A 224,415-nucleotide genomic window follows, 5' to 3' on the forward strand; every position below is an offset into this window, starting at 1 on the left:
CGCAGGACTTCGTCGACATGCAGGCGAGTCCGGAGTTCCAGGACTTGCGCCGCCGGCTCCGGCGGTTCGTCTTCCCGATGACGGGACTCTTCCTCACCTGGTACTTCGTGTACGTCCTGCTGGCCACCTACGCCGCCGACTTCATGGCGACCAAGGTGCTCGGCAACATCAACCTCGGCCTGATCCTCGGACTCGCGCAGTTCGTATCGACCTTCGTCATCACCGCGCTCTACGTGCGGTTCGCCAACCGTGACCTGGATCCGCGGTCCGCCGCGATCCGTGAAGAGCTGGAAGGACCGGCCCAGTGACAGTTCTGGCCCAGGGTGCCACCGACGTCGGCAACCCCCTGTTCAACATCGCGATTTTCGTCGCATTCGTCGTCGTGACGATGAGCCTGGTCATCCGGGCCAGCCGCTCCACCAAGAAGGCCTCGGACTTCTACACCGGCGGCGGGCAGTTCTCCGGCCCGCAGAACGGCTTCGCGATCGCCGGCGACTACCTGTCGGCCGCGTCGTTCCTCGGCATCGCCGGCGCCATCGCCGTCTACGGCTACGACGGATTCCTGTACTCCATCGGCTTCCTCGTCGCCTGGCTCGTCGCCCTGCTGCTCGTCGCCGAACTGCTGCGCAACACCGGCCGGTTCACCATGGCCGATGTCCTGAGCTTCCGGCTCAAGCAGCGTCCGGTGCGCATGGCCGCCGCGCTGTCCACCCTCGCGGTGTCGCTGTTCTACCTGCTCGCCCAGATGGCCGGTGCGGGCGGCCTCGTCGCGCTGCTGCTCAACATCGACGGCAAGCTCGGCCAGGGCATCGTCGTCGCCGTGGTCGGCGTCCTGATGATCGTGTACGTGCTCATCGGCGGCATGAAGGGCACCACCTACGTGCAGATGGTCAAGGCCGTGCTGCTCGTCGCCGGTGCCGGCATCATGTTCGTGCTCGTGCTGCTCGCGGTCCGCGGCAACTTCTCGCAGCTGCTGGCCGACGCGCAGGCCATGGTGAACAGCTCCACCAACGAGGCCGTCGCCGGCCGCGACGTGCTCGCCCCCGGCGCCAAGTACGGCATCAGCGACATGACCCGGCTCGACTTCGTCTCGCTCGGCATCGCCCTGGTGCTCGGCACCGCCGGCCTGCCGCACGTGCTGATGCGCTTCTACACCGTGCCCACCGCCAAGGAGGCCCGGCGCTCGGTGACCTGGGCCATCGCCCTGATCGGCGGGTTCTACCTGTTCACCCTGGTGCTCGGCTACGGTGCCGCCAAGATGGTCGGACCGGACGTCATCCTCGGCGCCCCCGGCAAGGAGAACTCGGCCGCGCCGCTGCTCGCCTTCGAACTCGGCGGCACGATCTTCCTCGGCATCATCTCCGCCGTCGCGTTCGCCACGATCCTCGCGGTCGTCGCCGGCCTCGCGATCACCGCGTCCGCGTCCTTCGCCCACGACATCTACGCCAGCGTGATCAAGCGCGGCAACGCCTCCGAGGAGGATCAGGTGCGGGTCTCCCGCATCACCGTCGTAGTGATCGGCGTGGTCTCGATCGTGCTGGGCATCCTCGCGATGGGCCAGAACATCGCCTTCCTGGTGGCCCTGGCCTTCGCAGTCGCCGCGTCCGCCAACCTGCCGACGCTGCTGTACTCGCTGTTCTGGAAGAAGTTCAACACCACCGGCGCCCTGTTCAGCATCTACGGCGGCCTGGTCAGCTGCCTGCTGCTCATCGCCTTCTCCCCGGCGGTGTCCGGCAAGCCGTCCTCGATGTTCCCGAACGCGGACTTCGCCCTCTTCCCGCTCGCCAACCCCGGCATCGTGTCGATCCCGCTGGCCTTCGTCCTCGGCATCGTCGGTACCTACATCGGCCGGCGCAAGCTGGAGGACCCGGCCAAGCAGGCCGAGATGGAGGTCCGCTCCCTCACCGGTGTCGGTGTCGAAAAGGCTGTCGCCCACTAGGCAACACCCACGAAGCGCGGACGCAGGGTCGATCACCCTGCGTCCGCGCTTCGGCGTCTACGCTGCGGGGCATGGCCAAACTCGAGGTATCGACCGACCTTCCGCTCGAACCGCACGTGACCTGGGTGCGGGCGTCGGACCTGCACGGATTCGACGAATGGCTGACCATCCACGACGGGTGGCGCAGCGACCTGCCGAGCGAACTCGTCGTCGGCACCACCGCCGAGTCCGTCGTCTCGGTCAAGGGCATGCGTAACCGGGTCGCGTGGACCGTCCGGGAGATCGACTCGCCGCACCACCTCGTGCTCCACGGTTCCGGCAAGGGCGGCACCCGGTTCAAGCTGCGGATGACCGTCCGGGCCGCCGGGATCGGCTCCGTGCTCAGCCTGAACATCGACCTCGGCGGGGCACCGCTGTTCGGGCCGATCGGCTCCGGCGTCGCGCGGGCCCTGCACGGCGACATCGAGGCCTCGCTGCGCCGGTTCGCCGAACTCTACAGCTGAGCCGCAGCGCCGAAGGCGCTCAGGGGTCCCAGCACCGAAGGTGCCCATGAGCGCAGCACCGAAGGTGCCCATGAGCGCAGCACCGAAGGTGCCCTCCGCGCGGGCGACACGCCGGGGACCGGCGCGAGAAGTGCGCGCCCGCGGGCCGCGCTCGGCAGAATGAGGCGATGACGACCCGCACGTTCGAAGGCCGTCGTCTGAACCTGACGAACCTCGACAAGGTGCTGTACCCGAGCACGGGCACGACGAAGGCCGACGTGGTCGACTACTACGTCGCCGTCGCCCCGGTGCTGCTACCTCACGTCGCGGGCCGGCCCGGCACCCGCAAACGCTGGCCCGAGGGTGTCGGCGGCGAGTCGTTCTTCGAGAAGAACCTCGCCTCCCACGCGCCGAAGTGGCTCACCCGCAAGACTGTTCACCACAAGCAGCGGTCGGTGACGTATCCGGTCTTCGACTCCGTGGCGTCGCTGGCCTGGCTGGGGCAGCAGGCGGCACTCGAGCTGCACGTGCCGCAGTGGCGGTTCTCGGGTTCCGTTCCGGGTCCCGCGACGCGGATCGTGTTCGACCTCGACCCGGGGGAGGGGGTCACGCTGGCGCAGTGCGCCGAGGTTGCCCGCCTGGTGCGCGACATGGTCGGCGGGCTGGGCTGGCCGGCCTACCCGGTCACCAGCGGCAGCAAGGGGATACACCTGTATGTGCCGCTCGACCGCGAGCTTGCACCGGGCGGGGCGTCGACCGTGGCGAAGCAGGTGGCGATCAACCTCGAGACGCTGCATCCCGACCTGGTCACCGCCACCATGGCGAAGGCCGTGCGCGGTGGCCGGGTGTTCCTCGACTGGAGCCAGAACAACCAGGCCAAGACGACCATCGCGCCGTATTCCCTGCGCGGTCGGGAGCAGCCGTGGGTCGCCGCGCCCCGCACCTGGGACGAACTCGACGACCCCGGGTTGCACCAATTGCGGTTCGACGAGGTGCTCGCGCGCCTCGAGGCCGGACCCGACCCGCTCGCCGCGCTCGACCCGCCGCTGCCCGAGTCCGACGCCCTGACCGAGTACCGGCACAAGCGCGACCCGTCCCGCACCCCCGAACCCGTCCCCGCCACCGTGGGATCCGGACCGGGCAATTCCTTCGTCATCCAGGAGCACCACGCCCGCCGCCTGCACTACGACCTGAGGCTCGAGCGCGACGGGGTGCTCGCGTCGTGGGCGGTGCCGAAGAATCTGCCGGACGATCCCGGCCGCAACAACCTCGCGGTGCGCACCGAGGACCATCCGCTCGAGTACCTCACCTTCCACGGCGTGATTCCCAAGGGGGAGTACGGCGCCGGCGGCATGACGATCTGGGACACCGGCACCTACGACACCGAGAAATGGCGCGACGACGAGGTGATCGTGCGCCTGCACGGCGCGCGGGTGCAGGGCCGGTACGCGCTGATCCGCACGGCCGGCAACCAGTGGCTCGCGCACCGCATGAAGGACCAGAGCGCGCCGCCGGGCCCGCCGACGAGCTTCCCGCGCGACCTCGAGCCCATGCTCGCGACACCGGGTGAGGTGACCGGTCTCGACGCCGGCGAATGGGCGTTCGAGGGCAAGTGGGACGGCTACCGCGCCGTCGCCGAGATCGAGAACGGGCAGCTGCGGCTGCATTCGCGTTCCGGCCGCGACATCACCGGCGACTACCCCGCTCTCGCCGATCTCACCCGCATCCTCGACGGGCACGAGGTGGTCCTCGACGGCGAGGTGGTCGCGTGCGACACCCTCGGCGTCACAAGCTTCCGGCGGCTGCGGACCGGGGGCACCCCGCAGTACTTCGTGTTCGACGTCCTCTTCCTCGACGGGGTGACCCTGTACCGGAAGCCGTATTCCGACCGGCGGCGCGTGCTCGACGCGCTCGCCGCCGCGGCCGACGGGCTGGTCGTTCCGGACCTGTTGCACGGCAACGGATCCGAAGCGCTGGAGGAGAGCACCCGGCGGGGCTGGGAGGGGGTGGTGGCCAAGCGGCGGAACTCGGTGTACGTGCCGGGTCGGCGCAGCCCCGACTGGGTGAAGTCGAAGAACTGGCTCACCCAGGACGTCGTCATCGGGGGCTGGCGCCTCGGCAAGGGGGCCCGCGCCGGCACCTTCGGCTCGCTGCTGGTCGGCGTGCAGGGCGAGGCCGGGCTGGAGTACGTCGGCCGCGTCGGCACCGGCTTCGACGAACCCCAGCTCGCCGAACTGTCGGCCGCCATGGCGGGTCTGCGGCGCCGCACCACCCCCTTCGCCGGCGACGTCCCGCGCGAGGACGCGCGGGACGCGGTGTGGGTGAGCCCGAAGCTGGTGGGGGAGGTGCGGTTCCGGGAGTGGACCGACGCCGGCAAGCTCTGGCATCCGAGCTGGCGCGGGTTGCGCGACGACATCGACCCGCAGGACGTGGCCCGCGGCAGCGGATGACCGCCCGCCCCGGGTGCCGAAAACCTCACCCCGGGGTGCCTGTCGTCCTCCGGCGCGTCGGCGCACCGTGGTCACACGGCACATCCGCCGACTGTGGCACGGGCCGGCGCGCCCGGAGGAGGGAAGGTTCGACGATGTTGCAGACGACCGACAGGGGCCGCCTCGGCCGCACCCTGATGACCGCGTACGGCGCGGCCGCCTACGCCGTGTTCTTCGCGGTGTTCCTGTACTCGATCGGGTGGGTCGAAGGTCTCGTGGTGCCCCGCACCATCGACGAGGGGCCGCAGACGCCGATCGTCGTCGCCGTGATGGTGAACCTGGCCCTGTTGTCCGTGTTCGCCGTTCAGCATTCGGTCATGGCCCGGCCCTGGTTCAAGGACCGATGGACCCGCATCGTCCCACAGCCGATCGAACGCTCCACGTTCGTCCTGTTCGCCACCGCCGCCCTGGCGCTGGTGATGTGGCAGTGGCATCCACTGCCACAGGAGATCTGGGACGTGGACGCGACACCGGTGCGTGTGGTGCTCTATGCGGTGTCCTTCGCAGGATGGGGCCTCGTGCTCGCATCGACGTTCGCGATCGACCACTTCGACCTGTTCGGCCTGCGGCAGGTGCTGCGGAACTTCGCCGGAAAACCCCCGGCCGAAGTCGTATTCCGCACCCCGATGCTGTACCGCGTGGTGCGTCACCCGTTGTATCTCGGCTTCCTGATCGCGTTCTGGGTGGCGCCGACGATGAGCGTGGGCCACCTGCTGTTCGCCGCGGTCACCACCGGATACATCCTCGTCGCGCTGCGGTTCGAGGAACACGATCTGACCGACACGTTCGGCGACCGGTACCGCGACTACAGTGCCCGCGTGCCCCGGCTGGTGCCCCGCCCGCGCGCGGCGAGCCGAACCTGACCATGTTCCGGCCGGCTCCGGTGCGGGCACCCGCACCGGAGCCGTGCAGCGCCGTAGGGTACTTCGCGTGAGCATCGCGAAGTCCCTCGTCCTGTTCGTCGTCGCGGCCCTGTTCGAGATCGGCGGTGCCTGGCTCGTGTGGCAGGGAATCCGGGAACAGCGCGGCTGGATCTGGGTGGGCGCCGGTGTGATTGCGCTCGGCGGGTACGGAATGGTGGCAACGCTGCAGCCGGATGCGAATTTCGGTCGCATCCTCGCCGCCTACGGCGGAGTGTTCGTCGCCGGATCGCTCGTGTGGGCGATGATCGTCGACGGCTTCCGCCCCGACCGGTGGGATGTGGCCGGCGCCCTGGTGTGCCTGCTCGGCGTGGCGCTGATCATGTACAGCCCGCGCTGAACTCCGGCACCGTCAGCCGACGGTCACCGTCCCCGCGGCCGGTGTCGAATTGCAGATCGGGCCGCTGCTCAGGTTCACCGAACCGAATACGGTGGTGAGCACGGTGCCCGGGCCGGTGTTCACCACCTTCGCCAGGTTCGGGTACGTCCCCTCGAGGTCGACGATCCCCGCCTGGCCGGTGCTCTGATTGAGCCATGCGACCGACACCTGCCCCGCAGCGGGCATGGGGCCCATTCCCGGTGCGGTGGAGAACAGTACGTGACCGGGGGCGATCGCGGGGTTCGCCTCCGGGCCGGCCTGCGCGGTGACCGCCGTGATCGAGGCCAGGCTGCCCTGGTTGAGGCACCCGAAGGTCAGTGCCGTGCCGAGGGATTGGGGCGGTGCGGCGCCGGCGCTGCCGGCGAACAGGACGGCGGCCGCGATCGGTGCGGCGGTGGCGAGGATTGCTCGGGTGGTTCGGGCGGCGCTCATGCTGATGCTCCTGTGATCGGAATGTCACGTCCGGGTGCCGACCGCCGCGCCCCGCCGGCGGCGCGCCCCGCGCACCGAATGACGCCCCCGAGTCTAGATCGCGAACGGCGGAGCATACGACGTTTCGGAGATCTTGCTTGCCGGGGATGTCAACGCACGCGGTAGAACTGCGCGGCATTGTCGTGCAGCGCCCGCGCGGCGAGGTCCGGGCCCAGTGCATCGGTGACCACTGCGACGTCCGTGTCGGTGAACGGCCGCGGCGCCCGGGTGGACGGCAGGTCGGTGCCGAACATCAGGGCGTGCGGGTTCCGGTCGGCGACGGCGCGCAGAACGGCGGCGACGTCGAAGTCGGCGCGGCCGAACCCGGTCGCCTTGACCCGGACCCCGCGGTCGACCAGGTCCAGCAGGTGCGGCAGTCCGGCCGCGGACAGGCCCAGGTGGTCGATGCTCACCGCGGGCAGGGCGGCGACGGTCCCGGTGAGCGCGGGCAGTTCGCGGGCGTCGACGTACAACTCGGTGTGCCAGCCGGCGACGTCGTGGACCCGCCGCGCGAGCGAGTCGAGGTGGGCGGCGGATTCCGAACCGCCGCGGCGCAGGTTGAACCGGATCCCGCGCACGCCGGCCTCGTCGAGCCGGGCGATCTCGGTGTCGGTCACGGTCGCCGGCAGTTGGGTGACGCCCACGAAGCGGGGGCCGAGGAGGGCCAGCGCGTCCAGCAGGTAGCCCTGATCGAAGCCGTGGAAGGAGCCGGACACGACGGCGCCACCCGTGACGCCGAGCCCGCGGACCCGCTCGAGATAGTCGGCGACCGTGAAGGCCGGCGGCACGTATCCCTCGTTCGGGGTCACGGGGAAGCGGGGGTCGACGATATGGAAGTGGGCGTCGAAGATCGGCATCACGCGTCGCCCGTCGGTCACGTGCGCGTGAGCGCGTCCGCGGTGATCTCCTTCACCGACGTCAGCCCGCTGAGCCCGAGCGTCAGATCGAACTCGGCGATGATGTTCGCGACGGCGTCGCGGGCCCCCTCGCGGCCGCCCACCGCCAGCCCGTACAGGTGCGGGCGCCCGACGGTGACCGCGTCGGCGCCGAGGGCGAGCGCCTTGAACACGTCCGATCCGGTGCGGATTCCGCTGTCGAGCAGCACCGGTACCCGGCCGTCGACGGCGGGTGCGATGCCGACCAGGGCGTCGAGCGAGGCGATCGCGCCGTCCACCTGGCGGCCACCGTGGTTGGAGACGATGATGCCGTCGGCCCCGGCGTCGAGGGCGCGCCGGGCGTCGTCCGGATGGAGGATGCCCTTGAGCAGCACGGGAAGATCGGTGCGTTCGCGCAGCGACTCGATCTCCGTCCACGTCAGGGAGGGCCGGGAGTAGATGTCGAGGAAGGTCTCGACGGCGGCCCGGGGCTCGGGGGAGCGGAGGTTGTCGAGGAGGCGGCCGGGGTAGCGCCGGCTCATCGAGAGCAGTGTCCTGATCGCGCCGAGGGTCACCTCCACCTCGGGTCGTGCGCCGGCGGCGGCCGCGATGCGCTCGCGGACGATGCGCACGAACGTCGGGTCCGAGGTGTACTGGGCGATGCCCTCGCCGCGGGCGAACGGCAAGGATCCGAGGTTGAGGTCCTGGGGCCGCCAGCCCAGCAGGGTGGTGTCCAGGGTGACGACCACGGCGTCCGCGCCGATCGTCTTCGCGCGGGCGAGCAGGCTGTCGACGAGGTCGTCGTCGCTGCTCCAGTACAACTGGAACCAGCGCGGGGAGTCTCCCATCGCCGCGGCGCTCTCCTCCATCGGGGCGCAGCCCTGGTTGGAGAAGATGTAGGGCACGCCGAGTTCGGCCGCCGCGCCGGCGATCGCGACGTCGGCGTCGGGGTGCGCGAGCTCGGCGGCGCCGACCGGCGCCAGCAGGACCGGGGCGGGCAGGGTGCGGCCGAACAGCTCGACGCTCAGGTCCCGGCGGGAGACGTCGCGCAGCACGCGGGGGACGATCTTCCAGCGGTCGAAGGCCTCGCGGTTGGCGCGCATCGTCGCGCCCTCGCCGGCGCCCCCGGCGATGTAGGCCCAGCCGCGCCGGCTCGTCTTCCGTCGCGCCAGGCGTTCCAGGCCGGCGAAGTCGGTCGGCACCGCGGGGGTGCGCCCGAGCACTCCTGCCCGGTAGATGACGTTCTGGCGGGCACGGCCCGCGCCGGGCTGCGGCGCCACGGGTCCGTCGCTCATCGGCGATTCCTCACTGGTGCGTCGGGCGGGATCGTCTCGGACGCTACACGGAAGCGCCCACGCGCCGGGCCGAAGCGCCGGTCGTCCGGCGGAGACGGTGGACAGATCCCGATATACCCCCTAGGGTATGTAGTACCCCATGGGGTATGAACCTCGAACGACGGCACGATGCCCACCGGTGTGGGCCGAGGAGTGGACAATGAGGGAAATCGACATCGCTGCATTCGCCGACGAGTGGAAGTCCGGCGCGACCGTCGTGGACGTGCGCGAGGACTACGAATACGAGCAGGCGCACGTACCCGGTGCCCAGTGGATCCCGCTCGGCGAACTCGCTTCCCGTCTCGCCGAGATCCCGGGGACCGACCTCGTCTACGTCATCTGCGCCTCCGGCAATCGCAGCCTGCGCGGCGCGGACATCGTGTCCGCGTCGGGGCGGTCCGCGGTCTCGGTCGCCGGCGGCACCAAGGGCTGGCTGCGCGCCGGTCACCCGGCCGAACAGGGCGGAACCCGATGAGCCTGCTCGAGAAGATCAAGGCGCGCTTCGCCAAGCCCTACGAGTCCGTCGGCGTCGGCCGGGCGCGCGAGTTGCTGGACGGCGGGGCGGTCCTCGTCGACGTGCGCTCCGCCGCCGAGTACCGGTCCGGGCACGCGCCCGTCGCGCAGCACTGCGAACTCTCCCAGGTTCCGACGAAGGCGGCGCGGATCGTGCGCAACCGGCCGGTGGTGTTCGTGTGCCACTCGGGCATGCGCTCCGCGAGCGCCGCGCGGATGTTCGCCCCGGCGGCGCAGGCGCCCGTCGCCTCGCTGCGCGGCGGCATGATCGCCTGGGAGCGGGCCGGCGAGCGGGTGGTCAAGGGCGGTCGCCGCTGAAGGAATCGCCGGGTCGACCGGCCCGAGGTCCGGGAATCGGCGCCGAGCCGGAATGTGGGCACGGGAATACCCCACCGGGTATGATGGGTTCATCTTCAGTATGAAGGGGCCGACCATGACAGTTAACACCGTGAATGCCGCAGAATCCACCACCCAGGTGCTCAACCGGCTGCGCCGCGCACAGGGCCAGCTCGCCGGCGTGATCTCCATGATCGAGAACGGGCGCGAATGCCGCGAGGTGGTCACCCAGCTCGCCGCGGTCTCGCGCGCCCTCGACCGGGCCGGATTCAAGATCGTCGCCACCCGGTTGCGGCAGTGTGTCCTCGACGAGCAGGACGACACCTGCGTCGACAAGCTGACCGAGGAGGAACTCGAGAAGCTCTTCCTCGCGCTCGCCTGACAACAGCGAACCACGAAGGAGCAGCATGACACTCGCTCTCGCCACCACGCTGCGCGCCCCGCTCGGCGACACCGTCGAGCGCACCCGCAAGGCGCTGAAGGACCAGGGCTTCGGGGTGCTCACCGAGATCGACATGCAGGCCACCCTGAAGACCAAGATCGACGTCGACATGGAGCCGTACGTCATCCTCGGGGCGTGCAACCCGCCGCTCGCACACCAGGCCGTATCGGTCAATCGGCAGATCGGGCTGCTGTTGCCGTGCAACGTCGTCGTCCGGCGCGATCCGGAGGACGCCGGCCTGGTGCACGTCGAGGCCATGAACCCGCAACTGATGGTGCAGGTGGCCGAGGATCCCGGGCTGCAGCCCGTCGCCGACGAGGCCGCCCGGCGGTTGCAGGCAGCGATCGACGCGCTGGGGAGCTGAGCCGTCACTCGAGAACGGGCGCCGAGATGTCTCTCGGCGCCTGTTCCCGTGTTCGTCCTGTCGCCCGTTCGTCCTGTCTCCCGCTCGTCACGGTCTCCCGTACGCCGCCCGGGCCTTCTCGCGCAGCAGGCGCACGGCGCGGGCCGGGTCGTCCGTGCCGTAGACGGCCGTGCCGGCCACGAAGCAGTCGGCGCCGGCCGCCGCGGCAGCCCCGATGGTGTCGAGGTTCACCCCGCCGTCGACCTCGATGAGCACGTCGAGTTCCCCCGCGTCGACCAGGCGTCGCGCCGCGCGCACCTTGTCGAGCATCTCGGGGATGAACCGTTGGCCGTTGAATCCCGGAGGCACGCTCATCACCAGGAGCGTGTCGAAGTGCGCGAGCGTGCCGATGTGCGGCTCGAGCGGGATCTGCGGCGCGAGCGCGAGACCGGCGCGGGCGCCGGCGTCGCGCAGGCGGCCGGCGAGAGCGACCGGGTCGCGGACGGCCTCGACGTGCACGGAGACGTTGTGCGCGCCCGCCTCCGCGTAGTCGACCGCCCACCGGTCGGGATCCTCGATCATCAGGTGGCAGTCGAGCGGCAGCGGGGTGTGCCGGGCGAGGGACCGCACGACCGGCACCCCGAAGGTGATGTTGGGGACGAAGTGTCCGTCCATCACGTCGACGTGCAGCCAGTCCGCGCCCCGATCGGATCCACCGGCCACGGCCCGCGCCTCGTCGGCCAGGCGCGCCAGGTCGCCCGAGGCCAGGCTGGGCGCGATCATCGGCTCGCGCCGCGGGCGGCGATCGGCCCGGTGACCAGCGCGGACGTCGGGGTCCATGCGACGACAGTACCCGCCTCGCGGTGCCGGCGAGGTGCACCGGATCGATCGTCAACCGGGCATTGACGACCATGAGTGCGTCAACCTATGGTTGACGAATGACGAACCCGGTACCCATGAGCAATCCCGTCCGGCTCGACGACCTCATCGATGCCATCAAGAAGGTGCATACCGACGCCCTGGAACAACTGACCGACGCGGTCCTCGCCGCCGAGCATCTCGGGGAGGTCGCCGACCATCTGATCGGCCACTTCGTCGACCAGGCCCGTCGCTCCGGCGCGTCCTGGACCGACATCGGGCGCAGCATGGGCGTCTCCAAGCAGGCGGCCCAGAAGCGCTTCGTGCCCAAGGGTTCTGCCGATCTCGATCCCGAACAAGGATTCAGCCGATTCACCGAACGCGCCCGTAACGTCGTCATGGCATCACAGAACGAGGCCCGGGCGGCCGGCAACGCCGAGATCACCTGCGAACATCTCGTCCTCGGTCTGCTGAGCGAGCCCGACGCCCTCGCGGTCCGCGCGCTCGTCGCGCAGGACGTCTCGCCGGACGCGGTCCGTCGCGCCGTGGTGGAGAAGCTCCCGCCGGCGGCCGGGGACGTGCCCGACCTGATCCCCTACGACGCGCGTGCGCGCAAGGCCCTGGAGCTGACGTTCCGGCAGGCACTTCGTCTCGGGCACAACTACATCGGCACCGAGCACATCCTCCTCGCCCTCCTCGAATACGAGGACGGAAACGGCGTCCTCACCGGTCTCGGCGTGGACAAGACGGCCGCCGAAGCGCACGTCGCCGCGGCCGTGGCCGCGGAGCAGGCCGCACACGCGGAGCGCGGAGACGCGGAATGAGCAGGCAGCGATCCGCTGTCCAGCCGACCCGTCGCTGAGAGGGCCTCATCCCGCAGGGCGAAACCGCCTCCCCGGTCCGCTCCTCGATCTACCGTTGAGTCGAGGCAGCCGAGAGGGGGAACGATGACCTACCCGCTCGTCGAGAAGTCCCGGGAACGTTCGGAAGCCGGGCGGCATTTCGTGATCGAGGACTACACGAAGACGCCGTCGCTCTGTCGTCGCGGTGTCTGGGTGGGGCGTCGGGTCGATTTTTCCGAAACCGTGCTGATGTCCTTCGAGCACGGCCAGGACGACCTGTCCGTCGGCTGGATCGTGAACGGCGCGGCGATATCGCCGGCAGGCTACTATGCGCCGTGCCAAGGAGCGCCGACGATCCGATACCGGTGTCCCGGAGACGGTAGGAACCTGCACACCATTTCGCTGATGAGCACGCCCGGCAGCGATCAGGACTGTGTGGACCTGCAGGTCGTGTTCACGCGTCCGCCGCAGTGGAATCCGCTCGAGTACGGTCCCTCGAAGAAGGTGTGCCTCCAGGGCCGGATCGTCGAATGGCCGTGGTTCCTTCTGCAGCAGGAACAGCAATGCTGGGAGCGGTTCCGGAACGTATTCGAGAAGTACGTGGTGGTACCCCGTCCGGTTCCCGCACCGCCCGGCCCGGTGGAACGGTGGATCGCGAGCCTTCGGGGCGACGAGGCCGCGACGGTACGGGCTGAACTGGACACTGTCGAGCAGTTGGATCACGCCCGGGACGGCGATTTTCTCGCAGAGATCCGTGCCGACCTCGCGGCGAGGTTCCTCCGGTGGGCGAACTCCGAGGACGGGCCGGGTGCCGTGGACCGCTCGCCGCCACGCAGCGATCCGGGTCGAGATTCCTCCTGAGCGAGAGGGCGGACCCGTGACCGAAAAGGCAACGCTCCGGCGACTGGCGGAGTGGGTGTTCGGCGGCGTCGTGCTCGTTGTCGACACGGTCTTCACGGTGATCCGTGTCGTCGTGTGGCGCTCGCGCTGGAAGCCGGCATTGACTGCCCTGCGCCGGTACAACAAGGTCGTCCTCAACCCGGTGATCTTGAAGAGGGGAGGGAAGACGGTCACAGCGGTGCATCACGTGGGTCGCACATCCGGATGGCCATACGTGACCCCGGTGTGGGCGGAACGATCCGGACAGTCGTTTTTCATCCATCTGCCCTACGGCACCGACGTCGACTGGTGCCGCAACGTTCTGGCGGGCGGGGGCTGCGTCCTTGAGCGCGAGGGCGTGCGCTACGACGCCGTCGCTCCCGTGATCGTGCCGGCGGCGGAGGCGGAACCGCATGTGTCGTCGGCATCGAGGAGGATGCACCGACTGTTCGGCGTCGAGTCGTATCTACGGCTGGACATCGCCCCTGGCGTGCAGGCGGACTGATCGAGCGGCTGGAGCAGGGGCATCGCGCTGGTTCGCCCGCTTCCCGCGAGTGGCGGTCCGTAGAGAGCGGCTGCGGGTGAGCTCGACCAGCGGTCTCTTGTGCCCCCGGCAGGATTCGAACCTGCGACACCGGCTTTAGGAGAGCCGTGCTCTATCCCCTGAGCTACGAGGGCGGCGCGCGGTGGACCGGCGGTGCCGATTCGATGCGCGGTGTGAGTGTAGCCGGGATCGCGGCGCCGGTGTGAAACGGTCGCGGAACCAGCGGCACGGCGAGCGCCGCCGCCGCGCCGACGGCGATCCACGTGACGGTCCAGGCCTGGTCGGAGGCGTGCGAGGCGGACAGCAGGGGCCGGGGTGCGGAAGCTCGACCCGTAGATCGCGGCGCCCGTGAGGGCGATCGCCGTTCCCGCCCGGTCGTGCACCCGAATGTCACACGCCGTCAATCCAACCGAACGCATGTGACATTCGGCCGGAGGTGCGGCAGGTGACCTGCGGCCGGTGACATTCGGCCGGAGGTGCGGCCAGTGACCCCGGGGGTGGGGAACCGTCCCCCTCGGGGTGCGGTGTGCAGCCCGAAGAGCCCTGGAGTGCGGCGGTGGCGTGCCGGAGGGTGGATCCGCACGCCGAATCCTCGTCCCCGGGAGTACTCATGCCTCGCTCGATCTCGCGCACGATCCGCTTCGCCGCCGTGGCCGTCGCCGCCGTGGTGCCCGCCCTGGGTGCCGTCGCTCCGGCCGCCGCGGAGGACGAGTCTGCCCTGCAACAGCTTTCGCCCACAGCGGAGTGTCCGTTCGCCGCCGGGAGCACCGGGCAGTACACGACGGACGCGATGGGACCGTATGTGCAGTGCTTCCTTCCGTCGATCGAGTCGTGGATCGATGCCACGTACCAGGACATGCCGCATCCCGCCGCCTACTACTCGGTGGCGGCGGGGAAGTCGGGGGAGGCGGCGCCCGGCTGCGCCTACGACGAGAACTCGCTGATGTACTGCGCGGCCGACCGCAGCCTCTACATCGGCGAGAAGGCGGCGATGGACCTCGTGAACGGCTACGGGGAGATCGCCATTGCCGCGGTGCTGAGCCACGAGGTGACGCATCACTTCCAGACGATGCTGGCACTGCCGGAGCCCGACCCGGCCGAACCCAACAGTGCCATCCCCTACGAGAACCAGGCCGACTGTGGATCGGGCGCCTTCGTCGCGTACTCCGAACGCGACCTCGGCGTCACGGTCGAGCAGACCGCCCTGGCGTCGCTGGGCCGGGCGTTCGCCGCGGTGGGGGAGGACAAGGGGCCGGAGCGCACCCACGGCACCGCCGAGCAGCGCATCCAGGCATTCGACACCGGCTACCTCAGCCCGTCGCCCACCCCGTTGCTCTCGTGCGTCGACTACATCCCCGAGGCGCCCATCGCGTACATCGGCTGACGCGCCGGGCGCTCCGCTGTGATCACAATCACATAACCGCCGTCGTCTCCTCGCGGTTCTGTATGCGCGCGAGGCGGCGCCGGGAGCCGCCGGCCCCGGCGGACGTCCCAACCCCGCCCGCGCGCACCAGGAGGGTGTTTCCGCAGTTCACGCGGGTGGGGCAGGGCTGCATCCGGCCGGGCTGCCGCCGGGTCGCCGTCGGTACCCACCGCAGAAGTGTCCGAAACGTAACGCTGGCGCTGCCCTATATCGTTTTGTTACTTTGAGTCGCCAGAAACGGCCGGGGCACACCCGGCGCGCAACGGACGACGGATGAGGTAGCAACTGTGGGACGGCACCAGCGGGCAGGCGACGAGGCGACCACCTTCGAGATGGATCTGTCCGGTGCGTCCTCCGGCCGCGGCCGGCACCGCGTCGAGCCCACCGGTCCGTCGGCACCCGTGAAGGCCGCCACCGTGGCCGCCGCCACCGGTGCCTTCTTCGCCGTGGGTGCCCAGCTCGCCGCCGGCACGGCCAGTGCCGCGCCCGCCCCCGCCCAGACCGGCACCCTGCCGTTCGAGGTGCCGCAGGGCCTGCTGCCCGAGGGCTTCGAGCTCCCGCAGCTGCCCGGTGCGCCCGCCCCGGCCGACGAGCACGGCCACGAGCACGCCGCCGCTCCCGCCCTGCCGCCGGAGCTCGACACCCTGGTCGACCAGTTCGCCGCGGGCCAGGGCTGGCTGAACAACCTCAACCCCGCCAAGCCTGCCACCGTGCAGCCCGTCTCGGGCACGCTCACCTCGGACTTCGGCCCCCGCTGGGGCAGCCACCACGGCGGCATCGACATCGCCGCCCCGATCGGCACGCCGATCAAGTCCGCCGCCGACGGCACCGTCCTCGACGCGGGCGCCGCCTCCGGCTACGGCCAGTGGGTGCGCGTCCTCAACGACGACGGCACCACCGCCGTCTACGGCCACGTCGACACCTACCAGGTCAGTGCCGGTCAGCGGGTGACCGCCGGTCAGCAGATCGCCACCGTCGGCAACCGCGGCTGGTCCACCGGCCCGCACCTGCACTTCGAGGTGTGGGACCAGGCCGGCGGCAAGACCGACCCCAACGCCTGGCTCAGCACCCGCGGCGTCGTCGCCGACTGGGGCAGCTACCGCGCCGTCTGACGCTCGCCCCCAACTGCGGTCGCTCGGCCGCTAGGCTGACGAATCATCACCTAGCGGGGGAGAGGGACACGGCTCCATGGGCACGCAGATCAAGGCTCGCTCCTTCACCCGCGCCGACCGGCGCGAGTTCCGCACCAAGGTGCAGGCCTGCCTCGCCGCCCTGGACCGGATGCTGCGCGACGGCGCCTTCACCGACGCGCGCGAACGGCCGGAGCCGCTGCTCGGCATGGAGATCGAGTTCAACCTCGTCCAGGACGACATGGAACCGGCCATGTGCAACCTCGAGGTCCTGCAGGCGATCGACGATCACGCCGTGTTCCAGACCGAGCTGGGCCAGTTCAACGTCGAGATGAACGTCGACCCCGGGCCGTTCACCGGTGACGCCACCCTCCACATCGAGAACACCCTGCGCGAGTCGCTGCGCCGCGCCGACACGCGGATGCACCGGCAGGACGCCCAGCTCGTCATGATCGGCATGCTGCCCACGCTCGAGCTCGCCCACCTCGACCGGGAGCGCATCACCGCCAACCCGCGCTACGAAGCCCTCAACGAGCAGATCTTCGCCGCACGCGGGGAGGACATCGAGCTCGATCTCGACGGCGTGCCCCTCCCCGGCCGCGACGACGCCGAACAGCTGCGGGCCGACGCCAACTCGGTCGTGCCGGAGGCGGCCTGCACGTCGCTGCAACTGCACCTGCGGGTGGCCCCGGAGGACTTCGCCGACCACTGGAACGCCGCTCAGTGCCTGGCCGGAGTGCAGGTGGCGCTCGCCGCGAACTCCCCGTTCCTCGCCGGCAAAGCGCTGTGGCACGAGAGCCGGATCCCGCTGTTCGCGCAGGCCACCGACACCCGCACCCAGGAGCTGAAGAATCAGGGGGTGCGGCCGCGGGTGTGGTTCGGCGAGCGCTGGATCGACTCGGTGACCGACCTGTTCGAGGAGAACTCGCGGTACTTCCCGGCGCTGCTGCCCGAGGTGTCCGACGTCGATCCGATCGCCGAGTTCGATGCCGGCCGGACTCCGCGGCTGCGCGAGCTGCAGATGCACAACGGCACCATCTACCGCTGGAACCGGCCCGTCTACGACGTCGCCGACGAGCACCCGCACCTGCGGCTCGAGAACCGGGTGCTGCCGGCGGGCCCGACGGTGCTCGACATCATGGCCAACGCCGCGTTCTACTACGGGGCGCTGCGCGCCCTCGTCGACGCCGACGTGCCGCTGTGCCGGTTCATGAGCTTCGACGCGGCCCGCGAGAACCTCGGGATCGGGGCCAAGTACGGCCTCGACGCGCGGCTGTACTGGCCCGGCCTGGGCTGGGTGGGCGCCGACGAACTCGTGCTGCGCCGGCTGCTGCCCATGGCGGACGCGGGCCTGACCGCCTTCGGACTGTCGCAGCAGGCGCGGGACCGGTACCTGGGCATCATCGAAGGCCGGTGCCTGAACCGGCAGACCGGGGCGGCGTGGCAGCGGGCGCAGGTCGTCGAACGGGAGGACGCCGGCGCCGACCGGCGCACCGCCCTGCACGGAATGATGCGTGACTACATCCGGAACATGCTGGGCGGCAAGCCCGTTCACGAGTGGCCGCTCGGCACGGCATGATCACAACCGGACGGTGCGGGTCACCGCGACCGCGGGGGTGACCACGGCCCGGTCGTCCGGAGCGGTGTATCCCGGGACGACGGTGAGGTCGTCGGTGACGTCGGCGACGTGCAGTACCACCGCGCCGTCGCGCGGGGCGACGGTCAGCCGCACCTCGATGCCCTCGGCCGGGGTCCCGGAGAACAGGAACCCGAACGGCGCGGCCGGCGCGGCGCTCCGCCCGGCCACCACCGCCTCCCGCACCGCCGCGGACGTCCCGTCCACCCACAGCCCGATCGTCGGCGCCCCGCGCGGCGACGTCAGCCGCAGGGTCAGCGTCCGTTCGTCGCCGTCGGTGACGTCCGCGACGACGGCGAGACCGGGCGCGGGCAGCGGCGCGACCGGCGCGGGCCCGTGGGCGAACCTGGTCTCGCTGCGCCACGGGAACGCGTCCGGCAGCGTGGCCGGCTCCTCGGGCAGCAGGGCGCGGCTCCAAGCCGAGGCGGGGGCGCGCGGCGACGCCCACACGGCGGCACCGGTGTCCGCGTTCAGCGCGTAGAGCAGTTGTTCCTGCCGCGGCGGGGTGGCGCCGTCGCGGTTGACCCAGCCGCCGACCGGCGCGGCCACGAGCACGACCCCCGCGGCGGCGATCGCGGCGAGCCGCAGCTGCGACGGCGCGCCGGCGGCGTCGACGAGCGGCAGCGCCAGCGCGAACAGCACCGCGACGAACACCCCCGCGAGCGGCGCTCCGGTGAGCAGACCGGCGTCGAACGACGCCACCGCGGCGGGCACGAGCACCACGACCGCCGGAACTGTCCCGGCCAGCGTCACCGGCGTCCGCCACCCGCGCCGATCGGTGGGCAGCAGGTCCACGACGAGCGCGGCGATCGCCGCGGGCAGCGCCGGCAGCACCAGGACGGTCGCGACGCCGAGGAAGGGCAGCGCGGCCAGGGCGGTGACCGTCACGGCGAGCAGCGCGCCCGTCGCGAACGCGGCAGGGCCGACACGGCGGCGCACCGGCGGATACGCCGCGAGCAGGACGGCGACGGCCGCGGTCGCCGCGGCGACCTGATGGGGCACCGGCAGGTACGGCTCGCGCAGGACCGCCGAGGCCTGACCGGGAGCGATCCGCAGCGCGAGCCACCACGGCACGAACGCCGCACCCGCCGCCGCGGCCGCCACGGCGATCGAGATCCCGCCCGACGCCGCGAGACGGCCCGCCGAGGCGGCACCGTCCCGGATCCGCCGGGCCGCGAGGGCGCCGGTGACGGCGGCGAGCAGCGCGGTCAGGGCGATCTCGAGCGGGCGCGGGTAGTGCACCGGCCCCCAGGGCAGCGTGACGACGACGTCGTCGCCCCCCGAGCCGAGCACTGCCAGGTCGGCGGACGAGAACCGCTGTGCCGCAGCAAGGGTGGTTTCTCCCATGCGCTGCAGCGACGCGGTGTCGAGCCGGTCCGGGGTGTCGAGGGGACTGTGATAGTAGGCGCCGCCGCCGGCGATCGCGGTGTCCGCGGCGTGCATGCCGGCCTCGGTGAGGCGGCGGAAGTCGGTGTCGTTGGGCAGCAACTCGAACGCCGTCTGGGTGAACGAGTCCGCGGTCGTGCCGGGCACGCCGGACAGCACACCCACGAGACCCGCGTTGGGGGAGGAGATCCGGAAGGTGACGGGGATCCCGCCGTTGCCGCGGGCCTCGTGGTTGAGCACCACCGTCGGCCTCGCGTCGGCCGGTTGCCGCCGCGTGTACTCCTCGGCGCCGAGCAGGCCGCGTTCCTCGCCGTCGGTCACGAGCACCGTGACGTCGTTCCGGGGACGGGGGCCGGCGGTCAGGGCGCGGGCCGCCTCGAGCACCGTGGCGATCCCGATCCCGTCGTCGCCCGCGCCGGGGGAGCCGGCGACGGTGTCGTAGTGCGCGGCGAGCACGACGGTGCCGGTGGGGTCGGTGCCGGGCAGGGTGGCGACGACGTTCGCGACCCGGCCGCCCCGCTGGGTGCCCTGCACGGCGGTGGCCGACCAGCCGACGCCGTCGTCGACGCGGACGGACCAGCCGAGGTCGTCGAGGATACGGACCAGGTACTCCCAGGTCGCGGCATGGCCGGCCGAACCCGGGGTGCGCGGCCGCGCGGCCACCGCCTCGACGTGGGTCGTCGCGCGGACGGCGCTGAACGCGGTGGGGGGAGCGTCGGCCGGTGCGGGTGCCGCCGGGGTCCGCAGCGTGGCCGCGAGCCCGACGAGGAGCAGCACGAGCAGTCCGATCCGGCCGGCCCGGCGGGTGCGGCCCGCGCCGGCGGGGGCCGGAGCATCGTCCATGCGAGCGAGCCTAGCGCCGGATCGTGGAGACGACCGTGCCCCGGCCGCGGGGGCCGGGGCACGGTCGGAGGCGACTCAGGCGTTCGGGGCCCAGCTGTCGGGACCGAACACCTCGTAGTGGATGTTCTCGGCGGGCACGTTGCGCTCGATGAGGGCCTCGCGCAGCGAGAGCATGAACGGCAGCGGACCGCACAGGTACGCCTTGGTGTTCGGGTCGAGCGGCAGGTCCGACACGTCGGCCCGGCCCACGCGCACGGTCTCGAGCGGCTCGCGGGCGCCGAGGTCCTCGTACCACCGGTGCACCTCGGCGGACGGGATGCGCTCGACGAGGGTGGCCAGCTCGTGCCGGTGCGCGTGGTTGGCGACGGAGCGGTCGGCGTGCAGCACCGAAACCTTGCGCTCGTCACCGGTTTCCGCGAGGTGCGCGAGCATGCCGATCATCGGGGTGCAGCCGATGCCGGCGGAGGCCAGCAGCAGCGGGGCGCCGTCGTCGGGCAGCACCAGGTCGCCGAACGGGGTGGTGACCTGCAGCTCGTCACCCTCGAAGACGTTGTCGTACAGGAAGTTCGAAACTTCACCGGCCGGCGCGGCGGTGCCGTCGGGGGTGGTGGTCGCCACGATCCGCTTGACGGTGATGCGCCAGTCGCCCTGGGCCGGCGCGTTGGTCAGGCTGTACTGGCGGATCTGGCGGGCCCCGTCGGGCAGCTTCACGCCCACCGAAAGGTACTGTCCCGGACGGAAAGCGGGCAGCGGGGCGCCGTCGAGCGAGGTCAGGACGAACGAGACGGTGTCGGCGGACTGGTGCCGGCGCTCGGCGACCCGGACGGTGCGCCACACGTCGCCCGGCGCGACGCCCGCGGCCTTGTACAGGTCGTCCTCGAGCTTGATGAGCGTGTTGGCCATCAGCCAGTACAGCTCGTCCCAGGCCGCGGCGACCTCGGGGGTGACGGCCTCGCCGAGGACCTCCACGATCGCCTCGAACAGGTGCTTGTGGACGATCCAGTACTCGTCGGGCTTGATGCCGAGGGAGGCGTGCTTGTGCGCGATGCGGGACAGGATCGCCTCGACCCGGGCCGGGTCGGGATCGAGCTGCAGGGTCGCGAAGGCGGCGATGGAGCCGGCCAGGGCCTTCTGCTGTTCGCCCTGCTTCTGGTTGCCGCGGTTGAACAGGTCGCGCTCGAGTTCGGGGTGCGCGGCGAACATCTTCTTGTAGAACAGCGGGGTGATGTCGCCGATGGCGGCACCCACGGCGGGGAGGGTGGCGCGGACAACTTCCTTGGACTCGGCTGAGAGCGGCATCGTGAACTCCGTTTCGGGTAGGGCTGGGCCGGTTCCGGGCTGTGGAACCGTGCGGTCAGACGGCGGGGCGGGTGAGATCGAGCAGGACGGTGCGGGTGGGGGCCCGGGTGAGATCGGCGACGGTGACGGAGTCGAGCGCCGCGTAGAAGGACTCCTGGGCTCGGCGCAGTGCGCCGCGGAGGCTGCATCCTTCCCGCAGCGGGCACGGTTTGTCGCCCTCGCAGGCGACGACCTCGCCGTCGCCTTCGAGTTGCCGGGTGAGCCATCCGACGGACGCGCCCCGGCCGAGCTCGGTGATGGTCAGTCCGCCGCCGCGGCCGCGGCGGGTCGTGACGACGCCGAGTTCGCTCAATCGTGCGACCACCTTGGTGGTGTGTGCGTACGACAGCTGCAGCTGCTCGGCGACGCGCTTGGTGCTGGGGGAGCTGTCGGGCGCGGCGGCCGCCAGGTACATGACAACTCTCAGTCCGAGATCGGTGAACTGGGTGAGTTGCATGACCTGAGACTAGATAATTGGTATCTGAAATGACAATTTAATGTGACGTAGATCGCTTCCGTGCGTCAGCGTTCGAGCACGGGAAGGATATTGCGCCAGCTGACGATTCCGATCGGCCTGCCGTCGCGCACCACCGGCACGGACCGCAGCCGCATCTGCAGCATCGCCCGCGCGATGTCGAACAGCTCGGCGTCCGCGTCGAGGGCCACCGGCGGCAACGCCACCGCCCGCACCGTCAGCGGCCGGCGGATCGCGGTGACGAGCGGCAGGTCTGCGTACATCGACAGGCGCGCCAGATGCGCCCCCGCCAGCGCCTCCTCGGTGATCAGTCCGCAGAGCCGGCCGTGCTCGTCGACCACCGGGAGGGTGGTGAAGCCGTTGCGGGCCAGCACCTCCCCGGCCCGCTCCAGGGTGGCGTCGACCGTCACGGCCAGCACCGGCGTGCTCATCACGTCCGCCGCGCGGACCTTGTGGGCCGCGGGCCCCGCCATGCGGATCGGTCCACCGGACATGATGCGCCTCCTCTGCCTACGATTGTGGCCGCATCCCCGCTACCGGGCCAGTGGCTCCGGACTTCCCGGAGAGGGACCAAAGACCATTCCTGCCCCCAGGGGAGCGGATTAACCTCGACCCCGAGGACGATCCCTGCGACGAGAGCGGTGACCGACGTGAAGTTCCCAGGCAGCAAGGCGCACCACGAGCCCACGCACGACGAGGCGGTGCGCTCGAACACCGTGGTGGTCGGGATCGACGGATCCCCGGCCTCCGACGACGCCGTCCGGTGGGCCGCCGCGACGGCCGCCGACCGCGGGCTGCCGCTGCACATCGTGCACGCTCTCGACTTCGCCCCCAGCGGCTACAGCGGGGCGCCGTTCATCCAGACCGCACAGGTCTTCGAATGGGTCGAGGACGAGGGCAAGACGCTGCTGCAGCGCGCCGAGGAGGTCGCCCGCACCGTCGCGCCGGCACTCGAGATCACCACCCGGCTCGCCGCCACCGGCAGCGCGCGCTGGCTCATCGACCTGTCCGCCCGCGCGCGGATGCTCGTGCTCGGCTCCTCCGGCACCGGCCGGGTGGGCGAGGCACTGCTCGGCTCCACCCCGGTGTCCGTCGCCAGCCACGGTCGCTGCCCGGTCGTCGTCGTCCGCGGCAAGGCTCCGGAGACCCTGCCCGACACCCGGCCCGTCGTCGTCGGGGTCGACGGCAGCCCCCTCAGCGAGAAGGCCGTCCGCGCGGCGTTCGAGGAGGCCGGCCTGCGCGGCGTCGACCTCGTCGCGGTGCACGTGTGGAGCGACATGCGGCGGGGCACCTTCGACGAGGCCGTGGAGGTTTCGATCGATCCGAACGCGTTCGCGGAATCCGAGCAGGCCCTGCTCGCCGAGCGCCTCGCCGGGTTCCACGACCGCTACCCCGACGTGAACGTGCGTCGCGAGGTGTACGTCGACGGGCCGCGCGCCCACCTGCTGGCCTGGTCGGAGAAGGCGCAGCTGCTGGTGCTCGGCAGCCGCGGCCGCGGCGGCTTCACCGGCATGCTGCTCGGCTCCACCAGCAACTCGCTGATCCGCGACGCGCAGTGCCCCGTCATGGTGGTGCGCCCCGACGAGTCCTGAAGGTCGCGCCACACCCCGGCGGTAGGGTACCTGGCACACGGGTACGAGCGTGCCCGGCAGGACCACGCACCAACGAATCACGGGGTATGCGGATGCGCATCGGGATGGGATTGAACTACAGCGGCGGATTCGCCGAGACGGCGGCGGAGGTGGCCGATCTCGAACGGGCCGGCCTCGACATCGTCTTCGTACCGGAGGCGTACTCGTTCGACGCGGTCAGTCAGCTCGGCTACCTCGCGGCCAAGACCGAACGACTCGAGCTGGCCTCGGGCATCTTCCAGATCTACACCCGCACGCCGAGCCTGACGGCGATGACCGCCGCAGGTCTCGACTACGTCTCCGACGGCCGCTTCGTCCTGGGTATCGGTGCGTCCGGCCCGCAGGTCATCGAGGGATTCCACGGCGTCAAATACGACGCGCCGCTCGGCCGGACCCGTGAACTCGTCGACATCTGCCGCCAGGTGTGGCGCCGGGAGAAGGTCGAGTACCAGGGCAAGTACTACCAGATCCCGCTGCCGCCGGAGAAGGGCACCGGACTCGGCAAGCCGCTCAAGCTGATCAATCACCCGGTGCGCGAACGCATCCCCGTCCTGATCGCCGCGATCGGCCCCAAGAACGTCGAGATGACCGCCGAGATCGCCGAGGGCTGGGAACCGATCTTCTTCTATCCCGAGAAGGCCGCCGACGTGTGGGGCGAGTCCCTCGCGCGCGGCAAGGCCAAGCGCGATCCCGCGCTCGGGGACCTGCAGGTCTACGTCGGCGCGGCGCTCGCGATCGGCGACGACGTCGACTTCCTGCTCGACTTCGTACGCCCGCACCTCGCGCTGTACATCGGCGGCATGGGGGCGAAGGGCAAGAACTTCTACAACGACCTCGCCGTCCGCTACGGGTACGCGAAGGAGGCGGAGACCATCCAGGACCTGTACCTCGCAGGCCGGAAGGAGGAGGCCGCCGCCGCGGTGCCCGACGACCTGGTGCGGGCGGTCTCGCTCATCGGGCCCGAGAGTTACGTCCGGGAACGCGTCGCCGCGTTCGCCGAAGCCGGCGTCACCACCCTCAACGTCAACCCGATCGCGGAGAACACCGCCGGCCGGGTCCGACTGATCGAACAGCTGCGGGAGATCTGCAACTGACACCCGCGCCGATGTGAGAACCCGGGCCCACCGGCCCGCCGACAGAGGGGATTTTCATGACCGAAACCCAACCGATCGTCGTCGCGGTCGACGGATCCGACGCGGCGGCGACCGCGGTGATCTGGGCGGCCCGCGCTGCCGCGGCCCGCGCGCTGCCGCTGCACATCGTCACCGTCGTGCACATCCCCGCGTTCTACTACTCCGAGCCCTACCTCGCGGAGAGCTTCCACGAGGAGATGAAGGAGACGGCGCGGGCGCGGCTCGACAGTGCCAAGGTGCTCGCCAAGCGCATCGCCGACGAGCAGGGCCCGGTCGAGATCACCACGGAGCAGATCGAGGGCAAGGTCGTCCCCACCCTCGTCGACCTCTCGAACCGTGCCGACACCATCGTGCTCGGCTCGCGCGGGCTCGGGGAGGTGAAGGGGCTGCTCGTCGGCTCCGTCACCCTCGGTCTCGCCTCGCACGCCCACTGCCCGGTCGCGATCGTGCGCGGCCGCACCCTCGACGGGGCACCGCCCTCCGACGGCCCGGTCGTGGTCGGCGTCGACGGTTCCGAGGCCTCCGTGCGCGCCGTCGAGGTGGCGTTCGCCGAGGCGGCCGCCCGCAAGGCGACGCTCGTCGCGGTGAACGTGTGGAGCGACGTGAGCGTGCAGCCGTCCCTGGGCGCGGTGCCCGAGGATCCGCAGTGGAGCAGGATCCAGACGGGGGAGGAGGTCGTGCTCGCCGAGAACCTCGCCGGGTTCCAGGAGCGCTACCCGGACGTCGTCGTCGAGCGCGTCGTCGCGCGGGACCGGCCGGTGCGGGTGCTGAGCGAGTACGCCGAACGCGCCCAGCTGATCGTCGTGGGCTCCCGCGGCCGCGGCGGCTTCAAGGGCCTGCTGCTCGGATCGACCAGCAACGCGCTGATGCAGACGGCCGACTGCCCCGTGCTGATCGTCCGGCCGGACGGTGAGAAGTAGCCGTCCCGTCGCGGCCTGCGCCGCATGTGTTTGCGCGGCAGGGTGCTTCCCGCGCGCGTCCCTACGCGTGCGGGAAGCATCGCAGCGCGCGACCGCCGGGAACGTACCCGGACGCTCGATGCCCGGCACCCTGAGCGGGTGCCGGGCATCGTCGCCGGGTGGTTCCGGGTCGCCGCGTGGTCAGCCGAAGTCGTCGAGGCCGCGCCGGCGCAGCTCGCTCCACACGTCGGCGGGATGCACCCCGCGACGGACGGCGTCGTTCTCGATCAGCACGCCGAGCATCTGCGAACTGAGGAAGGCGACGTCCTCCGGGCGGTGCGTGCCGCTCTTGACGGTCAGCCATCCGGACACGTCGCCCCGCTTCGCGGCGCGGGCCATGTCGAGCACCGAGCCGAACAGCTCTGCCGACCCGGTGTCGCGGTCCTCCCGGGATCCGGGCTCGCGCACGCTGGTCATGCGCTCGCCCCTGCGTGTTCGTCGCGCCGGGCCTGACGGGCCAGCGCCCGGTCCCGGGCTTCCTCGAACCGCTCGGCCTTCGTCTGCAGGTCGGTGAGGAAGGCGTCGAGGTCCTCGCGCAGCTGCTCGCCGCGGCCGCCGAAGTCGGTGCGGTCGAACACGCGCCACTTGCGGAGCACCGGCAGCACCACGTCGTCGAGATGCTGCCGCAGGTCGTAGATGCCGCCCTTGGCGATCAGCACGGCGTTGCGCCGGAAGTTCGCCATCGACGCGCCCGGCATCCGAAAGCGGGTCAGCACGCTCATGATCGCGGCGAGCGCCTGGTCGGGGGCGATGTCGAGGGCGCCCTCGACGATGTTGCGATAGAACATCATGTGCAGGTTCTCGTCCGCGGCGACGCGGGCGAGCATGCGGTCCGCGATCGGATCCCCGCAGGCCTTACCGGTGTTGCGGTGCGAGACCCGGGTCGCCAGTTCCTGGAAGGTCACGTACGACACGGACTCGAGCATCGACGTCGAGCCCGGGTCGAATCCGGTGGTCATGTGCGCCATGCGTGCGTTCTCGAGCGCGACGGGGTCCACACCGCGGGTGACCACCAGGTAGTCCCGCATGACGACGGAGTGCTTGTTCTCCTCGGCCGTCCAGCGGCCCACCCACGTGCCCCAGGCGCCGTCGAGGCTGAAGTGCTCGGCGATCTCGCGGTGGTAGGAGGGCAGGTTGTCCTCGGTGAGCAGATTGGTGATCATCGCTGCCTGCGCGGTTTCGGACAGCGCGGACTGGTCGGGGTCCCAGTCGATGCCGCCGAGGGCGGCGAAGTTGCGGCCCGCGTCCCACGGAACGTAGTCGTGCGGATGCCAGTCCTTCGCCATCGCCAGGTGGCGGTGGACGTTGTCCTCGGCGATCGGCTCGAGCTCTCGGAGCAGTTCGAGATCCGTGAGTTCCCTGGTCACAGTGATGTATTCCCTCTCTGGTGGGACCCCGGGCGCCCCCCTGCGGCGCCCGGCGGTCGGTTCGGTCGGGTCAGAACCCGATGCGCATGATCAGTTGCGGCAGGCCGTCGATGTCCATCCGCTCGGCGAGCCGGTCAGCCGAATCCTCCACGCGCAGTGGATAGGTGAGTACGGACGCCGACAACCGGGCGTCGACCGCCGCCAGCCACGCCCGCTCGGAGGCGATGCCCACCCGGACCAGGTCGATCGGATCGCCGGAGTGCACCGAGAACACCAGCACGGTCTCCCGGTCGATGGCCGCCGCGAGTTCGGTGGTGTCCGGCACGCCGGTGGTGATCAGCGCGCGCCCGGCGGGGCCGCCGGCGTCGAGATCGGCGCCCCAGTCGGTCACCACCTCGGCGTTGCCCTCGGGGTGCCAGTGCGACGTCCACCGGAACATCTCGCGCTGGTAGTACGGATTGCGGCGCATCGCGTCGGCCGAGTAGGTGAGCATGTCGGCGAGCGCCGGGGCCTCGTCCGACGCCAGCAGGCGAACCTGGACCCCGGGGAGGTCGGCGGCGGCCATCACGTCGGCGATGGTGGTCGCCGGCACCGGGATCCGGGCGAACGACTCGCGGTGGCTGCGCCGGTGCGAGATGGCGGCGAAGAACCCCAGGTCGGTGCTCGAAGGAGTGGCCGGCGCCGCTGCCTCGATCCGTGCGATCAGCTCGGGCCGCTCCGGCTCGGGCAGCAGCAGGGTCCGGGTGCTCCAGCCGAGCACCCGGATGCCGAGTTCGAGGTTGGCGACGGCGGCTCCGCACGAGATCAGCCGATCCGGGCGCAGGGGGTCCTGGCCGGGGGCGGCGAACTCGACCCGCTCCTCGAGTTCGGCCGTGCGGGCCGGGAGGCGCAGGCTCCACGGCTGAGTGTCGTGGATCGAGGGGGCCTCGATCACGGCACGCGCGATCACCTCGGTGTCGCTCGTGGACCAGGTGTCGGGCACCGTGGACATCGCAGCCTCCTCGTCCTGGTCGGTCACCTCGCACGGCTCATCGAGGATGACTGTCCGAGCATCGCCCGCGGGCTGCACCGGGCGCATGTGCCGAAGGTCCCGAAACTGCCGTCGAACGGCCCGGGGTCGGCGGCGCGCGAGCGAGCTGAGACGATGGTCACCGCAATGCCGGTGTCAGGAAAGGTGAGGGACGATGCCTCGGGTATTTCTCGTCGACGACCATGAGATCGTGCGGCGCGGGTTGGTCGACCTGCTCGACAGCGTGCCCGACTTCACGGTTGTCGGGGAGGCCGCGTCGGTCGGTGAGGCGCTGGCCCGCATCCCGGGCAGCGGAGCCGAAGTCGCGGTGCTCGACGTGCGCCTGCCCGACGGCAACGGCGTCGAACTGTGCCGCGAGCTGCGGGCCCGCATGCCGGAGCTGCGCGCGCTCATGCTCACCTCCTACGCCGACGACGAGGCCCTGTTCGACGCGATCATGGCGGGCGCGTCCGGATTCGTCCTCAAGCAGATCCTCGGCACCGACCTGGTCTCGGCGATCCGGACCGTCGCGGCCGGCGGCTCGCTGCTCGACAGCCGGGCGACGGCCGCGCTCATGGAACGCATCCGCGCGTCCCGCACGGCGGACCCGCTCGCCGAGCTGTCGGAGCAGGAGCGGGCCGTGTTCGAGCTGATCGGGGAGGGCCTGACCAACCGGGAGATCGCCGAGCGGCTGTTCCTGGCGGAGAAGACGATCAAGAACTACGTCTCGCGGCTGCTGGCCAAGCTCGGGATGCAGCGCCGCACGCAGGCCGCGGTGCTCGCCACCGAGCTGCGCAAGCAGCGCGAGGTCTGACGGGGACCCCGGGTCACAGGGGGACCTGCCACAGCACGCGCGTCCCGCCCCTGTCGCCGGGTCCGGTGCTGCAGCGGCCGCCGCACTGCTGGGCGCGCCGCTCGAGGTTCGCGAGGCCGCTGCGGCGCGGGGTGTCCGGCAGCCCGATGCCGTCGTCGACGATCTCGATCGTGAACTCGTCGCCCGCGGTGACGGATACGGAGATCTTCTCCGACTGCGAGTGGCGCAGCGCGTTGCTCAGTCCCTCCCGCAGCACCGCCTCGGCATGCGGATGGATGCGTGCGGGTACGAGAGTGTCGATGGCGCCGGCGAATTGGACGTTCGGCGCCACGGGGGACTGAGTGGTCAGGTCGCCGACCACATCCAGCAGCCGCCGCCGCAGGCTGGTCGACGCCGCGGCGCCGGTGGTGTGCAGATCGAAGATGGTGGTGCGGATCTCGCGGACCGTGCGGTCGAGCTGCTCGACGGCGTGCTGGACGATGTCCGCGACCCGGTCCGGATCGGTGCCGGGCACCAGGGTGCTCTGCAGGCTCATCCCGGTGGCGAAGAGGCGCTGGATCACGTTGTCGTGCAGATCCTGTGCGATCCGGTCCCGGTCGGCGAGCACGTCGAGCAGCCGCTTCTTGCGTTGTTGCGCCGCGAATTCGAGTGCCACCGTGACCAGGTCGGCCATGGACTTAAGGCGCGTGACCTCCGCGTCGTCCCACGCATCGGAACGGGCCGACCGGGTGGCGATCAGTACGCCGGTGACCCCCGACGTGGCGGACAGCGGCAGGATCGCGGCGCGGCCCGCGCCGGCTGCCGGAAGCCCCTCGAGGTTGTCGGTGATCAGTGTGCGCCTGGTGCGGATCGCCTGCAGCGCAGGAGAATCGGTGAGGTCGAGACGCGAGCCCGTCGCCGGCGGGTCGGGCGCGGCGGCGGCCCGGACGGTCCCCTCGGTGCCGTCGACCAGCAGGACGTAGGTGCCCACGGTGTGGGCGAGGTCCCGGACCCGGTCGACCAGGAGCGCCAGGGTCTCGTCGACGGAACCGCCCACCAGCAACCGTGAGTTGATCGCGGCCACCGCCTCGAGCCAGCGTTCGCGGGTGAGGGACCCCTCGAACAGGCGGGCGTTGTCGATCGCGACGCCCGCGGAGGTGGCGAGGACCTTCAGGATCACCTCGTCCTCTTCGGTGAAGGCGGGACCGTCGATCTTCTCGGTGAGATAGATGCTTCCGAAAACCCTGCCGCGCACCATGATCGGCGTGCCGAGGAAGCTCTTCATCGGTGGGTGGCCGGGTGGGAAGCCGATCGAGGCGGGATGCTCCGACAGGTCCGCGATCCGCACCGGCCGCGGGTCGTTGATGAGCAGGCCGAGCAGGCCCCGACCCTCGGGCAGGTGCCCCATGCGGCTGCGCTCGGCCGGGTCGATGCCGACATACACGAACTCCGACAGCCCGCCGTCGGGCGCCCGCACGCCGAGCGCACCGTAGCGGGCGCCGAGCAGCGCGACGGCCGCGGAGACGATGCGCTGCAGCATGGAGTCGAGTTCGAGGCCCGACCCGACGACGAGCACCGCCTCGAGCAGGCTCTGCATGCTCGCCGGGGTGGTAACGGTGTCGGTGAGCCGTTCACGGATCTCGGCGAGCAGTCCGTCGATGTCGGCGGTGTCGTCGATCGTGCCGTTGTCACCGGGAGCGCTCACACCCGTCAGCATAGGTGCACTCCTCGCGCGGCCCCGAGTGCCGGTCCGTGCACCGCGGCAAAAGGGGGCAACACGGCCGCAGCCCGTCGCCGGCGTGTGAGAATCCGCATATGGAGAACGGGCCCGGACGGGCCGGGTTCGACGGAGACGGGTGACGGCTGCCATGGGAGTTCCGCCGCGCGGTGCCGCGCTGTTCACCGACCTGTACGAGGTCACGATGGCGCAGGCCTATCTGGCTCTGGGAATGTCGGACACGGCCGTGTTCGAGACGTTCTTCCGCAGGCTTCCGCCGGGACGGTCCTATGTGCTGGCCGCCGGCCTGCCCGACGTGCTCGATTTCCTCGAGGCGTTCCGGTTCGAGGAGGACGACCTGCAGTACCTGCGCGGCCTCGGCCTGTTCTCCGACGAGTTCCTCGCGCGGCTCGCCGGGGTGCGTTTCACCGGCGACGTGTGGGCCGTGCCGGAGGGCACCGTCGTCTTTCCGAACGAGCCGATCGTCCAGGTCGTCGCGCCGATCCTGGAGGCGCAGCTCGTCGAGACCTTCGTTCTGAACCGGATCCACCTGCAGTGTGTCCTCGCGAGCAAGGCCGCGCGGGTGGTCGAGGCCGCCCGCGGGCGGCTGGTGGTGGATTTCGGGGCGCGCCGGGCCCACGGCACCGACGCCGCCCTCGAGGTCGCCCGGACCAGCTACCTCGCGGGTGCGGCGGGAACCTCCAACCTGCGCGCGGCCAAGGAATACGGAATACCCGCGTTCGGCACGATGGCCCACAGCTTCGTCCAGGCGTTCGACGACGAGTTCGACGCCTTCGAGGCGTTCGCCCGGCTCAATCCCGGCACGACGTTGCTCGTCGACACCTACGACACACTCCGCGGCGTCGACCTGGTCGTCGAACTGGCCGAGCGACTGGGCGACCGGTTCGACGTGCGGGCGGTCCGGCTGGATTCCGGGGATCTCGGGGCGCTGTCGAAGGCGGCGCGCGCCCGGCTCGACGCGGCGGGTCTGCACGACGTCCGGATCTTCGCCTCGTCGGGCCTCGACGAGTACAGCGTGGCGGCACTGCTGGCCGACGGCTGTCCCATCGACGGCTTCGGGGTGGGCACCCAGCTCTCCGTCGCCCAGGACGCGCCCACGCTCGACATGGCGTACAAGCTCGTCGAGTACGCCGGCGTCGGGCGGACGAAGCTGTCGAGCGGCAAGGTCCTCCCTCCCGGGCGCAAACAGGTGTACCGCCGGGTCGACGACGGCGTCTTCACAGGCGACATCATCGGCCGGCCCGACGAGAACCTCCCGGGTGAGCCGCTGCTGGTGCCCGTGATGCGGGGCGGCCGGCGGCTGTCGCAGTACGACGCCGGACTCGACGCGGCGCGACGGCGTGCACGGCAGCAGATCGACGCTCTTCCGCCGGCGCTTCGTTCCCTCGACGAGGCGGGGTCGCCGTATCCGGTGGCCGTGAGCGCACGGGTGCAGGACGATCTCGACCGGTTACGCCGGGCGCGGCAGACTCCCTGACCGGGGCCTGCTGCGTCGGGCGGGCGGAGGCCGCTTCGTGGCAACTCGCCGTGCCGACGGTGGTGTTCGCGCTCTTCGACCCAATGGATTTCGTTCGGCGCCTTTTCGGTGGGCAGCTGCGTTCATCCGTCTGCACCGGCGATGGTTGCGCGTCGGGACCGTCCTTGCTACCTCTGAGCAGATGAGGGAAGAAGCCGCGGGAGGTACGGAGGCCGGCACGGATCCGGTCGAAGCCGCCCGGCGAGCACTCGCCTCCGTGGGCACGTTCTTGATGTCGGCGGCAGACCTGTGGCGATCCATCGGTGCCGACGCCGATGCGTGGGTTCGGTTCTCCGCGCATTGGGAGGAGCTTGCGCCCGACCCGTACGCGGCAGAACAGGGCGTTCACCGGCTGCGGCGCTACGGCCGGTTCCGGTACCGGGCGGCCGACGGCGCGCTGGCGCCGACGGCGCACCGTGAATTCGTACAGCCTGACGACTCCAACGCTCTCTACCTCGCACGAGACCGCCATTTCGAACCGCTGACAGCCGCGTTCCTCGAAGATCCGCTGTTCGAGCGCACGGTGAAGCTGGTGGGCCGGATCGCGCCGGTCCTCGACGAAGCTCCCGAATGGACGGTCTGGGTGCATCCGTTCCGCGTGGTCGCAACGGCGGATGACGAGGGCCGGCCCACGCCCGAGGGCTTGCACCGCGACGGTGTCACGCTGGTCAGTTCCCTGTTGATCGGCGTCGACAATGCCGTCGGCGGCGAAAGTTCGGTGTTCGGCCCGGAGGGCGATCGCCTTCTGACGACGACCCTGCGCGAACCCGGCACCTTCCTCCTGGGCGACGACCGTTGCACCCGGCACGGTGTTTCGCCGATCCGAGCGGTCGACCGCGGCAAGCCGGCACGTAGGGACGTGCTGGTGGTCACCTGCGTACCGTCCTGATCGGCCTCTTGCGGCGGGACATGAGAACAAGGGCCGCCACCGCCACAGCGATCGGCAGGGCGCTGACAGTCAGCATGGTGAGTCGCACCGCGTCGGCCAAGTCCGCTCCGAGATCGAGACCGCCCACCTGCCGAAGCAAGTTCGGGTCGTACCCGGCGCCCCCGGGGCTCTGCGCCACCGCGCTACGCGCGGCATCCACGGCCTGCTCGCCCTGGGTCGCCGTCAGCCCGCGTGCCTCGGTGTCGGCCAGCCATTCTCGCTGGAAGAATACGTTGAGAAGCAGCAGGTACACGGTGGGCCCGAACGCATAGCCGGTCATCCCGAAGGCCAACTGCACGGAAGCCACCGTTCCGGACTGCCCGCTCGGCGCCTGGGAGAGCACCGTCTCGGACACCGATGTGGAGGTCACCATCGAGCCCAGGTTGTACAGCCATACGGCCGCCACGAGCAACCACAGCGCCATTGCCGGGTTGACCGTGCCCGCCATCAGCAGTCCGCCGGTTGCCATGAGCAGGAGGCCGACGACCATCACCGGTCTCGGCGAGAACTTCCCCACCAGGCTCCCGGACAAGACCACGAAACCGGCGATCAGCAGTGTGCCGGGGAGGAACAACAGGCCGATGGTCTCCGGTGACAGCGCGAGCACCACACTGCCGAACTGCCCCAGGACGATGCCGAGCCCTGCCATGAGAAAATTCAGCGTAAAGGCCGCCGCCAGAGCCACGCTGAAGGGCCGGCTTCCGAACAGAGCCAGGTCCAGTGCCGGTTCGGGGGTGCGGTGTTCGTGGCGAACGAAAAGCACGGCGGCGACCACGCTGACGGCCAGCGGCAGCCATGTCTCGGGCCGGAAGACGCCGTTCTGCGCGGCTGCCAGTCCGATGACGAGTGCCAGGAGGGCCATACCGACCAGGATGACGCCGGCCACGTCCAGCCGAGCGCGATGCTGAACGGGCGCCTCCGGGACGTACCTCGCCGTCAGCAGAAGCGAGATCATGGCAAGCAGCGGTGCGACCAGGAACACAACTCGCCAGCCGACGGCCGCCACCGCCCAGCCCGTCAACGCGGGGAGTACCCCGCAGAGAACCATCTCGATGGCCACGAAAACGCCGATGGCCGTCGGCCGCTGCTTGTCCGTCACGGACGTCTTGAGCAGGGCCAGCGGCACTCCGAGCAGCGCCGTCATTCCCAATCCGTCCAACACGCGCATCGCAAGCAGAAAAGCGTAGTTGGGCGAGAGCATGGAGAGCAGATTGGCGACCGTGACGACGACCAGTCCCGACCTCAGCAAGCGTCGAAGCCCGAACGCGTCGCCAAGGTTGCCCGCGGCGAGGACGGCTGCGGCCATCACCAGCGTCGCCATACCGCCCAGCAATCCGACGACCTGCGGTGGCACGTCGAGGGCCCGGCTCACCTGCGGCAGATTCAGGCTCAGCACCAGCGGGTCGACGACCGTGATCGTGAAGGCGAGGGACAGGGCCAGGATGATCGGCAGGGTCCTCGCGTTGGTCCGCAACCGAGACGTAGGCACCGCCCACCTCCCCTGCTCCCACGTCCGACTTGATCGACTCTAGCCCCGGCTTCCGCGTCCCGTCGGAGGTTGGAGGGGCGAACCGACGGCCTGACACCGGCCACAACGGCGGGTCGGCTCGTGGAGGATGCGACAGACCGCCCCGGCCGCCGTCGTCGAGGATCTACACGAGACCAGGCCCGGCTGGAGGGCAGCGGTCGCCGCCCTCCGGCCGGGCCCACGCCACCGACGCGTGACACCCGCGGCCGCGGGTGTCACGGCCGGGACGCCGTGTCCGAGAGCAGTCCGGACACGGCGTGCACGATCGGCGGTGCCGGATCGGTCTTCGCCTTGCCGAGGTCGTGCGCCGCGCCGGTCACCGGGACCAGCACGACGGGCGCCGGAATCAAGGTCAGCGCGGCGCGCATCTCGTCCAGGCTGCCGAACGGGTCCCGGTCGCCGTGCGCGAAGACCGTCGGCACCGTCAGGGACGGCAGGTGCTCGGTGCGGGCCTTCCCGGGCTTGCCCGGCGGGTGCAGCGGGTAGGACAGCAGTACGAGCGCGTCCGCGACGTCGGGCTGCTCGGCGGCAAGTATCGACGTCTGCCGGCCGCCGTACGAGACGCCGCCGAGCACGAGTGGGCCGCTCGCGCGGGCCCGCATCGATTCGGCCGCCGCCGCGATCCCGGCCCGGTCCTCCGCCGCCCGCGACGGCTGCGGCGGCCCCTTCGGCCGCCGGCGCCGGAACGGCAGGTCGAACCGCAACGCGAGGAACCCGGCGTCGGCGAACGCGTTGCACACCTGCCGCAGGATCGCCGCGTCGCAGTTGCCGCCGGCCCCGTGGGTCAGCGCCACCGCGCCGCGCGGGACACCGGCCGGGTGGTGCAGCACGCCGTGCACGGAATCGTCGTCGAGGTCCTCGGTCGTCACCGGCCCACGGTAGCCGGACGCGGACGCAGCACCGTGCGCCCCAGGTGCACGAGCATCGCCGCGAACACCGCCGCCCACACCGTCACGGCCGCCCACAGTTCCGTCCTGCCTACCACCCCGACCCACGGCAACTCGTCGGCCTCGGCGAGGTAGACCCCGGCGACGCCGTACATCCCGAGCGGGAAGACCACCGACCACAGGCCCGGCTCGTAGCGCAGCCGGATGCGGTGGGTGCGGTGCCGCCACCACCCGGCGGCGACGAGGGCGGGCAGCAGCCACGTCGCGAACGCCCAGAACACCACCACCAGCCCGGCGACGAGTCCACGGGTGGCGTCGACCATCGGGGCCGACTCCATCGCCACGATGCGTGAGCCGGCCACCACGGTGATCGCCGCGGCGCCCATCGACACCCAGTACGACGGCGTGAGGTCCACCGGCCGGAGCGGATACTGCATCATCCGGGCCGCGACGAACACGCCCGCCGCGGCGTAGAGGAACAGGCCGACCGACCACGCGAACACGGCCACCAGCGACAGCGGACGCCGCAGGTCGTCGTAGATCGGCTCGAGGGTGGCTGCGGCGAGCGCGACCGACTGGGCCGCGACCACCCACACGAACCAGCTGCCGTTGGCCTTGGCGATCACCGGGCGTCTGCGAGTGCCGAGCACCGCCGTCCAGGGAATCACGTAGCCGAGCACGAGCCACGTCGCGCCCGCGCCGACGAGCAGGACCGCCGCCGTCGAATGCCACCCGTCCATGGTCAGGCGGATCCCCAGCACGTTGCTACCCGCGACGAACGTGAAGAACCCGAACGCGCGGCTCGCGTCGGTGAGGTCGGCGCGGACCTCGCCGCGGAACCGCACGAGCCGCCACCCGGTCAACACCAGCAGGACGGCGTAGGCGGCGACGGACACCAGCAGTAACGCGGCCGACACCGTGACCAGGCCCTGCAGGTGCATGCCGATCGACACGATGCCGGTCGCCATCACGAGCGCGAAGTAGCCGGGGTCGAGCGTGCGGGCACCCCCGCGGAGACCGTCGAGAACCGTCACAGCCGCACGCTACCGCCGTGGTGTCCTTCCGGATCTGCGCGGGTCCCGAACGACACCACTCACTTGACCAGCCGCGACAGCCGCCGGTCCGCGAGGATCTTCCCGCCGGTCTGGCACGTGGGGCAGTACTGGAAGGAACGTTCGGCGTAGGCGACCTCGCGGACGGTGTCGCCGCACTCCGGGCACGGCAGGCCCGTGCGGGCGTGTACCCGCATCCCGGACCGCTTCTCACCCTTGAGCCGCGCGGCATCCTGGCCCACGGAACGGCTCACGGCGTCGAGGAGCACCGTGCGCAGCGCGTCGTACAGCGCCTGCCGCTGCTCGTCGGTGAGCCGGCCCGCCGGCGCGAACGGCGACAGCCGGGCGACGTGCAGGATCTCGTCGGAGTAGGCGTTGCCGATCCCGGCGAGCACCTGCTGGTCGGTGAGGGCGGTCTTCAGGCGTGCGGTGCTGCCCGCCAGCCGCGCGGCCAGCTCGTCGGCGGTGACGGCCAGGGCGTCGGGACCGAGCCGGGCGATGCCGGGCACCTGCTGCGGACGGTCGGCGATCCACACGGCGAGGCGCTTGCGGGTGCCGGCCTCGGTGAGGTCGAAGGCGGGGGTGGCGGCGTCGGGGGTGAACAGGTGTACCCGCAGCGCGAGCGGCCCCCGGCCCAGCTTCGGCGGTGCCGGCGACGGGTTGTCCTGCCAGCGCAGCCACCCCGCCCGCGACAGGTGCGTGACGAGCCACAGACCGGCGCAGTCGACGGCCAGGAACTTCCCGAAGCGGGACACGCCGGTGACGTCGCGGCCCTGCAGCACGGTGATCGGCGGGTCGGCGGTCTGCAGGACACTGAGCGCCGCCACGTCGATCCGGCCGACGACGGCACCGACGGCGTGCTCGCGCAGGAACACCGCCAGGGCCTCCACCTCGGGCAGCTCGGGCATGGAGTCAGGCTATCGCCCGTGCGTGCTTCGGGCTGCCCCAACGACCACAACCACGCACGGGCGATAGCCTGTCGTGGTGACTGCCGTGCCGACCCCGTACGAAGACCTCCTCCGCCTGGTGCTCGACACCGGCACGCCCAAGGCCGACCGCACGGGCACCGGGACGCGCAGCCTGTTCGGGCACCAGATGCGCTTCGACCTCTCGCAGGGCTTTCCGCTGATCACCACCAAGAAGGTGCACCTGAAGTCCATCGTGTACGAGCTGCTGTGGTTCCTGCGCGGCGACTCGAACGTCAAGTGGCTGCAGGAGCACGGCGTCACGATCTGGGACGAGTGGGCCGACGCCGACGGCGAGCTCGGTCCCGTCTACGGGGTGCAGTGGCGCTCCTGGCCCGCCCCCGACGGCGGGCACATCGATCAGATCACCAAGGCGATCGACACGATCCGCACCGACCCCGACTCGCGGCGCATCGTGGTCTCCGCGTGGAACGTCGGCGAGATCGACCGGATGGCGCTCGCGCCGTGTCACGCGTTCTTCCAGTTCCACGTCGCCGACGGCAAGCTCAGCTGCCAGCTGTACCAGCGCAGCGCCGACCTGTTCCTCGGCGTGCCGTTCAACATCGCCAGCTATGCGCTGCTGACCCACATGGTGGCCCAGCAGACCGACCTCGAGCCGGGCGAGTTCGTGTGGACGGGCGGGGACTGCCACATCTACGACAACCACGTCGAGCAGGTCACCGAGCAGCTCTCCCGCGCGCCCTACCCGTATCCCACCCTGGAGCTGAACCGGCGCGGGTCGATCTTCGACTACGAGTACGAGGACGTGCAGATCACCGGGTACCGGCACCACCCGCCGATCAAGGCGCCGGTCGCGGTATGACGGAGACGGGCGACATCGTCCTGATCTGGGCGCAGGACCGCGACGGCGGCATCGGCCGTGACGGCGCGATCCCGTGGCGCATCCCCGAGGACATGGCGCACTTCCGGGCCGCGACGACGGGTAAACCGGTGATCATGGGCCGGCTGACGTGGGAGTCGCTGCCGCCGCGGTTCCGGCCGCTGCCCGGCCGGCGCAACATCGTCGTCACCCGTGACCCGGCCTGGTCGGACGCGGGCGCCGAGGTGGCCCACGGCGTGCCGGAGGCCCTGGCGCTCGCCGGCGGCGGTGACGTCTGCGTCATCGGCGGCGGCCAGATCTACGCGCAGGCCATGCCGCACGCGACGCGGCTGCTCGTCACGGAGGTGGACCTCGAGGTCGGCGCGGACGCCTTCGCCCCGCGGATCGGTCCCGGGTGGACGGCCGTGGACGTCGGCGCGCGGCAGAAATCCGGCGACGGAATCGGGTTCCGCTTCGTCCGGTACGCGCGAACCTGACCGGTGGCGCGCCCGGTGGGCCATACTGCGAGGGCGTACCCCGACCAGGAAGGGCTGCCATGGACAAGCTTTCCCTCACGGCTCTGGCGCGACAGCAACTGAAGCTGGCGGCGGCATCGAGCAGCGGCCGCAGCTCGCAGACGATCTTGGGCGGGCACGCCAAGCATCTGCGGCAGACGATGGTGGCACTGCTGGCCGGCCACGAACTCGCCGAGCACGACGGCCCCGGCGAGGGGTCGCTGCAGGTGCTCGGCGGGCGGCTGTCCCTGATCGCCGGCGACGACTCCTGGAAGGGCTCAACCGGCGACTACCTGGTGCTGCCCACCGTCCGGCACAGCGTCACCGCGCTCGAGGACGTCGTGTTCCTGCTGACCGTGGTCAAGTGACCGCTCCCGCCTGCGGCAGCGCGAGACCGCGGTAGCCGCGGTACCCGGCCCAGGCCAGCCGCCGCTCCCGCCACGGGTCGTACTCCACGCGCGTCGGGTCGTCGAAGATGACGGTGGCGCGGTCGCGCTCGTCGTAGCGCGGCCACGACGGCAGCGGCTCGCCCTCCTGCGCGAAGTGCAGCCACTGACGCTGCACCGTGTCGCTCACCGTGCGCAGCGCGCGCCGGCCCCCGGCGACCGTGACCACCCGGCCGAGCGCGGTGTCGGCCTGGCCGAACACGGCGAGCAGCTCGAACGCGTGGGTGGCGTGGAAGCCGGTCCAGCGCAGCAGCGGCGGCGCGTAGTCGAACCGGTAGCTGTAGGTGGGGGCGTGGCGGGCGTGGGCCTGGGCGATCTCGATCGAGGGATGCCAGAACGTGAGATCGCCGCCGAGATCGACGGCCGCGCGGGCCTCCGGGTAGCCGGGATAGGCCGCGACGACGCGCTCCTGGGCCGTGGGATCGGTGAGCCCGAACATCTGCTCGATGCGGAGCTGATTGGTGGGCAGCGCGTCGAGGACCCGCGGGAACAGCGTGCCCTCCCGCGCGTTGGTGCCGATGATCAGCGGAACCCGATGTGCGGCACCGGTTTCGTAGGCTTCGATCGGGGCGGTGGGTAGGTAGTCGCCGTCGATGACGGGACCGAACGCGTGCAGTCCGGGCGTCTGGTGCAGGATGCGCCCGCTGAGCCGCTGGGCGGCGCGGCCGAGCTCCGCCGGGGTCGCGGACTCGAGCGCCGCGACCGCGGAATCTCGTTCTGCGCCGAGCAGTTCGACGAAACGTCGCGCCCACTCGGTCGCGTGGTCGGCGTCGACGACGAGGTTCGGTGCCGAGCTCTGGGCGATGGCGCGGGCGAACAGTCCCGCGGCGGCGGGTGTGGCGAGCAGGGTAGTGACGGCGTTGCCGCCGGCGGATTCGCCGAAGATCGTGATGTTGTCGGGGTCCCCGCCGAAGGCGGCGATGTTGCGGCGCACCCATGCCAGCGCGGCGACCTGGTCGCGCAGCCCCAGGTTCGAGTCGAAAGGCCTTTCCGCCGTGGAGAACTGGGTGAAGTCGAGATAGCCGAGGCTGCCGAGCCGGTAGTTGATCGACACGTAGATGACGTCACCACGGCGCACCAGCGATTCCCCGCCGTAGAGCGGCATCGCCGTGGTGCCCAGCGTGTAGGCGCCGCCGTGGATGAACACCAGCACCGCCCGCGGCGTTGCGGCGGGCGCCGCGGGCGCCAGCACATTGAGCGTCAGGCAGTCCTCGCTCGCGGGCTGCTGCTTCCGGAAACCGATCGTCAGGCCGCGCGGATGCTGGCTCGCCGCGGCGCCGAAGCGGGTGGCATCGCGTTCACCGGTCCACGGTTGCACCGGCTGCGGGGCGCGCAGCCGCAGCGGTCCCACCGGGGGTGCCGCGTAGGGGACGCCGCGCCAGGCGAGGAGGTCGCCGATGCGGGTGCCGCGCAGGGCGCCGTCGGGAACAGTGACAAGGGTCTCAGCCGCCATGCTCGAACTGTACGTGACGCCGAGTCATAGGTGCCGCGGTTACCAGTGCCGGCCGTGCAGCCCGTGGGCGGCGAGCTCGGCGTCGGTGTCCGCGCGCAGGGCGGCCCGGGTCGGGAAGTGCTCGTCGTCGAGCGCGACGAGGGCGAGGGTGTAGCGGTCGCCCTGCCGGCACAGGTACGCGGCGAGCCGGGTGGACGTCGAGGCCCGGGCGGTCGCGAGGCCCGGGTGGACGGCGCGGGTGGCGACGCCGGTGGTGCGGTGCGGGCCGAATCCGTCGAGCACAGGGGGCAGCGGCCCGATGTTGGAGCACAGCAGGTCCCGCTCGCCGGCCCCCGCGGCGAGGCGCGCGGCGAGCCGGTCGGGCAGCAGTTGCAGCACCTCGTCCGGCAGGCCGTGCGGCGCCCCCTCCCGGCGGCGGGTGTACGCCGCACGGGCGCGGTGGCGGATCGAGGCCGGGGTGTCGGACGCGTCGACCACCACCTCGGTCATCGTCACTCCGTTGCCGGCGCCGTCGTCGGGGAGGCCGGGGGCGGCGGTGCGGCCGTCGACGGGCACCGCGATCCGCAGCGGCCAGTCGAGCCCGGCGCGGTGGGCGATGCCCGCGGCGAGCGCGAGGAAGAGGGAGTTGGGGGTGCCGCCGGCCGCGTCCGCCGCGGTGTCCCACGCGGTCGCGTCGACGTCGAGCAGTGCCGTGCGGGCGGGGGAGCGGATCGGGCGGGGCCGCGGGGGCTTCTCGGTGGCGGGGGACCAGCGGGCCCGGCGCATGCCCCGGGCGACGCGCCGGACCAGGCGCGCGGCGTCGCGCACGTCGGAGACGCGCGCCGGGTCGGACGGGCGGATCCGCTCGGCCAGCGCGTCGGCGACGGCGTCGATCAGGCCGCGCGCGTCGGCGAGCACGTGCGAGCACACCAGCGAGACGACGGTCCCGCCGCCCTCGACCCGGGTGGCGGTCAGCGCCCATCCCGGTCCGAGTTCGGGGTTGACGTCCACCTCCGCCTGCTGGTCCGCCCAGGTGAGGACGTCGGCGGCGGGGATCGGTTCGGGCGGGTAGCGCAGCGGGTAGCTGTGGTGACCCGGTTCGAGCCGGGGGCGCGCGCCGGGGACGTGCGGGCGCACGACGCGCCGGCCGAGGGGGCTGCGGCCGAGCGCGTCGTGCAGCGAGATCAGCAGGGGGGCGCCGACGGTGTCGCCGGTGCGCCACAGTCCCTGCAGGGCGACGGGCATGCCGAGGCCACGGTGTCTGTGCAGGAAGATCTCGTCCACCACGCTGAGCCGGTTCACCTCCCCGACGGTAGCCGCGATCCTTGACCCAAGCTATGAATCGAGGTTCAATCCTTTCGTGGCCTACCGCCGGACCCCCGCCGTGCAGCAACGGCTCGACGCGCAACGCGACGCGATCGCCGACGCCGCGGTGAGCCTGCTGTCCGAACGGGGCTACCAGGGCCTGTCCATCGCGGCCGTCGCCGAGCGGGCCGGCGTTGCCACCGGCAGCGTCTACCGGCACTACGTCGACAAGTCCGAGCTGATGGTGCGCATCTTCCGCAGCCTGTGCGGGCGGGAGGTCGACGCCGTGGTCGCCGCCGCCGAGACGGCACGGCCGGACGGCGCCGCCGCGCAGGTCGCCGCCGTCGTCGAGACCTTCGCCCGTCGCGCCATGCGCAACCCCACCCTGGCCTACGCCCTGCTCGCCGAACCCGTCGACGCGGCCGTCGACGCCGAGCGCCTGGTGCTGCGCCGCGCCTTCGCGGCCGCGTTCGAAGGGGCCGTCCGCCGGGGCATCGACTCGGGCGATCTCGCCCCCCGGAACGCGGCCCTCGCCGCCGCCGCCCTCGTCGGCGCCGTCGGCGAGGTCCTCACCGGTCCGCTGCAGTCCGGTGCGGCCGCCGCCGACACTGTTCCCGAACTCGTCGCATTCGCCCTACGCGCATTAGGAGCCCGACAGTGAATTCGCCCGCCCCCCACCCGGTGACCTCGCCCGCCCCCCACCCGGTGACCTCGCCCGCCCCCCACCCGGTGAACTTTCCCGCCACTCACGAGGTGTTCAACCAGGTCCCGGATCTGGTGCCCTACCAGGCGGCGGCGGACCCGGCGCTGCTCGAGGGCCTGCGCCGCGAGGGCGCGGCCTGGGCCGAGGACGAGGTCCGGGAGATCGGCGCGCTCGCCGGCGGTGTGCGCGCGCAGGATTGGGGCAGGCTCGTCAACGAGTACCCGCCCGTGCTGCGCACCCACGACCGCTACGGGCACCGCATCGACGAGGTCGAGTTCCATCCGCACTGGCACGACCTCATGACGGTGGCCGTCGAGCACGGCATGCACGCGGCGCCGTGGCGCGACCCCCGGGCCGGTGCGCACGTCGCCCGGGCCGCCAAGTTCTACGTGTGGGGCCAGGCGGAGGCGGGACACATGTGCCCGATCTCCATGACGTACGCCGTGATCCCGGCGCTGCGGCACAACCCGGAACTCGCCGCGACGTACGAGCCGCTGCTCGCCGCCCCGCACTACGACTTCGGGCTACGCGAACCGTCCACCAAGCGCGGCCTGATCGCCGGCATGTCCATGACCGAGAAGCAGGGCGGATCGGACGTGCGGGCCAACACGACGACGGCGACCCCCCAGGCGGACGGCAGCTATCGCATCGTCGGGCACAAGTGGTTCACCTCCGCCCCGATGTCGGACCTGTTCCTCACCCTGGCGCAGACCGGGAGCGGCGTCTCGTGCTTCCTGCTGCCGCGGGTGCTTCCCGACGGCAGCCGCAACCGCATCCACATCCAGCGGCTCAAGGACAAGCTCGGGAACAAGTCCAACGCCTCCTCCGAGATCGAATACGAGGGCGCAACCGGCTGGCTCGTCGGTGCGGAGGGCCGCGGCGTCAACACCATCATCGAGATGGTGAACATGACGCGCCTCGACTGCGTCATCGGCTCGGCGACCGGGATGCGCGCGGCGACATTGCGCGCGGTGCATCATGCCCGGCACCGGAAGGCGTTCGGCGCCCTGCTCGTCGACCAGCCGCTCATGCGGAACGTGCTCGCCGACCTGATCGTCGAGTCGGAGGCCGCGACGACCATGATGATGCGGCTCGCCGGCGCGACGGACCGCGCGTCGACCGATCCGCAGGAGGCGGCGCTGCGCCGCATCGCCCTCGCGGTCACCAAGTACTGGGTGTGCAAGCGCGCCCCCGCGCATGCCGCGGAGGCTCTCGAATGCCTCGGCGGCAACGGCTACGCCGAGGAATCCGGGATGCCGCGGCTGTACCGCGAGGCACCGCTCATGTCGATCTGGGAGGGCTCCGGCAACGTCGCCGCCCTCGACGCGTTGCGGGCGATGGTCAAGCAGCCCGAGACCGTGGACGCGTTCTTCGCCGAGCTGCGCCTCGCCGAGGGCGCCGACCCCCGGCTCGACGACGCCGTGGCCCGGGTCGGCAAGGAACTCGCCGACCTCGAGAACGTCGAATACCGGGCCCGCCGGATCGTGGAGCTGATGGCGCTGGTGCTGCAGGGGGCACAGCTTGTGCGCCACGGGCATCCCGCAGTCGCGGACGCCTTCTGCGCCACGCGGCTGGGCGACGACTGGGGCATCGCCCTGGGGACCATGCCGACCGGCGTGGACACCGCGGCGATTCTCGCGCGCATCTGAACAGTGGCGATTCTCGCGCGCATCTGAACAGTGGCGATTCTCGCGCGCATCCGACCGGCGACGATCCGCAGGGGCATACTGGGGTAACGACAACGATCGTCGAGCGAGGCCGGAGCCCCTCATGATCAGCAGCAGCGAATGGCGGGAGTGGGGGGTCCCGGTCGAGGTGGCCGTCACCGAGTGCGCCGCACTGGTGGAGGCCGAAACGCTGGTGCGCGCCGCGATCGCAGAATCCGAGGCGGCCTGCAACCCCCTGCGCGGTGACGCGGAGATCCACGAGGTCAATCTCGCCCAGGGCATTCCCGTGCAGGTCAGTCCGCGGCTGTCGGCGCTGCTGCGCTCGGCGCTCTGGGTCGCCCGCATGACCGACGGGGCGGTGAGCCCCCTGTCGGCCGACGACGCGGGAATCGACGAGGAGGCCACCCCGCCCATCCATCCGCTTCCGGACTACAGCGACATCCACCTCGACGGCGAGACCGTGCTGGCCCCGTTCGGCGTCAACCTCGACATCACCGAAACGGCCAGGGCCGACACGGCCGATCGGGCCGCCGCGACCGTCGCACGCAGTCTCGAATGCGGTGTCCTGGTGCGCATGGGCGACGTGACGGCCACCGCCGGTCACAGCCCCGCCGGGGGCTGGCAGGTGGCCATCCCCGGAGCCGGCACGGTCGAACTTCCGGCGGGCAGCGCGATGGCGACGCGCGTGCGCGCCGCCGAACCCGACGAGGTGGAAGAGAACGGCGGTAACGACGTCTCCGGGCGGTGGGCGCAGGTGACCGTCATCGCCGGGGACGCGCTGTGGGCCGACGCCGCGGCCGCGGCGGCGCTGCGCCGCGGGGCGCCGGCGGTGCGGTGGCTCGAGCAGTACGATCTCGCCGCCCGGCTCGTGGACAGCGGCGGCCGGGTGCACACGACGCGCCGCTGGTCCCGCCCGCACGCCGCCTGAGCGGCGGAGCTTGCGCCCGAATCGGTGAGCTTGCCCCCGTTTCCGCAGTCGGAAACCGGTGCAAGCCCGCCGTGACGGGTGCCTGCTCTACTTCTGACGCCACCGCCGGATGGTGCGGACGAGGGTGTCGGTGGAGGTGTCGCCGGTGTCGGGGTCCGCCGCGCCGGTCAGGGCCGGTGCCAGGGCCAGGGCCTGGGTCTTGCCGAGTTCGACGCCCCACTGGTCGAACGAGTCGATGCCCCAGATCACGCCCTGGACGAAGGTCTGATGCTCGTACAACGCGATCAACTGGCCCAGCGTCGCCGGGGTCAACGCCGGGGCGAGCAGGGTGGTCGAGGGCCGGTTGCCGGGCATCACCTTGTGCGCCACCAACCCCGGGTCGGTGCCGTCGGCGGCGACCTCGGCCGCGGTGCGCCCGAACGCGAGCACCTGGGCCTGGGCGAGCATGTTCGCCAGCAGGATCTGGTGCATGCTGCCGGTCCCGTCCCGGGTGGGCAGGTCCTCGCACGCGGCGGCGAACCCGACGAAATCCGCCGGGATAAGCCGGGTGCCCTGGTGCAGCAACTGGTAGAACGCGTGCTGCCCGTTGGTGCCCGGCTCCCCCCAGAAGATCTCCCCGGTGTCGTGGTCCACCGCCGTGCCGTCCCGCCGCACGCTCTTGCCGTTCGACTCCATGGTCAGCTGCTGCAGATACGCCGGCAGCCGGGCCAGGTCCTGACTGTAGGGCAGCACCGCCCGCGACTGGGCCCCCAGCACCGACGCGTACCACACCCCCAGCAGCCCGAGCAGCACCGGCGCGTTCGCCTCCAGCGGGGCGGTGGCGAAGTGCTCGTCCACGGTGTGCATCCCGGCGAGGAACTCGGCGAAGCGCACCGGCCCGATCGCGCACATCACCGCCAGCCCGATCGCCGAGCCCACCGAGTACCGCCCGCCCACCCAGTCCCAGAACCCGAACATGTTCGCCGGGTCGATGCCGAACTCGGCGACCTTGCTCGCGTTCGTGGACACCGCCACGAAATGCGCCGCGACGGCGTCCTCGCCGAGCGCGGCGACCAGCCAGCGCCGCGCGGCGGTGGCGTTGGTGAGCGTTTCGACGGTGGTGAACGTCTTCGACGCCACCACGAACAGCGTGGTGGCCGGGTCCAGGCCGGTCAGCTGCGCGGTCAGATCCGCCGGGTCGATGTTGGCGACGAACCGCACCGCCGGGCCGTCGGCGTAGTGCCGCAACGCCCGCGCCACCATCGCCGGGCCCAGATCCGAGCCGCCGATCCCGATGTTCACCACCGTGGCGATCGGCTCGCCGGTGGCGCCGCGCCAGGTGCCCGAGCGGACCTTCTCGGCGAAGCCGGCCATCGCGTCGAGCACCGTGTGCACCTCGGCGACCACGTCGGTGCCGTCCACGGTCAGCGTCGCCGACCGCGGCAGCCGCAGCGCGGTGTGCAGCACCGCCCGGTCCTCGGTGGTGTTGATCCGGTCCCCGGCGAACATCGCATCGCGGCGGGCCTCGAGCCCACACGCCCGGGCCAGCTCGAGCAGCAACCCCACCGTGGTGTCGGTGATCCGATGCTTGCTGTAGTCGATGTACCACTCCCCGACGGTCAGCGAGAACCGCTGCGCCCGCCCCGGATCCGCCGCGAACAACCCCCGCAGATCCACCGCCTCGAGCTCCGAACGGTGCTGGGACAGCTGCTGCCACGGTGCGGTTCGAGTCACGTCGCTCATGAATTCAGAGCCTAGTGCGGGGCCGCAGTTACCGGCGGGTTCGGAATCCGCTCGGGTCGTGGAGCGCATGATGTGGGTCATGGACACCGAAGAACTGATCCGGACCGTACCGACAGAACTGTTCCTCGGCGGGGAGTGGGTGGCCGCAGAGAACGGCGCCACCTTCCCCGTCCACGATCCCGCCACCGGCGACACGCTCACCGACGTCGCCGACGCGAGTCCGGCGGACGCCGTCCGCGCCCTCGACGCCGCGGTGGCCGTCCAGCACGAGTGGGCCGCGACCCCGCCGCGCGAACGTGGCGAACTGTTGCGTTCGGTGTTCGCGCGGATCACCGAACGTGCCGAGGACTTCGCGCTCCTGATGACCCTGGAGATGGGCAAGGCCCTGCCGGAGAGCCGGGCCGAGGCCAAGTACGGTGCCGAGTTCTTCCGCTGGTTCGCCGAGGAGGCGGTGCGGATCGCGGGCCGCTACACCCACGCGCCCGCGGGCAACGGACGGATCCTGGTGACGAAGCAGCCGGTGGGACCGTGCCTGGCGATCACGCCGTGGAACTTCCCGCTCGCGATGGGCACCCGCAAGATCGGTCCCGCCCTCGCTGCGGGCTGCACGATCCTGATGAAGCCCGCGTCGGAGACCCCGCTGACGATGCTGCTGCTCGCCCAGCTGTTCGCCGAGGCCGGCCTGCCGAAGGGGGTGCTGTCCGTGCTGCCGACGTCGCGCGCCGGGGCGGTCACCGGTCCGCTGATCGACGATCCCCGCCTGCGCAAGCTGACCTTCACCGGTTCCACCGGGGTCGGCCGGGCCCTGTCCGAGCGGGCCGGGAAGGCGATGCTGCGCACGTCGATGGAGCTGGGCGGCAACGCGCCGTTCCTGGTGTTCGACGACGCCGACCTCGACGCCGCGGTCGAGGGCGCGCTGGCCGCGAAGCTACGCAACGGCGGCGAGGCGTGCACGGCCGCGAACCGCTTCCACGTCGCCAACTCGGTGCGAGAGGAGTTCGTGAAGAAGCTGACCGAGCGGATGGCGCAGTACCGGCTCGGGCGCGGCACCGACCCCGGCACCACACTCGGGCCGTTGATCAACGCCGGCCAGCGGGAGACCGTCGGCGCGCTGGTGCAGGACGCGGTGGGGGCCGGGGCGAGCCTCCGGCTCGGCGGATCCGTCCCCGACGGCCCGGGGTGGTACTACCCGGCGACCGTGCTCGACGGGGTGACGGCCGAGGCCCGGATCCTGCGGGAGGAGGTGTTCGGCCCCGTCGCCGCCGTGGCCGGGTTCGACACCGAGCAGGAGGCGATCGATGCGGCCAACGCCACCGAATACGGACTGGCCGCGTACATCTACACGCAGAGCCTGGACCGGGCGCTGCGGGTGGCCGAGGCCGTCGAGTCCGGCATGGTGGGCGTCAACCGGGGCGTGATCTCCGACGTGGCGGCGCCGTTCGGCGGTGTCAAGGCCTCCGGGCTGGGCCGCGAGGGCGGCAGTGAAGGCATCGAGGAGTACCTCGAGACGAAGTACATCGCGCTGCAGTGACCTGCGCGACGGTGACGCCCCCGAGCGTCGGGACCGACGGGCTCGGGGGCGTACCGGCGGGACTCGGTGACCGAATCGGCCGTGGCCTCGGTGACCCGGACGGCCGTGGCCTCGGTGACCGAGACGGCCGTGGCCTCAGTGACCGAGACGGCCGTGGCCTCAGTGACCGAGACGGCCGCGGCCGAGCCGCAGCAGCAACATGGCCAGGGTGTGACCCTCCTGGCCCAGCTCGCTGAAGCGCTCGAGAACCTTCATCTCGCGGCTGTGCACCAGGCGGGTACCGCCGGAGGCCATGCGGGTCTGGCCGATGATGCGCGAGACCTCGGTGCGGCGTTTGACCGCCGCCAGGATCTCGGAGTCGAGCCGGTCGATCTCTTTGCGGAGCTCGTCGATCTCCGCCTCGGTGGTGGGCAGGGCAGCGTCGGATGCGCTGGCTCCGGAACCGGCGGCCTCGGTGTTGGTGCTCATGTCGTCTCCTCGCGTCAGCTCTGGGATCGCTTCGGATACTGCGGGCGTTACCGGTCCGGCCGTCGGCTCGGGACTTCGGTGGCGCAGCAGCCGAAGCCTCGGGTGTGGTCAGGCCTCGGTCATCGGCTCTCACACCGATGGAAGTGTCGCCGATAGTGGCGACGTGGAGCGCATGACATGACGTTCAGTTTGCCACCCGTCCCCGAACCGGCCAAGTAAGGCATACCTGCCGAATCGCCCCGGCCCGGCCGGCACGGCTGTCGGCGATCGCCGGTAGTTTGGTACCACGATGAACACACCCGTTGCCTCCGGCCGTCCCGTCCCCGCGTCGAATTCGGGGGTGCGGGCGATGACCCCCGACGCGCTGCTCGAGGGACTCAATCCCCAGCAACGGGAGGCCGTGACCCACACGGGGTCTCCGCTGCTCATCGTCGCGGGGGCCGGTTCCGGCAAGACGGCGGTGCTGACCCGGCGCATCGCGTACCTGCTGGGTGAGCGTGGGGTGGCGCCGGGCCAGATCCTGGCGATCACGTTCACCAACAAGGCCGCCGCCGAGATGCGCGAGCGCGTCGCCCACCTCGTCGGTCCGCGCGCGAACAGCATGTGGGTGTCGACGTTCCATTCGAGCTGCGTGCGGATCCTGCGGGCGCAGTCGGCGCTGCTGTCGGGGATGAACTCAAACTTCACCATCTACGACGCGGACGACTCCCGGCGGCTGCTCACCATGATCGCCAAGGATCTCGACCTCGACGTCAAGCGGTATTCCGCGCGGCTGCTGGCGACGCACATCTCCAATCTCAAGAACGAGCTGATCGGCCCCGAGGAGGCCGCGGCCGACGCGGACCGCGAGGCGGCGGAACTGCCGCGGATCGTCGCGCGGGTCTACGCGCACTACCAGCAGCGGCTGCGCGCGGCCAACGCCTTCGACTTCGACGACCTGATCGGCGAGACGGTGGCACTGTTGCAGGCGCATCCGCAGGTGGCGGAGTACTACCGCCGACGGTTCCGCCACGTTCTCGTCGACGAATACCAGGACACCAACCACGCGCAGTACGTGCTCGTGCGCACGCTCGTGGGCGGTGCGGACGACACCGTGACGGACGATGCGGTCGCGCCGGGGGAGCTGTGTGTCGTCGGCGATGCCGACCAGTCCATCTACGCGTTCCGCGGCGCGACGATCCGCAACATCGAGGAGTTCGAACGCGACTATCCCGACGCTCGCACGATCCTGCTCGAGCAGAACTACCGTTCCACCCAGAACATCCTCTCGGCGGCCAACGCGGTGATCGCGCGCAACACCGGACGACGGGAGAAGCGGTTGTGGACGGACTCCGGCGCGGGGGAACCGATCACCGGGTACGTCGCCGACAACGAGCACGACGAGGCGCAGTTCGTGGCCGCGGAGATCGACCGGCTCGTCGACGCCGGTGAGGCCAGGTTCGCCGACGTCGCGGTGTTCTACCGCACCAACAACTCCTCCCGTGCCCTCGAGGACGTGTTCATCCGGCACGGCGTGCCCTACCGGGTGGTCGGCGGCGTGCGCTTCTACGAGCGCAAGGAGGTTCGCGACCTCGTCGCGTACCTGCGGGTGCTCGCCAACCCGGACGACACGGTCAGCCTGCGCCGTATCCTCAACACCCCCCGTCGCGGCATCGGCGACCGCGCGGAGGCCTGCGTGGCGGTGCACGCCGAACGCACGGCGGTCGGGTTCGGCCGGGCCCTGCGCGACGCGGCCGAGGGCACCGTGCCCCTGCTGAACACCCGCTCGCAGAAGGCCATCGCCGCGTTCGTCGACCTCATGGACGAGCTGCGGGGGATGCTCACCGAGACCGACGCCGACGGCAACGACCTCGTCGACATCGGCGACGTCGTCGAGGCGGTCCTCGACCGCACCGGTTACCGCGCCGAGCTCGAGGCCAGCGACGACCCGCAGGACGGCACGCGGCTCGACAATCTCAACGAGTTGGTCAGCGTGGCAAGGGAATTCAGTTCGGATGCCCGCAATGCCGCGGGCCTCGAGGAGGAACGGGAGGGCGCGGAGGGGGAGCCCGAGCCCGGCTCGCTCGCCGCGTTCCTCGAACGGGTGTCGCTGGTGGCCGACGCCGACCAGATCCCCGAGGAGGGCGACGGGGTCGTCACCCTGATGACGCTGCACACCGCCAAGGGTCTCGAGTTCCCGGTGGTGTTCGTGACCGGGTGGGAGGACGGGCAGTTCCCGCACATGCGAGCGCTCGGCGACCCGGCCGAGCTGTCGGAGGAACGGCGCCTGGCCTATGTCGGGCTCACCCGCGCGCGGCAGCGCCTCTACCTGAGCCGGGCGGTGCTGCGCTCGGCCTGGGGGCAGCCGGTGACCAATCCGGAATCGCGCTTCCTGCAAGAGATTCCGCAGGAACTCGTGGAGTGGCGCCGGGAGGATCCGGGGGTGGCCGGTGGTCACGCCATCGGAGCCGGCCGGGGCCGGGGCGGCTACGGCGGAGTCGGCTCCGGCTTCGGGGGTGGAGCGTCCCGGTTCGGCGACGACCGGCAGTCGACACCGAGTTTCGGGGCCGCGCGCTCGCGCAACAACCATCTCGTGCTCGCCGTCGGCGACCGGGTCAGCCACGACAAGTACGGCCTCGGCACGGTCCTCGAGACCCGCGGCTCCGGGCCGACGGCGACGGTGGTCATCGACTTCGGCAGCGCCGGGAAGGTGCGGCTGATGCTCGTCGGCGGCGTGCCGATGGTCAAGCTCTGACCCCGGGTTCCCGGCCGGACGCGAAACGGGCCCCGCACCAGCCGGTGCGGGGCCCGTTTCGCGAGAAACGCCGGAGGTCAGTCGTTCCGGATGCCGAGGGAGATGCCGCGGGTCGCGAGCCAGGGCAGCGGGTCGATCTTGTCGATGCCGTTGAGGTGCACCTCGAAGTGCAGGTGCGGGCCGGTCGACTGGCCGCGGTTGCCCATGGTGGCGATCTGGTCGCCGGCCATGACCTGCTGACCGACCGTCACCATGGACTGGTCGATGTGGCCGTAGACGGTCACGGTGCCGTCCGCGTGGCGCAGGCGCACCCACATGCCGAAGCCGGACGCCGGACCGGAGTCGATGACGGTGCCGTCGGCGACCGCGAGGATCGGGGTCCCGATCGGACCGGCGATGTCCACCCCGGCGTGGAGGGTGCCCCAGCGGGCACCGTAGCTGGAGGTGAAGACGCCGGCGGCCGGAAGGACGAACAGCGGGCGGCGGGCGGCGGCCTCGCGGGCGGCGCGCTCCTCGCTGAACCGCTGGCCCTTGGCGAGCAGGTTCGAGAACTGGGAGAGGTCGTTCGGGTCCGCGATGTTGAGGACCTGCGGGGCCTGGGACGGGGCGGCGCCCTCGGACTCGGTCTCCGGGGCGAACTGCGCGGCCTGCGGCACCGCGGTGGCGGTGATGACGTGCGAGTCGGTGGCGTCCGCGGCGAGGGCGACCTCGGAGTGCTCGGACTCCTGGGCGGGGCCGCTGGCGGCGGCCTGGCCCGCGGCGACGACGGCGCCGGCGGCGACCGCGAGGACCGCGGCGCGGCCCTTGAGGGCGGCGGGGGGAGTGGGAACCCGGTGGGCGCCGCCGCGACGAGTGGGGGCGGCCAGATCGCCGTCGGGTGATCCGGGGGCGGTGAGCGGCTCGGCCGGCTCGGTGCCATAGAATTCGTACTGCTCGGTGGTACTGGTGTTGCGGAAGTTCACAATGCTCGAGACGTCTAGATCGTCCGCCGGGCCCTCGTCGAGGTAACGCTCGTGCGGCTGCCAGTGGCCCGGATAGAGATGGTCGGTGGCCTCCGTGGACTCGAAGTCACCGAACCCGCTGCCGGGACGGCTGTCGGCGCGTGGAGTGCAAGTGTGCATCGACTGCCGTCCTCCGTTCGTGACCTGACCGTTATTCGGACCGAAGCGACGGTAACGAAACGATCGCAAGCGTGGCAACCCAAACGGGCTGGAAATCGGGCCTTGTGACTGGCATCACAGTTTGAGCTGGGCGTATATGGAAACGTTCCTTCGGTTACGGCGCGATACCGAATATTCACGGTGTGTCACGCCGCGATGAATCGGAACGTCGCCGTAGCGTCGGGGCGTGCCGAGCCGCCCGCCCGTCCTCGTCGCCGCGTTCGTCCTGTCCGTGCTCGGCGCCATCGCCGTGGCGGTCGCGCCGTTCCTGCCGGCGGTCCGCGCCGACGCCGGGCCCGTCGGCGCCGCCCTCGGCGCCGCGACGCTCGTCGCCGTCGCCGCCGCGCTCGCGGTGCCCGTCGGCGCGGTGAGTCTCGTCCGTCGGCCCGGGCTCCTCGCCGGAATCCGGGCCGGCGCGCTGCTTGCGGGGGCCGGGTTCGTCGCACTCGGCGCGGCCCTGCTCGACGTCGCGCTGTTCACCGACGCCCTCGACGCCGACCGGCTCGAGCTCTTCCGGCCCCTCACCGCCGCCGGCCTCACGGCGGGCCCGGGCGCGGGCGTCGTCCTCGCCGGCCATCTCGCCGCGGTCGGCGCCGGAGTCCTCGGGGCCGTCGCGGTCCGGCGGCTCGGGGCCGACCCCGCACACGTGCCCGGCGAGGACGGCCCGGTGGGTGTGCGCGTCGGGGCCCCGGCGGCGACCGCGGTGGCGGTGGCGGCCCTGGTCGCGGCCGGTGCGCTCCTCGCCCCGCCCTTCGTCTCGGACGACCCGGTGCTGCTCGGCCCCGGCGTCCTCGACGCCACCACGGCCACCGCGATCGGTTCCCTGGCCGCCGCGGTCGCGGTGGTGCTGACGGCGACGTGGGCGCTGGTGACCGGTTCGCCGGCTGCCGCGACGGGCCTGGTGGCGGGTGCGGGGCTCGGTGCGCTCGGCATCCTGGGCCCGCGCCTGGCGGCGGGCCTCACCGGTGAGCGGCTCGCGCCGTCGCCCGGTGCCGCCGTCGGGGTGGTCGCCGCCGTCGCCCTCGTCGCGGCCGCGGTCGCACTGCCCCGGCTCGTCGCCCGGTCCGCCCGCGCCGCAGGGCCGGTGCCCAGGGCGGTCACGTCCGTCCCGGCGATGCTGCGCCGGCACGTCACCGCGGGCGTCGCGGGGATTGCCACCGGCGTCGTCGCGACGGCGGGTGCGCTGCTGCCCACCCTGTCGGTCCCGGCCGGGGCCCCGGCGCCCGACCTGCCGGCCACTCGCCTGCTGCTCGCCGCAGGCCTGCTCGTGCTGGCGCTGAGCGTGTGGCTGCTGCTCTCCGAATTCGCCGCCCCGCTGCGGCCCGCCGTCGCGGTGCCGGTCGTCGCGGTGGTCACCGCCGCCGGGGCGGTGCTGCAGTCCTGGGTGCTCGCCGCGGACCTGCCCGGCGTCGGTGCCGGGCCGGGCGCGTGGCTGGCCGGCGCCGCGATCCTGGGGGCGGCGGCGACGGGGGTGCTCGTCGTGCTGGCCGGGGGTGCGGAACGCGACGGCATCGACACCTCCGTCGAACGGATCGCCGGGCCGGTCGTGCGCGCGGTGGGCGCGGCTGCGGCTCTCGTCGCCGGTGCCGGTGTGCTGTTGCCGGTGCAGCCCGGGGCCGGTTCGGTCCTGGGCTATCCGTGGGGCTACGACGTGTGGGGGCGGGTGCTGCTCGCCGTCGCGGTGGTCGCAGCGGTGCTGGTCGCAGCGCGGTCGCGGCCGGCCCGGGGCGGTGTGCTGCTGCTCGGCGCGGCGGCGTCGGTGGCCCTGTATGCGGCGTCGTGGTTGCTCGTGCGGAGCCCGGAGCAGGAGCCGGTGAACGGCGTCCTCACACTGCCTGCAATCCTTGGGGTGGTGTTCCTCCTGGCTGCGGCGTGGCTCACAATCCGGGAGGAAAATCCGTGAGGTACCCCTCGGGCCCCTCGCTCCGGTGACATGCGACACATACCAGGAGTGCGGGCGTTTGGTGGGACTTCCGACTAGTTACAGTCCGAACGGACCCGCTCATACCCCTCGAGCGGGCGTCAACGCAGACGAGACGGTGAGCAGATGGATCTCTTCGAATACCAGGCGAAGGAACTCTTCGCCAAGCATGGTGTGCCGACGTCGCTGGGTCGTGTGACCGACACGGCCGACGATGCCAAGGCGATCGCCGAGGAAATCGGTAAGCCTGTGATGGTCAAGGCCCAGGTCAAGACCGGTGGTCGTGGCAAGGCCGGTGGCGTGAAGTACGCCGCCACCCCCGAGGATGCGAAGACCCACGCCGAGAACATCCTCGGCCTCGACATCAAGGGTCACATCGTCAAGAAGCTGCTGGTCGCCGAGGCCAGCGACATCGCCGAGGAGTACTACATCTCCTTCCTGCTCGACCGGGCCAACCGCACCTACCTGGCCATGTGCTCGGTCGAGGGCGGCATGGAGATCGAGGAGGTCGCGGCCACCAAGCCCGAGCGTCTCGCCAAGGTTCCCGTGGACGCCGTCAAGGGCGTCGACCTCGCGTTCGCGCGCAGCATCGCCGAGCAGGGCCACCTGCCCGCCGACGTGCTCGACGCCGCGGCCGTGACCATCCAGAAGCTGTGGGAGGTCTTCGTCGCCGAGGACGCCACCCTGGTCGAGGTCAACCCGCTCGTGCGCACCCCCGACGATCAGATCCTCGCCCTCGACGGCAAGGTCACCATCGACGAGAACGCGGGCTTCCGCCACCCCGAGCACGCCGAGCTCGAGGACAAGGACTCCACCGATCCGCTCGAGGCCAAGGCCAAGGAGCACGACCTGAACTACGTCAAGCTCGACGGCCAGGTCGGCATCATCGGCAACGGCGCGGGCCTGGTCATGTCGACCCTCGACGTCGTCGCGTACGCCGGTGAGAAGCACGGCGGCGTCAAGCCCGCCAACTTCCTCGACATCGGTGGCGGCGCGTCCGCCGAGGTCATGGCCGCCGGCCTGGACGTCATCCTGAACGACGGCCAGGTCGAGAGCGTGTTCGTCAACGTCTTCGGTGGCATCACCGCGTGCGACGCGGTCGCCAACGGCATCGTCAAGGCGCTGGAGATCCTCGGCGACGAGGCCAACAAGCCGCTGGTCGTCCGCCTGGACGGCAACAACGTCGAGGCGGGCCGCAAGATCCTGGCCGACGCCAACCACCCGCTGGTCACGCTGGTCGGAACCATGGACGAGGCCGCTGACAAGGCCGCCGAGCTGGCGCACGCCGCGAAGTAAGGACACACGGAGAACATGTCTATCTTCCTCAACAAGGACTCGAAGGTCATCGTCCAGGGCATCACCGGCGGCGAGGGCACCAAGCACACCGCCCTGATGCTCAAGGCCGGTACCCAGGTCGTCGGCGGCGTCAACGCCCGCAAGGCCGGCACCACTGTGTCCCACACCGCCGCCGACGGCTCGGCCGTCGAGCTGCCCGTCTTCGGTACCGTCGCCGAGGCGATGAAGGAGACCGGCGCGGACGTCTCGATCGCGTTCGTCCCCCCGAAGTTCGCCAAGGACGCCATCATCGAGGCCATCGACGCGGAGATCCCGCTGCTCGTGGTCATCACCGAGGGCATCCCGGTGCAGGACACCGCGTACGCGTGGGCCTACAACGTCGAGAAGGGCAACAAGACCCGGATCATCGGCCCCAACTGCCCCGGCATCATCACCCCGGGTGAGTCGCTGGTCGGCATCACCCCGGCCAACATCTCCGGCAAGGGCCCGGTGGGCCTGGTGTCCAAGTCCGGCACCCTGACCTACCAGATGATGTTCGAGCTGCGTGACTTCGGCTTCTCCACCGCCATCGGCATCGGCGGCGACCCGGTCATCGGCACCACCCACATCGACGCCATCGAGGCGTTCGAGAAGGACCCCGAGACCAAGCTCATCGTCATGATCGGCGAGATCGGCGGCGACGCCGAGGAGCGCGCGGCCGACTACATCAAGGCCAACGTGACCAAGCCGGTCGTCGGCTACGTCGCCGGGTTCACCGCTCCGGAGGGCAAGACCATGGGCCACGCCGGCGCCATCGTCTCCGGCTCCTCGGGCACCGCGCAGGCCAAGAAGGACGCCCTCGAGGCGGCCGGCGTGAAGGTCGGCAAGACGCCGTCCGAGACCGCCGCTCTCGCGCGCGAGATCCTGCAGTCGCTGTAGGCGGCTCCGCCGCCGGTGCGTCCTTTGGGCGGTCCTGACCGCCCGAAGGACGCACCGGCAGCTCCGCTGCCTACCCGTCCACCCATTCGGTGCCGACGGGCTCGAGCTCGCCGGCGCCGGCCGTCGCCGACGCCACCACGCTCCGCAACCCGGCCGCATCCCGGGCCGCGATCGTGAAGACGACACGCTCCGTGTAGGACACGTCGAGCACGCTCACCCCGCGGCCCCGTAGTTCCGACTCCACCCGGCCGGCGTCACCGTGCCCCACCGCCAGGGTGAACACCTCCCGTCGCTCCCGCGGCACCAGCGTCGCCGCGTCGACCGCGACGGCCACCGCACCCGAATACGCCCGGACCAGTCCCCCCGCGCCGAGCTTGATGCCGCCGAACCAGCGGGTGACCACCACCGCGACGTTCACCAGATCGCGATGGTGCAGCACCTGCAGCATCGGCACCCCGGCCGTGCCACCCGGTTCCCCGTCGTCGCTCGACCGTTCCGCCCGGTGCGCCGGCTCGTCGCCCACCACGAAGGCCCAGCAATGGTGCCGCGCATCGGGATACAGCCTCCGCTGTTCCTCGACGAAGGCGAGCGCGGCGGTATCCGAGTCGACGCGACGCAGCGCGGCGAGAAAGCGGGAATGCTTGATCTCCGTCTCGGCGACGACGTCCGCTCCGGGCTCGAGGGTGCTGGGCATGCGCACATTCTCGCCGGTGGGGATTCGCCGGATTCCCGGGACTCCTGCCGCCCACGGTGATCGTGCCTAGGCTGGTCACAGAGCAGCCGACGACATCAGGAGGAGCGATGACCTACCCAGCAGGCTCGGGAACGGGCCGGTCCGACACCCCGTCAGGTCCCACGGGGTCGTCGACCGGGGGCGGATCCAGCCTCGCCTCCCGTGGCTCCGACAAGGTGGTGCCGCTGCTCCTGCCGATCGCCGTCGCGGTGCTGGCGGTGCTGAACTTCCTGCTCGGCCTGGCCCCGTACGTGCGGATCTCCTTCGGCACCCAGGTTGCGCTGTCGTCGTTCGACTTCGGGTTCGCGGTCGTGCCGCTGGCCTTCCTGCTCTTCGGTGGCGCGGCTGCGGCACTGTCGCTGCTACCGGGTCAGGACCTGCGCTCCGTTGCGGTGGCGGCCTCCGCGGTCGGCTTCGTGGTGTCGCTGTTCCAGCTCTTCCACCTGCCCGACGACACCGGCATCTCGTGGGGTGGGGTGTCGATCCTCGTCCTCGGCTTCCTGCAGACTGCGCTCGCGCTGATGGCGCTGCTCTTCGGGATCGGCATCCTGGTGCCCGGCCAGCGCCGCGCGCCCGCGCAGTCGTTCGGCGGCCAGGGAGGCGGCGGGCAGGGCGTGGGCCAGGGGTACAGCGGCGGCCAGGGCTACAGCGGTCAGGGGTACGGCGGCCAGGGCTACGGAGCGCAGGGTGCCGGCGCGGGGCAGGGCTATCCGTCCGGTCAGGGCTACGCTCCCGGCGCGGCGTCGAGCGGATACGGAACGCAGGGCTCCGGCTACCCCTCGGGGTCCTCGGCCTACCCCTCGGGGTCCTCGGCGCAGTACCCCGGCTACCAGCAGCCGCAGTACTCCACCGGGCAGTACCCGTCGGGGCAGTACTCCACCGGCCAGTATCCGTCCGGGCAGCACCCGTCCGGACAGTACCCGGGATCCCAGTACCCGGGCACCCAGTACTCGGGCGCGCAGCCGCGCGAGCACTACCCCAGCCCGGACTACGGCGCCCAGACCGAGCACCTGAGCCAGCCGCTGCGCGTCGACCGGCCGCAATCCGAGGGGCAGCACCCCGGCCAGCAGGCCTACACCCCGACGGGAGCCCAGGCCCCGTACGGCGCCGGGTCGCCCGGTCCTTCGGGCCGGCCGGGGGAGCCCGCCGGTGGTGGCGCGGACGAGCCGACCGTGCTCGCCCCCCGGCACGCCGACTCCGAGCAGGATGCCGCGGGGCGTCCGTCGGAGGACGACGCCGAGCGGACGTCGGACCCGGCGCCGACGCAGGCGTTCCGCCCCGGTGACGAGCCGCGGTGACGGCTCCCGCACGTGCTGCGGCGCGCCTGACCGTCACGACCGTCGCCGGGTGACACTCTCGACACGATGACCTCGACGCTAGGCCGGTCCGACCGGCGCACCACCCCGGAAGGCAACCCGGTCGAACCGGAGCAGCTGCGGATCCTGCTCGGCACGGCGGCCAGGGTGCCGGCAGTGACCCTCGCGTTGATCGCCACGCTGGTGGTGACCACGATGGTGGCCGCGAGCAGCGACCTGACCGGCATCTACGCGGCGATCGCGGGAAGCTGGCTGGCCCTGCATCAGGTGACGCTGACGATCGACGGGGTAGCGCTCGGCGTGCTGCCGTTGCTGCCGACTGCGGTGCTGGTGTGGCTGACCGCCCGGGCCGCGCGTTCGGCCACCGACGCCTTCGTCGCGCTCGGCGGCCGTCCGCTCGATCGTCGGAACGCCTCACGCATCGCCGTGGCCACCCTCGCCGGTCCGACGGTGATCACGATCGTGGCACTGATCGTGATCCAGGATGCGGCGAGTGTCCTGCCCGTCGTCACCCCCAATCCGGCGGCCGCGCTGGCCTGGGTGACGGCCCTCTACCTGCTCGGGGCCGGGCTCGGCATCGGTGCCCGGACGTGGCGGCCGCTGTCCGTCCGCTACGGCGTGCCGAACTGGCTGGTCGCCGCCGTGCGCCCCGCGGCCCGCGCGGTGCTGGGGATGTTCGCCGCGGCCGGGGTGGTGACCGTACTCGGGCTGCTGTGGTCGTGGACCGTGGTCGGTGACCTGATCGGCCGCGGCGGGGGAGTGACCGGGGCGCTCGGGTTGACGGTGCTGTCGGTGCTGTACCTGCCCAACGTGCTGATCGGGGCCGCCGCCGTGGTGGCCGGGAGCACGGTGCAGTTCGGCGACGTGACCCTGAGCCTGTTCGAGGCGACCGGCGGTGACCTGCCCGCGCTGCCGGTGCTCGTCGTGATCCCACCGGGACCGGCCGCGCCGTTCTGGCCGGTGCTGCTGGCCGTTCCCGCGACGGTGGGTGCGCTGCTCGGACGGTACGTCGCCCAGCGCCACCTCGAGGCGCGGGCCCGGGGGGAGTACGTGTCGTCCACCGACGCCGCGCTCACGGTGGTCGCTGCGGCGGCGCTCGCGGGCGCGACGAGCGCGCTGGCCACGTGGGTCGCCGGTGGCCCCCTGGGGATCTTCGGCGTGGTCGGCGGAAACTGGTGGCTTGCCGGGGTTCTGGTATTCGCGTGGTCGGGGCTGCTGGGCCTCGTCACGTCGCAGCTGCTGCTGTGGCGCGAGCACCGCCTGGCCGCGGCGGAGGCCGCCCGAGCGTCGGCCGCCGCGGAGGAGTCCGCCACGGAGACCGCCGCCGCCGAGAATCCCGACGGCGACGAGCCGGTCGAGGAGGCCGACGCCACCCCGCTCGACGAGGCGAAGGCGCTCGAGGCGGGCCCGGCGACGCCGGCCGCCGACGTGCTCGAGGCCGAGATCGTCGAGGACGGCCCCGAGGGGCAGCAGGACGCCGCCGACGCCGGGGGCGACGCAGACGCCGCAGGCGACGCCGGGGCGCCCGCCGTCGCCGGCACCGAGCGCGAGGACCCCGCCGACGACGAGCGTGTGCACGTCGCCGACGCGGAACTCGAGGACGCCGCCGACGAGCCGGGCGGGTCCGGCGTAACCGAGCAGGATGCCGGCGCGCCGCCGGAGCGCAACGGTGACCTGCCGGAGGGGGCCGCACCCCCCAAGGGCTAGGCTCTACCCGGCCGAGCATCCGGCCGACCCCTCTCGAGTTCCAGGAGTAGAGCGCTGACTGCCTCGCGTGACCAGCTGCCGCCGACTGCGCCGGCACGGGTCGTCGTCCTCGCCTCGGGCACCGGAAGCCTGCTGCGGTCGCTGATCGACGCGACGCACACGGACGGGTACCCCGCCCGGATCGTCGCCGTCGGAGTGGACCGCGAGTGCGCCGCCGAGGGGCATGCCGAGGCCGCCGGCATCCCGCATCTCCGCGTCGTGCTGCGTGAGCACCCGGACCGCGCCGCGTGGGACCGCGCCCTCACCGACGCCGTCGCCGCGCACGAGCCGGACCTGGTGGTCTCCGCCGGTTTCATGAAGATCCTGGGGCCGACCTTCCTGCACCGGTTCGGCGGCCGCATCGTCAACACCCACCCTGCGCTGCTGCCGGCGTTCCCCGGCGCGCACGCAGTCCCCGACGCCCTCGCCTACGGGGTGAAGGTCACCGGGTCGACCGTGCACCTGGTCGATGCCGGTGTCGACACCGGCCCCATCCTGGCGCAGGAACCCGTGCCGGTCCTCGACGACGACGACGAGGCCACCCTGCACGAACGCATCAAGGTTGTGGAGCGACGGTTGCTGGCCGACGTGGTCGCCGCCGTCGCCACCCGTGGAGTTGTATCCGATGGACGAAAGGCCGTGATCCCCAGTGACCGAACGTAAGGCTGTGCGACGTGCACTCGTCAGCGTCTACGACAAGACCGGTTTGGTCGAACTGGCGACGGGTCTGCACGAGGCGGGTGTCGCGCTGGTCTCCACCGGCTCCACGGCCGCGACCATCGCCGGCGCCGGCATCCCCGTCACCAAGGTGGAGGACCTGACCGGCTTCCCCGAGTGCCTCGAGGGCCGGGTCAAGACGCTGCACCCGCGAGTGCACGCCGGCATCCTCGCCGACACGCGCAAGCAGGACCACCTCGACCAGCTCGCCGAGCTCGGTGTCGAGGCGTTCGAGTTGGTCGTGGTGAACCTGTACCCGTTCACGCAGACCGTCGCCTCGGGGGCCACCCCCGACGAGTGCGTCGAGCAGATCGACATCGGCGGCCCGTCCATGGTGCGTGCCGCCGCGAAGAACCATCCGTCGGTCGCCGTCGTCGTCGACCCGGCCCGGTACGACGACGTGCTCGACGCCGTCAAGGCGGGCGGCTTCACCCTGCCGCAGCGCAAAGCCCTTGCCGCCCAGGCGTTCCAGCACACCGCCGCCTACGACGTGGCGGTGGCGAGCTGGATGAACGCCGGTTATGCCGTCCCGGAGGCGGACGCCGCCGAGCAGTTCCCGGCCTGGGCCGGTGCGACGTGGCAGCGTGCGGCCGTGCTGCGGTACGGCGAGAACCCGCACCAGGCGGCGGCGCTGTACGTGAACGAGGCCGGCGAGCCGGGCCTGGCCCGCGCCGAGCAGTTCCACGGCAAGGAGATGTCCTACAACAACTACCAGGACGCCGACGCGGCCTGGCGCGCCGCGCACGACCACGACCGGCCGTGCGTCGCGATCATCAAGCACGCCAACCCGTGCGGCATCGCGGTGGCCGACACCGTCGCCGAGGCGCACCGCAAGGCGCACGAGTGCGATCCGGTGAGCGCGTTCGGCGGCGTGATCGCCGTCAACCGCGAGGTGAGCGTGGCGATGGCCGAACAGGTCGCCGAGATCTTCACCGAGGTGATCATCGCCCCGGCGTACGCGGCCGGCGCGGTCGAGGTGCTCAGCCGCAAGAAGAACATCCGCATCCTGCGGGCCGACTCGCCGCAGGCGGCGCAGATCGAGCTGCGTCAGATCTCCGGCGGCATGCTGCTGCAGGAGCGCGACACCCTCACGGCGCCGGGTGATTCGGCCGGGAACTGGGAGCTGGCCTGCGGCGAGGCCGCCGACGCCGAGACCCTCGCGGATCTCGAGTTCGCCTGGCGCGCCTGCCGGGCCGTGAAGTCCAACGCGATCCTGCTCGCTGCGGGCGGCGCCACCGTCGGCGTCGGCATGGGCCAGGTCAACCGCGTGGACTCCGCCCGGCTCGCGGTCTCACGCGCCGGGGACCGTGTCACCGGATCCGTCGCCGCATCGGACGCGTTCTTCCCGTTCGCGGACGGCCTGCAGGTGCTCACCGAGGCCGGCGTCAAGGCCATCGTGCAGCCGGGTGGTTCGGTGCGCGACAACGAGGTGATCGAGGCCGCTCGCGAGGCCGGCGTGACCCTGTACCTCACCGGCGCACGGCACTTCGCGCACTGAGCGCCGCCCGGCCGCCCGCGCCGCCCGGCCGCCCGCGCCGCCCGCGCCGTCAGGCCGCGTGCGGGTGGCCGGTCGCCGGGCGGGTCACGGTCCGCGGCGCGGCGTCGCGGGCGTCGGAGATGACCAGCCGGGCGGCACCGCGGTCGAGCAGTTCGCGGATGAGGTCCGCAGCGGCCGCGGCCTGTTCGGTGCCGACGTGGCTCAGGTCGATCGTGATCGCGTGACCGGTGAGATCGTCGGGCAGGTCCTTGGGGACGGCGCCGGTGGCGCCGAGTCGCAGTTTCATCGTGTTCTCCTCTTACTGGACAAGATCGGTACGGGATAAAGAAAGGCACCCGAGGCGATGTGCCCGGGTGCCCGAGAAGGAGTCTTTCGAGTCGTCGACTCATTCCCGGGGTTGCCACTTGGCGAAGTGGAAGTACGCGTAGGTGTGTCGGCACCAGGTGGGTACGGCAATGCGCATCGACTTCGCCGCGATGACCTTGTCGTCTCGCATCGGACCGTACCTTTCTCGTGTGTTCCTACGGGTTAACCGGACACCATACCCGAGTAACGCGAATCTGACATCTCTTGTTTTCCGCCCATCTCGGGCGGCGGGTCAGAGCTTGGCGAGCCACGCCTCGAAACCGCGGGTGAACTCGTCCGAGAAGGGCAGATCGGCGATGTAGTCGGCGCCGGTGGACTGCTGGTCGCCGATGTCCTTGAGCACGTGGTTGGCCCGGTGCAGGCGCAGCGAGGTCAGGCTCGTGTGCACGAGTGCCGAGTCGAGGGCGTCGACGTCCTCGACCCGCACCTGGATGTCCTTCGCGGAGACGCTGGTGAGTACCGGCAGCGCCCCGTCGAGCTGGGCCGCGAGCATCCGCGGATCGAGGGCGTCCTCCTCGGCGAGGGCCTTTGCGTTGGCCGAGACCAGTCCGGCGTTGCGGAGCGGCTCGGGCAGGGTGTCGCTGAGGGTGCCGTCGGCCCGCAGCGATTCGACGGCGTCCGCGAGGGCGAGGCGCAGTTCGTCGGCCACCTGGATCGGGAGCTGACCGGCGTCGACGACGGCGTCGAGCTGGGCGTCGATCTGGGCGGTGAGCAGGTCCAGCAGCCGCACCGCCAGCGGCTCGAGCAGGGCGATGCCCGCGACGGGCGCGCCGGCGTGGGCGAGGGAGAGGGCGATGAGCGCGCCCTCGCTGTGCCCGACGACGTAGAGCCGCTCGGCGTCGACGCCCGGCTGTCCGGCGAGGAACCGCAGGCCGTCGGTGGCGGCATCGATGAAGGTGGAGAATCCGAGGTCGGCGACGTCGGAGACGTCGTACGGACCGAGGCCGGTGACGCCACTGCCGAGCTTGTCGTAGCGCAGGCTGGCGAAGCCGTTGCGTTCGAGCACGTCGGCGAGGTGACGCAGGGTGCCGATCGGGCCGGGCAGCAGCGCGCTGTCGCCGTTGCGGTCGGTGGGACCGCTGCCGGCGAGCAGCAGCACGGCGGGGACGTCCCCGTCGCCCGCGGCGGGCACGCGCAGGCTGCCGTGCAGGGTCACGTCGCCGCTGGAGAAGGAGATGTCGGTGTCCGCCATGGCGTCGTGTCTATCAGAACCGGTCAGCCCGTCCGCAGGCGGCTCAGCCCTCGGTACCCGCGGTGGACGGCCCACGCGAAGCCGGCGAGCAGGGGCACGACGAGCAGCGGGACGACGAGCGCGATCAACGACGTGACGAAGGAGAGCAGGTCGTCGAGCAGTGACAGCGCCGGGTTGCCGAGTCCCGCGGTCGTGACCGTGCTCGCCGCGCGGGTGCCGGTCTGCACCGTGCTCACCGCCATCGCGGTCGGGGCGCCGACGACGATGCCGGCGAGGGCCGCCATCGCCGGGTCGAGATCGGCGAACGCGGCCCAGGCGGCGAGCGCGCCGGCGACGGGCCGCACGACGGTGGCGACGGCCGAGAGGACGTTGTCGACGAGGGGGACCAGGTCGGCGCCGATCTCGACGACGGTGGCGATCGCCAGGGCGGCGAGCGCGCCCGTCGACCCGACCCACTGCATCGACTCGTTGAGCGCGATCCCGAACAGGCCGAAGTGCACCGCGGTGCCGAGCATCAGCAGCGGGAGAAAGGTGCGCAGGCCGGTGGCGGCGGCCAGCCCGAGGCCCAGCAGTGCCGCGAGGAGCCAGGTGTCCATGGCGGGAGTGTAGGGATCGCCACCGACATCGGGAGCCGAACCGGGCCGGGCAGGCGCTCCCGCGCGGCGTTCCCGCCGCGGCGACGCGCCGCGGCTGCAGGTGCCGAAATCACCGAACGCTCGTACCTTGGGAGGGGTGACGTCACCCACAGTCAGGCCGTCCACCCTCGGCGAGCTGCGCGCCTCGGGCCATGTGCACCGCTCCGTCAAGGACGAGATCCGGCAGAACCTGCTCGCCGCCCTGCGCGACGGCATCGACCCGTGGCCGGGCATCGTCGGATTCGACGACACCGTCGTTCCGCAACTCGAACGCGCCCTCCTCGCGGGCCACGACGTGGTGCTGCTGGGCGAACGCGGTCAGGGCAAGACCCGGTTGCTGCGCACCCTGCCCCTGCTGCTCGACGAGTGGACACCGGTGATCGCCGGCTCCGAGCTCGGGGAGCATCCCTACGACCCGATCACCCCCGCCTCGATCCGCCGCGCCGCCGAACTCGGCGACGACCTACCGGTCGCCTGGCGGCACCGCAGCGAGCGCTACGCCGAGAAGCTCGCCACCCCCGACACCTCCGTCGCCGACCTGGTCGGCGACGTCGACCCCGTCAAGGTCGCCGAGGGCCGCAGCCTCGGCGACCCCGAGACCATCCACTTCGGTCTCGTACCCCGCGCTCACCGCGGCATCGTCGCGGTCAACGAGCTGCCCGACCTCGCCGAGCGCATCCAGGTCTCGCTGCTCAACGTGATGGAGGAGCGCGACATCCAGGTGCGCGGGTACACGCTGCGGCTCCCGCTCGACGTCCTGCTCGTCGCCAGCGCCAACCCGGAGGACTACACCAACCGGGGCCGGATCATCACCCCGCTCAAGGACCGGTTCGGCGCCGAGATCCGTACCCACTACCCGACGCAGCTCGACGACGAGATCGCCGTCATCGAGCAGGAGGCGCAGCTGCAGTCGCGGGTCCCGGACTTCCTGCTCGAGATCCTGGCCCGCTTCACCCGCCTGCTGCGCGAATCCACGTCGGTGGACCAGCGTTCCGGCGTGTCCGCGCGCTTCGCCGTCGCCGGCGCCGAGACCGTCGCGGCCGCCGCGATGCGTCGCGGGGCCGTGCTCGGCGAGGCCGACCCCGTCGCACGGCCCGTCGACCTCGGCACCGTCGTGGAGGTGCTGCGCGGCAAGGTCGAGTTCGAATCCGGCGAGGAGGGACGGGAATTCGAGGTGCTCGACCACCTGCTCCGGCGGGCCACGGCGGACGCCGCCCGAACCCGGCTGGCCGGGGTGGACCTCGGTCCGCTCGTCGCGGCCGTCGAGCAGGGCCGGCCGGTGGTGACCGGCGACCGGATCACCGCCAAGGCGCTGCTCGACGAGCTGCCCGACCTGCCCGTCCTCGACGTCGTCGCCGAACGGCTCGGCGCGGACGGCATCGGAACCCGGGCTGCCGCCGTCGAACTCGCCCTCGAGGGCCTCTATCTGGCGCGGCGCATCGCCAAGCACGCCGACGACGACGGTGCCGCGGTGTACTCCTGATGAGCCGGGGCGCGAGGTACGGACCTTACGACGGCGGCGACCCGCTCGCCCCGCCGGTGGATCTGCGTGAGGCCCTCGCCGCCATCGGCGAGGACGTGCTGTCCGGCAGTTCGCCGCGACGGGCGCTGCGGGAGCTGCTGCGCCGCGGGCACGGGTCCATGCGCGGCCTGGACCGGCTTGCCGCGCAGGCGAATCGGCGTCGCAGGGACCTGCTGGACCGCACGAATCTCGACGGCACGCTGCGTGAGGTGCGCGAGCTGCTCGACCGGGCCGTGCTCGAGGAGCGCAAGGCGCTCGCGCGCGCTCTCGACGACGAGGCCCGGTTCGCGGAGATGCGGATCGAGGAACTGCCCGCCTCCGCCGCCCAGGCTGTGCAGGAACTCGCCGACTACGACTGGCGCAGTTCGCAAGCCCGGGAGGACTACGAGAAGATCCGCGATCTGCTGGGGCGGGAGATGCTCGACCAGCGGTTCGCCGGGATGAAGCAGGCCCTCGAAGGCGCGACCGACGAGGACCGCGAACGTGTGAACCGGATGCTCGAGGATCTGAACGATCTGCTGGACAAGCATTCCCGCGGGGAGGACACCCAGGAGGACTTCGAGCAGTTCATGGCCGAGCACGGCGACTTCTTCCCGGAGAACCCACGCAACGTGGAGGAACTGCTCGACTCGCTCGCCCAGCGCGCGGCGGCGGCGCAGCGACTGCGCAACTCGCTCAGCCAGGAACAGCGGGACGAGCTCGACGCTCTCGCCCAGCAGGCGTTCGGCTCGCCGAGCCTGATGTCGCAGCTCGACCGCCTCGACTCGCACCTGCGCGCCGCCCGTCCCGGCGAGGACTGGACCGGGTCGGAGCGGTTCCGCGGCGACCAGGGCATGGGCCTCGGCGAAGCGACCGGGGCGCTGCAGGAGGTTGCCGAACTCGACGCGCTCGCCGAGCAGCTCTCCCAGCAGTACGCCGGGGCCTCCCTCGACGACATCGACCTCGACGCGCTGGCTCGCCAGCTCGGCGACGAGGCCGCGGCCGACGCGCGCATGCTCGCCCAGCTCGAGAAGGAACTGCAGCGGCAGGGGTTCTTCGACCGCGGCGCCGACGGGCAGTGGCGACTGTCGCCCAAGGCGATGCGTGAACTCGGCCGGACCGCGCTGCGCGACGTCATGGACCAGCTGTCCACCCGCGGCGGGCAGCGCGAGACCCGCCGTGCGGGGGCCACGGGCGAGCCCACCGGGGCCTCGCGTCCGTGGGAGTTCGGAGACACCGAGCCGTGGGACGTCGTGCGCACCCTCACCAACGCCACCCTGCGCGCCCCCGCGCGAATCCCGGTGCGGATGGACGTCACCGACGTCGAGGTCGTCGAGACCGAGCAGCGCACCCAGGCCGCCGTGGCACTGCTGGTGGACACCTCGTTCTCGATGGTGATGGACGGTCGATGGGTGCCGATGAAGCGCACGGCACTGGCCCTCAACCACCTGGTCTCGACCCGGTTCCGCGGTGACGCGCTGCAGCTGATCGCGTTCGGCCGGCACGCTCGGGTCGTCACCGCCACCGAACTCGCCGGGCTGGACGGGGTCTACGAGCAGGGCACCAACCTGCATCATGCGCTGATGCTGGCCGGCCGGCACCTGCGCCGGCATTCCAACGCCCAGCCGGTGGTGCTGGTGGTCACCGACGGCGAACCCACCGCGCACCTCGAGGCGGACGGCTACGCGGCGTTCGACTATCCACCCAGCGCCCGCACCCTGGGGATGACGGTCCGCGAATTCGATCATCTCGCCCGCGCCGGTGCGCACGTGACGATCTTCCGGCTCGGCGACGATCCCGGGCTGGCACGGATCGTCGACCGTATGGCCCGCCGGGTCGGAGGGCGGGTCGTCGCGCCCGACGTCGACGGACTCGGCGCCGCCGTCGTCGGTGACTACGTGCGGCTGCGCCGCCGGTGACTACGTGCGGCTGCGCCGCCGGTGACTACGTGCGGCTGCGCCGCCGGTGACTATGCGCGGCTGCGCCGCCGCTGACGCGGCCGTGCGCGGTTCCGGTAGTGGGAGCTACCGAAAGCGCGCACGGGTGGCGTCTACCTGCGCAGCGCCCGCCACGTGCTCACCGCGGCAGCCGACAGCAGTCCCGCGGTCACCAGGAACACCGAGGCGGTGCCGGCGACCCCGGCGATCGCGCCGGCTGCCAACGGCACCGACACCTGGCCGAGACGGTTGCCGGTGAGGCGTACCGCCAGCGCCGACGCCCGGTCCGCCGGTGCCACCAGTTCGACCACCCACGTCATGGTCAGCGGCTGCCCGAAACCCCAGAAGGCGCCGCAGAGCGCCAGGAGCGCGCCCAGCGCCCACGGGTTGGGCAGAAAAGGCAGGGCCGCGACGGGCAGCGCAGTGCACGCCGTCGCCGACAGCAGCAGACGTCGCCGCGGGATCGTCCGCAGCGCCCACGGCAGCACCGCGCGCGAGACGATCGACGCAACGGTGCGGGCGGTGAGCAGAGCCGACACGAGCAGCACCCCGAATCCGAACTCCTCACCGAGCAGCGGCAGGTACGCGACGACGATGTCCACGGACGCCAGCACCACGAGGCTCGAGAACATCGCGGGCTTCATCCCGCGCGTGCGCAGCATCGACAGCACCGACTGCGGGGGCGCGTCGTCCGGGGTGCGTCCGGAGCCGGGTGGTTCGCGCAAGCCGACGACGAACGGCAGGGCCATCGCGGCCAGAACCGTCATCACGAGCAGCGCCGGCGTGGTCTCGACGGTCTCGCTGTTGCTCGCCGCAGCGATCACGCCGGCGAGCGGCACCCCGATCGCCTGACCGACCGACACCCCGAGGGTGATGCCCGCGAAGCCGCGATCGAGCTCGCCCGGCGGCGACAGGATCGACACGAACGCCTGCCCCGACACCGTCACCAGGAGCTGACCGAGACCCAGGACGGCGTTGCCGAGACCGAGCACCAGCAGGTCCGGGCTGAGGGCGATGATCAGCGCACCGGCCACCGACACGACCACCCCGGCCCGGAGGATTCCGGCCGCGTGCCGGCGGTCGACGGCCCGGCCGAGTGGCACCGCGAGCACCAGCGGAACGAGGGCGAACAGGGCCGTCACCACGCCGATCACGGCCGCGTCGCCGCCGAGGGCGAGAACGCGGTAGGAGACGAGGACGCGCACCGACTGGAACGTCGCGTGCAGCAGCGCCGTCGCCGTGCACAGGAGCAGCAGCCAGTGCCGGGGGGTGCGGGCCATCGATCAGCCGGCCGTCACGATCCGGTCGGCGAGCGGCGCCCGCAGCGTCAGTTCGAGCACACCGGTGACGGCGATCATGATGCACGCCCGGTCCACCGCCTCGGGCAGCGTGCCGCCGCGCAGCGCCACCGTCACGGAGGTGCCGGACTCGGTGACGGTGGCGTCGACCCCGAAACACTCGGGTGTGCCGGTCTCGAAGTGGACGGCGATGCGGTCGCCGCCGACGCGGGTCCACGACTGTATCGGGATCGGGTGCGGGTCGACGAGATCGTCGCGGGCCGTGAAGACCGTTGCCCCCTCCGGCGTCGGCGCCTCGGGCAGGGCGGGGACGCCGGCGCCGCCCGGACCGCACGCGACGGCCAGGACGCAGCAGGCGGCGAGCAGCAGCAATCGCATGGGTCTCAACCTAGCCGTGCCCGTCATGCCAGCAGCGCGGCGACGACGCCGATCGCGGGTATCGAGGCGAGCGTGGTGACCAGCGCGGCGTCGCGGGCGAGCACCATGCCGCGGCCGTAGCGGCTGGCGTAGACGAACACGTTCTGTGCGGTCGGCAGCGTCGCCACCACGACGATCGCGAAGAGCTCGTGCCCGTCGAGGCCCATCAGGTGGCGGGCCATGACGTAGGCGAGGACGGGCTGCACCACGATCTTGAGTACCGAGGCGAGCGCGACGTCGCGGCGTGGGCTCGTGCCCTTTTCGAGCACCCGCACGCCCTGGAGCGACAGGCCGAACGCGAGCAGGGCACCCGGCACCGAGGCGCCCCCGAGGAGGTGGAACGGCTGCATCAGCGCGGTGGGCAGCGTCCAGCCGGCGACGGCGACGGTGAGCCCGGCCGCACCGGCCAGCACGATGGGGTTCTTGAACGGGGCGGTGATCGTCTCCATCCGGGACGCCCCGGCGCGCATCGTGGACAGGTCCAGCATCGTCAACGCGATGGGGGAGAACAGCACGATCTGGAACAGCAGGAGCGGCGCGACGAAGGAGGCGTCGCCGAGGACGAACACCGCGATCGGGATGCCGAGGTTGGCGGAGTTGACGTAGGAGGCGGCGAGCGCGCCGATCGTCAGTTCCGGCAGGGGCCGGCGCAGCCACAGCTTCGCGACGACGAGGTAGAGCGCGGCGACGGCGAACGCCGTGGCCGCGGCGACGTACAGGGTGGGGGAGAAGATCACCGACAGGTCGGAGGTGGCCAGCGAGTCGAACAGCAGCGCGGGGGTGGCGACGAAGAACACCATCCGGCTGAGCACGAACTGTCCCTCGGGTCCGAGCGTGCCGGTGCGGCCGAGCGCGAATCCGATCGCGATGATCACGAAGATGACGCTGAATCCCGCGATCACGCCCGACACCGACCGTCACAACCCTTCGTCACCACCCGACACTCAGGCGCTGCACGCCAGGCCGAGAACCTTACCGGCGGTAACGGCACCGCGGCTCACCGGGCGTGCCGGGCAGCAGGAACGATGCGGGTGGGAGCCCGGCCGGGCATCGCGGGCGAAAGTCTGCGATGCTGAAAAAATGCCGACCGACCCGATTGTTTACCCTCCGGCCAACGTCATCGCGCTGGCTCAGCATCCGCGCTACCAGCACGCCGACTGGACGATCTCGGAGCGGCTGGTGCGACGGCAGGAACTGGTCCTGCAGCATCTCGGCGTGTGCGGCGACGACGGTTCCTGAGGGGCTCCGGGCCCGGGACCGGCGCACCTCGCCGCCGTGCTCCGGGGCGGACTCAGGGCGTCACCGTGGCGACGAACGTCATCCGGTCCCCGCGGTAGAGCGACCGCCGCTGCTCGATCGGCGCGTCGTGCTGATCGTAGGAAACGCGGTTGAGCAGGAGCATGGGCGTGCGGATGTCGGCGTCGAGGAGTGCCGCCTCGCGGGCGTCGGGCAGGGTGGTCTCGATGTACTCGACCGCGCGCGCGAAGGTGATCCCGCGCGCGCGGATCGCCGCGTACAGCGACGACGTGGAGTCGAAGCTGTCGACGAGTCCCGGATAGCGATCGGCGGGCAGGCGCGTCCGTTCGAGTCCGACGCGGACGCCGTCGGTGAGCAGGACGCGTTCGAGTTCGAGGACGGGGTCGCCGACGGCGATCGCGAGTACCTCGGCGAGGTCGGGGTCGGCGGCGAGGTCGGTCCAGCCGACGAGAATGCGTCCCGCGCTGCGGCCCTCCGCGAGGGCGGCTTCGGTGTAGGAGCCGATGATCAGCGGTTGCAGGATCTTGGGCTTCGCGACGACGGTGCCCCGGCCGCGGCGTTCGATGCGGCCGTCGACGAGGAGTTCGCGCAGCGCCTGGCGCACGGTCTCCCGGGCCACGTCGAACCGGGTGGCGAGGTCGCGCTCGGAGGGCACCGGGTCGCCGACGGAGAGTTCGTCGAGCAGGGCGTCGACCTGATGCCGCACGATCTGGTGCTTGGGGACCCGGGCCTCGCGAGCGGTTGCTGTCACGCTCGAAGCGTACCGGATTTTGGTCTATACCAATTGTTCACTGCGCGTTCGCCTGCCGTCCCCTCATTGGTCTAGACCATCGCTCAGGCTCGGGGCCATGCGAATCCTGATCATCGGCGGCGGCATTCTGGGCACCGCCCACGCCGACGCCGCCGTCCGCCGCGGACACGACGTCGTTCACCTCGAACGCGAACCGGAGGCCCGGGGCGCCACCGTCCGCAACTTCGGCCTCGTGTGGGTCTCCGGGCGTACCGAGGGCGAACTGGCTGCCACCCTGCGCTCCCGCGAGTTGTGGGCCGACCTCGGCGCCCGCGTCCCCGGCATCGGTTTCCGGGCGAACGGATCGATCACCCTTCTTCGCACCGACGCCGAGGTGGCCGTCGCCCGGGAGGCCGCGGACCGCGCCGACGCGCGTGACCGGGGCTTCACCCTGCTCGAGCCCGAGGCGGTCCGGCGGCTCAATCCCGCCCTGCGCGGCAAGTTCGTCGCCGGTCTGCACTGCAGCACCGACGCCGCCGTCGAATCCCGCGTCGCCCTGCCCGCGATCCGGTGGCACCTCGCCACCTCCGGGCGGTATCGATTCCGGCCGGAGACCGAGGCGCGCACCGTGACCCGCACCGCCCACGGCACCGTGCAGGTGCGCGACGACCACGGCACCGTCCACGAGGCCGACCTCGTGCTCGTGTGCCCCGGAGCGACCCTGTCCGGTCTCGCCCGCGAACTCGGCGGCGACCTGCCCCTGCGCCGCGTGCGATTGCAGATGATGCAGACCGCGCCGCTGGGGGAGAAGCTCACCACGTCCGTCGCCGACGGCGACAGCCTGCGCTACTACCCGGGATTCGCCGGGGCCGCGCTGGAGGAGCTGAAGGCGCGCGAACCGCAGGCGCTCACCGCCGAGCGGCACCGCATGCAGCTGCTGTGCGTGCAGCGCCTGGACGGCGGGCTCACTCTCGGCGACACCCACGAGTACGACGAACCGTTCGCCTTCGACGTCGACGAGGCCCCGTACGAGCACCTCGTCACCGTCGCGGAGGACCTGCTCGGACGCCGGCTCCCGCCGGTGATGCGGCGCTGGGCCGGGGTCTACAGCCAGTGCCTCGATCCCACCGAACTCGTCCACCGTGCCCGCGTCGACGACGACATCTGGATCATCGCCGGGCCGGGCGGCCGCGGCATGACCCTCGGCCCCTACCTCGGCGAGCGGACCGCCGATCTCCTCGAGCTCTGAACATCCTCTCCCGCAACGATTCCGGAGTAGCAATGACTGTCATCCGACTGGCCGTGCTCGACATGGCCGGCACCACCGTCGCCGACGGCGGCCTCGTCCTCCGCGCCTTCGACGCGGCCGCCACCAGCGTCGGACTGCCCACCGACGGGCCCGAACGCGACGCCGCCCGGGGCTACGTCCTCGACACGATGGGCCGGTCCAAGATCGTCGTCTTCCGGTCCCTGTTCGGCTCCGAGGAACGGGCCCGCGCCGCGAACGCCGCCTTCGAACGGGCCTACGACGAATTCGTCGACGCCGGCGAGGTCGAGCCGATCCCCGGGGCCGCCGAGGCGATCATCCGGTTGCGCGACGCCGGCCTCGCCGTGGCCCTCACCACCGGCTTCAGCCGCGCCACTCAGGACCGGCTGCTCGCCGCCCTCGGCTGGGAGGACCTCGCCGATCTCACCCTCGCGCCGTCCGACGCCGTTCGCGGCCGGCCGTACCCCGACCTGGTGCTCACCGCGCTGCTGCGCGCCGAGATCGACGACGTTCGCGAGGTCGCCGTGGTCGGCGACACCGTGGGCGACATGCTCTCCGGCCGCCGCGCCGGTGCCTCCGTCGTCGCCGGCACCCGCACCGGCGCCCACGACGAACAGGCGCTGCGCGACGCCGGGGCCACCCACATCGTCGATTCCGTCGCCGACCTGCCCGATCTGCTCCTGCAGTCCTGACAGACACCCCGACCCCGAGGACTTCCCGACATGCACTGCTCCAGCCGAACGGTCGCCGCGACCGCGCTCGCGACCGGCCTCGCTCTCGCCCTCACCGCCTGCGGCGGCTCCGATCCCGACGCCGTCAACGCCCAGGGCTTCCCCGAGAAGCTCACCCTGGCCGCGATTCCCGCCGAGAACTCGGCGGACCTGCAGGCCGGTTACGACCCGCTCATCGCGCTCCTCGAGCGCGAGACCGGCGCCGATGTCGAGTTCGTGCAGGCCTCCGACTACGCCGGCGTGGTCGAGGGCATCATCGCCGACAACGTCGACCTCGCCTTCTTCGGCCCGTTCGCCTACGTCGTGGCCGGCGTCAACGGCGCCGATGTCAGCCCGCTCGGCGCCGTCGTCCAGGCCGCCGGCGGCGAGCCGGGTTACCGGTCCTACGGCCTCACCCGCTCCGACAACACCGAGATCGACGGCATCGACGACTTCGCCGGCAAGGACGTGTGCTTCGTGGACCCGGGATCCACGTCCGGATTCCTCTACCCCTCCGCGGGACTCATCGAGGCCGGCGTCGTCGAATCCGGCACCGAGCAGGCCGTCGCCGCCGGTGTGAACCCGATCTACGCGGGCGGCCACGACGCCTCGGCCCTCGCGATCGCTGCCGGCGACTGCGATGCCGGATTCGCCTTCGACACCATGGTCGACGAGACCATGATCGCCAGCGGCGACCTGAAGGAAGGCGAACTGAAGAAGGTCTGGGAGTCCGAGACGATCGCCGGCTCGCTGTTCGTGGCGAGCAACTCGCTCGGTGCCGACACCGTCGACCGGCTCCGCACGATCTTCGTCGACAAGGCCAATGCCGATCACATGCGCGCCGCGGGACTGTGCGACGGCGAGTGCCGCATCACCGACGAACGGGCGTGGGGCGTCGTCGCCGCGACCGACGCCGACTACGAGGGCGTGCGCGAGGTGTGTGCCCTGACCGAGTCCGACAAGTGCAAGGGCTGAGTTGAACAGCGATCACACCGTCGCGGGCGACGAAGACCTCACCGTCGCGGGCGACGAAGACCTCACCGTCGCGGGCGACGACGTCGTCGTCTCCGCCCGTCGCGTCACGAAGAAGTTCGGCGACACCGTGGCTCTCGACGGTGTCGACCTCGAGGTGCACCGCAGCGAACTCGTCGTGCTGCTGGGCCTGTCCGGCTCCGGCAAGTCGACGCTGCTGCGCTGCCTCAACGGTCTGCACAGCGTCACCGACGGGGCCGTGGAGGTGGCCGGCACCCGCGTCGATCTGGCGTCCCGCGCCGAGCTGCGCATGCTGCGGCGGGAGGTCGGGTTCGTCTTCCAGCACTTCAACCTCGTCGGCCGGCTCAGCTGCCTCGAGAACGTCCTCGTCGGCGGGCTCGGGCGCCTGCGCCTGCCCCGCTACGGCGCCGCGACGTACCCGAAGCGGATGCGCACCGAGGCCCTCGACCACCTCGACCGCGTGGGGCTGGCCGACCTCGCGGATCGTCGCGCCGACACCCTCTCCGGTGGGCAGCAGCAACGGGTCGCGATCGCGCGGACGCTGATGCAGCGTCCCACCGTCCTGCTCGCCGACGAACCGGTCGCGTCCCTCGACCCCGAGAACGCCGGGGTGGTGATGGACCTGCTCTTCCGTGTGTGCATGGAGGACAAGCTCACCGTCGTGTGCACCCTGCACCAGGTGGACCTCGCGCTGGGCTGGGCCCACCGGATCGTCGGCCTGCGCGGCGGACGGAAGGTGCTCGACCGGCCGGCCGTGGAGCTGAGCAGGGGTGAGGCCATGGACATCTACCGGCGGGTCGACCCGGCCGCCCGGCCGGCCTCGGCGCCGACGGGACCGTCGTGAGCACCGCCCTCGCGCCGTCGCCGCCCGACCGTGTCGGGCGGCGCCTGCCGCGGTCGGCCGTCCGCCGCCGGCGTCTGCTGGGAACGTGCGCGGCTGTCGCGCTCCTCGTCGTCCTGGTCTCCGCCCGCTACATCGACTTCGCCCCCGCGGCACTGCTCGACGGGCTCGACGACGTCGCCGGCCTGCTCGGCCGCATGTTTCCACCCACCCTCGACGATCCGGGCCGGATCTGGAAACTCGCCCTCGACACGCTGCTGATGGCGGTGCTCGGGACGGTGCTCGCGACCGTCGCGTCGGTGCCGCTGGCCTTCCTGGCCGCCCGCAACACCACCCCGCACCCCGCCGTGTACACGGTGGCGCGCGCGGTGATCACCTTCTGCCGGGCGGTGCCGGACCTGCTGTTCGCGGTGCTGTTCGTCCGCGCCCTCGGCATCGGTGTCCTGCCCGGCGTGCTCGCGCTCGCGCTGCATTCCATCGGCATGCTCGGCAAGCTGTTCGCCGACGCCGTCGAGCAGACCGATCCCGGACCACGGGAGGCGGTACGCAGCACGGGTGCCGGCTATGTCCGCGAGATGCTCAATGCCGTGGTGCCCCAGGTGGTTCCGTCCTGGATGGGTACCTTCGTCTACCGCATCGACATCAACCTGCGCACCTCCGTCGTGCTCGGTTTCGTCGGTGCCGGCGGCATCGGGTTCGCGCTCCAGGACGCCCTGCGCGGCCTGGTGTATCCGCGCGCGTTGGGCATCGTGTGCGTGATCCTCGCGATCATCGCCGCGATGGAGGTGCTCGCGGTCGTCGTCCGGCGGGTTCTGCTGGCACCCTCCGTTCCGGATCCGCGCCGGGAAAGAGCCGCGCGACTCATCTTCTCCGGCACGGTCGCCGCCGCCACGATCGGTGCACTGATCAGCCTGCGTATCGACCCGCGTGCGCTGGTCACGTGGATCGGTCCGTCACTCGAGGTGTTCACCCGGCTGCTCCCGCCGGACTTCACCGCCGTCGGCGGCAGGCTGCTCGACGCCGTCCTGCAAACCTTCGCGATCGGTGCGGTCGCCACGGCCGCCGGGATCGTGCTCTCCCTGCCGTTCGGGATACTCGCCGCCCGCAACGTGTCCCCGAACTCGGCTGTGTATTGGTCGGCTCGCTCGGTGATCCTGTTCGTCCGCGCGGTGCCCGAGCTGATCCTCGCGGTGATCTTCGTCGCCGCGATCGGCCTCGGTCCCGTCGCGGGGGCGTGCGCACTCGCTCTCGGATCCGTGGGATTCCTCGGCAAACTCGTGGCGGACGCCGTCGAGGAGATCGATCCCGGGCCGGTCGAGGCGGTGCGGGCCGTCGGCGGGGGCTGGTGGAAGACGTTGTTCGCGGCGGTGATTCCGCAGGCGGTGCCGTCCGTCATCGGCTCGAGCCTCTACCTGCTCGACGTCAACATTCGCACCTCGACGGTGCTCGGCATCGTCGGCGCCGGCGGCGTCGGCTTCCTGCTGTTCGAGGCGATCCGCACCCTGAACTTCGAGTTCGCCGGAGCGATCGTGATCATCGTGTTCGCCGTCGTCTACCTGATCGAAAGGATGTCGGGATGGATCCGGTCGCTGGTGGTCTGACGCGCGCGGCCGTGTGGACCGGCGACGGCGTCGACGTGCTCGACGTCCCCGTCCCGCGGCTCGGTGACGGGGAACTGCTGGTGCGTGTCCGGCTCGCAACCGTGTGCGGCAGCGACCTGCACACCGTCGCCGGACGGCGGCCCGGGCCGCGGCCGTCGGTGCTGGGGCACGAAGCCGTCGGTGACGTCGTCGCGGCCGGTCCCGGTGCCGGGACCGTCGTCGGCGCGCGCGTCGTGTGGACTGTCACGGCCTCGTGCGGCGCGTGCGACAGGTGCGTGTCCGGGCGGACCGCCAAGTGCCGGGCCGTGCGCAAGGTGGGGCACGAACCGTTCGACGGCGACTGGGCGTTGTCGGGCGGCTACGCCCACCACATCGTGCTGCCGGCCGGGGTGGGCGTGGTCCGGGTGCCGGACTCGGTGCCGGACGTCGTCGCGGCCCCGGCGGCATGTGCGACGGCGACGGCGGTCGCCGCTGTCGAGGCGGCCGGTGACGTCGCCGGACGGCGGGTGCTGGTGTGCGGCGCCGGCCTGCTCGGGGTCACCGCGATCGCGCTGTGCGCGGCGGCCGGTGCCGATGTGCGCGGCGCCGACCCGGATGCGGAACGGATCGCGGTGGCCGAGCGGTTCGGGGCCCTCGGCGACGAGGGCGGCCCCGTCGACGTCGCGCTCGACTTCTCGGGATCCGTCGCGGCGGTGGGGGAGTGCCTGCGCCGGCTCGACGTCGGGGGCCGCCTCGTGCTGGCCGGGTCCGTGACGCCGGGCCCTTCGGTGCCCCTCGACCCCGAGGCCGTCGTGCGGGGGTGGCTCACCGTCACCGGAGTCCACAACTACGAGCCCGCCCACCTCCGTCGTGCCGTGGCGTTCCTGACCCGCACGGCCGGTACCTACCCGTGGGACGAACTCGTCGCCGAACCGGTCCGGCTGGACGATCTCGCGGACGCCCTGCGTCGGCCCGCCGCGCCCGCCCTGCGCGCGTCCGTCGCCCCGTGAGCGCGCACTTCTCGTGACGACACGCCGTGACTCAGCGCGAATTGTGCGCACTCGGCGGTCGGACGGAAGCGCCTGCCGCTCGAAGCCGCATCCGCACGCGCTCCACGACCGATCCAGGGCGCAGGCGCAGTTGTTCGGAGTTGACGCGGACCACGGACCAGCCCAGCGCCGCAAATGCCTCGTATCGTTCGATGTCCTTGGTGCGCTGTCGCTCGTCCGTCCAGTGATGGATGCCGTCGTACTCGACGAGGGTGCGCCATTGCTTCCAGCCCAGGTCGGCCCACCCGAGGACGCGTCCGTCCACGCCGGCGACCGGGACCTGGGTGCTGGGGCGGGGTAGGCCGCCACGCACGAGAAGCAGCCGTACCCGCGTCTCCGGGAGCGACTCGGCTCCGGGGTCGACCAGTGGGAGCGCCTGCCTCAGCCGCCGCACGCCGCGGGCGCCGCTGTGCCGATCGGCCAGTTCGGCGACATGCGCAGGGTCCAAGCGGGTGGCACGGCACAGCGCGTCGAGCTGTTCGACCGCGGTATCCAGGACGAGACGACGGCCGAGATCGAACGCGGTCCGGGCCGGAGACGTCACCCGCATGTCTGCCAGCGTGCACACTTCGTCGTCGAGGATCGTCTCGGCGTGCACGACGACCCCGTCCGTACCCCGGCGGCTACCGCGTCGGATCAGTTCGGCGGGCGCGGTCGCGTCGATCCATCGGCTGCCGAACAGGGCAGCGGCCGAGTAGCCGGCCAGCACGCCGTCGCCTCCCGCCCAGAGCCATGCGGCCCGTGCGCGGCCGTACGGTGTGACGGCCGCGTCCCGGTGGATGTACACGTCCCGGTGTACGCGCCGGAAGCGCCGAAGTTGGTGCGGCGTGAGAAGGCCCGCCCGTACGGCCTGCGTCCCCAGGAACGGTTCGTCGAATTCCCCCATGATCGCCGAGGATGCCCGGTGACCGTGCGGGAGGGAACCGCGGTCGCGACGGCCTGTGGACAACTCGCGCGAGTGTGCACATCTCGGGACGACACACCGTGAGCCAGCGCGAATTGTGCACACTCGACGGTCCACAGATACGACGAGGGCCGCGCGGGCACGTGCCCGCGCGACCCTCGTCGCGAGTGGAGCTCTACTTGCTGGTGGTGGTGAAGGGCAGCAGCGCCATCTCGCGGGCGTTCTTGACCGCGACGGCGACCTGCCGCTGCTGCTGCGGGGTCAGGCCGGTCACGCGACGGCTGCGGATCTTGCCGCGATCGGAGATGAACGTGCGGAGCAGGTTCACGTCCTTGTAGTCGACGTACTCGATCTTCGCCGCGAACAGCGGGTTCTTCTTGGGCTTGCGGCCTTCCACGGCACGCGACTTCTTCGACGGGCCCCTCTTGACTGCCATGACTCGCTCCTCACCAGCTCGACTTGTGGACGCCGGGCAGCTCGCCGCGGTGCGCGAGTTCCCTCACGCGCACGCGTGAGAGCCCGAACTTCCGCAGGTGGCCGCGCGGACGTCCATCCGCAGCGTCTCGATTGCGCAATCGTACCGGACTGGCGTCGCGCGGCAGACGCTGCAGGGCGGTCCGGGCGGCGAGGCGTTCCGCGTCGGTGCTCGACGGGCGCCGCACGATCTCCTTCAGTTCCGCGCGACGTGCGGCGTAGCGGGCGACGACGAGCTTGCGCTGCTCGTTGCGGGCGATCTTCGATTTCTTGGCCATGGCCTACTTTTCCTCGCGGAAGTCGATGTGGCGGCGCAGCACGGGATCGTATTTGCGCAGGACCAGCCGGTCGGGATCGTTGCGCCGGTTCTTGCGGGTGACGTAGGTGTACCCGGTGCCGCCGGTGGAGCGGAGCTTGACGATGGGTCGGATCTCGTTGCGGGCCACTAGAGCTTTTCTCCTCGGGCGCGGAGGCGGGCGACGACGGCTTCGATGCCGTCGCGGTCGATGGTCTTGATGCCCTTGGCGGAGAGCGTCAGGGTGACCCGGCGTCCCTCGGAGGGCAGGTAGTAGGTCTTGCGCTGGATGTTCGGGTCCCAGCGGCGATTGCTGCGGACGTGCGAATGGGAGACGGATTTCCCGAAGCCGGGCTTGCGTCCGGTCACCTGGCAGTGCGCCGACACGGCGGGCTCCCTCCTGTCGGCGCCCCGAGGGCGTAACGACAATCGTTTTCGACAAATGGCCCGAGCGACTGTACGCTCCCTTCGAGCTAATGACAATCGTTACCGAAAGGGGTTCCGGTGGACACCAGAACGCCGCTGATCGTCGTCTCGGGCCGGCGCGGACCCACCGAACGCACCGCGCGGGCCCTGCTGCGTCCGGGAACCGTCGTCGTGCACCACGACCTCGACCACGTCGGTGAGGGGGTCGTGCGCCGCACCCTCACCACCGTGCACGACCACCGCCTCGACGTGCTCGAACTGGCCCACGGCTGCGTCTCCTGCACCCTCCGCGAGGATCTGCTCCCGCTGCTGCGGCGCCTGCACGCCCGCAGCAATGTCGACCGCATCGTCCTGCTCCTCGACCCACGGCTCGAACCCGAGGCGCTGTGCTGGGCCGTCGAGCACGTCGTCGTCTCCGGCGTGGTCGGGCAGATCGACGGACCCGCCGCCCACGACGTGCGGATCGAGGCCACCGTCACCTGCATCGACGCCGCCACCTGGCTCGCCGATGCCACCGGCGACGAGGAACTCGACGACGACCGCACCGTCGCCCAGGTCGTCGTCGGCCAGGTCGAGTTCGCCGACGCCCTCGTCGTCCGGCCCGGAGCCGACGGCTGGCAGCAGGCGAAGCTGCACGCGGTGCTCTCGCGGCTCGCGCCCGGCGCACCCGTGGCGTGGGGCGAGGACGTCGACGTCGAACACCTGCTCCGGCAGATCCCGCCCGGCGCGCGGCGCGGGACGGTGTCCGACGCGCACTCTCCACTGCTGCGCGGTCAACCACCGCTCGGCGAGGACTGCGGCGTGCGGCTGCTCGAGTTCGGTGCCCGCCGGCCCTTCCATCCGCAGCGCCTGCACGAGGCGATCGACGTCCTCCTCGACGGCGTGGTCCGCGCCCGCGGCCGGGCCTGGGTCGCGACGCAACCGGACAACGCGCTGCTGATCGAGTCCGCCGGTGAGGGCCTGCGCGTCGCCCACGCCGGGCCGTGGCTCGCCGCGATGACTCCCGAGCAACAGCAACGCGTCTCCGGCGAACGGCGGGCCATGGCGGCACTGCGCTGGGACGACACCCACGGGGACCGCGACACCTCGATGGTGATCCTCACCCACGACGCGGACCCCGACGAGATCCACCGCGCCCTGGAGTGGGCACTGCTCACCGACGAGGAGTTCGCCGACCCGGCGGCCTGGCCGACATGGGACGACCCGTTCGGCGAGTACCACGAAGACCCGTGCGACGACCTGCCGGCACCCACCGCCGGCACCGCACCGACAGAAGGAGAAGGACGAGCATGAAGCCCGGCATCCACCCCGACTACCACCCCGTGGTGTTCCAGGACGCCAACACCGGATCGGCGTTCCTGACCCGCTCCACCGTCACCGCCGACCGCACGGTCGAATGGTCCGACGGCAACACCTACCCGCTGATCGTCGTGGACGTCACCAGCGAATCCCACCCCTTCTGGACGGGAACTGCCCGCGTGCTCGACGCCGCCGGCCGGGTCGAGAAGTTCGAACGCAAGTACGGCAAGCGCCGCCGGCCCTGACCCCCACCCGGACACCCGAGGAGAACCACCATGGCAGTACCCAAGCGCCGGATGTCCCGGTCCAACACTCGCAGCCGCCGCTCGCAGTGGCACGCGCAGGTCCCGGCCCTGGTGCCGGTCACCGTCGCCGGTGCCACGCACCACGTCCCGCGACGGCTCGTGAAGGCCGTGCGGCTCGGGGTGATCGACCCGAACGAGGTGTGACGACCCGCGAGGGGGAACCGCGGCGCCGGGCGGGTCCCCCTCGCCGGACACGCCGCCGCCCTCTCAGACACCTCTCAGCGGTCGGGTCCACACTGGAGGCCATGCGCATTCTGGTGGTCGACGACGACCGGGCGGTGCGGGAGTCCCTGCGCCGATCACTGAGCTTCAACGGATACACCGTCGAACTCGCCACGGACGGGCAGGACGCCCTCGAACAGGTCGCGGCCGAGCGGCCCGACGCGATGGTCCTCGACGTGATGATGCCGCGGGTCGACGGCCTCGAGGTGTGCCGCCGACTCCGCAGCACCGGCGACGACCTGCCCATCCTCGTCCTGACCGCCCGTGACTCCGTCTCCGAGCGCGTCGCCGGCCTGGACGCCGGTGCCGACGACTACCTCCCCAAGCCGTTCGCGCTCGAGGAGTTGCTCGCCCGGCTGCGCGCGCTGCTCCGCCGCGCCTCGCCCGACCCGGCCACCGAGTCGGAGGAGACGCTGCGTTTCGCGGACCTGACGCTGAACCCCTCCACCCGCGAGGTCACCCGCGGCACCCGGTCGATCAGCCTCACCCGCACCGAGTTCGCGCTCATGGAAATGCTCATGGCGAACCCCCGCCGGGTCCTCAGCCGCAGCCGCATCCTCGAGGAGGTGTGGGGCTACGACTTCCCCACCTCCGGCAACGCCCTCGAGGTGTACGTGGGCTACCTGCGCCGCAAGACCGAGGCCGACGGGGAGCCGCGCCTGATCCACACGGTGCGCGGCGTCGGCTACGTCCTGCGGGAAACCCCGCCGTGACCCGGCTCGACGGCGCCGACCCGGATTCGAAGCGCCCCATGCGCCCCCCGCTGCTGCTGACCCGGTCGGTGCCGCTGCGCCGGCGTGTCACGTTGCTGGCCGCCGGCGCGGTGGCGATCGCCGTCGCGGTGACCTCCATCGCGGCGTACGCGGTGGTGGCCCGCGCCCTCTACGCCGACGTCGACAAGCAGTTGCGGGCGCGGGCTGCCGCGCTCGTCGAGAGCAGCACCCTGATCACCTACGACCCCCGCTACATCGGTGGCGCCCAGCTCTACAGCTCCGACATCAGCGTGGCGCTCATCTACTCCAACCTGGGGCAGTACGTCCCGCCCGGGTCGTCCGTCCCGATCGGCGGCGCCGAACTCGCCGTCGCGAAGGGCGAACGGGAGTCGTCGCTGCGCACCGTCGGCCATCAGCGGGTGCTCGCGCAGCGCATCCCCGACGGCAGCACCATCGTCATCGCCCAGCGCCTGCAGCCGACGGCGGACATCCTCAAACGGCTCGCGAGCGTGCTGTTCGTCGTCGGCGGGTGCGGCGTGGTGCTCGCCGCCGCTGCCGGCGCGACGGTGGGACGCACCGGTCTGCGCCCCGTCGCGCGCCTCACCGCGGCGGCCGAGCGGGTCGCCCGCACCGACGACCTGCGGCCGATCCGCGTGACCGGGCACGACGAGCTGGCCCGGCTCACCGAGAGCTTCAACACGATGCTGCGCGCCCTCGCCGAGTCGCGGGAGCGGCAGAGCCGGCTCGTCGCCGACGCCGGCCACGAGCTGCGCACCCCGCTGACGTCGCTGCGCACGAACATGGAGCTGCTCATCGCGGCGAGCCGGCCCGACGCGCCGAACCTGCCCGAGGAGGACATGGCGGAGCTGCGCGCCGACGTGGTGGCGCAGATCGAGGAGCTGTCCACCCTGGTGGGCGACCTCGTCGACCTCGCCCGCGAGGACGCCCCCGAGACGGTGTTCGAACCCGTCGACATCTCGGAGGTCGTCGAGCGCAGCCTCGAACGCGCCCGGCGCCGCCGCTCCGACATCGACTTCACGGCGCACACGGAACCGTGGTTCGTCTACGGCGACCACGCCGCGCTCTCCCGCGCGGTGCTCAACGTCCTCGACAACGCTGCCAAGTGGAGTCCCGCCGACGCCGAGGTGCTGGTGTCGATGCGCCAGCTCGGCACCGGCCTGATGGAACTGACCGTCGACGACGCCGGGCCCGGCATCCCCGAGGAGGACCGCGAGCTGGTGTTCGAGCGGTTCTACCGCTCCACCGCGTCGAGGTCGATGCCCGGATCCGGCCTCGGCCTCGCGATCGTGCGGCAGGTGGTGATGAAGCACGGCGGCACCATCGCGGTCGACATCTCGTCGCGTGGGGGTGCCCTCGTCCGGATCGTGCTGCCCGGCACCCCGCAGCTCGAACACCCGGCGGATTGACAGGAAAATCGCCGTCGGATCTAAGCGGACTCTCAGCCGCCGCGGGCATGCTGGAAGCCGAACGACGAGCCGCCGACCCGGCGGCCGTGTAGACCGAAAGCGATGAGATGAGCGAGGACCCCACACCGGGTGGCGGCCGCCCCGAGCCGCACCAGCCGACACCGCAGCAGCCGACACCGCACCAGCCGAATCCCTACCAGGCTCCCTCCGGTCCCTATGCCGGGTACGGGCACACCGCGCCGTTCGGCGCCCCGCCCCAGCCCGCGCCGGGGCCCCAGGGTTCACCCCGATCGGCGCGGGGCCTGCTCGCCCTCGGCGCCGTCGCGCTGGCGCTGGTCAGCGGCGGGATCGGCGGCGCCGTCGGCGCGTGGACCACGCAGCAGTCGACCGGCGGCACGGCCGTCACCAACGCCCTCGACGCGCCGCGGCCGTCCACGACGACCGTCGCCGCCGCCCCCGCCGGTTCGGTGCAGGCCGTCGCGCAGAAGGTCGTACCGAGCGTCGTGCGCATCGAGGTGGTCGGCCGCACCGCGCAGGGCGAGGGCTCGGGCGTGATCCTGTCCTCCGACGGCCTGATCCTCACCAACAACCACGTCGTCGCCGGGGGCGGCGCCGGCGCGCAGCTCACGGTGTACTTCTCCGACGGCAGCTCGGTCCCCGCGACCATCGTGGGCGCCGACCCGATCTCCGACATCGCCGTGATCCGCGCGGAGGGCCGCACCGACCTCACCCCGATCGAGCTCGGCGACTCGAACGCCGTGCAGGTGGGCCAGCAGGTGGTGGCGGTCGGCTCGCCGCTCGGTCTCGAGAGCACGGTGACCACCGGTATCGTCTCGGCCCTGGACCGGCCCGTGTCGACCAGCGGGGAGACCGGCAACCAGAACACCGTCATCGATGCGCTGCAGACCGACGCCGCGATCAACCCCGGCAACTCCGGCGGCGCGCTGGTGAACATGGACGGCCAGCTGATCGGCGTCAACACGGCGATCGCCACGGCCGGCGGACAGTCCGGATCCATCGGCCTCGGCTTCGCGATCCCGGTCGATCAGGCACGCCGCATCGCCGACGAACTCGTCGACACCGGCAAGGCGACCCACGCCGTCATCGGCGTCCAGGTGCCGTCGCAGAGCGACGTGCGCGGCGCTCGGGTCATGGAGGTCACCGGCGGCGGGCCCGCGGAACGGGCCGGTATTCCGAGCGGCGTGATCATCACCAAGGTCGACGACCGGCTCGTCACCGACGGGGACTCCCTGATCGCGGCGGTCCGCTCGTACGCGCCCGGCGACACCGTGCGCATCACCTACACCGACGCACAGGGTGGCAGCGAGAAGACCGTCGACGTGCAGCTCGCGGCGGCCGAGGCGGGTGGCCGATGAGAAGAGACGCCGCCGGATTCATTCTCGGACATACAGCTCGTTCGACGGACAGGGCAACTACGGTGGGCATCATGGAATTCGAAACCCCCAGGACCGGGCGAGCCCTCGTGGTGATCGTGGACGACCGGGTAGCGCACGGCGACAACCCGGACTCCGCCGGGCCCCTGGTCACCGAGCTCCTCGCAGAGGAGGGATTCGCCGTGGACGGTGTCGTCACGGTGTCGGCCGACGAGGTGGAGATCCGCAACGCCCTCAACACCGCCGTCATCGGCGGCGTGGACCTGGTCATCTCCGTCGGCGGCACCGGGGTGTCGCCGCGCGACGTGACGCCCGACGCCACCTCCGATGTGCTCGACCGGGAACTCCCGGGGATCGGCGAGGCCCTGCGCTCGTCCGGCTTCTCCGCCGGCGCGATGGACGCCGGTCTGTCCCGCGGTCTGGTCGGCCTGTCCGGCTCCACGTTGGTCGCGAACCTCGCCTCCTCGCGCGCGGCGATCCGCGACGGCATGGCCACGCTCCTGCCGCTCGCCTCGCACGTGATCGAGGAACTGTCACGGGTGGAGGGATAGCCATCACCGGTACGGACGAGAGCGCGTCCGGCGCGTCGTCGGACGACGCACCACGGCGCGACGACGCGAGCCGGGCCCGGATCGACCGGGCCCGGCTCCGCCGCATCTTCGGCGACGTCCTCCCCGAGACGACCCGCGACGAGCGCTCGCCGGCAGACGATTCGTCCGACTCGGAAGAATGGCTGCGCCGGCAGGTACCGCCGCACCACGGCCACATGTGATCTACCCCACTTGTAGAAGTCGGCCGATGCCGAATCGTTAATTCCAGCGGTGGGATTCCGCAACCTTCTCGTAACCCTGCAACTCGGCGAGTCGCGGTCGACGCGCGCCCGGCTTTCGGTGGCGCGCATCACGGAAGTACCGGCAGTATGTATTCGGCCACAGCGGCGCATGAACCTGCCACCAGGGGGTATGCGGCTCTATTCATGGGTGAGAGACGGTTTTCGGCGCCTCCGCAACCCCTTCGGGGCGTCCGTTGAAATGGCACCGATTGTTTCATCGGGCCGAAACAATTTCGGGTTCGACGAGGCCTCGCCCCGGGACGTAGCCGTTGCTGGCTTCAGAGGTCACGGTCTAGTCTCTGTCCTGGTTCGCTCAGGTCAAGATCGGTAGCTAATGCGACGGTCTTCATCACGAATCGGAAACGCAACCGTGCGGATGACGCACACGTCGGCACCGGTGAGCACGCTCGCCGGTGTCTCAGGTGTGGCATGCCTCGCGGGCGACAGGGCAGTTGTCGGACGCGTGTGCGTGACCCGGCACGCAGAGAATGGATGAGGCATTCATGAAGATGCAGACGCGACGCGGTGTGAAGGCCGCCCGCAACGTCACGGTGGCCGCCGCCGCCGTGTTCGGCCTGGTTCTGGGATCGACCGGGACCGCCGGCGCTGTGGTCGACGACCAGAACCGGATCGTGTCGGACGGCCACGAGGTCATCGTGACCCAGGAGGACACCTTCATCCAGGGTGTTCCACCGATCGGCGGCAGCCCGCTCAGCCGCGAGTGGTTCCACAACGGCCGTGGCATCGCCAACATCGTCGGCCCCGACGCCGCTGACTTCGAGGGCTCGACCTTCCAGTTCGGCTACCAGTTCGCGTGGTCCGCCGCGGTGGACGGCTCGATCGGTGTGAGCTGGAGCAGCCCGCAGCTCGAGGTGGAGAACGAGACCGCCGCCACCTACGAGCCCGCCGTCGACGAGAACGGGGAGCCGGTCCTGTTGCCGGACGGCACCCAGGCATTCGAGCTCACCGAGGTCGAATCGACCGACACCCTCACGGTCACGGAGCTGCTGCCGCAGCTCACGGCTGGCATCGAGCTGACCCCGGCTCCGGGCATCGAGGAGCTCGTCGTCGCCGAGGGCGAGTTCGACGGCGACTTCAAGGAAGTCCAGATCGCCAATGTCCACGGCGCCGCCACCGGCGTCATCGGCGCGGTCTCGGTCCGCCCGTTCGTCCGCGTGATCACCGCGAACGGCGACAACGTCACCACCTACGGCAAGGTCTGGACGATCTAGTCCTGCTCGCCCCACCCCGCAGTAATCCCCACCAAGAAATACGGAGAAATCATGGGAATCAAGTCGCGTGGCTTCAAGGCCGCACGTAACGCCGCGGTGTCCGGTGCCGCTGTCCTGGGCCTGGTCCTCGGTGCGACCGGCTCCGCGCAGGCTGCGGTCGACGATCAGAACCGGATCGTCTCCACGGACGGCTACGAGGTCGTGGTGACCCAGGAGGACACCTTCATCCAGGGTGTTCCGGCCCTGGGTGGCAGCCCGTTCAACCGCGAGTTCTTCCACAACGGCCGCGGCACCGCGAACCTCGTCGGTGAGTCCGCTGCCGACGCCGAGGGCACCACGTTCCAGTTCGGCTACCAGTTCGCGTGGGCCGGCAGCATCGACGGCGCCATCGGAGTCACCTACTCCACCCCGCAGCTCGAGCTGGAGCTCGGCTCGGATTCCGTTGCCACCGTGACCGACATCCTCCCGCAGGCCTACGCCGAGCTCGAGCTGACCCCGGCTCCGGGCATCGAGGAGCTCGTCGTCGCCGAGGGCGAGTTCGACGGTGACTTCAAGTCCGTGCAGTTCTCGAACGTTCACGGCACCGCCTCCGGCGTCATCGGCGCCGTTCAGGTCCGTCCGTTCGTTCGCGCCATCACCGCGAACGGCGACAACGTGACCACCTACGGCAAGCCCTGGACCGTCTGACACGACGTCCTGCCGACAGGCTGAACACGGGTTGGGCCCGCTCGGAATTCCGAGCGGGCCCAACCTTTTTCGTCGGTGGCACGGTTGCGCCTACTGTTCCCTCTCCTCGAGGCTCAGCTTGGCGTGTGCGCCGGTCTGACCGGACTGCACCTGGAGGAGGTCGCGGATCTGGATGAGCAGATCCTCGGCGCTCGCCTTGGTGTCGTCCCTCTCGGTGGCGAACCGCTTCTTGGCCGCGTTCGCCGGGAGGATCAGCACGAAGTAGACGACGGCGGCGATGATGACGAAATTGATGATCGCCGACACCACCGCGCCGAAGTTGACGAACGTGGCGGGATTGTCCGCGAGGATCTGGACACCCCAGCCCGCCTCGTTGTCGCCGCCGAGCGCGGCAATCAGGGGTTCGATGACGTAGGTGGTGAACGCCGTGACGATGGCCGTGAACGCGGTACCCACGACGACCGCGACAGCGAGGTCGAGCACGTTTCCGCGGAGCAGGAAGTCCCTGAACCCTTTCAGCATGGCGCTTCTCCTAGGGGTGTGGTAGTCGTCACGCTCGCAGTCGCACCATAGACCAGCCGGTACGCCCTCGCGGCGGGATTGCGGCACTGGGTCCCGGATCAGTGCAGGGTCACCGTCAACGCACTCACGAGCGACGCAGCAGCCACAGCCGTCGCGGGCTCGGGCGGCAGGGCGAGCAGGACCACCTTCTCGCCGCGGTCGCTCGTCCGGTCCGTTCCCTGGGCCAGCACGACGGTCGCCTCCGTGGCCAGCACCCGCACCTCCGGCGCCGCACCCGACGACGGGGAGCCGTCCTCGGCGACGGTGAGGACGTCGACGAGGTCGCCTTCGCGCAGCAGATCCCCGACGCCGGGATCGGCCAGGCGCACCGGGACCACCCGGGCCGCCGCGTCGCCGGTGGCGGACGCCGCCAGCCGCGGCCCGAGCATCCGCACCCCGACGAGGGCTTCGCCGGCGGGCACCGGTCCGGCCAGGGTGTGGCCGATCGCCTCGGCGGGGTCGGTGAGTGCCCCGGACGGGAGTTGGGACGGGTCGCGCTCGACGACGGTGACGTCGTCGGCGGTGAGGGTCTGCCCGGGCCGCAGGTCGCGGGCGGCGACGACCGTGGGGGTCCGGTCGCCCGGCGGGCCGCCGGTGACGGCGGAGACCGCCGCGACCCCGACGAGACCGGCCGCGATCGCGCGGCGGACGGCGACGGTGCGCGCCCAGCCCGGCCGTGTCAGTGCCGTGAGGCGGTCTGGCAGGGTGGGATCGAGCGGATTCCGCAGGGGCGGGAACGAGAACGGACCGGCGGGCATGGTCCGAACCCTACGAGTTCGGCCGTGCCCGCCGGCCCGGTGAAGTGCCGGTCACGGGCGGACTGTGGATGAACCGTCCGCCTGTGGATGAAACTGTGTCAGCTCGCGGCTGCGGCCGGTGCCGACGAGGTGCTCGACAACGAGGAGTCCGACGACGAGGTGCTCGACGAACTGCCGGACGACGAGTCGGACTTGGCCGGCTCGCTGGCGGTGCTGCCTCCGCCGCGGGAGTCGGTGCGGTAGAAGCCGCTGCCCTTGAAGACGATGCCGACCGAATTGAACAGCTTGCGCAGCTTGCCCGAGCACTCGTTGCATTCCGTCAGGGCGTCGTCGGTGAACGACTGCACGATGTCGAATCGGTTGTCGCAGGACGTACAGGCATAGGAGTAAGTGGGCACCGGTGGATCCTCCGCGAATTGGTTGGCGACCGCAGCATTAGCACTCTACAGCCGACAGTGCCAACGTGGCTACCTGGGTGCTCTATTCCCGGTGTCGCGCGACCCGTTCAGCGGCACCAGGCCGCGGCCGGGGGTCAGGGCCCAGCCCATTCGGATGTCGTGGGGATCCTCCGGCAGCTCCGGCACGAGTTCGTCGTCCCGGACCACCGCGACCAGGACGGCGTCGGCGGCGGCGAGGTGCAGGGTCCGGTCGTAGAAGCCGGCCCCGCGACCGAGCCGCACGCCGCGCTCGTCCACTGCGAGCGCCGGCACCACCACGGTGTGCGCCCGCCGCACCTCCTCCGGGCCCAGCGCCGGCCCGGTGGGTTCGAGCAGGCCGTACCCGGCGGGGGCGAGTGCGCCGGGGCCGGTGTACTGCGCCCAGTCCAGGGTGCTGTCCGGGCGGGTGAGCGGGAGCAGCACCCGGTTTCCGGCCTCGCGCAGGGCGTCGAGCAGGGACAACGCACCAGGTTCCGAACCGACCGGCACGTACGCGCAGACCGTCGCCCGGGCGGGGGCCAGCGACCGTGCCGCCGCGGCGAGGGCGTCGTCCTCGCCGCGGCGCTCCCCGTCGCTGCGGGCCCGTCGCGCAGCAACGATTCGGGCCCGCCATTCCGACTTGGAGAGTGCGCTCATATCCGCCACCTTAGGATCTGACGTATCTACCGGGTGGTAGCCGAAAGTTAGGGTGGGTGTTTATGACGAACAGAGCGACCGGTGAAGCCGGCCACTTCCGGACGGCGGTGGTTCCCGCAGCCGGTCTCGGTACGCGCTTTCTGCCCGCGACCAAGACCGTGCCGAAGGAACTTCTCCCGGTGGTGGACACGCCCGGAATCGAGCTCGTGGCGGGGGAGGCCGCGGACTCGGGTGCCGAGCGCCTGGTGATCGTGACGGCTCCGGGTAAGGACGGCGTCGTCGCGCATTTCGTCGAGGACCTCGTCCTCGAGTCGAAGCTGAAGGAGAGCGGCAAGTACCACCTGCTCGAGAAGGTCCGCAAGGCGCCGGGCCTGCTCGAGGTGGAGTCGGTGGTGCAGGAGAAGCCGCTCGGGCTCGGGCACGCCGTCGCGTGTGCCGAGGTCGCCCTCGATCCAGACGAGGACTCCATCGCGGTGCTGCTCCCGGACGACCTCGTGCTGCCGCGCGGCGTCCTCGAGACCATGCAGCGGGTGCGTGCCAAGCGCGGCGGCACGGTGCTGTGCGCGATCGACGTGCCCAAGGACCAGGTGAGCGCCTACGGCGTCTTCGACGTCGAGGAGGTGCCCGACGCCGTCAATCCGGACGTGCTGAAGGTCGTCGGCATGGTCGAGAAGCCGGCGCCCGAGGATGCGCCGTCCACCTTCGCCGCTGCCGGCCGCTATCTGCTCGATCGGGCGATCTTCGACGCGCTGCGCCGGATCACCCCCGGTGCGGGCGGCGAACTGCAGCTCACCGATGCGATCGCCCTGCTCATCGAGGAGGGTCACCCCGTGCACGTGGTGGTGCATCGCGGCACTCGACACGACCTCGGAAATCCCGGCGGCTATCTGCGCGCTGCGGTTGACTCTGCGTTGAACAGCGAGGAGTACGGCCCCTCCCTGCGGGAGTGGCTGGTCGAGCGCCTGAAGCACTGACGGCGCGACAGGTCGGGAGGACGAGAAGCGGTATGCGGTCGGTCGAGGATCAACAGGCCAGGGTCACGGCGGCGGCGGTGGCGCCACGGCCGGTCCGGGTCGCCATCTCCGAGGCCCAGGGGCTGCTCTGCGCGGAGGAAGTGGTCACCGAGCGGCCACTGCCCGGCTTCGACCAGGCCGCGATCGACGGTTACGCGGTCCGCAGCGTCGACGTCCAGGGCGCGGGCACCGACCGGACCGGCGAGGACGGCGAGCCGATCGAGCTGACTCTGCCCGTGGTGGGGGAGGTCTCGGCCGGCTCGCGTCAACCGATCCGGCTGCAGCCACGGCAGGCCGTGCGGGTGGACACCGGGGCGCCGCTGCCGACCCTCGCCGACGCCGTCCTCCCGCTCGACCGCACCGACGGTGGCCGCGCGCGCATCAAGGTCCTGCGTCCCGTCCGGACCGGCGACTACGTGCGCCGCGCCGGCGACGACGTCCAGCCCGGTGACGTCGCGGTCCGGGCCGGCACCATCATCGGGGCCGCCCAGGTCGGGCTGCTCGCGGCGGTCGGCCGCGACAAGGTGCTGGTCCATCCGCGTCCCCGGCTCTCGGTGATCTCCATCGGCGGCGAACTCGTGGACGTGGACCGCACTCCGGGCCCCGGCCAGGTGTACGACGTCAACTCGTACGCGCTCGCGGCGGCCGCCCGCGACGCCGGCGCGGACGTCAACCGCGTCGGGATCGCCAGCACCGACCCGAAGCGCCTGCGGGAGGTCGTCGAGGGCCAGCTGATCCGCTCCGAGATCGTCGTCGTCGCGGGAGCCGTCGGTGGCGGCGCGCTCGAGGACGTGCGCGAGGCGTTGTCGGACCTCGGCAAGCTCGAAGTGGAGCGGGTGGCGATGCACCCCGGTTCGGTGCAGGGGTTCGGCCAGCTCGGCCGCGACGAGGTGCCCACCTTCCTGCTGCCGGGCAACCCGGTCAGCGCGCTGGTCGTGTTCGAGGTGATGGTGCGGCCGCTGATCCGTATCGCGCTCGGCCGCCGGCAGCCGATGCGCCGCGTCGTCACCGCCCGCACCGTCACGCCGATCACCTCGATCCCGGACCGCAAGGGATTCCTGCGGGGGCAGCTGATGCGCGACGAGGCGACCGGCGAGTACATGGTCCAGGCGCTCGGTGGGGCGGCGGGCGCGTCGTCGCACCTGCTGGCGACCCTGGCCGAGGCGAACTGCCTGGTGCTGATCGAGCCGGAGGTGACCGAGGTGCGCACCGGGGATCCGGTGGACGTCGCCTTCCTCGGACAGCGCGGCTGATGACCCGTCATCCGGGATGGCCGGCGGAGCTGGGCCCGCTGCGGGTGGCCGGCGGCCTGGTCACGGTGCGGCCGATCCGGCTGCGGGACGCGGCGGCGTGGAGCCGGTTGCGGATCCGGGACCGGGCGCATCTCGAGCCGTGGGAACCCACCGGCGACGTGCCGTGGGAGATGCGCCATCACATCACCGTGTGGCCGGGGCTGTACCGCAGCCTGCGGGCGGAGGCCCGCCGGGGCCACATGCTGCCGATGGCGATCGAGCTCGACGGCGAGTTCTGCGGGCAGATCACCGTGGGCAACGTGGTGCGCGGCGCGCTGCGGTCGGCGTGGATCGGGTATTGGGTGGCCAAGCACGTCAACGGTCTGGGTGTGGCGACGGCGGCGGTGGCGCTGGGGCTCGACCACTGCTTCGGGCCGGCCGGACTGCACCGGGTGGAGGCCACGGTGCGGCCGGAGAACGTTGCGAGCCGCGCGGTCCTGCGCAACGTCGGCTTCCGGGAGGAGGGCCTGCTGCGGCGCTACCTCGACGTCGACGGGCGGTTCCGCGACCATCTGCTGGTCGCGATGACGGTCGAGGAGGTCCCCGGAAGCGTGTCCGATGTGCTGATCCGGGGCGGCCGGGCCACCTGGGCCTGATCTTGTAACGCAGATTACGTGCATCGCTGCGTAGTAATACCCACACGGTCCTATATCTCTGTGACTAGAGTGAAGAGAGTGTCACATGATTCGCGTGACTCGTGTGACAGCTGTAGTCATCTGAGTCGGCGTTTCTGTCCGGGTGACGGCTTCGGGGCCGCTAACCTGACGGGGTCAGTGGCGTCGACGGACTGGTGGGCGACAACTGGGAGGAGGGCCGCCGAAATGCCGAACTCGCTCCTGTGGATCGGGCTGGTTGCCGTGTGGTTGTTCGTTCTGGTGCCCATGCTGGTCACGAAGCGCCCCCGTATTCGCCAGACGACCGACGCCGCACTCGCAACCCGGGTCCTGCACCGAGGTGACGACGAGCCACTCGCCCCGCGCGGGCCGGCCGCCGGTCATCGCACCGACCCCCACTGGCGTCCGAGTCGGGATTCCGCCCGTCCCACAGCCGGCGACGACTCCGGTCGCGCCCGCACGGTGGACGACCGCAGACACCGCCACCCAGCGGAGGACCGCATGGACACACAGCTCGACACCGACATCGACTTCGAGGAGCGTCCCGACCGGGCTCCCGCCCGGGAGTTCGTGCCCCAGCGTCGCGGACGCGGCGGATTCGACCCGCAGGCCGACGCCATGGCCCGGGCCGCGCGCTACGAGTTCCGGCAGCGCACCGTGCTCGGCCTGCTGTTCGCCGCGATCATCACCGCCGCCCTCGCCCTCATCGTCTCGTCGGCCCTGTGGTGGCTGTGCACGGTGGCGACGGCTGCCCTCGCCGGCTACCTGATCTACCTCCGTCGCCAGGTGCGTGTCGAGCAGGAGATTCGCCGCCGTCGCATGGCGCGCCTGAACCGTTCGCGGCTCGGCGTCGAGTCACACAGTGACGACGAGCTGCGGCTGGTCCCGGCCCGGCTGCGACGCCCCGGCGCGGTGGTGCTCGAGGTGGACGACGAGGACCCGGTGTTCGAGCACCTGGACCACTACACGGACGACGAGCCCGCCTACGAGACGTACGAACCCCGTTACGACGCCGACGACTACCCGGTGCGTCGGGCCTCCGGGGAGTAGTCACCGATCCGTTCGGGCCGAGCGAATGTATCGTTCATCTCCTCAGCGGTAGCGGGCGATACATTCGCTCGGAGCGGGGCGTATTCAGCGCGCGGTGACGATGTGCGCCACGAGAGGCGCCGACACCGAGCCGTCCGGGTCGGTGAACCGGGCCAGCACCGTTCGGGCCTCCGAGGTGATCGCCTCGTACGTTCCGGCGTCGAGCCGTTCGATCAACGGGCTGCCCTCGACCTCGGTCGCCACCATCGCATCCACGGACGGGAACCGCGCGCTTCCGGTGTGCGTGGTGAACCGATCGACGGTGAGTCCGGCGTCGCGGAACCATCCCCGTAGTTCGTCGCGGTCCCCACAACTCCAGTAGGTGCCCAGGAGGGACGCCGCGGGCGGGCCGGCGTGCCGCACCGCGACGTCGACGAAGTCTCGGTATGCCGGCTGCTCGTCCAACGCGGCCGGCACACACACGGCGACCATCTCCGTCGCCACGCGGCGCATCTCGCGCAGCGCCCGTGCACGATCGGGAAAGAACATCAGCGCCATCTGGCACAGCGCCGCATCGAACGAACCGTCCGCGAACGGCAGCGCGCCGGCGTCACCCCGGTGCCATTCGAGGTCGGGACGCAACCGACGTGCCACCGCCAGCATGGCCTCACTGGCATCGACACCGACCACCCGTCCCGACGGGCCTACCCGGTCGGCGGCTACGCGCGCGACGATCCCGGTTCCGCATGCCACGTCCAGCACCCGCGTGCCCGTCGTGATCGCAGCCTGGTCCAGCAGCCGTGGCGCCCACTGCGCGAAGATCGCGGGTACGAAGCGTGACTCGTACACCTCCGCGGCCGCCGGTGAAATCCCGAAGTTCTCGCTTGTGTTCGTCATACACCGAGGATGGCGCCGCGCCCGGGTGCCGCGCATCGGGCAGGTGACCCATCTTCCGGGTGGGCGGCGGCATACGCGGCGGCCTCCGAGCGGTTCCGCACGCCGAGCTTGCGGAGGATGTGGCTCACGTGGTGCGCCACCGTCTTGCGGGAGACGAACAGCCGGCCGGCGATCTCCGGATTCGTCAAACCCCTTGCGAGCAGGTCCAGTACTTCGCGTTCGCGGGGGGTGAGGCCGCTGTCGAGATCCGGGCCGGCGCGAGTGGTGGCGCGGATGCCGGGGCCGCGCACCCCGAGACGCCGCAACAGGGCCGCGGAACGGTCCGCGGCGGCGACGGCTCCGAGTTCCCGGAAGATCGTCACCGCCGTTCGCCCGCGTGCGGTCGCGAGGACAGGATCGTCGTTCATCGCCGACTCGGCCAATTCGAGCAGGCATCGGGCCTCCTCGAACGGCGCCGAGCGGTCCGCCCAGCGAGCAGCGGCCGTCTCGAAGGCATCGACGGCGGCCGCCACGCAGCCCTGCGCCGCAGCAGTCAGCGCCGACGCCTCCACCGCCTCGGGACCGTCGGGATCGAGCGCCGCCGCGGTGGTCGTCGCCGCGTTCAGGTCGCCTGTGGCCGTCTGGGCCCGGGCACACAGCAGGGACGTGGTGCCGTGACGTTCGAGCAGCCGCCGGGCGGTTGCGGGATCGCCGTCGGCCAGGGCGACCTCGGCGCGGGCGGTGTCCAATTCCGTGGTCGGGCGGCGGGATCGGTCCAGCATCGCCCGGGCCTCGTCGAGCCGCCCCTGCCGGACCCGGAGCGTGGCGAGGGCCGCGACGGCGCGCGCGTGGACGGCGGGGCAGACCTTCTCGTCGAGCGTGAGAACCGCCGTCAGGAGCCGGTCCGCCTCCCCCCAACGGCCCGCGGTGAGCAGCAATGCCCCGTAGAGGGTGCGGCACTCGACGTACAGGAAGGGACACCCCCAGCGGGAGGTGAAGTCCTCGGCGACGCGGCACCATTCGTCGGCGCGACGGGTGTCGCCGGCGAGCGCACACGCGCCCAGCATGTCGCAGCAGACGAACACGACGGTGTCGAATCGGCGGTCCGCATCGCCCAGAGCGGCCGCCGCGGCCTCGTCCAGCAGCGCGAATCCGGGTTCCAGGTCGCCCCGGGCCACAGCCACGTGACCGGACTGGGCGAGGGCCACCAGTTCGAGATCCCGGTCGCCGCATCGGTGTGCGGCGTCCAGGGCGCGCGCCGCCCACGGTCCGGCCGCTGCGGCGTCCGGGAGCAGGCGGTGGGCGTGTGCCACCCACACCAGGGCGTGCAACGCGCCCGGTGCACCCTCGGGCAGCAGTCGCTGCGCCCGGCGGACCCAACCGTGGGCCACCGACCGATTGCCGAAATCGGACGTGTAGCTGATGCTCAGCCACGCCGCGCAGCGAACCGCACTCTCTCGGTCGCCGCTCCGGAGAGCCGTCGTGTAGGCCCTGCGATAGGCGGCGACGCTGTCGTCGAGGCGCCCGAGCCACCACGACGCCTCGCCGACGCCGAGCCACGCCGCCGGATCGTCGGTCGCGGCCGCCACCGACGTCAGGTCGGCCAGCGCGGCGGCCCACCGACCCTCCCGCAGGGCCTGGTCCCCGCGGAGGCGCACTGCATCCACATGTCGATTGTCCGCCGCCGTGACCTGTGCCGATACCGCAATTTCGTCTCCGGCTCGCACGTTTGCTACAGTTTGCGAGCGGTTCCGAACGGAACCTGCGGGGCTGTGGCGCAGTTGGTAGCGCGCTTCGTTCGCATCGAAGAGGTCAGGGGTTCGATTCCCCTCAGCTCCACCACCGAAGGGCGTCTCCCGGACAGGGAGGCGCCCTTCGTCGTCGATGCCGTGCCGCCGATTGCCGGCCGAACCGGCCCGCGGTCGGGGAGACTGTGTGACATGGAACACAGAATGAGTGACGACGAACTGCGGCGCGCTATTCGAGTGCTCCGCGAACGTGCCGACAGCGCCCGCAGCGAAGGGCGCGAGGCCGACGCCGACGGCATCGAGGAGACGATCCGCAAGTACCAGGAGGAGATGGCCCAGCGCCTCTGAGCCGTCCGCGCGCATCGGTGCCGCCCGCGCGCATTCGTCGCGCACACGCACTGTCGAGCGCGCGGCCGGCGGTCCCATACGCCCTCAGCCCCCCTCTCTCTCACCGCGGCGCCCGCGCGGCGCCGCGGCGGATCGCGCCGCGCTAAGGTGACCCGCACACGACGAATCGGGGGCGGAGATGGCGATCAAGGACCTGCGGGGCCGTAAGTTCCTCGTGACCGGGGCGGCCAGCGGCATCGGCCGGGCGCTGGCCCTGGCCGCCGCCGCGGAGGGTGCCGAACTGGTGCTCACCGACCTCGCCGCCGACGGTCTCGACGACACGGTGCGGACGGTGCGCGAAGGGGGTGGGTCGGTGCTGCACGCCGCCGCCCTCGACATCTCCGACTACGACGCGGTCACCGCCTTCGCCGCCGACGTCCACGACCGCGCCGGCGCCCTCGACGTGGTCGCCAACGTCGCCGGAACGTCGGTGTGGGGCACGGTCGACGCCCTCGAGCACCGCCACTGGAAGCAGATGGTCGACGTCAACCTGATGGGCCCGATCCACGTCATCGAGAACTTCGTGCCCCCCATGATCGAGGCCGGCCGCGGCGGGCACCTCGTCAACGTCTCCTCCGCGGCGGGCCTGCTGGCCCTGCCGTGGCACGCGGCGTACAGCGCGAGCAAGTTCGGCCTGCGCGGGGTCTCCGAGGTGCTGCGCTTCGACCTGCACCGGCACCGCATCGGGGTCTCGCTCGTCGTGCCCGGCGCCGTGCGTACCCCGCTGGTGAACTCGGTGCAGATCGTCGGCGTGGACCGCGACCATCCGGCCGCCCGAAAGCTCACCTCGCGGTTCGAGCGGCACGCCGCGTCGCCGGAGAAGGTCGCCGGGTGCATCCTCGCCGGGATCCGGAAGAACCGTTTCCTGGTGTACACGTCGTTCGACGTGCGCTTCGGTTACTGGTGGGCCCGCAAGTTCGCGCCTCCGTACAACGTGGTGATGCAGCTCGCCAACAACTACTTCTCCCGCACGCTCGAGGCGGTGCGTACCCGCCGGTGACGCTCAGGCGGGCGTCTTGTCGAGGGCGAACTCGCGCAGCCGTGTTCCCGCCCGCAGCGCCTCCCGATCGTGCGTGACCATCACGACGGCGACGTCGCGTTCGCGTGCCATCCGTTCGAGCAGCTCGACGATCTCCCGGCTGCGCTCGGCGTCCAGCGCCGAAGTCGGCTCGTCGACCAGCAGCACCGCCGGATCGTTGACCAGGCTCCGGGCGATCGCGACCCGCTGCCGCTGCCCGCCGGAGAGCTGGTGCGGGCGGCGGTCGGCCTGCTGCGTCAGGCCCACCGCGGCGAGCAGGTCGCGGGCGCGGGCCTGGTCGAGCCGGCGCCCGCTCAGGTGCGCGATCAGCGAGAGCTGTTCGGTGGCGGTCAGCGAGGGAAGCAGATTCGCCTGCTGGAACACGAAGCCGATCCGTTCGCGCCGCAGCCGCGTGCGGGCCGCCGCGTCGAGGCCCGTGGTGTCCACGCCGTCGAGGACGACCCGCCCGGAGTCGGGCACGGTGAGCAGCCCCGCGACGGCCAGCAGGCTCGACTTGCCGGATCCGGACGGACCGGTGACGGCGACCGTCTCGCCGGGCTCGGCGTGGAAGTCCAGGCCGTCGAGGACGCGCAGCGTGGCGTCGCCGTCGGGATAGGTGAGGACGATGTCGGTGAGCCGCACGCTCATGGTGGTGCCTTTCTCGAACGAGTCGGTGTCTTTCGAACAGCGTCGGTGTCTCGAACAGCGTCGGTGTCTCGAACAGCTCAGTGGGCCGCGGCGAGCGCGGTGAGCGGGTCGACGGAGCCGATGCGTGCGACGGCCGCCGCGGCCCCGAGGAGGCCGACCCCGACCAGCGCGACGAACGGCAGCACGGTAGTGGCCGCGCTCAGCGTGAACGGCACGACGGTGGCTGCGGCCGCTCCCGCGGCTGTCGCGGCGACGGTGCCCAGGCCGGTGCCGAGCACGAGCACCACCGCGGCCTGTCCGAGGGCGTCGCGCAGCAGGTAGGAGGTGGAGGCGCCGACCGCGCGCAGCACCGCGATGTCCCGGCTGCGCTGGACCGTCCACACCGTGAAGAACGCACCCACGACGAGGGCGCCGACGACGAGCAGCATGCCCTGCATCAGCAGCAGCGACCCGCGTTCGGAGGTGTACGAGCCGACGGTGTTCAGGGTCGCGGACGTGTCGAGGACGCTCGTGCCGGTCGCGGCCGCGGCCGCCGCCGTGTCGAACCCGGGACCGGTCCGCAGCGCGATCACCGTCCCGTCGGCGCCGGCCGTCGCGGGGAGTTCGCGCCAGGTCCCGAGGTCGAGCCACACCACGGGCTGATGGCTGTAGTAGGAGTCCTCGACGAGAGCGGTGAGGGTGACCTCCCGCCCGCCGACGGTCAGGACGGTGCCCGGCGTCCAGCCGTTGTCGGTGGCGAGTTGCGCGTCGACCGCCGCCGTCGCCGGGCGCAGGGCCGCCGGTGCCGCGAAGGAACCGGGAGCGACCCCGAACAGTGCCGCCATCACCTCGCGCCCGCCCGCACCGACGCGTCCGGGGGCAACGCCGAGCACGGCGGTGTCGGTCACGCCGGGTTGCGCGGCGAGGGCGGTGCGCTGCGCGTCCGTGACGGTGGACTCCCCGAACGACAGGTCGGACGGATCGGTGTCACCGCCGTCGAGGGCGAAGTGATCGGCACCGATGCCGCGGATCGCGGCGATCGACTGGTTGCCCAGGCCCGCGGTGAGGCCGGAGAGCATGACGACGAGAAACGAGACCAGGACGAGCACCGCCGACATGACGGCGAAGCGCCCCGTGGCGAAGCGCAGATCGCGCAGTGCGAGGAACATGAGTTCCACGGTGCCCGGTGCGGCGATGCCGGCGCATCGCTCGGTGGATGGGTTCCCGGATCAATCGAAAGTGGGAGGCGGCGGCGTGCGCGGCGGTGTTAGCGTCGGTGAAATGCAGACCGCCCGACAGCACCGCCCCGAGGGGACGGTCCCGGTGCTGCGTGCGATGCAGCTGGGCCAGCACGCGCTGTTCGTACTGCTGCTGCTCGTCGGGGTGCTGCGCGGCGGCGGCACCCCGGGGGTGCTGGTCCTCGCGGGCGCCGAATTCGCCTGGTACATCTCGGGGCTGTGGTTCGCCCGGCGCGGGTCCCGCGGCGGGATCTGGCTGGCGGTGCTGCTGGCCGGCTGGCTGGCGCTGGTGGTGCTCGCACCGGATTTCGTGTGGCTCGCCTTCGCGCTGTTCTTCCTGTGCTTCCACCTGCTGCCCACGATCGCCGCGTTCGCCGCGACGGCGGCTCTGACGGCGGTCGCGATCGCCGCGAGCCTGGGCCACGGCACGGCCAACGCCACGGCCGCCGTCGTCGGCCCGTTGTTCGGGGCGCTCGTCGCGTCCGGCACGGCCCTGATCTACCGGCAGCTCGTGCGCGACGCCGAGCAGCGCGACGCGCTGCTCGCCGAGCTCACCGAGGCACACCGCGAACTGCTCGACGCCCAGGACGAGCTGGTGCGGTTGCAGCGGGAGACCGGTGCCACCGCCGAGCGGGCCCGGCTGGCCCGCGACATCCACGACACCCTCGCCCAGGGCTTCTCGTCGATCCTGCTGCTCGCCCGCGCCGGGCTGCGGGCCGGCGACGACACCGCGGCGCTGCTCGGCCGGATCGAGGAGACGGCACGGCGCAATCTCGTCGAGGCCCGCCGGGTCGTCGACAAGCTGCGACCGTCCGATCTCGACGATGCGCCGCTCGCGGCGGCCCTCGGCCGCATCCTGGACCGGTTGCGTGCCGACACCGGCATCGACGCGGAACTGCGCGTGGACGGCGAACCGTTGCCGCTGCCCACGGGATTCGACGTCGCGCTGCTGCGGGTGGCGCAGAGCGCGCTGGCGAACGTCCGGCTGCACGCCCACGCGCGCCGCGTGCGGGTCACCCTCGCCTACACCCCGGACGAGGTCCGGCTCGACGTGGTCGACGACGGCGTCGGCTTCGACGTCCGCGACGCGGGCTCGGGCGGTGGGTTCGGGCTCACCGCCATGCGGGAGCGGCTCGCCGAGCTGGGCGGCACGGTGTTCCTCGAGTCGGCGCCGGGCGATGGAACCGCCGTGGCGGCAACGCTTCCCGTGCGGGTGCTGCCGTGATCCGGGTACTGCTCGTCGACGACCATCCCGTCGTGCGGGCGGGGCTGCGTGCCCTCCTCGCGTCGGAGCCCGGGCTCGAGGTGGTGGCCGAGGCTGCGTCCGGTCGGGAGGCCGTCGCGCAGAACGCGGCGCACCGCCCGGACGTGGTGCTGATGGACCTGCGGCTCGGGCCCGGGATGGACGGGGCGCAGGCGACGGCCGAACTGGCTTCCGCGCCGGATCCGCCGAAGGTGCTGGTGCTGACCACCTACGACACCGACTCCGACATCCTGCGCGCGGTCGAGGCGGGAGCGGCCGGGTATCTGCTCAAGGACGCCGACCCGGCCGTGCTCGTCGACGCGGTGGCGCGGGCCGCCCGGGGCGAAACCGTGCTGGATCCCGGTGTGGCGCAACGGCTCTACCGCAGCATGCAGACGCCGCGGGTGGAGCTGAGCGCCCGCGAGATCGAGGTACTCGGCGCGGTGGCGCGGGGGCTCTCCAACCGGGCCGTCGCCAAGGAACTGTTCGTGAGCGAGGCCACCGTCAAGTCCCATCTGGTGCATGCCTTCTCGAAGCTGGGCGTGGACTCGCGCACCGCGGCGGTCGCGGCGGCGCGCGAGCGCGGCCTGCTGTGAACGGTTATCCGGCGCGTCGCAGCCGCGCGTGCAGGTGGTGGGTGAGCGGGGTCTGGGCGTGCGCCATCCACAGGTCGTAGGACAGTTCGTCGCCGTCGAGGACGAACCGCCGCCGCAGCTCGTGCACCGGCTTCGCGTGGGGAGAGCGCTCGAGGTGCACGGTGGTGAAGTCGAGGACGCCGTGGGTGAGCCGCGACCGCTGGATCTCCACGAACCCGGTCGGCTGGGAGACGAGCAGCTCCACCTCGTGATCGGCGAGACGGAGGTATCCGTTCTCGGTGTGCATCGGCTGACCGGTGCCCGGGTTCTTCGTGCGGCTGACGTACATCAGGAACGGCTTGCCCGGGGTGGGGGTGAACTCGATGGTCTCGTTGTAGGTGAAGTCCTCGATGGTGGGGTAGTGGCCTTCGCCGCCGCCCACCCAGCGGCCGGCGAAGGCGGCGAGATCACCGAGCGGGCCGGTGTCGGTCATGTGGGTCTCCTCGGTCGTCGGGCACCGTCGATCCTGCCATCGCCGGGCGGGCGCCCGGCCGGCTTCGCGGAGTTTCGGCGCGCCGCGCGGCGGGCCGCGGCATTACGGTCTTATTCATGAACGCTCAGCTGGGTGTGGATTCCGAGGTGGGGTCGCTGCGGGCGGTGCTGATGCACCGGCCGGGCGCGGAGCTCGAACGCCTGACTCCCCGCAACAACGACCAGCTGCTGTTCGACGCGTTGCCGTGGGTGGCGCGGGCGCAGGAGGAACACGACGCGTTCGTCGACCTGCTGCGCGGGCGGGGGGTGGAGGTGCTGCTCCTGTCCGACCTGCTCACCGAGACCCTCGAGGTCAGCGGGGCCGCCCGCGTCCAGGGGGTGTCGTCCGCGGTGGATCCGCGCCGGCTCGGGCACGGGCTGGCGCAGGAACTCGCCGCGCACCTGCGCGCGATGTCTGCCGCGGATCTCACCCGCGTCCTCGTCGCGGGCATGACGTTCGACGAACTACCCGTCGCGGGCCTCGGAGCCGCGCCGTCGCTGGTGCGGTTGATGCATCACGGAGCCGACTTCGTGATCGAGCCGCTGCCGAACCTGCTGTTCACCCGCGACTCGTCGTTCTGGATCGGCCCGCGGGTCGCGATCCCCACCCTGGCACTGCCGGCCCGGCGCCGGGAGGCCTCGATCACCGATCTGATCTACGCGTTCCACCCGCGGTTCCTGGGGGTGCGCCGCGCCTACGAATCGCACACGGCGCCGGTCGAGGGCGGCGACGTGCTGCTGCTCGGCCCGGGAGTCGTGGCCGTGGGCGTGGGGGAGCGCACGACACCGGCGGGGGCGGAAGCGTTGGCGCGCAGCGTCTTCGAGGACGGTCTCGCGCACACCGTGCTGGCGGTGCCGATCGCGCAGCAGCGGGCCTCGATGCATCTGGACACCGTGTGCACCATGGTGGACGTCGACGCCGTGGTGATGTACCCCGCGGTGCGGGAAACGTTGCAGGCCTTCACTCTGCGCCGGGAGAACGGCGACGTCCGGATCGGCGGGCCGCGCGGGTTCCTCGAGGCGGCCGCCGACGCGATGGGCATCGAGAAGCTCCGCGTCATCGACACCGGCCTCGATCCGGTCGTCGCCGAGCGTGAACAGTGGGACGACGGCAACAACACCCTCGCCCTCGCGCCCGGCGTGGTGGTCGCCTACGAACGCAACATCGAGACCAACACCCGCCTCGAGGACGCGGGCATCGAGGTGCTGCGGATCGCCGGGTCCGAACTGGGCTCCGGACGCGGCGGGCCGCGCTGCATGTCCTGCCCGCTCGCCCGCGGCTGACCGGCGCGTCCGGCGCGGGCGAGCGGCCGGACCCTAGATGGCTGGTGTTTTTCGCGTGGCGTTGCCGCGCTGATCGAGGCGGCTCGAGCAGAATGAAGGGGTGAGTCTGGGTAGGGTGTCCGGTCAGTCGAGTCTGCTCCGCTCGACGGTGGAGTATTGCCAGGACCGGGTGGGAAAGGACTCGATTTACGGTGTACTGCACCGGGAATGCTTCCGGTTGTTCCCGGATGAGATGTTCGCCGACCTGTTCACCGATGTCGGGCGTCGTAGCGTGCCGCCGATGATCGTGGCGGTGGTGATGGTGTTGCAACGACTCGAGGGCCTGTCCGATCGTGAGGCGGTCGATCGGTTCGCGTTCGATGCTCGGTGGAAGTACGCCGCAGGTGGATTGGACTTCGACTATCCAGGATTCGTGCACACGGTGCTGGTGGACATGCGGGCCAGGTTGGCCCGTTCGACTCGGCCGAACAGGGTCTTCGAGGCGGTGCTCGAGGTGGCCCACCAGGCCGGGGTGATCGGCCGCAAGCGGGTGCTGGACTCGACTCCGCTGTACGACGCGGTCGCCACGATGGACACGATCACGCTGGTCCGTTCGGCGATTCGAGGGCTGCTCGCGGCCGTCGATGCAAACCTGGCGCAGCAGCTGCGAGCGGTACTCACCAGCGGTGACGACTACGCCAGTGCCGCCAAACCGTCCATCGACTGGGACGACGAGGCAGCCCGCGCACAGTTGATCGACTCCCGGGCCTGCGACGGTCTGGCCGTGTTGGCGTATCTCGACGGCCGCGAACTCGACGACTCGGTCGAGCGGGCCTCGACGCTGCTGGCCACCGTGCTGGGTCAGGACCTCGCTGCCGACGACGACGGGGTGTTCCGAATCGTGCGCAGGGTCGCCGCCGACCGGGTCATCTCCACCGTCGATCCGCAGTCTCGCCACGGCCACAAGACCCGGGCCCGCGGTTTCGACGGTTACAAGGGTCACATCGCCATCGATCCCGACAGTGAAATCATCACCGCGACCGAGGTCACACCGGGCAACGGCGGCGACGCGGAGTTCGCGGCGGGCCTGCTTGCCGACATCCTGCCTTCCGAAGCCGAAGCCGAAGCCGAAGCCGAAGCCGAAGCCGAAGCCGAAGCCGAAGCCGAAGCCGAAGCCGAAGCCGAAGCCGAGACGCGTGTCTTCGGTGACGCGGCATACGGTGCCGGAGAGTTGTTGAAATGTTTGGACGACAATGGGATTCACAACGGAGTGAAGGTGCAGCCGTCACCTGCGGTGAAGGGCCATTTCTCCAAGGACCGGTTCGGAATCGACCTCGACGCGATGTCGGTGACCTGCCCGGCCGGGGAGACCGTGCCGATCCGGCCCCGGGCCGGCACCCGCGTGGCCGGGGCGGCCTCGTTCGGTGCCGCCTGCATCCGGTGCCCGTTGCGAGCGCAGTGCACCTCGGCCTCCGACGGCCGCACCATCACAGTCGGCCCACACGAGAAGCACTTGGCCACAGCACGTATCCGGCAACAGGATCCGCTCTGGAAAACCGAGTACCGGGCCACCCGACCCAAAGTCGAACGCAAGATCGGTCATCTCATGCGTCGCCGCCACGGCGGTCGTCGAGTACGTGTCCGGGGCACCACGAAGATCGCCGCTGACTTCGGTCTGCTCGCTGCAGCGGTCAACCTCGCTCGTCTGGCCACCTTCGGAATCACCCACCGGGCAGGACAGTGGACCGTGGCCATCGCCTGATCCGGACGACGGGCCGGTTCTGCTCCTCGTTGCGGTCATGACGCACACCCGTGGACGAGTGCTGACGCCGTCACCCGGGCATCACACCGACCATCGGCGGTCATCCTGCCCGGCGAAGGTGAGCGATCCGGCGCCTCGAGGCGCCGTTCGACACCAGCCATCTAGAGGATCTCGCGCACCTTCTCCACCGGGCGGGCGAGCACGGTGCCCTTGTCGGTGACCACGATCGGCCGCTCGATGAGGATCGGGTGCTTCACCATCGCGTCGAGCAGCTCGTCCTCGGAGGCGTCCGCCAGGTTCAGCTCCGCGAACAGTGCCTCCTTCCGCCGGATCGCCTGGCTCGGCACGAGTCCGGCGTCGTCGAGCAGCTTGCGCAGCCCGTCGCGCGACGGCGGGGTCTCGAGGTACTTGACGACGGTCGGCTCGAGGCCCGCCTCCTGCAGCACCTTCAGGGTGTTGCGGGACGTGCTGCACCGGGGGTTGTGGTAGATCGTCGCGGTCGTTGCCATGGCCACATTCTGCCGTGCCGCACCCGCTCCGGTTGAGTGCGGCGCGGCCGGTCTCTACCATCGTCCGGCGTCGGTGAAGGACAGGAGAGGTGTCGTGCTGAAGGGATTCCGGGATTTTCTGCTGCGCGGGAACGTGGTCGAGCTCGCCGTCGCGGTGGTCGTCGGGGCCGCGTTCACGGCCATCGTCACCGCCTTCACCAACCACATCGTCAACCCGCTCGTGGCCTCGGTGGGCGGCGCGAACGAGTACGGCTGGGGATTCCAGATCACCTCGAGCCCGGAGACGTTCGTCAACATCGGTGCCGTGGTGTCGGCGGTGATCAACTTCCTGTTGATCGCCGCGGTCGTCTACTTCGTGCTGATCCTGCCGGTGAACACCGCCAAGGCCCGGTTCGCCCCCAAGGAGGAGGGCGACAAGCCGCTGAGCGAGACCGACCTGCTGATCCAGATCCGCGACCTGCTCGAGACCGGCAGCTACACCCGGGCCGCGGACGCCGACGAGGACAGGGCGCGGGTCTGAGGCGGCCCCCGCGGCGCAGTCGGGGACGGTCGGCCCGCACTGTTAGCCTCGACGCACCACCTGCCCACCTGAGGACGCCCCGATGCTCGACATCGTCATCGACCCCGACTCGCCGGTCCCGCCGTACGAGCAGCTGCGCCAGCGGATCGTCACGATGGTGCGGCGCGACGAGCTGATCGCCGGCACCAAGCTTCCCACCGTCCGCGGGCTGGCCGAACACCTCGGCATCGCCCCGAACACCGTGGCCAAGACCTACCGGGAGCTCGAGCATCTCGGCATCATCGAGACTCGGGGCCGGGCGGGCACGTTCGTCGCCGAGTCCGGTGACCCCACCCGCACGCTCGCCCAGCGCGCCGCCACCGGCTACGTCCGCGAACTGCGCACCCTCGGCATGTCCGACGACGAGGTGCTCGAATTCGTCGTCGCGGCGCTGCGGGGCGCGTGACTCGTCCGACTTCCCCCGGAGCGGTGACGGTTGCGCTCCGCAGGGAAGTGGACGAGGTTTACATCATGGGCCTTTCGGACAAACCGGCGGATCCGCACGACGCTCAGCGTGGCCGGCTCGTTTCGGTTCGCCCGGGAGGGCTGCGCCGACGGACCGCACCGGTGATCGATCCGGCCGTGTTCGTCCCGACGGCCCTGATCGTGGTGTCGATCGTCGTCTGGGGGCTGCTCGCACCGGACAATTTCGCCGCCGTGACGGGGGCGGTACTGGACTGGCTGGTGGTCAATCTGGGGTGGCTGTTCGTGCTCACCGCGTCGGGTTTCGTGGTCTTCTCGCTCTGGCTGGCCCTGAGCCGGTTCGGACGGATCCCGCTCGGCAAGGACGACGAGGTGCCGGAGTTCCGCACCGTCAGCTGGATTGCCATGATGTTCAGCGCCGGTATGGGCATCGGCCTGATGTTCTTCGGTGTCGCCGAGCCTCTGGCCCATTTCGTGACGCCGCCGCCGGGCACAGCCGGGGGCGTGGGACCGGCGATGGCGACGACGATGTTCCACTGGAGCCTGCACCCGTGGTCGATCTATGCCGTGGTGGGTCTGGCCATCGCCTACGGCACCTACCGCAAGGGGCGTAAGCAGCTGATCAGTTCGGCCTTCCTGCCGCTGCTCGGCCGCCGCGCCGAGGGACCCGCCGGGAAGGTCATCGACATCCTCGCCCTGTTCGCCACGCTGTTCGGCACTGCTGCCTCGCTCGGCCTCGGGGCCCTGCAGATCGGGTCCGGCTTCGCGGTGACCGGTTGGCTCGAGGAGACGGGGGTGCTGCTGCTCGTGGCGATCATCGCGCTGCTCACAGCAGCCTTCGTCGCCTCCGCGGTGTCCGGTGTGGCTCGTGGCATCCAGTGGCTGTCCAACATCAACATGGTGCTCGCGCTCGCGCTCGCCGCGTTCGTCTTCGTGGTCGGTCCCACCGTGCTGATCCTGAATCTCGTACCCACCACTCTCGGCGCCTATGCCGCCGATCTGGCCCGCATGTCTGCTCGTACCGCGGCGTCGAGCCCCGAGGTCGCCGAGTGGCTCTCCGCATGGACCGTCTTCTACTGGGCATGGTGGATCTCGTGGACGCCGTTCGTCGGGATGTTCCTGGCCCGCATCAGCCGTGGCCGCACGGTCCGCCAGTTCGTCGTAGGGGTCATCGTCGTTCCCAGCACGGTGAGCCTGGTGTGGTTCGCGGTGTTCGGTGGTGCGGCCATCGGCGAGCAGCGCGACGGCCTCGGCCTGGCCGACGTCGGCACGACCGAGGCGCAGTTGTTCGGCATGCTCGAGAATCTGCCGCTGTTCACGATCTCGGCCGCTGTCGTGATGGTGCTCGTGGCCATCTTCTTCGTCTCGGGGGCCGACGCCGCATCGATCGTGATGGGCACCCTGTCCCAGCGCGGCACACTCTCCCCGCACCGTCGGGTCGTGGTGTTCTGGGGCGTGCTCACCGGCGGCGTCGCCGCCCTGCTCCTGTGGACGGGCGGTGCCGATGCCCTCACCGCCTTGCAGACCATGACGATCATCGCGGCGGCGCCGTTCGTGCTCGTCATGGTGGGTCTGTGCGTGTCCTTGTACCGGGACCTGTCGCGGGATCCACTGGTGTCCCCACGCGGTCGGCGGTTGCTGCGCCGCGCCGAGTACCGGTCCCCGGCGCGGCGCGGAGAAGAACGGACGTCGAATGAGTAGTGCCGTGCCGGCGCGGATCGCGTTCGCGGTCGAGGCCATGGACCCGCAGCCGGGCAGCGACGTGCTCGAGATCGGCTGCGGTGGGGGTGTCGCCGTCGCGCTCGTGTGCGAGCGGCTGCGCCGCCGCGGCCGGGTCGTCGGGGTGGACCGCTCGGCCACGCAGATCGATCGGGCTCGTCGCCGCAACCGGGACGGAGTCGACGCCGGGCTCGCCGAACTGCGCGTCGGCGAATTCCCCGGCGTCGACCTGCCGGGATCGTTCGACCTGGTCTTCGCCGTCAACGTCCCCGGTTTCCGCAGCGACGACCCGGCCGCGCCGACGGCCGTCGCATCGCTGCTGCGACCCGCTGGGGAGTTGTGGGTGTTCGACGAACCGCCGCCCGGCCTCGCCCTCGGACCGGTGTCCATGCGGATCAGCGCGCTGCTCTCGCGCTGCGGCTACGCGATCGTCGACATCGTCGAGCGCGAGCGGACCGTCGGCGTGCGGGCCGCGCCGCCGGACGTCACCGCCAGCTCGGCAGCCACAACTGCTGCTGCCACGTCTCCACGGTGATCGGCGCCGCGGTGAGGATCGGCCACAGCCACACGAAGTTCGCCACCACCAGGCCGACGTAGAGGCACACGACCAGCAGGCCGGTCGAGCGTCGCTCGGCCGAGGCCCGCGGCGAGCCGAGGACGTCGCCGAGCACCAGCGCCAGCCCCATGACCAGGAAGGGCGCGAGCGGGACCGCGTAGAAGTAGTACATCTGCCGGTCGAGCGTCGCGAACCACGGCAGCAACGTCGCCGTGTAACCGGTGAGCACCGCGGCCCACCGCCAGTCCCGCCGCACCAGCAGCTGCCACCCACCCCACGCGAGCATCGGCAGCGCCAGCCACCACATCGCCGGGGTGCCCACCAGCATGACCGCCTTGACGCACTGCTCGCCGCCGCACCCACGGATCTGCTCGCCGTCGGCGAAGTAGTACAGCATCGGGCGCAACCCCATCGGCCACGTCCACGGCTTGGACTCCCAGGGATGCAGGTTGCCGGCCGAGTTCGTCAGCCCCGAGTGGAACTCGAGCACGGAGGCGCTGTAGTACCACAGCGACCGCAGGGCGTCCGGCACGAATGCGAACGCCCCGTCCGTGCCGATCTGACGACCCACCGCGTGCCGGTACACCCCGGTCTCGCCGGCGAACCACGCCCAGAACGTCGCCAGGTACACCCCGAGCGGCACCACCACCAGCGCGTACAGCGCCGGACCGACGTCGCGCAGCCCGGTGCCGAGCCACGGCCGTTGCACGTCGTAGGCCCGGCGGGCGGCGACGTCGAACGCCACCGACATCAGCCCGAAGAAGGCGATCAGATACAGCCCCGACCACTTGGTGCCCACCGCCAGACCCAGCAGCACACCGGCCCCGAACCGCCACCACCGCACGCCCAGCCGGGGACCCCACACCGTGTCGGCGATGCGTCCCTCGGCGTGCACGCGCGCCATGCGTTCCCGCATCTCGTCCCGGTCGACGATCAGGCACCCGAACGCGGCGACCGCGAACAGCGCCAGGAAGATGTCCAGCATCCCGAGGCGCGACGAGACGAACGTGACGCCGTCGGCGATCAGCAGGATCCCCGCCAGGCCGCCGAGCAGGGTCGAGCGGGTCAGCCGCCGCACAATCCGCACCACCAGCAGGACCAGCAGCGTCCCGGCGACGGCGGCGGAGAACCGCCACCCCCACCCGTTGTAACCGAACAGCGCCTCGCCGAGCGCGATGAGCTGCTTGCCCACGGGCGGGTGCACGACGAGGCCGTATCCGGGGTTGTCCTCGATCCCGCCGCCGGTGAGTACCTGCCAGCCCTGCGGGGCGTAGTGCTTCTCGTCGAACACCGGCGTCTTCGCGTCGGTGGGGTAGTGCAGCATCGTGAACCGGGTGATCGCCGCGATCGCGGTGACGAACAGCGTCACCACCCAGCCCCGGCCGCGGTCGACCGGACCGAAATCCGGTGCGGGCACCGTCGGGCCCGGGCTGTTCATCCGGCGGCGGTCCGATGCCACGGCAGGGCGCTCGTCCGTCACGGTCACGCCCCGATCGTAGGCTGAGACGCATGCAGGCAGACAATCCGGGACAGGGCCGGCTCGTGCTCGCCGCCACCCCCATGGGCGACATCGGCGACGCCTCGAAACGGCTCTGCGACGCGCTCGGCAGCGCCGACGTCGTCGCGGCCGAGGACACCCGTCGTACCAGGGCGCTCGCCGCCGCGCTGGGGGTCACCGTCACCGGACGGGTGGTCAGCTTCTACGACCAGGTGGAGGCCGCCCGGACGCCGGCGTTGGTCGCCGACGTCGAGGCCGGCAAGACGGTGCTGCTGGTCACCGACGCCGGCATGCCGTCCGTCAGCGACCCCGGCTACCGCCTGGTGTCGGCGTGCGTCGCGGCCGGGCTGCCCGTCACGTGCCTGCCCGGCCCGTCCGCGGTGACCACCGCACTCGCGCTGTCCGCGCTGCCGGTCGAGCGGTTCTGCTTCGAAGGCTTCCCACCGCGCAAGGCCGGCGCCCGTCGCGCCTGGCTGCAGACCCTCGCCGCCGAGCCGCGCGCGGTGGTGTTCTTCGAGGCCCCGCATCGCCTCGCCGCGTGCCTCGCCGACGCCGTCGACGTGCTCGGCGGGCAGCGGCGCGCCGCGGTGTGCCGGGAGCTGACCAAGACCTACGAGGAGGTGCGTCGCGGCACGCTCGCCGAGCTGGCGCAGTGGGCGGCCGACGGTGCGCGCGGCGAGATCACCGTCGTGCTCGAGGGCGCGTCGGCGCAGATCGCGGAGCCGGCCGAGCTGGTCGACGAGGTGGAACGGCTGGTGTCGGACGGAGTGCGGCTGAAGGACGCGTGCGCGCAGGTGGCGACGTCCGGGGTGTCCAAACGCGAGCTGTACGACGCGGTACTGGCCGCGCGGCAGGACGAGCCGTCGTCGTAGACTCTGCCCCTTACCGCGCAGCAGGAGGTACGGATGGAGTCGGTGAACGAATTCCTCGTCGAGGTCGCGTCGGTGGTGTGGGGGCCGTACTTGCTCATACCGCTGCTGCTGGGCACCGGCGTGATCCTGACGGTGCGGCTGCGGGGCGTGCAGTTCCGCAAGCTGTGGCCGGCCCTGCGGCTCGGGCTGATCATCCGCAAGGACCCGGACGCCACCGAGGGTGACATCTCCCAGTACCAGGCGCTGACGACCGCGCTGGCCGCCACCGTGGGCGTCGGCAACATCGCCGGTGTCGCCACTGCCATCTACTTCGGCGGCCCGGGCGCCCTGTTCTGGATGTGGGTCACCGGTCTCGTCGGCATGGCCAGCAAGTACTCGGAGGCGTTCCTCGGCGTCAAGTACCGCGTCACCGACGCCAAGGGCGAGCAGTCCGGCGGCCCGCAGTACTACCTGGCCCGCGCCATCCCCAACAAGTTCGGCCTGGCGCTGAGCCTGATGTTCGCGGTGTTCGCCGTACTCGCCAGCTTCGGCATCGGCAACATGACGCAGGCCAACACCGTCGCCACCCAGATGGACTCCACCTTCGGGGTGCCCACCTGGTTGTCCGGCATCGTCATGACGGTGCTCGCCGCCGCGGTGCTGCTCGGCGGCATCAAGTCCATCGGCAAGGTCACCGCCGGGTTCGTGCCCGCGATGATCCTGCTGTACGTCGGCGCCGGGATCATCGTCCTCGCGGTCAACATCACCGACATCCCGCAGGCGTTCGCCCTGGTGTTCTCCGACGCATTCACCGGAACCGCCGCGACCGGCGGCTTCATCGGCTCGGTGTTCATGATCGCCCTGCGCTACGGCGTGGCCCGCGGCATCTTCTCCAACGAGTCCGGCATGGGCAGCGCCGCAATCGCCGCCGCCGCGGCGCAGACCACCCATCCGGTGCGGCAGGGCCTCGTGTCGATGACCCAGACGTTCATCGACACGATCATCGTCGTGACCTTCACGGGCATGGTCATCATCACCACCGGCGCCTGGAAGTCCGGCGAGCAGGGCGCGGCGATGACCTCGCTCGCCTTCTCGGACGGCCTCGGCGGCGACTGGGGCAGCTGGATCGTCACGATCTCCGTGGTGTTCTTCGCCTTCTCGACGATCCTCGGGTGGTCGTACTACGGCGACCGCTGCGTCGAACGCCTCGTCGGCCGGGGCGGCGTCCTCCCGTACCGGGCGATCTTCGTGCTCGTCGTCTACGTCGGCGCCACCACCGAGCTCGAGGTGGTGTGGAACTTCTCCGATGTGATGAACGGGCTGATGGCACTGCCCAACCTGGTGGGCCTGCTCGTCCTCTCGGGTCTCATCGCCCGCGAGACGAAGGAGTACCTCGCCCGCGATCCGTACCTGCTCGGCGAGAAGGGCAGCAGCACGCCGGCCCGGTAGGCGCGGCCGGCCGTCGCTACGGCGCGGCCGAGGAGAGCGCGACGATCAGCAACACGGCGACGGCCACGATCAGGGCCGCGACCAACGTGGGCGGAACGCCGTTGACGATCCGGTCGACGAGCTTGTACACGATCCCTCGGTTCGGGTCGCGCGCTGCATTCCCTCCGCCTCGGGCGGAACCACCCCTCGTCGGGTTCCGGCCGGTGCGGAGGTGCAGCGCGTCGCGGGGTCTTCCCGCTCGGGAACAACTCTGTCGGGTATATCCGGGGCGACCAACCGGTTCGCGTGCCGCTCGCGATATCATCCCAGGTCAGGGCTGGTGAGGAGTTTTTCCGCAGCGGACGATCCGGGCTCTCGAGGGGTGCGGAGCAGGGAGGATGCGGGAGATGGAACCGGCGGACGAGCGAACCGAGGCTGAGCCGCGGCAGGTGTTCGCCGACCAGCTCCGGATTCTGTTCGCGGCGGCGGGGCGTCCCGCACTCAAGAAGGTCTCCTCCGAGGCGGCGGCCGTCGCCCGCGCCGTGGGCAGCGATCGCACCGTGTCGGTGCAGCGGCTCAGCGACTGGCGATCCGGCGCCCGGGTGCCCGCCACCTTCGAGGCGATCCGTCCGGTCCTGGTCGTCCTGATCCGCGCCGCCCGGGCCCTGCACGCCCAGCCGCCGGCACCCGGCCTCTACTCGATAAAGCGGTGGGAACGGTGGTGGGAACTCGCCCGGGGACCAGCCGGGCGGGCCCGGGCGGAGACGTCCGAGGCGCCCGCCGCGACGCCGCCCACCGGTGTGCGGCCCTACCGGGGACTCGAGGCGTACCGCGAGCGCGACGCGCAGCTGTTCTTCGGCCGGAGCCGGAGTGTGCGCGAGCTCGTCGAGACCGTCGTCGCCGCCCACGGGCACGGCATCGTCGTGGTGACCGGCGCCTCCGGCGTCGGCAAGTCCTCGCTCGTGCAGGCCGGCCTCATCCCGGAACTGTGCCGCGACGGCCGCTGGCGGCCGGTGGTCCTGACTCCGGGGCGGCACCCCGTGGCGCAGCTCGTCGAGTGCATACCCGAACTCGCCGACATCTCGGACGCGGACGAGCCCTCCGCCGTCGCGCGGCTGCGCGCCGCCGCCGGCCGTCAGGGCAGCTCGGGCCTGCTGATCGTCGTCGACCAGATCGAGGAGCTGTTCACCCACTGCGAGGACCCGGCCGAACGCTCGGCGTTCCTGGCGCTCCTCGAGCGGGCCGCGACCGTGGGCGACGGCGACACCCCGATCGCGGTGGTGGCCACGCTGCGGTCGGACTTCTACGACCGGGCCGTGACGTATCCCGTGCTGGCGCGGGCGCTGGAGCGGCACAGCAAGACGGTCCAGCCCCTGACCCGCGACGATCTGGTGGAGGTGATCTCCGCACCGGCGCGGCTGCTCGGCCTGCGGTTCGAGCCGGGGCTGGTGGAGCTGATCCTGCACGACCTCGGCGTGCTGACCGCCGACGACGTCGGCGGGGCGGAGCTGCCGCTGCTGTCCCACCTGCTCGACGCCCTGTGGGAACGCCGGCGTGGCGGCCACCTGACCGTGGCCGGCTACGGTGCCACCGGCGGGGTGCGCGGATCGATCGCCGCCAGCGCGGAACGCGCGTGGGAGGAGCTCGACGCCCGTGGCCGCCGCCTCGCTCGCGCGATGCTCGTGCACCTGGTCTACGTGACCGACACCGGCACCGACGTGAAGATCCGGCGTCCGCTGGACCGGCTGCTCGCCGTCGCCGGAGACGACGTCGACGCGGGGCGCCGGGTGGTCGACCACTTCGTCACCGCTCGCGTCCTCGTCGTCGACGCCGGCAGCGTCGAGCTGCTGCACGACGCCGTGATCGACGCCTGGCCGCGCTTGAAGTCCTGGATCCAGGCGGACCGCTCGTACGCGGCGCTGTGCCAGCAGATCGAGGCGGACGCCGCCGGGTGGGTCGAGGGACGCCGGCACGCGGACCTGCTCTACCAGCGCGGCCGGATGGACCTCGTCGCCGAGCACGAGGCCGGGGACCTCGCGGGGCGGACGCGGCCCGTCGGCGTCGAGGCCGCGCTGAGCCCGACCGCGGTGGACTTCCTCCGGGAATCGCGGCGGCAGATCCGCCGGCGGACCCGCATCCGCAACGGCGCGATCGCCGCCCTCGTGCTGTCCACGATCGTCGCGGTGGTGATGGGGACGCTGGCCTGGGCCGGCAAGAACCGCGCGGAGGCCGAGCGCAGTGCCGCCCAGTTCCAGCAGGTCGTCGCGCTCGCCGACTCCATGCGCGAGAAGGACCCGTCGACCGCGGCCCAGCTGGCGCTCGCGGCGTGGCAGCTGAAGCCGGACAGCGAGGTCGCGTACTCGCGGCTCGTCGCGACCGAGCAGATGCCGCTGGCGCTGCCTCTCGAAGGCCACAGCGGTCCCGTCTACGGGGTGGCGATCGCGCCGGACGGCACGACCCTCGCCTCGGCCAGCGACGACGGCAGCGTTCGCTTGTGGGACCTGTCGGACCGGACCGCCCCGCGGCCGCTCGGAGCGCTGGTGTCGGGCGAGCCCGAGTATCTGGCATCGGTTTCGTTCAGCCCGGACGGCACCCTGCTCGCGGCGGGTGGGGCGACGGGCGCGGTGTGGATCTGGGACGTCACGGATCGCGACCGGCCGGTCGCCCTGCTCACCGCCGAGGTGCTCGTGCCGGAGGTCATCCACAACGTGCGGTTCAGCCCGGACGGCCGGTTGCTCGCCGTGCCGTACGACAACGGGTCGGTGGTGCTCGTCGACACGAGCGAACCCCGGACGCGGGGATTTCCCCGCACCGTCCTGCCCGCGCACGGGGCGGCCGTGCGGACCGTGGCGTTCCACCCCGGCGGCACCGTGCTGGCCACGTCGAGCGACGATCGCTCGGTGCGGTTGTGGGACCTGACCGACCAGGCCGCCGCGCCGCTCGGCGAGCCGCTGACCGGTTTCCGCGACGTGGCGCATTCCGTCGCGTTCGCCCCCGACGGCCGGACCCTCGCGGTCAGCAGCGACGACGGCGTCCTCACGCTGTTCGACACCGCCGAGCCCGGGGCGGTACGGCCGGCCGGCCCGCCCGTGCAGGCGCACACCGGTGGGGTGTGGACCGTGGCGTTCGCGCCCGACGGCCGCACCCTGGCGAGCGCGTCGTGGGACGGGACCGCGAAGCTGTGGTCGATCGACCCGGCGACGCGAGCGGTCGACGAGATGCGGCCGGCCCTCGCCGGCAACGGCGGCGGCGTCCCGGCGCTCGCGTTCACCCCCGACGGTGCCGCGCTGGTCACCGGCGGTCACGACGGCACCATCCGGGTCTGGACGCTGCCGCGCGGACGCGTCCCGGTCGCGGATTCCGCCCTGACCCTCCCGGCGATCGACCGCACCGGCTCGCTCGTCGCGACCGGGGGCTACAACGCCACCGTGCCGCTGTGGCGGATCGGCTCCGACGGGCGCTGGTCACCGCTCGGTGCCGTGAACCGCCCGCGACCGCTGGGGGGTGCGGTGACGACCGCCCTGTCTCCCTCCGCCAGCACACTGGCCACGGCCTCGACGACGGACGGCGAGATCCACCTGTGGGACGTCCGGGACCCCACCGTTCCGCGGCTCTGGGCGAACCCGATCGTCACCGAGACCCGGTTCACGTCCGAACTCGCATTCGGTCCCGACGGCACCACCCTCGTCACGGGAGACGACGACCACTCCCTCGTGCTGTGGGACGTGTCGGATCCGGCGCGTCCGGCGCCGTGGGGCGCCCCGCTCGGGGGCCCCACCAACCTGATCCGGGCGGCGGCGTTCGCGCCGGACGGCCGGCACCTGGTGGTGGCGAGCGCGGACGGCTCGCTCTACGCCTGGAACGTCGCCGATCCCGCGGCCCCGGTCCCGGTGCCGGTGTCGGACGGCCATGCCACCGGCGTCAACGCCCTCGCGTTCAGCGCCGACGGCAACGTCCTCGCCACCGGCGGCGACGACCACACGGTCCGCGTGTGGGACCGCGGACCCGACGGGTCGTTCACCGTCCGCCCCGAGGCGCTGCGCGGGCACACCGGCACCGTCTATTCGGTGTCGGTGACGCCGAACGGCCACGAGGTGGTCAGCGGCAGCGACGACGGCACGGTGCGCCTGTGGCACGTCGGCGACCCGGAGGACATGCACCCGGTGGGCGGCCCGATCACCGACGTCGGCGTCGGCCGGTGGCAGGTGGGCTTCCTGCCGGGCAGCAACGCCGTGATCGCGGCGGGTGGCGACGGGATGGTGCGCACGTGGGGCCTGGACGTCGAGTCGATCATCGCGCGGATCTGCGCGGCGACGACGGGCAGGATCACCGCATCGCTGCCGCAGTCCGATCTGCCGGTGGCCGGCCGGACGGTGTGCGGGGGCTGAGCGCCAGGATGCTGGCGGCCTTGTCGAGGCACTCCTGCCATTCGGCGTCCGGATCGGAATCGATGGTGATGCCACCGCCGACGCCGAGACCACACGACCCCGGCGTGCCCGCGTCCCCGCCGCCGAACTCGACGGTGCGGATCGCCACGTTGAGCTCCAGCCCGGCGAGCGGGCTGGCCATGCCCACGGTGCCGCAGTACACGCCCCGCGGCTGCGGCTCCCAGACCCGCAGGAACTCCCGCGCCCGGAGCTTGGGACAGCCGGTCACCGAGGCCGGCGGGAACGCGGCCCCGAGCAACCGCGCGGTGTCCACACCGGCCCGCAGCGTGGCCGCGACGGTGGACACCAGGTGCCAGACTCCGGGGGCCGGATGCACCCCGAGCAGATCCGGCACGGTGACGGTTCCGGTCTCGGCCACGCGTCCGAGGTCGTTGCGCACGAGGTCCACGATCATCACGTTCTCCGCGACGTCCTTGACGGACGCGCGCAGCCGGGCCGGATCCGCGCCGATCGGGAGCGTGCCCTTGATCGGGCTCGACGTCACCCGGTCGTCGTGGCGGGCGAGGAACAACTCCGGCGACAGCGACGCGACCGCCCCCCACCCGCCTGCGACGTAGGCGGCCCGGGCCGGCGCGGTGCGCTCGATCCCGTCGGCGAAGAAGTGCAGCGGGCTGCCCGACCAGGCGCCGGTGAAGCGAGTGCACACGCACGCCTGATAGACCTCGCCGGCCCGGATCGCGTCGAGGCACTGCCGCACGCCGCGGCGATGGGCGCCGCGGTCCGGCGCGGTCCAGTCGATACGCCACGGCGCCCGACCGGAGGCCTCGGGCACCTCGCGGACGGCGGCGGCGAGCCCGGCCGGGCACGGCGCGTCGGTGAGGCTCTCGTACCACCAGCAGCCGTCGTGGTCGAGCCGCAGCACGGTGTCCGCCCACCCCCCGGCCGCCCGAGGCAACGCCGGGTGGGCGGGGGCTCGGTCCGGGTACGCCAGGTAGCCGATCCACCCCCCGCCGACGACCGGCCCGTCGTCGCGGGTGCGCAGGGACGGGCCCTCGCGCAGGACGAACGCGTCGGAAGGCGGGGTGGCGACGGCCTCGACGTGGGGCGCGAGGACCGCCGCCGCGCCGAACCACGTGCCGGTCAGTGCGGCCGGCGGGGGCGCTCCCGCCGCCTCGGCGCGGGCGCCCAGCACCCGCAGCACCTGCGCCGGGCCACCCCCGGCGCCGAGCCGTTCCATCCGCATGAGCACAGCCTCCCACGGGATGCCGGGACGGGCCGAATCACACCGGGCGTTCAGTGGACCGGCGGCATCACCCTGTCCGCCGCGCCGAGCTTGTCCGGGTTCCGCACCACATACAGGCCCGTGACCAGGCCCGCGTCCGTCTCGATCATCATCACGAGGTCGAGCCGCTCGGCCGAGTACACCGCCAGCGCGGGCAGACCGTTGAACGACGCGAACTCGAAGCGCATGTCGGGCAGGGGCCTGCGCCCCAGGTTCCGCAACAGCCGCGCGACCTTCTTCGCCCCGGACACCGGAACCCGTGCAGCCGTCGCCTTGCCCCCGCCGTCGGCGACGTAGACCACCTCCGGGGACAGCACCTTCATCAGCGCCTCCACGTCGCCGGTGCCGGCGGCGGCGAGCAGTTCCTCGACCACCCGGCGGGTCTCCGCGCCGGACGCGGTGTACCGCTTGCGCCGCGCGTGCACGTGGCTTCGGGCGCGGTGGGCGATCTGCCGCACCGTCGCCTCCGGCCTGCCGACCGCCGCCGCGATCTGGGCGTGGTCGAATCCGAACACCTCGCGCAGCACGAACACCGCCCGTTCGAGCGGGCCGAGTGTCTCGAGCACCAGCATCATCGCCATCGACACCGACTCCGCGAGCAGGACGTCCTCGGCGGCATCCGGCGCCGTGCGTACCGGCTCGGGCAGCCACGGCCCGACGTAGTCCTCCCGGCGACGCTGCGCGGTGCGCAGCGCGTTCAGCGCCTGCCGGGTGACCACGCGGCTCAGATACGCCCGGGGGTTGGCGACCTCGTCGAGGTCCACCTCGGCCCAGCGCAGGTAGCTGTCCTGCAGGATGTCCTCGCTGTCGGCGACGCTGCCGGTGATCTCGTACGCGATGCCGAACAGCAGGCCGCGGTGCCGGGTGAACAGCTCGTCGTGCGTCATCGCGGCGCCGCGATCGGATCGTGCGCAGCGGCCGGTCCCTTCGGGAAGGGATAGCCGTGCCCCCGTGCCTGCCGGCGCAGTGTCCACACCGTTCCGCGCACCACCATCTCCTTGCCGAATGCGCCCAACGTACCGCGCAGGGCGCCGCCGCGGGCCGTGTCGTCCGGGCGGGTGCGCTGCACGACGCCGGAGGCCCGGCCCAGCGAGATGCACTGCGCCACGAACCCGAGCGACAACGGCTGCGGCTCCAGGCCCGCCAGCAGCGCCCATGCCGTGTCGGCGCCGTGCGCGCCGAGCGGCAGCGCCGCCTGGCAGCTCATCCGGATGTGATCCTGGCCGTCGACGGTCACGGCGTCGCCCACCCCCACGACGTTGGCTGCGCCCGTGCTCCGCAGGGTGGCGTCGACGCGGAGCCGACCGGTCCCGTCGACCGGCAACCCGCTCCGCCGGGCCAGGTCGGGCACCGTGAAGCCGCCCGCCCAGATCGTGAGTTCCGCGGGCACCGCTTCGCCGTCGGCGAGCAGCACCTCCCGCCCGGTGACCGCGACGACCCGGCCCGGCCGCACCCGGACACCGAGCCGTCGCAGCCGTGCGGCGACGAACCGCCGGGTGGCGCCGGGCAGGTGCGCGACGGGGTCCCCGACGAGGGTGCAGGTCAGGTGGGGATGCGCCTCGGCGATCTCGGCGGCCGATTCGACGCCGGTGAGCCCGCCTCCGACGACCACCACGCCGGCACCGTCGCCGAGCCTGTCGAGCGCGGCGGCCGTGTCCATGGCGCGTTCGAACTCGGCCGGCGAGTGCAGCCGGTCGGCGCCCGGGATCGCGGGCACGCCGGCGCCGCTGCCGACGGCGTAGATCGCCACGTCGAACGGCAGCGCCGTCCCGTCGGCGAGCAGCACCCGATCCGCACCGATCTGCACCGCGGTGCCGAGGTGCACGACCGCCGCCGGGTGCAGCACCTCGGCGAGGTCGTGCGCGGCCGCACCGGATCCGGCCGCGAGCTGGTGCAGCCGCACCCTCTCGACGAACACCGGTCGCGGGTTGACGACCGTCACCGATACCTCCGGATGCGCGGCGAGCATGCGGTTCGCTGCCATCACGCCCGCGTACCCGGCCCCGAGCACCACCACGTCGGTTGCCATCCTGACCACTCCTTCTGCTGTCGACGATTCGCGGTCGTGCATGGGACACCGGCCGGCCCGCGAATGTGACAGGGTGCGGCGTGGCAGTGCCCACGCGGCCGGCCCGCTACGGGGAACCGGGGGTGAGGAAGGCCGACTCGGCCGCGTCCCGGCCCGCGAACCACCCCTCGGCGTCGACGCTGCGTGTGCGCGTCGACCGGGTCGTCGGGAACAACCGGCGGAACTCCGAGTCCACGGCCTCGGAGCGACGGGCCAGCAACGGGGCGAGCTGCGTGACGGCCATGCTCGCGTCGGCCGCGGCGGCCGCGGTGGCGCGCACGTCGGCCTGCCGCAGCCGTTCGCCGATCCGGTATGCGAACCCCGCCAGGAAGGCGCGACGGAACGCCGTCGCCGCGCCGCCGGTGCGGCCCCCGGTCCCGGCCGCGCGCACGGCCCGGCTCGCCTGCACCGACAGCGACGTGAACAGCACCTCGACCTGCTGCAGGTCGACGTCGGCGCCGACGATCGTGGCGATCCCGACCTTGGTGAACCACACCGTGCGGGTGCGGTTCGCGTTCCCGATCGCGGTGAGCAGCAGCACCTTCTCCTTCGCGTACGGGTTGTCGACGTGCAGGCGGCGCCCCCGCGCGGCGCCCGTCTCGGCGCCGGTGAGCAGGGCCGCGCCGATCGCGTACCGGGTCATCAGCTCCTGCGCCTTGGCGGTGAGGGTCTCGGCCTCCTCCGGATAGTCCGTGGACTCGGCCTTCGCCAGGAGGCCGCGGATCCGTGCGAGCACCCTCGGGTCCGGGCACAGGGATTCGCCGGCCGCGGGGACCGGGCGCAACGGCGGCCACTGCGACGGCGGCGGCAGGAGAGGGGCGAACCGCGGCAGGTACTTCCAGGCGAACGCCAGCCCCATCACCTGGAAGCGGGACAGGCCGGGAAGCTCGCGCAGCAGTTCGACGCCGAGGTGGCGCACCGGTGCGTCGGGCGGAACCCGTTCGGCGATCCGCGCGGCACCGGGACAGCGCTCCGCGATCACACCGAGCTGCTGCACCCAGTCCATGGGCGCCCGGTCGGCCGCGTGGCTGCGCCGGGCGTCGTACAGCACCGCGGCGGCCGCCAGTGGGACGTCCGTGGCGTCGCCGGACCGGGCCGTCACGTGCAGCACGTCGGCGGGCTGCCAGCCGAGCTCGTAGGCGGCGCACAGTTCGTCGAGAAGTGGCCGGATGCCGAGGTGGAAGACCTCGTCGGATGCCCCGGACCCCGCCGGCGCCTGTCGAAAGTATGTTCTATCTCGCCCCATGCGCGGGAGTGTGCACGAGGCCACCGACAGGCGGCGGGATGCCTATTCGTACCGCGGGAACACCGGGGCCGGGGCCGGCAGCGGGGTGCCCGGGGCGAGGCGTGTGGCGATGTCCGCGAACTGCCGCGCCTGCGGGTCCTGGCCCACCAGGTCGAGGATCTTCGCGGCCGAATCGGGCATCACCGGCTGCACGAGCAGGCCGACGATCCGCACGACCTCGAGCGTCACGTACAGCACCGTCGCCATCCGGGCCGGATCCGTCTTGCGCAGCACCCACGGTGCCTGCGCGGAGAAGTACCGGTTCGTCTCGCCGAGCACGTGCCAGATCGTCTCCAGTGCGAGGTGCAGTGCCTGCACGTCGAACTCGGCCCGGACCTTCTCGAGCAGGGCGTCGGCCTGCGCGAGCAGCGCGCGGTCGTCCTCGGTGAAGTCGCCGGGGGTCGGCACCACGCCGTCGAGATTCTTGGCGACCATCGTCAGCGAGCGCTGCGCCAGGTTGCCGAGTTCGTTCGCCAGGTCCGCGTTGACGCGGGTCACGATCGCCTCGTGGCTGTAGCTGCCGTCCTGGCCGTAGGAGATCTCCCGCAGCAGGAAGAAGCGCAGCGGATCGAGACCGTACTGTTCGACCATCTCGAGCGGGTCGACGACGTTGCCGACCGACTTGGACATCTTCTCGCCCTTGTTGAACAGGAAGCCGTGCACGAACACCCGCTCGGGCAGCTCGATTCCGGCCGACATCAGGAACGCCGGCCAGTACACGGTGTGGAACCGGGTGATGTCCTTGCCGATGATGTGCAGGTTCGCGGGCCAGTAGCGGCGGAACGACTCCGCCTCGGTGTCGGGGAAGCCCGCGCCCGTCAGGTAGTTGGTGAGCGCGTCCACCCACACGTACATCACGTGCTCGGGGTGGTCCGGCACCGGCACGCCCCAGTCGAAGGTGGTGCGGGAGATCGACAGATCCTTCAGCCCGCCGGAGACGAAGCTGACGATCTCGTTGCGCCGGGTGGCGGGGGCGATGAAGTCCGGTCGCTCCTCGTACAGCTTCAGCAGCTTGTCCTGATACGCCGAGAGCCGGAAGAAGTACGTCGACTCCTCCGTCCACTCCACCGGGGTGCCCGACTCGGTGGCGATGCGCGAACCGTCCTCGAGCACCGTCGTCTCGGCTTCGGCGTAGAACGCCTCGTCGCGCACCGAGTACCAGCCCGAGTAGGTGTCGAGGTAGATGTCGCCGTTGTCGGCCATGCGCTGCCAGATGGCCTTGCTCGCCTCGCGGTGATCGGCGTCCGTGGTACGGATGAACCGGTCGAAGGAGATGTTCAGCGACTTGTCCATGGCCTCGAACACCCCGGAGTTGCGGGCCGCGAGGTCCCGCACGTCCAGGCCTTCCTTCGCCGCCGTCTGCTGCATCTTCAGGCCGTGCTCGTCGGTGCCGGTCAGGAAGAACACGTCGAAGCCGTCGAGGCGCTTGAACCGGGCGATCGCGTCCGAGGAGATGTACTCGTAGGCGTGGCCGATGTGCGGGGCGCCGTTCGGGTAAGCGATCGCGGTCGTCAGGTAGAACGGCGGGCGGGAGGCGGCAGGAACAGTCATGGTGCGTCCACTTTATAGGTAGATAGTGTATGGGCCGTGAGCCGAACCCGCCCCGCGCCCGAGCCTCCGCAGCCGCTCTCGCCTCTCGTCGATGCCCACACGCACCTCGACGCGTGCGGCGCGCACGACGCCGAGTCGGTGGCGGCGATCCTCGACCGGGCGGCCGCGGTCGGGGTCGGACGGGTCGTCACCGTCGCCGACGACATCGTCGCCGCCCGCTTCGCCGTGGACGCCGCGCACTGGGACGAGCGGGTCTACGCCGCCGTGGCGATCCACCCCACCCGGGCGAACGCGCTCGACGACGCCACCCGGGCCGAGATCGAGAAGCTCGCCGCCGACCCGCGCGTGGTCGCGGTGGGGGAGACCGGCCTGGACCTGTACTGGCCCGGCAAGCTCGACGGCTGCGCCGACCCGATCGAGCAGGAGGACGCCTTCCGCTGGCACATCGACCTGGCCAAACGGCTCGGCAAGACCCTCATGGTCCACAACCGCGACGCCGACGCCGAGTTGCTGCGCGTGCTGCACGACGAAGGTGCGCCGGAGACGGTGATCTTCCACTGCTTCTCGTCGGACGCGGACATGGCGCGGGCCTGCGTCGACGCCGGTTACCTGCTCAGCTTCTCCGGGACGGTGAGTTTCAAGAACGCCGCGGCGCTGCGTGCCGCGGCCCCGCTGGTGCCGCTCGAGCAGGTGCTGGTGGAGACGGACGCTCCGTTCCTGACGCCCCATCCGTTCCGCGGCGCGCCCAACGAGTCGTACTGCCTGCCGTACACGGTGCGGGCGCTGGCGGAGGTGCGCGGCGCGGACCCGGCCGAGCTGGCCGCCGCGACCACCGCGAACGCCGAACGGGTGTACGGACTTTCGTAACGGTGTCGCCGTTCCGAGGCGGCCGGCCCGTGCGGCCGGGACAATGGACGGCATGCACAGCTTCGTCTACAACGCTCAGCCGTCACGGGTGGTGTTCGGGCCGGGAACCGCGGCGCGGGTCGCCGACGAGGTGCGCCGCCTCGACCGCTCCCGGGTTCTCCTGCTCGGTGGTGAGCACGTCCGTCCGCAGGTGGAACTCGTCGAGAAGGCCCTCGGTGGGCTGCAGGTCGCCCGGTTCGACGGCGCCGTCATGCACACGCCGGTGGCGGTCACCGAGAAGGTGCTGGGCCTGGTCTCCGAACACGACATCGATGCCGTCGTCGCCGTGGGCGGGGGGTCGACGACGGGACTGTCGAAGGCGATCGCGGTGCGCACCGGCGTGGACCAGGTGATCCTGCCGACCACCTACGCCGGATCCGAGGTCACTCCCGTCCTCGGGGAAACCGCGGACGGTGTGAAGACCACGCACTCGTCGCCGGCCATCCTGCCCGAGACCGTCATCTACGACGTCGAGTTCACCCTGTCGATGCCGATCCCGATGGCGGTGACCAGTGCGATCAACGCGATGGCGCATGCCGTGGAGGCGTTGTACGCCGAGCATGCCAACCCGATCGTCGACACGCTGGCGCTCGAGGCCATCCGCGCGATCGCCCGGGGCGTGCCGGTCCTCGGCGCCGACGCCGCGGACCGGGAGGGCCGCTCGGATCTGCTGCTCGCGGCGTGGCTGGCCGGCACGTGCCTGAGCGCGGTGGGAATGGGCTTGCACCACAAGCTGTGTCATGTCCTGGGCGGCAGTTTCGACCTGCCGCACGCGCCGACGCACACCGTGGTGCTACCGCATGTGATGGCGTTCAACGCGCCGTCGGTGCCGACCGTGATGAGCCGCATTGCCGACGCCCTCGGCACCCCCACGGCCCCGGCCGGGGTCTTCGACCTGGTGGCGGCGGCGGGCGGCCCGACGACGCTCGCCGAACTGGGGATGTCCGAGGGCGACCTCGACGAGGCGGCGCACCTGGCCACCGAGCGGCAGTACCCCAACCCGCGGGAGGTGACCCGGGTCGGGGTGCGGCGCCTGCTCGGGGACGCCTATGCCGGAGTCCGCCCCGAGTGACGGTGCGCGCTCGGTGTGTGCCCTCGGTGTGTGCTCACTCGGTGTGTGCTCACTCGGTGTGTGCTCACTCAGGGGGCGGTCGGGGGGTTGCGGCGCGGCCGGATCTGCGCGTTCGGCAGCGCCGGCGCGGGTAGCCGTGTCACCTTCCCGGTGTAGCCCTCGACCCGCCCGAAGCGTTCCCCCTCGCGCTGCCACTCGTCCCGGAACGCGACGATCTCGTCGTGGCTACGGCCCACGAAGTTCCACCACATGACGATCTCCTCGCCGAACGGCGTACCGCCGAGCAGGACGGCCCGCGCGGGTTCGTCGGTGAGATTGGTCAGGGGGAGCGTGGGGACTCCGGTGCCGACGTAGCCGAGCGCGGAGCGGGCGAGGACGGTGCCGGCGAGGCGGACGCTGCCGGTGTCGACGAGCAGACCGTGCTCGAACTCGGGATCGACGGCCAGTTCGACGGTCGCGCCCGGGTCGAGGGTGATCTCGGCGCCGAGCAGCGGGGTGAAGGTGTGCACGGGCGACGCGGACCCGGCGAGGGAGCCGAGGAACACGCTCACGGTCGCGCCCTCGATCCGGACGGGTTCGGGGGCATAGTGCTGGAAGTCGCGGGGTGCGCCGCGGTGCGCGTCGGGCAGGGCCACCCACAATTGGACGCCGTGCAGGACCGTCGTGGCCGGCGTGGAGACCTCCGAGTGGGCGATGCCGTGGCCGCCGGTCATGAGGTTCAGTTCGCCGGGGCGGACGAACGCGTGCTTGCCGAGGCTGTCGCGGTGCTCGATCTCGCCGGCGAACAGCCAGCTCACCGTCTGCAGGCCGGTGTGCGGGTGCGGCGCGACGTCCATTCCGCCGGTGGCGGCGACGTCGTCGGGCCCGTAGTGGTCGGCGAAGCACCAGGCCCCGATGAGGGACCGGGCGCGCTGCGGCAGGGTGCGGCGGACCGGCATCGCGCGCGGGCCGCCGAGCGGCACCTCGCGGGAGGTGATGATCTGCACACGGGTGGGGGCGGGCTCGGTTTCGCAGCGGATCTCGGTGGGCTCGGCGTCGACGTTGCTCATCTAGAGGACCTTGTTTCCGTACATCTCGCCGAGGGGGTCGGCGATGAGTTCGATGCGGGCGCCGTCGGGGTCGCGGAAGTACAGCGAGACCTCGCTGTGCTCGACGAGCTCGACGCCGGCGTCGGTCAGCTTGGTGCGCAGGCGTTCCCACCTGCCGGGCTCGACGCTGATCGCGATGTGGTGCAGGCCGCCGAGGACCTCCCGGTAGGGCCCGACGTCGAGTCCGGGGAAGTCGAAGAACGCCAGCAGGTTTCCGTTGCCGATGTCGAAGAAGAAGTGCGAGGAACCGGGGTAGTCACGGTTCTCGATCAGTTCGGTGAGAGGGAATTCGAGCACGTCCTGGTAGAAGCGCACGGTGCGTTCGACGTCGCTGCTGACGAGCGCGGTGTGGTGCAGCCCGCGGGCCGACGACGCGGGTCGCTCGTCGACCGGCCGGAGGTAACGGCTGCGCAGTTCCTCCCGCAGCGTCGCGGATCGGCGGCTGCGCTCCTCTTCCACGCTGATTGCCACGATAGTGCTCCTTCGGCCGGTGAATGCCCCTTCGACGAGGAGCATACTCCACATTGTTGATTAATCAACTACTTTTCGGCCCCCGACCTTCCGGCAGCCGGGGCGCTCGGGCACCCCAAGGTTGAACCTTCAACCTTGCGCAGCTACCGTGGACGCGGCTTCGATCGAAGGACGAGCCCCCCACCGCCCGCACCGAAAGGTCATCTCCATGAACAACCCCGTCCTGCGCAACGTCGGGCTGCTCGTCGCCCGAGTGGTCATCGGCATCGTCTTCCTGGCCCACGGCCTGCAGAAGATCAACCAGGGATACTCCGCCACCAAGGCCGGATTCGAGGGCATGGACGTGCCCGTGCCCGCGCTGTCCGCCTTCTACGCCACCTGGGTGGAAACGCTCGGTGGCATCGCTCTCATCATCGGCCTGCTCGTGCCGATCTTCGGCGTCCTGCTGCTGATCAACATGCTCGGCGCGTTCTTCGTCGTCCACATCGGCAACGGCATCTACGTCACCGACGGCGGATGGGAACTCGTCGGGGCCCTCGGCGCGGGTGCGCTGGTGCTCGCCGTCGTCGGCGCCGGCGCCTACAGCGTCGACGCCCTGCTCGCCCGCCGGGTGCGGTTCCTGCAGACCGCGTAGCCGTGGGTGAGGACCGGCGCCCGGGAACCGGGCGCCGGCCTCAGAGCACCTTCGCGAGGAAGTCGCGGGTCCGTTCCTGGCGGGGGCTCCCGAACAGTTCCTTCGGCGTGCCCTCCTCGAGGACGTACCCGTCGGCCATGAACAGCACCCGGTCGGCGACCTCCCGGGCGAAGCCCATCTCGTGCGTGACCACGACCATGGTCATGCCCTCGGCCGCCAGGTCGCGCAGCACCTGCAGCACCTCGCCCACCATCTCCGGGTCGAGGGCGCTGGTCGCCTCGTCGAACAGCATGATGTCCGGATTCATGGCCAGCGCCCGTGCGATCGCGACGCGCTGCTTCTGCCCGCCGGACAGGTTGGCCGGCTTCGCGTCGGCCTTCTCGCTCAGCCCCACCCGGTCGAGCAGGGCGAGCCCCCGCGTCCGTGCCTCCTCCTTGGTCGCCCGCTTCGTCAGCACCGGCGCGAGCACGATGTTCTCGAGGGCCGTCATGTGCGGGAAGAGATTGAAGTGCTGGAACACCATCCCGATGTGGCGGCGCACCCGGTCGATGTCGATCTTCCGGTCGGCGAGGTCGAACCCGTGCACCACCACCGAACCGGCGCTGATGTCCTCGAGCCGGTTCAAGCATCGCAGGAACGTCGACTTGCCCGAACCGGAGGGGCCGATCACGCACACCACCTCGCCGGCGAGGATGTCCACATCGATGCCCTTGAGCACCTCGTTCTCGCCGAACGACTTCTTCAGGCCGCGCACGCGGATCTTCACCTCGCGACCGTCCTCGAGCGGCTGGGCCGCGGCTGCCTCGGTCAACGGTTGATCCTCTTCTCGAGTCGGTCCGACAATTTGGTCAGCGCCATGATGACGACGAAGTAGATCACCCCGATGATCAGCCACATCTGGAACGACTGGAAGTTGCGGGCGATGATGATCCGCCCGGTCTGGGTGAGCTCGGCGATGCCGATCACCGACAGGATCGAGGTGTCCTTCAGCGTGATCACGAACTGATTGATGTACGACGGGATCATGGTGCGCACCGCCTGGGGCATGACCACCTTGCGCATCGCGGGCAGGTAGCCGATGCCGAGGCTGCGGGCGGCCTCCATCTGCCCCTTGTCCACGGACAGGATGCCGCCACGCACGATCTCGGCCATGTACGCGCCCGCGTTGAGCGAGAGCGTGATGATGCCCGCGGTGAACGCCGACATCTGGAATCCGGCCGCGGCCGGGATGCCGAAATAGATGAAGAAGGCCTGCACCAGCAGCGGGGTGCCGCGGAAGACGTCGACGTAGGCGGTGCCGATCCCGCGCAGGACGATGTTGCGTGAGACCCGCATGAGGCCGAACAGCGCACCGAGCACCAGCGCGATCGCGATCGAGACGACCGACAGCACGAGGGTCAGCCACAGCCCCTCGAGCAGCAGTTGCCAGGTGCTGCGGAGCAGGCCGGGGATGGAGTTGTCGGCCTGCACGGCGCCCTCGCCGAGGTAACTCTCCACGATCTCGTCGTAGCGGCCGTTGTCCCGCAGATTCTGCAGGCCCGCGTTGAACGCGGTGAGCAGCTCGGGATTGCGGCCCTTGTTCACCGCGAACCCGTAGTTCGCACCGGCCTCCTTCTCCGTGACCGTCTTCAGCCCGTTGCCCTGGGCGATGCCGTACGCCAGCACCGGGTAGTCGTCGAAGACCGCGACCGAGTTCCCGGTGCGGACCTCGTCGTACATGCTCGCCGAGTCGGCGAAGTAGACCGTGGTGAACCCGTACTCGCCCTTGATGGACTCGGCGAACGCGGCGCCCTCGGTGCCGTTCTTGACCGCGACGCGCTTGCCTGCCAGATCGGCGTACGACGCGACCTCGTCGTTGCCGGCGAGGACCGCCATCTGCACGCCGGACTCGAAGTAGGGATCCGAGAAGTCGAAGACCTGCTTGCGCTCCTCCGTGATCGACATGCCCGCGATCACGCCGTCGGCCTGGTCCGCCTGCACCGCCTGCAGGGCGGCATCGAAGCCCAGCGGACGAACCTCCACGGTGAAGCCCTGGTCCTCCGCGATCTCCCGGATCAGGTCCATGTCGATGCCGACGAAGTCGCCCTGCTCGTTCTGGAATTCGAAGGGTGCAAAGGTCACGTCGGTGGCGATGACGTAGGTGCGGCCGGCGGCGGGGGACTGCGCCAGGGCCGCCGGGGTGGCAGCGAGCAGCAGCGCGCCGAGCATGCCGAGCAGAGTCAGCAGCGCCGCACTCCGCCGCGCCGGAGGACGGTGAATTCGGTCACCCAAAGTAATCCCACCTCTGTAATTCGCGCGTCGTGCGGCACGTTTTCCCGAGCGTCGAATCGACGCTAGCCCGCACCTTCGGTCGCGGCCCGGCTATTGATCGAAAATTACGAATCGTCACCTGTCTCGTTACCGAGAAACTGCAGGTAGAAATGGTGCAGTTGCCGTATCAATGCCGATTCGTTACCGTGCCGTGATCGAAGTTGTCGACAGTGCAGGAATAGCCGTGTCACCTTTCACCAAGATCAACCGAGCGAAATCGCCCACGCTGTACGTGGTCGTCGCCGCACTCTTCCTCACCCTTGCGGCCGGCGGCGTCGCCGCCCTGATTCAGCACAAGGAACTCACCCTCGACGTGGACGGTGAGCGGATCGCGCTCAGCACCATGAGCTCCGAGGTCGGCGACGTTCTCGCCGGCGCCGGCTACCCCGTCGGCGAGCACGACGTGGTGGCCCCGGCCGTCGATGCCGAGGTGTCGGACGGGGACACGGTGGTGCTGCGGCGGGCGCGTGAGGTGCAGCTGAGCGTCGACGGTGCCGAGCGCACGGTGTGGACGACGGCGACGACGGTGGACGAGGCGCTGGCGCAGTTCGAGCTGGCGGCGGATGTGTACACCTCGGCGTCGCGGTCGCACCGGTTGCCGCTCGAGGGTGCCGAGCTCGACGTGGTGAGCCCGAAGACGGTGCGGTTGCTCGACGGCGGTGCGCCGGCGGTTCAGGTGCGGATGGCGGCGCCGACGGTCGGGGAGTTCCTGGCCGCGCACGGGGTGGCGCTCGAGCAGGCCGATTCGGTGGTGCCGGCGGTCGATGCGGCGCTGACCGACGGCCTCGAGATCCGCATCACCCGCGACCGCATCGAAACCCGCATCGAGAACCAGCCGGTCCCCGCGCCCGAGCAGCGCGTCGACGACCCGAACATGACCGAGGGTGAGACCGCGCTCGACAACCCGGGCGCTCCCGGTGAGCGCACCGTGACCCTCGACGTGCACACGATCGACGGCGTCGAGGTCGGCCGCACCGAGAAGGCCTCGACCACCGTCCGGGAGCCGGCTCCTGCGATCGTCCGCGTCGGCACCAAGCCGAAGCCGGCCGTGCCCGCCTCCGGACGCTCCTCCACCTGGGACGCCCTCGCGCAGTGCGAGGCCACCGGCAACTGGGCCATCAACACCGGCAACGGCTTCTACGGCGGTCTGCAGTTCACCCAGCAGACCTGGGCCGCGTTCGGCGGCACCCAGTACGCGCCGCGCGCCGACCTGGCCAGCCGCGAGCAGCAGATCGCCGTCGCCGAGAAGGTCCAGGCCGCGCAGGGCTGGGGAGCCTGGCCGGCGTGCACCAGCAAGATGGGACTGCGGTAAGAAGTACGGCTTGTGTCCCCACTGACGAAGATCAACAACTCGCGCTCCGTGCTGTTGTACGCCGTCGTCGCGGCGCTCCTGGCCACCCTGGTGGCCGGCGCCGCGACGGCGCTCGCCCGGCACAAGACCGTGACGATCGACGTCGACGGGGACCGGCTCACCCTGGGCACCATGGGCACCGACGTCCGAGCCGTCCTCGCCCACGCCGGCCATCCCGTCGGCGAGCGCGACGTGGTGGCCCCGGCCGTCGATGCCGAGGTGTCGGACGGGGACACGGTGGTGCTGCGGCGGGCGCGTGAGGTGCAGCTGAGCGTCGACGGTGCCGAGCGCACGGTGTGGACGACGGCGACGACGGTGGACGAGGCGCTGGCGCAGTTCGAGCTGGCGGCGGATGTGTACACCTCGGCGTCGCGGTCGCACCGGTTGCCGCTCGAGGGTGCCGAGCTCGACGTGGTGAGCCCGAAGACGGTGCGGTTGCTCGACGGCGGTGCGCCGGCGGTTCAGGTGCGGATGGCGGCGCCGACGGTCGGGGAGTTCCTGGCCGCGCACGGGGTGGCGCTCGAGCAGGCCGATTCGGTGGTGCCGGCGGTCGATGCGGCGCTGACCGACGGCCTCGAGATCCGCGTCACCCGCCAGCGCACGGTCCGGGTCACCGAGACTCAGCCGCTCGCGCCTCCGGAGCAGCGCATCGAGGATCCCACCATGAACATGAGCCGGACGGTCGTCGAGAACCCCGGCGTGCCCGGCGTGCACGACGTCACCTTCGCCGTCACCACCGTCGACGGCGTCGAGACCACCCGCGAACAGATCGACGCCGTCGTCACCACCCCGGCGCAGCCGCGCATCGTGCGCGTGGGCGCCAAGCCGGGAACCGAGGTGCCGCCCGTCGAGAACGGCGACGCCTGGGACGCCCTCGCGCAGTGCGAAGCCACCGGCGACTGGGCCGTCAACACCGGCAACGGCTACTACGGCGGCCTGCAGTTCGACCAGAGCACCTGGGAGCGCCAGGGCGGCCTGAAGTATGCGCCCCGTGCCGACCTCGCCACCCGGGAAGAACAGATCGCCGTCGCGAGCCGGATGCAGCGCGCCCAGGGCTGGGGAGCGTGGCCGTCCTGCTCGTCCCGCATCGGCGTGCGTTAGGTTCGGCACGTGCCAGACCACTCACCCGGCGACCCCGGCTCGACCCCCCGCGACGGTTCCGACGTGACCGCCCGCGACGGTTCCGACGTGACCGCTCGCGGTCGTGCCGCCCTGCTCGGTCCCGCCGAGGTGCGCGCCCTCGCGGAGGAGTTCGGGGTCCGGCCGACCAAACAACTCGGCCAGAACTTCGTGCACGACGCCAACACGGTGCGCCGCATCGTCTCGGTCGCCGGCGTGGGCCGCGACGACGTGGTGCTCGAGGTCGGCCCGGGCCTCGGCTCGCTGACGCTCGCCCTGCTCGACGTCGTCGACCGCGTCGTCGCCGTGGAGATCGATCCCAGGCTCGCCGAGCGCCTGCCCGCGACGGTCGCCGACCGCGCGCCCGACCTCGCCGGGCGGCTCGACGTCGTCCTGAAGGACGCCATGCGGGTGTATCCGGCCGACCTGCCGGCCACCCCGACGGCGCTCGTCGCGAACCTGCCCTACAACGTCGCGGTGCCCGTGCTGCTGCACTTGTTCGCCGAATTCGACTCGCTGCGCACGGCTCTGGTGATGGTGCAGGCCGAGGTGGCCGATCGGCTCGCCGCCGAACCCGGGAGCCGCGTGTACGGCGTGCCCAGTGTCAAGGCCGGCTTCTTCGGCCACGTCCGTCGCGCCGGGTCGGTGGGCCGGGCCGTCTTCTGGCCGGTGCCCCAGGTGGAATCCGGGCTGGTGCGCATCGACCGCTACGCCGAGCCGCCGTGGCCCACGGACGAGGGGCACCGCCGCAGGGTATTCGCCGTCGTCGATGCCGCATTCGCGCAGCGCCGCAAGACGCTGCGGGCAGCGCTGAGCGGCTGGGCCGGTTCGGCCGCGGAGGCCGAGCGACGCCTGCTCGCCGCCGGGATCGATCCGTCGACGCGGGGGGAGAAGCTGGACGCCGCTGCCTTCGTGCGGATCGCCGCCGCGCAGTGACGGCGCCGGGCAGGGCCGGCACACGGTGACGGCGCCGGGCAGGTCGGTTCCGTCGCAGCGCTTGGCAGGCGGGCGGATCTGTGCTCTACTGGTACACGGTCGTTAGGTAGTGTGTTCGTGGTTTACCCCTCGCACATTTCTAGTTGCGAGCGGATGCGAAATTCCCACGGAATCCTTCTCAGCCGTCGAGTGACAGGCCCGGACGACGTCGTGTCGTTCGACGAAAGATGAAGGCCGCACGGCTTTCCGAGATGTATGAGGTTGAAAATGGTTGAAGGTACCGTGAAGTGGTTCAACGGCGAAAAGGGCTTCGGCTTCATTGCCCCCGCCGACGGCTCCGCGGACGTCTTCGTGCACTTCTCCGAGATCCAGGGTCGCGGCTTCCGCACCCTCGAGGAGAACCAGCGCGTGAGCTTCGAGGTCGGCCAGGGTCAGAAGGGCCCGCAGGCCACCGGCGTCACCGTCATCGGCTGACGTAGGTCGAACGCTCGCTGCGCGTTCCCCGGGCAGGTGCCTTCTCCGACGGCCTCGTGAGGTCGTCGTGGAAGTGCCGCCGTGAGAGGTGCATCCGAGCAGTGAAGAGGGGCCGGTCCGCAGGGACCGGCCCCTCTTCGTGTCGGTGGGCCGGCGTCGTCGTATCCGGGCGTCGGCGTCGTGTCCTGCGAAAACGTTTCGGCACAACGCTGTTTCGTGGCAGTTCCGGCTATATCACTGGCGGTGCGGGCGCCGATGTGATCTACTTGCACTCGGTCGTTAGGTAGTGTTCGTGGTTCACCCCTCGCGCATTTCTGGTCGCGAGCGGATGCGATAGCCCACACGGAATCGTTTTCTACCGTCGAGTGACAGACCCGAGCGGCGATGTGTCGCTCGACGAGTGGGGAAGCCTGGTGCTTCCCGAATCTTCTTAGGAATGAACATGGTTGAAGGTACCGTGAAGTGGTTCAACGGCGAAAAGGGCTTCGGCTTCATTGCCCCCGCCGACGGCTCCGCGGACGTCTTCGTGCACTTCTCCGAGATCCAGGGCGGCGGCTTCCGCACCCTCGAGGAGAACCAGCGCGTGAGCTTCGAGGTCGGCCAGGGTCAGAAGGGCCCGCAGGCCACCGGCGTCACCGTCATCGGCTGACACACCCGCCTCACCGGCCGGATGTCACACGAGTTCGGTTCGATCGAATACGTGTGACATCCGGTCATCGCACGCGCCGGCTCAGTCGCTCACAGCGACGGAGCCGGCGCGTTCGTATCGCCGGGCCAGCAGCTCGTGGCGCCGTCCCGCGTGCAGGCACGCGTCCCGCAGTTCCGGCGGATCCAGCACGGTGAAGTCGACGTCGAACGCCGCGAGCCAGCCCGCGATCGACCCGAGCGACGTGCCGCCGAGCGCCACCGCGCAATGGTCGTCGTCGACCGGTTCGAGGGTGCCCCACTGCTCGTCGACCATGGGCACGATCGACTCGAACGGCGCGTGCAGCAGCACCCGGGCCCGGACCCGGACCGACCCGCGCGCGATGCCCCGGGCCACGAACTCCGCGGCCCCGCCGGGCGGCAGCCCGCGTGTGGTGAACCGCGGACCGGTGGGGATCTTCGGTTCCATCCGGTCGACGCGGAACGACCGCCAGTCCTGCCGGTGCAGATCCCACGCCACCAGATACCACCGTGCCCCGGAGCGCACCAGCCGGTACGGCTCCACCTCCCGCCGCGAGAATCCGCCGTCGTGCGTGCGGTAGTCGAAGCGCAGCCGCTCGTGTGCGTGGCACACCGAGGCGACGGCGGACAGCAGGCCCGCGTCGACCGCGGACGCGGCCGGAGCCTGCTCGACCACGTCCACCCGCAGCGCCTCGAGCCGGTGCCGCAACCGCGACGGCATCACCTGCCGCAGCTTGGCCAGGGCGCGGCCCGAGGCCTCCCCGATGCCCGTCACCGAGCCGGTCGCGCCGGACTGCAGCGCGACCGCCACCGCGACGACCTCCTCGTCGTCGAGCAGCAGCGGCGGCATCTCCGCACCCGCGCCGAGGCGGTACCCGCCGCCGACCCCGACGGTCGCGTCCACCGGGTAGCCGAGGTCGCGAAGCCTGTCGACGTCGCGGCGCACCGTGCGGGTGGTGATCTGCAGGCGCTCGGCGAGCTCGGTGCCGGACCAGTCCCGCCGGGTCTGGAGCAGCGACAGCAGGCGCAGCAGGCGAGCGGACGTTTCGCGCATGGCCCGAGCATGCCAGTGAACGAGGACAGCCGTCGTCCGCAATCGGTTCCGCGCGGGTGCGTAAGCTGTATATCCGTGCTGTCCGTCGTTCCGAGCCCCGTCACCGTGCGGGCGCCGTCCAAGGTGAATCTGCACCTCGCCGTCGGTGACCTGCGCGACGACGGATACCACGAGCTGCGCACGGTCTTCCACGCGCTGTCGCTGAGCGACGAGGTGTCCGTCGCCCGCGCCGACACGCTGAGCCTGCGGGTACGCGGTGCCGACGCCGCGGCCGTCCCCACCGACGCCGGCAACCTCGCGTGGCGGGCGGCGGCCCTGCTCGCCGAGCGCGCCGGACGCGCACCCGAGGTCGCCATCACGATCGACAAGGGCATTCCCGTCGCGGGTGGCATGGCCGGCGGCAGCACCGATGCCGCCGCCACGCTCGTCGCCCTCGACGCCCTGTGGGGGCTCGGTCTCACCCGCGACGACCTCGACGAGTTCGCCGCCGAACTGGGCAGCGACGTCCCGTTCTGCCTGCACGGCGGCACCGCCATCGGCACCGGGCGCGGCGAGCGCCTGGTGCCCGTGCTCTCCCGCGGCACGTTCCACTGGGTGCTGGCCCTCGCCAAGGGCGGCCTGTCCACCCCGGTGGTGTTCCGCGAGCTGGACCGGCTCCGGGCCGAGGGCTCCCCGCCCCGGGTCGGCGGACTCGACAGTCTGCTGCAGGCGCTTGCCGCCGGCGATCCACACGCGCTGGCGCCGCTGCTGGGCAACGACCTGCAGGCCGCTGCCCTGTCGCTCGAGCCCGCGCTGCGGCGCACCCTGCGCGCGGGCGTGGAGGCCGGGGCCCTGGCGGGCATCGTCTCCGGGTCCGGACCCACATGCGCGTTCCTGTGCGCCGACGCCGCCGCGGCGGTGACGGTGAGCGCCGAGCTGGCCGGTGCCGGCGTGTGCCGGACGGTGCGCGTGGCCTCCGGGCCGGTCCCGGGCGCGCGCGTCGTCGACAACTCCCACCACTGATCTCTCGGAAGGCATTGCTCCGCGTGGCGAATCTGATCAACCTCGAACAGGTCTCGAAGTCCTTCGGCATCAAGCCGCTGCTGGACTCGGTGTCCCTCGGCGTGCAGGAAGGTGAACGCATCGGCGTCGTCGGCCTCAACGGCGGCGGCAAGACCACCCTGCTCGAGGTCCTCACCGGCCTCGAGGAGCCCGACTCGGGCCGGGTCAGCCGGGTGGGCGGGCTGCGCATGGCGGTCGTCACCCAGCGCGGTGTTCTGCCGCCCGGGTCCACGGTCGGGCAGGTCGTGCTCGGGCCGTTGGGTGTCGCCGAGCACGAGTGGGCCGGCGACGCCCGGATCCGTTCCGTCCTCGCGGGCATCGGCGTCGACCGGCTCGGCCTCGACGCGCTCGTCGACGGTCTCTCCGGCGGCGAGCGACGGCGCGTCGCGCTCGCGGCCGCGCTCGTGCAGGACCTCGACCTGCTCGTGCTGGACGAACCCACCAACCACCTCGACGTCGAGGGCGTGCAGTGGCTCGCCGAGCACCTGCTCGCCCGGCGCAGCGCCCTCGTCGTCGTCACCCACGACCGGTGGTTCCTCGACACCGTCGCGACCCGCACGTGGGAGGTCGTGAACGGGCAGGTGGAGAGCTACGAGGGCGGCTACAACGACTGGATCTTCGCCCGCGCCGAGCGGGCCCGGCAGGCCGATGCGATGGAGGAACGGCGCCGCAACCTCGCGCGCAAGGAACTGGCGTGGCTGCGGCGCGGGGCTCCGGCGCGCACCTCGAAGCCGCGCTACCGCATCGAGGCGGCGGAGTCGCTGATCGCGAACGTGCCGCCGCCGCGGGACACGGTGGCGCTGGCGTCGTTCGCCAAACGGCGCCTCGGCCGGGTGGTCATCGAACTCGAGGACGCGACGCTGACCACCCCCGACGGCCGGGAATTGGTGCACGACCTCACGTGGCGGCTCGGCCCGGGCGAGCGGATCGGCCTGGTCGGGGTCAACGGATCGGGGAAGACGACGCTGCTGCGCACCCTCGCCGGGGAACTCGAACCGGCGTCGGGTCGTCGCATCCAGGGCAAGACCGTCGAGATCGGTTGGCTGCGACAGGAACTCGACGACCTGCCCACCGACCTGCGGGTGCTCGACGCGGTCAAGGACGTGGCTGAGCGGATCACCCTGGGGGACAAGGAGATCTCGGCCGGCCAGCTCGCCGAACGGCTCGGCTTCACCCCGGCGCGGCAGCGCACCCCGGTCGGCGACCTCTCCGGCGGCGAGCGCCGACGGCTGCAGCTGACCCGGGTGCTCATGGCCGAGCCGAACGTGCTGCTGCTCGACGAGCCCACCAACGACCTGGACATCGACACCCTGCAGCAGCTCGAGGACCTGCTGGACGGCTGGGCGGGCACCATGGTGGTCATCTCCCACGACCGCTACCTGATCGAGCGGATCTGCGACTCGACGTGGGCGCTGTTCGGCGACGGCAGGCTCACCAACCTCCCGGGCGGGATCGACGAGTACCTGCGCCGGCGCGCGGCGCTGGGCGACGGGGACATCCCGTCGTCGGCCTCCACCGTGGCAAAGGCGTCGACTCCGGACCAGATTGCGGCGCAACCGAAGCGCGACGGTGCGGCCGAGCGCGCCGCCCGCAAGGAACTGGCACGGCTCGAGCGGAGCGTGGCGAAGCTGACCGAGCGCGAGGAGAAGCTGCACCACGACCTCGCCGACGCGGCCACCGACCCCGATCGCCTGCAGAAGCTCGACGCCGAGCTGCGCAGCGTGGTCGCGGAGAAGGAGGCCGCCGAGGAGCAGTGGATGGAGCTGGCGGGAGAACTGGAATAGGGACCGGTTACCGGACTGTCTCCGGGACGCGATAGTCGTAGATCCAGCGCTGGTTGTCCCGACGGGACGCAGCGCGCAGGATCACCGGCAGGGCCGCGTCGCGCAGCATCCGGCGGACCGGGCCCACGGACTTGTAGCTGCCGTTGCGCCTGCCCTGCTCCACGATTCGCTCGACCCGGCCGCGGCGCAGGCGCTCGTAGGCCGCGAGCGCGTCGGCGGTGCCGGGGACGTCGCGCAGGCACCGGGCGAGCACGAGGGCGTCCTCGACGGCCATGGATGCACCCTGTCCCGACGACGGCGAGGCGGCGTGCGCCGCGTCGCCGACGAGCACCATACGGTCGGTGCGCCAGGTGGGGACGGTGGGCAGGTCGTAGGTGCTCCATCCGCGGACGATCTCCTCGGTGGCATCGACGATCCGCAGCGCAGGACCGGCGTCGGCGGCGAGGAGGGTGCGCAGTTCGTCGCGCCACCGATCCGGGGTGAGCGCGGCGAGGTCCCCGGGGGCCGGTTCGGTGCGCCGGCCCGGGTTGGCGAACCACCACACGTCACCGTCGGGGTGGGCGAGGTACCCGAAGAAGCACCGCGCGCCGAAGACGAAGTGCGCCGTGCCCGGCTCCACGTCGAGCCGCAGGCCCTTCGCGAACCCGCCGGTGTTGAGGAGGCCGAGGTAGCGGGGCTCGTGGGCGTGGGGGTCGAGGACCGCGCGCGTGCGGGAGTGCAGCCCGTCCGCCCCGATCAGCAGGTGCGCTTCGGCCGACGTGCCGTCGGTGAAGTCGGCCCGCACACCGTCGCCGCAGGGACGGGCGTCGGCCAGGCGTTTGCCGTATTCGATTCGCACGCCACGACGCAGAGCCTCGTCGCGGAGCACTCGATAGAGGTCGGCGCGCCGGAGGGTGCGGCTTGTCGCGCCGAACGAGGTCACGCCGCCGTTGTCGAACTCGGCCAGCAGTTTCCCGGTGCCACTGCAGATGCGCATCCGGCGGGTCTCCATGCCGAAGCCGGCAAGGTCGAGGTCGAGCAGGTGCAGCGCCTCGAGGCCGTTGGTGGCGACGGTGAGGAACGCGCCCACGCCGTCCGCCATCCGGTCGTGCCCTTCGTAGACGACGGGGTGGAGTCCCGCCTGCTGAAGCGCCATTGCCGTGACCGGTCCGGCGATGCCCGCTCCGATGATCGCTACGGTCTTAGTCATACTTACACTATACATAAAATGACCATGACGGACGGGTGGATATGCTCCACCGATGGCCACACCGCGCAGATCGGTCCTCGCCATGGCGTTGTTGTCGATGCTCTCCGAGGAACCCATGCACGCCTACCGGATCCAGCAGCTGATCAAGGAGCGGCACAAGGACGACGTCGTCAACGTCGCGCAGCGCAACAGCGTCTATCAGACACTGGACAGGCTGCTGCGCGACGGCCTGATCGAAGTGCAGGCCACCGAGCGGGCCGAGAACCGCCCCGAGCGCACCACCTACCGGCTCACCGAGCCGGGGCGCATGATCCTGCGGCAATGGCTGACGACGATGCTCGCCGAACCGGCACGCGAATTCCCGGAATTCCCGGCCGCTCTGGCATTTCTGCCCAGTCTCACCCCCGACGAGGCGGCCGCAGCATTGCGGGCGCGCGTCGCGGCGCTCGAGCGGAACCTGGAGGCGCTGGCCGCCGGCCTGGCGGACGCGGCCGCGTTCCTGCCGCGGTTGTTCGTCGTCGAGGACGAGTACCGGCGGGCCGTGCTGGCAGCCGAGCTCGGCTACGTGCGCGCGCTCACCGACGACATCGCCGCGGGCCGCCTGCGCTGGTGAGCGCGCGGGCGACCCGCCCCGAGCCGCCTACAATCCCAGCAGCTTGCTGATGATCTCGTTCATGATCTCGGTGGTGCCGCCGCCGATGCCGAGAACGCGGGCATCGCGGAAGTGGCGTTCGACCTCGCTCTCGCGCATGCAGCCGAGGCCGCCGAAGAGCTGCACCGACTCCATCACCGCGTGGTCGCACACCCGGACGGCGAAGTTCTTCGCCATCGACGTCTCGAGCAGCATCGCCTCGCCGTTCACCCAGCGTTCGGCGACGGAGCGGCAAAAGGTGTGGGCCGCAGCGATCTCGGTTGCCGTCTCCGCGAGCCGGTGGCGCACCACCTGACGGCTCGACAGGGGCCGGCCGAACGTCTCGCGCGAACGGACCCACTCCACCGCCAGGTCGTAGCAACGCCGCGCGGTGGCGACGGCCTGGAACGCGAGCGAGAGCCGCTCGCCCTGGAACTGCTGCGCGATCTGTGCGAACCCGCTGTTCTCCTCGCCGATCAGGTTCGCGACGGGCACCCGCACGTCGTCGTAGAACAGCTCGGCGGTGTCCGAGCACAGCCAGCCCATCTTGTCGAGCTTGCGCGAGACCGTGAATCCCGGTGTGCCGGTGGGCACGACGATCAGCGAGATGCCCCCGGCTCCCGCCGCACCCGTGCGGACGGCGGTGGTGACGAAATCGGCGCGCGTGCCGGAGGTGATGTACAGTTTGGCGCCGTTGATCACGTACTCGTCGCCGTCGCGGCGGGCGGTGGTCCGGATGCCCGCGACGTCGGAACCCCCGCCCGGCTCGGTGATACCCAGCGAGCCGATCATCCGGCCCTCGAGGGCGGGCCGGGCGAACCGCTCGATCAGGTCCCGGTTCCCGGACGCGACGATGTGCGGGGTGGCGATGCCGTGGCTGAACAACGCGGAGATCAGGCCGGACGAGCCGCCCGCGAGGATGATCTCCTCGAGGATCGCGAGCATGTCGAGCGGGTTGCCGCCGGAACCGCCGTGCTCCTCGGCGACCGAGGCGCCGAGCAGCCCGGCGTCGGCCGCCGTGCGGTGCAGCTCGGGCGGGACGGCGCCCTCGCGCTCCCAGGTGTCGAGGTGCGGGAGGATCTCCTTGCGGGTGAAGTCGGCGGCGAGCCGGCGCAGCGCGGCCCGCTCGGGGGTGTCCCAGGTTTCCCTGTTCAACGTCGTGGTCATCGTCCGCTCCAGACGGGTGTGCGCTTCTCCATGAAGGCCATGACGCCCTCGAGGGTGTCGGCGCTGGTGGTCAGTCGGGCCAGGGCGGCGTCGGTCGCGGCCCACGCCTGTTCCTCGGACGGGACGATGCCGTCGACGATCCCGCGCGCGATCGTCTTGCTCGCCTGCACGGCCAGGGGTGCGCCGGCGGCGACGAGGTCGGCGAGTTCGAGCGCGGTGGTGAGGAGGTCGGTCCGCGGAACGACGCGGTTGACCAGACCCCAGCGCAGCGCGTCGGCCGCGGCCATCGGCTTGCCGGTGAGCACGAGCTCCATCGCGACGGCCCGCGGGAGGGCTTCGACGATCCGGAACACGCCGCCGGCGCCGGCGATGAGGCCGCGGTGGACCTCGGGCAGCCCGAATTCGGCGGTGTCGGCGGCGACGACGAGGTCGCTCGCGAGGGCGAGCTCGGTACCGCCGCCGAGGGCGGTGCCGTTGACCGCCGCGACGACCGGCTTGGTGATGTGGTGCCTGACCACGCCGGCGAAGCCCCAGTGCGCGGTCTCGGGCGGGGTCACCCCACCCGGGCCGGCGGTGCCGAGCGCCTTGAGATCGGCGCCGCCGCAGAACACGCTGTCCCCGGCGCCGGTGAGGACGACGACGCGTACGTCCGGATCCTTGTCGGCGCGTTCCCACGCCTCGCCGAGGCCGGTGTGCACGTCGGCGTTGATGCTGTTGGCGGCCTTGGGCCGGTTGATGGTGACGAGCAACGTGTGGCCGCGCTGCTCGACCAGGACGACGGGCTCGGTCATGCGGGGGTCTCCTCGGGGACGGGGTCGGTCAGGGTGACGGTGAGGGCGCCACCGCGGTCGACGACGTGGACGGTGTGGCCGGCGAGGTCGGGACCGCCGGCGAGCACCGCCGCGCCCGCCGCATCGGTGTAGCCGGAGACCCGGCGGCCGTCGGGGGTGGTGCCCACCAGGAACCCGATCGCCGGGTGGCCGTCGCGCCCGTATTCTGCGGTGGCCGTGTGGATCTCGACCTCTCCGGTGTAGTCGGCGGCGAACTCGGGTGCGGTGGCGGTCAGCACGCGGGGCTCGGGGTCGCCGACGTACCCGCGGGTGTGCGGGGCGGCGGCGAGCACGACGGTGTGCTGGTAGGTCAGGTAGCCGCCGTTGCCGTGGACGAGGGCGATCTCGGCGTCGGTGCGCAGCCGGCGCGTGACGGCGACGAACGAGTGCAGCGTGTAGCTGTTGAGCGGTCCGCCGAAGAACGAGTGGCCGCCGGTGACGCTCGGGACGGTCTCGCGGGGCAGGCCGAGGTGCTCGATGAGCAACTTCGGCACCACGGGGAAGCAGCTGTAGGCGTCCACGATGTCGAGGTCGGCCGGCCGGAGATCGGTGCGTTCGAGGGTGCGGGCGAGGGCGTCGGCCAGCGCCGCGGACCGGCCGAAGTCGGCGCGGGCGAGGATGTCGGCCGGCTCGGTCGCGCCTGCACCGCCCCACACGTACACGATCCGGTCCTCGGCGACGCCGAGCTCGCGGGCGGTCGCGAGGGAGGTGACGACGACGGCGGCCGCCTGGTCGACGAACGGCATCGCGTTGAGCAGCAGCGGGTACGGGGCGGTGACCATCCGGTTGCGGGGGCCGACGGCGGTGATGTCCTCGGCGGTGCGCAGGTCCGGGTTCCAGGCGGCGGGGTTGCGGCCGGCGATCTCCGAGAACGCGGCGTACAGCTGGGCGGACCAGGCCAGCGACTCGTCGCGGGAGTGACCGAGTTCGTGGCTGAGCCGGGTCTCGAACAGCGGGTAGACGCGCGTGGGTGCGATCATCCCGGCGCGCTGCATGGCGGGGCTGCCGAGGTCGTCGGGGTCGAACGCCGGCGGCCCGCCGGGGTCGGTGGTCCAGCCGAGCGTGGCCGGGTCGGTGCCGGTCTTCGTCGCGGCGGTGACCGAGGCCTGGGACTCGCCGCCGACGAGCAGCGCGACACCCGCGGCGCTGGTGGCGATCTCGTGGGCGATCCGGTCGAGCAGGGCGGCCGGCCAGTGCCCGCCGATGGGGCTGGTGTGGGTGCGGACCGCTGCGGCGCCGAGACGCGCGGCGAGCAGGGCGGGCAGGTCGTCGTACGCCCAGCTCGCGGTCTTGACGGCGTACACGGAGTCGATGCGCTGGGCGAGTCCGTCGGCACCGGAGTCGGCGAGGGCGGCCACGGCGGCCTCGTGGATCAGGTCGAGCGGTTCGCGGGGGTCGGCGGGGGCGCCGGCGCGTCCGGAGCGCAGGTCGCCGACGCCGACGACGACGGGTACCCGGGCAGGGTCGGTCATGGCGGTCCTCCGGGGGAGTTGTCCTGGGATCGGTCACCCGCACACTAATACGGACTGATTCAGTCTGTAAATGGGGTGGGGTGTCTGGCACACTGCAGACCGTGACCGAGCCGACCGTCCGTCGCCGGGGCCGACCCCGCGACGCCGACCTCGAGGACCGCGTCTACGACGCGGTGATCGAGGTCTACTCCGAGACCAGCTGGCGCGGCTTCACCATCGACGCGGTCGGCAGGCGCGCCCGGGTGGGCCGCGCGGCGCTGTACCGGCGCTGGGCCACCAAGGACGAGTTGCTCGTGCAGGCCCTCGAGGCGCGTAGCCCGCTGCCGGTGCCGATCGACACCGGATCGTTGCGCTCGGACCTGGTCGAGCTCGTCACCCAGCTGCTGCGCGGCTACCGCACCACGCCCGGGCTGGTGAGCCTGCGCGTCGCGCTCGACGCCCGCGTGCACCCGGACCTGCTGGCCAACCTGACCACCACGCTCAACCGGAGCCGCCTCGTCGCGGCCCGCACCATCGTGCTGCGGGCGGTCGAGCGGGGCGAGCTGCCCCCGGCGGTCTCGGTGACCCTGCTGCTCGAGATGGTCACCGGCGCGGCGCTCAGTCACGTGCTGTTCTCCCTCGCCGACCCGGGATCGGCGGCGGACGACGACGCCTATGCCCGCACGCTCGTCGACGCCGCGATCCGGGCGCTGGTCGCGGAACGGGAACACGATCCAGGTGCCGTGACCTAACTGCAATCGAATTGCCCGGCGAGCCGCCGAAATCGATACCCTCCGAGGGTGATCCCGGCTAGCCTGGCTGACAGGTCTTACCTGTGGTGGGAGGCGCGAGAATGGATCTGCAGGCGATAGGTGAGATCGAGCGGCTGAAGTACCGCTACGCGCGGGCGCTCGACACGAAGTCGTGGATCGAACTGGCCGACACCATGGTTCCCGAGGCCACCGCCGTCTACGGCGAGCACCTGAGTTTCGAGTCGCGCGACGCGTTCCTGAACTTCCTCGAGAACACCCTCGGATCCCACGTCATCACCGAACATCACTGTGGCCATCCCGAGATCGACGTCGAGGGCGACACGGCCACGGGCATCTGGTTCCTGGCCGACACGGTGGTGGTGCCCGAGGACGGGCTGGTGATGCGCGGGTCCGCCTACTACCACGACCGCTACGTGCGCTGCTCCGACGGGCGCTGGCGCATCTCCCATACCGGATACGAAAGAAACTGGGAGACAGTCACATCCGTGTCCGACATGCCCAGCTTCCGGCTCACGTCGAACCGGTGGTCGCTGCTGCAGCAGCCGCCCCGCGCATCCTGAACCACCCGAGAGGAGGGGACCCCGCCCGATGACCGCGACCGACACCGAAGTCTTCCCCCGGGCCGGTGCGCTCCCGTACCTCATCGTGGCGCGCGCCCGCAGCGCCATCGACTGGTACCGGCAGGTGTTCGGCGCGACACTGGCCGCGGACCCCGTGGTGCTGGAGGACGGCCGGATCGGGCACGCCGAGCTGGTCTTTCCGACCGGAATGGTCTACCTCGCGGAGGAGTTCCCCGAGATGGGCCTGGCCGCGCCCGAGGCCGGCGCGACGTCGGTGAGCCTGATGCTGCCGGTCGCCAACACCGACGCCGTTCTCGCGAAGGCCCACGACGCCGGCGGCACCGTCGAGCGCTGGATCGCCGAGAGCCACGGTCACCGCAACGCCACGCTGCTCGATCCGTTCGGGCACCGCTGGCTGCTCATCGGCCCCCCGACCGGTCGCCGGCAGGACGGCACCGCCGGTACCGGACAGTAGGCCGCGGTGCGCCGAGTTCGACACGCGCGCCGCCGGGCTCACACGATCGGCCGTCGGGGGAGCGGCCCGGTAGGCTCCGCCCCGTGACCGACACCTTCATCCGCACCCGCGTCGCCAACGGCATCGGCGAGGTGGTGCTCGACCGGCCGGTGGCGCTCAACGCCCTCGACTCGTCGATGATCCGCGACATGTACGAGGCCCTGCTGGCATGGCGCGACGACCCCGAGATCACCGCGGTGCTGGTCACCAGCGCATCCGACCGGGCGTTCTGCGCGGGCGGCGACATCAAGCCGGTCCGGGACGCCGCCGTGGCCGGCGACACCGCCACGGTGCGGGACTACTTCGCGAACGAGTACCGGCTCGACGAACTGGTCGCCACCTACCCCAAGCCGTATCTCGCGCTCCTCGACGGCGTCACGATGGGCGGCGGGCTGGGCATCTCGGTACACGGCGCGGTGCGCGTCGTGACGGAGAAGGCGATGCTGGCGATGCCGGAGACGGCGATCGGCTTCATCCCCGACGTCGGCGCCAGCCACTTCCTGCCGCGGCTGCGCGGCACCACCGCCCGCTGCGACGCGGTCGGCCTGTATCTGGCGCTGACCGGCGCCCGCGCCGACGCGGGCGACGCCATCGCCGTCGGCCTGGCCACCCACTTCGTTCCCAGTCACCGGATCGAAGCCCTCGCCGACCGGATCCGCGAGGGACACTGGCAGCTGGCGCTCGACGAGTTCGCCGAGGCGGCCCCCGCATCGGCGATCGCCGACCGCTACGCCGACATCGACGCGGTGTTCGGCGACGGCACCGTCGCCGACGCCGTCGAACGGCTCTCCGGCGACCACGACCTCGACGAGCAGTGGGCCGTCACCACCCGCGCGGCGCTGTGCGCGGCGTCCCCGACGAGCCTCTGGGCCACCGCGGAGCTGCTGCGTCGCGGCGCCGAGAGCACCCTGGGCGAGTGCTTCGCGCGGGAACTCGAGGTCGCGGTGCGGATCACCGCCGAGCCCGACTTCGCCGAGGGGGTGCGCGCGGTGCTCGTCGACAAGGACCGCAACCCGTCGTGGTCGCCGCGGGGGATCGGCGAGGTGGACCCGGCCGTCGTCGCGGGGCTGTTCCGGGAGTAGACGCTCGGCCGGCCGCAGTCCCGCGCGGGGAGTGGGGCACGACGAGACGACGCATCCGCGCACGAAATCCTCAGCAGTGCAGTTTGTTTCGTGCGTTGCCGACCGGCGGGGGCGCGGATGCGGGCGTCAGCGTGCGGTGCGCTGCGGCGCGAGCAGGTCGACGACGATCTCCTGGCCGCCCAGCACGGCGCGGATCTCCGGGTTCTCGAACCCGCCCGCGACGAGGTACTCGCCGAGCAGGGTGAGCAGTTCGTCGGTGCCGATCGTCGGGTCGGAGGCGGGGGGCCGCTGCGCGCGGGCGGCGAGTTCGGTGTGCGCCAGTCGCGCCGCGATCCGCACGGATGCCACTCCCATCGAGTTGCGGCGCGACGCGGCGGTCGGCGTGCTGTCCGCGGCGACGCCGTTCGTGCCGGCGACGATCTCGTCGAAGCTCGGCAGCGAGAGCGGATCGGTGCCGTTGCCACCGGCCTCGTCGGCGACGTCGTGGTCCGCCGCGTGGCTTCCCACCGAGTGCGGGGCGGACGCGCCGTTACCGGTCAGGGTTCCCGGCAGGGGATAGACGAAGGTGCCCGCCCGCTTGGGCCCCGGCGACTCGTCCGCAGGGTCGGAACGGCCGCGCAGCGGCGTGCCGTCGGTCGGTGCGGCCGAGTCGTCGTCCATGAACGCTCCTGACATCCGCGAGCTCGGTCGGCTCGACGGCACAGCAAACTACCAGTAACACCAGCCCCACGCACCACGGGCGTCCCTAATCGGCGGTGGCCACCAGCGGCTCGAGGGTGAGCTCGGGAAGTTCCTTCTGGATGTACTGCAGCCGCCACTTGTCGCTCACCAGCGCCAGCAGCACCCCGTCCGAGCGGGTGAAGACCTCGACGCCGCGCTGCCGGTTCAGCTCGTCCGCCGAGGCCGCGTCGGTGCGGCGGGCCAGCGCGTAGCCGAGCGGTTCCATCCGCGGCTCGACGTTGTACTCGGCCTTCATCCGGGCCGCCACCACCTCGAACTGCATGGGACCGACGGCTGCCATCACCGGGGACGCGTCGCCGCGGATGTCGTTGCGCAGGATCTGCACCACGCCTTCGGAGTCGAGTTGATCGACGGCCTTGCGGAACTGCTTGTACTTCGAGGCGCTCTCGGCGCGCAGGATCGAGAAGTGCTCGGGCGCGAACGACGGGATCGGCGGGAACTCCACCTTCCTGTCCACGTACAGGGTGTGCCCGGGCGCGAGAGCCGTGGCGTTGACCAGGCCGACCACGTCGCCGGGGTAGGCGTTCTCGACCGTGGACCGTTCCCGGCCGAACACCGTCAGCGCGTACTTGGTGGCGAACGGCTTGCCCGTCTGCGCGTGCGTGACGACCATGCCGCGCTCGAACACCCCGGACACCACCCGCATGAACGCCAGGCGGTCGCGGTGCGCGGTGTCCATGCCCGCCTGCACCTTGAACACCACGGCGCTGAACGGGTCGTCCACGTTGCGGGAGTTGCCGTTCACGTCGAGCCGGGCGCGCGGCGGCGGCGCCAGCGCGACGAGGGTGTCGAGGATCTGCCGGACACCGAAGTTGAGCATCGCCGACGCGAAGATCACCGGCGAGGTCTGCCCGGCCAGGAACAGCTCCTGGTCGTGGTCCTGCCCGCTGGCCGACAGCAGCTCCGACTCCTCGGCCGCCTCGATCCACGTCTCGCCCTCGCGGTCCTCGGCCTCGCCGGGGGAGAGCCGGTCCTCGGGGGCGATCTTCGCGCCGCCGGCGGTGCGGGTGAACTTGACGTACTCGACCGGTGCGCCGTCCTCGCCGCGGCGCAGCAGGCCGCGGAAGTCGCCGGCGATGCCGACGGGCCAGAACAGGGGGGTGGGGGTCAGGCCGATGCGCTCGTCGATCTCGTCGAGCAGTTCCAGCGGGGTGCGGCCGGGCCGGTCCCACTTGTTGATCACGGTGATGACGGGGATGCCCCGGTGCCGGCACACCTGGAACAGCTTGAGCGTCTGCGGCTCGAGGCCCTTGGCGGCGTCGATGAGCATCACCGCCGCATCCACGGCGGTGAGCACCCGGTAGGTGTCCTCGGAGAAGTCGGAGTGGCCGGGGGTGTCGACGAGGTTGATCACGTTGACGACGTCGTCGCCGGACTCCTCGGAGCGATAGTTGAACTGCAGCGCCGTGGAGCTGACGGAGATGCCGCGGGCCTTCTCCATCTCCATCCAGTCGGACACGGTGGACTTGCGCCCGGCCTTGCCGTGCACCGCACCGGCCTCCGCGATGACCTTCGCATGCAGGGCCAGCGCCTCGGTCAGCGTGGACTTGCCGGCGTCCGGGTGGGAGATCACTGCGAAGGTGCGGCGGCGACCCGCTTCCGCGAGCACTTCCTTCGACGACACGGCGGTGGTGCCGGCGTCGTTGCCGGTGGAAACGGGCGGGGTAGTCAACGCAGGAGAACCTCTCGAAGCGGATGTGCGGCTCGTGGATGCGCGCGGGCGGCTCGCGCATCGCAGACAACTCGTCCATGTTACTCGGCGATTGAATGTCGATTTCCGTCAGATTCGGTCACATTCGCCGAAGAGACTCCCCCTCGGCGCGGATCGGGGGCACCCTGGGCGTGGTCGTATCCGGCGTGAGGAGTGGTTCGTGAGCAGATTCACCGACGAGATGTACGAGACCGCGGCTCGCTCGCCGCATGCTCTGGTCACCGGCGAGCCGGACGCCCCGCGGCGGCAGACGTGGGGGCAGATCCACGAGCAGGCCCGGCGCATGGCCGGTGCCCTCGCCGCGGCCGGCATCGGCCACGGCGACGCCGTCGGCATCCTCGCCGGGAATCCGGTGGACATCGCCCCCGCCTGCCAGGCCGTGTGGATGCGCGGTGCCTCGGTGACGATGCTGCACCAGCCCACGCCGCGCACCGACCTGGCCCTGTGGGCCCGCGACACCGAGGTCGTCATCGGCATGATCGGCGCCCGCACCGTGGTGCTCGGCGCCCCCTTCGAGATCGCCGCGCCGCTGCTCGCCGAGCGGGGCATCCCCGTCGTCACGATCGCCGAGATGGACGCCGGCACGCCCGTCGACCCGCTGCCCACCGACGAACAGGACATCGCGCTGCAGCAGCTGACCTCCGGGTCCACGGGATCCCCGAAGGCCGTGCAGATCACGCACGAGAACTTCTACGTCAACGCGTACGCGATGATCGAGCGGATCAAGTTCTCCCTCGACGACGACGTGATGGTCAGCTGGCTGCCGCTGTTCCACGACATGGGGATGGTCGGGTTCCTCAGCGTGCCCATGCAGGTCGGCGCCGAGGTCGTCTCCGTGACCCCGCTCGACTTCCTGCGGTCCCCGCTGCTGTGGGCCGAGCTGATGAGCAAGTACCGCGGAACCGTAACGGCCGCACCGAACTTCGCGTACTCGCTGCTGGCGCGCAAGCTTGCGCAGGCGCCCGACGGCGCGGTCGACCTGTCGTCGGTGCGGTGGATGTGGAACGGTGCCGAGCCGGTCGACCCGGACACCATGGAGGCCCTCGCCGCCGCCGGCGCCCGGTTCGGCCTCGACCCCGCCGCGCTCGCGCCGGTCTACGGCATGGCCGAGACCACCCTCGCGGTCTCGGTGCCGGACCCCGGACGCGGGCAGATCCTCGATCTCGTCGACCCCGACCTGCTCGAGGCCGGCGGGATGGCGGTGCCGTCGAGCCGGTCCAACGCCCGTCGCCTGCCCACTCTCGGCCACCTCGTGCCCGGCCTCGAGGGCCGCGTCGTCGGCCAGGACGGGGAGCTGCTGCCGCCCCGCGGCGTCGGCATCATCCAGTTGCGCGGCAAGGCGGTCACCCACGGCTACCTCACCGTCGACGGTCCGGTGCCCGCGCAGGACTCGCAGGGCTGGTTCGACACCGGCGACGTGGGCTACTTCACCGAGGACGGCCTGGTCGTGGTGTGCGGACGCGTCAAGGACGTCATCATCATGGGCGGGCGCAACGTCTATCCCACCGACATCGAACGGGCCGCGTGCAGCGTCGACGGCGTGCGCCCCGGCAACGCCGTCGCGATCCGCCTCGACGCCGGCGACAAACGCGAGTCGTTCGCGGTCGCCGTCGAGACCAACCGGATCGACGATCCGGAGGAGGTGCGCCGCATCGAACACGACGTCGTGCACGCGGTCGTCGCGGAGGTGGGGGTGCGGCCGCGCACCGTCGCGGTGCTCGGGCCGGGCAGCATCCCGAAGACGTCGTCGGGCAAGCTGCGCCGTGGCAGCTCAGTGCACCTGCTGGGCGGCTGACGCCGCGCTCAGTGCACCTGCTGGGCGGCTGACGCCGCGCTCAGTGCACCTGCTGGGCGGCTGACGCCGCGCTCAGTGCACCTGCTGGGCGGCTGACGCCGCGCTCAGTGCACCTGCTGGGCGGCTGACGCCGCGCTCAGTGCACCTGCTGGGCGGCTGACGCCGCGCTCAGTGCAGCCTGTTCTGCGCCTCTTCCAGGCCGACCCGCAGCAACAGCTCCACCGCGTCGGCGGCCTGCTCGCGGATCAGGTCGAGGTCCTTGCGTTCGGTCGAGGAGAACGGCTTGAGCACGTAGTCGGCCGGGTCCATGCGGCCGGGCGGGCGGCCGATCCCGATGCGGGTGCGCAGGTAGTGCTTGGTGCCGAGGGCACTCGAGATCGACCGCAGCCCGTTGTGGCCGTTCTCGCCGCCGCCGAGCTTGAGCCGGATCGTGCCGAAGTCCAGGTCCAGCTCGTCGTGGAGGACGACGACGTCGGCGGGCTCGACGGAGAAGAACCGCGCGAGTCCGGCGACCGGCCCGCCCGAGAGGTTCATGTAGGTGCGTGGCTTGGCGAGGATCACCTGCCGGCCGTCGAGGCGGGCCTGCACGATGTCGGCGTTGCTGCGCTTGTGCGCGCTGAACTTTCCGCCGACGCGGGCGGCGAGCGTGTCGGCCACCATGCAGCCGACGTTGTGGCGGGTCTTCTCGTACTGCGGGCCGGGATTGCCCAGCCCGACGACGAGGGCGGTGCCGTCGCTCACTTGGCGGTGTCCTTCCGTTGCGGCGGGTGTTGTCACGACGGCGGCGCGTCATCCCGTGGGATGACGCGCCGCTCGTCACGTCACGCGGAGCCGGTGGGGGCTCAGGCCTCCTCGGCCTCGGCAGCCTCGCCCTCCGCGGTCTCGCCCTCCATCGCGGCGGCGGTCGGTGCGGCGACCACGTTCACCAGCAGCAGCTCCGGGTCGCCCTGCAGGGTCGCACCGGCGGGCAGCTGCACGTTGTTCGCGAGGATCTGGGTACCGGCCTCGACACCCTCGATGGACACCTCGACCTGCTCGGGCAGGTTCAGGGCGTCGGCCTCGAGCTGGACGGTGCTGACCTCGTTGACGACCAGGGTGCCGGAGGCGGCCTCGCCGGTGACCACGAGCGGGACCTCGACGGTGACCTTCTCGCCCTTCTTCACGACGAGCAGATCGGCATGCTCGATGTAGTTGCGGATCGGGTGCACGACGACCGACTTGGTCAGCGCCAGCTCCTCGCCGCCGTCGACCTCGAGGGTCAGCAGGGCGTTGGTGCCGTGGGCGCGCAGCACGGCCGCGAATTCACGGGCCGGGAGGGCGAGGTGCTTGGGGTCCGTGCCGTGGCCGTACAGAACGGCGGGGACCTGACCGTCGCGGCGGGCGCGGCGGGCGGCACCCTTGCCGAACTCGGTACGGACGGCGGCTACGAGACGGTTTTCGTCGGACATGCTGAAAGGCTCCTACGCATATGGCTCGAACTGGGGCGGTCTTCCCGGCGAGGGGCGACGCGCGCGGCCAGGAGCGTGGACACGCTCGAGCGGAGCCGCAGCCGCGTCGATCACGGTGAGCCAGCGATTTCGCGGTTCACCCTCGCCGAGACAACTCGAACGACTCTACCGGATCCGCCCGGGCCAGTCGAACGCCGCCCTGCGCTCAGCCGCGCGCGGCGGCGGTGCCCGCCCGCCGGCCGAAGAAACTGCCGTCGCCGAGGGAGATGCCGCTGCAGTATCCCCACGCCGACAGCCCGGCCGCCGCCCGTCCCGCCGCGAACAGCCCCGGGATCGGCGCGCCGTCGACGTGCAGCACCTCCGAGTCCAGGCTCGTGCGCAGGCCGCCGAGCGTGAACCCGCCGGTCATGCCGCGCAGGTCGATCGCCGCGACGGGCGAACCGATCGGCTTCACCCATTCGCGCTTCTTGCCCAGCAGCGGGTCCTCGCCCCGTGCGGCGTGCCGGTTGTACAGCTGCACCGTGGACTGCAGCGCCTGCTCGGGCAGACCCATCTCGGCCTCGAGGTCGGCGACGGTCTCGCACACCCATTTCGGCTGATGCCGCAGCTGCTCCGACGACGTCGGGGCTGCGATCCCCGCCTCGTACGCCGCCTCGTCGATGACGAGGAACGCCTCGTTGTCGTTCTTCAGCAGGGTCAGCTGACCGATGCGGCCCGGGTAGGTGTCCTCGGGCACGTATCGCTGGCCGCGCCCGTTGACGAGAATGCCGCGCGCGATCAGCTGAGGATCACAGAAGAACGCCACCTCGGTCGCGTTCATGTGCGCGAGGTCGGCGCCGAGGGCTTGCGCCATCCGGATCGCCCGGCCGTCGTGCTCCTCGATCGACGCGGCGGGACGGCCCACCAGATGCGGCGCGTACGCCCGCACCATGTCGTCGTTGTAGGCGAAGCTGCCCGTGGCGAGAACGACCCCTCGGCGCGCCCGGATCGCCAGGTCGGTGCCGTACCGCTTGGCCAGCAGCCCGACCACCCGTCCGGACGCATCGGTGACGAGGGTCTGCACCCGCACGTCGTACTCGGCGCGGACCCCGAGCGCGGCAGCCTTCTCGGCGAGCGGCTTCATGAGCATGTAGCCGCCGCCCTGCTCGCCGGTGCGCTTGTTGCTCATCTGCGGCACGTGACCGCGCGGCGCGGGCCGGGCGACGGTGCGGAACGGCGCCGCGTTCTCCCCGCCGGTGTACTGCAGGCCCGCGTCGGTGGGTGGCTCCCACCCGGGCTCGCCCCAGAACTCGTGCTTGAACGGCACCCCGCACCCGACGAGCCAGTCGAAGTGCGCGACGGAACCCGCGCAGTACGCGGCGATCTTCTCCTCGTCCACGCCCGGTCCGAGTGCCGCAGTCAGGAACGCGCGCATGTCGTCCACCGAGTCCTCGAACCCGCAGGCCCGCTGCACGGCCGTGCCGCCGCCGAGGTAGACGAACCCGCCGGCGAGGGCGGCCGCGCCGCCCCACCCGCCGGTGCGTTCCAGCACCAGCACGTCGGCTCCGGCGTCGGCGGCGCCGATGGCCGCGCAGACACCGGCGATGCCGTATCCGGCGATCACGACGTCGGCCTCGAGATCCCAGGCGGGGATCCGGTCGACGGGAACAGGACGGACGGGACTGGTCTCGGTCATCGCGATCCTCTCGAAGTGGTACGGGGATTCGCCCACCTTGACCACGCGACCTGGGGGAGCGGTACCGGCTGTCCCGGTTGCCGGGACGGTCAGGACCGGGTGAGCGACCGCACGGCCGCCAGGAACCGGTCCACGTCGGCGGGGGAGACGAAGTAGTGCGGGGAGGCCCGCACCACCGACTCGAGCCGTCGCGCCGACATCTCGAGCAGCGTCGAGCCGCGCCCGCTGACCGTGACCGTGATCGCCTCGGCGGCCAGCGCCTCGCGCAGGTGCGCCGGATCCCAGCCGTCGACGGTGAACGAGACGATGCCGCTGTGTTCCTTGCCGAGGTCGCGCACGGCCACGCCGGGGATCCGGCCCAGCCCGTCGCGCAGGTGCTCGGCCCGGTAGGCGACCGCCTCGGTCACCGCGTCGACACCGAAGTCGAGCAGGTAGTCGACGGCGGCGCCGAGCCCGAGGCGGGCGGCGACGTTGGTCTCCCACAGCTCGAACCGCGTCGCGTCGTCGGCGACCCGGTACTCGTCCGGGGCCGTCCACTGCGCGCTGTGCAGGTCGAGCACGGCCGGTTCGAGCTCGGTGATCAGCCGGGGGCGGACGTAGAGGAAGCCGGTGCCGCGGGGTCCGCGCAGCCACTTGCGACCGGTCGCGGAGAGCGCGTCGACGTCGAACTCGGGCACGCTTACCGGCAGCTGGCCGACGGACTGGCACGCGTCGAGCAGCACCAGCGCACCGACCTCGTGCGCGGCGTCGGCCACCTCCCGCACCGGGTTGACGAGCCCGCCGTTGGTCGGGGCGTGCACGACGGACACCAGCTTGACCCGCTCGTCGAGGGTGCGGCCGAGGGCGTCGACGTCGATCCGGCCGAGCGCGTCGGTGGGCATCGTCTCCACCGTCGCGCCGGTCGCGCGGGCGCGCTGCAGCGCGGAGACGGCGTTGCTGGCGTATTCGGAGCGGGTGAGCAGGATCCGGTCGCCCTCGCCGAGCGGCACCGAGTAGAAGAAGCTCGCCCACGCCCGGGTGGCGCTCTCGACCAGCGCGATCGACGACGCCTCCGCGCCGATCAGCCGCGCGATCGAGGTCTTCACCGCGGCGAGGTCACCGGCGCGTTCCGCGGCCGCGACGTACCCGCCGACCTCGGCCTCGCGCCGCAGATGCGCGACGGTCGTCTCCAGCACCGGGGTGGGCGGCAGCGACGAGCCCGCGCTGTCGAGGAAGACCCGGTCGAAGCAGCCGGGCGTGTCCCGACGGGCGCGTTGCAGGTCGAGCATCGAGGACGTACCTCCCGTTCATGTCTTCGTGGTTGGAATGTACGCGTGAGCGAACCGACACCCCTGCAGCGCCGGCTCGGCACCGGTGACGCCGTCGCCATCGGGCTCGGTGCGATGATCGGGGCGGGGGTGTTCTCGGCGTTCGCGCCGGCCGCCGCCGCGGCCGGCGCGGGCCTGCTCGTCGGCCTGGCCGTCGCCGCGGTCGTGGCGTACTGCAACGCCACGTCGTCGGCGCAGCTCGCCGCGCAGTATCCGACGTCCGGCGGCACCTACGTGTACGGCCGGGAACGGCTCGGGCCGTGGTGGGGCTTCGTGGCGGGCTGGGGCTTCGTGATCGGCAAGACCGCCAGCTGCGCGGCGATGGCCTTGACCTTCGCCGCCTACGCCGTGCCGGAACCGTGGCGGCGGCCGGTCGCCGTCGCCGCGGTCCTCGCCCTGACCGCCGTGAACTACCGGGGCATCACCCGCACGGCCCGGCTCGCGCGCATCATCGTGGCGCTGGTGCTCGTCGCCCTCGCCGTGGCGGTGACGGCGAGCTGGGCCGGCCCCGGGGCGCAGCCCGCCGATCCGTTCGGCCCCGTCGGCGGCGGCGCGTACGGGGTGCTGCAGGCGGCCGGCCTGCTGTTCTTCGCCTTCGCGGGCTACGCGCGGATCGCAACACTCGGTGAGGAGGTGCGCGAGCCGCGCCGGACCATCCCGCGCGCGATCGTCGGCGCCCTCGGATTCGTGGTGCTGCTCTACGCCGTCGTCGGGGTGACCCTGCTCGCGTGCCTCGGGCCGGACCGGGTGGCGTCGAGCAGCGCGCCGCTGCTCGACGCGGTCCGCGCGGGCGGCTGGGCGTGGGCGGCGCCCGTCGTGGTGGCCGGGGCCGCGGTCGCGTCGCTGGGCGCCCTGCTCGCCCTCGTGACGGGCGTCGGCCGCACCGCACTCGCGATGGCGCGGCAGGGCGATCTGCCGCGCCCGCTCGCGGCGGTGCATCCGCGGTTCGCGGTGCCGCACCGGGCCGAACTCGCCGTCGCCGCGGTGGTGTGCCTGCTCGTCGCGACCGTCGATCTGCGCGGAGTGATCGGATTCTCATCCTTCGGGGTGCTGGTGTACTACCTCGTCGCGAACCTGTCCGCCTTCACCCAGCGGGACGAGCACCGTCGCTACCCCCGATTCCTGCAGGTGATCGGGGCCGTCGGGTGCGTCGCGCTGACACTGACGCTGCCGCCGGGCGTCGTCGGGGTCGGCGCCGCCGTGCTGGCGGTCGGTGTCCTCGCACGGGCGACGCGCCGGGCCGTGCCGTGAGCGTTCACCCGCATCCTGTCGCCGGTTGACGTTAGGCTCGTCCGTGAGCTGGCCCACAGGCGAGGGAGGGGCGGACCGAGTGGTGATCACAGTCGACACGGCGGTGCCGCGCGCGGACGCCGGCATCGCCTCGCGAACCGCCGCCGAACTGCACGTGCGAAGGGTGAGCTTCCGCTTCGGGCCGCCCCGGCTGATCGGGGTGGAACTGGAATGGCTCACGGCCCGGGCCGACGGCACGAGCGCCCGGCCGGAGCTGCAGGCGATCCTCGAGGCCCTCGGCCCGCACGCCCCCCGGCAGCTGGCTCCGGGCTCCTCGGCGCGGCCGTTGCCGTCGGGCAGCGCCGTGACCCTCGAGCCCGGCGGGCAGGTCGAACTGTCGAGCGTGCCGTGTGGCTCGGCGCGGCAGGTCTGCGACCGTCTCACCGCCGATGCCCGCATGCTCCGTGCGTTGCTGGCGCGCCGGTCGGTGGACATGATCGACGCGGCGGCCGACGAACTGCGCCCCCCGCAGCGGCTGCTGCGCACCCCCCGGTACAGCGCGATGGAGCTCCGGTTCGACCGGATCGGGCCGCTGGGCCGGTTGATGATGAACAGCACCGCCGCCACTCAGGTGAGCGTCGACGCCGGCGCCGACGACGACGAGCTGGCCCGCCGGTGGCGGGTGCTGCACGCCGTCGGACCGGCGCTCGTGGCCGCGTTCGCGTGTTCCCCCTCGCTGCGCGGCGCCCCGGACGGAACCTGGGCGTCGCAGCGGATGCGGACCTGGCTGGCGCTGGACGCCGACCGCACCACGCCCGTCCCCGATCCGGCGCACTACCCGGCCTGGGCGCTCGACGCGCCGCTGCTGTGCGTGCGCGCGTCCGACGGGGACTGGCACGCGCCGCCGGGTGCGTCGTTCGCGGACTGGCTCGGCGGCGGTCTCGACGACGAGATCGGGCGCCGGCCCACCGTCGCCGACCTGGACTACCACCTGACCACCCTGTTTCCGCCGGTGCGTCCCGCCGGGCATCTCGAGGTCCGGTACATCGACGCCCAGCCGGGTGCCCTCTGGCAGGTCCCGGTCGCCGCGGTCGAGGCGCTGCTCACCTCGCCGGCCGTGATGGACGAGGCCCTGGCCGTCGCCGCACCCGTCGTGGACCGCTGGCAGGAGGCTGCCGAGTTCGGTCTCGCGGACCTCGAGCTCCGGGCCGCGGCGGTCGGACTGCTCGCCCTCGCCGCGGAGGCGTCGCCGGACATGCGGTTCACCACGGCCCTGGACTCGGCGGCGGCGCGGTGCTGCCGCGGTCGCACCCCGGAGGTCCAGGACCGGTGAGCGGTCTGCGCACCCGGCTCGGCCGGGACCTCGCCCGCGCGCGGGCGAGGGTCCTCGCGCTGACCGACATCGACGACGCGGAGCTCACGGCTCAGCATTCGCCGCTGATGAGCCCCCTCGTGTGGGATCTCGCGCATATCGCCAACCAGGAGGAACGCTGGCTGCTCCGGGCGGCCGGCGGTCAGGGCGGTGTGCGCCCGGACGTCGACGACCTCTACGACGCCTTCCGGCATCCCCGCGCGGACCGTCCGGCGCTGCCGTTGCTCGGGCCGGCGGAGGCCCGCGGCTACGCGGCGGAGGTCCGCGCGCGGACGGCGGACGTGCTGGCGCAGTGTGCATTCGACACCGACCTCACCCGTGACGGATTCGTCTTCGCGATGAGTGTCCAGCACGAGGTGCAGCATGCGGAGACGATGCTGGCCACGCACCAGTTGCGGGCGGGATCGCCCGTGCTCGACGCCCCACCGCCGCCGCGGCGCGCCGAGCCGCCGGCCGCGGAGGAGGTGCTGATCCCGGGCGGCGAGTTCGAGATGGGGACCTCGACCGATCCGTGGGCGCTGGACAACGAGCGGGCCGCGCACCGGGTGTACGTACCGGCGTTCGCGATCGACACGGTGCCGGTCACCAACGGGCGCTACCTCGAGTTCCTGGCCGACGGCGGCTACGCCCGCCGGGAGCTGTGGAGCCCGGAGGGATGGGTGCACCGCGAGCAGGCGGGTCTCGAGGCCCCCCAGTTCTGGACCCGCGACGACTCGGGCACGTGGTGGCGCCGCCGGTTCGGGGCGGTGGTGCCGCTCGATCCCGACGAGCCCGTGGTGCACGTGTGCTTCCACGAGGCCGAGGCGTTCGCGCGCTGGGCCGGGCGCCGACTGCCCAGCGAGGCCGAATGGGAGAAGGCTGCCCGCTGGGACCCGCTGACCGGGGCGAGCCGGCGCTACCCGTGGGGCGACGAGGAACCGACCGAGGCCCACGCCAACCTCGGCCAGCGGCACCTCGAGCCGGCCGTCGTCGGTGCCTATCCGGCGGGTGCGTCGCGCCTCGGCGTGCACCAGCTGATCGGCGACGTGTGGGAATGGACGGCCTCGGGGTTCGAGCCGTATCCCGGGTTCACCGCCTTCCCGTACCGGGAGTACTCGGAGGTGTTCTTCGGCGGCGACTTCCGGGTGCTGCGCGGCGGCTCGTTCGGCACCGACCCCGCGGCCTGCCGCGGCACCTTCCGCAACTGGGACCTGCCGATCCGGCGGCAGATCTTCGCCGGCTTCCGCTGCGCGCGGGACGTGCCGGATGTGTAGACACCTGGGATATCTCGGGCCGGTCCGCTCGGTGAGCTCCCTGGTGACCGAGGGACCCCGGTCGCTGTTGCGCCAATCGTGGGCGCCGAAGGACATGCGCGGCGGCGGCACCATCAACGCCGACGGGTTCGGGGTGGCATGGTGGGGTGCCGACGGCTTCGGCCGCTACCGGAACCCCGCTCCGATCTGGTCCGACCCCTTTGTCGCCGAAGGCCTTTCGCACATCAGCGCCGGAGCCGTCATGGCGTCGCTGCGCTCGGCGACGGAGGGCATGCCCGTCGAGCGCTCGGCCTGCGCCCCGTTCACCCGCGACGGCTGGGCGTTCAGCCTCAACGGGCTGGTCCGCGGGTGGCCCGGTTCGCTCGTTTCGCTGGCCCAGCGCCTGCCGGTGGCCGAACTGCTGCAGCTCGAGTCGCCCACCGACGCGGCCGCGCTGTGGCTGCTGCTGTACTCGCGGCTGCGTTCCTCGCGGCCCGAGCAGGCGCTGATGCGGCTCGTCCACGACGTGCTCGCGGTCGCGCCGGGTTCGCGGCTGAACCTGTTGCTGGGCAACGGTTCCGGGTTGTGGGCGACGGCCTGGTACCACTCGCTGTGGACCCTCGTCGACGAGGACGTCGCCGTGGTGTCCTCGGAACCGTACGACGACGATCCGCGCTGGCGTCAGGTGCCGGACCGGCACCTGGTCAGCGCCCGACCGGGACACCTCATCGTGTCCCCCATGGAGGTGGCCGTTTCATGACGGTGGACGTGTACCTGACCCCGGAGCAGCTCGACGAGTCGCTGCGGGCCGACGCGCGCCGCGGGCTGACGTCGTCGCCGAAGTGGCTCTCGCCGACCTGGCTCTACGATGCGCGCGGCGGCGAGCTCTTCGACCGGATCACCCGCCTGCCGGAGTACTACCCCACCCGCACCGAACGGGCTCTGCTGCAAAAGCATTCACCGGAACTGGCCGACGAGGCCCGCCCCGAGATGCTCGTCGAGCTCGGGTCGGGCTCCTCCGAGAAGACGGAGATCCTGCTCGACGCGCTGCAACCGTACATCCATACGTACGTACCGCAGGACGTGTCGGAGGCCGCCCTGCAGCCCGCGGTGACCCGGCTCTCGGCCGAGTACCCGGACCTGACGGTGCGGGGCGTCGTCGGAGACTTCACCGGCTCGCTCGCGCACCTGCCCGGCGGCGGACGCCGCATGATCGCGTTCCTCGGCGGCACCATCGGCAACCTGGCGCCCGCCGAGCGCGCCGCGTTCCTCACCGATCTCGCCGCCGTGCTCGAGCCGGGGGAGTGGCTGCTTCTCGGCATCGGCCTCGTCACCGACCCGGACGTGCTCGTGCCGGCCTACGACGACGCGGCCGGGATCACCGCGGAATTCGACCGCAACGTGCTGAACGTGCTCAACAACCGGCTCGGTGCGGACTTCGAACCCGGGAAGTTCCGGCACGTCGCCGTGTGGGACCCGATCAACGAATGGATCGAGATGCGGCTCGAGGCCACCGAGCCCATGACCGTCCGAATTCCCGGGCTGGATCTCGAGATCTCCTTCGCGGCGGGTGAGCAGCTGCGCACCGAGATCTCCGCCAAGTTCCGTCTCGACGGGATGGGCCGTGAACTGACCGAGGCCGGGTTCGTCGTCCGGCGCGAGTGGATCGATCCCGACGGGAGGTTCGCGCTGATCGGCGCGAGCCGCGCCTGAGCCGCGCGTCGGCGGTCCCGGGCCGCCGACGGCAGGAAGCCGGTTGGACAGCACCGGCCCGGCCGCGCGAGGCTGGCAGACGTGACGTCGACCCGGCCCGTGCTGACCACCCCCGTGCTGCTGCTGATGGCGGCGGCCACCGGTTTGTGCGTGGGCGGCAACTACTTCAACCAGCCCCTGCTCGACTCGATCGCCGCCGCCCTGGGCACCTCCCACTCTGCCGCCGCAGCCACCGTCACCATCGCCCAGGTCTCCTACGGCCTCGGCCTGCTGTTCCTGGTGCCGCTCGGTGACATGTTCGACAAGCGCCGCCTCACGGTGGGGCTCATGCTCGCCGCCGCGGCCGGCCAGGCAATCAGCGGCTTCGCCCCGGACATCGCGGTGCTGGCCGTCGGCACGGCGATCGCAGGGCTGTTCTCGGTGGCCGCGCAGGTGCTGGTGCCGTTCGCCGCGACCCTGGCCACACCGGAGCGCAGCGGCCAGGCCGTCGGGACGGTGATGAGCGGGTTGGTGCTCGGCATCCTGCTCGCCCGAAGCGTCGCCGGGCTCCTCGCCGGCGTCGGCGGGTGGGCCACCGTCTACCGGGTGAGCGCCGCCGTGATGGTCGTGGTCGCGCTGGCCCTGTGGCGGGTGCTGCCGACGTCGCGACCCGCCGAGCGCATCGGTTACGGGACCACGCTGCGTTCGCTCGGGACCCTCGTGCGCACCCAGCCGCGGCTGCGCACCCGGTCGCTGCTCGGCGCCCTGTCGTTCGCGTCCGTGAGCGCCCTGTTCTCGACGATGGCGTTCCTGCTGGCCGGCGAACCCTACGGTTTCGACGAGGTGCAGATCGGACTGGTGGGCCTGGCCGGGGTCGCCGGCGCGGTGATGGCCAACCTCACCGGCCGCCTCGCCGATCGCGGGCTCGCGCAGCTCACCTCGGGCGCCGGCGCGGCGGTGCTCGTCGCGTCCTGGGCCGCGCTGGGCGCCGGCGCGTACTCGCTGGCGTGGTTCCTGATCGGGATGGTCGCGATCGACCTGGCGCTGCAGGCCATCCACATCAGCAACCAGAACATCGTCTACGCGCTGGCGCCCGCGGCGCGTTCCCGCATCAACGCGGTGTACATGACGACGTACTTCATCGGCGCCGCTGCCGGTTCGGCGCTCGGCGCGGTCGCGTGGACGAGCGCCGGCTGGACCGGGGTGTGCGTGTTCGGGGTGGCGGCGGCCGTCGTGACCGCCCTGGTGTGGGTCGCGGACCTGCGGGTGGCGCGACGAGCCGTCGCCGTGCCGGCCTGAGGTGCTAGTGGACGGCGGACTGCGCGACGTGTGCGGACCGTCGCGCCAGGACCGGAAGGATCACCAGCGACACCGCCGCACCGGTCAGCGCCAGGGCGGGGAACCCGGCCGCCGCGACGACGAGCCCGGAACCCAGGCCGCCGCCCGCCCCGGCGAGTGCGACGAACAGGTCCGCGGTGCCCTGCGTGGCCGCGCGGGACTCGAGCGGCACCGCATCGGTGACGAGCGCGGTGCCGCTCACCAGGCCCAGGCTCCACCCGAAGCCGAGCAGGCCCAGCGCGAACGCGAGCGCCGCCACCGAGTGCGGCGGGGCCAGCGCCGCGGACACCCCGGAGGCCAGCAGGACGAGTCCCGCGGCGGCCGCGACCCGGTAGGGCCCGACCCGGTCCACGAGCATCCCCGCGATCGGTGAGGGCAGGAACATCGCCGCAACGTGGATCGCGATGACCACGCCCGTCGCGCCGACGTCGTGCCCGTGGTCGCGCATGTGGATCGGCGTCATCGTCATCACCGCCACCATCACGAGCTGCGTCACGATCATGACCACGACCCCGGCGGTCACCGCGGGCGTCCACGGCCGGCCCGGCGCCGGCGGGTCGCCGGCCGGCGCCGGATCCTCGCCGACGGTGCCGCTCAGGGTTCGCGCGACGGTGCCGCTCAGGGTTTCCGCGGCCGCGCGGCTGCGGGCGAGCAGGAGCGGGTCCGGGCGCAGCAGCACCCACAGGACGACGGCGGCGAGACCGTAGGCGACGCCGGAGAGCACGAACGGCCCGGACAGCCGGGGAATGCCCCACGATTCGGCGGCGTCACCCATCACGGTGGTCAGGTTCGGGCCCACCACCGCCCCGAGGGTCGTCGCCACCAGCACCGTGCTCACGGCGCGGCCGCGCCGCGCCGGGGCGGCCAGGTCGGCGCCCGCGTAGCGCGCCTGCAGGCTCGTCGCCGTGCCCGCGCCGTAGACGAACAGGGCCGCGAACAGCAGCACCGCGGTGTCGAGCGCCGCCGCGGCCACCACCCCCGCGCTGCCGATCGCGCCCGTGGTGTAGCCGAACGTCAGGCCCCCACGGCGCCCGGCGCGCTGCGAGATCCGCCCCACGGCGACGGCCGCGGCCGCCGACCCGATCGTGAACAGGGCGCTCGGCACCCCGGCGAGACTCGTGCTGCCCAGCATGTCCTGCGCGAGGAGCGCGCCGACGGTCACGCCGGCGGCCAGGCCCGCACCGCTGAGGATCTGCGCGGCCACCAGCACGGTCAGGACGCGGCGCTGTTCCGGGATCGGTTCGGTCACAGCCGGGAGGGTACGCCGGTAACGTCGGCGGTGACCCGGCGGTAAGGAGACACGGTGACCGATTCGGAGAAGGTCGAGAACGAGAACGCCCGCGTATCGCGGATCTTCGACGAGATGTCGAAGAACTACGACCGCGGCATGGGCCTGGTCGAGCGGCTGATCCTCGGGCCGGCCCGGCACTGGGCGGCCGCGCAGGCCCGCGGCCGCGTCGTCGAACTCGCCGTCGGCACCGGGCTCAACCTTCCCCTCTACGGGCCGGAGGTCGAGCACGTCGTCGGCATCGACATCTCACCGAGGATGCTCGAACTCGCCCGGGCGAAGGCCGCCGCCGATCCGCGCGTCGAACTGCGGGAGGGCGACGTCCAGGCCCTCGATCTGCCCGACGCGAGCGCCGACACCGTGCTCTCGACCTTCACGTTCTGCACCGTGCCCGACCCGGCCCGCGCCGCCGCCGAGGCGCACCGCGTGCTCGTCCCCGGCGGCCGCGTCGTCCTCGCCGAGCACGGCCCGTCGACGAACCGGGCGCTGCGCGCCCTGCAGCGGGGCATCGAGCCGCTCAGCATCCGCTTCGGCGCCGACCACCTGCTCCGCGACCCCGTCCCCTATCTCACCGAGGCCGGCTTCGTGGTCGACGACGTGCACCGCACCGGGCGGATGGGCATCGTGTTCCGGGTGCTCGCCCACAAACCGGCGTGACCTCCCCCCGAGCCGAGCGAACGTGCCATCGCGTCGATCTGCGGAGATGAGCGATACATTCGCTCGGTTCGGGAGGGGACGTCGGCGCCGGAAAGGGCCGCGGAAGCGTGCCTAGAGCTCACCGGTCACCGGCAGCAGCCGCAGCTCCCGCGCCCGGGTGATGGCCTCGACCCGGGTGTGGACCTCGAGCTTGCGGTAGATGCTGCGCAGCTGCGTCTTGACCGTGTTCGGGGAGACGAACAGGAGCCGGGCGATCTCGCTCTGCGGTGATCCGTCGGCCAGCAACGCGAGCACCCGCCTCTCCCGCGGGGACAGCTCGACCCGCACGACCTCGTCCGGGAACACCGCCTCGACGGAACCGCCCGGCACCGCAATACCGCTGCGCTCGACGAGCTCTCGCCGATGCCGGTCCGGCACGGTCGTGAAGGCGCGCCGATTGCCGAGCGTCCGGGCGAGCGTGCAGGCGCGCTCCCAGCACACGATCGCGGACCGGGGATTGCCGAGATCGAGCTGCGCGGCGGCGTCCAGCAGCAACGCCTCGAGATGGGCCCGCGGGAATCCGCAGTCCGGCCACGACACCCGCGCGAGCTTCTTGGCGGCCCGGTCGGGACTCCCACCGAGCAGATCCACCCGCGCGTCGGAGACGACGAGTATCGGATGGTGCCGGGGCTCCTGGTCCGCCACGGCGCGGGCCAGGTTGCCGTTGCCGAGAGCCAGGTGCAGGTCGATCTCCGTCGCGGTGAGCAGCGTCCGGGAGAATGCGCCGTCGCCGTGCCGGTGGGCGTGGCCGGCGACGGTGTGGTGCAACCACGTCAGACCCGCGTACGCCTCGAGGGTGAGCAGGGCGTGCTGGGCGTGGGCGTAGGCGACGAACCCCCACAGCTCCTCCCGATCGCTGGGCGCGCCGAGCAGCTCGATCATCGACTCGGCCGCGCCCACGTCGAGCGCGTCGAGATGGGTCAGGGCCGCGGCGACCCGGCCGCCGACCTTGACGAGTTCGCCGAAGAGCCCGTCGGACGGTTCCGTCGTCGCCTCCCGGTCGAGCCACCGGCGGGCGCGCGGGACGTCGCCGACCAGAGCCCAGTTGAGCGCCGAGCTGCCCGCGGCGTTCTGGACGATGTAGGGGGTGTCCGCGGCGACACCGCCGCGGTAGGCCAGTTCGAACTGCCGGTTGGATTCGGCCAGCTCCGCGACGAGCTGGAAGGTGATCGCCCACTGGACCCGCAGCAGCGGCAGCTGCGGGGTGATGTTGTCCGGCTGGTGCAGGAGCATGCTCTGTACCAGCGGCTCGAGCCGTCGCGTGCAGTCGGCGCCCTGGACGAAGTCCCCGGCGACACGCAGCGCGAGCGACTGCACCGTCGCCAGGTGCAGGACGTTCGCGGCGTCCGGCCCGGCGCCGAGCGTGTGCAGCTCGTCGGGTTCGCTCGGAAGCGACGCCCGCAGGATGGGGTGATCGGCGAGCATCTGCACGAACAGCGCCCGTCCGGCGAGCACCGCCGGGTAGTCCTCCAGGAAGTCCTCCGGGATCGTCCGCAACACGAGGATGAGCACCTCCAGGTGCTCGGAGACCATCTCGCCCCAGCTGCGCTCCACGATGCCCGCGGCCATCGTCCAGTTGCGAGCCTCGGCCGCGTACACCGCGGCCTGCGCCGGCCGGCCCGCATCCCGGTGCAGACGCGCGAGAAAGGTCATCAGCTCGTCGACCCGTGCGGGCTCCTCCTGCCGGGCCTGTTCCAGTACCGCCGACCGCAGGGCCGACGGCCACGACCACGTCCGTGTCTCGTCCGCCTCGTCGACGACGAGCAGGCCTCGCGCCTCGAGACGGTCGAGCAGCGCGGCCGGCTCGGGCCGGCCGGTGAGCTCGGCGGCGAGTTCCGCGTCGAGATCGCGGGCGGCGACGACGCACATCGCGAACGCCCGTTCCTCGGCGGTGAGCGTGTCGAGCAGACCGGACGCGAACCCGGCGATGGCGACGGCCAGGTCGGGGGAGGGCCGGCCCTCCTCGTCGACCGGTGCGCCCCGGTGCAGCCGGGCGACGTTCAGGGCGCCCGAGATCAGCTGGGGCAGCCCGCCCAGGGCGCGGCACAGGTCGCCGTACTCGTCGATCCCGAGTTCCACCCCGGCGGCGCGGAAGAGTTCCGCCGTCTCCCGGGGCGTGAACCGGAGGTCGTGGGCGGAGACGAACGTGCAGTCGAGGCCCGCCGCGGCCACGGTGGCGGACGTGGTGCTGCCGCGAAGACAGACGGCGACGTCCACGGACGGGCAGCGATCCAGCAGCTGCCGGATCGCCGGCAGCAGGTCGTCGAGGGCGGTGCCGGGGAGCCCGTCGAGGACGAGCAGGGACGGCGTTCCGCCGAGGGTCGAGGCGAGCCGGTCGACCGGGTCGCCGGCCACGACATGGTCGCCCAGCACCGCGCACGCGTCGGACCAGATGCGGTCCGGTGTCCCGTCGTCCGTCGCCGCCGGCACCCACGCGACGTCGCGCCCGGGTACGCCGCCGCCGTGCAGCCACGTGGCGAGCAGCGTGCTCTTGCCGAACCCGTCCGGTGCGTGGACCACCGTCAGCGCAGACCCGCGGTCGAGCATCTCGAACAGGCGAGGACGGGGCAGCGCGGTGGCCAGCGCCCGCCACGTCGGTACCCCCGTACGGCCGGCGCCGGGGACACTCACGGCAACTCCTCTCGATCGGTCGGTCCACGCAAGCCTGCATGTGCGGTCTCCACCGATACCCCGGTGTCCCCGACAGACCCTTCGGCACGGGCAGACTACCTGGTCTCTTACGGATCGAGGGGAGGGATGTCCGGTATGCGTAGTCCCACCAGGCGATATATGCGACGAGGGGGAGGTTGTCGACTGCGGCACTCGAACGATGCCGCGACAACCTCCCCCTCGGGGCGAGAAGTTCCCTATCGGGTGGCGCTGAGCCGGGCCTTCTCCAGGGCAGCCAGGGTGCGCAGGACGGTGGCCTTCTGCTTCTCGAGGTCACCGCGGCGGGCACGGGCGGCGAGGCCGGACTGCTCGGCGACGAGGGCGAGCTGCGCGTCGATCGCGGAGAGCTGGTCGAGCAGCGCGAGGGCGCGGTTCTGGATCTCGTCGACGTCGACGGCGCCGGTGCGCACCGGCGCGGGGGCCGGCTCGGAGGCGGCGCGCTGCGACGGGCGCGACGAGGACGTGCGCGGCGTGGCGGTCCGGCGCGCCGGGGCGGTCTCGGCGACGACGGCGGCGGCGCGGGGGCGCAGGGCCTTGCGGACGAGGGCGGGGTCGGGCTGTTCGGCGAGCCGGATGTCGTTGAGGACGCGGCGTGAGTCGCGGGCGGCCTTGCGGTGCTCGTACTCCTCCTCGTCGTCCGACTGCAGGGTGCCGCCGATGGGACGCAGGCCGTACATGCCGACGAACTTGCGCGCCTCGTCGATGATCGACTCGTGCGTGCGGCAAGTGGCGCAACGGGGTTCGTTGCGGAACTCCTCGACGGAATCGGTGTCGCCGCACCAGACGCAGGCTCCCGGCCTCCACCGGCGGACGGTCTCGAGTTTCGCGTTTTCGGTGGGGGCCTCGAGGGTTTGAGCGTCGATCACGAGGAGCCACCTTAAGTCAAAGCCGGCCCGGTCGGTCGGGGGGGTCCTGCACGACCTGCGGCTGAGGGATGTCGGAGTGATGAAGATCATGTTAACCGTCGGCGTCCGGGCGGCAAAGTCTTGTGCCACACGACTTTCCATACCGATCGGTTTGCCGAGGGGGCTCGGAATCGACCGCGATGCGAACGCTTTTCAGGCGGCGGTGGCGGCGGTCAGCCACTCCACGAGCGGCCGGACGTCGCGCCACGCGGTGCGCACCTCGTTGAGGGTGCGCGGCGAGTCGAGCCACTCGGGCGACGGGTGCTCCCGCGCCGCGGTGAGGGACTTGTGCCGCAGCAGGTCGAGGCGGGGGTGATCCTCCGCGACGCCGCGCGGACGGGTCTTCAGCCGTTCGCCACCGATCTCGTACCCCGCCCGGCGCAGCCGCCGCACGAGCGTCTCGAGCCGGGGACCGTGGCGCGAATCGTCCACGGTGGCACGGTATGCGGAGACCTGTGCGGACGAGCCCGCGTAGAAGCCGCCGGCGATCCGCAGCCCGGCGGCGTCGATCTGCACGTAGAACCCGACGCCGGGCCCGGTTTGCACGAATCCGCCCTGATGAGTCTTGTACGGCGACTTGTCCGCGCTGAAGCGGACGTCGCGATGCGGACGAAACGCCTTGCCCGGGCCGAACTCCGGTTCGAGTTCCGCGAGCAGGGCAAGCATCGGGCCGCGCACGCAGTCGTCGTAGACGGCCTTGTGCGCGGCCCAGAACGGCTTGCTGTTGTCCGCCTCGAGGTCTTCGTAGAAGTCGAGGGCGGCAACGGGGAAGCCGGTGAACATGCCGGGTGTCCTTTCGGTCCGGTGACGGTCCGAAAGTACACCGCCTTCCGCGACTACGCGGAACCGTTGAACAGCGACGTCACCGAGCCGTTCTCGAACACCTCCTGGATGGTGCGCGCGAGCAGCGGCGCGATCGACAGGACGGTGAGCGTCGGGAACCGCTTCTCGTCGTCGATCGGCAGCGTGTTGGTGACGATGACCTCCTCGGCACCGCACGCGGCGAGGCGCTCGGAGGCGGGGTGCGAGAGCACGCCGTGGGTGGCGGCGATGACGACGTCGCCCGCGCCGGCCTCCTTCAGGATCTTCACGGCCCCGGCGATGGTGCCGCCGGTGTCGATCATGTCGTCGATGAGGATGCAGGTGCGGCCCTCGACCTCACCGACCACGCGGTTGGACTTGACCTGGTTCGGGACCAGCGGGTCGCGGGTCTTGTGGATGAACGCCAGCGGGGCGCCCCCGAGGGTGTCGGCCCACTTCTCGGCGACGCGGACGCGGCCGGAGTCGGGGGAGACCACGGCGATGTTCTCGACGCCGTACCTGTCGCGGATGTACTCGGCGAGCTGGCCCTGGGCGTGCATGTGGTCGACCGGTCCGTCGAAGAAGCCCTGGATCTGGTCGGTGTGCAGATCGACGGTGATGATGCGGTCCGCGCCGGCGGTCTTGAGCAGATCGGCGATCAGGCGGGCGGAGATGGGCTCACGGCCGCGGTGCTTCTTGTCCTGGCGGGCGTACGGGTAGAACGGCAGGACGGCGGTGATGCGCTTGGCCGATCCTCGCTTGAGCGCATCGATCATGATGAGCTGTTCCATCACCCACTGGTTGAGCGGGAACGGGTGGCTCTGCAGCACGAACGCGTCGGAGCCGCGCACGGACTCCTCGAACCGCACGAAGATCTCGCCGTTGGCGAAGTCACGCGCGGTCTGCGGGGTGACCTGGACGTCGAGCTCCTTCGCCACCTGCTCGGCCAGCTCGGGGTGGGCCCGGCCGGAGAAGAGCATCAAGTTCTTCTGGTTGTCGATCCAATTGGAGGTCACTGGTCCTGGCCGTCCTTATGCCGTTCGATCTCTTGCTGCTGCCGTGCTGCAGACGCTGCCTCGGCCGCGGGGGTCCCGGGTCGGTTTCGCTGGACCCAGCCTTCAATATTGCGCTGTGGCGCACCCGACACCGCAAGCGCCCCCGGCGGAACGTTGCGGCGCAGGACCGTGCCGGCGCCGGTGTAGGCTCCGTCGCCGACCGTCACGGGCGCCACGAACATGGTGTCCGACCCGGTCCGGACGTGGGATCCGACGACCGTGCGCGACTTGTGCACGCCGTCGTAGTTGACGAACACGCTCGAGGCCCCGATGTTCGAGTACTCGCCGATGGTGGCGTCGCCGACGTAGGTCAGGTGCGGCACCTTCGAGTGCGGCCCGATCTCGGCGTTCTTGGTCTCCACGAACGTGCCGATCTTGCCGGACTCGCCGAGGTCGGTGCCCGGCCGCAGGTAGGCGAACGGCCCGACGGTCGCGCCCTCGCCGATCACGGAGTCCGACCCGTGGGTGCGCACGACCGACGCCCCGGCGCCGATCCGCACGTTCGTCAGCGTGGTGTCCGGGCCGATCACCGCGTCCTCGTCGACCACGGTCCGGCCGTGCAGCTGCACCCCGGGGTGCAGGGTCACGTCCCGGGCGAGGACCACGTCGACGTCCACCCACGTGCTGGACGGGTCGAGCACGGTCACACCCGCCCGCATCCAGTGCTCGAGGGTGCGCCGGTTCAACTGCGCGGCGAGCGCCGCGAGCTGCACCCGGTCGTTCGCGCCCGCGACCTTCATCGCGTCGGCGAGCTGGGCGGCGAACACCGGCAGGCCGTCCTCCCGGGCGATCGTGACCACGTCCGTCAGGTACAGCTCGCCCTGCGCGTTGTGGGCCCGAAGCCGGGTCAGCGCGCTGCGGAGGAACTCCGCGTCGAAGGCGTAGATGCCGGCGTTGACCTCGTTGATGGCAGCCTGCTCGGCGTCAGTGTCGGTCTCCTCGACGATCTCGCGGATCTCGCCGTGGCCGTTCCGGACGATGCGGCCGTACCCGGTGGGATCGTCGGCGAGGAACGTCAGGACGGTCACCGCCGACTGCGCCGGTTCGGCGAGGTGCTCGGCTTCGAGAGCCTCGAGGGTGTGGCCGTCGAGCAGCGGGACATCGGCGTTGGTGACGACGACCACGCCGGAGAAGTCGCCGGGCAGCGCGTCGAGCCCGCACTGCACCGCGTGCCCGGTACCGAGCTGCCGGTCCTGGACCGCGATCGACACCTTGCGGTCGAGCGTCTCGGCGATCTCGGCGGTCGCGGCGGAAACCCGCTCGCGCTCGTGCCCGACGACCACCACCAGGTGGCTCGGGTCCAGCTCTGCGGCCGCGTGCAGCGAATGGGCGAGCATCGTGCGACCCCCGAGTGTGTGCAGCACCTTCGGGGTCTTGGATCGCATTCGCGTACCCGCTCCGGCCGCCAGAACGACAACTGCGGTCTGCACTTGCATGAAGCTCCCTCGACGTTCGACATGCGCAGGTTCGGCACCGGCAGGGGAGCTCGCCGGCCCCGACTGCCCCGCTCCGCCGCCAGGACTCGAACCTGAACTATCTGAACCAAAATCAGAGGTGCTGCCGATTACACCACGGCGGACTGCCGCATTCCCGGCGCCGACGCCCCGGTCATGCGTCTGTGATCCTCGCATGCCGCCACACCCGGAGTCGAACGCGGGGCCGGGCGCGTCGCCGCCACGGATAGGCTGATCGCAACCCGCCGCGCGTCGTCCTCGGTGTTTTCCGGTGGCACAGGGTCCGGCCGGGTGCCGGAAAGGATGTACACGTGTCGAAACCGTCGCAGAACCACGCCGACCGCAGCCCCCGGGTCCGGATGACCGGGACCCAGCGCCGGGAACAGCTCATCGAGATCGGGCGGGCGATCTTCGCCGAGCGCGGCTACGAGGCGGCGTCGATCGAGGAGATCGCCCAGCGGGCCCAGGTCTCCAAGCCCGTGGTCTACGAGCACTTCGGCGGCAAGGAAGGCCTGTACGCCGTGGTCGTGGACCGGGAGATGTCGACCCTGATGTCGATGATCAGCGCGAGCCTGACGCAGAACCGCTCGCGCATCCGGGTCGAGCGGGTGGCGCTCGCCCTGCTCACCTACGTCGAGGAACGCACCGACGGCTTCCGCATCCTCGTGCGGGACTCCCCGGTCGCCGCGGAGGAGGGCACGTACTCGTCCCTGCTGAACGAGGCGGTGCGGCAGGTGGCGCACATCCTCGCCGGCGACTTCTCCCGCCGGGGCTTCGACCCGGACCTGGCCCCGCTGTATGCGCAGGCGCTGGTGGGCATGGTCGCGACGGCCGCCACGTGGTGGCTGGACGAGCGCAGCCCGTCGAAGGAGGTCGTGGCCGCCCACCTGGTGAACCTGTGCTGGAACGGCCTCACCCATCTGGAGGCGAATCCGCAGCTCGGGACCGACTGACCGGGCGATGCGAACTCCCGATCGCGCCCCTACCAGGTGGTATCGTTGCCCAGCCGACTCGACGAGCAATTGCGAGGTGATCGTGGTACCCAGCGGAGCGGCGATCGGCGCCGATCGTCCGGGTCGCCGGGCGGCGCCGAGCCCGCATCGAGGGGGATGAATGGCCCGGCAGGTTCGCGCCGAGGTGACGCGCGACTCCGTGTTGCGCGGCGCCGCGGAAGTGTTCATGAATCTCGGCTACGCCAACGCCAGCCTCAACGAGATCATCCAGCAGTCCGGTGTCACCAAGGGCGCGCTGTACTTCCACTTCGCCTCCAAGGAGGAGCTGGCCCGCGCGGTCATCGACGAGGGCTTCGCCCGGCTGGGTTCGGCCGGGCTGAGCGCGATCAGCGACCGGACCCCCGCCCTCGAGACCATGATCGAACTGTCGGTCCTCACGGTCGACGTGTCCCGCGCCGACCCGATCGTGCGCGCCATGTTCCGGCTGGTGATCGAGATCGGCGACTACCGCGGGTCCGGGGAAGGGGTCTTCGCGATCTGGCTCTCGACGGTGCAGGATCTCGCCAAGCGGGCCCTCGCGGAGGGCGACCTGAGCGAGGAGCTCGAACCGGACGCGGTGGGCCTGCTCGTGCTGCAGGCCCTGACCGGGGCTCGCGCGGTCGCGGCGGCACTGAATCGTCGGGACGAGCTCGTCGAGCACCTCGAGAACATGTGGCGCCTGCTGGTGCCCGCGCTCGTGCCCGCCGACAAGGTCGAGTACTTCCGGCAGTTCGTCTCGCGCCGGCTGCGGGTGTAGCCGGCCGATTGCGTTCGGTGCCTCCGCCTGACACGATCGCCGCCGTGACCCTGGGACCGTTCGACGCGGACGCGGCCGGTGCGGCACTCGCCCGCACCCTGGACGAGCTCGGCGCCGCCGCCGCCGTGACCATCACCCCGGTGCCGGCGATGCTCACCACCGCCCAGGCGGCGGACGTGCTCGGCGTCGGTCGCCGGCATGTGGGCCGCCTCGTCGACGACGGCACCCTGCCGTCCCGGTTCCGCGGCCTGCACCGCCGCATCCGCCGCGCCGACGTCCTCGCCTACGCCGAGCGGCGCGCCGAGACCCGGACCCGGGCCCTGGACACCGTCGCCGACCTGAGCCGCCGCGACGGCCTCTACGACGACGACTTCTAGGGGGAACGGTCGTGCCGATCCGAGCGGTACTCGACGCGCCGGCGCTGACGCCGCCACGCGTGCGCGACGTGCTGCTCGCCCTGGCCGAAGACACGCTGTTCCAGCCCTATTGGAGCGACGGCATCGTCGCCGAGGTGGAGCGGCGGCTGCCGTCGCACATGTCGCGCCCGGCGCGGGACTTCCTGTTCGCCGAACTCGAAACCGCCTTCCCCGAGGCCCGGGTGACCTGGCCGGCCACGGTGCTGCGGGAGGTGCCGTACATCAGCGATCCCCGCGACGCGCACCTGACCGCGGTGGCGCTGTTCGCGCAGGCCGACGTCGTCGTCACCACCGACGCCGGTCTCGCTCGCTCGCTCGAGCGGTCCGGGGTCGAGCCGCAGACGCCGGACGCGTTCGTCGCGTACGTGCTCGACGCCGAGCCGCAGCGTTGCCGGCGCGTGCTGCTGCGGATGGCGCGACGGCGGTGGCTCGGGCCCGGCGAGGAGACCCCCGACGCCGCCCTGCAGACCCGGCTGGCCGCCTGGGCCCGTCGCGATCTCGGCGACAACAGCGCCGATCTGCTGGCCGCGGACCCGGTCCGACCGTGACCGGACGCCCCCGGTGGTCCTGGCAGCCCGAACCGGACACCGCATAGACTCGGACGGTCCTCTTCTCGAACCCAGGAGCGCCCTTCCCGTGTCCGACGTGTCCGTCACCCCCCTGTCCGGATTGGCGCGGATCGCGCTGGCCGACGCTCAGCTCGAACGTGTGGCCGCCCTCGCCGGGACCGCCGAACAGGCCCTGGTGGCCCCGCCGTCGGCCCGGCCGTTCGTCGCCGCCGCGCTCGCGGCGAAGACGCCGCTGCTCGTGGTGACCGCGACCGGCCGCGAGGCGGACGACCTGACGGCCGAACTGCACGAGATGCTCGGCGACGTCGTCGCGCAGTTCCCGTCGTGGGAGACGCTGCCGCACGAGCGGCTCTCGCCCAGCGCCGACACCGTCGGCCGCCGGTTGCAGGTGCTGCGCCGGCTCGCCCACCCCGAGGACCACGACTACGGCCCCGAGCTGCGGGTGATCGTCGCGACCGTGCGGTCGCTGGTGCAGCCGATGGCCCCGCGTCTGGGCGACATCGAGCCCGTGACTCTGCGGGTCGGCGCGGAGCACGACTTCGACGAGCTGATCGAGCGGCTCGTCGAGCTGGCCTACACCCGCGCCGACATGGTCGGCAAGCGCGGCGAGTTCGCGGTGCGCGGCGGCATCCTCGACGTCTTCCCGCCGACCGCGGACCATCCGGTGCGGGTCGAGTTCTGGGGCGACGAGGTCACCGAGCTGCGCCCGTTCTCCGTCGCCGACCAGCGGTCCATCCCCGAACTCGAGGTGGGCACCCTCATCGCCCCGCCCTGCCGGGAGCTGCTGCTCACCGAGCAGGTCAAGGAGCGCGCGGCCCGGCTGGCGCAGGACAACCCGGCCGATGCGGCGCTGGTGGAGATGCTCGACAAGATGGCCTCCGGTATTCCGGTCGAGGGCATGGAGGCGCTGCTGCCGGTGCTGCAGACGGGCGAGCTGCAGTTGTTGACCGACGTCGTGCCGGCCGGCACGCACGTGCTGCTGTGCGATCCGGAGAAGGTGCGCACCCGCGCGGCGGATCTGATGCGCACCGGTCAGGAGTTTCTCGAGGCGTCGTGGACCGCGGCCTCGCTCGGTGGTGCCGCGCCGCTGGACACCGCCAACATGAAGGGCGTGGACCTGGCCGCGTCGGCGTACCGGCCGCTGACCCAGGTGCGGGAGACGGCGGAGGCGGCGGGCCGGCCGTGGTGGACGCTGAGCCCGCTGGCGTCGGGCGCCGACACCGAGGTCGTGCTCGACGTGCAGCCGGCGCCGGAGGTGCGCGGCTCGGACGAGCTGCTGACGATGCTCTTCGCGAACCTGCGCGCGCACGTCACCACCGGCGGGCGGGCCGCGATCGTCGTCGCGGGCGCCGGCACCGGGCAGCGGGTGCTCGAGCGCCTGCAGGAGAACGACGTGCCCGCCGCGCGTCTCGATCCGGGCGCCGAGCCGGTGCGCGGCACGGTCGGGGTGCTGTGCGGCGCGCTGCACGACGGCGTGGTCCTGCCGGGCGACGGCGCGGACGTGCCCGGCCTGGTGCTCGTCACCGAGTCCGACCTCACGGGCAACCGGGTGACCGCCGCCGAGGGGCGCCGCACGCCGGTCAAGCGTCGCAACCAGGTCGACCCGCTGGCGCTCACCGCCGGGGACATGGTGGTCCACGACCAGCACGGCATCGGCCGTTTCGTCGAGATGGTGGAACGGACCGTGGGCGGTGCCCGCCGCGAGTACCTGGTCATCGAGTACGCCCCGAGCAAACGCGGGCAGCCGGGTGACCGGCTGTTCGTGCCGATGGAGTCCCTCGATCAGCTCTCCCGCTACGTCGGCGGCGAGATGCCCGCCCTGAGCAAGCTCGGCGGCTCCGACTGGGCCAACACGAAACGCAAGGCGCGCAAGGCTGTTCGTGAGATCGCCGGGGAGCTGGTGCAGCTGTACGCGGCGCGCCAGGCTGCGCCCGGGCACGCGTTCGCCCCGGACACCCCGTGGCAGAAGGAGATGGAGGACGCGTTCGCGTTCACCGAGACCCAGGATCAGCTCACCGTCATCTCCGAGGTCAAGGCCGACATGGAGAAGGCGGTCCCGATGGACCGCGTCGTCATCGGCGACGTCGGCTACGGCAAGACCGAGATCGCGGTGCGCGCCGCGTTCAAGGCCGTGCAGGACGGCAAGCAGGTCGCGGTGCTGGTGCCCACCACGCTGCTGGCGCAACAGCACCTGCAGACCTTCACGGAGCGGATGGCGTCGTTCCCCGTCACCGTCAAGGGCCTGAGCCGCTTCACCGATCCCGCCGAGTCGAAGGAGACGATCGCTGCCCTCGCCGACGGCGCCGTCGACATCGTCGTCGGCACCCACCGGCTGCTGCAGACCGGCGTGCGCTGGAAGGACCTCGGCCTCGTGATCGTGGACGAGGAGCAGCGATTCGGCGTCGAGCACAAGGAGCACATCAAGGCGCTGCGCACGCACGTCGACGTGCTGACCATGTCCGCGACGCCGATTCCGCGCACCCTGGAGATGAGCATGGCCGGCATCCGCGAGATGTCGACGATCCTCACCCCGCCCGAGGAGCGGCACCCGGTGCTCACCTACGTGGGCGCCTACGCGGACAAGCAGGTCGCCGCCGCCATCCGTCGCGAGCTGCTGCGCGACGGGCAGGTGTTCTACGTGCACAACCGGGTCAGCTCGATCGACAAGGCCGCCAAGCGGATTCGTGACCTCGTCCCCGAGGCACGGGTGGCGGTCGCGCACGGGCAGATGAACGAGGACACCCTCGAGAAGACCGTGCAGGGCTTCTGGGAACGTCAGTACGACGTCCTGGTGTGCACCACCATCGTCGAAACGGGCCTGGACATCTCCAACGCCAACACCCTCATCGTCGAACGCGCCGATTCGCTCGGCCTGTCGCAGCTGCATCAGCTGCGCGGGCGCGTCGGCCGGTCCCGCGAGCGGGGTTACGCGTACTTCCTGTATCCGCCGGAGAAGCCGCTGACCGAGACGGCGTACGACCGGCTCGCCACGATCTCCCAGAACTCCGACCTCGGTGCGGGCATGGCCGTGGCCATGAAGGACCTCGAGATCCGCGGCGCGGGAAACGTGCTGGGCGCGGAGCAGTCCGGTCACGTCGCCGGCGTCGGGTTCGATCTGTACGTGCGGCTCGTCGGCGAGGCGGTGGAGGCCTTCCGGGCCGCCGCGGACGGCCGGCCCGTCGCCACGGAGGAGGCCGCCAAGGAGGTGCGCGTGGACCTGCCGGTCGACGCCCACATCCCGCCGGACTACGTGACCTCCGACCGGCTGCGGCTCGAGGCCTACCGCAAGCTCGCCGCGGCGCACGACGACGACGCGATCGCCGCGGTGGTCGAGGAACTCGTCGACCGCTACGGCCCGCTGCCCGAGGAGGTCGGCCGGCTGGTGTCGGTGGCCAAACTGCGCCTGTTGTGCCGCGAGTACGCCCTCGAGGAGGTCGCGGTCTCCGGCACCCAGCTGAAGATCTCGCCGATGCATCTGCCGGATTCGAAGCAGATGCGGCTCAAGCGGCTCTACCCGGCGGCGCAGTACCGGGCCACGAGCGGCCTTGTGCAGCTGCCGTTGCCGCGGACCGGTGGGGTGGGCTCCGATCGGGTGCGCGACGTCGAGTTGCTGCAGTACATCGCGGACTTCCTGCTCGCCCTCGACGGCAAGGCGCAGGGTTCGGTGGACGTGCGCGTGCCGGCCGTCGCGAGCGTGTGACCGGGGCGAGCGCAGCGACGGGGAATGTGACCGGGGCGAGCGCAGCGACGGGGAATGTGACCGGGGCGAGCGCAGCGACGGGGAATGTGACCGGGGCGAGCGCAGTGACGGGGAATGTGAGGCGACGGCCGTGACGGTGATTCTGCTCGACCCGTACCGGCCCGGATCGGTGCCGCTCGAGGCGGTGCCGCTGCTGACCGGGCCGCTCGCCTGCACCGACGACGTGCCCGCGGCGGTTCGGGAAACGCTCGGCGCGACAGCGGGATCCGACGCCGAGACGTTGGTGGCCGTCGACGCCGGGCACGAGGCGGTGCGTGAACGCGTGCGGCGGGGTGAGCGGGTGATCGCCGCCCCGCCCGCGCCGGGGGAGCGCCTGCTGCGTGCCGTGGAGGTGATGGACCGGCTGTGGGGATTCGGCGGCTGGGAGGTCACGCAGACGCACGATTCGTTGCGCCGCTACCTGCTCGAGGAGACCTACGAACTGCTCGACGCGATCGAGGAAGGTGACCCGCACGGCCTGCGCGAGGAACTGGGAGACCTGTTGCTCCAGGTGCTGTTCCACTCGCGGATCGCCCAGGAGTCCGGCACCGACCCGTTCACCGTCGACGATGTCGCCGACACGCTCGTCACCAAGCTCGCGTTGCGCAGCCCGCACCTGACCAACGGTCACACCGGCCCGATCGACGTGGCCGAGCAGGAGGCGGCGTGGGAGGTGGCGAAGGCGGCGGAGAAGGCCCGGCCCTCCTGCCTGGACGGCATCGCGATGGCGCAGCCGGCGCTGGCGCTGACCGACAAGGTGATCGCCCGCGCCACGAAGGCCGGGCTGCCGGCACACCTGGTTCCGCCCGGGTTGCGTACCGTGCACGTCACCGGGTCCGGCGGCGCCGAGGACGCGCTGCGCACCGCGACGCTGCGGTTCGTCGCGGCGGTGCGGGCGACCGAGCGGGCCGCCCATGCCGACGGGGTGCCGCACGGCGGTCTCGACGCGGACGCGTGGGTGCGTTACTGGGGGAAGTGAATGCCGACCGGTTCGTCGCCGAGCCGGCGCGGTTCCGCGCGAGCGCGCAGTGCCGGGGCGACGGGGCGTCCGCGGAGGAGTCCGGCGACCCCGCCCGCGTCGAGCGCCTGCCGGTACACCGCCATTGCGCCGCGCGCCGCCTCGACGGTCTCCTCGATGTCGGCGTCGGTGTGGGCCGCGGAGATCACGAACGACTGCCCGAGCACGCCCCGGTTGAGTAGTTCCTGCAGGAACAGCGTGCGGAATTCCTGGGACGGCTGCAGGTTCAGGTCGCGAGTGACGAAGATCAGGCAGGACGGTCGACCGATCACCTGGACGTATTCGTCCACGTCGAGGTCCGCGGCTGCGGCGTTGACGGCGTCGGCCAGCCTGCGGCCCGCCGCTTCCATCCGGCCGATCGGGTCCTCGGTCGCATAGGCACGCACCACCGCACGGAAGGCGGCCAGACCGCCGGACTCCGGTCCGTGTGTGGTGGACAGGAGGAACACCCGGTTCCCGTCGGTGCGCAGGCCGCCGAGTTCCATGAATTCGCGGCGGCCGGCGAGGGCCGCGACGGGGAAGCCGTTCCCCATCGCCTTGCCCCAGCACGACAGATCCGGCCGGACGCCGTACACGCCCTGGGCCCCGTGCTCGGACCAGCGGAATCCGGTGATCATCTCGTCGAAGATCAGCAGGGCGCCGTGCCGGTCGCACAGTCGGCGCACGCCCGGTAGGAAGCCGGGATCGGGTTCGGCGAGGGCGGTGGCGGCTTCGAGGATCACGCACGCGGTCGGCCTGGCCGACAGGGCCCGGTCGAGCGAGTCGAGGTCGTTGTACCGGAACCGGTGGGTGTGCTCGGTGACCTCCTCGGGGATCCCGGCGTTCATCGGGGTGGTGCCGATGAACCAGTCGTCGACGGAGAAGAAGGGCTGGTCGCACGCCACCACGTGCCGGCGGCCGGTGACCGCACGGGCCAGGCGCACCGCCGCGGTCGTGGCGTCGGAGCCGTTCTTGGCGAACTTCACCATGTCGGCGCCGGGAACGAGGGCGAGGAAGTCCTCGGCCGCAGCGATCTCGAGTGTGGTGGGCCGGCTGAAGTTGGTGCCGTTCGCGATCGCGGTGGCGACGGCGTCGACGACGGGGCGGTAGCCGTGCCCGAGCGTCACCGAGCGCAGGCCCATCCCGTACTCGACGTAGCTGTTTCCGTCGGCGTCCCATACGCGGGCACCTGCGCCGCGTTCGAGGACGGGTGCCATGAATTCCGGGTACTGGTCGGAGCCCCGGGCGTACGTGTGCGCACCGCCGGGCACGATCTCGTGGAGCCGGGCCTGGAGTGCGGCCGACCGGGTGAACGATCGACGGAGATGTTCGGACGGATGGCTCATGCGCGAACCCCATCGCTCGGAGAACCTGCGCGGGCCTCGATTGTTTCATCCGGGGCGGCGATCGTCGTGCCGAACGGGTGAATTCGGTGTTGCGTGCCCGGGGCCGCCGGCCCCGCAGCGCCCACGGCACGGACGTTGCCCCGCGGAATCGGGTATTGTTCGAGGCGACCCGACCTACCTTGCCGGCCCGGACAATTCGGGCAGGCGCGCGTGGCTTGCGCCCCGATCTTTCCGCTTCTGCGAGTGCCCGAAGGTGTTGACATGGCGAATCGCATTCCACCCGAGGCGTCCGGCCGCCGGCCGGAGGTTCGCGTCCTTCTCGAGAACGGGGAGTACTGGCTCAACAACAAGGGCGATCTCGCGATCCTCGACGTGACCGTCCGGCGGTTCGCCGAGCGGTGGCCGGATGCGCGGATCGGGGTTCTCACCTCCGCTCCTGCGCTGCTGCGAGCCTACGAATCGCGCGTCGATCCGATCTGCTATCAGCGGGGCGGGAATTGGCCGCGGCACCGCCGGCGGCCGGGTCCGGCGGGCCGGCTCGGCCCCGAGATCGCGGGTGTGCCGATGAACGGCTGGGATGCCGCCGTCGCCCTTCCCGGACGGATCGCGCGGCGGGCGCGGCGCACCATCGGACGCCGAGGAAGCGGTACGGCGAACGGCGAGTCGGTTTCGAGGGCAGTCGTTCCGGGGCGGCCGGCACTCGCCAGGGACGGCGGGCACGTGCCGAACGCGGTGGGCACGGCCTCGGTCGTGGTGGCGATCGGCGGTGGATACATGACCGACATCGACCGGTTCCAGACCGAACGCACGCTGGAGCTGCTCGAGTACGCCACCGAGCGTGGAATCCCCACGGCGATGACGGGTCAGGGTCTCGGCCCGCTGACCGAACCGGACCTGCTCGAGCGGGCGGCGCGCGTGCTGCCGCGGGTCGACCTGATCGCACTGCGCGAGGACGTGCGGGGCCCGGAACTGCTGCGTTCCCTGGGGGTTCCGTCGGACCGCGTCGTGGTGACCGGGGACGACGCGGTGGAACTGGGCTATTCCACGCGCCGGGCCGAGCTCGGCACTGACCTCGGGGTGTGCCTGAGAGTCGCGGAGTACTCACCGGTCGGGGCCGCGATCCAGGACTCCGTCGGTCGCGTCGTGCGCGATGCGGCGGCCGGATACGGTGGCGGACTCGTTCCGCTGATCGTGTCCGAGCACGACGCGGAGGACAGGCGGTCCACGATGCCGCTCCTGGACGGATACCCCGGCGCGGTGCGGCCCCTCGGCCGGTTCGCCGGCGCTTGCGCACTCTCGCGGCAGGTCGGCCGGTGCCGGATCATCGTCACCGGCGCGTACCATGTCGCGGTCTTCGCGCTGTCGCAGGGGATATCGGTGGTGGGACTGTCGACGTCGCAGTACTACGACGACAAGTTCGCCGGCCTGAATTCTATGTTCGGGACCGGCATCGAGACGGTGCGGCTCGACCGGGACGGGATGGAGGACCGGCTCCGCGATGCGATCCGGAGCATGTGGGCCGGCGCGCCGGAGTCGCGGCGCGCGTTGCTGGCCCGGGCCGAGGACCAGATCCGGGCGAGCAGGGCCGTCTTCGACCGCATCGCGCGGTTCGTCGACGGCGAGCTCACCGACGGGCGCGATCTGGAATCCGGTCCCTCTGCGCCGCCCACATCTCCGCGGTGATGGCCCACAGGTCGTGATCCTTGCGCCGGCCGCCCACATCGAGATAGCTGACCATGGTGCCTTCCCGGCGCATACCGACCTGCTCGGCGCAGTGCGCCGCCGGCGTGTTACCGAGGCACACGGGCGCGGTGATGCGGTGCAGTCCGAGGGTGCCGAACCCGTACTCGGCGAGCAGGCGGGCGGAGGCGAGGGCGATGCCCTTGCCGGCGAGGGTCGAGTCGATCCACACTCCCGCCTCCGCGAGACCCGCCCACCGGTCGATGCGCTCGAGGCTGAATTGCCCGGCGAGCCGGCCGTCCACCTCGATGACCAGGGGCAGTGCCCGGCCGGCACGCGCCTCGCGGCGGGCGTGCAGGAACTCGTCGACCCAGTCCCGCTCGGTGTGCCGTTCCGCCCAGGGGCGCGGGGACGACGTCCAGAACGGCTCGATGAACTTCTGATCCCGTAGCCGGATGGCCTGCCACTCCGGCCAATCGGACAACCGTGGCGACCGCAGGGACACAACGTGTCCGGCCACCTCGACCGGGCCGATCCGCACGCACAGGGTGCGCCCCTGCCGGCACCGCAGCCTGTGCCGCAGGGGGCGGGTATAGAGGCGGCCTGCTGTCGACAGCACGACCAACGGCCTGGGACGTTTCACGCGTTCACCTCTGCTCAGCGGTCCGGCCGGGGTGGACGAGACGACGGCGGGCATCGGCGGTCGAGGGTGTGTGCCAAGCGTACCCGTAGGTGCCGCACGGTTTCGACCGGAACGGTCGAATCGGATCGGGAATCGGGCCGGGACCCGCCCCGCCCGCGGAGCCCGCGCGAGCGGCCCGAATGCCCTGACGCGGAGATCGCGTGCTGGTACCGTCCAAGCTGGGGTGGAGGTCGTCCGTGCAGTCCGGACCGAAAGGGGTGGTGCATGATCCGTCCGGATCGAGGATCCCCGCATATGTCTTGCGGCACCGGCGCCGCCGGCCGTCCCGGTCCATGAACGCCCCCCGTGTCGCCCTCGTCCACGAGCGGTTCACCGAGATCGCGGGTTCGGAACATGTCGTCGAGCAGCTGGCCGTGCAGTGGCCGGACGCGCGGGCCCACGTGCCGATCGCGCGCCCGTCGGGAATCCCGACCGTCCTGCGCACGCGGACCGACACGACGTGGCTCGACCGGCTGTACCACCTGGGCGGGGAGCGGTCGTACGCGCCGCTTCTGCCGTTGATGCCGCGGGCTTTTCGCGGGATGCGCCTGGGCGACGCGGACGTCGTGCTCGTCAGTCATCACGCGTTCGCCACGCAGGCCGTGTTCGCCACGACCGCGCCGGCGATCGCATACGTGCACAGCCCGGCCCGGTGGGCATGGGACGCCTCGCTGCGCGAGGGCGAGGCCGCTGGCCGGCTCGGAGGGGCGGCGCTGGCGATGCTCGCGTCGTCCGCCCGGCGCGCCGAACTCGCTGCCGCGCCGCGGTTGCGCCGGATCGTGGCGAACTCCACGGCCGTCGCCGACCGGGTCACCCGGTGGTGGCACCGCGACGCCGTGGTCGTGCATCCGCCGGTCGACACCGAGTCGTTCACCCCCGCTCCTCGTCTTCCCCGGGAGGACTTCTTCCTGCTCGCCGGGCGTCTGGTGCCCTACAAGCGACCCGATCTGGCGATCCTGGCCGCCAATGCGGCCGGGGTGCGTCTCGTGGTCGTCGGCGACGGCCGCAGCCTCGACCACTGCCGCGGCATCGCGGGGCCGACGGTGACGTTCCTCGGACGGGCGCCGCACGAGCAGCTGGTCGACATGTACCGGCGTGCCCGGGCTCTGGTCATGCCCGGGCTCGAGGACTTCGGGATCGTGCCGGTCGAGGCCATGGCCTGCGGCACGCCGGTGCTCGCCCTCGGCGCGGGCGGGGCTCTCGACAGCGTCGTGCCGGGGGTGAGCGGGCGGCTCGTTCCCGGTGGCACGGACGCGGAAACGGTGGAGAACTTCGCCGCCGCCATGACGGACTTCGACGGGGCGGACTACGATGCCACCGTCATCCGCGCCCATGCCGAGACGTTCTCGCGCGCGGTGTTCCGGGAGCGGATGCAGCACGTCGTCGACGGCGTGCTGTCGTGACCGCCCCCGTGCGGGCGCTGCCGATTCTGTTCATCCCGCCGGCCGTCGATCACCCAGTGGCGCGGTTCCGAGCTTGCCGTCGGTGGTGACCCGTAACCGCCAGTACCGACCGTCGTCGTCCTTGAGGATCGGACCCGACTCGGGCCGCTCCGACAGCCATGATCCATCGGACAGGATCGCGGAAAGGGTTTCACCGTCGCGATTCTGAGCCTGCAGCAGGTCGTCGTCGCCGATGGCGCGGGCCACGACGGGCCCCGCGAAGACCGCGCCCGAGACGATTCCGCGTCCGGTCACGTTCCAGCCCTCCGGGAATGTCGCGAGATCGATGTCGGTGGACGCGCTCGAGACGAGGTTGACCGCCGTGCCTTCCGGACATCCCTCTGGATCGATCCGCAACTCGGTGGGAAAGACCTCGGTGTCCGGATCGAAGCGGACGTTCGCGAGATACGGCTGCCGGCAATGGATCAGGTCCAGGCACACGTTCCGGGCCGCGATCTTGCAGTTGATCAGGCCGAACTGGGAGGGGCCGCCGCGGCCGCGTTCACCGATCGAGAGAGCGATGTCGGCGCCCTCGAACCATACGTTGGTCAGCCACCAGTTGTTGGCCGCGCCGTCGATGCGTACGTGCTTGTCCGTCGTCCTCGGGTCGTTGTCGGAGACGAATTCGACGTTGGTCAGCGACAATCCCGCGTTGTTGTCGTTGCCGGTGCCCAAGACGCCGACATAGTTGTTGGTCAGTTTCGACGCCGTCAGATAGTTCTGGATACACGAGGTCACGATCCCGATGCCGAAGTTGTTGATGTCGCAGTCGACGAACGCCGTTCCACCGGTGTTTCCCTCGAGGACGACACCCTGTTGCGCCCGGTACTGTGGAAAGTTCTCGCTGAGGTGGCTGCCCCGCAGTACGACCGAGTCGAACGAACACCGGAACGAGCCCGACAGCGACACGGCCACCGCTTCCGGGCCCGTGAGGTAGAACCCGATCCGCGCGAACCGGACGCGGTGCCGGTCGCGGACGGAGACGAGGGTGCCGTCGCCCTCGAAGAAGACGATGGTGACGTCGCCGCCGTCGCCGGTGACCGTCGAGAAGTCGGGCAGATCCGGCCACGCGGTGACGCGGTAGTACCCGGCCGGCAGATACAGCACGGCGGGACCTTCGCCGGCCGCCGCCGCACGGGCGACGGCCTCGGTGTCGTCGGCCATGCCGTCGCCGACCGCCCCGAAGTCACGAACGTTGCGTCCCGGCGACACCTTCGACACCTCGGGGACCTCCCTTTCGACGCTCGGCGCCGTCTGCTGTGACGAGCACGCCGCCAGCGGCAGCACCACGGCCGCGCCGAGCGACGCGGCCAGCAGTCGCCGACGGCTCACCACCTCGTCCGCCATGCAGTCACCTCCGGCACCATCGGAACTAGGGGGAGTAGACGAGACCGAGATCCGGTTCCGACGGGGCGCTCCGCCGCTTCTTCGATTGCGGGAACCTGCGGGTGCGTGCCGGGACGGTCGTGACCGCGCCGATGAGCCCCGACCCGGACGCGGCGAAGCTGTCCGCGGCGGCCCGCACCCGGGGTGCCTTCGTCGTGCCGAGTTCGACGACTGCGATCGTCGCGTCGCAGTGTGCGGACAGGCTCAGGGCGGCCGAGTCCGTGAGCACGGGAGCGGTGGCGACGAGGACGTAGTCGAAGCGCTCTCCGAGCCCGGACAGGATGTCGGCGAACCGCTCGGACGTCAGCAGGTCCGGCGTACGCTCGTCGGCGGAGCCGAGGGGCACGACCGACACGCCGGCCTCCGACCACAGTGGCAGCTCGGTCAGCGGCGGGTACTGGTCCCGCAGCCATTCCGCGACACCGGCGTAGGACTGCATGTCGAGCCGGCCCGTGACTCCGTCCCCGGAGGTGTCGGCGTCGATCAGCGCCACGCGGGCACCCGTGTCCGCCAGTGCTTTCGCGAGCCGGGCCGCGACGCACGGCTTCGAGCGCTCGGTGAAGCTCGTCAGCATCACCACCATCCGGTCCCGGTCACCGCGGGCGGCGGTGACGTGGGCCCGCAGGCGCCCGATGTCCTTCGCCGCGTCGGTGTTGCGCCGCGAGATCGTCCCCAGGATCGGCAGGCCGGTGGATCGGCCGAGCTGCTCCGGTGTCCGGATCGTCGGGTCGAACCGGTCCCGGAGGAAGGCGAGGAGGAAGCCGAGTCCGAGGCCGACGACGAGTCCGAGCGCAAGGATGCGCTTCGTGTTGGGGCCGACGGGTTCGCTCGGCAGCGGGGCCGGATCGATCACGGAGGCCCGGGCGGCGGGTGCCGCTCCGATCACCGTGGTCTCCATCTCCGCGACGAGCTGCGCGAACTCGTCCGCGACGGCCCGGGAAAGCTGCCGCGCGCCTTCGGGGGTGGAGTCGGTGACCGTGATGTCCAGCAGGGTCGTGGCCGGCGGGAACGTCGCCGACACCTTGCCCTGCAGCTCGCCCGGGGAGATGGTCAACCCGAGCCTGTCGACCACCCGGTCGGCGACGGTGGCGCCCGTCGCGACGTACGGGTACGACGTGATGCGCTGCTGCGCAGCGAGACCGCCCTGGTACGAGTCGTTGACCGACGTTCCGGTCGCCATCGACACGTACATCCGGGTCGTCGACACGTAGGCGGTCGGAATGGTCGACGCGTACGCCCACGCCAGGGCCATGCAGGCGAGGACCGTCGCCACCACCGTCAACCATCTGCGCCGGGCTATGCCCGTGTAGTCACTCAGTGCCATTGTTCCACCCCTTTGTTCGTGCCCCGACGACTGTGCCGATTTCCTGTGGTGCCGATTCCGGACCTCTCGCCGCGCCGGTGCGTATGCGGTATTCGCGTACCGTCATGTCGACGAGCCAGATCAGCACGACGAGCTGGAGGGACTTGCCGATCACCTCCATGCTGCCGAGAATTCCCCGTTCGAAGAGGATCGGGGATGCCGTGATCGCCAGGCCCAGGCCGACGACCACGATGTGCCGCGCCTGCAGCGCCCGCACGCCGAGCAGGAGCAGGCCGAAGGTGAACAGCACCCCGGCCGCCACGCCCGCGTAGCCGGCGACGACGAAGCCCTCGTTGATGTTCCCGTCGGCGAGGGATACCGACACCCGGCTCATGTCCATGGACGACCCCCGCACCTCGGTGGCCCACGCCGTGCCGGATCGCAGCTTCTCGGTCCCGAGGAGTTGCGCGGGAATCAGGCTCTGGAGGCCGTGCTGAACGACCTCGAACGGCGTCATCCACGGCCGCATGGTCATGTAGTAGCTGTCCGTGGCCGCCTCGAGCAGATCGAACCGGCGCAGGATGCTCAGATACGGCTGCACCCACGGCGGATAGGCCGAATCCCTGACCAGGACTTCGGCCCGTACGTAGTCGGGTTGCTTGATCGACTGCAGCCACCCGAACCCGCCGATGCCCACCACCGAGATCACGGCGACGCACACCACCCGCAGCCGCGTCCAGCCGTACATCGCGAAGCGGACGGCCACGGCCATCGCGGCACTCATGATCGGCGTCTTCGATTCGACCGCGACGGTCCACAGCAGCTCCACCGTCAGCAGCGCCGCGAGCAGCGCGGCGGTCGTCCGACGGTCCGCGGGCCGGATGAAGATGATCAGCCCGATCGCCCCGACGGTGGCGAGCTGGGCGACGAAACCCAGTATCGGATTGGAACTCTGGACGTCACCCGCCTGTCCGGTCGAACCGGTCACGTACGAGACCGCGCGCCCGAGGAGGCCCAGGGCGTACACGGCCGCCAGTGTGGGTACGAAGTCGCGGGTGGCTGTCTGCGGCGCGGCGCTGCGATGCCGGCGATCCCAGATCGCGTAGGCCACCGCGGCGAGGGCGTACACCCACAGCCCGAACGCCACCGGCTGCAGGACCTCCGCGATGCCACGGTCGTAGCCGATCGCGGCCAGCCGCGGGTCGGCGATGTTGTCCGCGTACCGGGGCCGCGGCTGGACCGTGAGCAGTACGAGGGGACGCGCGACGTACGACAGGGTCCAGTAGACGGCCTGCGCGATCAGGAACACCCGTGCGACGCCGTGGATGTGGGCGGCCGCGACGACGATGGTGATCAGCGCCGTGCCCACCAGGACGAGTTCGATGCCGGGGTCGATCACCGTGCCCCCTCCCGTGTCGCGGAGCCGTTGTCCACCAGTGCCGGTGCGGGCCCGGCGACGCTCGTGCCGGGTGCGCCGGTGCCGGCTCCGCCCTCCAGGGCCGCGATGATCTCCGCTGCGCGGTCGACGTACCGGTGGTGCCCGGTGACGATCCGGTGGTGCCCGGCCGCGGCGATCGCGCGAGCCTGCTCGGGATACCGGTCGCACCACCGCAGGATCTCGAGCAACTCGTCCTCGTCGGAGAACAGCAGGCACTCCCGGCCCTCCGCGAGCAGCGTCGCGTGTTCGTCCGTGCGCTGCCCGACGAACAAGCCGCCCGCCGCGGGCACCTCGAACGTGCGGCACGTATGGGTGTCACGGTTGTCGGAGTTGAGGAACACCAGGTTGGCCGTGACCGAGGCGACCGCCGCGGAGAAGTGCTCCCCATACACCGGCCCGCCGACGACGGCGCGGGTGTGCCGCAGCTCCGGCACGCGCCGCCAGCCGGGACCGCGGACGAGCATCCGCTCGCCGTAGCGCCGAGCCAGGGCGACGGTGGTGTCGCGCCGGTCGGGCCGGCAGTTGCCGACGAACCCGACCAGATACCGGTGCGGGTCCCGGCGCGCCGAGAGATGGTGCCATGCCGGGTCGTACGCACTCAGCACGAACTGCACCGCCCCGGCTCCGCGGGCGATCAGTTCCGGCACGTTGTGCCGTTTGGTGGTGACCACGAGATCCCACTCGCGTTCGCACCGGAGGTAACCCGGTGACGTGTTGTACGGATTCGACGCGTCGTCGGGGCTGTAGTGCACGTGCAGCCGGGCCGGCGTGCCGAGTAGCCGTCGCTGGTCGAGATGCACCGTGCGGAAACAGAACACCAGGTCGGGCCGGAATCCGGCGGCGACCGACTCGATCCGGCGGTGCACGGCCTCGAGGTCCCACGGTGCGCGCTGACGCCGGATCTTCGAGTAGACCCACGGGGGCGAGAACCGGGACGGGAGCGTCACGGCGGTCGTGTCCACGACGACCACGTCGTGTCCCGCCTGCCGGAAGCCGTCGGCCAGCGAGCGGGCATTGCTGCCGACCCAGTCGTCGCCGATGTAGAGGATTCTCATCGTTTCTCCCCCCTGGGAACGGGGACGTCGGCCGCGTCGACGTCCGCTTCGGACGGCGCGGTTCGCCGTTCGCGCAGGACCAGGTGCCGTGTCCGCAGGACGTACCACAGGGCCACGCCGAACTCGCATGCGACGGTGCCGTACACGAGTGCCCACACCGAATGGGTCCGGAAGGCCGCGTACAGCGCGACGGCCGCGATGCAGGTGCCGATGATCGCGCCGATCAGGACGCCGGAGGTGTCCTCCCGCACCGGCAGCACCGCCGTGGTGACGAAGGAACTCAGTGCGGTCGCCGGCAGGATGAGGACCTCGACGCGAAGGAGCGGGACGGCGTCGGCGAAGTCGCTGCCGAAGACGAGTCGCACCGCGAGCGGCGCGGCGATCCACAATGCCGCGGTCACGAGGACGGCGATGCCGACGCACGCGAGCATCGCGAGGGTCGCGCGCCGCCAGAACCGAGCGTCGCCGCTGCTGCGGGCCATGCGCGGCAGGAGCGCGAAACCGATCGGATCCAGCATGGACTGCACGGCCCGCACCAGGCGGTCGCCGGCCGAGTACAGGCCGAGCGATGCCGCGTCGAGCACGGCCGAGTAGATGGCCGCGGCCCCCTGCCCGTAGCTGACCACGAGCAGCCGGGAGGTGAACACGGGCGCGGCCATGCGCACGGTGGGGACGACGCGGCGTGGCCGCGCGGGACGCCCGTACTTGCGCAGCGAATCCCGCCAGGTGAGCGCCACGGTGAGGGTCGACGAGGCGAGCATGCAGAGCAACGCCACCGAGGCGCTCGGGAAGCGGGGCAGCACCACCAGCAACAGCGCGAGGTACGCGAGCCGGCCCGCCCCCTGGTAGACCGTGGAGGCGACGAACCGGCCCTGCCCGATCAGCACCCAGTCCTCCGAAACCGACCAGAAGCCCCCCGCGAACAAGCCGAGCAGGATCATGTGGACGTGGGGGTCGACTCCGATCGTCAGACCGACGACGAGCGCGGCGCCGAGGGTGCCGAGAACGGTGAGGCGGATGGCGAGATAGTCGCCGCGGATCTGATTGACGTCCGAGTTGGGGACCTTCGCCGCCAGGAACTGGGTGATCCCCAGATCGACGAGGAGCGATCCGATGAAGTAGGCCGACATCCCGATCGCGAGCAGTCCTAGGCCTTCCGGCCCGAGGACGCGGGCGATGAGCGGCAGGGTCACGGCCGTGACGACGTACTGACCGTACTTGCCGAAGCTGACGAAGCCGATGTCCCGCACCAGCGCGGCGGCCCTGCTCATCCCGCGTTCCTCGACCATGTCGCGTTCACCTCCGCACGGGAGGGAGCGGCGATCGTGTCCAGGAAACGTGCTACCGCCCGTGCGGATTCGGTGATGTCGAAACAGCCGGCGCGCAGCCGGGCCGCGGCCGCCAGCCGGCGGCGCAGGTCCGGGTCGCCGATCAGGGTGTCCAGCGCCGCGGTGAGCCCGTGCCGATCGCCGGCGTCGACCAGCAGTCCGTTCACGCCGGGCTCGACGATCTCGGTGGGGCCACCCGGGCGGGAGGCGATCACCGCACATCCGGCCCGCATCCCCTCCACCACGACCTGACCGAACGGTTCCGCGATGACCGAGCAGTGCACGAGGATGTCTGCGCGCCGCATGTAGTCCTCGGGGTCGTCCACATGCCCGGTGAAGGTCACCGGGAGGTCGAGTTGGGCGGCGAGGCGTTCGAGCTCCTCGCGGTACGGTTCCTCGTCGAAGAACGTGCCGCCGACGAGGTAGATGTGCGCCGGACGGACCGTCGTGTCCGCAGCGGCCCGCAGGAACACGTCCTGCCCCTTCCACGGCGTCAGCCGTCCGACGACCGCGACGACCGTCTCCGCCGGTGCGCGTTGCGGGGCGCGGGCTGCGCTCTGCGCGGGTTCGACGCCGGGATACGCCACGAGGGCGCGCCGGCGCGGGATCAGCGAGGACATCGTCGATCTGCTGTTGGCGATGTAGCCGCGGCTGAGCGACCGACCCAGGCCGCGGACGATCGCGGCGAGCACCGGGCCGAAATACTCGGCCGAGACCCGGTCGTGCACGTGCCAGACCAGGGGGACTCTCGCTCGCCGGGCCGCCACGGCGCCCATGATCAGGGCCTTCGAGCTCTCGGCGATCACCACCGTCGCACCCCGCTCGGCGGCCACGGCTCCCAGGTCCCATCCGAGCCGGACCAGGCGGGCGGCGCCGGCGAGCAGCCGGTGCGGGCTGGGGTCGGTGACCGTCATCGCCCGGCTGTCGAACGTGCCGTGCAGGATCGTGGTGCCGATGCCGTCCGCGCGCAACCGCTGTGCCATCGGACCGTCCTCTGCGAAGGCCACGGCGACGTCGACACCGAGGTCCCGCAGCGCCCTCGCCAACCGCGCGGTGGCGATCTCGGCGCCGGACGGAGCGGCCGTGTGGGTCACGAAGAGCACGCTGGTCACGACACCAGCTCCTCGTACAGGGCGACGTGCCGCTGTGCGGCTGCGTCCCAGGAGTAGGTCTCGGCGTGGGCGCGGCACTGCCGTCGCCCCGGCACCCGGCCCGAGAGCGCAGCGGCGATCCGGTCGGCGAGTGCCTCGGCGTCGCCGGCGGGGACGATCAGCGACGGGTCGAGCCCGCGCACGGCGTCGGGCAGACCGCCGCAGTCGGTGACGACGGGGGCGCGTCCCGCCGCCAGCGACTCGAGCGCGATCAACCCGAATCCTTCGAGGGCCACCGACGGGACGACGGTCGCGGCGGCCTCCTCGTACAGGCGCGCCAGACGCGCATCGTCGGTGCGGCCCTCGAACGTGACGGAATCGCCCACCCCGGACTCCGCGGCCCCGGCTCGCAGCGCGTCCTCCTCGGTGCCGGTGCCGACGATCACCAGGCGGGCGTCGGGATGCGCGGCGACGACGTCCGGCCAGGCGCGGAGCAGGACATGCACGCCCATCCGCCGCTCGAGCCGACGCACGCACAGCACCGTGCGCGAGGAGCCGGGCACGTCCGTCGCGCGGAAGCGGTCGAGGTCGACCCCGGGCGGAAGGATCCGGATGCGATCCTCCGGGACGCGGTACGAGTGGGTGAGCACGTCCCGGAAATGCCCGGACAACACCACGTACCGGTCGGCACCGGCGTACCGCACCCGCTCGAGCCGGTACTTGGCGCGGGCGGCGATCTCGCTCGACCCCGCCATGAGACTCTCCGCTGCCCACGGCCCGTGGAAGTGCACCACGAGCGGGTGCCGGCCGCGCCGACCGATGGACGGGCGTCCGTAGAGGCTGAAGTGCCGGTCGATGATCGCCTCGCGGGGCAGCGCGGTGTGGTCCCGGAAGGCGGTGCAGGCGCGGTGCAGCGTCGATCCGCCCGTCGGGCCCCAGCTCTGCCCTCCCGCTTCCGGGGTGCCGAATGCGATTGCGGACACGTCGACGTCCGGCCTGTGACGCAGGGCGCGGTACAGGTCGGTGAAGTACCGGTTCAGGCCGCCGGGCGCCGTGGCGAACCATTCGGATCCGGTCATGTGGATCCGCAGTGGCTCGCCGGCTCGACGGGAGGAGACGTGGGCGGAGGACGTCACGGAGACACCGCCGTAGGCTGCCCGGCGCCGGCGCGGCGCCGTGTGCGGGGGCGGGGGAATGTGCTGCGTTCCCGGTTCGAATGCGGGTACGCTCCGACGCAGGTCCGAGCCGGCACCCCGCACGCCCCGTCGCCCGGGTGGTGACGCCCTTCCGGCGACGGAACTCGAACGTCACGGAGGGTTCTCATGACCGCTTCGATCTCTGTCTGCGTCCCCGCGTACAACGCGGCCCGCACGCTCGACGCGACGATGCGCTCGATCCTCGACCAGGACGTCGACCTCGACGTCCTGGTGCTGGACAACGCGACGGAGGACGGCACCGCGGACATCGCGCACTCGTTCGACGACGCCCGGGTCCGGGTGGCCCGCAACGACGCGGTGCTCTCGATCGGCGACAACTGGAACAAGGCCGTGTCCCTGTCCGCCGGCGAACTCGTGAAGATCGTGTGCGCCGACGACGTGCTGCGCCCCGGATCGATCGAGGCCCAGGCGAAGGTGATGGCCGATCCCACCATCTCCCTCTCGTCCGCACGCTTCGACGTCATCGACGAGGCCGGCGACATCCGCGAGAGCGGGCTGGGCATCCCCGGGCTCGAGGGCCTGCACACGCCGCGCGCCCTGATCGGCACGATCGTGCGGCGCGGGCCGGCCGACTTCGGTCCCACCGCGGCCGCGATGTTCCGGCGCGAGCACTTCGACGGGGTGGGTGGCTTCCGGGGCGATCTGGTATTCCCGATGGACGTGGACCTGTTCGCCCGGGTCTCGACCTTCGGCATGTTCTTCGGGATGTCCGAACGTGTTGCCGCATGGCGTGATTCGACGTTCAACCTGTGCAGCCGGACGTCCTCGTTCAGCAAGTTGACGGACATGATGCGTTTCCACCACCGAATCGCGAAGGACTACCCGGACCTGGTATCCCGGGGAGATGTGATCGCCGGTGACACGCGCCTCGCGCGTGCCGCGTTCGAGCGGCTGTCGGCGCGGTCCCGGGGGCTGGCGGCGACGTTGCGTCGCTGACGCCGGGCCGGTCGTTCCCACGGGAACGGCCGGCCGGGCCGGTGCGGCACGGTCGACCGGTCGCGCTCATCATCGCCCCTTCATCGCGAGGACCGCCGAGACGGTGCGCAGCAGGATCTTGATGTCGAACCACAGCCCCCAGTTCTCGATGTAGAAGTTGTCGTACCGGGCGCGCGAGGCGATCGAGGTGTCGCCCCGCAGCCCGTTCACGGCCGCCCATCCGGTCAGCCCCGCCGGAACCCGATGCCGTGCGGTGTAGCTGGGGATCGTCGCGCCGAACTTGTCGACGAAGTGCGGACGCTCGGGCCGCGGCCCCACGAGGGTCATGTCGCCGCGGACGACGTTCCACAGTTGCGGCAGCTCGTCGAGCGACGTCGCGCGCAGGACCTTGCCGACGCGGCCGAGGCGGGCGTCGCCGGCGATACACCAGTTCGTGGCGGACTCGTTCTCGTCCGCCGGTCTCAGGGTACGGAACTTCAGCAGCTCGAACTCCCGGCCGTCCAGACCGATCCGCCGCTGCCGGAACAGGATCGGTGCCGACCTGTCGGAGAACCAGACTGCCGCACCGGTGACCACCAGCAGCGGCGCCAGCACAACGAGCGCGACGGCGCTGAGGACCCGGCTCGTCCACAGCTTGATCCCCCACGTGAGGGAACGGTGCGCCGCCCGGCGCACCCGCGTCAGCGGCATCGCCCCGACGCGCTCCATGTCGCCGCTCACGGCCGCCATCTCCCACAGCCGGGGTACGACGTAGATCTCGCAGTCGAGGCGGTCGCACTCGCGCAGGATCTTCAGCATGTCGCGGTCGCGAACGAGGGAGAAGGCGAGGATGGCCGTGCCGATCTGCTCGGCGGTGAGGAATTCTCGCAGGTTTCCGCTCAGCGGCAGGACCGGTACGTCGAGCCGGCGCACGGTATCGGGCCGGGGGTCGTCGTCGAGAAGACCCACCAGCTCGAGCCCGCACGCCGGTTCGTCGGCGATCTCGTCCGCCAGCATCACGGCGATCTCGCCGCCCCCGACGATCACGGTGCGGCGTCGGTGACGTGAGTTCCTGCGCACACGACGCTCGGCTGCGTAGGCAGCGGTGCGGGAGAGCGTCACGGCCGTGAAGGCGACAGCGGTCACCTTCACGGCCCCGAAGGACGACCCGTAGGGCTCCAGCGTCAGCGCCGTGACCACTCCGGCGAAGGTGACGGCGGCGAGCACGCGGGGGAGGTCGTCGAGCACCGAGAGCGTCAGGTGTGCCCGGTACGCTCCCAGCACCGCCATGAGCAGGACGAGCAGCGCGGCGCTCGCGACCGGACTGCCGGCCGCGGTGAGCGCGAAGACCACCGGGAGCACCACCAGGTCCGCGGTCAGCGGAAAGAAATCGATGTGCGCCCGCAGTCGCGCGGCGAAGTGCTGCGGGGTGATCGGCGTCGCCGCGGCATCCGACCGGGAGGCCGGCAGGGCGCCGCCGGGGCGCACGGTCTGCGGCCGGTGAAGGAACACGGCACGTGGGCCGCGGCGTGCGTTGGTGGTCACGATTGCACCTCGCTTCCGGCGCCGGCGGCCACCCGCGCGGCCCGCCGGCCGCGGGTGGTGCGCCGCGGCGCCGCATGGTCGGCGGGGATCATCCACCGTCCGTCGAGTTCCGGATAACGCCGCCGCACCTCGGGCAGCAGGTCGGGCAGGGTCAGGAGAACGCGATCCGGCCGGAGACGCAGCAACTGCTCGGGGGAGATGATCGGCACGTCGGTGCCGGGCATCCGCCGACCCTGCTTGGCGGGGGAGGCGTCGGCGACCCCCGCGATCAGGTGGTGGTCGAGGCCGGCACGGGCGAACAACGCGACGGCGCGGGATGCCGCCCCGTAGGCGTAGATGCGGCGTCCCTGCCGGGTCATCGCCGTTAGGCAGGTGCGCAACGCCACGGCCTGCTCGTCGGCCGCCCGCTGCAGCGTGTGCACGGCCGCGGGTTCGGTGACGCCGACGACCTTCTCGTCGGCCAGGATCCGGCGGACGGCGAGGGACAGCGGCCGGCGGGGCGCGCGGGTCGCGGCGACGAGGACGGTGCCGCCGTAGAGGTCGAAGGTCCAGGCGTCGGCGATGTGGAGGCCGACGTCCGCGAGCAGGCGGCGCAGTGCGGTCAGCGAGTAGTACGCGAAGTGACCGTGTCGCAGGGCCGTCCACTGGCGTTGCCGCACGATCGCGGCGAGCGAGTGGAACTGGATCAGCAGGACCCCCTCGGCGGTGAGGGCGCGGGCGCGCTGCCGGAAAGCGGTGTGCTGGTCGGGTGCGTGCATGATCCCGAAGCAGTCGAGTACGAGGGCGGCCGGACGCCGGGCGGACACGATCTCGTAGCCGCGGTCGGTGAGCAGGGGAAGCCAGGTGCCACCGTGTGGGCTGCCGAATTCGGCGACCGTGCCGCCCGTGAGCCATCCGGCGTCCGCGACGTCGCGCACGGCGGCGGCCGCCTGGTCGCGCAGGGCCTGCGGTTCGACACCGCGGGGCTCGTCGGGGACGGTGTCGTCGTCGGCGAGTTGCGCGAGGCCGCAGTCCCGGCACAGGGCCATCGCCAGCGGGTGCGATGTCTCGGCCGGGGTGACGGGGGTCCCGTCGAAGGGGAAGTGGTCCGCTGCGGGCATCGCGCCGAGATCGATCACCTGTTCGACGTCGGCGCCGCCGCAGCCGCGGCAGGTCGTCATGTCGGCACCTCTTCGGGGCGATTCGGGTGCCGGGGCCGCGGGCGGTGCGGGAGAATCGACGGGTGCGTGTCGAAACCACGGAGTTGCGTGACGTGCTGGTGTTCCGTCCCGAGCCGTTCCGGGACGATCGAGGTCTGTTCACCCGCACCTTCGATGCGCGGATCTTCGACGAGCAGGCCGGATCGACCGGCATCCGTGCGTCCGACTTCCTGCAGGATTCGCAGTCGCGATCCGTGCGCGGGGTGATGCGCGGCCTGCACGGCCGGTCCGGGCGTGGCGAGGCGAAGCTGGTGCGATGCGCCCACGGCGCGGTTCACGACGTGCTCGTCGACGTCCGCCCCGGATCGTCCACCTTCGGTCGGCACCAGGCGTTCCGGCTCGACGACGTCGAGTTCGCGCACCTGTTCGTCCCGCCGGGATTCCTGCACGGTTTCCAGGCGCTGACGGACACTGCCGATGTGTGCTACCGCATCGACCGGCAGCACGATCCGGCCGAGGACGTCGCGGTGCGCTACGACGATCCGGATCTCGCGATCGCCTGGCCGCTGCCGGTCAGTGTGGTCAGTGCGCGGGACGAAGCGGCGGGCACCTGGTCCGAACTTCTTGCCTCGCTGTAGCTCACGCATCCGAGACCCCGATCCGCTGGAATCGGAGCGTCGAGTCGAGCTCGCCCATCTCCTGGAGGCGGCTCAGATGCGCGAGCCGGGTGAAGCGCGTGGCGAACGCGTCGGCGGTGAGCCCGTATCGGCGATAGCTGTGGTACAGCTCGGCCGCGCCGTCGCGCACCGTCCACCGAGCCTCGTATCCGTCGAAAGCCCTACGGACAGAGGAGAAGTCGACACGGTACGACCGGGGGTCGGGGCCGCTCTCGCCGGTGATGGCGACGGTGGCGCCGGGAACGGTGTCGGCCACGGCCTCGGCGATCTGGGCGACGGTGACGTTGTTGGCTTCGGTGCCCACGTTGAAGGCCGCGCAGTGCATCCGCTCGGTGGGGGCGACGAGGGCGTGCGCGAAAGCCTCCGCGATGTCCTGCGCGTGCACGAGAGGCCGCCACGGTGTTCCGTCGGAGAGCACGCGGACCTCGCCGGTGAGGTATGCCGAACCCGCGAGGTTGTTCAGGACGATGTCGGCGCGCAGTCGCGGCGAGAACCCGAACGCGGTCGCGTTGCGCAGGAACACGGGGGAGAAGCCGGAATCGGCCATCGCGGCGACATCGTCTTCCACGCGCACCTTGCTTTCCGCGTAGGGCGTGAGGGGACGGAGCGGTGCGTTCTCGTCGACCAGGTCGTCGCCGGCCGAACCGTAGACGGAACAGGTCGAGGCGTAGAGGAACCGGCGCACGCCCGCGGCCTTCGCACACCGGGCCAGCTGCACGGACGCCTGATGGTTGATCTCGTAGGTGATCCGCGGTTCGAGGAAGCCCAGCGGGTCGTTGGACAGCGCCGCGAGGTGGATCACCGCATCGAAGCCCGTGAGGTGGGACGCGGCGACGTCGCGCAGGTCGAGACGGAGGGCCGGGGGATCGTCGGGAGCGGGGCCGAGCAGGCAGTCCGCGAACAGGCCCGAGTCCAGGCCGGTCACCTCGTGACCGTGGGAGCGGAGAACCGGCACCATGATCGACCCGAGGTACCCCTGATGACCGGTGACGAGGACGCGCATGTCATGCCTTTCCGAAGCGGACGGTGGCCTTTTCCAGGACGAACGCCTCGGCGTGCGGACGCCGGCACTGCACGCCCCGGAGCCGGGACAGGCCCAGGAAGGCCTGCTCGTCGAACCAGTCGTGGTCGACCTGGGAGGGGTAGTACTTGAGCAGGATCCGCGCTTTCTCCTCGGCGACCTTGCGGGTGAGCGGGTGGTAGATCGTCGGGTGCGGGGTGTCGGCCTCCCACTTGAGGATTTCGTAGCCGAGGACCAGGTGGTCGCGGAACACCGTGGGGACCAGTTCCGCCAGCAGCCGGTGATCCTGGTGGGCATCGCCGCGTTGCGGTGCGAACACCACGTCCGGGTCGCAGGTGTGCCGGAAGGATTCGAGGGCGGTCTTGATCGCCTCCCAGTAGCCGGGGGCGCGGCCGTCGGGGACGTCGAGGACGGTGAGTTCGAGGTCGACGCCGGGACACAGTGCGGCCAGCGCGTGCCGCTCCTCGATCTCGCGGCGCGAGTCCTCGCCCGACAGCACGAACGCGTGCACCCGCGGGGGGCTCGGCGCCTGTGCGGTCAAGCTCAGCAGCGTGCCCCCGAGCCCGATCGCGATGTCGTCGCAGTGCGCGCCGAGCACCGCGATCTCACGGACGTCGAGGGCCTGTAGTTCGATCACGACGTCACCGCCGCCCGTGCCGTCTCCCACACGGTCCAGGGATGGATGCCGCGGGCGTAGTTGTCGTCCAGCTCGGCGCGTTCTTTGAACGTGTCCGCCGGCTTCCAGAATCCGTTGTGCCGGTACCCGTACAGCCGGCCCTGCCCGGCGAGGGTGCCGCAGACGTCGGCGACGAGATCGCCGCCGGGCGGAAGGAGGTCGAAGATCTCCTGGCTCAGCACGAAGTATCCGCCGTTCTCCCAGATGGGGAAACGGCTGACCGGAACGATCTCCTTGATCTCGCCGTTCTCCGCCACATCGACGCAGTGGAACGACGACTGCGGGGGGACGACGAGCATCGAGGCCGTCGCACCAGACCGGTGGTAGCGCTCGATCATCACGTCGAGTGGGGCGTCGGTCAGGACGTCGGCGTAGTTGGCGAGGAAGTACCGGTCCCCGTCCAGGTGGTCCCGTACGCGGCGCAGGCGCTCGCCGATCGCGGATTCGAGACCGGTGTCGACGAAGGTGATCGACCAGTCGCTGATGTCGGTGTTGAGCAGCTCGACCCGGTTGTCGTGGAGGACGAAGTCGTTGGACTGCTCCTCGTGGTAATCGAGGAAGAAGTCCTTGATCTTGGCCGCTCCGTAGCCGAGGCAGAGGATGAACTCGGTGTGACCGTAGTGGGCGTAGTACTTCATGATGTGCCACAGCAGCGGTCGCGGGCCCACCATCTGCATGGGCTTGGGGATTTCGTCGGTGCGGTCGTTGCGCATCCGCATGCCGTAGCCGCCACAGAACAGAACGACTTTCATACCGTGATCCTCCTGACGAAGTCGGCGGGGCCGATGGTGGTGTGCAGGGTGGGCAGCGGGAAGACGAGCCGGCCGCCCCAGGCGGAGATGTACTGCAGCTGCGTCGTCAGTTCCGCCGCCAGGTTCCACGGCAGGGCGACGACCACGTCGGGCCGGTCCTTCTCGATCTGTTCCGGCGGCAGGATCGGGATCCGGGCGCCGGGCGTGTAACGCCCGTGCTTGTACGGATTCCGGTCGACGGTGTAGGCCATGAGGTCCGGCCGGATGCCGCAGTAGTTGAGCAGGGTGTTGCCCTTGCCCGGCGCGCCGTAACCGACGACGGACAGGCCCTGGTCGTGGCAGTCGAGGAGGAAGCGCAGGAGGGTTTGGCGGACGGAGCGGGCGCGGGCCTCGAGTTCGCGGTAACCCGCCGTGGTGTGCAGACCCGCCCGGCGTTCCTCCTCGAGCACGGCTTCCACCCGTGGCCCGGGGGAATCCGCGACCTCGTCCGGCCGGGCCCAGAGCCGGATCGATCCGCCGTGGGTGCCGAGCAGCTCCACGTCGACGACCGACAGGCCCCCGGTGGCGAGCGCCCGCATCGCGGACAGCACCGTGTAGTACTGGAAGTGCTCGTGGTAGACGGTGTCGAACTGCGCTTCGCGCACGAGGTTCAGTGCGTGGTGCACCTCGATGGAGATCCAGCCGTCGTCGGCGACCAGAGTGCGCAGTGACCGGGTGAAGCCGAGCAGGTCGGGGATGTGGGCGTAGACGTTGTTCGCCACGACCAGGTTCGCGGGCCCGTATTCCTGGCGGATGTCCTCGGCGAGGCCCTCGTCGAGGAAGGCGGTGACGGTGGGGACCCCGATTGCGCGGGCTGCGGAACCGACGTTCACCGACGGTTCGATGCCCAGGCAGGGGATGCCGGCCGCGACCGCATGTCGCAGCAGGTAACCGTCGTTGCTGGCGACCTCCACGATCGACGAGTTCGGGCCCAGATCCAGGTCGCGGATGGCGTTCTCGACGAACTGCCGCGCGTGGTCGACCCAGGAGTCGGAGAACGACGAGTAGTACGCGTACTCGGTGAAGGTGTCCTCGGGCGTGATGAGCGCCGGGATCTGCAGCAGCAGGCAGTCCTCACACAACCTCAGGTGCAGGGGGTAGGTGGTCTCGGGCAGGTCGAGCTCGTCCGCGGCCAGGAAGCGCTCGCACGGCGGCGTGGCGCCTAGATCGAGCACGCTGAGGAGTCGTTCCGATTCGCACAGGCGGCACTTCATTGATCACACCCCTCGGGCAGTCGGCCGGGACCGTGCCGGCGAGATTCTCGCAACATCAGGTCCGACTCGACTAGATAACCATACCTAGAGAATGAATGGAACCCTGAAACAAACTCTTAGATTGTTTTGCCTGCTATTAGGCGCCAGTTGGTAGACACCCCTAGACTCGGAACCACTCACACCCTCACTCGTGGGTCGGGCACGCCGGGGTGTCGAGGCGTACGGTGAGATCCTGGGGAGGTCGCCCGATGTCGTTTCAGATCGTGCAGCGCGAACAGACGCTCGTCGCCGGCCTGCCCGTGCGCAGCCCGCGCCGGGCCCTCGGCAAGGTTCGCGACCGGGCGCTCGAGCGGGCCTGGTCCGCGGTGCTGAAGCAGGAACTCGGGGGGCCCCTGGCCTCCGCATACACCGATCACGCGGTCGACATCGACTCCTACTACACCCAGACGGTCGGCTATCAGTGCGAGTCGCTGGACCAGGTGACCGAAGGCCACCTCGTCGCCTGCCTGCCCGCCGGGACCTACGCGAAGTTCTCCTCGACCGGTACGTTCCCCGGCGTCTTCATCGACCTGTGGAACCAGATCCGGGCGGCCGAGGAGGCGGGTGAGATCGTCCGGTCGTTCACCGGCGACTTCGAGTTCTATCCCCACGCGTACCGCATCGACATGTACGTGGCGATCACTACCACGGAAAAGGCTGGTGCGCAATGAGTTTCGAACTCATCAAGCTGCACGACCACTATGTGGGGGGGCTCGTTCTGCCGGGACTCGAGCCGGGGCCGACCGGGCAGCGGTCCGAACTGCTGACCTTCACGGAGGATCGCATCCGCGCGCGCGGCATCGGCGAGGTGGTCGTGGTCTACATCTGCCACCCCGAGGTCGGATGGAACGCGGTGGTCGGCTGTCGCTGCGACGGCCTGTCCGGCCTGGCGGTCGGGGACTCGCTGGTGCGGGTTCCCACCGGATACTTCGCCCGCTTCGTTCCTGACGGCGATCACTCCGATCCCGTCGAGGACGTGTGGCACCAGGTCGAGATCGCCGAGAAGGAGGGACGGATCGAACGGGCGTACCGGGAGGAGGTGGCTGTCATCGGCCCGTCGGGAGTAACGGAACTTTACATATCTTTGGCTTGAGACCGTGTGAAACACCCGAATACTGCATACTCGACCCATACAGCCACATGTATGACCCGTGCCGTCCCAGGTCGACGATCACGACAGCGGTGAGCGAGAGGGCCTGATGTGGTCCGCCGGGTGACTCCGATCGAGGTCACCCGCAAGGTCGGAGGCCGACAGTGGATCGAGCAGTGCGGGTCGCATCGGACTCGGTGCGCGAGCGTGTCTCGACCTACAGGGATCCTGCCTCCGGGTATTCGTTCGTCGCTGCCGCACCGAGTGCGGCGGGGGATCTGTGGAACGAATATCTCGCCCGGGCGTTGGGTGCCTATCGCAGATTCGGGGTCGAGTCCGCACTCGAGTACGAGAAGGTGCGAAGCGGGGAGAACACGGCGATGTTCTGCGCGGGGCTCGATCGAAGGGGGGTCGTCGTGGGTGGGGTACGAGCTCAGGGGCCTTTTCGCAGTGCGGACGAGTCCCATGCCCTGACCGAGTGGACTGCTCCGGAGCACGTCGGCCACCTCCGCCGCATGATCGAGAGCCGAATCCCGTTCGGTCTGATCGAGGCGAAGGCTGCATGGGTGTCCGAGGATGTGCCCCAGCGTCGAGAGCTCACCCTTGCGATCGCCCGGATGGGCGCGAAGTTCATGGACCTGCTCCACTCCCGGTACATGATGGCCACGGCCGCCGACAACCTTCTGGATCTGTGGAAGACCTGCGGGGGAGTGGTGGACGAGAGCATGCCGGCCACCCCGTACCCGGACGCCCGCTATCGGACCCGGCTCATGTGGTGGGACCGTCTGCGCGCCGATCCGCTCGGCGACGACCTCCGACAAGAAGTGGGTGGATATCCTCTCGACGGGGAGCCGGCGTGATGTCCGACGGCGAGGCGGGATGGACGGCTTCCGTGTTTGCGGAAGACCGGCCGGAGGATATGGTGGAATTCCGGCGCGTTCGTTCCGAACCAGGCCTCGTGGTCGTCGACCGTCTCGCCGATCAGGTGAGAGGACTGCGCGAAGTGCTCCCACCGCCGGGGAGCGAATTGCTCGACGAACCGGCACGGTGGGTCCACTACCCCTGGCGCCGGACCGTCGTCCGCGTGCTCGGCCCGCACTCGTTCCGGCGGCTACGGCTGGACCGCAACCGGAACAAGGTGACGTCGGCCGAACAGGACCGGCTGCGCGGGGTGACGGTGGGGATCGTCGGATTGAGCGTCGGCTTCTCGGTTGCGCAGGCGCTGGTGCTCGACGGGGTGTGCGGGGAACTGCGGCTCGCCGACTTCGACCCGATCGAGCTGTCGAATCTCAACCGGGTGCCGGCCTCCCTCGTCGATCTGGGCACGAACAAGGCGGTCGTGGCCGCGCGACGACTCTCGGAGCTGGATCCCTACCTGTCCCTGTCGGTGTGGCCCGACGGGGTCGGACCGGAAGCGATGAGCGAGTTCCTGGACGGACTCGACGTCGTCGTGGACGAGTGCGACTCCCTGGACGTCAAGGTCCTGTTGCGCGCGGAAGCGGCCCGGCGAGCCGTCCCGGTGGTGATGGAGACGAGTGACCGGGGGTTGATCGACGTCGAGCGCTTCGATCTGCGGCCGGGACCCCCGTTCCACGGATTGCTGGGAGAGATCGATCCGCAGCGGCTCGCCGCCCTGTCGGGTCGGGAGAAGATTCCGTACGCTCTGCGCCTGCTGGGACCGGAGCGGATCTCGACCCGGATGGCCGCCTCCCTCCTGGAGGTGGAGCGGACGCTGGTCACCTGGCCTCAACTGGGGAGCGAGGTAATGCTCGGCGGGGCGACGGTCGCCGCGGTCGTGCGCCGGCTGGGCCTCGGGCAGCCGCTGAACTCGGGGCGAGGCCGTGTGGACGTCGAGGCCTGCCTCGACGCCCTGACCCTACCCGCGGACCCGGGGAACCGGGCCGTCGCGGAAGCCCCCCTGCCCGCGGAATCGGGCGATCCGATCGACCGGGTACTGCATGCCGCGAACAGAGCCCCCTCGGGAGGTAACAGCCAACCCTGGTCCATCACGGCCGGCGGCGGGATGCTGGAGATCGACATCGCGGACGACTTCGTGCCGACCGCGATCGACATCCACTGTCGGGGCAGCTACGTGGCGCTCGGCGCAGCCCTGCAGAACGCGCGCATCGCCGCGGCGGCACACCGGATACTCGGCCCGGTCCGAGTACTCGCGCGGGACGGCGGCGAGCCGCCGCGCGAGGTGATCGCGACGATGCGGTTCTCCGACGACACCGACCCGGTGCTGGCCGCCCAGTACGAGTCCATGCTCTCGCGCGGCACCAATCGGCAACCCGGTGACGGATCGCCACTGTCCGATGCCGAGACGGCTGCCCTGTACGAGGCGGCCGCGCGGGAGGGCGGCCGGATCCGGGTCGTCACAGACGTCGATCGCCTGGCCGAGACCGCGGAGCTGCTTGCGGAATCGGACAGGATCCGCTACCTGACTCCCGTCCTGCGCCGGGAGATGCTCGCGGAACTGCGGTGGCCGCACTCCGAGGACATCGACAGTGGCATCGACGTCGGAGCACTCGGGATGGACGACGCGGAGCGCACGATGCTCGACCTGACGGTGCGAAACGATGTGCTCGATCAACTCGGGGAGTGGGACCTCGGGCACGGGCTGGGGCGTCTGACCGGAACGCGGGTGCGGAGCAGCTCGGCACTCGTAGCGGTCTTCGCGTCGGGACCGCGGCCGGTCGACTACGTCCGAGCGGGAATGGCGGCCGAGAGCGTGTGGATATGCGCCCACGGCATGGGCCTGGCGGTCCAGCCGGCGTCACCGGTGTTCCTCTACGCCGAGGACGACACCGACCTCACCCGGCTCTCGGAGGCCCGGTTCGGCGATCTCGGAAAACTGCAGTCGACGTTCGACGACGTGTTCGACAGACCGATCGGACGACGCTTCGCCCTCCTGCTCCGGGTGGCGCGGGCGCGGCCGGAACGGGTTCGCAGTGCGCGCCGCTCGGATAGGGTTCGAAGACATCCCTGATGCGGTCACGGTCGCGTCGGATGTGCTGCTCACAAGGGGTTTGGGATGGCGGAGAAGAGCTTCGAGAACATTGTCACCCGGGTCGCTTCCCGCCTCATGCCGGCGGACGCCGCGTCTCATCACTCGGTGATCGAAAGGGTGCTCCAGGACCTCGTCGAGCACTTCGAGGTCGACACCTGCTTTCTTCGCTACAACGACCACGACATCCACGCGACGGTGCTCGTCGCCGAGTGGCCGCCGCGGGAGTTCGTGCCGAGCCCGGATCCCCTGGGCGTGGTGCACTTCCGCGACGCCGACCCGATCTTCGCCATGACCGAGACCATGAAGGAACCGGCGGTCAGCCGTCCGGCGCAGTCGGGTGCCGAATACGCGGACCGGGTGCGTGCGGGTTCGGGAGTGCCCGAGGTCTCGGTCGCGGCGGTGCCGCTGATCTCCGGCAGCGTCACCACCGGCACCCTGGGCTTCATCAAGGCCGGTGATCGTGACTGGAGCGAGGACGAGATCAACACCTTGATGATGATCGCGGCGTTGCTGGCTCAGGTGCAGGCCCGGGTCCGCGCGGAACAGGACCTGCGCGACGCCGCCTATCACGACGACCTCACCGGCCTGGCGAGCCGGCGGGCCCTCCTCGAACACCTCGAGGAGCGGTTGAAGCGGGGGCAGCCGGGACCGGTCGCCGTCCTGTTCCTCGATCTGGACCGCCTCAAGCCGCTCAACGACTTCCTCGGTCACGCGGCCGTCGACGTGTTCCTGTGCCGCACCGCGCAGCGGCTGTCGCGGGTGTGCGATCCGAAGGACATGGTGGCGCGCCTCGGCGGTGACGAGTTCGTCATCGTGCTCGCCGGGGCGGTGTCGCTCGAGGTGGCGCGGGAACGCGCCGAGGCACTGCGGTGGGCGGTCGGGATGTCGGTGCAGCTGGGCAGCCAGGTCGTCGGTCGCGGCGGCAGCCTCGGTGTTGCCGTAGGCGAGCCCGGACGGATCACTCCGGTGGCGTTGCTCGGGCGCGTCGACGAGGCGATGCTGATGGCCAAGAGCAAGGGTGGCAACAGCGTCGTCGCGTACACCGACGACATGCGAGGCGCGAGCGAACGCCGCACCCTCATCGAGCTGAGCCTGCGGACCTCGATCGACGACGAGCACCTCACCCTCGAATATCAACCCGAGTTCGACCTGCGCGACGGCAGCATTCTCGGTGTCGAGGCCCTGGTGCGGTGGAATCACCCGGTGCTGGGCAAGTTGCAGCCGGCCGAGTTCATCGAGGTGGCCGAGTCGACGAACCTTGCGGGCGAACTCGGGCGCTGGGTGCTGCGGACGGCGTGCGGGCAGCTGGCCGAGTGGCGTCGCCGGATTCCGGGGTTGAACCTGCAGATGAGCGTGAACGTCTCGCCGGTGCAGCTGGTGAGCCTGGACTTCGTGGAGACGGTGGAGAGCACGCTGGAGGAGTTCGGCCTGGGCAGCTCGTGCCTGTGCCTGGAGATCACCGAGTACGTGGTCGTAAGCGATCTGGAGCGCTCCCGCAAGACACTGCGCCGGCTCGAGCGTCTGGGCGTGTGCTGCGCGATCGACGACTTCGGCACCGGCTACAGCTCGCTCGCCCACCTGAAGTCTCTGCCGGTCCACACACTCAAGATCGACAAGGCGTTCGTGCTCAATCTGCAGCGCAGCGAGAGCGACCGCGTCATCGTCGAATCGATCATGGGGCTGGCCTCCGCGTTCGGGCTGGACGTCGTGGCCGAGGGGCTCGAATCCGTGGCGGCGGCGACGAAGCTGCTCGAACTCGGCTGCTACCGCGCGCAGGGCTTCCTGCTGAGCCGCCCGAAGCCGGCGGAGGCGATCGAGGAACTACTGCTCCGGCAGCGGATCGAACTTCCGTGGCAGACCCCGGTGGTGGACCGGGCCTGAACCGGCCCGGCGGCCCTCACGCCTCGAAGAGCGCCTGCCCCCAGTACTCGCCCGGTGCCGGCCCGGCCGGGCACGCGAACACCGCCGACCCGACGTGCTGGATGTACTCGTTGAGCGCGTCGCGTCGTGCCAGTTCGCGCTGCATCGGCACGAACTGCTCGAGCGGGTTGCGGCAGAACGCGATGAAGAACAGGCCCGCATCCAGGTGGCCGAAGCCGTCGGAGCCGTCGGTGAAGTTGTAGCCCCGGCGCAGGATCTTCAGCCCGCCGAGGTGCTGGGCCGACGCGAGGCGCACGTGTGCGTCGACGGGGACGAACGGCCCGTCCGGTCCCCTGGACTCGAGGTCGAGTTCGTCGAACTCGCCGGTCTTCCCGAGCGGAGCGCCGTCGCGCTTGGTGCGGCCGATCACCTGCTCCTGCTCTTGCAGCACCGCTCGGTCCCACTGCTCGATGAGCATGCGGATCCGCCGCGCCACCAGGTAGGTGCCGCCGGCGAGCCAGGCCTGGTCGTCGCCGGGGCCGACCCACACCGACTCGGTGAGCGCGCCGGGGTCCTCGGCCTTGAGGTTGTTGGTTCCGTCCTTGAATCCGAACAGGTTCCGCGGCGTCTGCTGCGACGTCGAGGTGGACGAGGTGCGGCCGAATCCGAGCTGCGACCAGCGCACCGACGCGGTGCCGAACGCGACCCGTGCCAGGTTGCGGATGGCGTGCACCGCCACCTGGGGGTCGTTGGCGCACGCCTGGATGGCGATGTCGCCGCCGCTGCGGGCCGGATCGAGGTTGTCGGCGGGAAAGTGCGGAAGTTCCTCGAGTGCAGAGGGTCTGCGGTCGGCGAGACCGAACCGGCCGTCGAACAGCGACGGGCCGAACCCGATGGTCAGGGTCAGCTGGGAGGCGTCGAGGTCCAGGGCCTCGCCGGTGTCGGTGGGCGGATGGTAGGGACCCTCTCCGGTGGCGCCGTCCTCGGTGGCCTCGAGCCCGGCGGTCATCCGCTCGGCCATCTCGGTCCACGTCTTCAGCAGCGCGACGAGTTCGTCCCGGTCGTCGGTGGTGACGTCGAACGCCACGAAGTGCATGCGGTCCTGGGCGGGGGTGACGATCCCGGCCTGGTGTTCGCCCCGGAACGGGACGGCGCCGGCGTGGGCGGTGTCCGCGCCGGGTGCGGTGACCCGGCCGACCACCGCGCCCGCTCCGGCGAGCGCGGCGCCGGCACCGACCGCACCGAACAGGCGGCGGCGGGAGATGCCCCCGCGGGCGGCGGGGGCCGCGGCGGTGTCCGGGGTCCCGCTCATGCGCCTGCAGCTCCCGCGACGACACCCTGCACCTTGCTCACCTCGGCCGAGAGCGCGTCGATCAGGCGCGAGAGTTCCTGCCGCTGCGGCTCGGTCACGGTGTCGTAGGAGACGAAGCCGTCGCCCTGCCGGTACCGGGCGAGCGCGGCGTCGAGGTCGGCGAACCGGGCGTCGATGGCCTGCCCCAGCTCGGGATCGTTCGCGTCGAGGATCGGGCGCAGCGCGGCGACCGCGGCCTGCGAGCCGTCCACGTTGCCCTGGAAGTCCCACAGGTCGGTGTGGGAGAAGATGTCCTCCTCACCCGTGATCTTCGAGGTGGCGATCTCGTCGAGCAGGCCCTGTGCATTTCCGGCGATCTTGGTCGGGTCGACCGTGTAGTCGGCGGCGTTCACCAGGTCGGCCAGCTCCTGGACGTCGACCGCGAGCTGATCGGCGATCGCGCCCGTGTCGGGCTGGGGGCCCTGCACCCACAGGTCCTTCTCGAGCCGGTGGAATCCGGTCCAGGCCTGGCCGGGCTCGAGGTCCGCCTCGCGCAGGTCGATCCGCGGGTCGAGGTCGCCGAAGCTCTCCGCCTCCGGCTCGATGCGTTCGAAGTAGGTGCGGCTGACCGGGAACAGCCGCTTGGCCTCGTCGGCGTCGCCGGCCTTCACGGCGGCCACGAACTCGCCCGTGGCGGTGACGAGGGCTTCGGTCTGGCTGCGGATGTACCGGCGGTAGCCGTCGCCCGCCTCGGTGAGCTTGCCGTCGGCGTCGGTGGCGGCCTGGGAATCGCCCGTGACCACGAACTCCTGACGGATCCCGTCGCCGACCATGCCGGGGCGGCAGGACAGCTCGTAGGTGCCGGCCTCGGGCAGGTTCACGATCAGCTGCCGGGTGAGTCCGGGGCCGATGTTCTCGATCTCGCCCATCACCCGGTCGCCGGCGGCGAACACGTAGAACTCGGTGACCTTGGTGCCGTTGTTGGTGATGCTGAAGGTCGAGTGCCCGGTCGCGCCGTCCGCCGCCGCCACGTCGCATGCGGTGTCGGTGGCGGTGACCGCGATCGCGTCGTCGCCGGCGGTGGACTTCTCGGTGCAGCCCGCCAGGGCGAGGGGCAGGGCCGCTGCCGCCGCGAGGGCGTACGTGGATCGACGCATGGATCGGTGCCTTTCGAACAGGGAGGGGGTCAGACGGCGACGGCCGGTTCGGGTGTGCGGGCCGGCGCGACGGGACGCAGGAACACGTACAGGACGACGACGAGGTAGCTCACCCACGCGACGGCCTGGAGGACGGTGGGGTCCGGACGGAGGTTGAAGATCCCGGCCAGCACGGTGCCGTACCAACTGCCGGCGTCGTAGTGGGCCGAGACGTCGAAGGCGAGGTTCGAGCCCCCGGGCAGGACGCCGCCGATCTGGAGGGCGCGCAGGCCGTAGGCGAGAATGCCGGCCGCGACCACGATCAGGAAGGCGCCGGTGTACTTGAAGAAGCGGGCCATGTCGATCCGGATCGCCCCGAGGTACATCAGTACCGTGAGCCCGGCGGCCACGCCGATGCCGAGGAGCAGGCCGACGAGCGGCCAGGCGCTGCCGGCGGTGTTCTCCGCGTACCCGACCATGAGCAGTGCGGTCTCGAGGCCCTCACGGCCGACCGCGAAGAACGACAGGGTGAGCACCGCCGCCGGTCCCGCGAGCAGTGCCTTCTCCATTCCGGAGCGCAGGTCCCCGGAGATCGACCGCGACGCCTTGCGCATCCACAGCACCATGGCGGTCACGATCACGACCGCGGCGAGCGACGCGAGGCCCGCGGCCACCTCGGCGGCGAGGCCGGTGAGGGTGGTGGTGCCGAAGTGGATGATCCCGAACGTCGCGGCGACCATGGCGACCGCGGTGCCGACGCCGAGCCATACCCACCTCAGGGCGTCGCGGCGCTGGGCCTTGACGAGGAAGGCGACCAGGATCATCACGACGATGCCCGCTTCGAGGCCCTCGCGGAGCCCGATGAGGCCGGAGCCGAACAGCTGGGTGGCGATCGACGGGGCCTCGGAGCTCGCGGCGAGTGCGGACATGGGCATGACTCCAACGGTTAGGTGAGGCGAACCTCTCTTAGGTGACGCAAGCCGAAAACATACACCCGGTCGGGACTCCGTCGACAGGGACCTTGGTCTCTTTACCTGCGCTTTGCCGGGGATATGGATGATGGGAACCATGCCCCCTGCCGCCTCGCGCCGACGCTCGCCGTGGTCGCGCCTCCTGGTCGGCGCCGTCGCCGCGGTGATCCTCGTGGTCGTCGGCGTTGCCGTCTGGAGCCCGCGCGAGCCGCGCATCCCGATCCCGGACGGCGTCCCGCCCGCCCCCGGAACCGCGGTCCCGGCGATCGACGTCGACGCCCCCGGCCGCACCGCCGACCAGTTGCGGGACTGGGCGGCACCGCAGGCCGAGGCGCTCGGCATCCCCCGCACCGCGCTCGAGGCCTACGGTCACGCCGCAGCCGTGCTCGCCGCCTCGCGCCCCGGCTGCGGGCTCGCATGGACGACGCTCGCCGGCATCGGGAGCGTGGAGAGCCGGCACGGCCGGTACAACGGCGCGAGCATCGCCCCCGACGGACGCGTCGACCCGCCCATCCGCGGTGTGCCCCTCGACGGTGGTCCCGGACTGGCCGAGATCCGGGACACCGACGGCGGCCGGCTCGACGGCGACCCCGTTCTCGACCGGGCGGTGGGGCCCATGCAGTTCATCCCCGAGACCTGGTTCCGCTGGGGCGTGGACGCGAACGGCGACGGCGTCGCCGACCCCGACAACATCGACGACGCGACCCTGACCGCCGGCCGCTACCTGTGCGACCGGGGCGGCGACCTCACCACCGCCGAAGGCTGGACGCGGGCGCTGACGGCCTACAACCTCTCGGGCGAATACCTCGCGCTGGTGCGCGACCGCGCCGCCGCGTACGGGGTGGGCCGTCGGCCCTGACGCGGCTGCCCGATCCGTCCGCCTCCCCGCCGGGCGGGCGGCCGGTGGCCGCCGCCGTGGGGCGCGCCGTGCTTCGGGCGCAGGTCGGGGCGGTTAGGCTGTTCCCAGCGTGCAGACCCCGCAGCGTGAAGTCCATCGAAGGAGAATCAGCCAGTGGCCATCATTGAGCAGGTAGGAGCCCGCGAGATCCTCGATTCGCGTGGTAACCCCACGGTCGAGGTCGAGGTGCTGCTCGACGACGGAAGTTTTGCCCGCGCTGCGGTGCCCTCCGGTGCGTCCACCGGTGAGCACGAGGCCGTCGAGCTGCGCGACGGTGGCGAACGCTACCTGGGCAAGGGCGTCGAGCAGGCCGTCGAGGGCGTCCTCGGCGAGATCGCCCCCGCCATCATCGGCCTCGACGCGACCGAACAGCGCACCGTCGACCAGGCCCTCCTCGACACCGACGGCACCCCCGACAAGGGCCGGCTCGGCGCCAACGCCCTGCTCGGCGCGTCCCTCGCCGTCGCCAAGGCCGCGGCCGAGTCCTCCGGACTCGAGCTATTCCGCTACCTCGGCGGCCCGAACGCCCACATCCTGCCCGTGCCGATGATGAACATCCTCAACGGCGGCGCCCACGCCGACACCGGCGTCGACGTCCAGGAGTTCATGGTCGCCCCGATCGGCGCCCCCACCTTCAAGGAGTCCCTGCGCTGGGGCGCCGAGGTGTACCACGCCCTCAAGTCCGTGCTCAAGAGCCGCGGCCTGGCCACCGGTCTCGGTGACGAGGGCGGCTTCGCGCCCGACGTCGCCGGCACCAAGGAGGCCCTCGACCTCATCAGCGAGGCCGTCGCCAAGACCGGTCTGAAGCTCGGCACCGACGTCGCGCTCGCGCTCGACGTCGCCGCCACCGAGTTCTACACCGAGGCCGCCGGCTATAAGTTCGAGGGCAAGGACCGCACCGCGGGCGAGCTCGCCGACTTCTACAACGAGCTGCTCTCCGCGTACCCGCTGGTGTCCATCGAGGACCCGCTGAGCGAGGACGACTGGGACGGCTGGGTCGCGCTGACCGACAAGATCGGCAACAAGGTGCAGCTCGTCGGCGACGACCTGTTCGTCACCAACCCCGAGCGTCTCGAGGAAGGCATCGTCAAGGGCGCCGCCAACGCGCTGCTGGTGAAGGTCAACCAGATCGGCACCCTCACCGAGACCCTCGACGCCGTCGACCTCGCGCACCGCAACGGCTACAAGTCGATGATGAGCCACCGCTCCGGCGAGACCGAGGACACCACCATTGCCGACCTCGCCGTCGCCGTGGGCAGCGGCCAGATCAAGACCGGTGCCCCGGCCCGCTCCGAGCGCGTCGCCAAGTACAACCAGCTGCTGCGAATCGAGGAGTCGCTCGGCGACGCCGCCCGGTACGCCGGCGAACTGGCGTTCCCGCGTTTCAACATCGAGGGCTGAGCGCACCCGCATGAGCCAGCGCGGTAGGTCCCGGCCCGGTGCCCGGCGCACCCGCACCGAGGGTGCGCCGGGCGTCCGGCGGCCCGGACGGGCCCGCCCGGCCGGACCTACCGCCTCGACGGAACCGCCCGCCGACGCTCCCGGTGCCCGCACCGGGGGCGCATCGGGGCGGGCCCGGCCCACCCGCGTCGGAACGCCGCGCGAGTCCCGGCCCGCCCGTGCCGAGCGCACCTTCTTCGGCCTGTCCACCGGCCGTGCCGTCGTCCTCGCCCTCGTGGTGTGCGGCCTCGCACTGACCCTCGCGGTTCCGTTGCGCACGTACGTCAGCCAGCGCTCCGAGGCCGAGCGGGTCGCCGCGGAACGGGCACAGCTCGAGGAGGAGATAGCGGCGCTCCGCGAACAGAAGGCGCAGATCGAGGACCCGGCGTGGATCCGCGCCCAGGCCCGCGAACGGCTGCGGTTCGTCATGCCCGGCGAAACTCCCTACCAGGTGCAGCTGCCCGGCGACTACCAGGAACCGGTCACCGAGCAGACCGAGGAACTGCCCTCCACCGGCGCCTGGTACAGCGACCTGTGGCAGTCGGTGTCCGTTCCCGCGCCAGAACCCGAACCCGCCCCGGTGCCGCGGCAGATGCCGGTGGCGCCCCCAGAACCAGGAGAACCGACCGGGTGACCGATCCCGTCGCACAGGAAGACCTCGACGCCGTCGCCGCCCAGCTCGGGCGGGCCCCGCGTGGCGTCCTCGCCATCGCCTACCGCTGCCCGGACGGAGCCCCCGGCGTCGTGAAGACCGCGCCGAAACTGCCCGACGGCACGCCGTTCCCGACGCTGTTCTACCTCACCGATCCGCGGCTCACCGCCGAGGCCAGCCGGCAGGAATCCGGCGGGGTCATGAAGGAGATGACCGAGCGGCTCGCCGCCGACCCCGACCTCGCGGCCGCGTACCGGCGGGCCCACGAGTCCTACCTCGCCGAACGCGACGCCCTCGACTCGCTCGGCACCGACTTCAGCGGCGGCGGCATGCCCGACCGCGTCAAGTGCCTGCACGTCCTGATCGCGCACTCCCTCGCCAAGGGGCCGGGCGTGAACCCGTTCGGCGACGAGGCCGTCGCCCTCGCCGCCGACGCCGGCCTGCGTGGCACCGCCGTCCCCGCCGACTGGCCGACCTACGCCGAGCTGCGCGGAGAGACCGAGTGACCGCCGTCGGCGCCCGCCGCGTCGCGGCGATCGACTGCGGCACCAACTCCATCCGCCTGCTCATCGCCGACCTCGGCGACGACGGCCGGCTCACCGACGTGACGCGGCTGATGCGCATCGTTCGGCTCGGGCAGGGCGTCGACGCCACCGGCCGGTTCGCGCCCGAGGCGATCGAACGCACCCGCGTCGCCCTCGTCGAATACGCCGACCTCATCCGGGAGACCGGTGCGCAGGCGGTGCGGATGGTCGCGACCTCCGCCACCCGCGACGCCGCCAACCGGGACGACTTCTTCGCGATGACCCGCGAGGTCCTCGGTGCGGTGATCCCCGGTGCCGAGGCCGAGGTCATCACCGGCGACGAGGAGGCGCGGCTGTCCTTCACCGGCGCCGTCGGCGAACTCGACCCCACCCGGGGGCCGTTCGTCGTCGTGGACCTCGGCGGCGGCTCCACCGAGGTGGTGCTCGGCGACGCCGACGGTGTTCATGCCGCCTACTCCACCGACATCGGCTGCGTGCGGCTCACCGAGCGGTGCCTGCACGACGACCCGCCCACGGCCGAACAGATCGCGGCGGCCCGAGAGTTCACGAGGGAGAAGATCGCCGAGGCGCTCGCACACGTGCCGGTCGAGCAGGCCCGTACCTGGGTCGGCGTCGCCGGCACCATGACCACGATCGCGGCCCTCGCGAACGGCCTCGCGGAGTACGACCCCGAGCGCGTGCACCTGTCCACCGTCGGTTTCGACCGGCTGCGCGAGGTGTGCGACGGCCTGCTCGCCGCCACGCACGACGAGCGCGCGGCGCTCGGCCCGATGCACCCCGGACGGGTCGACGTCATCGGCGGCGGGGCGATCGTCACGACCGTGCTGGCCGACGAACTCGGCCGTCGCGCGGGCATCGGCGAGCTCGTCGTCAGCGAGCACGACATCCTCGACGGGATCGCGCTGTCGATCGCGTAGGTCGCCGTGGTGTCCTTCCGGACCTGCCCGGGTCCGGGAGGACACCACGCACTACCCTCTTCTTGCGCCCCCATAGCCCAATTGGCAGAGGCAGCGGACTTAAAATCCGCGCAGTGTCGGTTCGAGTCCGACTGGGGGCACTCGATCTGTACTATTCGCGGCCTAGTAGCGTGTCGCTGCTTAATTCTGTCCTGTTTCGTTAGGGTTGGGGCGGCAGACTTCCCCTTCCCCTCTGCCGGTCAGGACTGTTGTCATGCCTTCACAGAAGAAGCGTCCGGTGACGTTGAGCTCGGCTGATCGTGAGTTCTTGGAACGATTGACCACCACCGGGGTGCATCCGGCCTCGATGATCCGACGGGCCCGGGTGTTGCTGGCGCTGGACACCTCGGCCGGGGTGGTGGATGAGAGGAAGGTGATCGCAGCCCGGTTGGGAGTCTCGGGTGAGACGGTGCGACTGGTGGCCAAGCGGTTCGCTGAGACCGGTCGGGACGTGGAGGCCACGATCGGGCGCAAACAGCGTGACCTCCCGCCGGTGCCGTCGCAGATCACCGGCGAGATCGAGGCCAGGTTGATTGCGTTGGCCTGCTCGAAGCCGCCCGAGGGTCATGCCCGGTGGTCGCTGCGACTGCTGGAGAAGCACGTCGCCCTGGTCGAGGGCATCCCCGACCTGGACCACTCGACCATCGGCCGGATCTTAAAAAAACGAAACTTCGTCCTCACCTGAAGAAGTGTTGGACCATCCCACCAAAAGCGAACGCGGAGTTCGCCGCTCGGATGGAGGATGTCCTGTCGGTCTACGCCCGCCCCCACGACCCCTCTCACCCGGTGGTGTGTATGGACGAGAAGCCCTACCAGCTCCTCGCTCACGTGCGTGAGCCGATCCCGGCAGGCCCGGGGCGCGATCTGAAGGAGGACTCCGAGTATGTGCGGCACGGGACCTGTTCGATCTTCTGCTGGGTCGAGCCTCTGGCCGGCTGGCGGCGTGTCGATGCCCAGCCCCGGCGCACCAAGGTCGACTGGGCTCGGCAGGTCAAAGAGCTATTGTGCGTGGACTACCCGGACGCGGAGACGGTGGTGCTGGTGATGGACAATCTCAATACTCACGGCATCGGATCGCTCTACGAGGCCTTCGAGCCGGCCGAGGCGTTCGCGCTCGCACAGCGGCTCGAGATCCACCACACCCCCAAACACGGCTCGTGGCTCAACATCGCCGAGATCGAGCTCTCGGTGCTGACCCGCCAGTGCCTGGACCGGCGCATCGAGGACCTCGAGACACTGGGCGCCGAACTCGCTGCCTGGCAACGGCAGACCAATGCCGATCAACGCCAGGTCCAGTGGCACTTCACCACCGACGACGCCCGCATCAAACTCCGCCACCTATATCCCAAGACTTAGCGGCGACAGTCTACTAGGCAAATGACCCGCACCACCGGGTGCGTCGTCGGGTGAACAGCACGAGGTGCCCAGCATCGACGGCGGTGATCCCTTCAGATCTCCACTTCTTCGATCTCCCCGGGGCGCCAGGACTTGTCGAAGAACGGTTGCAGCGGGCTGTAGAGACGCAGGCACACACACCATTCCCTGCCCGGCGTCGTCTGGATCCAGTTGCCATCGGGTACGCCGTCGGGGAGTTCGGGCGCGAAGTGCACCGTCGTCGACCCGTCGGGATCGGCGGTCGCAGCCCGGCGAGGGTAGCCCTGGCTGCCGACTTTCGAGAATCGTTGCGGTGTGTCGAGCATGGACCGGGTCTGGTTGTCCCACGCGGTCAGGGACCAGAACCTGGCGGCCGGGATGCCAGGGGGAAGCGACACCGTGTAATGCCTGCCGCCGTCGAGGGTTCGGCCCTCTTTGTCCGCGGCCGCGACGAGGTACTGCGAACCGAGGTTCGTGATCCGCATGCACATCGCCGGACTGATTCCCCAGGCGAAGTAGAAGAACTGGGTGCGAAGATGCAGCTTCCGTGCGCCGTCGGACGGGTACGGCCCGATTCCCGTGTCGGAAACCTCCGCGGGCGGGGTCATGAGGTCGTAACCGCCCGCGAGCAGGCCGTTGACCCATTGCGACGCCTCCCCGTAGTAGTGGACCCCGTCTTCTGTGCGCGGGCGGAAGGTGAGGGTGCGTGCGATCGCATTGCCCACGGCGGCTGCCTCGGTCAGGATCTCCCGCATCCGTGCGTCCGGCTCGAAGGCCTTGCCCTTGACGATCCCGATCGCGGCGAGTTCGCCGGCAATCTCGGCATCGAGTGCCTCGGCGGGCTGGTCGCTCACCAGGTCACTCGCGAACTGGTAGAACGAACTGTCGTTGGGATTGACGGTGTTCATGGGGAGACCGGTTCCCTCGACGAACCGCCGGCACCGCGGTCCGGGCCGTCCATGCCGGAGTCGGTCACCCACCGTGCCCACATGTCGTTCATGAATGTGAGTGTGAGCGGCGGACTCTCGACCACCAGTGGACCGCCGGTCAGGTCCGCGGACGTCGAGAAGTAGAGAGAGCTGGAACTTCCCCCGAGCAGGATCGTCCTGGAGTCCAGCATCCCCGACCACACGACGACGTCGTTGTCCCGGATGCCCGCCTCGAGATACCCCTTGCGCATCGCCCAGCTGTTGACTCCGGGAAGTGCATTCAGGAACGTGTTGAGGGCCTCCGAAGGCCGCGTGGTTTCGTCCATGATGTCGGTCCTCTCTCGGAATCAGTGGACTCGTCCCGGACGAAGGCCCTGGTCGCGGCGCATTCGTCGAATCATCTGCGCTCAGCAGCCGCCCGGCAGCGAAGGCCTGTTGCTGTCCCCGACAGCCGACCGACACCCACTGATCATCTTGTTCGCACGGACTTGCGGACCGGCCAGGTGCTCACCGTTGTCGGGGCTCTGTTCTCGGACGCTCGTGACTGCCGGCGAGCGTTGACGGAGGCGGACGACCGCTCGTCTCACCCAGCGGAGGACCCGCGATGACGATACGTTCGGTGTATGTCGAACGAAACCGAAAGTGCCGTTCTGCCCCTCAGCACCCCGGTCACGATGAGCATCGTCCGCGCGTTCCTCGCGGGCGCTCCGGAAGACGCCACGCTGGAACTCGCTTCGTCCAATTCTGCAGAGCCGAGACTCGTGCTGACGTGGGCGAAGCGTCAGGAGGGCTGAATCCACCCCCCGAGCAGCCCGGTCCGCTGCGGTCAGGTCCGCTCGGAGTTCTCCCGCTTCTCCCAGTCTGCCTCGACCTGCTCCTCCAGGGTCCATCCCGGGGTTCCCGCCCGCGGATGCGTGTGCGCCCACGCCAGGGCCTCGTCCTCGGTCTCGAACGGCTGCTGGTCGACGACGGACCCGTCTTCGTTGACTATCCGAAAGTGCTTCATATCCAAAATCGTTGCAGGCCCCCGTCCCGATCGGGCGCATTCGGTCGAACCCGGTCGCGCGAACATCGCGTGAAAGCGCTCCCCTCGCGCTGGCCCCGGCGGGAGAATGAGGAGACACAGCCGGGTTCCCGAGGAGGCGGAGCCGTGGACTACGCCGAGTACCGCCGGTTCGACGCCGTGGGCCTTGCCGGGCTCGTCGCGAGCGGGCAGGCCGACGCGGGGGAGCTGCTCGAGGCGGCGCTGAGCCGACTCGACACTGTGGAGCCGACTCTGAACACGGTGGTGTACCGGCTCGACGAGCGCGCCCGTGCCCGGGCGCGCGAGATACTCACCGGCCCGTTCGCCGGGGTGCCGTTCCTGGTCAAGGATCTGTTGCAGGACGTCGCCGGGACGCCCACCGGAAGTGGCAGCCGCGCCCTCTCCGCACTGCCCGCCGAGCGCAACGCGCTGGTCGTGGACCGGTGGCTCGGAGCGGGACTGGTGATCTTCGGGAAGACCAACACCCCCGAGTTCGGCGCGAAGGGCATCACCGAGCCGGAGGTCAACGGTCCCACCCGTAATCCGTGGAATCCCGCGCACACCCCGGGCGGATCCTCCGGGGGTTCGGCCGCCGCGGTGGCGGCGGGGGTGGTGCCGGCGGCGGGGGCGAACGACGGCGGCGGTTCGATCCGCATCCCGGCGGCGTGCTGCGGGCTGGTCGGCCTGAAACCGGGGCGCGGTGTGGTTCCGAGTGGTCCCGCGTTCGGTGAGCTCCTGCACGGAGCCGTCAGCCACGGGGTGGTGACGCGCACGGTACGGGACACGGCGGCGATGCTGGACGTGCTCGCCGGTCCGGACCCGGCGGGTCCGTATCTGGTTGCCATGCCCGAGGATTCGTATTCCTCTGTGGCGTCGGAAGAACCCCGCAGGCTGCGCATCGGATTCGCGACGGAATCGCCGCTCGGCACGCCGGTGGATCCGGCGGCCGTCGCGGCCGTCGCCGATGCGGCGACCCTGCTCGGCGAACTCGGGCACCACGTGGAACCCGCGGCCACCGGAGTCGACGAACGCGGCCTCGCAGTGGATTTCCTGACGATGTGGTTCGCGGGGGTGGCCGTCGAGATCCGGCGAGCCCGTCGGCTCACCGGGTGTGGTCCCGAGGGATTCGAAATGGACACCCGTCTTCTCGCCGCCCTCGGGGACTCGGTGCGGCCGTCCGAGTACCTCGCCTCGCTCGAGCGGTGGAACGGATACGCCCGCCGGTTGGCGGTCTTCCATGAGACGTACGACCTGTTGCTGACTCCGACGCTTGCGTTCCCGCCGGCGCGGATCGGTGAGTTGACCACCCCCCGCGTCGTCCGCGCCGCCGGTCGCGCCCTCCTCGCGGCACATCTGGGAGGGGTCCTCCGCCGGGCGGGCGTCATGGATCGCATCGTGGACGAGAACCTCGGTCGGACGCCCTACACCCAGTTGGCGAATCTGACCGGAAGGCCGGCGATTTCGTTGCCGCTGTACTGGACGACGACGGGCCTGCCGCTCGGGGTGCAGTTCGTGGCGCCTCTGGGCGGTGAGGGTTTGCTGCTGTCCCTGGCGGCCGAACTCGAGCGGGCACGACCGTGGTTCGACCTGCAGCCGCCGTTGTCGGTGCCGGCTGCCTGACTGCAGTGTCGGCCACGCGTCAGGGCAGCGGCGCGCCCGCCGTCAGCAACAGCACGGTCCCCACTGCGACGACGACCGCGATCATCACGACGATCGCGGCCGTGCCACGGGGCTCTTCGGGGTCCCCGAAGAACGGCTCTTCCTTGTTCCACTTCCACAGCCGGCGCACCCCTACATGAAACCGGGTGACCGGTATGTCCGCAATGTGACACCCCGCGCCCCGGCTCGGTCAGGGCGACAAGCGTCGCCCGCTCGGGGCGAGATCAGTTCTTCGCCGCCTCGACCACCCGCTCCGCCACCTCGCGCGACGACGCCGGGTTCTGTCCGGTGTAGAGGCGGCGGTCGACCACGACGTGCGGTTGCCACGCCGGTCCCGCGGAGAACTGGGCGCCGCTCTCACGGAGGCGATCCTCGAGCAGCCACGGCGCCTTCTCGGCCAGCCCGGCCTGCGTCTCCTCCTCGTTCGTGAAGCCGGTCATCCGGTACCCGTCGAAGAGCCAGCCGCCGTCCGCGCGTCGTGCCGGCAGCAGTGCGGCGGGGGCGTGGCATACGACGGAGACGAGCTTGTCGGCGTCCAGGAAGTTCCCGAGCAGCCGGCCGAACGGTTCGGACACGGCAAGATCCTCCATCGGGCCGTGCCCACCCGGGACGAACACGAGGTCGTAGTCCTCGGCGCGCACGTCCTCGAGCACGGTGGGGGAGTCGAGGACCGGCTTCAGGTCGGCGAGGGTCTGCCGCAGTTCGTCGCTGCGCTCCTCGCCTCCGGCGGCGTCGGGCGCGAGACTGGCTTCGTCCACGACGGGGGTGCGGCCACCCGGTGTGGCGAACGTGATGTCGAATCCGGCGTTGGTGAACACCCGGTACGGCTCGATCAGCTCCTCGGCCCAGAACCCCGTGGGGTGTCGCGTCCCGTCGGCCAGCGTCCAGTGATCGGCTCCGGTGACGACGAACAGCACCTTGGTCATGATGGAAGTCCTTCCGGTCGGGAAAGGGTCGTGGGCGACCCTCGGACTGCGTTCCCGTTCCCGGCCGATTCCAATCGTCGACCGAACGGCGTCCGGAATGACGAACGCCCCGGCGCGGGGCCGGGGCGTTCGCGTGGCCGGGTCTTCCCCACCGGCCGCCGTCCACTGTACGCCTTCCGGACGGCGGCCCTGTCGCACGGGCCTCGAGGGCAGGGAGACTGCCGGGATCGTCTGGCGGGCTTGTCATCCCGCAATCCGGGCCGGCAGTGACGCGGATCAGGCCCGGGCGGAGAAGATGCCGTGGTAGTCGTACGGACCGCTCGGCGGCTGCGAGGTCGCGACGGGCTCGGTGTTCCCCTCGTCGCCGGGAGTGGTGGGCTCGACGAAGAGCGGCGTCTGGAACTCGGTTTCGTTGTGCATGATGTCCTTTCGGGCCGGCGAGCCGGGTCGGGGCGGCGGAGCCGCAGCTGTGGTACCCCGACGCTGCCGCCGCTACACCCGTACCCGGTATGCGGGTAGGACGGTCACGGGACAGGGCTCGGTTGGTGGTGCTCGACCGAAATCACGCTGTACTCGCCCGATCGGAAGCGATCGACCGAGACGTGTCGTCGATGCAGTCACCCTACACGGCGGGAGGTGGCCGATGCGTTACGCGCATGGAACCTGTGCGTGACGTGTCGCGGGGTGCGGCGCGGCGAGGTGAGGCAAAGTCTTGTTCGTCCTGTTCGGTGGCGTCTACGGTGAGTGCGGACCGCGTGTACGACACTGCGAATCGGAGGCCGATATGAAGGCCGGCAAGATCGTCATGTTCGTTGTAGGCGTCCTGCTGTCGATGCTCGGCCTGGCGTTGCTCGTCGCCGCCGGAGTGCTCGGCTGGGGATACTTCGCCCAGCGCGACGACGGCTGGTTCACCGCTCCCACCGAGCGGTACCGCACCGACTCGAGTGCGCTCGTCTCCGAGCGCATCGACCTGGTCTTCGACGACGCGCCGACAGGTTTCGGCGCCGAGGACCTCGGCCGGCTCAGATTGCGTGCGGCGTCGGAGGATCCCGGCCGGCCGGTGTTCGTCGGCATCGGCCCGCAGGCGGAGGTCGACGCCTTCCTGTCCGGCGTCGCGCACGCCGAGATCACCGACGTCCGGTTCGAGCCGTTCCGCGCCGAGTATCGCGAGATCCCAGGCGACGACCCCGCCCGCGTGCCCGGTGACGAGGACTTCTGGGCCGCGTCGGCCTCCGGCCCGGGCACCCAGGAGCTGCGCTGGGAATTCCAGGAAGGGGTGTGGTCGATCGTCGTGATGAACGCCGACGCCACCCCGGGCGTGGCGGTGGACCTGCAGGCGGGCGCCCAGTTCCCGTTCCTGGGACCGCTCGCGCTGTGGCTGCTGATCAGCGGGCTCGTGCTACTGGTGATCGGGGTGCCGCTGCTCGTCCTCGGAGCGGTGGGACTCGGCCGGCACGGCCCGCCCGCGGCGCACGCTCCGCCTCCCTCAGCCGTCGCCCCGGGCTCCTATCCGGTGATGCTGCGCGGCGATCCGGACGCGCCGTCGCGCGGGCTGTGGCTCGTGAAGTGGCTCTTGGCGATCCCGCACTACATCGTGCTCTTCTTCCTCGCGATCGCGCATTTCGTCACGACGATCGTCGCGGGCTTCGCGATCCTGTTCACCGGCCGCTACCCACGGCCGCTGTTCGACTTCAACGTCGGCGTGATGCGGTGGTGGTGGCGCGTCGGGTTCTACACCTACGCGGCCCTGGGCACCGACCGGTATCCGCCCTTCACGCTGCACCGCACGGACTATCCCGCCGATTTCGACGTCCCCTACCCGGAACGCCTCTCCCGGGGACTGGTGCTGGTCAAGTGGTGGCTGCTCGCCGTCCCGCACTATCTGATCCTCGCCGTGCTCGTCGGGGGTGGGGCCACAGCGGCGTCGGGGAACGGCGACGACTGGGACGACGCGGTGTGGACCTACTCGTGGTCGCTGCTCGGCATTCTCGTGCTCGTCGCGGCGATCGCCCTGCTGTTCACCGCCCGTTACCCGAGCGGGTTGTTCGATCTCGTCGTGGGCATCAACCGCTGGCGGTTCCGCGTGTGGGCCTACGCGGCCCTGCTGCGCGACGAGTACCCGCCGTTCCGGCTCGACCAGGGTCCCCGGGAACTGCACGAGTACGCGGCACCGGAGGGGCCGCACGACGACCTCCCGCCCGAACACGGCCCCACCCGAACGCAGATCCCGCTCTCGAAGGAGCAGTACGGCGACCCGGCCTCCGGGGAGCAGACCCGCCCCGGGGAGGGACGCTGACGGTCCCCGGACATGAGCCGTGGCCTCGTCGACAGGGTCGACGAGGCCACGTGCATGCGTGCCGCGGCACTACTTCTTGAACGAGTCCTTGACCTTGCCGGCGGCGTCGGAAATCTTGTCGCCGGCCTGCTTGAGGCTGCTCGACGCCTGGTCGCCCCGGCCCTCCGCCTCGAGGTCACGGTCACCGGTCGCGCGGCCCGCTCCCTCCTTGGCCTGACCGGACACGTCCTCCGCCTTGTGCTTGGCCTTGTCGATGAAATCAGCCATGTCTCCTCCTTCGTCCGTGGTCGCTTCCCCTGCCGGTTACCCCACAGCGCGTCGGCTCAATCCCCGCGCCGCGGGGACGGCTCAATCCCCCGCGCCGCGGGTTTGGCCGCCGCGTCACCGGGGAAAGCCCCGGGCATGGCTACTTACCGAGTGATCGACCCCAAGGGCGAAGTGGTGGCGACCAAGGACATCGAGAGCGCGGACGACGCGCACGCCTGGTTCGTGGACTCCAAGGCCGACAACAGCGAGCTGGGCTGGCGTATGGAGGTCAGGGTCGAGGGCGACCACGACTGGCGGTTCTTCGACGACACCGAAGGAACCTCGTAGCACGGCCGGACGCGGGCCGCGCCGGTCACAACCAGTTGCGTTGCTTGAACACGATGTAGAGCATCCCCGCCGACCCGGCGATGATCGCGGTGCTCGACAACACCCCGCTCCACTGCCCGAAGCCGGGGT

219 protein-coding genes and 4 tRNA genes (2 of these 223 running past the window's edge) are annotated in these 224,415 nt (G+C 71.3%); 124 read left to right on the forward strand and 99 right to left on the reverse strand.

Annotated elements, in window-relative coordinates:
* The 6 genes from HFP48_RS07245 to HFP48_RS07270 all read left to right on the forward strand — a co-directional run.
* Positions 1-308 carry the 3' portion of a DUF485 domain-containing protein gene (locus HFP48_RS07245; RefSeq protein WP_006930250.1) on the forward strand. The gene continues 55 nt to the left of window position 1, outside the view, so only the last 308 of its 363 coding nucleotides appear in the window; its start codon lies beyond the left edge, outside the window; its stop codon occupies positions 306-308.
* Positions 305-1,939: a cation acetate symporter gene (locus HFP48_RS07250; protein ID WP_006930252.1), complete on the forward strand. Its 1,635-nt coding sequence runs from the start codon at positions 305-307 to the stop codon at positions 1,937-1,939. The genes HFP48_RS07245 and HFP48_RS07250 overlap by 4 nt, the downstream gene beginning before the upstream one ends.
* 71 nt (positions 1,940-2,010) lie before the next feature.
* Positions 2,011-2,442 (forward strand): SRPBCC family protein, encoded by a 432-nt coding sequence (locus tag HFP48_RS07255; protein WP_006930253.1) that lies wholly within the window; start codon positions 2,011-2,013, stop codon positions 2,440-2,442.
* A gap of 167 nt (positions 2,443-2,609) precedes the next feature.
* A complete protein-coding gene (locus tag HFP48_RS07260) occupies positions 2,610-4,871 on the forward strand; it encodes an ATP-dependent DNA ligase (protein WP_065922923.1) in 2,262 nt (753 codons plus the stop codon).
* Positions 4,872-5,005: 134 nt separating this feature from the next.
* Positions 5,006-5,773, forward strand: a complete 768-nt coding sequence (mddA, locus tag HFP48_RS07265) for a methanethiol S-methyltransferase (protein WP_006930258.1) — start codon at positions 5,006-5,008, stop codon at positions 5,771-5,773.
* Between the two features lie 67 nt (positions 5,774-5,840).
* Positions 5,841-6,170 (forward strand): YnfA family protein, encoded by a 330-nt coding sequence (locus HFP48_RS07270; protein WP_029541928.1) that lies wholly within the window; start codon positions 5,841-5,843, stop codon positions 6,168-6,170.
* Between the two features lie 12 nt (positions 6,171-6,182).
* Here the strand turns inward: HFP48_RS07270 and HFP48_RS07275 are convergent, their stop codons facing one another.
* From HFP48_RS07275 to HFP48_RS07285, 3 genes are all read right to left on the reverse strand, one after another.
* Positions 6,183-6,641 (reverse strand): hypothetical protein, encoded by a 459-nt coding sequence (locus HFP48_RS07275; protein WP_043797747.1) that lies wholly within the window; start codon positions 6,639-6,641, stop codon positions 6,183-6,185.
* A 149-nt stretch (positions 6,642-6,790) separates the two neighbouring features.
* The gene (locus HFP48_RS07280) at positions 6,791-7,537 is read right to left on the reverse strand and encodes an amidohydrolase family protein (RefSeq protein WP_037201466.1); all 747 of its coding nucleotides are present in this window, start codon (positions 7,535-7,537) and stop codon (positions 6,791-6,793) included.
* Between the two features lie 17 nt (positions 7,538-7,554).
* Positions 7,555-8,850 carry a lactate 2-monooxygenase gene (locus tag HFP48_RS07285; protein ID WP_006930265.1) on the reverse strand — a complete coding sequence of 432 codons (1,296 nt, stop codon included), beginning with the start codon at positions 8,848-8,850 and terminating at the stop codon, positions 7,555-7,557.
* A gap of 199 nt (positions 8,851-9,049) precedes the next feature.
* On the opposite strand from HFP48_RS07285, the gene HFP48_RS07290 reads away from it, so the two are divergent.
* The 4 genes from HFP48_RS07290 to HFP48_RS07305 all read left to right on the forward strand — a co-directional run bounded on the left by HFP48_RS07290 (position 9,050) and on the right by HFP48_RS07305 (position 10,544).
* Positions 9,050-9,364 carry a rhodanese-like domain-containing protein gene (locus tag HFP48_RS07290; protein WP_006930266.1) on the forward strand — a complete coding sequence of 105 codons (315 nt, stop codon included), beginning with the start codon at positions 9,050-9,052 and terminating at the stop codon, positions 9,362-9,364.
* A complete protein-coding gene (locus HFP48_RS07295; RefSeq protein WP_006930269.1) occupies positions 9,361-9,720 on the forward strand; it encodes a rhodanese-like domain-containing protein in 360 nt (119 codons plus the stop codon). The genes HFP48_RS07290 and HFP48_RS07295 overlap by 4 nt, the downstream gene beginning before the upstream one ends.
* A 115-nt stretch (positions 9,721-9,835) precedes the next feature.
* Positions 9,836-10,120, forward strand: coding sequence for a metal-sensitive transcriptional regulator (locus HFP48_RS07300; protein ID WP_037201469.1), 285 nt, complete (start codon positions 9,836-9,838; stop codon positions 10,118-10,120).
* A gap of 25 nt (positions 10,121-10,145) precedes the next feature.
* Complete coding sequence (locus HFP48_RS07305; RefSeq protein WP_029541934.1) at positions 10,146-10,544, forward strand: DUF302 domain-containing protein; 399 nt, start codon at positions 10,146-10,148, stop codon at positions 10,542-10,544.
* 87 nt (positions 10,545-10,631) lie between these two features.
* Here the strand turns inward: HFP48_RS07305 and rpe are convergent, their stop codons facing one another.
* The gene (gene rpe, locus HFP48_RS07310) at positions 10,632-11,363 is read right to left on the reverse strand and encodes a ribulose-phosphate 3-epimerase (protein WP_029541935.1); all 732 of its coding nucleotides are present in this window, start codon (positions 11,361-11,363) and stop codon (positions 10,632-10,634) included.
* 98 nt (positions 11,364-11,461) lie between these two features.
* Here rpe and HFP48_RS07315 point away from each other — a divergent pair, with 98 nt between their 5' ends.
* From HFP48_RS07315 to HFP48_RS07325, 3 genes are all read left to right on the forward strand, one after another.
* Positions 11,462-12,205 (forward strand): Clp protease N-terminal domain-containing protein, encoded by a 744-nt coding sequence (locus tag HFP48_RS07315; protein WP_029541936.1) that lies wholly within the window; start codon positions 11,462-11,464, stop codon positions 12,203-12,205.
* Between the two features lie 123 nt (positions 12,206-12,328).
* Positions 12,329-13,084, forward strand: coding sequence for a hypothetical protein (locus tag HFP48_RS07320; protein ID WP_043797739.1), 756 nt, complete (start codon positions 12,329-12,331; stop codon positions 13,082-13,084).
* Positions 13,032-13,607: a nitroreductase family deazaflavin-dependent oxidoreductase gene (locus tag HFP48_RS07325; RefSeq protein WP_246872525.1), complete on the forward strand. Its 576-nt coding sequence runs from the start codon at positions 13,032-13,034 to the stop codon at positions 13,605-13,607. The genes HFP48_RS07320 and HFP48_RS07325 overlap by 53 nt, the downstream gene beginning before the upstream one ends.
* 100 nt (positions 13,608-13,707) lie before the next feature.
* Here HFP48_RS07325 and HFP48_RS07330 read toward each other — a convergent pair.
* Positions 13,708-13,780 (reverse strand) — tRNA-Arg (locus tag HFP48_RS07330).
* Between the two features lie 476 nt (positions 13,781-14,256).
* Between HFP48_RS07330 and HFP48_RS07335 the strand changes: the two genes are divergently transcribed.
* The 3 genes from HFP48_RS07335 (at position 14,257) to HFP48_RS07345 (ending at position 17,778) form a co-directional block, all read left to right on the forward strand.
* Complete coding sequence (locus tag HFP48_RS07335) at positions 14,257-15,030, forward strand: neutral zinc metallopeptidase (RefSeq protein WP_168579289.1); 774 nt, start codon at positions 14,257-14,259, stop codon at positions 15,028-15,030.
* A gap of 326 nt (positions 15,031-15,356) precedes the next feature.
* Positions 15,357-16,181 (forward strand): M23 family metallopeptidase, encoded by an 825-nt coding sequence (locus HFP48_RS07340; RefSeq protein WP_029541940.1) that lies wholly within the window; start codon positions 15,357-15,359, stop codon positions 16,179-16,181.
* A gap of 76 nt (positions 16,182-16,257) precedes the next feature.
* On the forward strand, positions 16,258-17,778 hold the full coding sequence (locus HFP48_RS07345; RefSeq protein ID WP_168579290.1) for a glutamate-cysteine ligase family protein: 1,521 nt from the start codon (positions 16,258-16,260) through the stop codon (positions 17,776-17,778).
* Here HFP48_RS07345 and HFP48_RS07350 read toward each other — a convergent pair whose 3' ends face one another.
* The 4 genes from HFP48_RS07350 to HFP48_RS07365 form a co-directional block, all read right to left on the reverse strand.
* Positions 17,779-20,064, reverse strand: coding sequence for a M28 family peptidase (locus tag HFP48_RS07350; RefSeq protein WP_168579291.1), 2,286 nt, complete (start codon positions 20,062-20,064; stop codon positions 17,779-17,781).
* A gap of 75 nt (positions 20,065-20,139) precedes the next feature.
* A complete protein-coding gene (locus tag HFP48_RS07355) occupies positions 20,140-21,363 on the reverse strand; it encodes a globin domain-containing protein (protein WP_161997030.1) in 1,224 nt (407 codons plus the stop codon).
* 55 nt (positions 21,364-21,418) lie between these two features.
* Positions 21,419-21,859 (reverse strand): Rrf2 family transcriptional regulator, encoded by a 441-nt coding sequence (locus HFP48_RS07360; protein WP_006933279.1) that lies wholly within the window; start codon positions 21,857-21,859, stop codon positions 21,419-21,421.
* 65 nt (positions 21,860-21,924) lie between these two features.
* Positions 21,925-22,371 carry a CBS domain-containing protein gene (locus tag HFP48_RS07365; protein ID WP_006933276.1) on the reverse strand — a complete coding sequence of 149 codons (447 nt, stop codon included), beginning with the start codon at positions 22,369-22,371 and terminating at the stop codon, positions 21,925-21,927.
* A gap of 147 nt (positions 22,372-22,518) precedes the next feature.
* On the opposite strand from HFP48_RS07365, the gene HFP48_RS07370 reads away from it, so the two are divergent.
* The 3 genes from HFP48_RS07370 to HFP48_RS07380 all read left to right on the forward strand — a co-directional run bounded on the left by HFP48_RS07370 (position 22,519) and on the right by HFP48_RS07380 (position 25,561).
* On the forward strand, positions 22,519-23,469 hold the full coding sequence (locus HFP48_RS07370) for a universal stress protein (protein ID WP_029541943.1): 951 nt from the start codon (positions 22,519-22,521) through the stop codon (positions 23,467-23,469).
* A gap of 92 nt (positions 23,470-23,561) precedes the next feature.
* Positions 23,562-24,602, forward strand: a complete 1,041-nt coding sequence (locus HFP48_RS07375; protein WP_029541944.1) for an LLM class F420-dependent oxidoreductase — start codon at positions 23,562-23,564, stop codon at positions 24,600-24,602.
* A gap of 56 nt (positions 24,603-24,658) precedes the next feature.
* Complete coding sequence (locus HFP48_RS07380; protein WP_006933272.1) at positions 24,659-25,561, forward strand: universal stress protein; 903 nt, start codon at positions 24,659-24,661, stop codon at positions 25,559-25,561.
* Between the two features lie 180 nt (positions 25,562-25,741).
* Here HFP48_RS07380 and HFP48_RS07385 read toward each other — a convergent pair whose 3' ends face one another.
* The 3 genes from HFP48_RS07385 to HFP48_RS07395 form a co-directional block, all read right to left on the reverse strand.
* On the reverse strand, positions 25,742-26,017 hold the full coding sequence (locus HFP48_RS07385) for a hypothetical protein (RefSeq protein ID WP_006933270.1): 276 nt from the start codon (positions 26,015-26,017) through the stop codon (positions 25,742-25,744).
* A complete protein-coding gene (locus HFP48_RS07390) occupies positions 26,014-26,967 on the reverse strand; it encodes an acyl-ACP desaturase (protein ID WP_043797719.1) in 954 nt (317 codons plus the stop codon). The genes HFP48_RS07385 and HFP48_RS07390 overlap by 4 nt, the downstream gene beginning before the upstream one ends.
* A gap of 70 nt (positions 26,968-27,037) precedes the next feature.
* Positions 27,038-27,958 carry a nitroreductase family protein gene (locus tag HFP48_RS07395; RefSeq protein ID WP_050036289.1) on the reverse strand — a complete coding sequence of 307 codons (921 nt, stop codon included), beginning with the start codon at positions 27,956-27,958 and terminating at the stop codon, positions 27,038-27,040.
* Between the two features lie 193 nt (positions 27,959-28,151).
* Between HFP48_RS07395 and HFP48_RS07400 the strand changes: the two genes are divergently transcribed.
* Positions 28,152-28,790, forward strand: a complete 639-nt coding sequence (locus tag HFP48_RS07400; RefSeq protein ID WP_029541947.1) for a response regulator transcription factor — start codon at positions 28,152-28,154, stop codon at positions 28,788-28,790.
* A 13-nt stretch (positions 28,791-28,803) separates the two neighbouring features.
* On the opposite strand, the gene HFP48_RS07405 is transcribed toward HFP48_RS07400, so the two are convergent.
* Entirely contained in the window at positions 28,804-30,486 is a 1,683-nt protein-coding gene (locus tag HFP48_RS07405; protein ID WP_050034739.1) for a GAF domain-containing protein, read from the reverse strand.
* A gap of 151 nt (positions 30,487-30,637) precedes the next feature.
* On the opposite strand from HFP48_RS07405, the gene HFP48_RS07410 reads away from it, so the two are divergent.
* Complete coding sequence (locus HFP48_RS07410) at positions 30,638-31,984, forward strand: nicotinate phosphoribosyltransferase (protein WP_050034740.1); 1,347 nt, start codon at positions 30,638-30,640, stop codon at positions 31,982-31,984.
* A gap of 181 nt (positions 31,985-32,165) precedes the next feature.
* Positions 32,166-32,912 carry a 2OG-Fe dioxygenase family protein gene (locus HFP48_RS07415; RefSeq protein WP_168580538.1) on the forward strand — a complete coding sequence of 249 codons (747 nt, stop codon included), beginning with the start codon at positions 32,166-32,168 and terminating at the stop codon, positions 32,910-32,912.
* Here the strand turns inward: HFP48_RS07415 and HFP48_RS07420 are convergent.
* The 4 genes from HFP48_RS07420 to HFP48_RS07435 all read right to left on the reverse strand — a co-directional run bounded on the left by HFP48_RS07420 (position 32,893) and on the right by HFP48_RS07435 (position 37,326).
* Positions 32,893-34,425 carry an MFS transporter gene (locus tag HFP48_RS07420; RefSeq protein ID WP_168579292.1) on the reverse strand — a complete coding sequence of 511 codons (1,533 nt, stop codon included), beginning with the start codon at positions 34,423-34,425 and terminating at the stop codon, positions 32,893-32,895. The genes HFP48_RS07415 and HFP48_RS07420 overlap by 20 nt on opposite strands.
* 269 nt (positions 34,426-34,694) lie before the next feature.
* Positions 34,695-35,348 carry an alpha/beta family hydrolase gene (locus HFP48_RS07425; RefSeq protein WP_050034742.1) on the reverse strand — a complete coding sequence of 218 codons (654 nt, stop codon included), beginning with the start codon at positions 35,346-35,348 and terminating at the stop codon, positions 34,695-34,697.
* The gene (locus HFP48_RS07430; protein ID WP_050034743.1) at positions 35,345-36,400 is read right to left on the reverse strand and encodes a tellurite resistance/C4-dicarboxylate transporter family protein; all 1,056 of its coding nucleotides are present in this window, start codon (positions 36,398-36,400) and stop codon (positions 35,345-35,347) included. Before HFP48_RS07430 ends, HFP48_RS07425 begins: the two co-directional genes overlap by 4 nt.
* 59 nt (positions 36,401-36,459) lie before the next feature.
* Complete coding sequence (locus HFP48_RS07435; RefSeq protein WP_029541959.1) at positions 36,460-37,326, reverse strand: DNA-formamidopyrimidine glycosylase family protein; 867 nt, start codon at positions 37,324-37,326, stop codon at positions 36,460-36,462.
* An 85-nt stretch (positions 37,327-37,411) separates the two neighbouring features.
* Between HFP48_RS07435 and HFP48_RS07440 the strand changes: the two genes are divergently transcribed.
* Genes HFP48_RS07440 through HFP48_RS07450 form a run of 3 tightly spaced genes read left to right on the forward strand, consistent with a single transcriptional unit; the run spans position 37,412 to position 39,086 of the window.
* Complete coding sequence (locus HFP48_RS07440) at positions 37,412-38,206, forward strand: thymidylate synthase (protein ID WP_006933254.1); 795 nt, start codon at positions 37,412-37,414, stop codon at positions 38,204-38,206.
* Positions 38,203-38,700 (forward strand): dihydrofolate reductase, encoded by a 498-nt coding sequence (locus HFP48_RS07445; protein ID WP_006933252.1) that lies wholly within the window; start codon positions 38,203-38,205, stop codon positions 38,698-38,700. The genes HFP48_RS07440 and HFP48_RS07445 overlap by 4 nt, the downstream gene beginning before the upstream one ends.
* A gap of 59 nt (positions 38,701-38,759) precedes the next feature.
* On the forward strand, positions 38,760-39,086 hold the full coding sequence (locus HFP48_RS07450) for a cupin domain-containing protein (RefSeq protein ID WP_006933250.1): 327 nt from the start codon (positions 38,760-38,762) through the stop codon (positions 39,084-39,086).
* Here HFP48_RS07450 and HFP48_RS07455 read toward each other — a convergent pair.
* Positions 39,079-40,617, reverse strand: a complete 1,539-nt coding sequence (locus HFP48_RS07455; protein ID WP_168579293.1) for a carboxylesterase/lipase family protein — start codon at positions 40,615-40,617, stop codon at positions 39,079-39,081. The two genes, HFP48_RS07450 and HFP48_RS07455, sit on opposite strands and share 8 nt — an antisense overlap.
* A 39-nt stretch (positions 40,618-40,656) precedes the next feature.
* Positions 40,657-41,898, reverse strand: a complete 1,242-nt coding sequence (locus tag HFP48_RS07460) for a hypothetical protein (RefSeq protein WP_029541965.1) — start codon at positions 41,896-41,898, stop codon at positions 40,657-40,659.
* 58 nt (positions 41,899-41,956) lie between these two features.
* Here HFP48_RS07460 and HFP48_RS07465 point away from each other — a divergent pair, with 58 nt between their 5' ends.
* The 3 genes from HFP48_RS07465 to HFP48_RS07475 all read left to right on the forward strand — a co-directional run bounded on the left by HFP48_RS07465 (position 41,957) and on the right by HFP48_RS07475 (position 45,199).
* On the forward strand, positions 41,957-42,562 hold the full coding sequence (locus tag HFP48_RS07465) for a TetR/AcrR family transcriptional regulator (protein WP_168579294.1): 606 nt from the start codon (positions 41,957-41,959) through the stop codon (positions 42,560-42,562).
* Positions 42,563-42,630: 68 nt separating this feature from the next.
* Entirely contained in the window at positions 42,631-44,253 is a 1,623-nt protein-coding gene (locus HFP48_RS07470) for an acyl-CoA dehydrogenase family protein (RefSeq protein WP_044475732.1), read from the forward strand.
* Between the two features lie 121 nt (positions 44,254-44,374).
* Complete coding sequence (locus tag HFP48_RS07475; RefSeq protein WP_006933240.1) at positions 44,375-45,199, forward strand: FAD:protein FMN transferase; 825 nt, start codon at positions 44,375-44,377, stop codon at positions 45,197-45,199.
* Positions 45,200-45,286: 87 nt separating this feature from the next.
* Here the strand turns inward: HFP48_RS07475 and pgi are convergent, their stop codons facing one another.
* Positions 45,287-46,921 (reverse strand): glucose-6-phosphate isomerase, encoded by a 1,635-nt coding sequence (gene pgi, locus HFP48_RS07480; RefSeq protein ID WP_168579295.1) that lies wholly within the window; start codon positions 46,919-46,921, stop codon positions 45,287-45,289.
* Between the two features lie 79 nt (positions 46,922-47,000).
* Here pgi and HFP48_RS07485 point away from each other — a divergent pair, with 79 nt between their 5' ends.
* Complete coding sequence (locus HFP48_RS07485; protein ID WP_029541981.1) at positions 47,001-48,452, forward strand: NAD-dependent succinate-semialdehyde dehydrogenase; 1,452 nt, start codon at positions 47,001-47,003, stop codon at positions 48,450-48,452.
* A gap of 159 nt (positions 48,453-48,611) precedes the next feature.
* Here HFP48_RS07485 and HFP48_RS07490 read toward each other — a convergent pair whose 3' ends face one another.
* Positions 48,612-48,920, reverse strand: a complete 309-nt coding sequence (locus HFP48_RS07490) for a chorismate mutase (protein ID WP_029541984.1) — start codon at positions 48,918-48,920, stop codon at positions 48,612-48,614.
* A 349-nt stretch (positions 48,921-49,269) separates the two neighbouring features.
* Between HFP48_RS07490 and pcrA the strand changes: the two genes are divergently transcribed.
* The gene (pcrA, locus tag HFP48_RS07495; protein WP_170914053.1) at positions 49,270-51,654 is read left to right on the forward strand and encodes a DNA helicase PcrA; all 2,385 of its coding nucleotides are present in this window, start codon (positions 49,270-49,272) and stop codon (positions 51,652-51,654) included.
* A 77-nt stretch (positions 51,655-51,731) separates the two neighbouring features.
* Here the strand turns inward: pcrA and HFP48_RS07500 are convergent, their stop codons facing one another.
* On the reverse strand, positions 51,732-52,775 hold the full coding sequence (locus HFP48_RS07500) for a M23 family metallopeptidase (RefSeq protein WP_065922906.1): 1,044 nt from the start codon (positions 52,773-52,775) through the stop codon (positions 51,732-51,734).
* A 226-nt stretch (positions 52,776-53,001) separates the two neighbouring features.
* Between HFP48_RS07500 and HFP48_RS07505 the strand changes: the two genes are divergently transcribed.
* From HFP48_RS07505 to sucD, 3 genes are all read left to right on the forward strand, one after another.
* The gene (locus HFP48_RS07505) at positions 53,002-54,717 is read left to right on the forward strand and encodes a hypothetical protein (protein ID WP_168579296.1); all 1,716 of its coding nucleotides are present in this window, start codon (positions 53,002-53,004) and stop codon (positions 54,715-54,717) included.
* A 144-nt stretch (positions 54,718-54,861) separates the two neighbouring features.
* Positions 54,862-56,031 carry an ADP-forming succinate--CoA ligase subunit beta gene (gene sucC / locus HFP48_RS07510; protein ID WP_006945023.1) on the forward strand — a complete coding sequence of 390 codons (1,170 nt, stop codon included), beginning with the start codon at positions 54,862-54,864 and terminating at the stop codon, positions 56,029-56,031.
* 15 nt (positions 56,032-56,046) lie between these two features.
* Positions 56,047-56,949 (forward strand): succinate--CoA ligase subunit alpha, encoded by a 903-nt coding sequence (sucD, locus tag HFP48_RS07515; RefSeq protein WP_003937757.1) that lies wholly within the window; start codon positions 56,047-56,049, stop codon positions 56,947-56,949.
* Between the two features lie 70 nt (positions 56,950-57,019).
* On the opposite strand, the gene HFP48_RS07520 is transcribed toward sucD, so the two are convergent.
* Positions 57,020-57,643 carry a YigZ family protein gene (locus HFP48_RS07520; RefSeq protein ID WP_168579297.1) on the reverse strand — a complete coding sequence of 208 codons (624 nt, stop codon included), beginning with the start codon at positions 57,641-57,643 and terminating at the stop codon, positions 57,020-57,022.
* Positions 57,644-57,750: 107 nt separating this feature from the next.
* On the opposite strand from HFP48_RS07520, the gene HFP48_RS07525 reads away from it, so the two are divergent.
* From HFP48_RS07525 to purH, 4 genes are all read left to right on the forward strand, one after another.
* The gene (locus HFP48_RS07525) at positions 57,751-58,980 is read left to right on the forward strand and encodes a DUF5336 domain-containing protein (RefSeq protein ID WP_168579298.1); all 1,230 of its coding nucleotides are present in this window, start codon (positions 57,751-57,753) and stop codon (positions 58,978-58,980) included.
* A 66-nt stretch (positions 58,981-59,046) separates the two neighbouring features.
* Entirely contained in the window at positions 59,047-60,705 is a 1,659-nt protein-coding gene (locus HFP48_RS07530; protein WP_168579299.1) for a DUF6350 family protein, read from the forward strand.
* A 54-nt stretch (positions 60,706-60,759) separates the two neighbouring features.
* Positions 60,760-61,407, forward strand: coding sequence for a phosphoribosylglycinamide formyltransferase (purN, locus tag HFP48_RS07535; protein WP_081637056.1), 648 nt, complete (start codon positions 60,760-60,762; stop codon positions 61,405-61,407).
* Complete coding sequence (gene purH / locus HFP48_RS07540; RefSeq protein WP_029542004.1) at positions 61,394-62,959, forward strand: bifunctional phosphoribosylaminoimidazolecarboxamide formyltransferase/IMP cyclohydrolase; 1,566 nt, start codon at positions 61,394-61,396, stop codon at positions 62,957-62,959. The genes purN and purH overlap by 14 nt, the downstream gene beginning before the upstream one ends.
* A 49-nt stretch (positions 62,960-63,008) precedes the next feature.
* Here purH and HFP48_RS07545 read toward each other — a convergent pair whose 3' ends face one another.
* From HFP48_RS07545 to HFP48_RS07555, 3 genes are all read right to left on the reverse strand, one after another.
* Positions 63,009-63,245: a hypothetical protein gene (locus HFP48_RS07545; RefSeq protein WP_006945013.1), complete on the reverse strand. Its 237-nt coding sequence runs from the start codon at positions 63,243-63,245 to the stop codon at positions 63,009-63,011.
* Between the two features lie 312 nt (positions 63,246-63,557).
* Complete coding sequence (locus HFP48_RS07550; RefSeq protein WP_006945011.1) at positions 63,558-64,517, reverse strand: alpha/beta fold hydrolase; 960 nt, start codon at positions 64,515-64,517, stop codon at positions 63,558-63,560.
* 23 nt (positions 64,518-64,540) lie between these two features.
* Entirely contained in the window at positions 64,541-65,113 is a 573-nt protein-coding gene (locus HFP48_RS07555; RefSeq protein WP_029542006.1) for a DUF4126 domain-containing protein, read from the reverse strand.
* Positions 65,114-65,249: 136 nt separating this feature from the next.
* On the opposite strand from HFP48_RS07555, the gene HFP48_RS07560 reads away from it, so the two are divergent.
* Together HFP48_RS07560 and HFP48_RS07565 are read left to right on the forward strand one after the other, a co-directional pair.
* Positions 65,250-66,635 carry a sigma 54-interacting transcriptional regulator gene (locus HFP48_RS07560; RefSeq protein WP_029542008.1) on the forward strand — a complete coding sequence of 462 codons (1,386 nt, stop codon included), beginning with the start codon at positions 65,250-65,252 and terminating at the stop codon, positions 66,633-66,635.
* The gene (locus tag HFP48_RS07565) at positions 66,635-68,572 is read left to right on the forward strand and encodes a VWA domain-containing protein (protein ID WP_006945008.1); all 1,938 of its coding nucleotides are present in this window, start codon (positions 66,635-66,637) and stop codon (positions 68,570-68,572) included. The genes HFP48_RS07560 and HFP48_RS07565 overlap by 1 nt, the downstream gene beginning before the upstream one ends.
* Positions 68,573-68,703: 131 nt before the next feature.
* Here the strand turns inward: HFP48_RS07565 and HFP48_RS07570 are convergent, their stop codons facing one another.
* The 3 genes from HFP48_RS07570 to HFP48_RS07580 are packed head-to-tail and all read right to left on the reverse strand — an operon-like array spanning position 68,704 to position 71,216.
* Positions 68,704-69,870 carry an MFS transporter gene (locus tag HFP48_RS07570; RefSeq protein WP_168579300.1) on the reverse strand — a complete coding sequence of 389 codons (1,167 nt, stop codon included), beginning with the start codon at positions 69,868-69,870 and terminating at the stop codon, positions 68,704-68,706.
* 3 nt (positions 69,871-69,873) lie between these two features.
* Positions 69,874-70,266 carry a hypothetical protein gene (locus HFP48_RS07575; RefSeq protein WP_029542015.1) on the reverse strand — a complete coding sequence of 131 codons (393 nt, stop codon included), beginning with the start codon at positions 70,264-70,266 and terminating at the stop codon, positions 69,874-69,876.
* A 23-nt stretch (positions 70,267-70,289) separates the two neighbouring features.
* Positions 70,290-71,216 (reverse strand): AEC family transporter, encoded by a 927-nt coding sequence (locus HFP48_RS07580; protein WP_006945002.1) that lies wholly within the window; start codon positions 71,214-71,216, stop codon positions 70,290-70,292.
* On the opposite strand from HFP48_RS07580, the gene HFP48_RS07585 reads away from it, so the two are divergent.
* On the forward strand, positions 71,185-71,544 hold the full coding sequence (locus HFP48_RS07585) for a hypothetical protein (protein WP_139310950.1): 360 nt from the start codon (positions 71,185-71,187) through the stop codon (positions 71,542-71,544). The genes HFP48_RS07580 and HFP48_RS07585 overlap by 32 nt on opposite strands.
* A 52-nt stretch (positions 71,545-71,596) precedes the next feature.
* Here HFP48_RS07585 and HFP48_RS07590 read toward each other — a convergent pair whose 3' ends face one another.
* Positions 71,597-72,313, reverse strand: a complete 717-nt coding sequence (locus HFP48_RS07590; RefSeq protein ID WP_006945000.1) for a GntR family transcriptional regulator — start codon at positions 72,311-72,313, stop codon at positions 71,597-71,599.
* Positions 72,314-72,410: 97 nt separating this feature from the next.
* Between HFP48_RS07590 and HFP48_RS07595 the strand changes: the two genes are divergently transcribed.
* The 6 genes from HFP48_RS07595 to HFP48_RS07620 are packed head-to-tail and all read left to right on the forward strand — an operon-like array spanning position 72,411 to position 78,693.
* On the forward strand, positions 72,411-73,541 hold the full coding sequence (locus tag HFP48_RS07595; protein WP_006944999.1) for a TIGR03364 family FAD-dependent oxidoreductase: 1,131 nt from the start codon (positions 72,411-72,413) through the stop codon (positions 73,539-73,541).
* A 32-nt stretch (positions 73,542-73,573) separates the two neighbouring features.
* The gene (locus HFP48_RS07600; protein WP_161994959.1) at positions 73,574-74,251 is read left to right on the forward strand and encodes a phosphonatase-like hydrolase; all 678 of its coding nucleotides are present in this window, start codon (positions 73,574-73,576) and stop codon (positions 74,249-74,251) included.
* A 30-nt stretch (positions 74,252-74,281) separates the two neighbouring features.
* A complete protein-coding gene (locus HFP48_RS07605; protein ID WP_006944992.1) occupies positions 74,282-75,244 on the forward strand; it encodes a phosphate/phosphite/phosphonate ABC transporter substrate-binding protein in 963 nt (320 codons plus the stop codon).
* Between the two features lies 1 nt (position 75,245).
* Entirely contained in the window at positions 75,246-76,106 is an 861-nt protein-coding gene (gene phnC, locus HFP48_RS07610) for a phosphonate ABC transporter ATP-binding protein (RefSeq protein ID WP_168579301.1), read from the forward strand.
* Complete coding sequence (phnE, locus tag HFP48_RS07615) at positions 76,103-77,704, forward strand: phosphonate ABC transporter, permease protein PhnE (RefSeq protein WP_168579302.1); 1,602 nt, start codon at positions 76,103-76,105, stop codon at positions 77,702-77,704. The genes phnC and phnE overlap by 4 nt, the downstream gene beginning before the upstream one ends.
* Complete coding sequence (locus HFP48_RS07620) at positions 77,680-78,693, forward strand: alcohol dehydrogenase catalytic domain-containing protein (protein ID WP_168579303.1); 1,014 nt, start codon at positions 77,680-77,682, stop codon at positions 78,691-78,693. The genes phnE and HFP48_RS07620 overlap by 25 nt, the downstream gene beginning before the upstream one ends.
* Positions 78,694-78,724: 31 nt before the next feature.
* On the opposite strand, the gene HFP48_RS07625 is transcribed toward HFP48_RS07620, so the two are convergent.
* The 5 genes from HFP48_RS07625 to rpmB form a co-directional block, all read right to left on the reverse strand.
* Positions 78,725-79,618 carry a DUF559 domain-containing protein gene (locus HFP48_RS07625; RefSeq protein WP_006944986.1) on the reverse strand — a complete coding sequence of 298 codons (894 nt, stop codon included), beginning with the start codon at positions 79,616-79,618 and terminating at the stop codon, positions 78,725-78,727.
* 193 nt (positions 79,619-79,811) lie between these two features.
* Positions 79,812-80,072, reverse strand: a complete 261-nt coding sequence (gene rpsR, locus HFP48_RS07630; protein ID WP_006944985.1) for a 30S ribosomal protein S18 — start codon at positions 80,070-80,072, stop codon at positions 79,812-79,814.
* Positions 80,073-80,082: 10 nt separating this feature from the next.
* Complete coding sequence (gene rpsN, locus HFP48_RS07635) at positions 80,083-80,388, reverse strand: 30S ribosomal protein S14 (RefSeq protein WP_006944984.1); 306 nt, start codon at positions 80,386-80,388, stop codon at positions 80,083-80,085.
* 3 nt (positions 80,389-80,391) lie between these two features.
* The gene (gene rpmG / locus HFP48_RS07640; RefSeq protein WP_003937781.1) at positions 80,392-80,556 is read right to left on the reverse strand and encodes a 50S ribosomal protein L33; all 165 of its coding nucleotides are present in this window, start codon (positions 80,554-80,556) and stop codon (positions 80,392-80,394) included.
* Positions 80,556-80,792: a 50S ribosomal protein L28 gene (gene rpmB / locus HFP48_RS07645; protein ID WP_006944981.1), complete on the reverse strand. Its 237-nt coding sequence runs from the start codon at positions 80,790-80,792 to the stop codon at positions 80,556-80,558. The genes rpmG and rpmB overlap by 1 nt, the downstream gene beginning before the upstream one ends.
* Before the next feature lie 117 nt (positions 80,793-80,909).
* On the opposite strand from rpmB, the gene HFP48_RS07650 reads away from it, so the two are divergent.
* The 10 genes from HFP48_RS07650 (at position 80,910) to HFP48_RS07690 (ending at position 88,942) form a co-directional block, all read left to right on the forward strand.
* Positions 80,910-82,124: a GTP-binding protein gene (locus HFP48_RS07650; protein ID WP_168579304.1), complete on the forward strand. Its 1,215-nt coding sequence runs from the start codon at positions 80,910-80,912 to the stop codon at positions 82,122-82,124.
* Positions 82,121-82,375: a type B 50S ribosomal protein L31 gene (locus HFP48_RS07655; RefSeq protein ID WP_006944978.1), complete on the forward strand. Its 255-nt coding sequence runs from the start codon at positions 82,121-82,123 to the stop codon at positions 82,373-82,375. The genes HFP48_RS07650 and HFP48_RS07655 overlap by 4 nt, the downstream gene beginning before the upstream one ends.
* A gap of 30 nt (positions 82,376-82,405) precedes the next feature.
* Positions 82,406-82,579, forward strand: coding sequence for a 50S ribosomal protein L32 (rpmF, locus tag HFP48_RS07660; protein ID WP_168579305.1), 174 nt, complete (start codon positions 82,406-82,408; stop codon positions 82,577-82,579).
* A gap of 101 nt (positions 82,580-82,680) precedes the next feature.
* Positions 82,681-83,370, forward strand: coding sequence for a response regulator transcription factor (locus HFP48_RS07665; protein WP_006944976.1), 690 nt, complete (start codon positions 82,681-82,683; stop codon positions 83,368-83,370).
* Positions 83,371-83,408: 38 nt separating this feature from the next.
* Positions 83,409-84,797, forward strand: coding sequence for a HAMP domain-containing sensor histidine kinase (locus HFP48_RS07670; protein ID WP_202916546.1), 1,389 nt, complete (start codon positions 83,409-83,411; stop codon positions 84,795-84,797).
* Between the two features lie 107 nt (positions 84,798-84,904).
* Positions 84,905-86,173, forward strand: a complete 1,269-nt coding sequence (locus tag HFP48_RS07675; protein WP_006944973.1) for a trypsin-like peptidase domain-containing protein — start codon at positions 84,905-84,907, stop codon at positions 86,171-86,173.
* A gap of 71 nt (positions 86,174-86,244) precedes the next feature.
* Positions 86,245-86,742, forward strand: a complete 498-nt coding sequence (locus HFP48_RS07680; RefSeq protein WP_029542037.1) for a MogA/MoaB family molybdenum cofactor biosynthesis protein — start codon at positions 86,245-86,247, stop codon at positions 86,740-86,742.
* A gap of 2 nt (positions 86,743-86,744) precedes the next feature.
* Positions 86,745-86,963 carry a hypothetical protein gene (locus tag HFP48_RS31520; protein WP_102800659.1) on the forward strand — a complete coding sequence of 73 codons (219 nt, stop codon included), beginning with the start codon at positions 86,745-86,747 and terminating at the stop codon, positions 86,961-86,963.
* Between the two features lie 563 nt (positions 86,964-87,526).
* A complete protein-coding gene (locus tag HFP48_RS07685) occupies positions 87,527-88,255 on the forward strand; it encodes an MspA family porin (RefSeq protein ID WP_168579306.1) in 729 nt (242 codons plus the stop codon).
* A 51-nt stretch (positions 88,256-88,306) separates the two neighbouring features.
* Positions 88,307-88,942, forward strand: coding sequence for an MspA family porin (locus HFP48_RS07690; RefSeq protein WP_050034762.1), 636 nt, complete (start codon positions 88,307-88,309; stop codon positions 88,940-88,942).
* 90 nt (positions 88,943-89,032) lie between these two features.
* Here the strand turns inward: HFP48_RS07690 and mscL (HFP48_RS07695) are convergent, their stop codons facing one another.
* The 4 genes from mscL (HFP48_RS07695) to HFP48_RS07710 all read right to left on the reverse strand — a co-directional run bounded on the left by mscL (HFP48_RS07695) (position 89,033) and on the right by HFP48_RS07710 (position 91,334).
* On the reverse strand, positions 89,033-89,464 hold the full coding sequence (gene mscL, locus HFP48_RS07695; protein ID WP_168579307.1) for a large conductance mechanosensitive channel protein MscL: 432 nt from the start codon (positions 89,462-89,464) through the stop codon (positions 89,033-89,035).
* Positions 89,465-89,562: 98 nt separating this feature from the next.
* Positions 89,563-90,261 carry an RcpC/CpaB family pilus assembly protein gene (locus tag HFP48_RS07700; RefSeq protein WP_168579308.1) on the reverse strand — a complete coding sequence of 233 codons (699 nt, stop codon included), beginning with the start codon at positions 90,259-90,261 and terminating at the stop codon, positions 89,563-89,565.
* 98 nt (positions 90,262-90,359) lie between these two features.
* Complete coding sequence (locus HFP48_RS07705) at positions 90,360-90,659, reverse strand: FmdB family zinc ribbon protein (RefSeq protein ID WP_168579309.1); 300 nt, start codon at positions 90,657-90,659, stop codon at positions 90,360-90,362.
* 69 nt (positions 90,660-90,728) lie between these two features.
* Positions 90,729-91,334, reverse strand: a complete 606-nt coding sequence (locus tag HFP48_RS07710) for a 5-formyltetrahydrofolate cyclo-ligase (RefSeq protein ID WP_006944966.1) — start codon at positions 91,332-91,334, stop codon at positions 90,729-90,731.
* A gap of 62 nt (positions 91,335-91,396) precedes the next feature.
* On the opposite strand from HFP48_RS07710, the gene HFP48_RS07715 reads away from it, so the two are divergent.
* The 4 genes from HFP48_RS07715 (at position 91,397) to glpR (ending at position 95,303) form a co-directional block, all read left to right on the forward strand.
* Positions 91,397-92,308: a UTP--glucose-1-phosphate uridylyltransferase gene (locus HFP48_RS07715; RefSeq protein ID WP_006944965.1), complete on the forward strand. Its 912-nt coding sequence runs from the start codon at positions 91,397-91,399 to the stop codon at positions 92,306-92,308.
* A 32-nt stretch (positions 92,309-92,340) separates the two neighbouring features.
* Positions 92,341-93,600 carry a gephyrin-like molybdotransferase Glp gene (glp, locus tag HFP48_RS07720; protein WP_006944964.1) on the forward strand — a complete coding sequence of 420 codons (1,260 nt, stop codon included), beginning with the start codon at positions 92,341-92,343 and terminating at the stop codon, positions 93,598-93,600.
* Complete coding sequence (locus HFP48_RS07725; RefSeq protein WP_029542046.1) at positions 93,600-94,235, forward strand: GNAT family protein; 636 nt, start codon at positions 93,600-93,602, stop codon at positions 94,233-94,235. The genes glp and HFP48_RS07725 overlap by 1 nt, the downstream gene beginning before the upstream one ends.
* Before the next feature lie 225 nt (positions 94,236-94,460).
* Positions 94,461-95,303, forward strand: a complete 843-nt coding sequence (gene glpR / locus HFP48_RS07730; RefSeq protein WP_168579310.1) for a gephyrin-like molybdotransferase receptor GlpR — start codon at positions 94,461-94,463, stop codon at positions 95,301-95,303.
* Positions 95,304-95,387: 84 nt separating this feature from the next.
* On the opposite strand, the gene HFP48_RS07735 is transcribed toward glpR, so the two are convergent.
* Together HFP48_RS07735 and HFP48_RS32070 are read right to left on the reverse strand one after the other, a co-directional pair.
* On the reverse strand, positions 95,388-96,179 hold the full coding sequence (locus HFP48_RS07735; RefSeq protein ID WP_006944958.1) for a methyltransferase domain-containing protein: 792 nt from the start codon (positions 96,177-96,179) through the stop codon (positions 95,388-95,390).
* Positions 96,176-97,825 (reverse strand): helix-turn-helix transcriptional regulator, encoded by a 1,650-nt coding sequence (locus HFP48_RS32070; RefSeq protein WP_282597460.1) that lies wholly within the window; start codon positions 97,823-97,825, stop codon positions 96,176-96,178. Before HFP48_RS32070 ends, HFP48_RS07735 begins: the two co-directional genes overlap by 4 nt.
* A gap of 99 nt (positions 97,826-97,924) precedes the next feature.
* Here HFP48_RS32070 and HFP48_RS07745 point away from each other — a divergent pair.
* From HFP48_RS07745 to HFP48_RS07755, 3 genes are all read left to right on the forward strand, one after another.
* Positions 97,925-98,000: transfer RNA gene (locus HFP48_RS07745), tRNA-Ala, on the forward strand.
* Positions 98,001-98,110: 110 nt separating this feature from the next.
* Positions 98,111-98,254 (forward strand): hypothetical protein, encoded by a 144-nt coding sequence (locus HFP48_RS07750; RefSeq protein WP_006944955.1) that lies wholly within the window; start codon positions 98,111-98,113, stop codon positions 98,252-98,254.
* Between the two features lie 178 nt (positions 98,255-98,432).
* Positions 98,433-99,293: an SDR family oxidoreductase gene (locus HFP48_RS07755; RefSeq protein ID WP_006944952.1), complete on the forward strand. Its 861-nt coding sequence runs from the start codon at positions 98,433-98,435 to the stop codon at positions 99,291-99,293.
* A gap of 3 nt (positions 99,294-99,296) precedes the next feature.
* Here the strand turns inward: HFP48_RS07755 and HFP48_RS07760 are convergent, their stop codons facing one another.
* The gene (locus tag HFP48_RS07760; RefSeq protein ID WP_050034766.1) at positions 99,297-99,959 is read right to left on the reverse strand and encodes an ABC transporter ATP-binding protein; all 663 of its coding nucleotides are present in this window, start codon (positions 99,957-99,959) and stop codon (positions 99,297-99,299) included.
* A 77-nt stretch (positions 99,960-100,036) separates the two neighbouring features.
* On the reverse strand, positions 100,037-101,107 hold the full coding sequence (locus tag HFP48_RS07765) for an ABC transporter permease (RefSeq protein WP_072634645.1): 1,071 nt from the start codon (positions 101,105-101,107) through the stop codon (positions 100,037-100,039).
* 112 nt (positions 101,108-101,219) lie between these two features.
* On the opposite strand from HFP48_RS07765, the gene HFP48_RS07770 reads away from it, so the two are divergent.
* Positions 101,220-102,401: a sensor histidine kinase gene (locus HFP48_RS07770; RefSeq protein WP_050034767.1), complete on the forward strand. Its 1,182-nt coding sequence runs from the start codon at positions 101,220-101,222 to the stop codon at positions 102,399-102,401.
* Positions 102,398-103,015: a response regulator transcription factor gene (locus HFP48_RS07775; RefSeq protein WP_168579311.1), complete on the forward strand. Its 618-nt coding sequence runs from the start codon at positions 102,398-102,400 to the stop codon at positions 103,013-103,015. Before HFP48_RS07770 ends, HFP48_RS07775 begins: the two co-directional genes overlap by 4 nt.
* 4 nt (positions 103,016-103,019) lie before the next feature.
* On the opposite strand, the gene HFP48_RS07780 is transcribed toward HFP48_RS07775, so the two are convergent.
* A complete protein-coding gene (locus HFP48_RS07780; protein ID WP_006944943.1) occupies positions 103,020-103,487 on the reverse strand; it encodes an FABP family protein in 468 nt (155 codons plus the stop codon).
* A 116-nt stretch (positions 103,488-103,603) separates the two neighbouring features.
* Here HFP48_RS07780 and arcA point away from each other — a divergent pair, with 116 nt between their 5' ends.
* Positions 103,604-104,809 (forward strand): arginine deiminase, encoded by a 1,206-nt coding sequence (arcA, locus tag HFP48_RS07785; protein WP_006944942.1) that lies wholly within the window; start codon positions 103,604-103,606, stop codon positions 104,807-104,809.
* Positions 104,810-104,909: 100 nt separating this feature from the next.
* A complete protein-coding gene (locus HFP48_RS07790) occupies positions 104,910-106,550 on the forward strand; it encodes an IS1182 family transposase (protein ID WP_246872526.1) in 1,641 nt (546 codons plus the stop codon).
* Between the two features lie 161 nt (positions 106,551-106,711).
* Here the strand turns inward: HFP48_RS07790 and arsC are convergent, their stop codons facing one another.
* The gene (gene arsC, locus HFP48_RS07795; RefSeq protein ID WP_006944940.1) at positions 106,712-107,059 is read right to left on the reverse strand and encodes an arsenate reductase (glutaredoxin); all 348 of its coding nucleotides are present in this window, start codon (positions 107,057-107,059) and stop codon (positions 106,712-106,714) included.
* A gap of 94 nt (positions 107,060-107,153) precedes the next feature.
* On the opposite strand from arsC, the gene mscL (HFP48_RS07800) reads away from it, so the two are divergent.
* The 4 genes from mscL (HFP48_RS07800) to HFP48_RS07815 all read left to right on the forward strand — a co-directional run bounded on the left by mscL (HFP48_RS07800) (position 107,154) and on the right by HFP48_RS07815 (position 110,295).
* Positions 107,154-107,579, forward strand: a complete 426-nt coding sequence (gene mscL / locus HFP48_RS07800) for a large conductance mechanosensitive channel protein MscL (RefSeq protein WP_029542060.1) — start codon at positions 107,154-107,156, stop codon at positions 107,577-107,579.
* A gap of 82 nt (positions 107,580-107,661) precedes the next feature.
* Positions 107,662-108,024, forward strand: a complete 363-nt coding sequence (locus tag HFP48_RS07805) for a GntR family transcriptional regulator (RefSeq protein WP_006944937.1) — start codon at positions 107,662-107,664, stop codon at positions 108,022-108,024.
* A gap of 65 nt (positions 108,025-108,089) precedes the next feature.
* The gene (locus HFP48_RS07810; protein WP_168579312.1) at positions 108,090-109,742 is read left to right on the forward strand and encodes a BCCT family transporter; all 1,653 of its coding nucleotides are present in this window, start codon (positions 108,090-108,092) and stop codon (positions 109,740-109,742) included.
* On the forward strand, positions 109,735-110,295 hold the full coding sequence (locus HFP48_RS07815; protein ID WP_232334098.1) for a methyltransferase domain-containing protein: 561 nt from the start codon (positions 109,735-109,737) through the stop codon (positions 110,293-110,295). Before HFP48_RS07810 ends, HFP48_RS07815 begins: the two co-directional genes overlap by 8 nt.
* On the opposite strand, the gene HFP48_RS07820 is transcribed toward HFP48_RS07815, so the two are convergent.
* A complete protein-coding gene (locus HFP48_RS07820; RefSeq protein WP_180987105.1) occupies positions 110,246-111,754 on the reverse strand; it encodes a phospholipid carrier-dependent glycosyltransferase in 1,509 nt (502 codons plus the stop codon). The genes HFP48_RS07815 and HFP48_RS07820 overlap by 50 nt on opposite strands.
* A 71-nt stretch (positions 111,755-111,825) precedes the next feature.
* Between HFP48_RS07820 and rsmI the strand changes: the two genes are divergently transcribed.
* The 3 genes from rsmI (at position 111,826) to HFP48_RS07835 (ending at position 118,481) form a co-directional block, all read left to right on the forward strand.
* Positions 111,826-112,686, forward strand: a complete 861-nt coding sequence (rsmI, locus tag HFP48_RS07825; protein ID WP_050034771.1) for a 16S rRNA (cytidine(1402)-2'-O)-methyltransferase — start codon at positions 111,826-111,828, stop codon at positions 112,684-112,686.
* 33 nt (positions 112,687-112,719) lie between these two features.
* Positions 112,720-114,114 carry a sodium:alanine symporter family protein gene (locus HFP48_RS07830; RefSeq protein WP_006944928.1) on the forward strand — a complete coding sequence of 465 codons (1,395 nt, stop codon included), beginning with the start codon at positions 112,720-112,722 and terminating at the stop codon, positions 114,112-114,114.
* 386 nt (positions 114,115-114,500) lie between these two features.
* Positions 114,501-118,481, forward strand: a complete 3,981-nt coding sequence (locus tag HFP48_RS07835; protein ID WP_029542073.1) for an AAA family ATPase — start codon at positions 114,501-114,503, stop codon at positions 118,479-118,481.
* Here HFP48_RS07835 and HFP48_RS07840 read toward each other — a convergent pair.
* The 5 genes from HFP48_RS07840 to metG form a co-directional block, all read right to left on the reverse strand.
* A complete protein-coding gene (locus HFP48_RS07840) occupies positions 118,420-119,724 on the reverse strand; it encodes an aminodeoxychorismate synthase component I (RefSeq protein WP_029542075.1) in 1,305 nt (434 codons plus the stop codon). The two genes, HFP48_RS07835 and HFP48_RS07840, sit on opposite strands and share 62 nt — an antisense overlap.
* Before the next feature lie 50 nt (positions 119,725-119,774).
* Positions 119,775-120,650: an RNA polymerase sigma-70 factor gene (locus HFP48_RS07845; protein ID WP_006944922.1), complete on the reverse strand. Its 876-nt coding sequence runs from the start codon at positions 120,648-120,650 to the stop codon at positions 119,775-119,777.
* Complete coding sequence (locus tag HFP48_RS07850) at positions 120,647-121,792, reverse strand: FAD-dependent oxidoreductase (protein WP_174824796.1); 1,146 nt, start codon at positions 121,790-121,792, stop codon at positions 120,647-120,649. The genes HFP48_RS07845 and HFP48_RS07850 overlap by 4 nt, the downstream gene beginning before the upstream one ends.
* A 106-nt stretch (positions 121,793-121,898) precedes the next feature.
* Positions 121,899-123,077: a DUF2786 domain-containing protein gene (locus HFP48_RS07855; RefSeq protein WP_210432812.1), complete on the reverse strand. Its 1,179-nt coding sequence runs from the start codon at positions 123,075-123,077 to the stop codon at positions 121,899-121,901.
* A gap of 42 nt (positions 123,078-123,119) precedes the next feature.
* Complete coding sequence (metG, locus tag HFP48_RS07860) at positions 123,120-124,667, reverse strand: methionine--tRNA ligase (protein ID WP_006944915.1); 1,548 nt, start codon at positions 124,665-124,667, stop codon at positions 123,120-123,122.
* 36 nt (positions 124,668-124,703) lie between these two features.
* On the opposite strand from metG, the gene HFP48_RS07865 reads away from it, so the two are divergent.
* Positions 124,704-125,534, forward strand: coding sequence for a TatD family hydrolase (locus tag HFP48_RS07865; protein WP_006944914.1), 831 nt, complete (start codon positions 124,704-124,706; stop codon positions 125,532-125,534).
* A gap of 43 nt (positions 125,535-125,577) precedes the next feature.
* On the forward strand, positions 125,578-126,645 hold the full coding sequence (locus tag HFP48_RS07870; protein WP_050034774.1) for a maleylacetate reductase: 1,068 nt from the start codon (positions 125,578-125,580) through the stop codon (positions 126,643-126,645).
* Between the two features lie 68 nt (positions 126,646-126,713).
* On the opposite strand, the gene HFP48_RS07875 is transcribed toward HFP48_RS07870, so the two are convergent.
* Both HFP48_RS07875 and HFP48_RS07880 read right to left on the reverse strand, forming a co-directional pair.
* Positions 126,714-127,694, reverse strand: coding sequence for a pirin family protein (locus HFP48_RS07875; protein ID WP_050034775.1), 981 nt, complete (start codon positions 127,692-127,694; stop codon positions 126,714-126,716).
* A complete protein-coding gene (locus HFP48_RS07880) occupies positions 127,695-128,204 on the reverse strand; it encodes a VOC family protein (RefSeq protein WP_006944908.1) in 510 nt (169 codons plus the stop codon).
* 208 nt (positions 128,205-128,412) lie between these two features.
* Here HFP48_RS07880 and HFP48_RS07885 point away from each other — a divergent pair, with 208 nt between their 5' ends.
* Positions 128,413-128,838: a DoxX family protein gene (locus HFP48_RS07885; RefSeq protein WP_006944906.1), complete on the forward strand. Its 426-nt coding sequence runs from the start codon at positions 128,413-128,415 to the stop codon at positions 128,836-128,838.
* Positions 128,839-128,878: 40 nt separating this feature from the next.
* On the opposite strand, the gene HFP48_RS07890 is transcribed toward HFP48_RS07885, so the two are convergent.
* Together HFP48_RS07890 and HFP48_RS07895 are read right to left on the reverse strand one after the other, a co-directional pair.
* On the reverse strand, positions 128,879-129,649 hold the full coding sequence (locus HFP48_RS07890; RefSeq protein ID WP_006944900.1) for an amino acid ABC transporter ATP-binding protein: 771 nt from the start codon (positions 129,647-129,649) through the stop codon (positions 128,879-128,881).
* The gene (locus HFP48_RS07895) at positions 129,646-131,046 is read right to left on the reverse strand and encodes an amino acid ABC transporter substrate-binding protein/permease (protein WP_231386008.1); all 1,401 of its coding nucleotides are present in this window, start codon (positions 131,044-131,046) and stop codon (positions 129,646-129,648) included. The genes HFP48_RS07890 and HFP48_RS07895 overlap by 4 nt, the downstream gene beginning before the upstream one ends.
* A 286-nt stretch (positions 131,047-131,332) precedes the next feature.
* Here HFP48_RS07895 and HFP48_RS07900 point away from each other — a divergent pair, with 286 nt between their 5' ends.
* From HFP48_RS07900 to HFP48_RS07920, 5 genes are all read left to right on the forward strand, one after another.
* Complete coding sequence (locus HFP48_RS07900; protein WP_029542085.1) at positions 131,333-132,460, forward strand: resuscitation-promoting factor; 1,128 nt, start codon at positions 131,333-131,335, stop codon at positions 132,458-132,460.
* Between the two features lie 12 nt (positions 132,461-132,472).
* Positions 132,473-133,600 carry a resuscitation-promoting factor gene (locus HFP48_RS07905; protein WP_029542088.1) on the forward strand — a complete coding sequence of 376 codons (1,128 nt, stop codon included), beginning with the start codon at positions 132,473-132,475 and terminating at the stop codon, positions 133,598-133,600.
* Between the two features lie 63 nt (positions 133,601-133,663).
* Positions 133,664-134,554 (forward strand): 16S rRNA (adenine(1518)-N(6)/adenine(1519)-N(6))-dimethyltransferase RsmA, encoded by an 891-nt coding sequence (rsmA, locus tag HFP48_RS07910; RefSeq protein WP_037201475.1) that lies wholly within the window; start codon positions 133,664-133,666, stop codon positions 134,552-134,554.
* A gap of 267 nt (positions 134,555-134,821) precedes the next feature.
* Entirely contained in the window at positions 134,822-135,028 is a 207-nt protein-coding gene (locus tag HFP48_RS07915) for a cold-shock protein (protein WP_003937832.1), read from the forward strand.
* A gap of 442 nt (positions 135,029-135,470) precedes the next feature.
* Positions 135,471-135,677 carry a cold-shock protein gene (locus HFP48_RS07920; protein WP_003937833.1) on the forward strand — a complete coding sequence of 69 codons (207 nt, stop codon included), beginning with the start codon at positions 135,471-135,473 and terminating at the stop codon, positions 135,675-135,677.
* 81 nt (positions 135,678-135,758) lie between these two features.
* Here HFP48_RS07920 and HFP48_RS07925 read toward each other — a convergent pair whose 3' ends face one another.
* Positions 135,759-136,748 carry a YafY family protein gene (locus HFP48_RS07925; protein WP_029542091.1) on the reverse strand — a complete coding sequence of 330 codons (990 nt, stop codon included), beginning with the start codon at positions 136,746-136,748 and terminating at the stop codon, positions 135,759-135,761.
* 75 nt (positions 136,749-136,823) lie between these two features.
* On the opposite strand from HFP48_RS07925, the gene HFP48_RS07930 reads away from it, so the two are divergent.
* Positions 136,824-137,750, forward strand: a complete 927-nt coding sequence (locus HFP48_RS07930) for a 4-(cytidine 5'-diphospho)-2-C-methyl-D-erythritol kinase (protein ID WP_006938943.1) — start codon at positions 136,824-136,826, stop codon at positions 137,748-137,750.
* Between the two features lie 23 nt (positions 137,751-137,773).
* On the forward strand, positions 137,774-139,573 hold the full coding sequence (locus HFP48_RS07935; protein ID WP_043800361.1) for an ABC-F family ATP-binding cassette domain-containing protein: 1,800 nt from the start codon (positions 137,774-137,776) through the stop codon (positions 139,571-139,573).
* Positions 139,574-139,580: 7 nt separating this feature from the next.
* Here the strand turns inward: HFP48_RS07935 and HFP48_RS07940 are convergent, their stop codons facing one another.
* Complete coding sequence (locus HFP48_RS07940; protein ID WP_168579313.1) at positions 139,581-140,762, reverse strand: NAD(P)/FAD-dependent oxidoreductase; 1,182 nt, start codon at positions 140,760-140,762, stop codon at positions 139,581-139,583.
* Between the two features lie 52 nt (positions 140,763-140,814).
* Here HFP48_RS07940 and HFP48_RS07945 point away from each other — a divergent pair, with 52 nt between their 5' ends.
* Complete coding sequence (locus tag HFP48_RS07945) at positions 140,815-141,375, forward strand: PadR family transcriptional regulator (RefSeq protein ID WP_029542097.1); 561 nt, start codon at positions 140,815-140,817, stop codon at positions 141,373-141,375.
* 27 nt (positions 141,376-141,402) lie between these two features.
* Here the strand turns inward: HFP48_RS07945 and HFP48_RS07950 are convergent, their stop codons facing one another.
* From HFP48_RS07950 to HFP48_RS07960, 3 genes are read right to left on the reverse strand one after another with little or no spacing between them, the layout of a single operon-like run.
* Positions 141,403-142,560 carry an acyl-CoA dehydrogenase family protein gene (locus tag HFP48_RS07950; protein WP_006938938.1) on the reverse strand — a complete coding sequence of 386 codons (1,158 nt, stop codon included), beginning with the start codon at positions 142,558-142,560 and terminating at the stop codon, positions 141,403-141,405.
* The gene (locus HFP48_RS07955) at positions 142,557-143,351 is read right to left on the reverse strand and encodes an enoyl-CoA hydratase-related protein (RefSeq protein ID WP_100057776.1); all 795 of its coding nucleotides are present in this window, start codon (positions 143,349-143,351) and stop codon (positions 142,557-142,559) included. Before HFP48_RS07955 ends, HFP48_RS07950 begins: the two co-directional genes overlap by 4 nt.
* On the reverse strand, positions 143,348-144,862 hold the full coding sequence (locus HFP48_RS07960) for an acetyl-CoA acetyltransferase (RefSeq protein WP_161995077.1): 1,515 nt from the start codon (positions 144,860-144,862) through the stop codon (positions 143,348-143,350). Before HFP48_RS07960 ends, HFP48_RS07955 begins: the two co-directional genes overlap by 4 nt.
* A gap of 101 nt (positions 144,863-144,963) precedes the next feature.
* Here HFP48_RS07960 and HFP48_RS07965 point away from each other — a divergent pair, with 101 nt between their 5' ends.
* From HFP48_RS07965 to HFP48_RS07980, 4 genes are all read left to right on the forward strand, one after another.
* Positions 144,964-145,593 (forward strand): TetR/AcrR family transcriptional regulator, encoded by a 630-nt coding sequence (locus tag HFP48_RS07965; protein ID WP_029542101.1) that lies wholly within the window; start codon positions 144,964-144,966, stop codon positions 145,591-145,593.
* 101 nt (positions 145,594-145,694) lie between these two features.
* Positions 145,695-146,174, forward strand: a complete 480-nt coding sequence (locus HFP48_RS07970) for a nuclear transport factor 2 family protein (protein WP_050034781.1) — start codon at positions 145,695-145,697, stop codon at positions 146,172-146,174.
* A gap of 28 nt (positions 146,175-146,202) precedes the next feature.
* Positions 146,203-146,649, forward strand: a complete 447-nt coding sequence (locus tag HFP48_RS07975; RefSeq protein ID WP_168579314.1) for a VOC family protein — start codon at positions 146,203-146,205, stop codon at positions 146,647-146,649.
* Positions 146,650-146,732: 83 nt separating this feature from the next.
* Positions 146,733-147,770 (forward strand): enoyl-CoA hydratase/isomerase family protein, encoded by a 1,038-nt coding sequence (locus HFP48_RS07980; protein ID WP_029542103.1) that lies wholly within the window; start codon positions 146,733-146,735, stop codon positions 147,768-147,770.
* 126 nt (positions 147,771-147,896) lie between these two features.
* On the opposite strand, the gene HFP48_RS07985 is transcribed toward HFP48_RS07980, so the two are convergent.
* Together HFP48_RS07985 and HFP48_RS07990 are read right to left on the reverse strand one after the other, a co-directional pair.
* Positions 147,897-148,430: a hypothetical protein gene (locus HFP48_RS07985; RefSeq protein ID WP_006938924.1), complete on the reverse strand. Its 534-nt coding sequence runs from the start codon at positions 148,428-148,430 to the stop codon at positions 147,897-147,899.
* A gap of 85 nt (positions 148,431-148,515) precedes the next feature.
* The gene (locus HFP48_RS07990) at positions 148,516-150,135 is read right to left on the reverse strand and encodes a peptide chain release factor 3 (RefSeq protein ID WP_231386009.1); all 1,620 of its coding nucleotides are present in this window, start codon (positions 150,133-150,135) and stop codon (positions 148,516-148,518) included.
* A gap of 247 nt (positions 150,136-150,382) precedes the next feature.
* Here HFP48_RS07990 and HFP48_RS07995 point away from each other — a divergent pair, with 247 nt between their 5' ends.
* Positions 150,383-152,017: a fatty acyl-AMP ligase gene (locus HFP48_RS07995; RefSeq protein WP_029542107.1), complete on the forward strand. Its 1,635-nt coding sequence runs from the start codon at positions 150,383-150,385 to the stop codon at positions 152,015-152,017.
* Positions 152,018-152,185: 168 nt separating this feature from the next.
* On the opposite strand, the gene pth is transcribed toward HFP48_RS07995, so the two are convergent.
* The 4 genes from pth to HFP48_RS08015 form a co-directional block, all read right to left on the reverse strand.
* Positions 152,186-152,758: an aminoacyl-tRNA hydrolase gene (pth, locus tag HFP48_RS08000; protein WP_006938920.1), complete on the reverse strand. Its 573-nt coding sequence runs from the start codon at positions 152,756-152,758 to the stop codon at positions 152,186-152,188.
* Positions 152,759-152,859: 101 nt separating this feature from the next.
* Positions 152,860-153,465 carry a 50S ribosomal protein L25/general stress protein Ctc gene (locus tag HFP48_RS08005; RefSeq protein WP_006938918.1) on the reverse strand — a complete coding sequence of 202 codons (606 nt, stop codon included), beginning with the start codon at positions 153,463-153,465 and terminating at the stop codon, positions 152,860-152,862.
* A gap of 205 nt (positions 153,466-153,670) precedes the next feature.
* On the reverse strand, positions 153,671-155,140 hold the full coding sequence (locus tag HFP48_RS08010) for an FAD-dependent oxidoreductase (protein WP_072634650.1): 1,470 nt from the start codon (positions 155,138-155,140) through the stop codon (positions 153,671-153,673).
* An 89-nt stretch (positions 155,141-155,229) separates the two neighbouring features.
* Positions 155,230-156,408 (reverse strand): aminotransferase class V-fold PLP-dependent enzyme, encoded by a 1,179-nt coding sequence (locus HFP48_RS08015; protein WP_006938916.1) that lies wholly within the window; start codon positions 156,406-156,408, stop codon positions 155,230-155,232.
* A 45-nt stretch (positions 156,409-156,453) separates the two neighbouring features.
* Here HFP48_RS08015 and HFP48_RS08020 point away from each other — a divergent pair, with 45 nt between their 5' ends.
* The 6 genes from HFP48_RS08020 (at position 156,454) to HFP48_RS08045 (ending at position 163,272) form a co-directional block, all read left to right on the forward strand.
* Positions 156,454-157,698 (forward strand): APC family permease, encoded by a 1,245-nt coding sequence (locus HFP48_RS08020; RefSeq protein ID WP_168579315.1) that lies wholly within the window; start codon positions 156,454-156,456, stop codon positions 157,696-157,698.
* 79 nt (positions 157,699-157,777) lie between these two features.
* Positions 157,778-159,010 (forward strand): ergothioneine biosynthesis glutamate--cysteine ligase EgtA, encoded by a 1,233-nt coding sequence (gene egtA / locus HFP48_RS08025; protein WP_029542112.1) that lies wholly within the window; start codon positions 157,778-157,780, stop codon positions 159,008-159,010.
* Complete coding sequence (egtB, locus tag HFP48_RS08030; RefSeq protein WP_029542114.1) at positions 159,007-160,302, forward strand: ergothioneine biosynthesis protein EgtB; 1,296 nt, start codon at positions 159,007-159,009, stop codon at positions 160,300-160,302. The genes egtA and egtB overlap by 4 nt, the downstream gene beginning before the upstream one ends.
* Positions 160,295-161,041 (forward strand): ergothioneine biosynthesis protein EgtC, encoded by a 747-nt coding sequence (gene egtC / locus HFP48_RS08035; RefSeq protein WP_006938912.1) that lies wholly within the window; start codon positions 160,295-160,297, stop codon positions 161,039-161,041. The genes egtB and egtC overlap by 8 nt, the downstream gene beginning before the upstream one ends.
* Positions 161,038-161,994, forward strand: coding sequence for an L-histidine N(alpha)-methyltransferase (gene egtD, locus HFP48_RS08040; RefSeq protein WP_006938910.1), 957 nt, complete (start codon positions 161,038-161,040; stop codon positions 161,992-161,994). Before egtC ends, egtD begins: the two co-directional genes overlap by 4 nt.
* Positions 161,995-162,075: 81 nt before the next feature.
* Positions 162,076-163,272, forward strand: a complete 1,197-nt coding sequence (locus HFP48_RS08045; protein WP_029542117.1) for an MFS transporter — start codon at positions 162,076-162,078, stop codon at positions 163,270-163,272.
* Positions 163,273-163,276: 4 nt separating this feature from the next.
* Here HFP48_RS08045 and HFP48_RS08050 read toward each other — a convergent pair whose 3' ends face one another.
* Complete coding sequence (locus HFP48_RS08050; protein WP_168579316.1) at positions 163,277-164,560, reverse strand: MFS transporter; 1,284 nt, start codon at positions 164,558-164,560, stop codon at positions 163,277-163,279.
* A 54-nt stretch (positions 164,561-164,614) separates the two neighbouring features.
* On the opposite strand from HFP48_RS08050, the gene HFP48_RS08055 reads away from it, so the two are divergent.
* Positions 164,615-165,256: a methyltransferase domain-containing protein gene (locus HFP48_RS08055; RefSeq protein WP_050034783.1), complete on the forward strand. Its 642-nt coding sequence runs from the start codon at positions 164,615-164,617 to the stop codon at positions 165,254-165,256.
* Positions 165,257-165,367: 111 nt separating this feature from the next.
* Here HFP48_RS08055 and HFP48_RS08060 read toward each other — a convergent pair whose 3' ends face one another.
* The 6 genes from HFP48_RS08060 to HFP48_RS08085 all read right to left on the reverse strand — a co-directional run bounded on the left by HFP48_RS08060 (position 165,368) and on the right by HFP48_RS08085 (position 172,305).
* A complete protein-coding gene (locus HFP48_RS08060) occupies positions 165,368-167,926 on the reverse strand; it encodes a LuxR C-terminal-related transcriptional regulator (protein WP_065922875.1) in 2,559 nt (852 codons plus the stop codon).
* A 236-nt stretch (positions 167,927-168,162) separates the two neighbouring features.
* Positions 168,163-168,831 carry a hypothetical protein gene (locus HFP48_RS08065; RefSeq protein ID WP_006938898.1) on the reverse strand — a complete coding sequence of 223 codons (669 nt, stop codon included), beginning with the start codon at positions 168,829-168,831 and terminating at the stop codon, positions 168,163-168,165.
* Positions 168,832-169,023: 192 nt separating this feature from the next.
* Positions 169,024-169,653 carry a DUF2461 domain-containing protein gene (locus HFP48_RS08070; RefSeq protein ID WP_168579317.1) on the reverse strand — a complete coding sequence of 210 codons (630 nt, stop codon included), beginning with the start codon at positions 169,651-169,653 and terminating at the stop codon, positions 169,024-169,026.
* A 53-nt stretch (positions 169,654-169,706) separates the two neighbouring features.
* Positions 169,707-170,687 (reverse strand): ribose-phosphate diphosphokinase, encoded by a 981-nt coding sequence (locus tag HFP48_RS08075; protein WP_006938895.1) that lies wholly within the window; start codon positions 170,685-170,687, stop codon positions 169,707-169,709.
* The gene (gene glmU, locus HFP48_RS08080; RefSeq protein WP_102799723.1) at positions 170,684-172,162 is read right to left on the reverse strand and encodes a bifunctional UDP-N-acetylglucosamine diphosphorylase/glucosamine-1-phosphate N-acetyltransferase GlmU; all 1,479 of its coding nucleotides are present in this window, start codon (positions 172,160-172,162) and stop codon (positions 170,684-170,686) included. The genes HFP48_RS08075 and glmU overlap by 4 nt, the downstream gene beginning before the upstream one ends.
* A gap of 71 nt (positions 172,163-172,233) precedes the next feature.
* A tRNA-Gln gene (locus HFP48_RS08085) sits at positions 172,234-172,305 on the reverse strand.
* A gap of 234 nt (positions 172,306-172,539) precedes the next feature.
* Between HFP48_RS08085 and HFP48_RS08090 the strand changes: the two genes are divergently transcribed.
* The 6 genes from HFP48_RS08090 to HFP48_RS08115 all read left to right on the forward strand — a co-directional run bounded on the left by HFP48_RS08090 (position 172,540) and on the right by HFP48_RS08115 (position 179,632).
* Complete coding sequence (locus HFP48_RS08090; protein WP_037201479.1) at positions 172,540-173,133, forward strand: TetR/AcrR family transcriptional regulator; 594 nt, start codon at positions 172,540-172,542, stop codon at positions 173,131-173,133.
* Positions 173,134-173,293: 160 nt separating this feature from the next.
* Positions 173,294-173,929, forward strand: a complete 636-nt coding sequence (locus tag HFP48_RS08095) for a ScbR family autoregulator-binding transcription factor (RefSeq protein ID WP_029542131.1) — start codon at positions 173,294-173,296, stop codon at positions 173,927-173,929.
* 44 nt (positions 173,930-173,973) lie between these two features.
* On the forward strand, positions 173,974-174,306 hold the full coding sequence (locus tag HFP48_RS08100; RefSeq protein WP_006938886.1) for a helix-turn-helix domain-containing protein: 333 nt from the start codon (positions 173,974-173,976) through the stop codon (positions 174,304-174,306).
* 11 nt (positions 174,307-174,317) lie between these two features.
* Entirely contained in the window at positions 174,318-174,893 is a 576-nt protein-coding gene (locus HFP48_RS08105; protein WP_006938885.1) for a PIN domain-containing protein, read from the forward strand.
* Between the two features lie 88 nt (positions 174,894-174,981).
* Entirely contained in the window at positions 174,982-178,614 is a 3,633-nt protein-coding gene (gene mfd / locus HFP48_RS08110) for a transcription-repair coupling factor (protein ID WP_168579318.1), read from the forward strand.
* Between the two features lie 130 nt (positions 178,615-178,744).
* A complete protein-coding gene (locus tag HFP48_RS08115) occupies positions 178,745-179,632 on the forward strand; it encodes a MazG family protein (protein WP_006940723.1) in 888 nt (295 codons plus the stop codon).
* Here HFP48_RS08115 and HFP48_RS08120 read toward each other — a convergent pair.
* The gene (locus tag HFP48_RS08120) at positions 179,617-180,996 is read right to left on the reverse strand and encodes a glutamate-1-semialdehyde 2,1-aminomutase (protein WP_006940725.1); all 1,380 of its coding nucleotides are present in this window, start codon (positions 180,994-180,996) and stop codon (positions 179,617-179,619) included. The two genes, HFP48_RS08115 and HFP48_RS08120, sit on opposite strands and share 16 nt — an antisense overlap.
* Before the next feature lie 261 nt (positions 180,997-181,257).
* Between HFP48_RS08120 and HFP48_RS08125 the strand changes: the two genes are divergently transcribed.
* Complete coding sequence (locus HFP48_RS08125) at positions 181,258-182,679, forward strand: polysaccharide pyruvyl transferase family protein (protein ID WP_168579319.1); 1,422 nt, start codon at positions 181,258-181,260, stop codon at positions 182,677-182,679.
* Here HFP48_RS08125 and HFP48_RS08130 read toward each other — a convergent pair.
* The gene (locus HFP48_RS08130; protein ID WP_168579320.1) at positions 182,621-183,319 is read right to left on the reverse strand and encodes a GNAT family protein; all 699 of its coding nucleotides are present in this window, start codon (positions 183,317-183,319) and stop codon (positions 182,621-182,623) included. The genes HFP48_RS08125 and HFP48_RS08130 overlap by 59 nt on opposite strands.
* Before the next feature lie 332 nt (positions 183,320-183,651).
* On the opposite strand from HFP48_RS08130, the gene HFP48_RS08135 reads away from it, so the two are divergent.
* On the forward strand, positions 183,652-184,761 hold the full coding sequence (locus HFP48_RS08135; RefSeq protein WP_168579321.1) for a glycosyltransferase: 1,110 nt from the start codon (positions 183,652-183,654) through the stop codon (positions 184,759-184,761).
* A 30-nt stretch (positions 184,762-184,791) separates the two neighbouring features.
* Here the strand turns inward: HFP48_RS08135 and HFP48_RS08140 are convergent, their stop codons facing one another.
* From HFP48_RS08140 to HFP48_RS08170, 7 genes are read right to left on the reverse strand one after another with little or no spacing between them, the layout of a single operon-like run.
* Positions 184,792-186,147 (reverse strand): glycosyl hydrolase family 28-related protein, encoded by a 1,356-nt coding sequence (locus HFP48_RS08140; protein ID WP_168579322.1) that lies wholly within the window; start codon positions 186,145-186,147, stop codon positions 184,792-184,794.
* A gap of 25 nt (positions 186,148-186,172) precedes the next feature.
* The gene (locus HFP48_RS08145; RefSeq protein ID WP_168579323.1) at positions 186,173-187,510 is read right to left on the reverse strand and encodes a polysaccharide biosynthesis tyrosine autokinase; all 1,338 of its coding nucleotides are present in this window, start codon (positions 187,508-187,510) and stop codon (positions 186,173-186,175) included.
* Complete coding sequence (locus tag HFP48_RS08150) at positions 187,497-188,888, reverse strand: hypothetical protein (RefSeq protein ID WP_168579324.1); 1,392 nt, start codon at positions 188,886-188,888, stop codon at positions 187,497-187,499. The genes HFP48_RS08145 and HFP48_RS08150 overlap by 14 nt, the downstream gene beginning before the upstream one ends.
* Positions 188,885-189,982, reverse strand: coding sequence for a glycosyltransferase (locus HFP48_RS08155; protein WP_168579325.1), 1,098 nt, complete (start codon positions 189,980-189,982; stop codon positions 188,885-188,887). Before HFP48_RS08155 ends, HFP48_RS08150 begins: the two co-directional genes overlap by 4 nt.
* Entirely contained in the window at positions 189,979-191,271 is a 1,293-nt protein-coding gene (locus HFP48_RS08160; protein WP_168579326.1) for an oligosaccharide flippase family protein, read from the reverse strand. The genes HFP48_RS08155 and HFP48_RS08160 overlap by 4 nt, the downstream gene beginning before the upstream one ends.
* Positions 191,250-192,422: a glycosyltransferase family 4 protein gene (locus HFP48_RS08165; RefSeq protein WP_168579327.1), complete on the reverse strand. Its 1,173-nt coding sequence runs from the start codon at positions 192,420-192,422 to the stop codon at positions 191,250-191,252. The genes HFP48_RS08160 and HFP48_RS08165 overlap by 22 nt, the downstream gene beginning before the upstream one ends.
* Positions 192,419-193,480, reverse strand: a complete 1,062-nt coding sequence (locus HFP48_RS08170; protein ID WP_168579328.1) for a glycosyltransferase family 4 protein — start codon at positions 193,478-193,480, stop codon at positions 192,419-192,421. The genes HFP48_RS08165 and HFP48_RS08170 overlap by 4 nt, the downstream gene beginning before the upstream one ends.
* Positions 193,481-193,723: 243 nt before the next feature.
* On the opposite strand from HFP48_RS08170, the gene HFP48_RS08175 reads away from it, so the two are divergent.
* A complete protein-coding gene (locus HFP48_RS08175) occupies positions 193,724-194,554 on the forward strand; it encodes a glycosyltransferase (protein ID WP_168579329.1) in 831 nt (276 codons plus the stop codon).
* A 69-nt stretch (positions 194,555-194,623) separates the two neighbouring features.
* On the opposite strand, the gene HFP48_RS08180 is transcribed toward HFP48_RS08175, so the two are convergent.
* Entirely contained in the window at positions 194,624-196,078 is a 1,455-nt protein-coding gene (locus HFP48_RS08180) for a sugar transferase (protein WP_168579330.1), read from the reverse strand.
* Positions 196,075-197,238: a class I SAM-dependent methyltransferase gene (locus HFP48_RS08185; protein WP_168579331.1), complete on the reverse strand. Its 1,164-nt coding sequence runs from the start codon at positions 197,236-197,238 to the stop codon at positions 196,075-196,077. The genes HFP48_RS08180 and HFP48_RS08185 overlap by 4 nt, the downstream gene beginning before the upstream one ends.
* Positions 197,239-197,300: 62 nt before the next feature.
* Here HFP48_RS08185 and rfbC point away from each other — a divergent pair, with 62 nt between their 5' ends.
* On the forward strand, positions 197,301-197,855 hold the full coding sequence (rfbC, locus tag HFP48_RS08190) for a dTDP-4-dehydrorhamnose 3,5-epimerase (RefSeq protein ID WP_006940756.1): 555 nt from the start codon (positions 197,301-197,303) through the stop codon (positions 197,853-197,855).
* A gap of 1 nt (position 197,856) precedes the next feature.
* On the opposite strand, the gene HFP48_RS08195 is transcribed toward rfbC, so the two are convergent.
* Genes HFP48_RS08195 through HFP48_RS08210 form a run of 4 tightly spaced genes read right to left on the reverse strand, consistent with a single transcriptional unit; the run spans position 197,857 to position 201,596 of the window.
* Entirely contained in the window at positions 197,857-198,897 is a 1,041-nt protein-coding gene (locus HFP48_RS08195; protein WP_168579332.1) for an SDR family oxidoreductase, read from the reverse strand.
* A gap of 1 nt (position 198,898) precedes the next feature.
* Positions 198,899-199,552, reverse strand: coding sequence for a PIG-L family deacetylase (locus HFP48_RS08200; RefSeq protein WP_210432814.1), 654 nt, complete (start codon positions 199,550-199,552; stop codon positions 198,899-198,901).
* Positions 199,549-200,343, reverse strand: coding sequence for a glucose-1-phosphate cytidylyltransferase (locus HFP48_RS08205; RefSeq protein ID WP_054371847.1), 795 nt, complete (start codon positions 200,341-200,343; stop codon positions 199,549-199,551). The genes HFP48_RS08200 and HFP48_RS08205 overlap by 4 nt, the downstream gene beginning before the upstream one ends.
* On the reverse strand, positions 200,340-201,596 hold the full coding sequence (locus HFP48_RS08210) for a class I SAM-dependent methyltransferase (protein WP_168579334.1): 1,257 nt from the start codon (positions 201,594-201,596) through the stop codon (positions 200,340-200,342). The genes HFP48_RS08205 and HFP48_RS08210 overlap by 4 nt, the downstream gene beginning before the upstream one ends.
* A gap of 248 nt (positions 201,597-201,844) precedes the next feature.
* On the opposite strand from HFP48_RS08210, the gene HFP48_RS08215 reads away from it, so the two are divergent.
* The 5 genes from HFP48_RS08215 to HFP48_RS08235 all read left to right on the forward strand — a co-directional run bounded on the left by HFP48_RS08215 (position 201,845) and on the right by HFP48_RS08235 (position 207,616).
* Positions 201,845-202,306, forward strand: coding sequence for a GyrI-like domain-containing protein (locus tag HFP48_RS08215; protein WP_168579335.1), 462 nt, complete (start codon positions 201,845-201,847; stop codon positions 202,304-202,306).
* On the forward strand, positions 202,303-202,728 hold the full coding sequence (locus tag HFP48_RS08220; protein ID WP_168579336.1) for a hypothetical protein: 426 nt from the start codon (positions 202,303-202,305) through the stop codon (positions 202,726-202,728). The genes HFP48_RS08215 and HFP48_RS08220 overlap by 4 nt, the downstream gene beginning before the upstream one ends.
* A gap of 512 nt (positions 202,729-203,240) precedes the next feature.
* A complete protein-coding gene (locus tag HFP48_RS31535; RefSeq protein WP_246872527.1) occupies positions 203,241-203,585 on the forward strand; it encodes a hypothetical protein in 345 nt (114 codons plus the stop codon).
* A complete protein-coding gene (locus HFP48_RS08230) occupies positions 203,582-205,714 on the forward strand; it encodes an Rv1355c family protein (protein ID WP_168579338.1) in 2,133 nt (710 codons plus the stop codon). Before HFP48_RS31535 ends, HFP48_RS08230 begins: the two co-directional genes overlap by 4 nt.
* A 45-nt stretch (positions 205,715-205,759) precedes the next feature.
* On the forward strand, positions 205,760-207,616 hold the full coding sequence (locus HFP48_RS08235; protein WP_168579339.1) for a bifunctional diguanylate cyclase/phosphodiesterase: 1,857 nt from the start codon (positions 205,760-205,762) through the stop codon (positions 207,614-207,616).
* 16 nt (positions 207,617-207,632) lie between these two features.
* Here the strand turns inward: HFP48_RS08235 and efeB are convergent, their stop codons facing one another.
* The 3 genes from efeB to efeU are packed head-to-tail and all read right to left on the reverse strand — an operon-like array spanning position 207,633 to position 210,951.
* A complete protein-coding gene (gene efeB, locus HFP48_RS08240) occupies positions 207,633-208,907 on the reverse strand; it encodes an iron uptake transporter deferrochelatase/peroxidase subunit (protein WP_029542174.1) in 1,275 nt (424 codons plus the stop codon).
* Positions 208,904-210,043 carry an iron uptake system protein EfeO gene (gene efeO / locus HFP48_RS08245; RefSeq protein WP_006940785.1) on the reverse strand — a complete coding sequence of 380 codons (1,140 nt, stop codon included), beginning with the start codon at positions 210,041-210,043 and terminating at the stop codon, positions 208,904-208,906. Before efeO ends, efeB begins: the two co-directional genes overlap by 4 nt.
* 29 nt (positions 210,044-210,072) lie before the next feature.
* Positions 210,073-210,951, reverse strand: coding sequence for an iron uptake transporter permease EfeU (efeU, locus tag HFP48_RS08250; protein WP_006940787.1), 879 nt, complete (start codon positions 210,949-210,951; stop codon positions 210,073-210,075).
* A 139-nt stretch (positions 210,952-211,090) separates the two neighbouring features.
* Between efeU and HFP48_RS08255 the strand changes: the two genes are divergently transcribed.
* The 8 genes from HFP48_RS08255 to HFP48_RS08285 all read left to right on the forward strand — a co-directional run bounded on the left by HFP48_RS08255 (position 211,091) and on the right by HFP48_RS08285 (position 216,840).
* Positions 211,091-211,852: a lytic murein transglycosylase gene (locus HFP48_RS08255; protein ID WP_168579340.1), complete on the forward strand. Its 762-nt coding sequence runs from the start codon at positions 211,091-211,093 to the stop codon at positions 211,850-211,852.
* Positions 211,853-212,005: 153 nt separating this feature from the next.
* Positions 212,006-213,292, forward strand: coding sequence for a phosphopyruvate hydratase (gene eno / locus HFP48_RS08260; protein ID WP_161996910.1), 1,287 nt, complete (start codon positions 212,006-212,008; stop codon positions 213,290-213,292).
* Between the two features lie 10 nt (positions 213,293-213,302).
* A complete protein-coding gene (locus HFP48_RS08265; protein ID WP_161996909.1) occupies positions 213,303-213,965 on the forward strand; it encodes a septum formation initiator family protein in 663 nt (220 codons plus the stop codon).
* Positions 213,962-214,489, forward strand: coding sequence for a DUF501 domain-containing protein (locus HFP48_RS08270; RefSeq protein WP_006940800.1), 528 nt, complete (start codon positions 213,962-213,964; stop codon positions 214,487-214,489). The genes HFP48_RS08265 and HFP48_RS08270 overlap by 4 nt, the downstream gene beginning before the upstream one ends.
* The gene (locus tag HFP48_RS08275; RefSeq protein WP_168579341.1) at positions 214,486-215,445 is read left to right on the forward strand and encodes a Ppx/GppA phosphatase family protein; all 960 of its coding nucleotides are present in this window, start codon (positions 214,486-214,488) and stop codon (positions 215,443-215,445) included. Before HFP48_RS08270 ends, HFP48_RS08275 begins: the two co-directional genes overlap by 4 nt.
* Before the next feature lie 66 nt (positions 215,446-215,511).
* A tRNA-Leu gene (locus tag HFP48_RS08280) sits at positions 215,512-215,585 on the forward strand.
* Between the two features lie 113 nt (positions 215,586-215,698).
* Complete coding sequence (locus HFP48_RS31260) at positions 215,699-216,169, forward strand: helix-turn-helix domain-containing protein (RefSeq protein ID WP_246872461.1); 471 nt, start codon at positions 215,699-215,701, stop codon at positions 216,167-216,169.
* Complete coding sequence (locus HFP48_RS08285; protein WP_210432779.1) at positions 216,058-216,840, forward strand: IS630 family transposase; 783 nt, start codon at positions 216,058-216,060, stop codon at positions 216,838-216,840. The genes HFP48_RS31260 and HFP48_RS08285 overlap by 112 nt, the downstream gene beginning before the upstream one ends.
* A gap of 92 nt (positions 216,841-216,932) precedes the next feature.
* Here HFP48_RS08285 and HFP48_RS08290 read toward each other — a convergent pair whose 3' ends face one another.
* Both HFP48_RS08290 and HFP48_RS08295 read right to left on the reverse strand, forming a co-directional pair.
* The gene (locus tag HFP48_RS08290) at positions 216,933-217,766 is read right to left on the reverse strand and encodes a DUF1214 domain-containing protein (protein ID WP_168579342.1); all 834 of its coding nucleotides are present in this window, start codon (positions 217,764-217,766) and stop codon (positions 216,933-216,935) included.
* Positions 217,763-218,113: a DUF1254 domain-containing protein gene (locus HFP48_RS08295; RefSeq protein WP_168579343.1), complete on the reverse strand. Its 351-nt coding sequence runs from the start codon at positions 218,111-218,113 to the stop codon at positions 217,763-217,765. Before HFP48_RS08295 ends, HFP48_RS08290 begins: the two co-directional genes overlap by 4 nt.
* Positions 218,114-218,410: 297 nt before the next feature.
* Between HFP48_RS08295 and HFP48_RS08300 the strand changes: the two genes are divergently transcribed.
* On the forward strand, positions 218,411-218,581 hold the full coding sequence (locus HFP48_RS08300) for a hypothetical protein (protein WP_168579344.1): 171 nt from the start codon (positions 218,411-218,413) through the stop codon (positions 218,579-218,581).
* Positions 218,582-218,613: 32 nt separating this feature from the next.
* On the opposite strand, the gene HFP48_RS08305 is transcribed toward HFP48_RS08300, so the two are convergent.
* Positions 218,614-218,793: a hypothetical protein gene (locus HFP48_RS08305; protein WP_006935779.1), complete on the reverse strand. Its 180-nt coding sequence runs from the start codon at positions 218,791-218,793 to the stop codon at positions 218,614-218,616.
* A gap of 144 nt (positions 218,794-218,937) precedes the next feature.
* On the opposite strand from HFP48_RS08305, the gene HFP48_RS08310 reads away from it, so the two are divergent.
* Entirely contained in the window at positions 218,938-220,431 is a 1,494-nt protein-coding gene (locus HFP48_RS08310) for an amidase (RefSeq protein ID WP_168579345.1), read from the forward strand.
* 19 nt (positions 220,432-220,450) lie between these two features.
* On the opposite strand, the gene HFP48_RS08315 is transcribed toward HFP48_RS08310, so the two are convergent.
* The 3 genes from HFP48_RS08315 to HFP48_RS08325 form a co-directional block, all read right to left on the reverse strand.
* The gene (locus HFP48_RS08315) at positions 220,451-220,600 is read right to left on the reverse strand and encodes a hypothetical protein (RefSeq protein ID WP_006935782.1); all 150 of its coding nucleotides are present in this window, start codon (positions 220,598-220,600) and stop codon (positions 220,451-220,453) included.
* Between the two features lie 94 nt (positions 220,601-220,694).
* The gene (locus tag HFP48_RS08320; RefSeq protein WP_050034815.1) at positions 220,695-221,396 is read right to left on the reverse strand and encodes a type 1 glutamine amidotransferase domain-containing protein; all 702 of its coding nucleotides are present in this window, start codon (positions 221,394-221,396) and stop codon (positions 220,695-220,697) included.
* A 276-nt stretch (positions 221,397-221,672) separates the two neighbouring features.
* Positions 221,673-221,816: a hypothetical protein gene (locus tag HFP48_RS08325; RefSeq protein WP_006935784.1), complete on the reverse strand. Its 144-nt coding sequence runs from the start codon at positions 221,814-221,816 to the stop codon at positions 221,673-221,675.
* Between the two features lie 364 nt (positions 221,817-222,180).
* On the opposite strand from HFP48_RS08325, the gene HFP48_RS08330 reads away from it, so the two are divergent.
* Positions 222,181-223,692: a DUF4389 domain-containing protein gene (locus HFP48_RS08330; protein WP_050034816.1), complete on the forward strand. Its 1,512-nt coding sequence runs from the start codon at positions 222,181-222,183 to the stop codon at positions 223,690-223,692.
* Positions 223,693-223,761: 69 nt separating this feature from the next.
* Here the strand turns inward: HFP48_RS08330 and HFP48_RS08335 are convergent, their stop codons facing one another.
* Positions 223,762-223,959 (reverse strand): CsbD family protein, encoded by a 198-nt coding sequence (locus tag HFP48_RS08335; RefSeq protein WP_006935789.1) that lies wholly within the window; start codon positions 223,957-223,959, stop codon positions 223,762-223,764.
* A 135-nt stretch (positions 223,960-224,094) separates the two neighbouring features.
* Here HFP48_RS08335 and HFP48_RS08340 point away from each other — a divergent pair, with 135 nt between their 5' ends.
* The gene (locus tag HFP48_RS08340; RefSeq protein WP_029542193.1) at positions 224,095-224,286 is read left to right on the forward strand and encodes a hypothetical protein; all 192 of its coding nucleotides are present in this window, start codon (positions 224,095-224,097) and stop codon (positions 224,284-224,286) included.
* A 25-nt stretch (positions 224,287-224,311) separates the two neighbouring features.
* Here HFP48_RS08340 and HFP48_RS08345 read toward each other — a convergent pair whose 3' ends face one another.
* On the reverse strand, positions 224,312-224,415 hold the 3' end of the coding sequence (locus HFP48_RS08345) for a magnesium transporter CorA family protein (RefSeq protein WP_006935791.1). It continues 913 nt past the right edge of the window; the window shows 104 of its 1,017 coding nt (coding positions 914-1,017); its start codon lies off the right edge, out of view — the gene reads right to left on this strand; it ends in the stop codon at positions 224,312-224,314.

The sequence above is a fragment of the Rhodococcus sp. DMU1 genome, assembly GCF_012272955.1.
GTDB lineage: Bacteria > Actinomycetota > Actinomycetes > Mycobacteriales > Mycobacteriaceae > Rhodococcus > Rhodococcus aetherivorans.

Excerpts from the sequence above, each read along its gene's own strand:
- HFP48_RS07805 (WP_006944937.1), top strand. The coding sequence starts at position 107,662 with ATGCTCGACATCGTCATCGACCCCGACTCGCCGGTCCCGCCGTACGAG.
- HFP48_RS07300 (WP_037201469.1), top strand. The coding sequence starts at position 9,836 with ATGACAGTTAACACCGTGAATGCCGCAGAATCCACCACCCAGGTGCTC.
- HFP48_RS07555 (WP_029542006.1), bottom strand. The coding sequence starts at position 65,113 with ATGGACACCTGGCTCCTCGCGGCACTGCTGGGCCTCGGGCTGGCCGCC.
- HFP48_RS08210 (WP_168579334.1), bottom strand. The coding sequence starts at position 201,596 with ATGAAGTGCCGCCTGTGCGAATCGGAACGACTCCTCAGCGTGCTCGAT.
- HFP48_RS07550 (WP_006945011.1), bottom strand. The coding sequence starts at position 64,517 with ATGGCGGACACCGACATCTCCTTCTCCAGCGGCGACGTGACCCTGCAC.
- HFP48_RS08300 (WP_168579344.1), top strand. The coding sequence starts at position 218,411 with ATGTCGAACGAAACCGAAAGTGCCGTTCTGCCCCTCAGCACCCCGGTC.
- HFP48_RS07950 (WP_006938938.1), bottom strand. The coding sequence starts at position 142,560 with ATGACCACGACGTTGAACAGGGAAACCTGGGACACCCCCGAGCGGGCC.
- HFP48_RS07655 (WP_006944978.1), top strand. The coding sequence starts at position 82,121 with ATGAAGCCCGGCATCCACCCCGACTACCACCCCGTGGTGTTCCAGGAC.
- HFP48_RS08235 (WP_168579339.1), top strand. The coding sequence starts at position 205,760 with ATGGCGGAGAAGAGCTTCGAGAACATTGTCACCCGGGTCGCTTCCCGC.
- pcrA (WP_170914053.1), top strand. The coding sequence starts at position 49,270 with ATGACCCCCGACGCGCTGCTCGAGGGACTCAATCCCCAGCAACGGGAG.
- HFP48_RS08070 (WP_168579317.1), bottom strand. The coding sequence starts at position 169,653 with ATGTTCACCGGCTTCCCCGTTGCCGCCCTCGACTTCTACGAAGACCTC.
- rsmI (WP_050034771.1), top strand. The coding sequence starts at position 111,826 with ATGCAGGCAGACAATCCGGGACAGGGCCGGCTCGTGCTCGCCGCCACC.
- HFP48_RS07545 (WP_006945013.1), bottom strand. The coding sequence starts at position 63,245 with ATGAAACTGCGACTCGGCGCCACCGGCGCCGTCCCCAAGGACCTGCCC.
- HFP48_RS07970 (WP_050034781.1), top strand. The coding sequence starts at position 145,695 with ATGGATCTGCAGGCGATAGGTGAGATCGAGCGGCTGAAGTACCGCTAC.
- HFP48_RS07585 (WP_139310950.1), top strand. The coding sequence starts at position 71,185 with ATGACGCTGAATCCCGCGATCACGCCCGACACCGACCGTCACAACCCT.
- HFP48_RS08145 (WP_168579323.1), bottom strand. The coding sequence starts at position 187,510 with ATGGCACTGAGTGACTACACGGGCATAGCCCGGCGCAGATGGTTGACG.
- sucC (WP_006945023.1), top strand. The coding sequence starts at position 54,862 with ATGGATCTCTTCGAATACCAGGCGAAGGAACTCTTCGCCAAGCATGGT.
- HFP48_RS07565 (WP_006945008.1), top strand. The coding sequence starts at position 66,635 with ATGAGCCGGGGCGCGAGGTACGGACCTTACGACGGCGGCGACCCGCTC.
- HFP48_RS08305 (WP_006935779.1), bottom strand. The coding sequence starts at position 218,793 with ATGAAGCACTTTCGGATAGTCAACGAAGACGGGTCCGTCGTCGACCAG.
- HFP48_RS07840 (WP_029542075.1), bottom strand. The coding sequence starts at position 119,724 with ATGCGGATGGAACGGCTCGGCGCCGGGGGTGGCCCGGCGCAGGTGCTG.
- HFP48_RS07380 (WP_006933272.1), top strand. The coding sequence starts at position 24,659 with ATGACCGAAACCCAACCGATCGTCGTCGCGGTCGACGGATCCGACGCG.
- HFP48_RS07275 (WP_043797747.1), bottom strand. The coding sequence starts at position 6,641 with ATGAGCGCCGCCCGAACCACCCGAGCAATCCTCGCCACCGCCGCACCG.
- HFP48_RS07315 (WP_029541936.1), top strand. The coding sequence starts at position 11,462 with ATGACGAACCCGGTACCCATGAGCAATCCCGTCCGGCTCGACGACCTC.
- HFP48_RS07525 (WP_168579298.1), top strand. The coding sequence starts at position 57,751 with ATGACCTACCCAGCAGGCTCGGGAACGGGCCGGTCCGACACCCCGTCA.
- HFP48_RS08005 (WP_006938918.1), bottom strand. The coding sequence starts at position 153,465 with ATGTCCGACGAAAACCGTCTCGTAGCCGCCGTCCGTACCGAGTTCGGC.
- HFP48_RS07845 (WP_006944922.1), bottom strand. The coding sequence starts at position 120,650 with ATGACGCACGACGAGCTGTTCACCCGGCACCGCGGCCTGCTGTTCGGC.
- HFP48_RS07620 (WP_168579303.1), top strand. The coding sequence starts at position 77,680 with ATGGATCCGGTCGCTGGTGGTCTGACGCGCGCGGCCGTGTGGACCGGC.
- HFP48_RS07750 (WP_006944955.1), top strand. The coding sequence starts at position 98,111 with ATGAGTGACGACGAACTGCGGCGCGCTATTCGAGTGCTCCGCGAACGT.
- HFP48_RS08205 (WP_054371847.1), bottom strand. The coding sequence starts at position 200,343 with ATGAAAGTCGTTCTGTTCTGTGGCGGCTACGGCATGCGGATGCGCAAC.
- HFP48_RS07675 (WP_006944973.1), top strand. The coding sequence starts at position 84,905 with ATGAGCGAGGACCCCACACCGGGTGGCGGCCGCCCCGAGCCGCACCAG.
- HFP48_RS07490 (WP_029541984.1), bottom strand. The coding sequence starts at position 48,920 with ATGAGCACCAACACCGAGGCCGCCGGTTCCGGAGCCAGCGCATCCGAC.
- HFP48_RS07320 (WP_043797739.1), top strand. The coding sequence starts at position 12,329 with ATGACCTACCCGCTCGTCGAGAAGTCCCGGGAACGTTCGGAAGCCGGG.
- HFP48_RS07450 (WP_006933250.1), top strand. The coding sequence starts at position 38,760 with ATGGACAAGCTTTCCCTCACGGCTCTGGCGCGACAGCAACTGAAGCTG.
- egtC (WP_006938912.1), top strand. The coding sequence starts at position 160,295 with ATGTGTAGACACCTGGGATATCTCGGGCCGGTCCGCTCGGTGAGCTCC.
- HFP48_RS07400 (WP_029541947.1), top strand. The coding sequence starts at position 28,152 with ATGCCTCGGGTATTTCTCGTCGACGACCATGAGATCGTGCGGCGCGGG.
- HFP48_RS08125 (WP_168579319.1), top strand. The coding sequence starts at position 181,258 with ATGGCGAATCGCATTCCACCCGAGGCGTCCGGCCGCCGGCCGGAGGTT.
- HFP48_RS07830 (WP_006944928.1), top strand. The coding sequence starts at position 112,720 with ATGGAGTCGGTGAACGAATTCCTCGTCGAGGTCGCGTCGGTGGTGTGG.
- HFP48_RS08175 (WP_168579329.1), top strand. The coding sequence starts at position 193,724 with ATGACCGCTTCGATCTCTGTCTGCGTCCCCGCGTACAACGCGGCCCGC.
- HFP48_RS07985 (WP_006938924.1), bottom strand. The coding sequence starts at position 148,430 with ATGGACGACGACTCGGCCGCACCGACCGACGGCACGCCGCTGCGCGGC.
- HFP48_RS07355 (WP_161997030.1), bottom strand. The coding sequence starts at position 21,363 with ATGCCGCTCTCAGCCGAGTCCAAGGAAGTTGTCCGCGCCACCCTCCCC.
- HFP48_RS31535 (WP_246872527.1), top strand. The coding sequence starts at position 203,241 with ATGATCGAGAGCCGAATCCCGTTCGGTCTGATCGAGGCGAAGGCTGCA.
- HFP48_RS07690 (WP_050034762.1), top strand. The coding sequence starts at position 88,307 with ATGGGAATCAAGTCGCGTGGCTTCAAGGCCGCACGTAACGCCGCGGTG.
- HFP48_RS08330 (WP_050034816.1), top strand. The coding sequence starts at position 222,181 with ATGAAGGCCGGCAAGATCGTCATGTTCGTTGTAGGCGTCCTGCTGTCG.
- HFP48_RS07850 (WP_174824796.1), bottom strand. The coding sequence starts at position 121,792 with ATGGCAACCGACGTGGTGGTGCTCGGGGCCGGGTACGCGGGCGTGATG.
- HFP48_RS08095 (WP_029542131.1), top strand. The coding sequence starts at position 173,294 with ATGGCCCGGCAGGTTCGCGCCGAGGTGACGCGCGACTCCGTGTTGCGC.
- HFP48_RS07875 (WP_050034775.1), bottom strand. The coding sequence starts at position 127,694 with ATGAGCAACGTCGACGCCGAGCCCACCGAGATCCGCTGCGAAACCGAG.
- HFP48_RS07410 (WP_050034740.1), top strand. The coding sequence starts at position 30,638 with ATGGGAGTTCCGCCGCGCGGTGCCGCGCTGTTCACCGACCTGTACGAG.
- HFP48_RS07925 (WP_029542091.1), bottom strand. The coding sequence starts at position 136,748 with ATGCGCGAAACGTCCGCTCGCCTGCTGCGCCTGCTGTCGCTGCTCCAG.
- HFP48_RS07305 (WP_029541934.1), top strand. The coding sequence starts at position 10,146 with ATGACACTCGCTCTCGCCACCACGCTGCGCGCCCCGCTCGGCGACACC.
- HFP48_RS08325 (WP_006935784.1), bottom strand. The coding sequence starts at position 221,816 with ATGCACAACGAAACCGAGTTCCAGACGCCGCTCTTCGTCGAGCCCACC.
- HFP48_RS07685 (WP_168579306.1), top strand. The coding sequence starts at position 87,527 with ATGAAGATGCAGACGCGACGCGGTGTGAAGGCCGCCCGCAACGTCACG.
- HFP48_RS07765 (WP_072634645.1), bottom strand. The coding sequence starts at position 101,107 with ATGTTCCTCGCACTGCGCGATCTGCGCTTCGCCACGGGGCGCTTCGCC.
- rpsR (WP_006944985.1), bottom strand. The coding sequence starts at position 80,072 with ATGGCAGTCAAGAGGGGCCCGTCGAAGAAGTCGCGTGCCGTGGAAGGC.
- HFP48_RS08195 (WP_168579332.1), bottom strand. The coding sequence starts at position 198,897 with ATGCGCGTCCTCGTCACCGGTCATCAGGGGTACCTCGGGTCGATCATG.
- HFP48_RS08135 (WP_168579321.1), top strand. The coding sequence starts at position 183,652 with ATGAACGCCCCCCGTGTCGCCCTCGTCCACGAGCGGTTCACCGAGATC.
- HFP48_RS07915 (WP_003937832.1), top strand. The coding sequence starts at position 134,822 with ATGGTTGAAGGTACCGTGAAGTGGTTCAACGGCGAAAAGGGCTTCGGC.
- HFP48_RS08255 (WP_168579340.1), top strand. The coding sequence starts at position 211,091 with ATGCCCCCTGCCGCCTCGCGCCGACGCTCGCCGTGGTCGCGCCTCCTG.
- HFP48_RS07530 (WP_168579299.1), top strand. The coding sequence starts at position 59,047 with ATGACCTCGACGCTAGGCCGGTCCGACCGGCGCACCACCCCGGAAGGC.
- HFP48_RS07780 (WP_006944943.1), bottom strand. The coding sequence starts at position 103,487 with ATGACCGACACCGGCCCGCTCGGTGATCTCGCCGCCTTCGCCGGCCGC.
- HFP48_RS08140 (WP_168579322.1), bottom strand. The coding sequence starts at position 186,147 with ATGGCGGACGAGGTGGTGAGCCGTCGGCGACTGCTGGCCGCGTCGCTC.
- HFP48_RS07955 (WP_100057776.1), bottom strand. The coding sequence starts at position 143,351 with ATGACCGAGCCCGTCGTCCTGGTCGAGCAGCGCGGCCACACGTTGCTC.
- HFP48_RS08185 (WP_168579331.1), bottom strand. The coding sequence starts at position 197,238 with ATGACGACCTGCCGCGGCTGCGGCGGCGCCGACGTCGAACAGGTGATC.
- sucD (WP_003937757.1), top strand. The coding sequence starts at position 56,047 with ATGTCTATCTTCCTCAACAAGGACTCGAAGGTCATCGTCCAGGGCATC.
- HFP48_RS07350 (WP_168579291.1), bottom strand. The coding sequence starts at position 20,064 with ATGGACGATGCTCCGGCCCCCGCCGGCGCGGGCCGCACCCGCCGGGCC.
- pgi (WP_168579295.1), bottom strand. The coding sequence starts at position 46,921 with ATGAGCGACGTGACTCGAACCGCACCGTGGCAGCAGCTGTCCCAGCAC.
- HFP48_RS07575 (WP_029542015.1), bottom strand. The coding sequence starts at position 70,266 with ATGCGATTGCTGCTGCTCGCCGCCTGCTGCGTCCTGGCCGTCGCGTGC.
- HFP48_RS07605 (WP_006944992.1), top strand. The coding sequence starts at position 74,282 with ATGCACTGCTCCAGCCGAACGGTCGCCGCGACCGCGCTCGCGACCGGC.
- metG (WP_006944915.1), bottom strand. The coding sequence starts at position 124,667 with ATGACTGTTCCTGCCGCCTCCCGCCCGCCGTTCTACCTGACGACCGCG.
- HFP48_RS08160 (WP_168579326.1), bottom strand. The coding sequence starts at position 191,271 with ATGGTCGAGGAACGCGGGATGAGCAGGGCCGCCGCGCTGGTGCGGGAC.
- efeB (WP_029542174.1), bottom strand. The coding sequence starts at position 208,907 with ATGAGCGGGACCCCGGACACCGCCGCGGCCCCCGCCGCCCGCGGGGGC.
- HFP48_RS07960 (WP_161995077.1), bottom strand. The coding sequence starts at position 144,862 with ATGACCGACCCTGCCCGGGTACCCGTCGTCGTCGGCGTCGGCGACCTG.
- mscL (WP_168579307.1), bottom strand. The coding sequence starts at position 89,464 with ATGCTGAAAGGGTTCAGGGACTTCCTGCTCCGCGGAAACGTGCTCGAC.
- HFP48_RS07700 (WP_168579308.1), bottom strand. The coding sequence starts at position 90,261 with ATGCCCGCCGGTCCGTTCTCGTTCCCGCCCCTGCGGAATCCGCTCGAT.
- HFP48_RS08170 (WP_168579328.1), bottom strand. The coding sequence starts at position 193,480 with ATGACCGGATCCGAATGGTTCGCCACGGCGCCCGGCGGCCTGAACCGG.
- HFP48_RS07975 (WP_168579314.1), top strand. The coding sequence starts at position 146,203 with ATGACCGCGACCGACACCGAAGTCTTCCCCCGGGCCGGTGCGCTCCCG.
- HFP48_RS07710 (WP_006944966.1), bottom strand. The coding sequence starts at position 91,334 with ATGAGCGCACTCTCCAAGTCGGAATGGCGGGCCCGAATCGTTGCTGCG.
- HFP48_RS07475 (WP_006933240.1), top strand. The coding sequence starts at position 44,375 with ATGATCAGCAGCAGCGAATGGCGGGAGTGGGGGGTCCCGGTCGAGGTG.
- HFP48_RS07810 (WP_168579312.1), top strand. The coding sequence starts at position 108,090 with ATGGGCCTTTCGGACAAACCGGCGGATCCGCACGACGCTCAGCGTGGC.
- HFP48_RS07625 (WP_006944986.1), bottom strand. The coding sequence starts at position 79,618 with ATGGGGGAATTCGACGAACCGTTCCTGGGGACGCAGGCCGTACGGGCG.
- HFP48_RS07365 (WP_006933276.1), bottom strand. The coding sequence starts at position 22,371 with ATGTCCGGTGGACCGATCCGCATGGCGGGGCCCGCGGCCCACAAGGTC.
- HFP48_RS07820 (WP_180987105.1), bottom strand. The coding sequence starts at position 111,754 with ATGAACAGCCCGGGCCCGACGGTGCCCGCACCGGATTTCGGTCCGGTC.
- HFP48_RS07870 (WP_050034774.1), top strand. The coding sequence starts at position 125,578 with ATGGACGGCATGCACAGCTTCGTCTACAACGCTCAGCCGTCACGGGTG.
- HFP48_RS07335 (WP_168579289.1), top strand. The coding sequence starts at position 14,257 with ATGCCTCGCTCGATCTCGCGCACGATCCGCTTCGCCGCCGTGGCCGTC.
- HFP48_RS07405 (WP_050034739.1), bottom strand. The coding sequence starts at position 30,486 with ATGCTGACGGGTGTGAGCGCTCCCGGTGACAACGGCACGATCGACGAC.
- HFP48_RS07345 (WP_168579290.1), top strand. The coding sequence starts at position 16,258 with ATGGGCACGCAGATCAAGGCTCGCTCCTTCACCCGCGCCGACCGGCGC.
- HFP48_RS07520 (WP_168579297.1), bottom strand. The coding sequence starts at position 57,643 with ATGCCCAGCACCCTCGAGCCCGGAGCGGACGTCGTCGCCGAGACGGAG.
- arsC (WP_006944940.1), bottom strand. The coding sequence starts at position 107,059 with ATGGCAACGACCGCGACGATCTACCACAACCCCCGGTGCAGCACGTCC.
- HFP48_RS08295 (WP_168579343.1), bottom strand. The coding sequence starts at position 218,113 with ATGGACGAAACCACGCGGCCTTCGGAGGCCCTCAACACGTTCCTGAAT.
- HFP48_RS07500 (WP_065922906.1), bottom strand. The coding sequence starts at position 52,775 with ATGCACACTTGCACTCCACGCGCCGACAGCCGTCCCGGCAGCGGGTTC.
- HFP48_RS07755 (WP_006944952.1), top strand. The coding sequence starts at position 98,433 with ATGGCGATCAAGGACCTGCGGGGCCGTAAGTTCCTCGTGACCGGGGCG.
- HFP48_RS07385 (WP_006933270.1), bottom strand. The coding sequence starts at position 26,017 with ATGACCAGCGTGCGCGAGCCCGGATCCCGGGAGGACCGCGACACCGGG.
- HFP48_RS07920 (WP_003937833.1), top strand. The coding sequence starts at position 135,471 with ATGGTTGAAGGTACCGTGAAGTGGTTCAACGGCGAAAAGGGCTTCGGC.
- HFP48_RS07445 (WP_006933252.1), top strand. The coding sequence starts at position 38,203 with ATGACGGAGACGGGCGACATCGTCCTGATCTGGGCGCAGGACCGCGAC.
- HFP48_RS08220 (WP_168579336.1), top strand. The coding sequence starts at position 202,303 with ATGAGTTTCGAACTCATCAAGCTGCACGACCACTATGTGGGGGGGCTC.
- glp (WP_006944964.1), top strand. The coding sequence starts at position 92,341 with ATGCGGTCGGTCGAGGATCAACAGGCCAGGGTCACGGCGGCGGCGGTG.
- HFP48_RS08335 (WP_006935789.1), bottom strand. The coding sequence starts at position 223,959 with ATGGCTGATTTCATCGACAAGGCCAAGCACAAGGCGGAGGACGTGTCC.
- egtD (WP_006938910.1), top strand. The coding sequence starts at position 161,038 with ATGACGGTGGACGTGTACCTGACCCCGGAGCAGCTCGACGAGTCGCTG.
- HFP48_RS07295 (WP_006930269.1), top strand. The coding sequence starts at position 9,361 with ATGAGCCTGCTCGAGAAGATCAAGGCGCGCTTCGCCAAGCCCTACGAG.
- HFP48_RS08155 (WP_168579325.1), bottom strand. The coding sequence starts at position 189,982 with ATGAGAATCCTCTACATCGGCGACGACTGGGTCGGCAGCAATGCCCGC.
- HFP48_RS07280 (WP_037201466.1), bottom strand. The coding sequence starts at position 7,537 with ATGCCGATCTTCGACGCCCACTTCCATATCGTCGACCCCCGCTTCCCC.
- HFP48_RS07665 (WP_006944976.1), top strand. The coding sequence starts at position 82,681 with ATGCGCATTCTGGTGGTCGACGACGACCGGGCGGTGCGGGAGTCCCTG.
- rpmF (WP_168579305.1), top strand. The coding sequence starts at position 82,406 with ATGGCAGTACCCAAGCGCCGGATGTCCCGGTCCAACACTCGCAGCCGC.
- HFP48_RS07715 (WP_006944965.1), top strand. The coding sequence starts at position 91,397 with ATGACGAACAGAGCGACCGGTGAAGCCGGCCACTTCCGGACGGCGGTG.
- HFP48_RS07855 (WP_210432812.1), bottom strand. The coding sequence starts at position 123,077 with ATGGGGCGAGATAGAACATACTTTCGACAGGCGCCGGCGGGGTCCGGG.
- HFP48_RS07415 (WP_168580538.1), top strand. The coding sequence starts at position 32,166 with ATGAGGGAAGAAGCCGCGGGAGGTACGGAGGCCGGCACGGATCCGGTC.
- HFP48_RS07485 (WP_029541981.1), top strand. The coding sequence starts at position 47,001 with ATGGACACCGAAGAACTGATCCGGACCGTACCGACAGAACTGTTCCTC.
- HFP48_RS08290 (WP_168579342.1), bottom strand. The coding sequence starts at position 217,766 with ATGAACACCGTCAATCCCAACGACAGTTCGTTCTACCAGTTCGCGAGT.
- HFP48_RS07570 (WP_168579300.1), bottom strand. The coding sequence starts at position 69,870 with ATGGCCCGCACCCCCCGGCACTGGCTGCTGCTCCTGTGCACGGCGACG.
- HFP48_RS07290 (WP_006930266.1), top strand. The coding sequence starts at position 9,050 with ATGAGGGAAATCGACATCGCTGCATTCGCCGACGAGTGGAAGTCCGGC.
- HFP48_RS07815 (WP_232334098.1), top strand. The coding sequence starts at position 109,735 with ATGAGTAGTGCCGTGCCGGCGCGGATCGCGTTCGCGGTCGAGGCCATG.
- efeU (WP_006940787.1), bottom strand. The coding sequence starts at position 210,951 with ATGTCCGCACTCGCCGCGAGCTCCGAGGCCCCGTCGATCGCCACCCAG.
- mddA (WP_006930258.1), top strand. The coding sequence starts at position 5,006 with ATGTTGCAGACGACCGACAGGGGCCGCCTCGGCCGCACCCTGATGACC.
- HFP48_RS07885 (WP_006944906.1), top strand. The coding sequence starts at position 128,413 with ATGAACAACCCCGTCCTGCGCAACGTCGGGCTGCTCGTCGCCCGAGTG.
- arcA (WP_006944942.1), top strand. The coding sequence starts at position 103,604 with ATGAACGCTCAGCTGGGTGTGGATTCCGAGGTGGGGTCGCTGCGGGCG.
- HFP48_RS07680 (WP_029542037.1), top strand. The coding sequence starts at position 86,245 with ATGGAATTCGAAACCCCCAGGACCGGGCGAGCCCTCGTGGTGATCGTG.
- HFP48_RS07940 (WP_168579313.1), bottom strand. The coding sequence starts at position 140,762 with ATGACTAAGACCGTAGCGATCATCGGAGCGGGCATCGCCGGACCGGTC.
- HFP48_RS31260 (WP_246872461.1), top strand. The coding sequence starts at position 215,699 with ATGCCTTCACAGAAGAAGCGTCCGGTGACGTTGAGCTCGGCTGATCGT.
- HFP48_RS08010 (WP_072634650.1), bottom strand. The coding sequence starts at position 155,140 with ATGACCGAGACCAGTCCCGTCCGTCCTGTTCCCGTCGACCGGATCCCC.
- HFP48_RS07360 (WP_006933279.1), bottom strand. The coding sequence starts at position 21,859 with ATGCAACTCACCCAGTTCACCGATCTCGGACTGAGAGTTGTCATGTAC.
- HFP48_RS07670 (WP_202916546.1), top strand. The coding sequence starts at position 83,409 with ATGCGCCCCCCGCTGCTGCTGACCCGGTCGGTGCCGCTGCGCCGGCGT.
- HFP48_RS08090 (WP_037201479.1), top strand. The coding sequence starts at position 172,540 with ATGACCGGGACCCAGCGCCGGGAACAGCTCATCGAGATCGGGCGGGCG.
- HFP48_RS07255 (WP_006930253.1), top strand. The coding sequence starts at position 2,011 with ATGGCCAAACTCGAGGTATCGACCGACCTTCCGCTCGAACCGCACGTG.
- glpR (WP_168579310.1), top strand. The coding sequence starts at position 94,461 with ATGCCGAACTCGCTCCTGTGGATCGGGCTGGTTGCCGTGTGGTTGTTC.
- HFP48_RS07375 (WP_029541944.1), top strand. The coding sequence starts at position 23,562 with ATGCGCATCGGGATGGGATTGAACTACAGCGGCGGATTCGCCGAGACG.
- HFP48_RS07435 (WP_029541959.1), bottom strand. The coding sequence starts at position 37,326 with ATGCCCGAGCTGCCCGAGGTGGAGGCCCTGGCGGTGTTCCTGCGCGAG.
- glmU (WP_102799723.1), bottom strand. The coding sequence starts at position 172,162 with ATGCAAGTGCAGACCGCAGTTGTCGTTCTGGCGGCCGGAGCGGGTACG.
- HFP48_RS07595 (WP_006944999.1), top strand. The coding sequence starts at position 72,411 with ATGCGAATCCTGATCATCGGCGGCGGCATTCTGGGCACCGCCCACGCC.
- rpe (WP_029541935.1), bottom strand. The coding sequence starts at position 11,363 with ATGGACCCCGACGTCCGCGCTGGTCACCGGGCCGATCGCCGCCCGCGG.
- HFP48_RS08015 (WP_006938916.1), bottom strand. The coding sequence starts at position 156,408 with ATGCTCGACCTGCAACGCGCCCGTCGGGACACGCCCGGCTGCTTCGAC.
- HFP48_RS07945 (WP_029542097.1), top strand. The coding sequence starts at position 140,815 with ATGGCCACACCGCGCAGATCGGTCCTCGCCATGGCGTTGTTGTCGATG.
- HFP48_RS08120 (WP_006940725.1), bottom strand. The coding sequence starts at position 180,996 with ATGAGCCATCCGTCCGAACATCTCCGTCGATCGTTCACCCGGTCGGCC.
- HFP48_RS07770 (WP_050034767.1), top strand. The coding sequence starts at position 101,220 with ATGCAGACCGCCCGACAGCACCGCCCCGAGGGGACGGTCCCGGTGCTG.
- HFP48_RS08215 (WP_168579335.1), top strand. The coding sequence starts at position 201,845 with ATGTCGTTTCAGATCGTGCAGCGCGAACAGACGCTCGTCGCCGGCCTG.
- rpsN (WP_006944984.1), bottom strand. The coding sequence starts at position 80,388 with ATGGCCAAGAAATCGAAGATCGCCCGCAACGAGCAGCGCAAGCTCGTC.
- HFP48_RS07600 (WP_161994959.1), top strand. The coding sequence starts at position 73,574 with ATGACTGTCATCCGACTGGCCGTGCTCGACATGGCCGGCACCACCGTC.
- HFP48_RS07395 (WP_050036289.1), bottom strand. The coding sequence starts at position 27,958 with ATGTCCACGGTGCCCGACACCTGGTCCACGAGCGACACCGAGGTGATC.
- HFP48_RS07835 (WP_029542073.1), top strand. The coding sequence starts at position 114,501 with ATGGAACCGGCGGACGAGCGAACCGAGGCTGAGCCGCGGCAGGTGTTC.
- HFP48_RS08320 (WP_050034815.1), bottom strand. The coding sequence starts at position 221,396 with ATGACCAAGGTGCTGTTCGTCGTCACCGGAGCCGATCACTGGACGCTG.
- HFP48_RS07735 (WP_006944958.1), bottom strand. The coding sequence starts at position 96,179 with ATGACGAACACAAGCGAGAACTTCGGGATTTCACCGGCGGCCGCGGAG.
- HFP48_RS07760 (WP_050034766.1), bottom strand. The coding sequence starts at position 99,959 with ATGAGCGTGCGGCTCACCGACATCGTCCTCACCTATCCCGACGGCGAC.
- HFP48_RS08340 (WP_029542193.1), top strand. The coding sequence starts at position 224,095 with ATGGCTACTTACCGAGTGATCGACCCCAAGGGCGAAGTGGTGGCGACC.
- HFP48_RS07725 (WP_029542046.1), top strand. The coding sequence starts at position 93,600 with ATGACCCGTCATCCGGGATGGCCGGCGGAGCTGGGCCCGCTGCGGGTG.
- HFP48_RS07260 (WP_065922923.1), top strand. The coding sequence starts at position 2,610 with ATGACGACCCGCACGTTCGAAGGCCGTCGTCTGAACCTGACGAACCTC.
- efeO (WP_006940785.1), bottom strand. The coding sequence starts at position 210,043 with ATGCGTCGATCCACGTACGCCCTCGCGGCGGCAGCGGCCCTGCCCCTC.
- HFP48_RS08265 (WP_161996909.1), top strand. The coding sequence starts at position 213,303 with ATGAGCCAGCGCGGTAGGTCCCGGCCCGGTGCCCGGCGCACCCGCACC.
- HFP48_RS07895 (WP_231386008.1), bottom strand. The coding sequence starts at position 131,046 with ATGCTCGGCGCGCTGCTGCTCGCTGCCACCCCGGCGGCCCTGGCGCAG.
- HFP48_RS07285 (WP_006930265.1), bottom strand. The coding sequence starts at position 8,850 with ATGAGCGACGGACCCGTGGCGCCGCAGCCCGGCGCGGGCCGTGCCCGC.
- HFP48_RS07455 (WP_168579293.1), bottom strand. The coding sequence starts at position 40,617 with ATGGCGGCTGAGACCCTTGTCACTGTTCCCGACGGCGCCCTGCGCGGC.